This window comes from Paenibacillus sp. WG02 (assembly GCF_055396115.1).
In genome coordinates this window covers 4,353,750-4,584,435 of sequence record NZ_AP036016.1, presented here as the reverse complement: position 1 = coordinate 4,584,435, position 230,686 = coordinate 4,353,750, and the positions used below count along the sequence as shown (strand labels likewise).

At 42.4% G+C, this 230,686-nt stretch carries 221 protein-coding genes, 7 pseudogenes and 2 riboswitches (1 of these 230 running past the window's edge); of the genes and pseudogenes, 185 read left to right on the top strand and 43 right to left on the bottom strand.

Features of this window, described 5'->3' with window-relative positions:
* The 19 genes from ACBP55_RS20740 to ACBP55_RS20650 form a co-directional block, all read left to right on the top strand.
* Positions 1 to 604 carry the 3' portion of an amidohydrolase family protein gene (locus tag ACBP55_RS20740; RefSeq protein WP_464644637.1) on the top strand. The gene continues 515 nt to the left of window position 1, outside the view, so 604 of the gene's 1,119 nt are visible here — the last part of the coding sequence; its start codon lies beyond the left edge, outside the window; the stop codon is at positions 602 to 604.
* A gap of 54 nt (positions 605 to 658) precedes the next feature.
* Entirely contained in the window at positions 659 to 1,357 is a 699-nt protein-coding gene (locus ACBP55_RS20735; protein ID WP_464644635.1) for an aspartate/glutamate racemase family protein, read from the top strand.
* Between the two features lie 351 nt (positions 1,358 to 1,708).
* On the top strand, positions 1,709 to 3,052 hold the full coding sequence (locus ACBP55_RS20730) for an ABC transporter substrate-binding protein (protein ID WP_464644633.1): 1,344 nt from the start codon (positions 1,709 to 1,711) through the stop codon (positions 3,050 to 3,052).
* Positions 3,053 to 3,257: 205 nt separating this feature from the next.
* Entirely contained in the window at positions 3,258 to 4,376 is a 1,119-nt protein-coding gene (locus ACBP55_RS20725) for an ABC transporter ATP-binding protein (RefSeq protein WP_464644631.1), read from the top strand.
* 20 nt (positions 4,377 to 4,396) lie between these two features.
* A complete protein-coding gene (locus tag ACBP55_RS20720) occupies positions 4,397 to 7,378 on the top strand; it encodes an extracellular solute-binding protein (RefSeq protein ID WP_464644630.1) in 2,982 nt (993 codons plus the stop codon).
* A gap of 55 nt (positions 7,379 to 7,433) precedes the next feature.
* Positions 7,434 to 8,342 carry a carbohydrate ABC transporter permease gene (locus ACBP55_RS20715; protein ID WP_464653364.1) on the top strand — a complete coding sequence of 303 codons (909 nt, stop codon included), beginning with the start codon at positions 7,434 to 7,436 and terminating at the stop codon, positions 8,340 to 8,342.
* Positions 8,342 to 9,244 (top strand): carbohydrate ABC transporter permease, encoded by a 903-nt coding sequence (locus tag ACBP55_RS20710; protein WP_464653363.1) that lies wholly within the window; start codon positions 8,342 to 8,344, stop codon positions 9,242 to 9,244. Before ACBP55_RS20715 ends, ACBP55_RS20710 begins: the two co-directional genes overlap by 1 nt.
* 20 nt (positions 9,245 to 9,264) lie before the next feature.
* On the top strand, positions 9,265 to 11,427 hold the full coding sequence (locus ACBP55_RS20705; protein WP_464644629.1) for a YIP1 family protein: 2,163 nt from the start codon (positions 9,265 to 9,267) through the stop codon (positions 11,425 to 11,427).
* Positions 11,424 to 13,661 (top strand): DUF5696 domain-containing protein, encoded by a 2,238-nt coding sequence (locus tag ACBP55_RS20700; RefSeq protein WP_464644628.1) that lies wholly within the window; start codon positions 11,424 to 11,426, stop codon positions 13,659 to 13,661. Before ACBP55_RS20705 ends, ACBP55_RS20700 begins: the two co-directional genes overlap by 4 nt.
* Complete coding sequence (locus ACBP55_RS20695) at positions 13,661 to 14,530, top strand: carbohydrate ABC transporter permease (RefSeq protein ID WP_464644626.1); 870 nt, start codon at positions 13,661 to 13,663, stop codon at positions 14,528 to 14,530. Before ACBP55_RS20700 ends, ACBP55_RS20695 begins: the two co-directional genes overlap by 1 nt.
* Before the next feature lie 13 nt (positions 14,531 to 14,543).
* Positions 14,544 to 15,512 (top strand): carbohydrate ABC transporter permease, encoded by a 969-nt coding sequence (locus ACBP55_RS20690; protein WP_464644625.1) that lies wholly within the window; start codon positions 14,544 to 14,546, stop codon positions 15,510 to 15,512.
* A 198-nt stretch (positions 15,513 to 15,710) separates the two neighbouring features.
* On the top strand, positions 15,711 to 17,540 hold the full coding sequence (locus ACBP55_RS20685) for a sensor histidine kinase (protein ID WP_464644623.1): 1,830 nt from the start codon (positions 15,711 to 15,713) through the stop codon (positions 17,538 to 17,540).
* The gene (locus ACBP55_RS20680; protein ID WP_464644622.1) at positions 17,515 to 18,663 is read left to right on the top strand and encodes a response regulator; all 1,149 of its coding nucleotides are present in this window, start codon (positions 17,515 to 17,517) and stop codon (positions 18,661 to 18,663) included. The genes ACBP55_RS20685 and ACBP55_RS20680 overlap by 26 nt, the downstream gene beginning before the upstream one ends.
* 154 nt (positions 18,664 to 18,817) lie before the next feature.
* Positions 18,818 to 19,660 carry an RMD1 family protein gene (locus tag ACBP55_RS20675; RefSeq protein ID WP_464644620.1) on the top strand — a complete coding sequence of 281 codons (843 nt, stop codon included), beginning with the start codon at positions 18,818 to 18,820 and terminating at the stop codon, positions 19,658 to 19,660.
* Between the two features lie 401 nt (positions 19,661 to 20,061).
* Positions 20,062 to 20,796: a class I SAM-dependent methyltransferase gene (locus ACBP55_RS20670; RefSeq protein ID WP_464644619.1), complete on the top strand. Its 735-nt coding sequence runs from the start codon at positions 20,062 to 20,064 to the stop codon at positions 20,794 to 20,796.
* Positions 20,797 to 21,165: 369 nt separating this feature from the next.
* Positions 21,166 to 21,600: a YciI family protein gene (locus tag ACBP55_RS20665; protein ID WP_464644617.1), complete on the top strand. Its 435-nt coding sequence runs from the start codon at positions 21,166 to 21,168 to the stop codon at positions 21,598 to 21,600.
* Entirely contained in the window at positions 21,597 to 22,862 is a 1,266-nt protein-coding gene (locus tag ACBP55_RS20660; protein ID WP_464644615.1) for an RNA polymerase sigma factor, read from the top strand. The genes ACBP55_RS20665 and ACBP55_RS20660 overlap by 4 nt, the downstream gene beginning before the upstream one ends.
* 114 nt (positions 22,863 to 22,976) lie before the next feature.
* Positions 22,977 to 23,417 carry a YciI family protein gene (locus ACBP55_RS20655; protein ID WP_464644613.1) on the top strand — a complete coding sequence of 147 codons (441 nt, stop codon included), beginning with the start codon at positions 22,977 to 22,979 and terminating at the stop codon, positions 23,415 to 23,417.
* Position 23,418: 1 nt separating this feature from the next.
* Positions 23,419 to 23,760: a DUF1801 domain-containing protein gene (locus tag ACBP55_RS20650; protein WP_464644611.1), complete on the top strand. Its 342-nt coding sequence runs from the start codon at positions 23,419 to 23,421 to the stop codon at positions 23,758 to 23,760.
* Between the two features lie 100 nt (positions 23,761 to 23,860).
* Here ACBP55_RS20650 and ACBP55_RS20645 read toward each other — a convergent pair whose 3' ends face one another.
* Positions 23,861 to 25,618, bottom strand: coding sequence for an ABC transporter ATP-binding protein (locus ACBP55_RS20645; protein WP_464644610.1), 1,758 nt, complete (start codon positions 25,616 to 25,618; stop codon positions 23,861 to 23,863).
* Between the two features lie 436 nt (positions 25,619 to 26,054).
* On the opposite strand from ACBP55_RS20645, the gene ACBP55_RS20640 reads away from it, so the two are divergent.
* The 8 genes from ACBP55_RS20640 (at position 26,055) to ACBP55_RS20605 (ending at position 32,887) form a co-directional block, all read left to right on the top strand.
* Complete coding sequence (locus tag ACBP55_RS20640) at positions 26,055 to 26,213, top strand: XapX domain-containing protein (RefSeq protein ID WP_464644608.1); 159 nt, start codon at positions 26,055 to 26,057, stop codon at positions 26,211 to 26,213.
* Between the two features lie 175 nt (positions 26,214 to 26,388).
* Positions 26,389 to 26,521, top strand: a riboswitch (cyclic di-AMP (ydaO/yuaA leader).
* Between the two features lie 5 nt (positions 26,522 to 26,526).
* Positions 26,527 to 27,177, top strand: coding sequence for a CAP domain-containing protein (locus ACBP55_RS20635; protein ID WP_464644606.1), 651 nt, complete (start codon positions 26,527 to 26,529; stop codon positions 27,175 to 27,177).
* A 230-nt stretch (positions 27,178 to 27,407) separates the two neighbouring features.
* Positions 27,408 to 27,863 (top strand): GNAT family N-acetyltransferase, encoded by a 456-nt coding sequence (locus ACBP55_RS20630; protein ID WP_464644604.1) that lies wholly within the window; start codon positions 27,408 to 27,410, stop codon positions 27,861 to 27,863.
* Between the two features lie 28 nt (positions 27,864 to 27,891).
* On the top strand, positions 27,892 to 28,398 hold the full coding sequence (locus ACBP55_RS20625) for a DUF402 domain-containing protein (RefSeq protein ID WP_464644602.1): 507 nt from the start codon (positions 27,892 to 27,894) through the stop codon (positions 28,396 to 28,398).
* Between the two features lie 270 nt (positions 28,399 to 28,668).
* Positions 28,669 to 29,499 (top strand): sugar phosphate isomerase/epimerase family protein, encoded by an 831-nt coding sequence (locus ACBP55_RS20620; RefSeq protein ID WP_464644601.1) that lies wholly within the window; start codon positions 28,669 to 28,671, stop codon positions 29,497 to 29,499.
* A 183-nt stretch (positions 29,500 to 29,682) separates the two neighbouring features.
* A complete protein-coding gene (locus ACBP55_RS20615; protein WP_464644599.1) occupies positions 29,683 to 30,525 on the top strand; it encodes a GNAT family N-acetyltransferase in 843 nt (280 codons plus the stop codon).
* Positions 30,526 to 30,589: 64 nt separating this feature from the next.
* On the top strand, positions 30,590 to 31,375 hold the full coding sequence (locus ACBP55_RS20610; protein ID WP_464653362.1) for an arylamine N-acetyltransferase family protein: 786 nt from the start codon (positions 30,590 to 30,592) through the stop codon (positions 31,373 to 31,375).
* 159 nt (positions 31,376 to 31,534) lie between these two features.
* Positions 31,535 to 32,887: a stalk domain-containing protein gene (locus tag ACBP55_RS20605; RefSeq protein ID WP_464644597.1), complete on the top strand. Its 1,353-nt coding sequence runs from the start codon at positions 31,535 to 31,537 to the stop codon at positions 32,885 to 32,887.
* Positions 32,888 to 32,960: 73 nt separating this feature from the next.
* Here the strand turns inward: ACBP55_RS20605 and ACBP55_RS20600 are convergent, their stop codons facing one another.
* Positions 32,961 to 33,521, bottom strand: a complete 561-nt coding sequence (locus tag ACBP55_RS20600) for a hypothetical protein (protein ID WP_464644595.1) — start codon at positions 33,519 to 33,521, stop codon at positions 32,961 to 32,963.
* 195 nt (positions 33,522 to 33,716) lie between these two features.
* Between ACBP55_RS20600 and ACBP55_RS20595 the strand changes: the two genes are divergently transcribed.
* A complete protein-coding gene (locus tag ACBP55_RS20595) occupies positions 33,717 to 34,691 on the top strand; it encodes a C40 family peptidase (RefSeq protein WP_464644593.1) in 975 nt (324 codons plus the stop codon).
* A 161-nt stretch (positions 34,692 to 34,852) separates the two neighbouring features.
* On the opposite strand, the gene ACBP55_RS20590 is transcribed toward ACBP55_RS20595, so the two are convergent.
* A complete protein-coding gene (locus ACBP55_RS20590; protein ID WP_464644591.1) occupies positions 34,853 to 35,767 on the bottom strand; it encodes a polysaccharide deacetylase family protein in 915 nt (304 codons plus the stop codon).
* A 229-nt stretch (positions 35,768 to 35,996) separates the two neighbouring features.
* Between ACBP55_RS20590 and ACBP55_RS20585 the strand changes: the two genes are divergently transcribed.
* The 8 genes from ACBP55_RS20585 to rpoN all read left to right on the top strand — a co-directional run bounded on the left by ACBP55_RS20585 (position 35,997) and on the right by rpoN (position 44,427).
* On the top strand, positions 35,997 to 36,329 hold the full coding sequence (locus ACBP55_RS20585) for a metal-sensitive transcriptional regulator (protein WP_464644589.1): 333 nt from the start codon (positions 35,997 to 35,999) through the stop codon (positions 36,327 to 36,329).
* A gap of 17 nt (positions 36,330 to 36,346) precedes the next feature.
* Positions 36,347 to 36,550 (top strand): copper chaperone CopZ, encoded by a 204-nt coding sequence (gene copZ, locus ACBP55_RS20580; RefSeq protein ID WP_464644588.1) that lies wholly within the window; start codon positions 36,347 to 36,349, stop codon positions 36,548 to 36,550.
* Between the two features lie 95 nt (positions 36,551 to 36,645).
* A complete protein-coding gene (locus tag ACBP55_RS20575) occupies positions 36,646 to 39,075 on the top strand; it encodes a heavy metal translocating P-type ATPase (protein ID WP_464644585.1) in 2,430 nt (809 codons plus the stop codon).
* 240 nt (positions 39,076 to 39,315) lie between these two features.
* Complete coding sequence (locus ACBP55_RS20570; RefSeq protein ID WP_464644584.1) at positions 39,316 to 40,011, top strand: response regulator; 696 nt, start codon at positions 39,316 to 39,318, stop codon at positions 40,009 to 40,011.
* Complete coding sequence (locus ACBP55_RS20565) at positions 40,008 to 41,096, top strand: sensor histidine kinase (RefSeq protein WP_464644582.1); 1,089 nt, start codon at positions 40,008 to 40,010, stop codon at positions 41,094 to 41,096. Before ACBP55_RS20570 ends, ACBP55_RS20565 begins: the two co-directional genes overlap by 4 nt.
* A gap of 153 nt (positions 41,097 to 41,249) precedes the next feature.
* Positions 41,250 to 42,065, top strand: a complete 816-nt coding sequence (locus ACBP55_RS20560) for a hypothetical protein (RefSeq protein ID WP_464644580.1) — start codon at positions 41,250 to 41,252, stop codon at positions 42,063 to 42,065.
* Between the two features lie 21 nt (positions 42,066 to 42,086).
* The gene (locus ACBP55_RS20555; protein ID WP_464644578.1) at positions 42,087 to 42,980 is read left to right on the top strand and encodes a F510_1955 family glycosylhydrolase; all 894 of its coding nucleotides are present in this window, start codon (positions 42,087 to 42,089) and stop codon (positions 42,978 to 42,980) included.
* A gap of 121 nt (positions 42,981 to 43,101) precedes the next feature.
* The gene (rpoN, locus tag ACBP55_RS20550; protein WP_464644577.1) at positions 43,102 to 44,427 is read left to right on the top strand and encodes an RNA polymerase factor sigma-54; all 1,326 of its coding nucleotides are present in this window, start codon (positions 43,102 to 43,104) and stop codon (positions 44,425 to 44,427) included.
* 18 nt (positions 44,428 to 44,445) lie between these two features.
* On the opposite strand, the gene ablB is transcribed toward rpoN, so the two are convergent.
* A complete protein-coding gene (gene ablB / locus ACBP55_RS20545) occupies positions 44,446 to 45,303 on the bottom strand; it encodes a putative beta-lysine N-acetyltransferase (RefSeq protein ID WP_464644576.1) in 858 nt (285 codons plus the stop codon).
* Between the two features lie 301 nt (positions 45,304 to 45,604).
* On the opposite strand from ablB, the gene ACBP55_RS20540 reads away from it, so the two are divergent.
* From ACBP55_RS20540 to ACBP55_RS20520, 5 genes and pseudogenes are all read left to right on the top strand, one after another.
* Positions 45,605 to 45,868 (top strand): YokU family protein, encoded by a 264-nt coding sequence (locus ACBP55_RS20540; protein ID WP_029194275.1) that lies wholly within the window; start codon positions 45,605 to 45,607, stop codon positions 45,866 to 45,868.
* A gap of 34 nt (positions 45,869 to 45,902) precedes the next feature.
* Positions 45,903 to 47,255: an aspartate aminotransferase family protein gene (locus ACBP55_RS20535; RefSeq protein WP_464644575.1), complete on the top strand. Its 1,353-nt coding sequence runs from the start codon at positions 45,903 to 45,905 to the stop codon at positions 47,253 to 47,255.
* Positions 47,252 to 47,983: a CoA transferase subunit A gene (locus ACBP55_RS20530; RefSeq protein ID WP_464644574.1), complete on the top strand. Its 732-nt coding sequence runs from the start codon at positions 47,252 to 47,254 to the stop codon at positions 47,981 to 47,983. Before ACBP55_RS20535 ends, ACBP55_RS20530 begins: the two co-directional genes overlap by 4 nt.
* Positions 47,950 to 48,612 carry a 3-oxoacid CoA-transferase subunit B gene (locus ACBP55_RS20525; RefSeq protein ID WP_464644573.1) on the top strand — a complete coding sequence of 221 codons (663 nt, stop codon included), beginning with the start codon at positions 47,950 to 47,952 and terminating at the stop codon, positions 48,610 to 48,612. Before ACBP55_RS20530 ends, ACBP55_RS20525 begins: the two co-directional genes overlap by 34 nt.
* 60 nt (positions 48,613 to 48,672) lie before the next feature.
* A pseudogene (locus ACBP55_RS20520) lies at positions 48,673 to 49,954 on the top strand (peptidase).
* Positions 49,955 to 50,231: 277 nt separating this feature from the next.
* On the opposite strand, the gene kamA reads toward ACBP55_RS20520, so the two are convergent.
* The gene (gene kamA / locus ACBP55_RS20515; RefSeq protein WP_464644571.1) at positions 50,232 to 51,632 is read right to left on the bottom strand and encodes a lysine 2,3-aminomutase; all 1,401 of its coding nucleotides are present in this window, start codon (positions 51,630 to 51,632) and stop codon (positions 50,232 to 50,234) included.
* 73 nt (positions 51,633 to 51,705) lie between these two features.
* Positions 51,706 to 53,199 (bottom strand): sigma-54 interaction domain-containing protein, encoded by a 1,494-nt coding sequence (locus tag ACBP55_RS20510; protein ID WP_464644569.1) that lies wholly within the window; start codon positions 53,197 to 53,199, stop codon positions 51,706 to 51,708.
* Between the two features lie 281 nt (positions 53,200 to 53,480).
* Here ACBP55_RS20510 and fdhD point away from each other — a divergent pair, with 281 nt between their 5' ends.
* From fdhD to ACBP55_RS20455, 11 genes and pseudogenes are all read left to right on the top strand, one after another.
* Positions 53,481 to 54,275 (top strand): formate dehydrogenase accessory sulfurtransferase FdhD, encoded by a 795-nt coding sequence (gene fdhD / locus ACBP55_RS20505; RefSeq protein WP_464644567.1) that lies wholly within the window; start codon positions 53,481 to 53,483, stop codon positions 54,273 to 54,275.
* 24 nt (positions 54,276 to 54,299) lie between these two features.
* Positions 54,300 to 55,316, top strand: a complete 1,017-nt coding sequence (gene moaA / locus ACBP55_RS20500; protein ID WP_464644565.1) for a GTP 3',8-cyclase MoaA — start codon at positions 54,300 to 54,302, stop codon at positions 55,314 to 55,316.
* A gap of 191 nt (positions 55,317 to 55,507) precedes the next feature.
* Positions 55,508 to 57,830: pseudogene (locus ACBP55_RS20495) on the top strand (xanthine dehydrogenase family protein molybdopterin-binding subunit).
* Positions 57,827 to 58,666: an FAD binding domain-containing protein gene (locus ACBP55_RS20490; protein WP_464644563.1), complete on the top strand. Its 840-nt coding sequence runs from the start codon at positions 57,827 to 57,829 to the stop codon at positions 58,664 to 58,666. The pseudogene ACBP55_RS20495 and the gene ACBP55_RS20490 overlap by 4 nt, the downstream one beginning before the upstream one ends.
* Entirely contained in the window at positions 58,663 to 59,136 is a 474-nt protein-coding gene (locus ACBP55_RS20485) for a (2Fe-2S)-binding protein (protein WP_464644561.1), read from the top strand. The genes ACBP55_RS20490 and ACBP55_RS20485 overlap by 4 nt, the downstream gene beginning before the upstream one ends.
* A gap of 118 nt (positions 59,137 to 59,254) precedes the next feature.
* Positions 59,255 to 59,374 carry a YjcZ family sporulation protein gene (locus tag ACBP55_RS20480; protein ID WP_464644559.1) on the top strand — a complete coding sequence of 40 codons (120 nt, stop codon included), beginning with the start codon at positions 59,255 to 59,257 and terminating at the stop codon, positions 59,372 to 59,374.
* 162 nt (positions 59,375 to 59,536) lie between these two features.
* Complete coding sequence (locus ACBP55_RS20475; protein ID WP_464644557.1) at positions 59,537 to 61,024, top strand: spore germination protein; 1,488 nt, start codon at positions 59,537 to 59,539, stop codon at positions 61,022 to 61,024.
* Complete coding sequence (locus ACBP55_RS20470) at positions 61,005 to 62,096, top strand: GerAB/ArcD/ProY family transporter (RefSeq protein ID WP_464644555.1); 1,092 nt, start codon at positions 61,005 to 61,007, stop codon at positions 62,094 to 62,096. The genes ACBP55_RS20475 and ACBP55_RS20470 overlap by 20 nt, the downstream gene beginning before the upstream one ends.
* A complete protein-coding gene (locus ACBP55_RS20465) occupies positions 62,093 to 63,193 on the top strand; it encodes a Ger(x)C family spore germination protein (RefSeq protein WP_464644553.1) in 1,101 nt (366 codons plus the stop codon). Before ACBP55_RS20470 ends, ACBP55_RS20465 begins: the two co-directional genes overlap by 4 nt.
* Before the next feature lie 222 nt (positions 63,194 to 63,415).
* On the top strand, positions 63,416 to 63,898 hold the full coding sequence (locus ACBP55_RS20460; protein ID WP_464644551.1) for a PepSY domain-containing protein: 483 nt from the start codon (positions 63,416 to 63,418) through the stop codon (positions 63,896 to 63,898).
* A 309-nt stretch (positions 63,899 to 64,207) separates the two neighbouring features.
* Positions 64,208 to 64,804, top strand: coding sequence for an undecaprenyl-diphosphatase (locus ACBP55_RS20455; protein ID WP_464644550.1), 597 nt, complete (start codon positions 64,208 to 64,210; stop codon positions 64,802 to 64,804).
* Positions 64,805 to 64,880: 76 nt separating this feature from the next.
* Here the strand turns inward: ACBP55_RS20455 and ACBP55_RS20450 are convergent, their stop codons facing one another.
* Complete coding sequence (locus tag ACBP55_RS20450) at positions 64,881 to 65,081, bottom strand: hypothetical protein (RefSeq protein ID WP_464644549.1); 201 nt, start codon at positions 65,079 to 65,081, stop codon at positions 64,881 to 64,883.
* Positions 65,082 to 65,253: 172 nt separating this feature from the next.
* On the opposite strand from ACBP55_RS20450, the gene ACBP55_RS20445 reads away from it, so the two are divergent.
* Positions 65,254 to 66,669 carry a glycoside hydrolase family 18 protein gene (locus tag ACBP55_RS20445; RefSeq protein ID WP_464644547.1) on the top strand — a complete coding sequence of 472 codons (1,416 nt, stop codon included), beginning with the start codon at positions 65,254 to 65,256 and terminating at the stop codon, positions 66,667 to 66,669.
* Positions 66,670 to 66,971: 302 nt separating this feature from the next.
* Here the strand turns inward: ACBP55_RS20445 and ACBP55_RS20440 are convergent.
* A pseudogene (locus ACBP55_RS20440) lies at positions 66,972 to 67,460 on the bottom strand (C40 family peptidase); the annotation flags it as partial.
* A gap of 266 nt (positions 67,461 to 67,726) precedes the next feature.
* Between ACBP55_RS20440 and ACBP55_RS20435 the strand changes: the two are divergent.
* Together ACBP55_RS20435 and ACBP55_RS20430 are read left to right on the top strand one after the other, a co-directional pair.
* Positions 67,727 to 68,146 carry a GTP pyrophosphokinase gene (locus ACBP55_RS20435; RefSeq protein ID WP_464644545.1) on the top strand — a complete coding sequence of 140 codons (420 nt, stop codon included), beginning with the start codon at positions 67,727 to 67,729 and terminating at the stop codon, positions 68,144 to 68,146.
* A 719-nt stretch (positions 68,147 to 68,865) separates the two neighbouring features.
* Positions 68,866 to 69,315 carry a DUF441 domain-containing protein gene (locus ACBP55_RS20430; protein ID WP_464644543.1) on the top strand — a complete coding sequence of 150 codons (450 nt, stop codon included), beginning with the start codon at positions 68,866 to 68,868 and terminating at the stop codon, positions 69,313 to 69,315.
* Between the two features lie 240 nt (positions 69,316 to 69,555).
* On the opposite strand, the gene ACBP55_RS20425 is transcribed toward ACBP55_RS20430, so the two are convergent.
* From ACBP55_RS20425 to ACBP55_RS20415, 3 genes are all read right to left on the bottom strand, one after another.
* A complete protein-coding gene (locus ACBP55_RS20425) occupies positions 69,556 to 69,786 on the bottom strand; it encodes a cold-shock protein (protein WP_029194306.1) in 231 nt (76 codons plus the stop codon).
* Positions 69,787 to 69,858: 72 nt separating this feature from the next.
* Complete coding sequence (locus ACBP55_RS20420) at positions 69,859 to 70,059, bottom strand: cold-shock protein (RefSeq protein ID WP_029194307.1); 201 nt, start codon at positions 70,057 to 70,059, stop codon at positions 69,859 to 69,861.
* 186 nt (positions 70,060 to 70,245) lie between these two features.
* The gene (locus tag ACBP55_RS20415) at positions 70,246 to 70,668 is read right to left on the bottom strand and encodes a MarR family winged helix-turn-helix transcriptional regulator (protein ID WP_464644541.1); all 423 of its coding nucleotides are present in this window, start codon (positions 70,666 to 70,668) and stop codon (positions 70,246 to 70,248) included.
* A 196-nt stretch (positions 70,669 to 70,864) separates the two neighbouring features.
* Between ACBP55_RS20415 and ACBP55_RS20410 the strand changes: the two genes are divergently transcribed.
* From ACBP55_RS20410 to ACBP55_RS20380, 7 genes are all read left to right on the top strand, one after another.
* Entirely contained in the window at positions 70,865 to 71,320 is a 456-nt protein-coding gene (locus ACBP55_RS20410) for a CBS domain-containing protein (protein ID WP_268617861.1), read from the top strand.
* Between the two features lie 44 nt (positions 71,321 to 71,364).
* Positions 71,365 to 72,813 (top strand): MDR family MFS transporter, encoded by a 1,449-nt coding sequence (locus tag ACBP55_RS20405; protein WP_464644539.1) that lies wholly within the window; start codon positions 71,365 to 71,367, stop codon positions 72,811 to 72,813.
* A gap of 103 nt (positions 72,814 to 72,916) precedes the next feature.
* Positions 72,917 to 74,362, top strand: a complete 1,446-nt coding sequence (locus ACBP55_RS20400; RefSeq protein ID WP_464644537.1) for an eCIS core domain-containing protein — start codon at positions 72,917 to 72,919, stop codon at positions 74,360 to 74,362.
* A 141-nt stretch (positions 74,363 to 74,503) separates the two neighbouring features.
* A complete protein-coding gene (locus ACBP55_RS20395; protein ID WP_464644535.1) occupies positions 74,504 to 75,109 on the top strand; it encodes a pentapeptide repeat-containing protein in 606 nt (201 codons plus the stop codon).
* A gap of 85 nt (positions 75,110 to 75,194) precedes the next feature.
* Entirely contained in the window at positions 75,195 to 75,596 is a 402-nt protein-coding gene (locus tag ACBP55_RS20390) for an Rrf2 family transcriptional regulator (RefSeq protein WP_464644533.1), read from the top strand.
* 293 nt (positions 75,597 to 75,889) lie between these two features.
* Complete coding sequence (locus tag ACBP55_RS20385; RefSeq protein ID WP_464644531.1) at positions 75,890 to 77,296, top strand: MATE family efflux transporter; 1,407 nt, start codon at positions 75,890 to 75,892, stop codon at positions 77,294 to 77,296.
* A gap of 235 nt (positions 77,297 to 77,531) precedes the next feature.
* Positions 77,532 to 78,305 (top strand): polysaccharide lyase family 7 protein, encoded by a 774-nt coding sequence (locus ACBP55_RS20380; protein WP_464644530.1) that lies wholly within the window; start codon positions 77,532 to 77,534, stop codon positions 78,303 to 78,305.
* Between the two features lie 897 nt (positions 78,306 to 79,202).
* Here the strand turns inward: ACBP55_RS20380 and ACBP55_RS20375 are convergent.
* Positions 79,203 to 80,390, bottom strand: coding sequence for an alkaline phosphatase family protein (locus ACBP55_RS20375; protein WP_464644528.1), 1,188 nt, complete (start codon positions 80,388 to 80,390; stop codon positions 79,203 to 79,205).
* Between the two features lie 167 nt (positions 80,391 to 80,557).
* Between ACBP55_RS20375 and ACBP55_RS20370 the strand changes: the two genes are divergently transcribed.
* From ACBP55_RS20370 to ACBP55_RS20360, 3 genes are all read left to right on the top strand, one after another.
* Positions 80,558 to 81,757: a polysaccharide deacetylase family protein gene (locus ACBP55_RS20370; protein WP_464644526.1), complete on the top strand. Its 1,200-nt coding sequence runs from the start codon at positions 80,558 to 80,560 to the stop codon at positions 81,755 to 81,757.
* Between the two features lie 210 nt (positions 81,758 to 81,967).
* The gene (locus ACBP55_RS20365; RefSeq protein WP_464644524.1) at positions 81,968 to 83,098 is read left to right on the top strand and encodes an MGDG synthase family glycosyltransferase; all 1,131 of its coding nucleotides are present in this window, start codon (positions 81,968 to 81,970) and stop codon (positions 83,096 to 83,098) included.
* A gap of 60 nt (positions 83,099 to 83,158) precedes the next feature.
* Entirely contained in the window at positions 83,159 to 83,833 is a 675-nt protein-coding gene (locus ACBP55_RS20360; RefSeq protein ID WP_464644522.1) for a TVP38/TMEM64 family protein, read from the top strand.
* A gap of 122 nt (positions 83,834 to 83,955) precedes the next feature.
* Here the strand turns inward: ACBP55_RS20360 and ACBP55_RS20355 are convergent, their stop codons facing one another.
* The gene (locus ACBP55_RS20355) at positions 83,956 to 84,501 is read right to left on the bottom strand and encodes a TetR/AcrR family transcriptional regulator (RefSeq protein ID WP_464644520.1); all 546 of its coding nucleotides are present in this window, start codon (positions 84,499 to 84,501) and stop codon (positions 83,956 to 83,958) included.
* Between the two features lie 336 nt (positions 84,502 to 84,837).
* On the opposite strand from ACBP55_RS20355, the gene ACBP55_RS20350 reads away from it, so the two are divergent.
* The 9 genes from ACBP55_RS20350 (at position 84,838) to ACBP55_RS20310 (ending at position 91,656) form a co-directional block, all read left to right on the top strand.
* Positions 84,838 to 86,001 (top strand): MFS transporter, encoded by a 1,164-nt coding sequence (locus tag ACBP55_RS20350; RefSeq protein WP_464644518.1) that lies wholly within the window; start codon positions 84,838 to 84,840, stop codon positions 85,999 to 86,001.
* 210 nt (positions 86,002 to 86,211) lie between these two features.
* The gene (locus tag ACBP55_RS20345; protein ID WP_464644516.1) at positions 86,212 to 87,213 is read left to right on the top strand and encodes a serine hydrolase domain-containing protein; all 1,002 of its coding nucleotides are present in this window, start codon (positions 86,212 to 86,214) and stop codon (positions 87,211 to 87,213) included.
* 211 nt (positions 87,214 to 87,424) lie between these two features.
* Complete coding sequence (locus tag ACBP55_RS20340) at positions 87,425 to 87,814, top strand: GntR family transcriptional regulator (RefSeq protein ID WP_464644514.1); 390 nt, start codon at positions 87,425 to 87,427, stop codon at positions 87,812 to 87,814.
* Positions 87,789 to 88,490, top strand: coding sequence for an ABC transporter ATP-binding protein (locus ACBP55_RS20335; protein WP_464644513.1), 702 nt, complete (start codon positions 87,789 to 87,791; stop codon positions 88,488 to 88,490). The genes ACBP55_RS20340 and ACBP55_RS20335 overlap by 26 nt, the downstream gene beginning before the upstream one ends.
* Complete coding sequence (locus ACBP55_RS20330) at positions 88,477 to 89,151, top strand: ABC-2 transporter permease (RefSeq protein WP_464644512.1); 675 nt, start codon at positions 88,477 to 88,479, stop codon at positions 89,149 to 89,151. Before ACBP55_RS20335 ends, ACBP55_RS20330 begins: the two co-directional genes overlap by 14 nt.
* Positions 89,152 to 89,180: 29 nt before the next feature.
* Entirely contained in the window at positions 89,181 to 89,702 is a 522-nt protein-coding gene (locus tag ACBP55_RS20325; protein WP_464644510.1) for a class I SAM-dependent methyltransferase, read from the top strand.
* 205 nt (positions 89,703 to 89,907) lie between these two features.
* Positions 89,908 to 90,030, top strand: coding sequence for a hypothetical protein (locus ACBP55_RS20320; protein ID WP_464644509.1), 123 nt, complete (start codon positions 89,908 to 89,910; stop codon positions 90,028 to 90,030).
* Entirely contained in the window at positions 90,020 to 90,634 is a 615-nt protein-coding gene (locus ACBP55_RS20315; RefSeq protein WP_464644508.1) for a DedA family protein, read from the top strand. Before ACBP55_RS20320 ends, ACBP55_RS20315 begins: the two co-directional genes overlap by 11 nt.
* 824 nt (positions 90,635 to 91,458) lie before the next feature.
* Positions 91,459 to 91,656 (top strand): hypothetical protein, encoded by a 198-nt coding sequence (locus ACBP55_RS20310; RefSeq protein ID WP_464644506.1) that lies wholly within the window; start codon positions 91,459 to 91,461, stop codon positions 91,654 to 91,656.
* A 67-nt stretch (positions 91,657 to 91,723) separates the two neighbouring features.
* Here the strand turns inward: ACBP55_RS20310 and ACBP55_RS20305 are convergent, their stop codons facing one another.
* Positions 91,724 to 92,446: a hypothetical protein gene (locus tag ACBP55_RS20305; RefSeq protein ID WP_464644504.1), complete on the bottom strand. Its 723-nt coding sequence runs from the start codon at positions 92,444 to 92,446 to the stop codon at positions 91,724 to 91,726.
* Between the two features lie 177 nt (positions 92,447 to 92,623).
* Complete coding sequence (locus ACBP55_RS20300; RefSeq protein WP_464644502.1) at positions 92,624 to 94,177, bottom strand: glycoside hydrolase family 27 protein; 1,554 nt, start codon at positions 94,175 to 94,177, stop codon at positions 92,624 to 92,626.
* Positions 94,178 to 94,521: 344 nt separating this feature from the next.
* Here ACBP55_RS20300 and ACBP55_RS20295 point away from each other — a divergent pair, with 344 nt between their 5' ends.
* Positions 94,522 to 94,644 (top strand): sporulation protein YjcZ, encoded by a 123-nt coding sequence (locus ACBP55_RS20295; protein WP_084160079.1) that lies wholly within the window; start codon positions 94,522 to 94,524, stop codon positions 94,642 to 94,644.
* 214 nt (positions 94,645 to 94,858) lie between these two features.
* Positions 94,859 to 94,954 carry a sporulation protein YjcZ gene (locus ACBP55_RS20290; RefSeq protein WP_127527793.1) on the top strand — a complete coding sequence of 32 codons (96 nt, stop codon included), beginning with the start codon at positions 94,859 to 94,861 and terminating at the stop codon, positions 94,952 to 94,954.
* Positions 94,955 to 95,190: 236 nt separating this feature from the next.
* Here the strand turns inward: ACBP55_RS20290 and ACBP55_RS20285 are convergent, their stop codons facing one another.
* Together ACBP55_RS20285 and ACBP55_RS20280 are read right to left on the bottom strand one after the other, a co-directional pair.
* Entirely contained in the window at positions 95,191 to 95,748 is a 558-nt protein-coding gene (locus tag ACBP55_RS20285) for a hypothetical protein (protein ID WP_464644500.1), read from the bottom strand.
* A gap of 356 nt (positions 95,749 to 96,104) precedes the next feature.
* Positions 96,105 to 96,992, bottom strand: a complete 888-nt coding sequence (locus ACBP55_RS20280) for an AraC family transcriptional regulator (RefSeq protein ID WP_464644498.1) — start codon at positions 96,990 to 96,992, stop codon at positions 96,105 to 96,107.
* 160 nt (positions 96,993 to 97,152) lie between these two features.
* Between ACBP55_RS20280 and ACBP55_RS20275 the strand changes: the two genes are divergently transcribed.
* The 3 genes from ACBP55_RS20275 to ACBP55_RS20265 all read left to right on the top strand — a co-directional run bounded on the left by ACBP55_RS20275 (position 97,153) and on the right by ACBP55_RS20265 (position 100,389).
* Positions 97,153 to 97,275 carry a hypothetical protein gene (locus ACBP55_RS20275; RefSeq protein WP_464644496.1) on the top strand — a complete coding sequence of 41 codons (123 nt, stop codon included), beginning with the start codon at positions 97,153 to 97,155 and terminating at the stop codon, positions 97,273 to 97,275.
* Positions 97,276 to 97,291: 16 nt separating this feature from the next.
* Positions 97,292 to 97,978 (top strand): phytanoyl-CoA dioxygenase family protein, encoded by a 687-nt coding sequence (locus ACBP55_RS20270; protein WP_464644495.1) that lies wholly within the window; start codon positions 97,292 to 97,294, stop codon positions 97,976 to 97,978.
* Between the two features lie 896 nt (positions 97,979 to 98,874).
* Positions 98,875 to 100,389: a malate:quinone oxidoreductase gene (locus ACBP55_RS20265; RefSeq protein ID WP_464644494.1), complete on the top strand. Its 1,515-nt coding sequence runs from the start codon at positions 98,875 to 98,877 to the stop codon at positions 100,387 to 100,389.
* Between the two features lie 78 nt (positions 100,390 to 100,467).
* Here ACBP55_RS20265 and ACBP55_RS20260 read toward each other — a convergent pair whose 3' ends face one another.
* Positions 100,468 to 100,602, bottom strand: a complete 135-nt coding sequence (locus tag ACBP55_RS20260; protein ID WP_464644493.1) for a hypothetical protein — start codon at positions 100,600 to 100,602, stop codon at positions 100,468 to 100,470.
* 120 nt (positions 100,603 to 100,722) lie between these two features.
* On the opposite strand from ACBP55_RS20260, the gene ACBP55_RS20255 reads away from it, so the two are divergent.
* The 4 genes from ACBP55_RS20255 to ACBP55_RS20240 all read left to right on the top strand — a co-directional run bounded on the left by ACBP55_RS20255 (position 100,723) and on the right by ACBP55_RS20240 (position 102,485).
* On the top strand, positions 100,723 to 101,025 hold the full coding sequence (locus tag ACBP55_RS20255) for a hypothetical protein (protein WP_464644491.1): 303 nt from the start codon (positions 100,723 to 100,725) through the stop codon (positions 101,023 to 101,025).
* A gap of 13 nt (positions 101,026 to 101,038) precedes the next feature.
* Positions 101,039 to 101,497, top strand: a complete 459-nt coding sequence (locus ACBP55_RS20250) for a type II toxin-antitoxin system VapC family toxin (RefSeq protein WP_464644489.1) — start codon at positions 101,039 to 101,041, stop codon at positions 101,495 to 101,497.
* A 279-nt stretch (positions 101,498 to 101,776) separates the two neighbouring features.
* Positions 101,777 to 102,229 carry a GNAT family N-acetyltransferase gene (locus tag ACBP55_RS20245; RefSeq protein ID WP_464644488.1) on the top strand — a complete coding sequence of 151 codons (453 nt, stop codon included), beginning with the start codon at positions 101,777 to 101,779 and terminating at the stop codon, positions 102,227 to 102,229.
* A 70-nt stretch (positions 102,230 to 102,299) separates the two neighbouring features.
* Entirely contained in the window at positions 102,300 to 102,485 is a 186-nt protein-coding gene (locus ACBP55_RS20240) for a GNAT family N-acetyltransferase (protein ID WP_464644486.1), read from the top strand.
* A gap of 195 nt (positions 102,486 to 102,680) precedes the next feature.
* On the opposite strand, the gene ACBP55_RS20235 is transcribed toward ACBP55_RS20240, so the two are convergent.
* Positions 102,681 to 103,532, bottom strand: a complete 852-nt coding sequence (locus ACBP55_RS20235; RefSeq protein ID WP_464644484.1) for an aldo/keto reductase — start codon at positions 103,530 to 103,532, stop codon at positions 102,681 to 102,683.
* 354 nt (positions 103,533 to 103,886) lie between these two features.
* Between ACBP55_RS20235 and ACBP55_RS20230 the strand changes: the two genes are divergently transcribed.
* From ACBP55_RS20230 to ACBP55_RS20180, 11 genes are all read left to right on the top strand, one after another.
* Positions 103,887 to 104,825, top strand: a complete 939-nt coding sequence (locus ACBP55_RS20230; protein ID WP_464644483.1) for an AraC family transcriptional regulator — start codon at positions 103,887 to 103,889, stop codon at positions 104,823 to 104,825.
* A 343-nt stretch (positions 104,826 to 105,168) separates the two neighbouring features.
* On the top strand, positions 105,169 to 105,501 hold the full coding sequence (locus ACBP55_RS20225; RefSeq protein WP_171649522.1) for a carboxymuconolactone decarboxylase family protein: 333 nt from the start codon (positions 105,169 to 105,171) through the stop codon (positions 105,499 to 105,501).
* Positions 105,502 to 105,570: 69 nt separating this feature from the next.
* Positions 105,571 to 106,572: an aldo/keto reductase gene (locus ACBP55_RS20220; RefSeq protein WP_464644480.1), complete on the top strand. Its 1,002-nt coding sequence runs from the start codon at positions 105,571 to 105,573 to the stop codon at positions 106,570 to 106,572.
* A 264-nt stretch (positions 106,573 to 106,836) separates the two neighbouring features.
* Positions 106,837 to 107,475: a cell wall hydrolase gene (locus ACBP55_RS20215; protein ID WP_464644479.1), complete on the top strand. Its 639-nt coding sequence runs from the start codon at positions 106,837 to 106,839 to the stop codon at positions 107,473 to 107,475.
* A gap of 133 nt (positions 107,476 to 107,608) precedes the next feature.
* Entirely contained in the window at positions 107,609 to 107,839 is a 231-nt protein-coding gene (locus ACBP55_RS20210; protein WP_464644477.1) for a hypothetical protein, read from the top strand.
* 549 nt (positions 107,840 to 108,388) lie between these two features.
* The gene (locus ACBP55_RS20205) at positions 108,389 to 108,538 is read left to right on the top strand and encodes a hypothetical protein (protein ID WP_464644476.1); all 150 of its coding nucleotides are present in this window, start codon (positions 108,389 to 108,391) and stop codon (positions 108,536 to 108,538) included.
* Between the two features lie 454 nt (positions 108,539 to 108,992).
* On the top strand, positions 108,993 to 109,241 hold the full coding sequence (locus tag ACBP55_RS20200; protein WP_464644474.1) for a hypothetical protein: 249 nt from the start codon (positions 108,993 to 108,995) through the stop codon (positions 109,239 to 109,241).
* A 179-nt stretch (positions 109,242 to 109,420) separates the two neighbouring features.
* Complete coding sequence (locus ACBP55_RS20195; protein WP_464644472.1) at positions 109,421 to 109,978, top strand: MarR family winged helix-turn-helix transcriptional regulator; 558 nt, start codon at positions 109,421 to 109,423, stop codon at positions 109,976 to 109,978.
* 54 nt (positions 109,979 to 110,032) lie between these two features.
* Positions 110,033 to 110,854: an alpha/beta fold hydrolase gene (locus tag ACBP55_RS20190; RefSeq protein WP_464644470.1), complete on the top strand. Its 822-nt coding sequence runs from the start codon at positions 110,033 to 110,035 to the stop codon at positions 110,852 to 110,854.
* Positions 110,855 to 111,253 carry a MerR family DNA-binding protein gene (locus ACBP55_RS20185; RefSeq protein WP_464644468.1) on the top strand — a complete coding sequence of 133 codons (399 nt, stop codon included), beginning with the start codon at positions 110,855 to 110,857 and terminating at the stop codon, positions 111,251 to 111,253.
* A 623-nt stretch (positions 111,254 to 111,876) separates the two neighbouring features.
* Positions 111,877 to 112,509, top strand: a complete 633-nt coding sequence (locus ACBP55_RS20180; protein ID WP_464644466.1) for a zinc dependent phospholipase C family protein — start codon at positions 111,877 to 111,879, stop codon at positions 112,507 to 112,509.
* 441 nt (positions 112,510 to 112,950) lie between these two features.
* Here ACBP55_RS20180 and ACBP55_RS20175 read toward each other — a convergent pair whose 3' ends face one another.
* Positions 112,951 to 113,829, bottom strand: coding sequence for an alpha/beta hydrolase (locus ACBP55_RS20175; RefSeq protein ID WP_464644464.1), 879 nt, complete (start codon positions 113,827 to 113,829; stop codon positions 112,951 to 112,953).
* Positions 113,830 to 114,311: 482 nt separating this feature from the next.
* Here ACBP55_RS20175 and ACBP55_RS20170 point away from each other — a divergent pair, with 482 nt between their 5' ends.
* From ACBP55_RS20170 to ACBP55_RS20160, 3 genes are read left to right on the top strand one after another with little or no spacing between them, the layout of a single operon-like run.
* Positions 114,312 to 114,641, top strand: a complete 330-nt coding sequence (locus ACBP55_RS20170; protein WP_464644463.1) for an ArsR/SmtB family transcription factor — start codon at positions 114,312 to 114,314, stop codon at positions 114,639 to 114,641.
* Positions 114,638 to 115,036, top strand: a complete 399-nt coding sequence (locus ACBP55_RS20165) for an SRPBCC family protein (protein ID WP_464644461.1) — start codon at positions 114,638 to 114,640, stop codon at positions 115,034 to 115,036. Before ACBP55_RS20170 ends, ACBP55_RS20165 begins: the two co-directional genes overlap by 4 nt.
* Positions 115,037 to 115,053: 17 nt before the next feature.
* Positions 115,054 to 115,422 (top strand): DoxX family protein, encoded by a 369-nt coding sequence (locus ACBP55_RS20160; protein ID WP_464644460.1) that lies wholly within the window; start codon positions 115,054 to 115,056, stop codon positions 115,420 to 115,422.
* Between the two features lie 209 nt (positions 115,423 to 115,631).
* Here the strand turns inward: ACBP55_RS20160 and ACBP55_RS20155 are convergent, their stop codons facing one another.
* Both ACBP55_RS20155 and ACBP55_RS20150 read right to left on the bottom strand, forming a co-directional pair.
* The gene (locus ACBP55_RS20155) at positions 115,632 to 116,021 is read right to left on the bottom strand and encodes a DUF1259 domain-containing protein (protein WP_464644459.1); all 390 of its coding nucleotides are present in this window, start codon (positions 116,019 to 116,021) and stop codon (positions 115,632 to 115,634) included.
* 131 nt (positions 116,022 to 116,152) lie between these two features.
* Entirely contained in the window at positions 116,153 to 116,530 is a 378-nt protein-coding gene (locus ACBP55_RS20150) for a hypothetical protein (RefSeq protein WP_464644458.1), read from the bottom strand.
* Between the two features lie 282 nt (positions 116,531 to 116,812).
* Here ACBP55_RS20150 and ACBP55_RS20145 point away from each other — a divergent pair, with 282 nt between their 5' ends.
* The 7 genes from ACBP55_RS20145 to ACBP55_RS20115 all read left to right on the top strand — a co-directional run bounded on the left by ACBP55_RS20145 (position 116,813) and on the right by ACBP55_RS20115 (position 122,270).
* On the top strand, positions 116,813 to 117,292 hold the full coding sequence (locus tag ACBP55_RS20145) for a MerR family transcriptional regulator (protein ID WP_464644457.1): 480 nt from the start codon (positions 116,813 to 116,815) through the stop codon (positions 117,290 to 117,292).
* Positions 117,293 to 117,316: 24 nt separating this feature from the next.
* Complete coding sequence (locus tag ACBP55_RS20140) at positions 117,317 to 118,189, top strand: SRPBCC family protein (protein ID WP_464644455.1); 873 nt, start codon at positions 117,317 to 117,319, stop codon at positions 118,187 to 118,189.
* A gap of 255 nt (positions 118,190 to 118,444) precedes the next feature.
* Positions 118,445 to 119,017, top strand: coding sequence for a class I SAM-dependent methyltransferase (locus ACBP55_RS20135; protein ID WP_464644454.1), 573 nt, complete (start codon positions 118,445 to 118,447; stop codon positions 119,015 to 119,017).
* Positions 119,017 to 119,691, top strand: a complete 675-nt coding sequence (locus ACBP55_RS20130; protein WP_464644453.1) for a phosphatase PAP2 family protein — start codon at positions 119,017 to 119,019, stop codon at positions 119,689 to 119,691. Before ACBP55_RS20135 ends, ACBP55_RS20130 begins: the two co-directional genes overlap by 1 nt.
* A 171-nt stretch (positions 119,692 to 119,862) precedes the next feature.
* Positions 119,863 to 120,564, top strand: a complete 702-nt coding sequence (locus ACBP55_RS20125; protein ID WP_464644451.1) for a response regulator transcription factor — start codon at positions 119,863 to 119,865, stop codon at positions 120,562 to 120,564.
* Positions 120,557 to 121,687, top strand: coding sequence for a sensor histidine kinase (locus tag ACBP55_RS20120; RefSeq protein ID WP_464644450.1), 1,131 nt, complete (start codon positions 120,557 to 120,559; stop codon positions 121,685 to 121,687). The genes ACBP55_RS20125 and ACBP55_RS20120 overlap by 8 nt, the downstream gene beginning before the upstream one ends.
* A gap of 82 nt (positions 121,688 to 121,769) precedes the next feature.
* Positions 121,770 to 122,270 (top strand): shikimate kinase, encoded by a 501-nt coding sequence (locus tag ACBP55_RS20115; protein ID WP_464644448.1) that lies wholly within the window; start codon positions 121,770 to 121,772, stop codon positions 122,268 to 122,270.
* Positions 122,271 to 122,393: 123 nt separating this feature from the next.
* Here the strand turns inward: ACBP55_RS20115 and ACBP55_RS20110 are convergent, their stop codons facing one another.
* Entirely contained in the window at positions 122,394 to 124,184 is a 1,791-nt protein-coding gene (locus ACBP55_RS20110) for a sulfatase-like hydrolase/transferase (protein ID WP_464644447.1), read from the bottom strand.
* 208 nt (positions 124,185 to 124,392) lie between these two features.
* Here ACBP55_RS20110 and ACBP55_RS20105 point away from each other — a divergent pair, with 208 nt between their 5' ends.
* The 4 genes from ACBP55_RS20105 to ACBP55_RS20090 all read left to right on the top strand — a co-directional run bounded on the left by ACBP55_RS20105 (position 124,393) and on the right by ACBP55_RS20090 (position 127,774).
* Positions 124,393 to 125,355 (top strand): phosphotransferase family protein, encoded by a 963-nt coding sequence (locus tag ACBP55_RS20105; protein WP_464644445.1) that lies wholly within the window; start codon positions 124,393 to 124,395, stop codon positions 125,353 to 125,355.
* Between the two features lie 77 nt (positions 125,356 to 125,432).
* Positions 125,433 to 125,975 (top strand): GNAT family N-acetyltransferase, encoded by a 543-nt coding sequence (locus ACBP55_RS20100; RefSeq protein WP_464644444.1) that lies wholly within the window; start codon positions 125,433 to 125,435, stop codon positions 125,973 to 125,975.
* Positions 125,976 to 126,187: 212 nt separating this feature from the next.
* Complete coding sequence (locus ACBP55_RS20095; RefSeq protein ID WP_464644443.1) at positions 126,188 to 127,228, top strand: NAD(P)-dependent alcohol dehydrogenase; 1,041 nt, start codon at positions 126,188 to 126,190, stop codon at positions 127,226 to 127,228.
* Positions 127,229 to 127,399: 171 nt separating this feature from the next.
* On the top strand, positions 127,400 to 127,774 hold the full coding sequence (locus ACBP55_RS20090) for a cupin domain-containing protein (protein ID WP_464644442.1): 375 nt from the start codon (positions 127,400 to 127,402) through the stop codon (positions 127,772 to 127,774).
* A 368-nt stretch (positions 127,775 to 128,142) separates the two neighbouring features.
* Here the strand turns inward: ACBP55_RS20090 and ACBP55_RS20085 are convergent, their stop codons facing one another.
* Together ACBP55_RS20085 and ACBP55_RS20080 are read right to left on the bottom strand one after the other, a co-directional pair.
* Positions 128,143 to 129,003, bottom strand: a complete 861-nt coding sequence (locus ACBP55_RS20085; RefSeq protein ID WP_464653214.1) for an IS3 family transposase — start codon at positions 129,001 to 129,003, stop codon at positions 128,143 to 128,145.
* Between the two features lie 11 nt (positions 129,004 to 129,014).
* Positions 129,015 to 129,332 (bottom strand): transposase, encoded by a 318-nt coding sequence (locus ACBP55_RS20080; RefSeq protein ID WP_464644440.1) that lies wholly within the window; start codon positions 129,330 to 129,332, stop codon positions 129,015 to 129,017.
* Positions 129,333 to 130,174: 842 nt separating this feature from the next.
* Between ACBP55_RS20080 and ACBP55_RS20075 the strand changes: the two genes are divergently transcribed.
* The 13 genes and pseudogenes from ACBP55_RS20075 to ACBP55_RS20015 all read left to right on the top strand — a co-directional run bounded on the left by ACBP55_RS20075 (position 130,175) and on the right by ACBP55_RS20015 (position 145,255).
* The gene (locus ACBP55_RS20075) at positions 130,175 to 130,504 is read left to right on the top strand and encodes an ArsR/SmtB family transcription factor (RefSeq protein ID WP_464644438.1); all 330 of its coding nucleotides are present in this window, start codon (positions 130,175 to 130,177) and stop codon (positions 130,502 to 130,504) included.
* Complete coding sequence (locus ACBP55_RS20070) at positions 130,501 to 130,896, top strand: SRPBCC family protein (RefSeq protein ID WP_029194354.1); 396 nt, start codon at positions 130,501 to 130,503, stop codon at positions 130,894 to 130,896. Before ACBP55_RS20075 ends, ACBP55_RS20070 begins: the two co-directional genes overlap by 4 nt.
* A 278-nt stretch (positions 130,897 to 131,174) precedes the next feature.
* Positions 131,175 to 133,430 (top strand): ATP-binding cassette domain-containing protein, encoded by a 2,256-nt coding sequence (locus tag ACBP55_RS20065; RefSeq protein WP_464644436.1) that lies wholly within the window; start codon positions 131,175 to 131,177, stop codon positions 133,428 to 133,430.
* 325 nt (positions 133,431 to 133,755) lie between these two features.
* Positions 133,756 to 134,349 (top strand): YdeI/OmpD-associated family protein, encoded by a 594-nt coding sequence (locus ACBP55_RS20060; protein WP_464644435.1) that lies wholly within the window; start codon positions 133,756 to 133,758, stop codon positions 134,347 to 134,349.
* Positions 134,350 to 134,470: 121 nt separating this feature from the next.
* Positions 134,471 to 136,072 carry a response regulator gene (locus tag ACBP55_RS20055; protein WP_464644433.1) on the top strand — a complete coding sequence of 534 codons (1,602 nt, stop codon included), beginning with the start codon at positions 134,471 to 134,473 and terminating at the stop codon, positions 136,070 to 136,072.
* A 21-nt stretch (positions 136,073 to 136,093) separates the two neighbouring features.
* The gene (locus ACBP55_RS20050) at positions 136,094 to 137,872 is read left to right on the top strand and encodes a cache domain-containing sensor histidine kinase (RefSeq protein ID WP_464644431.1); all 1,779 of its coding nucleotides are present in this window, start codon (positions 136,094 to 136,096) and stop codon (positions 137,870 to 137,872) included.
* 123 nt (positions 137,873 to 137,995) lie between these two features.
* The gene (locus ACBP55_RS20045; protein WP_464644429.1) at positions 137,996 to 139,402 is read left to right on the top strand and encodes an ABC transporter substrate-binding protein; all 1,407 of its coding nucleotides are present in this window, start codon (positions 137,996 to 137,998) and stop codon (positions 139,400 to 139,402) included.
* A 128-nt stretch (positions 139,403 to 139,530) separates the two neighbouring features.
* Positions 139,531 to 140,484, top strand: a complete 954-nt coding sequence (locus tag ACBP55_RS20040) for a carbohydrate ABC transporter permease (protein ID WP_464644427.1) — start codon at positions 139,531 to 139,533, stop codon at positions 140,482 to 140,484.
* A 15-nt stretch (positions 140,485 to 140,499) separates the two neighbouring features.
* Positions 140,500 to 141,333, top strand: coding sequence for a carbohydrate ABC transporter permease (locus ACBP55_RS20035; RefSeq protein WP_464644425.1), 834 nt, complete (start codon positions 140,500 to 140,502; stop codon positions 141,331 to 141,333).
* 99 nt (positions 141,334 to 141,432) lie between these two features.
* Positions 141,433 to 142,302 carry a sugar phosphate isomerase/epimerase family protein gene (locus ACBP55_RS20030; protein WP_464644423.1) on the top strand — a complete coding sequence of 290 codons (870 nt, stop codon included), beginning with the start codon at positions 141,433 to 141,435 and terminating at the stop codon, positions 142,300 to 142,302.
* Between the two features lie 52 nt (positions 142,303 to 142,354).
* Positions 142,355 to 143,124, top strand: a pseudogene (locus ACBP55_RS20025) (SDR family NAD(P)-dependent oxidoreductase).
* Positions 143,125 to 143,173: 49 nt separating this feature from the next.
* Positions 143,174 to 144,163 carry a Gfo/Idh/MocA family protein gene (locus ACBP55_RS20020; RefSeq protein WP_464644421.1) on the top strand — a complete coding sequence of 330 codons (990 nt, stop codon included), beginning with the start codon at positions 143,174 to 143,176 and terminating at the stop codon, positions 144,161 to 144,163.
* 504 nt (positions 144,164 to 144,667) lie between these two features.
* The gene (locus ACBP55_RS20015) at positions 144,668 to 145,255 is read left to right on the top strand and encodes a GyrI-like domain-containing protein (protein WP_464644419.1); all 588 of its coding nucleotides are present in this window, start codon (positions 144,668 to 144,670) and stop codon (positions 145,253 to 145,255) included.
* A 116-nt stretch (positions 145,256 to 145,371) separates the two neighbouring features.
* On the opposite strand, the gene ACBP55_RS20010 is transcribed toward ACBP55_RS20015, so the two are convergent.
* Complete coding sequence (locus tag ACBP55_RS20010) at positions 145,372 to 146,265, bottom strand: SMP-30/gluconolactonase/LRE family protein (protein WP_464644417.1); 894 nt, start codon at positions 146,263 to 146,265, stop codon at positions 145,372 to 145,374.
* 328 nt (positions 146,266 to 146,593) lie between these two features.
* Positions 146,594 to 146,729: riboswitch (cyclic di-AMP (ydaO/yuaA leader) on the top strand.
* An 86-nt stretch (positions 146,730 to 146,815) separates the two neighbouring features.
* On the opposite strand from ACBP55_RS20010, the gene ACBP55_RS20005 reads away from it, so the two are divergent.
* The 13 genes from ACBP55_RS20005 (at position 146,816) to ACBP55_RS19945 (ending at position 160,776) form a co-directional block, all read left to right on the top strand.
* Positions 146,816 to 147,202 carry a hypothetical protein gene (locus ACBP55_RS20005; RefSeq protein ID WP_464644415.1) on the top strand — a complete coding sequence of 129 codons (387 nt, stop codon included), beginning with the start codon at positions 146,816 to 146,818 and terminating at the stop codon, positions 147,200 to 147,202.
* Positions 147,203 to 147,578: 376 nt separating this feature from the next.
* Positions 147,579 to 148,001 (top strand): hypothetical protein, encoded by a 423-nt coding sequence (locus ACBP55_RS20000; RefSeq protein ID WP_464644414.1) that lies wholly within the window; start codon positions 147,579 to 147,581, stop codon positions 147,999 to 148,001.
* A 524-nt stretch (positions 148,002 to 148,525) separates the two neighbouring features.
* Complete coding sequence (locus ACBP55_RS19995; RefSeq protein ID WP_464644413.1) at positions 148,526 to 149,128, top strand: class I SAM-dependent methyltransferase; 603 nt, start codon at positions 148,526 to 148,528, stop codon at positions 149,126 to 149,128.
* Positions 149,129 to 149,689: 561 nt separating this feature from the next.
* Positions 149,690 to 149,947: a hypothetical protein gene (locus tag ACBP55_RS19990; RefSeq protein ID WP_464644412.1), complete on the top strand. Its 258-nt coding sequence runs from the start codon at positions 149,690 to 149,692 to the stop codon at positions 149,945 to 149,947.
* Between the two features lie 789 nt (positions 149,948 to 150,736).
* On the top strand, positions 150,737 to 151,846 hold the full coding sequence (locus ACBP55_RS19985; RefSeq protein WP_464644410.1) for an acyltransferase domain-containing protein: 1,110 nt from the start codon (positions 150,737 to 150,739) through the stop codon (positions 151,844 to 151,846).
* A 183-nt stretch (positions 151,847 to 152,029) separates the two neighbouring features.
* Positions 152,030 to 152,494, top strand: coding sequence for an HAD family hydrolase (locus ACBP55_RS19980; protein WP_464644408.1), 465 nt, complete (start codon positions 152,030 to 152,032; stop codon positions 152,492 to 152,494).
* 682 nt (positions 152,495 to 153,176) lie between these two features.
* Entirely contained in the window at positions 153,177 to 154,853 is a 1,677-nt protein-coding gene (locus ACBP55_RS19975; RefSeq protein ID WP_464644406.1) for an S-layer homology domain-containing protein, read from the top strand.
* An 84-nt stretch (positions 154,854 to 154,937) separates the two neighbouring features.
* The gene (locus ACBP55_RS19970; RefSeq protein ID WP_464644404.1) at positions 154,938 to 155,762 is read left to right on the top strand and encodes a polysaccharide deacetylase family protein; all 825 of its coding nucleotides are present in this window, start codon (positions 154,938 to 154,940) and stop codon (positions 155,760 to 155,762) included.
* A 244-nt stretch (positions 155,763 to 156,006) separates the two neighbouring features.
* Positions 156,007 to 157,782, top strand: coding sequence for a hypothetical protein (locus ACBP55_RS19965; RefSeq protein WP_464644403.1), 1,776 nt, complete (start codon positions 156,007 to 156,009; stop codon positions 157,780 to 157,782).
* A 116-nt stretch (positions 157,783 to 157,898) separates the two neighbouring features.
* Positions 157,899 to 158,669, top strand: a complete 771-nt coding sequence (locus tag ACBP55_RS19960) for a hypothetical protein (RefSeq protein ID WP_464644401.1) — start codon at positions 157,899 to 157,901, stop codon at positions 158,667 to 158,669.
* Positions 158,670 to 158,671: 2 nt separating this feature from the next.
* The gene (locus ACBP55_RS19955; protein WP_464644399.1) at positions 158,672 to 159,448 is read left to right on the top strand and encodes a Cof-type HAD-IIB family hydrolase; all 777 of its coding nucleotides are present in this window, start codon (positions 158,672 to 158,674) and stop codon (positions 159,446 to 159,448) included.
* A 166-nt stretch (positions 159,449 to 159,614) separates the two neighbouring features.
* Positions 159,615 to 160,547: a D-2-hydroxyacid dehydrogenase gene (locus tag ACBP55_RS19950; protein WP_464644397.1), complete on the top strand. Its 933-nt coding sequence runs from the start codon at positions 159,615 to 159,617 to the stop codon at positions 160,545 to 160,547.
* A complete protein-coding gene (locus ACBP55_RS19945) occupies positions 160,543 to 160,776 on the top strand; it encodes an SRPBCC domain-containing protein (protein ID WP_464653361.1) in 234 nt (77 codons plus the stop codon). Before ACBP55_RS19950 ends, ACBP55_RS19945 begins: the two co-directional genes overlap by 5 nt.
* A gap of 184 nt (positions 160,777 to 160,960) precedes the next feature.
* Here the strand turns inward: ACBP55_RS19945 and ACBP55_RS19940 are convergent, their stop codons facing one another.
* The gene (locus tag ACBP55_RS19940; RefSeq protein WP_464644395.1) at positions 160,961 to 161,827 is read right to left on the bottom strand and encodes an alpha/beta fold hydrolase; all 867 of its coding nucleotides are present in this window, start codon (positions 161,825 to 161,827) and stop codon (positions 160,961 to 160,963) included.
* 504 nt (positions 161,828 to 162,331) lie between these two features.
* Between ACBP55_RS19940 and ACBP55_RS19935 the strand changes: the two genes are divergently transcribed.
* The 12 genes from ACBP55_RS19935 to ACBP55_RS19880 all read left to right on the top strand — a co-directional run bounded on the left by ACBP55_RS19935 (position 162,332) and on the right by ACBP55_RS19880 (position 177,766).
* Entirely contained in the window at positions 162,332 to 164,749 is a 2,418-nt protein-coding gene (locus ACBP55_RS19935) for a sensor histidine kinase (protein ID WP_464644394.1), read from the top strand.
* Positions 164,730 to 165,377: a response regulator gene (locus ACBP55_RS19930; RefSeq protein ID WP_464644393.1), complete on the top strand. Its 648-nt coding sequence runs from the start codon at positions 164,730 to 164,732 to the stop codon at positions 165,375 to 165,377. Before ACBP55_RS19935 ends, ACBP55_RS19930 begins: the two co-directional genes overlap by 20 nt.
* Positions 165,378 to 165,637: 260 nt before the next feature.
* Complete coding sequence (locus ACBP55_RS19925) at positions 165,638 to 166,996, top strand: DJ-1/PfpI family protein (RefSeq protein WP_464644392.1); 1,359 nt, start codon at positions 165,638 to 165,640, stop codon at positions 166,994 to 166,996.
* A gap of 147 nt (positions 166,997 to 167,143) precedes the next feature.
* Positions 167,144 to 167,398, top strand: a complete 255-nt coding sequence (locus ACBP55_RS19920) for a hypothetical protein (RefSeq protein ID WP_464644391.1) — start codon at positions 167,144 to 167,146, stop codon at positions 167,396 to 167,398.
* 138 nt (positions 167,399 to 167,536) lie between these two features.
* Positions 167,537 to 167,680: a hypothetical protein gene (locus ACBP55_RS19915; RefSeq protein ID WP_464644389.1), complete on the top strand. Its 144-nt coding sequence runs from the start codon at positions 167,537 to 167,539 to the stop codon at positions 167,678 to 167,680.
* A 136-nt stretch (positions 167,681 to 167,816) separates the two neighbouring features.
* Complete coding sequence (locus tag ACBP55_RS19910) at positions 167,817 to 168,911, top strand: GntR family transcriptional regulator (protein ID WP_464644388.1); 1,095 nt, start codon at positions 167,817 to 167,819, stop codon at positions 168,909 to 168,911.
* 288 nt (positions 168,912 to 169,199) lie between these two features.
* Positions 169,200 to 170,111: an ABC transporter permease gene (locus ACBP55_RS19905; protein WP_464644387.1), complete on the top strand. Its 912-nt coding sequence runs from the start codon at positions 169,200 to 169,202 to the stop codon at positions 170,109 to 170,111.
* Between the two features lie 12 nt (positions 170,112 to 170,123).
* On the top strand, positions 170,124 to 171,014 hold the full coding sequence (locus tag ACBP55_RS19900) for a carbohydrate ABC transporter permease (protein ID WP_464644385.1): 891 nt from the start codon (positions 170,124 to 170,126) through the stop codon (positions 171,012 to 171,014).
* Positions 171,015 to 171,136: 122 nt separating this feature from the next.
* Complete coding sequence (locus ACBP55_RS19895; protein ID WP_464644384.1) at positions 171,137 to 172,816, top strand: extracellular solute-binding protein; 1,680 nt, start codon at positions 171,137 to 171,139, stop codon at positions 172,814 to 172,816.
* Between the two features lie 82 nt (positions 172,817 to 172,898).
* On the top strand, positions 172,899 to 175,079 hold the full coding sequence (locus ACBP55_RS19890) for a glycosyl hydrolase family 95 catalytic domain-containing protein (protein ID WP_464644382.1): 2,181 nt from the start codon (positions 172,899 to 172,901) through the stop codon (positions 175,077 to 175,079).
* Between the two features lie 39 nt (positions 175,080 to 175,118).
* Entirely contained in the window at positions 175,119 to 176,441 is a 1,323-nt protein-coding gene (locus ACBP55_RS19885; RefSeq protein ID WP_464644380.1) for a glycoside hydrolase family 38 N-terminal domain-containing protein, read from the top strand.
* The gene (locus tag ACBP55_RS19880) at positions 176,423 to 177,766 is read left to right on the top strand and encodes a glycosyl hydrolase-related protein (RefSeq protein WP_464644378.1); all 1,344 of its coding nucleotides are present in this window, start codon (positions 176,423 to 176,425) and stop codon (positions 177,764 to 177,766) included. The genes ACBP55_RS19885 and ACBP55_RS19880 overlap by 19 nt, the downstream gene beginning before the upstream one ends.
* Before the next feature lie 469 nt (positions 177,767 to 178,235).
* Here ACBP55_RS19880 and ACBP55_RS19875 read toward each other — a convergent pair whose 3' ends face one another.
* Positions 178,236 to 178,637, bottom strand: coding sequence for a DUF6843 domain-containing protein (locus ACBP55_RS19875; protein WP_464644376.1), 402 nt, complete (start codon positions 178,635 to 178,637; stop codon positions 178,236 to 178,238).
* 423 nt (positions 178,638 to 179,060) lie between these two features.
* Here ACBP55_RS19875 and ACBP55_RS19870 point away from each other — a divergent pair, with 423 nt between their 5' ends.
* The 8 genes from ACBP55_RS19870 to ACBP55_RS19835 all read left to right on the top strand — a co-directional run bounded on the left by ACBP55_RS19870 (position 179,061) and on the right by ACBP55_RS19835 (position 183,616).
* A complete protein-coding gene (locus ACBP55_RS19870) occupies positions 179,061 to 179,486 on the top strand; it encodes a VOC family protein (protein ID WP_464644374.1) in 426 nt (141 codons plus the stop codon).
* Positions 179,487 to 179,500: 14 nt separating this feature from the next.
* Positions 179,501 to 179,728 (top strand): hypothetical protein, encoded by a 228-nt coding sequence (locus ACBP55_RS19865; protein WP_464644372.1) that lies wholly within the window; start codon positions 179,501 to 179,503, stop codon positions 179,726 to 179,728.
* A 276-nt stretch (positions 179,729 to 180,004) separates the two neighbouring features.
* Positions 180,005 to 181,255: a S1C family serine protease gene (locus tag ACBP55_RS19860; protein ID WP_464644370.1), complete on the top strand. Its 1,251-nt coding sequence runs from the start codon at positions 180,005 to 180,007 to the stop codon at positions 181,253 to 181,255.
* A gap of 159 nt (positions 181,256 to 181,414) precedes the next feature.
* Positions 181,415 to 181,993 (top strand): TetR/AcrR family transcriptional regulator, encoded by a 579-nt coding sequence (locus ACBP55_RS19855; protein WP_464644368.1) that lies wholly within the window; start codon positions 181,415 to 181,417, stop codon positions 181,991 to 181,993.
* 21 nt (positions 181,994 to 182,014) lie between these two features.
* On the top strand, positions 182,015 to 182,356 hold the full coding sequence (locus ACBP55_RS19850; protein WP_464644366.1) for a DMT family transporter: 342 nt from the start codon (positions 182,015 to 182,017) through the stop codon (positions 182,354 to 182,356).
* A complete protein-coding gene (locus ACBP55_RS19845; RefSeq protein WP_464644364.1) occupies positions 182,356 to 182,670 on the top strand; it encodes a DMT family transporter in 315 nt (104 codons plus the stop codon). Before ACBP55_RS19850 ends, ACBP55_RS19845 begins: the two co-directional genes overlap by 1 nt.
* 233 nt (positions 182,671 to 182,903) lie before the next feature.
* The gene (locus ACBP55_RS19840; protein ID WP_464644363.1) at positions 182,904 to 183,185 is read left to right on the top strand and encodes a hypothetical protein; all 282 of its coding nucleotides are present in this window, start codon (positions 182,904 to 182,906) and stop codon (positions 183,183 to 183,185) included.
* A 251-nt stretch (positions 183,186 to 183,436) separates the two neighbouring features.
* Complete coding sequence (locus ACBP55_RS19835; protein ID WP_464644362.1) at positions 183,437 to 183,616, top strand: hypothetical protein; 180 nt, start codon at positions 183,437 to 183,439, stop codon at positions 183,614 to 183,616.
* A gap of 611 nt (positions 183,617 to 184,227) precedes the next feature.
* Here the strand turns inward: ACBP55_RS19835 and ACBP55_RS19830 are convergent.
* Positions 184,228 to 185,094: a DMT family transporter gene (locus tag ACBP55_RS19830; RefSeq protein ID WP_464644360.1), complete on the bottom strand. Its 867-nt coding sequence runs from the start codon at positions 185,092 to 185,094 to the stop codon at positions 184,228 to 184,230.
* Between the two features lie 197 nt (positions 185,095 to 185,291).
* Here ACBP55_RS19830 and ACBP55_RS19825 point away from each other — a divergent pair, with 197 nt between their 5' ends.
* Complete coding sequence (locus ACBP55_RS19825; RefSeq protein ID WP_464644359.1) at positions 185,292 to 186,668, top strand: aminotransferase-like domain-containing protein; 1,377 nt, start codon at positions 185,292 to 185,294, stop codon at positions 186,666 to 186,668.
* Between the two features lie 135 nt (positions 186,669 to 186,803).
* Here ACBP55_RS19825 and ACBP55_RS19820 read toward each other — a convergent pair whose 3' ends face one another.
* Positions 186,804 to 187,229, bottom strand: a complete 426-nt coding sequence (locus ACBP55_RS19820; RefSeq protein WP_464644358.1) for a GNAT family N-acetyltransferase — start codon at positions 187,227 to 187,229, stop codon at positions 186,804 to 186,806.
* 517 nt (positions 187,230 to 187,746) lie between these two features.
* Here ACBP55_RS19820 and ACBP55_RS19815 point away from each other — a divergent pair.
* Entirely contained in the window at positions 187,747 to 187,923 is a 177-nt protein-coding gene (locus ACBP55_RS19815; RefSeq protein WP_464644356.1) for a hypothetical protein, read from the top strand.
* 638 nt (positions 187,924 to 188,561) lie between these two features.
* Here the strand turns inward: ACBP55_RS19815 and ACBP55_RS19810 are convergent.
* Entirely contained in the window at positions 188,562 to 189,992 is a 1,431-nt protein-coding gene (locus tag ACBP55_RS19810) for a DNA/RNA non-specific endonuclease (protein WP_464644354.1), read from the bottom strand.
* 502 nt (positions 189,993 to 190,494) lie between these two features.
* Here ACBP55_RS19810 and ACBP55_RS19805 point away from each other — a divergent pair.
* The gene (locus ACBP55_RS19805; protein WP_464644352.1) at positions 190,495 to 190,656 is read left to right on the top strand and encodes a hypothetical protein; all 162 of its coding nucleotides are present in this window, start codon (positions 190,495 to 190,497) and stop codon (positions 190,654 to 190,656) included.
* Positions 190,657 to 190,859: 203 nt separating this feature from the next.
* Positions 190,860 to 191,141 (top strand): hypothetical protein, encoded by a 282-nt coding sequence (locus tag ACBP55_RS19800; RefSeq protein WP_464644351.1) that lies wholly within the window; start codon positions 190,860 to 190,862, stop codon positions 191,139 to 191,141.
* Between the two features lie 128 nt (positions 191,142 to 191,269).
* Here the strand turns inward: ACBP55_RS19800 and ACBP55_RS19795 are convergent, their stop codons facing one another.
* Positions 191,270 to 192,055, bottom strand: coding sequence for a DUF3888 domain-containing protein (locus ACBP55_RS19795; protein ID WP_464644349.1), 786 nt, complete (start codon positions 192,053 to 192,055; stop codon positions 191,270 to 191,272).
* Positions 192,056 to 192,342: 287 nt separating this feature from the next.
* On the opposite strand from ACBP55_RS19795, the gene ACBP55_RS19790 reads away from it, so the two are divergent.
* Both ACBP55_RS19790 and ACBP55_RS19785 read left to right on the top strand, forming a co-directional pair.
* A complete protein-coding gene (locus tag ACBP55_RS19790; RefSeq protein ID WP_464644347.1) occupies positions 192,343 to 192,825 on the top strand; it encodes a DinB family protein in 483 nt (160 codons plus the stop codon).
* Between the two features lie 193 nt (positions 192,826 to 193,018).
* Positions 193,019 to 193,276: a hypothetical protein gene (locus ACBP55_RS19785; RefSeq protein ID WP_464644345.1), complete on the top strand. Its 258-nt coding sequence runs from the start codon at positions 193,019 to 193,021 to the stop codon at positions 193,274 to 193,276.
* Positions 193,277 to 193,773: 497 nt separating this feature from the next.
* Here ACBP55_RS19785 and ACBP55_RS19780 read toward each other — a convergent pair whose 3' ends face one another.
* The 4 genes from ACBP55_RS19780 to ACBP55_RS19765 form a co-directional block, all read right to left on the bottom strand.
* Entirely contained in the window at positions 193,774 to 194,202 is a 429-nt protein-coding gene (locus tag ACBP55_RS19780) for a GreA/GreB family elongation factor (RefSeq protein WP_464644344.1), read from the bottom strand.
* A gap of 199 nt (positions 194,203 to 194,401) precedes the next feature.
* Positions 194,402 to 194,602, bottom strand: a complete 201-nt coding sequence (locus ACBP55_RS19775; RefSeq protein WP_464644342.1) for a sporulation protein Cse60 — start codon at positions 194,600 to 194,602, stop codon at positions 194,402 to 194,404.
* Positions 194,603 to 195,070: 468 nt separating this feature from the next.
* Positions 195,071 to 195,499 (bottom strand): exosporium protein C, encoded by a 429-nt coding sequence (locus tag ACBP55_RS19770; RefSeq protein ID WP_464644340.1) that lies wholly within the window; start codon positions 195,497 to 195,499, stop codon positions 195,071 to 195,073.
* 230 nt (positions 195,500 to 195,729) lie between these two features.
* Positions 195,730 to 196,089: a MerR family transcriptional regulator gene (locus ACBP55_RS19765; RefSeq protein ID WP_464644338.1), complete on the bottom strand. Its 360-nt coding sequence runs from the start codon at positions 196,087 to 196,089 to the stop codon at positions 195,730 to 195,732.
* 116 nt (positions 196,090 to 196,205) lie between these two features.
* Between ACBP55_RS19765 and ACBP55_RS19760 the strand changes: the two genes are divergently transcribed.
* The 6 genes and pseudogenes from ACBP55_RS19760 (at position 196,206) to ACBP55_RS19735 (ending at position 201,863) form a co-directional block, all read left to right on the top strand.
* Positions 196,206 to 196,844 carry a nitroreductase family protein gene (locus tag ACBP55_RS19760; RefSeq protein ID WP_464644337.1) on the top strand — a complete coding sequence of 213 codons (639 nt, stop codon included), beginning with the start codon at positions 196,206 to 196,208 and terminating at the stop codon, positions 196,842 to 196,844.
* A 763-nt stretch (positions 196,845 to 197,607) separates the two neighbouring features.
* A complete protein-coding gene (locus tag ACBP55_RS19755; RefSeq protein WP_464644335.1) occupies positions 197,608 to 198,090 on the top strand; it encodes a hypothetical protein in 483 nt (160 codons plus the stop codon).
* 93 nt (positions 198,091 to 198,183) lie between these two features.
* Positions 198,184 to 198,855, top strand: coding sequence for a hypothetical protein (locus ACBP55_RS19750; RefSeq protein WP_464644333.1), 672 nt, complete (start codon positions 198,184 to 198,186; stop codon positions 198,853 to 198,855).
* Positions 198,856 to 199,393: 538 nt separating this feature from the next.
* The gene (gene ltrA / locus ACBP55_RS19745; protein WP_464644332.1) at positions 199,394 to 200,806 is read left to right on the top strand and encodes a group II intron reverse transcriptase/maturase; all 1,413 of its coding nucleotides are present in this window, start codon (positions 199,394 to 199,396) and stop codon (positions 200,804 to 200,806) included.
* A 344-nt stretch (positions 200,807 to 201,150) separates the two neighbouring features.
* A complete protein-coding gene (locus tag ACBP55_RS19740; RefSeq protein WP_464644330.1) occupies positions 201,151 to 201,633 on the top strand; it encodes a DUF2975 domain-containing protein in 483 nt (160 codons plus the stop codon).
* A gap of 10 nt (positions 201,634 to 201,643) precedes the next feature.
* A pseudogene (locus ACBP55_RS19735) lies at positions 201,644 to 201,863 on the top strand (helix-turn-helix domain-containing protein).
* Positions 201,864 to 202,008: 145 nt separating this feature from the next.
* Here ACBP55_RS19735 and yjcZ read toward each other — a convergent pair.
* Together yjcZ and ACBP55_RS19725 are read right to left on the bottom strand one after the other, a co-directional pair.
* Positions 202,009 to 202,191, bottom strand: coding sequence for a sporulation protein YjcZ (yjcZ, locus tag ACBP55_RS19730; protein ID WP_464644328.1), 183 nt, complete (start codon positions 202,189 to 202,191; stop codon positions 202,009 to 202,011).
* A 388-nt stretch (positions 202,192 to 202,579) separates the two neighbouring features.
* Complete coding sequence (locus ACBP55_RS19725) at positions 202,580 to 203,611, bottom strand: aldo/keto reductase (RefSeq protein WP_464644327.1); 1,032 nt, start codon at positions 203,609 to 203,611, stop codon at positions 202,580 to 202,582.
* A 265-nt stretch (positions 203,612 to 203,876) separates the two neighbouring features.
* On the opposite strand from ACBP55_RS19725, the gene ACBP55_RS19720 reads away from it, so the two are divergent.
* The 5 genes and pseudogenes from ACBP55_RS19720 (at position 203,877) to ACBP55_RS19700 (ending at position 209,378) form a co-directional block, all read left to right on the top strand.
* Complete coding sequence (locus tag ACBP55_RS19720; protein WP_464644326.1) at positions 203,877 to 204,677, top strand: helix-turn-helix domain-containing protein; 801 nt, start codon at positions 203,877 to 203,879, stop codon at positions 204,675 to 204,677.
* A 615-nt stretch (positions 204,678 to 205,292) separates the two neighbouring features.
* A pseudogene (locus ACBP55_RS19715) lies at positions 205,293 to 206,553 on the top strand (IS110 family RNA-guided transposase).
* Positions 206,554 to 207,050: 497 nt separating this feature from the next.
* A complete protein-coding gene (locus tag ACBP55_RS19710) occupies positions 207,051 to 207,587 on the top strand; it encodes a GNAT family N-acetyltransferase (protein WP_464644325.1) in 537 nt (178 codons plus the stop codon).
* 163 nt (positions 207,588 to 207,750) lie between these two features.
* Positions 207,751 to 208,587, top strand: coding sequence for a phosphotransferase (locus tag ACBP55_RS19705; RefSeq protein WP_464644323.1), 837 nt, complete (start codon positions 207,751 to 207,753; stop codon positions 208,585 to 208,587).
* Positions 208,588 to 208,790: 203 nt separating this feature from the next.
* The gene (locus ACBP55_RS19700; RefSeq protein ID WP_464644321.1) at positions 208,791 to 209,378 is read left to right on the top strand and encodes an HAD family hydrolase; all 588 of its coding nucleotides are present in this window, start codon (positions 208,791 to 208,793) and stop codon (positions 209,376 to 209,378) included.
* Between the two features lie 141 nt (positions 209,379 to 209,519).
* On the opposite strand, the gene ACBP55_RS19695 is transcribed toward ACBP55_RS19700, so the two are convergent.
* On the bottom strand, positions 209,520 to 209,921 hold the full coding sequence (locus tag ACBP55_RS19695) for a DUF3888 domain-containing protein (protein WP_464644319.1): 402 nt from the start codon (positions 209,919 to 209,921) through the stop codon (positions 209,520 to 209,522).
* Between the two features lie 288 nt (positions 209,922 to 210,209).
* On the opposite strand from ACBP55_RS19695, the gene ACBP55_RS19690 reads away from it, so the two are divergent.
* The 8 genes from ACBP55_RS19690 (at position 210,210) to ACBP55_RS19655 (ending at position 219,409) form a co-directional block, all read left to right on the top strand.
* Complete coding sequence (locus tag ACBP55_RS19690; protein WP_464644317.1) at positions 210,210 to 210,791, top strand: histidine phosphatase family protein; 582 nt, start codon at positions 210,210 to 210,212, stop codon at positions 210,789 to 210,791.
* A gap of 194 nt (positions 210,792 to 210,985) precedes the next feature.
* Positions 210,986 to 212,734 carry an RCC1 domain-containing protein gene (locus ACBP55_RS19685; protein WP_464644315.1) on the top strand — a complete coding sequence of 583 codons (1,749 nt, stop codon included), beginning with the start codon at positions 210,986 to 210,988 and terminating at the stop codon, positions 212,732 to 212,734.
* 385 nt (positions 212,735 to 213,119) lie between these two features.
* Complete coding sequence (locus ACBP55_RS19680; protein ID WP_464644314.1) at positions 213,120 to 214,211, top strand: GNAT family N-acetyltransferase; 1,092 nt, start codon at positions 213,120 to 213,122, stop codon at positions 214,209 to 214,211.
* 224 nt (positions 214,212 to 214,435) lie between these two features.
* The gene (locus tag ACBP55_RS19675; protein WP_464644312.1) at positions 214,436 to 214,921 is read left to right on the top strand and encodes a VanZ family protein; all 486 of its coding nucleotides are present in this window, start codon (positions 214,436 to 214,438) and stop codon (positions 214,919 to 214,921) included.
* Positions 214,922 to 215,066: 145 nt separating this feature from the next.
* Positions 215,067 to 216,353, top strand: a complete 1,287-nt coding sequence (locus ACBP55_RS19670) for an IS110 family RNA-guided transposase (RefSeq protein WP_464644311.1) — start codon at positions 215,067 to 215,069, stop codon at positions 216,351 to 216,353.
* Positions 216,354 to 216,825: 472 nt separating this feature from the next.
* A complete protein-coding gene (locus ACBP55_RS19665; RefSeq protein ID WP_464644309.1) occupies positions 216,826 to 217,146 on the top strand; it encodes a hypothetical protein in 321 nt (106 codons plus the stop codon).
* Between the two features lie 367 nt (positions 217,147 to 217,513).
* Complete coding sequence (locus ACBP55_RS19660; protein ID WP_464644308.1) at positions 217,514 to 218,119, top strand: hypothetical protein; 606 nt, start codon at positions 217,514 to 217,516, stop codon at positions 218,117 to 218,119.
* Positions 218,120 to 218,398: 279 nt separating this feature from the next.
* Entirely contained in the window at positions 218,399 to 219,409 is a 1,011-nt protein-coding gene (locus ACBP55_RS19655; RefSeq protein ID WP_464644306.1) for a phosphotransferase enzyme family protein, read from the top strand.
* A gap of 313 nt (positions 219,410 to 219,722) precedes the next feature.
* Here ACBP55_RS19655 and ACBP55_RS19650 read toward each other — a convergent pair whose 3' ends face one another.
* On the bottom strand, positions 219,723 to 220,058 hold the full coding sequence (locus ACBP55_RS19650; protein WP_036680416.1) for a nuclear transport factor 2 family protein: 336 nt from the start codon (positions 220,056 to 220,058) through the stop codon (positions 219,723 to 219,725).
* A 519-nt stretch (positions 220,059 to 220,577) separates the two neighbouring features.
* On the opposite strand from ACBP55_RS19650, the gene ACBP55_RS19645 reads away from it, so the two are divergent.
* Both ACBP55_RS19645 and ACBP55_RS19640 read left to right on the top strand, forming a co-directional pair.
* Positions 220,578 to 221,075, top strand: a complete 498-nt coding sequence (locus ACBP55_RS19645) for an HNH endonuclease signature motif containing protein (protein ID WP_464644304.1) — start codon at positions 220,578 to 220,580, stop codon at positions 221,073 to 221,075.
* Positions 221,076 to 221,409: 334 nt separating this feature from the next.
* Positions 221,410 to 223,476 carry a peptidoglycan D,D-transpeptidase FtsI family protein gene (locus ACBP55_RS19640; protein ID WP_464653360.1) on the top strand — a complete coding sequence of 689 codons (2,067 nt, stop codon included), beginning with the start codon at positions 221,410 to 221,412 and terminating at the stop codon, positions 223,474 to 223,476.
* Between the two features lie 681 nt (positions 223,477 to 224,157).
* On the opposite strand, the gene ACBP55_RS19635 is transcribed toward ACBP55_RS19640, so the two are convergent.
* Positions 224,158 to 225,129: a LacI family DNA-binding transcriptional regulator gene (locus ACBP55_RS19635; protein WP_464644303.1), complete on the bottom strand. Its 972-nt coding sequence runs from the start codon at positions 225,127 to 225,129 to the stop codon at positions 224,158 to 224,160.
* A 156-nt stretch (positions 225,130 to 225,285) separates the two neighbouring features.
* Here ACBP55_RS19635 and ACBP55_RS19630 point away from each other — a divergent pair, with 156 nt between their 5' ends.
* Both ACBP55_RS19630 and ACBP55_RS19625 read left to right on the top strand, forming a co-directional pair.
* Positions 225,286 to 226,476, top strand: a complete 1,191-nt coding sequence (locus tag ACBP55_RS19630) for an MFS transporter (RefSeq protein WP_464644302.1) — start codon at positions 225,286 to 225,288, stop codon at positions 226,474 to 226,476.
* A gap of 22 nt (positions 226,477 to 226,498) precedes the next feature.
* Positions 226,499 to 227,290 (top strand): Cof-type HAD-IIB family hydrolase, encoded by a 792-nt coding sequence (locus ACBP55_RS19625; RefSeq protein WP_464644300.1) that lies wholly within the window; start codon positions 226,499 to 226,501, stop codon positions 227,288 to 227,290.
* 448 nt (positions 227,291 to 227,738) lie between these two features.
* Here ACBP55_RS19625 and ACBP55_RS19620 read toward each other — a convergent pair whose 3' ends face one another.
* Both ACBP55_RS19620 and ACBP55_RS19615 read right to left on the bottom strand, forming a co-directional pair.
* Positions 227,739 to 228,359, bottom strand: coding sequence for a GNAT family N-acetyltransferase (locus ACBP55_RS19620; RefSeq protein ID WP_464644298.1), 621 nt, complete (start codon positions 228,357 to 228,359; stop codon positions 227,739 to 227,741).
* Complete coding sequence (locus ACBP55_RS19615; RefSeq protein ID WP_464644297.1) at positions 228,334 to 229,146, bottom strand: helix-turn-helix domain-containing protein; 813 nt, start codon at positions 229,144 to 229,146, stop codon at positions 228,334 to 228,336. The genes ACBP55_RS19620 and ACBP55_RS19615 overlap by 26 nt, the downstream gene beginning before the upstream one ends.
* Positions 229,147 to 229,597: 451 nt before the next feature.
* Between ACBP55_RS19615 and ACBP55_RS19610 the strand changes: the two are divergent.
* Positions 229,598 to 229,882, top strand: a pseudogene (locus ACBP55_RS19610) (NAD(P)H-dependent oxidoreductase); the annotation flags it as partial.
* 151 nt (positions 229,883 to 230,033) lie between these two features.
* Positions 230,034 to 230,564, top strand: a complete 531-nt coding sequence (locus ACBP55_RS19605; RefSeq protein WP_464644295.1) for a GNAT family N-acetyltransferase — start codon at positions 230,034 to 230,036, stop codon at positions 230,562 to 230,564.
* Positions 230,565 to 230,686: the final 122 nt, after the last annotated feature.

The following is a 230,686-nucleotide window of genomic DNA, read 5'->3' as shown; positions in this document are numbered from 1 at the left end:
TGTGGTATCAAAAGTGGCTTGGAAGGGTGAAAGCCCAATGGATGGTTATTTACCGGACATTTACGAAATATGTGCAAAATACAAAGTCCCCATTCTGTTGCATATTGACCCACCAAACGGAATGGTTATAGATAAGTTAGAGGAGGCGCTTGACAAACATCCAAACACAATAATCATATTCGCACACGCCAACGCGTTTAATTCACCGGAAAATATCAGAAAACTACTCGAAAAGCACCCCAATTTGTACGCGGATTTTTATGCGGGTTTCACCGCTCTCAATCCAGCTAGTACCAATAAGTTGGAGGATTTCGTACCTGTGATGAAGCAGTTTCCTGATCAGTTTATGTTGAGTACGGACTCTGGATTTGATATTGGTGAAGAGGCTGCAATTGGTGCGATGTATCAGTTATTAGATAAGCTTGACGACCCTAAGTTGGCACGAAAAATTGCACATGATAACCTAGACGCCATTATTCGTAACCAGCCAGCTACGGAGACTCAGATTGCGGAAATCCGTAAGAAATCCAAAGAAACCGGACAAAGTTATGAATTGAGTCATCTATCTAAGGTAGAAGCTGGACGAATTCTTTGGAGTAAATAAAGATATCGATTTTCTGTTATTATGTAGTAAATAGTTATTTCTGAGGTGTTATCTATGAAAACAATTGGGCTAATAGGTGGAATGAGTTGGGAGTCGTCCTTGCTTTATTACCAAATCATCAACCAGCGTATAAAGGATAAATTAGGCGGGCACCACTCCGCGAAAAGTCTCATGTATTCGGTGGATTTCCAAGAAATCAAGACGCTTCAACATCAAGGGAAATGGGATGAAGCAACCCAAATCATGATCGATTCAGCCCGAAAATTAGAAACTGGTGGTGCTGATGTAATTGTTATTTGTACGAATACGATGCACAAGATGGCAAAAGAAGTTGAAGAATCGGTATCAATACCATTACTGCATATAGCCGATGCAACAGCTAACGAAATCGTTAAGGATGGCATGAAGAAAGTTGCCTTACTGGGGACTGCTTTTACGATGGAACAAGACTTTTACAAGGGTAGACTTATTGATAAGTTTGGACTCGATGTTATAGTTCCAAATGAAGCAGAGAGATTGATTATTCATAACATTATTTATCAGGAACTTTGTCTTGGAATCATTAACGAAGAGTCAAAGCACTCTTACTTAAAGATCATTAACAGTCTGAGCCAACAAGGAGCTGAAGCCGTTATTTTGGGCTGTACAGAAATAACATTGCTCGTTTCACAGGATGATTGCGGTATCCCGGTTTATGATACAACAAGACTTCATGCAGAAAGTGCTGTTGATTTCGCCTTAAAAGTGGATTAAGCACATCCCATACTATCACTGTGAAAAGGCCCTGAAAGGGGTCTTTTTTCTTTGTAGAATAAAGATACCAAAGTAAGTGCTCTTGATAGGGGACACCATAATTAAATGCAATAGATGCATAAGAAACTAGCATGCTCTCCCATTCTCTAAAAACTATGATGGATTCAAACCGCCATACCTTAATCAAGGTATTGAAAGCGATTACACATGAAATTATTTTAGACTGCGGTAAAAGGCGGGCATTTTTAATGAAAGAAATAAAAGGGGTGAGTCTCGGATTCTTATAATAGTCTTTTCAAAAACGACGTGTTAGGTGATCATACAAAATTAATTGAGAGAGAGTGGTTTCATTTGAAAAATACAGCTCGAACAGTACTTTCCCTGCTTACTGTCCTATTTATGGCTTCAGGATGCGGTAAATCTGATACACCTGCCGAAGTTAAAGTTACTACCACTGCTATTTCAACTTCAACTACCACTTCTACGCCTGCAGCAGAAATTAAGATGGATCCGGTAACGATTAAATTTGCTGCAACCAATGCCATGTTTTCAGCTGAAAACTTTAAACTGTATGTATCGGATCCGGTTAGTAAGAAATATCCGTTCATAACTGTGGAACGAATCAATACTTCGGATAAAGGCAGCAGCGTGACAGATTTGCTTGCCGCTGGTATCACACCGGATATCGTCGGGTATTATCCTGGAACTATAGGCCAACTTAACGAACTTAAGTTAACCAATAATATTGAAGAATTGATTAAAAAATATAAATTTGATGTTAACCGCATTTCTCCGGAAGTTTTAGATACGATTAAAGTTGCCAGCAATCAAAACTATCTTGTGGGACTTCCTACATACAATACGTTGTTTGCCTTATTTTATAATAAAGACTTGTTTGACAAATTTGGCGTATCTTATCCGAAAGATGGGATGACATGGGATCAGCTCAATGAATTGGGCGTTAAATTAACCCGTGTAGACAGTGGTGTTCAATACCGTGGATTATATGCGGATTACTTGTACAGAGGAGCGAGACAACTCGGCTTGAGTGCCGTTGATTTTACGACCAATAAATCTGTTCTTAGTTCTGATCCGTGGAAGCAACTATTCCAATACTGGAGTAATTTGTATAGTGCTCCTGGTTTAATGGAAGGCAATTATAAAAATATAGCTACGAATATCAACACGAGCTCTTTTGCTGCAGGTGAATTAGCCATGATTGCTGATCAGGCTGCTACTGCGACTAAAGTGACGAAAATGAATTGGGATTTGGTAACGTATCCAACGAATCCGAAGGCGCCAGGAGTTGGCCAGCGCGTGGACGGTCCTGTACTTAACATTACGGCTCAAAGTAAAAACAAAGATGCAGCTTTCCTTGTATTAGAAACGATTTTATCGGACGAAGTGCAGAAGAATATGTCTCAAAATCTTGTAGCGTCTGTTCTCAAAGATCAAAAAATAAAAGATGCTTACGGAACAGGAATTCCGGAACTCAAGGGTAAGAATATGAGTGCACTTACCAAAAACAAATCGGCTGTTATTGCACCATTTAAGTATGTAAACGAAGGTGGAATTGACAAAATAACAAACACCGCATTCCAAGCTATCGTTAATAAAGAGAAAGATATCAATACAGCCTTGCGGGAAGCTGATGATGCTCTGAATAAGCTTATCGAATCCAGTCAGCCGAAATAATGAGTGGTAAATTGTAGCAAACAATGCCAAAGTGATCGCGTAACCTTTAGGGGCTGCGCGGTCTTTATTTTAACGGAGTTTTCTTTTACCAAAGCTTAAAAAAAGACATAGAACTATAAGTTCGGATAATGAAGTATGGATCCCGCGATAGTAACATCTAGTCATAAACATCTATGTTCACTTCCGTAAGGAGAGGGATGATCCGGTGGCGCGTATTTTATTTAATCATGTTTGTAAGCATTACGGAAAAGAACGGTTTCCAGTCGTGAATGATTTCAATTTGGAGATTCGCGATTCGGAGTTCATGGTATTCGTGGGTCCGTCCGGTTGTGGTAAATCGACCACCCTGCGAATGGTGGCGGGGCTTGAAGACATCAGCAAGGGTGAAATCTATATCGATGACAAGTTAATCAACGACTTACCGCCGAAAGATCGAGATATTGCGATGGTGTTTCAGAACTATGCCCTATATCCGAATATGACGGTGTATGAAAACATTGCCTTCGGGCTGCGTTTGCGGAAACTGCCAAAGCACGAAATTGATCTTAGTGTGAAAAGAGCCTCGCGAATTCTGGAAATTGAACAGTATCTGAATCGCAAGCCGAAACAGCTTTCTGGCGGTCAGCGTCAACGAGTTGCACTCGGCAGAGCGATTGTCCGTGAACCGCAGGTGTTCCTGATGGATGAGCCGTTGTCCAACCTTGACGCAAAGCTTCGCGTTCAGATGCGTACGGAAATCATCAAGCTGCATAAACAGCTTGGAGTGACGACCATCTACGTGACGCACGATCAGACTGAGGCGATGACTATGGGGAACCGAATCGTGGTGTTGAAGGATGGTCTCATTCAACAAGTCGATACGCCTGAACAAATCTATAACAATCCGGCCAACACGTTCGTTGCGGGATTTATCGGTTCGCCTCCAATGAACTTTATCGAGGGAAGACTGGAAGAACATAATGACCGACTTGAATTCCATACGAATCGGTATGCACTCGTTATTCCGGGAGGGAAGGCTGCTGCTCTTCGCGAGAAAAATATGGTCAACAAAGTGGTCATCTTAGGTATTCGACCAGAAAACCTTAGTGTTGACCCAATCGTATTTGAGGCCTTTCCGAAAGCAGTCATTCCAGGCGTTCATCTACTCAGCGAACTGATGGGGGCAGATCGATTTCTATACCTGGATATTGGCGGAAAAACAAACCTGGTCGTTCGGGTCAATCCGAGAAACCTGTACGATGAAGATGCGAAAATGGAAGTATCTGTCGATATGAACAAGACGCTGTTCTTTGACAGGGATTCAGGCGTTCGTTTAATTGATTGAACGCGAAGGGGGATCAACAGATGCGCAGGAAACCATATATGCGCCGAAGTGCAGTAGTGCTCATGCTCACGTCGGTTCTTCTCGCTTCTGCCGGTGTTTCATCTTGGAACAAGTCGGTTTTTGCGGCGGATGGGCAGTCAAAGCCGAGTGTTAAGCCAGGTGACCATTCGAGCCTCGTGGTCAATGATCTTGGGCTGTACTATCAGGAAGTATTGGAAGGCTGGAAAGCCAAAGGCTATAAAGCCGGAACGCAGTCGATTACGGTACCAGGCGCCGGAATAACGGCTCAATCTGACAATAAGCTTGCGATAACTAGCTCTTATGAAGGCAAGTCGAATGTATTGATTTGGAACAGCGACAAATACAATTGGATCGAATATCAAATCGATGTACCGCAAGATGGTTTATATGAAATGGCCATGTCGTATCATCCATTCCAAAACATTAAATCGGGTGAGATCACTAACCGCCGATCGGTCGTATTATCTGTCGAACTTGATGGAAGCTTTCCATTCCGTGAAGCGCGTGCGATTACATTCCACCGCAAGTTCAAAGAGGAATTTCCGCTCAAAAAGGATGGGAAAGGCGATGACATCCGTCCGCGTGCACGCGAACTGAATGAATGGATGAGCGAAGCTTTCATAGATTCCGCAAGCGCTTACTCAGATCCGTATCAGTGGTATCTAAGCAAGGGGGAGCATACCATTAGGGTCTCGGGCAGTGAACCTGTTGCCATCGAATCCATTGTCATTAAACCGCCTAGCGTTCTAACGGATTATGCACAAGTTTCCGCTCAATATCCGCAGGGACAGCCAACCAAAGTAGAAAAGTTGTACATTCAAGCTGAGGAAGCAAGCTGGAAGAACGATATTGCGATTCAAATCGCTTCCGATCAAGATTCTTTCATGACACCTAAAGCTAACGGAGATATGATCTTTAACTCCATTGGCGGTACGAAATGGCAGAGCGGAGGACAAGCGATCGGCTGGTCATTTGAGGTGCGAGAAAGCGGCCGTTATCAAATCGCGGGTAGAACCTACCAAGGTTTCGACTCCAACATGTCTGTTTTTCGCAGCATTGCGATTGACGGTAAAGTTCCGTTTAAGGAGCTCCAAAGCTATGAGTTTCCTTTTGCGACCAAATGGAAAGGCACTGTATTGAGCGACTCTAAAGGCAAGCCGTACGAATTTTATTTGGAAAAAGGGAAGCACACACTTTCAATGACCGCGACGATAGCGCCTTTTCAATCGGTTATTTTTCTCGGAGAGCGGATCATTTCTCAACTGCGAATCGTGGACGAAGAAATTCGTGCGATAACGGGCGGAAATTTAGACAAAAACCGTACCTGGAAAATTGAATCGGATTTCCCGGAAATTCCAAAGCAAATTGAAGAAGCTAAAGCGCAGATCCATAAAATGGGGGAAACTCTGCTTGCTGCTAATGGCCGTCGTGACAATTCACTTCAGACTATCGAAACATCGCAGCTAGATTTAGCCAGCTATTTGAAGTATCCAAACGAAATTCCGTATCATATGGACGATATTTCAAGTTTAATCGAACGGATTAGCGGAATTCGAGAAGCTCTCATCAAGTCACCGCTTCAGTTAGATCAGCTCTATATCGTTTCGGCGGGAACTCCCCTACCCACCATGGAGGCGAACCTGTGGCAAAAGATGAATGGATTAATTCATAATTTTGTGTATTCCTTTATCAAAAAGGATGACATTCATAAAGTGAGCGAGGACACATTGAATGTATGGGTAAACCGTGGAAGGGACTATGTCAACCTGCTGCAGGAATTGACAAACGAACTGTTTACGCCGGAAACCGGCATTAAAGTCAAGGTGAATCTGCTTCCGAATGAGAATCTGCTCATTTATTCGAACGCAGCTGGGTTGTCTCCGGATGTTGCAATCGGTCAACCTCAGGATAAATCGATCGATTTTGCCATGCGGAATGCGCTGCTTGATCTAAGTAAATTTCCTGATTTCGACAAGGTAGCAAAAGATTTCGCGCCTGGCGCTCTTCTTCCATATTTCTATAACAATGGATATTACGCTCTTCCTGAAACTCAATCGTTTAAAGTTCTTTTCTACCGCAAAGATTTGTTGAAGAAATTGAATTTGAGTGTACCGAATACATGGAACGATGTGTATGATATGATCCCAACGCTTCAGCAGAATGGGTACAATTTCTACTTGACGCCAACTGACTATTTACCTTTCTTTTATCAGAACAAGGCAGATTTCTTTACTAAGAACGGCATGAAGACAGCTCTGAATACACCTGAAGCGATTCAAGGCTTCAAGCAATGGACGGATATGTTCAATATTTACGATTTCGAAAAAGCGGTGCCAAGCTTTTTCCAGCATTTCCGTCAAGGCGACATGCCCATCGGAATTGCAGATTACAACACCTATATTACATTAGCCGCTGCAGCTCCAGAGCTAACCGGGTGGTGGGGCATCGCTCCTGTTCCAGGTGTTAAACAGACGGACGGAACAGTTAGCCGTTGGGCGGCAGGCGGACAAACGAGCGGCTTTATTTACAAAAGCTCGAAGCATAAAGAAGAGTCATGGAAATTCTTAAAATGGCTGCTTTCCGCAGAAGTCCAAGAGCGGTATGGCTCAGATATCGAATCGTTCAACGGGATTTCTTTCCGTTGGAATACAGCTAATGTGAAGGCATTCACGCAGTTGCCATGGCCGAAGGATGACATGAATGTCATTCTAGAGCAGTGGAAATGGTATCGGGAGCAGGCTAATCTTCCGGGCTCGTATATGTTGACTCGTGAATTAAATAACGCCTGGAACCGAACCGTCGTTGACGGAATGAACCCCCGTGAATCCTTGGAAGAAGCGATTCTGAACATCGACCGCGAAATGCTGCGCAAAGAGCAAGAATTTGGCTTTATCGATGGGGAAGGGAAGGTGCTTCAGACATTAGACCTGCCGCAGATTACGAAACCGTGGGGAGGGGTGGATCCATATGTCACAAAGTGAAGCCGGATTAATTAATGTTCGGAAAGCGCTAACAAAAGAAACGATTTCCTTTCGGATGAGTCAATTCTTGAAGCTTGTTTGGTCATACAGGCTGTCCTACTTGTTTATCGCGCCTTTTGCCTTATGTTTTATCGCTTTTATTTTTATACCTGTCGTTCTTGCAGTGCTGCTCAGTTTTACTTACTTTAATGCGATCGAGCCCCCTCGGTTTATCGGGTGGAGCAATTTTCAATATTTGCTGTCACAGGATATTGTTTTTCTAAAATATGCTTTGCCCAATACGATTAAATTTGCACTTATCGTGGGGCCCGGAGGATATATAGCTTCCTTTATGCTAGCATGGCTCATTTCTCAACTTCCAGGCTATGCCCGTACCTGGTACGCACTTGCCATGTATACCCCCTCGCTGACGGCTGGGATTGCCATGAGTATTTTCTGGCTTCCCTTACTTAATGGGGATCGGATAGGTTACTTAAACTCCTTTTTAATGAAATACGGATTTATCAATACCCCGATATTGTGGGTAACAAGCAAAGAATACTTAATGAACTCGATGGTTGCCGTTACGCTTTGGTCAAGTATGGGGGTTGGATTCCTTGCTATGCTCGCGGGCTTGCTTGGTGTGAACCGAGAGCTTTATGAGGCGGGACGTCTGGATGGAGTCAAGAGTAGACTACAGGAAATTTGGTACATCACGATTCCTTCCATGAAACCGCAGATGCTGTTTAGCTCCGTTATGGCCATCGTGGGCACCTTCAAAGCGGGCGCTATAGGCACAGAGCTATCAGGGCAATTTCCAACACCACAGTATTCCGGTACAGTGCTGATCAGTCATATTACAGATTATGGTGATATTCGATTCGAGATGGGATATGCCTCAGCGATTTCTGTATTCCTGCTATTGATGATGTATATGTCCAACAGGCTTGGCATTCGTCTGTTCGGCACTAAGGGGGATGAATGATGACAGCCGTTAAGCTCATTTGGAATCAATTCTCACATATTGGCCGATCACAACGTTTGAATGGTACGGACGGTTTTCAGCGAGTGCTGTTCATTTTTTTGACTTTGCTTTCCATCTTTATGTTAATGCCAATCGCGTTCCTTTTTATGAACTCGCTGAAGCCGTTAAGTGAACTTTTTATTTATCCTCCGACAATTTTCGTGAAACAGCCCACGATGCAAAATTTTATTGAGCTGTTTAATGTGACGAGCGCTTCTGTTGTTCCAGTCACCAGGTACCTTTTTAACAGCATCGTAGTTGCAATTCTTACCGTGATTGGGGTTGTCGTGATTAGCGCACTATGCGCTTATCCGATTTCGAAGCATAAGTTCCCGGGGCACAAAGCATTTTTCGCCATCATCCTGCTTTCGCTTATGTTTGCTCCGGAAACGGTTCATATTCCACAGTTTTTAATCGTTAGCAAACTTCATATTATGGACACTTACTGGGGGCATGTCTTACCTCATTTAGCAGCGCCTGTCAGTGTATTCTTGATGAAGCAATTTATCGATCAGGTGCCGAATGAACTGCTGGAAGCAAGCAAAATAGACGGTGCGCGCGAGTGGACCATTTTCTTGAAAGTAGTCATGCCCATTTGTATGCCTGCTGTTGCTACAGTGGCCATTCTTACTTTTCAAAGCACATGGTCCAACCTCGTAACGTCATCGCTATACATGCAGGACGAAGCGATGAAGACGTTTCCGTTCTTCTTGTCTACCTTGGTCAACAATGCGGCCAACAGCGTAGCCAGACAAGGAGCACATGCTGCAGCAGCTTTAATTGTATTTGTGCCAAACCTAATCATTTTCTTGTTTTTCCAACGGAAAGTTATTGCGACTATGGCGCATTCCGGAATCAAATGAAATCGGAAGGAGGTGCCGCCTTGAGAATAATTCAAATGTTTCGCAGATGGTTATTGGTCGGGATCGGGGGGATGCTATTATCCGTTTGCCCGTTAACGGTATCAGCTGAAGTACAATACGCAACCAATTCGAAGGATGCAGCCGGCAGAATGATTTGGACGCAGCCAGCGTACTATCCCGTCGCCATTGTGGGTTCGGGACTTACGATACCGGATAAAGATCGTCCTTCCATGCTTAAATCATCACCCATGATGAATCCGAAGGATGTTTTTGTTGATGATAATGATCATATTTACGTGGCTGATTCGGGAAACAATCGTATCGTCGAATTTGATTCCAATGGAAAATGGCTGCGATATATGACTGTCACCGAAAGCCCGCTAAATAAGCCGGAAGGCGTATTTGTTACTAAGGAAGGCGAAATCTACATTGCAGATACGGGAAACAAACGAATTGTTAAGTTGACGAAGGAAGGCAAATTTGCAAAGGAATTTAAACGTCCGGAATCCCGCTATATTCCCGAATCTTATAAATTCGATCCCATCAAACTCATCGTTGATAAGCGCGGCTTTTTGTACATTGCAACGCTAGGCGGATATGATGGACTGCTTCAGCTAGATCCAGATGGGAATTTCCAAAGTTTTTATGGTGCGAATAATACGGAGCTGTCCGCACTGGATAAGATGAAAAAAGCCCTATATCCGAAGATGATGTACAACAATGAAATTAACAAGGTACCGGGCGCGATCAGCTCGGTTACTGTGGACAAAGACGGATTCATTTATACGACCACAGCTGGAAATGTGACCAAAAATCAGATCAAGAAGCTTAACATTCGCGGTATTAATATGCTCGAAACCCATTATGACAAGTACAAGGGAACAAAAGAAGCTTTGAAGTTTGGCGAAGTGCGTTCCATAGAACGAAAATACGATTCAAGCAAAGGCTATTTACCGGCCCAGCTTATGGATTTAACCGTGGATGTAAATGGGAATATAACAGCCATTGATAACACTTACAAGATGCTCAGCCAGTACGATGCTTCTGGGAATCTGCTTTTCTTCTGGGGTGGGTTCGTCTCGGATACAACGACACAATTGGGCATTATCAAAAGCCCGACCGCCATAGACTCAAATTCCAAAGGCGAATTGCTAGTTCTAGATGGACAGGAAGGAACGATACAGGTATTCCGTATTTCCGAATTTGGAGCTCTTGTCAACCAGGCGAACTCGCTAACCTTACAGGGAAAATATGAAGAGAGCGAAAAGCTGTGGAAAGAAGTGTTGAAGTTCAACGCCTATTTTACTCCAGCGCTAATTGGTCTTGGAAAGGCAGCTTATAAACGAGGAGACTATCAACAAGCTCAACAATATTTTTATCAAGGCGGCAGTAAGTCGGATTATTCCAACGCTTTCTGGCAAATTAGGCTCATCTGGTTTCAACGGCATTTCAGTATGTTTGCCACGTTTCTTGTTGCTTTTGTCCTTTTATTTATGGTAGGAAACAAGTTTACGAAGCATACGAAATGGAGAATGGCCATTCGAAATCGGCCAAGAATCTCCCACCCACTCATCGTGCAATTGAAGCATATGTTCAACATTATGAGGCATCCGATTGATGGTTTCAGTGCGCTGCGTTTTGAAAACAAAGGAAGCTATGGCAGTGCTCTAATCATTCTAACCCTCATATTTGCATCCATCGTCGTTTCACAGTTGTTTACAGGATTTACCTTTAATCAAGTGGATCCCCGCCAATTAAATTTGCTCCTTCTATTTGGTGAATTTGTTCTTCTATGGATCGGATGGGTCATTTCCAATTATCTGGTTAGCTCGATTTTCCGCGGAGAAGGTCGTTTTCGAGATGTGTTCATAGCCAGCAGCTATGCACTTATACCGCTAATTTTCGTAGGTATTCCGCTAGCTGCGATCTCCAATATTATGACGACTTCAGAGATGCCGATTTTCAATTTCCTTTGGGATGCCTTGATAATTTGGACTCTCTTCATGTTCTTCTGGAAGATTCAATCGCTTCAGAACTATTCCGTTGGAGAAACGCTGATCAATATCGTGTGCAGTTTGTCCGCTTTCCTTATGATGATAGTGCTGATATTGATTATTTTTGGGCTTAGCAGTGATTTGAAATCGTTCATCATTGAAATTTACCAGGAGGTTAAGCTGCGATGAGGCTACGATTCCGTATACCCCTTTCATGGATCCTAACGTTTGTCATTGTTGCGGGACTCGGCGCTTATATCGCAACCCACCTTCAAATCCTAACCAACGATCGCACCATCGAGAAGCGGACGGCAATTCCTGTAAGCTCTGCGCCGAAAATCCAGCCTGGACCAGCAGAGCTTCCGAATGAAGCAGATTTTAAAGCGGTTGGTGAGAATGATAAGCTTCGGCTCAAGTTCGATGCCAAAACGGCTCATTTTATTGTAGAAGATAAGAGGGACGGTCGAGTCTGGAGGTCTTATCCGAATCCAGCACAATGGGCTAATGAGAAGACGGCCAATGTCTGGAGAACGCATCTTCGTTCTCCGATTATGCTGCAATACTTGGATGTAGGTGACCCTAAAGCACAGCCTAAGGAAACCAATCTGCTTGAAGAAAACGGTACGCTGAAAGATGTACAGGTGATGAATAATGGTTTCAGGCTCACATTCGATATGCAATCCAAAGGCTTTATGATTCCGATCGAGGTCAAGCTTGAGAACGACTCTGTCACTACACGCATCATAGATTCTGGCATAAAGGAGGATAGGCTGAGCTTAATATGGGTAAGGCTATATCCGTTCTTTGCAGCCGAAAGGTCTGAAGGTCAAGACGGTTATATGTTCATTCCCGATGGGTCTGGGGCCCTAATAAAATATGATGATAAGAGTACAAATGTCAATCGGATCTATAGGGAGCCTGTGTATGGCGAGGATATTGCTTTTAAAATCAATTCTTTTGAAAGCCCGCGCCAAATGGCGGCGATGCCGACTTATGGCGCCAAAAATGAAAATCGAAGCTTTCTCGCTGTTTTGGAGGATGGAGCTGAGTTCAGTGATGTTATCGCTTCGCCGGCAGGGGTTTTTAGCACATATAACTGGGTTACGGGGCAAAGCAATTACCGTGCCTCCTATAAACAAGTAACCAACCGGGAGAAAAACCGTTCTTTTATCACCTACAATAAAGGTGAACGTTTCCACAGTGATCGTGTCACCCGATATTTCATGCTTGCAAACGATAAATCGAATTATGTCGGGATGGCGGAACGTTATCGAAACTATCTCAAAGAGACATACAGCCTGCAAAAAGTGAAGCCGAAACCAGGTAAAGTCCCGATAGATATTGTGCTGCTGGGAGCCGATACAACCAAAGGGCTGTTATGGGATCGCTATGTAAAAGGTACGACCACGTCGGAAGCAACGCAAATCGTTCAACGCTTGAACGATCTTGGCATCGACAATATGATCGTTCGATACTGGGGTTGGCAGGAAGACGGATTTGGCGCTTTAGGAGGCTTAAGCCAGGTGGATAAACGTCTGGGTGGCGATAGCGGCATGAAGCAGTTCATCAACTTCGCGCATTCGCTAAGTATTCCAGTCTATCTTAGGACGGATTACTCTGAAAACACGACAGGAAACGGCGGTTTCCGTAAAAGTGTGCAAGGAATGCGTGATCTGGGTGGAACACCTATTTTGAATCTAGTCAGCTTAAAATGGTTTGTAAGTCAAATATTAGATAAGGAAATTAAGTATTACAAAGGTCTTGGCGTGGATGGCGTAGAGCTTCATGGAACGGGTCGATTTGTGAACAGCGACTTTAATACAGAATATGGTTCCTCGCGCGAAGATAACCGGAAGCTTCAGCAGGAAGTCGTTACGAAACTGCGTAAGGAAGTTGGTCATGTCATGGGCTACCGCTCCAATTTCTTTGCGGTTCCGCTCGTGGATTCAATGGCACATATGGTCAACGACTATTCATATGACTTATTCACGCAGTCGGGGGTTCCATTCGCCCAAATCGCGCTGCACGGCTTGGTGCCTTACTCGTCGAGGCATACAAACGGCCGTGATCAATTCCAGGTCGAGTTTCTCCATGCGCTTGAATACGGTGAAAATCCGTCCTATTTGTTCACCTATTCCTCATCGGATGATTTGAAATTTTTGAACAACGTGAACTTATACAATCCAGTATTCACCGACTGGGAGCAAACAGCTGTTCAAGAGTACACAAAATGGAACGAAGCTCTGGGTGACGTTCAGGATCAGTACATCGTTGGACATCGGGAGATCGCTCCTCAGGTTAAAGAAACGACATATGAGAACGGGAAGAAGATCGTCATCAATTACAGCAATACACCTTATTCCTACGGGGGGCAGGTAATTGCCTCAGATAGTTACTTAGTTGTAAAAGGAGGGACACCTTGATGAGCTCAATCCGTAAAATGAAATCATCAACCCTTCGTAAAGTGGAAGGATCGATATTTATTGCGCCATGGGTGATTGGTTTTTTGCTCTTTATGGTGTTTCCACTTTGTTATTCCTTTTATATGAGCTTTCATCAGGTGAAGATTTTGGGAACAGGCTTAGATGTCAAGTACAAGGGTCTTGCCTATTACAAATTTATTTTATTTGAAAATGCGGATATTCTGTACAATCAACTCATTCCATTTCTGCGTCAGGCGCTTCTTATGCTGCCAATTATCATCGTATTTTCGTTATTGGCAGCCATCATGCTGAACCAGAAGTTCTGGGGAAGGACGTTTTTCCGGGCCGTCTTCTTCTTGCCGGTTATTTTTACCACTGGTCAGGTCGTGCAAGAGTTCATTACGCAAGGAGAAGGTAATCTGAACTTCCTAAACAGGTATAACATTACGACTTTGATTGTGACCTATCTCCCTCCAGTATGGGCGACTCCAATTACGAAGGTTATGGATTCATTCGTTCTTGTGCTCTGGTATTCCGGCGTGCAAATTCTAATCTTCCTTGCCGGAAGGCAGACCATTCCGCCATCGGTATACGAAGCATCGCGAATTGACGGTGCTAATCCGTGGGAGACGTTCTGGAAAATTACGCTGCCAGCTATGATTCCATTTATTTTACTTAATTTGATTTATACAACGGTCGACTTATTTACGTTTCCGTCTAATCCGATTCTGACGCAAGTTAACACAACGGAATACGGCCGTTCGAGTGCGCTTGCATGGATTTATTTCGTGATTATCTTTGTGTTCATCGGTATCATCTTGCTCCTATTCAGCCGGGCTTTCCGATCAGCTCGACCGGAGGGAAGATAGGGGAGGCTAAGTCATGGCAAAAATCATAACTGAAACAAGAAAACCTTCCTTTAAGTGGATGGCAATACGAGTATGGCTCACCCGTATCCGTTATTTTATTCTGGGAAAAGAAGCGGACAAAGGGCTAATATTCCGCCTATTTATTTACTTGCTGCTCATTGATACAGCCTATATTTATTTGAACCCGATCATCTATATGTTGACGACAATGGTTAAAAATAGTGCCGATTTGATTGATCCAGCCGTCACTTGGATTCCTCGCCATATTTATACTGGTACGATATCGGATGCAATCACTAAGCTGCATTATCCGAAGTGGTTTTCCATTTCCTTCATACTCACATTATCGGTGTCCGTTCTTCAAACGATTTCTTGCGCGATTGCAGGCTATGCGTTTGCACGTTTGGAATTCCCATTCAAAAAAACATTGTTCTTTTGCCTTCTTTTGACGTTTGTTGTACCACAACAGGTTCTGATCTTGCCTAATTTAATCGTGGCGAGTATGTTTGGATTAATGAAGACGTATATCCCCATTATTATACCAGCCCTATTCGGACACGGATTGAAGGGTGCTCTGTTCGTAATTATTTATAGGCAATTCTTCTCTACGCAGCCTAAGGAGCTGGAAGAAGCAGCCAGAATTGACGGCGCTGGAGCATTCCGGGTATTTGCCCGGGTCATGTTCCCCCTCGCGAAGCCTGCCATCCTTGTTGTGTTTCTGTTCTCATTCGTTTGGACTTGGAACGATTACTATTTACCGAGCATGTATCTTATTGGTGTAAAAGATGTGCCTCTGTCGATGGGACTCGCTCAAATAGGTACTCAGCTTGCGGGGCAATCCGCAGAATCAGGACCATCCATATTTGATGAACCCACGAAGATGGCGGGGTCTTTCATGATCATCTTGCCACCATTAATTCTTTATTTATTCACTCAGCGCTGGTTTGTAGAGAGCGTTGAGCGGACGGGTCTTGTAGAATAGTATGTAACAAAAAAAGGCAGCTGAAGCTGGAATGAGCTTTAGTCTGTCTTTTCTTTTTGTTTGCTTTCTGGCTGAGGAGTAGTAATCTCGTGAATTCATGGACACAAAATTGAGAAGATGATATCCTAATTTAGGAAGATTTTTGTCGAACTGCCCCGTAGGGCGGTTCGAAAGTCATTTGATAAGGGAGACGCAGCCATGGACACAAGACAATGGATGTCGGTAACGCTTTTTCTCGCAACGGCACTGATGTTGTTCGTGTCTTTCTTATCCTACCGGAAACGCCATCTGCCTGTTGCCAAAACGATGGTTCTGATCATGCTGGCAGCAGTTTGCTATGCGCTCGGCTACGCGTTTGAGGTGTTGAGCCGAAGCCTGAGCGATGTGAAGCTGTCGCTTCAAATCGAATACTTGGGCATTCCTTTCGTCACTACACTTTGGCTCTTTCAGGTCATTCAATTTACCGGGACGGCGGCTCGATATCGCAAGCGTCTAGCGATTGTGCTGTTCGTTATCCCCGTAGCGGTATTTTTTCTCCATTTGACCAACGATTGGCATCACCTAATCTATGAGCGCTATATTCGGAATGAGACCGATTCGGTTCCTTTGTACACGACTGTCAAGGGTCCCTGGTATAAGGTGCACACCATCTATAATTATTCCGTACTTTTGTGTGGAATGCTGTTGTTTATTCCCATGTATTGGCGGGCTTTACCGATCGTGCGAAAGCAAATTATCGTCCTTCTTTTGGGCGCAATCGCGCCTATGGTGTTCAATTTGTTCTTTTGGTTCGGAATGAACGTGGATTTGACGCCATTTGGATTCGCCGTATCGGGTATCGCTTACGTGTGGGGGATATTACGGTTTAATTTACTTCGTTTAACACCTCTTGCGATGGCTAAAGTATTTGAAACGATCCGGGACGGGGTCGTTCTGTTCGATTATGAGGATCAAATCGTTAGTTACAATAGAGCAGCCGAAAAAGTCCTTCCTGAACTCGGTTTGCCAAAACGATACCCTGTTGATATGGGGATGGTTTTGTCGGATAGTCCAGAACTGCTTGAACGTATTCGTGCCGCTAGTGACGGGGACGAGCGTTTCCCGTTTCACAGATTCCATGTGGACCGTAACAAGTATTACAACTGCAGTTTGTCACTCATTTACGATTCTGGCAGCGTCTTGATTGGGAAGATTTTGATGTTCAACGATATTACAGAAATGAAGGAGAGCGAGACCCGGTTGCGTGAAAACGCCCGGCAACTGTCTGAGTTGAATGCGTTCAAGGACAAGCTTTTCACCGTCGTGGCCCATGACATTCGCGATCCGATCGCACTCCTCGTTAGTTTGACCGAACTGCTGGGCGATGAACTGACCGCCGCCGACTTTGAGCACGCTGAGTTGGTAAGGGAGCTTAAAGGACAAGTGCAAAACACGTTCCAACTCGTCGAAAATTTATTGGATTGGTATCGTAGCCAGAAAGGGAAGGTCGTGTTTCGTCCGTTAGGCTGGAATTTGCAGCAGGTTGTGCGGCAGGCATTGTTGCTTTCAGGTACGAAGGCCAGCATGAAGCAGATACGGATGACGGAGCGGATCAATGAGAAACTAACGGTTAGAGCCGATAAAGAGATGTTGGACCTTATTCTGCGTAATTTGCTTTCGAACGCGATCAAATTTACTGGAATTGGCGGGGCGATTGATATCAGGGCTGATCTGGAAGGTGATATGATCATCGTGTCCGTACGCGACAATGGTGCGGGAATCGACGATCAGACCTCGGAGCTGCTGCGTCTAGAGGAGCCGTTCTTAAAATCAATGGTTAACGGAGACAAATCGGAGGATATGAGATTCGGGCTGACGTTAATCCGCGAATTCGTACGTATCCATGGTGGCAGTCTTTGGTTCGAGAGCGAACCAGGAGTCGGGACGACCTTTTCATTCACTTTGCCCGGTTCTGCTGGCGGTTTGGCATCTTTCGACGATGGAGGAATGAAGGAGGAAGCTTATGAAAGTGATTTTGGTGGACGATGAGCCGACGATGCATTTGATTCTGCGTAAAATGCTGGTCAAGCTGCCAGGGATACAAGTGGCAGGCGCTTTTACGGATACGGAGTCCGCAGCTTCCTTTCTAAGTGAGAACACCGACATCGGACTGGCTTTCGTTGACATCTCCATGCCGGGCGGAAGTGGACTGGAGTTCGCCGCCAAGATGGAAGCTTTGGCCTCTCCGTTGCAAATCGTCTTCGTCACGTCGCACAAGGAATTTGCCTTAAAAGCATATGAACTATCTGTGGTGGATTACCTGGTCAAACCCGTTTCCCAGGAACGGCTGCAGCGGACGGTTAATCGTGCGCTGGCGAGCCAGCGGGGCATTCACTCGTTGTCGCTGGCCACTCCAACATCCCCTGATTCCGGGAGGATCGTCCTAACGATGCTAGGTGATGTCGTCGTGAGCAACAATGCTGGCCGTGTCAAGTGGATTTCGAGGAAATGTGCGGAATTGTTCGCGTACTTGCTGTTTTATCGTGGAAAACGAATCCCTCGTTCCAGATTGGTTATGGATATTTTCGGAGGGATGCACCAAACGAATGCGGAGAACTACCTAAATACGACCGTATATCAATTGCGAAAGTCTTTGGAACCGCTTGGCATGCGCGATGTCGTACGTTCGGAGAACGATGGCTATGCGCTTGAATTAAAGGATCCCGTTATCGATTACGTGGAATTCGAAAAGCAAGTGGAAGAAATACAATCCATTGACGTCGGCAATGTGGAGAGAGCGCTGCACATCGAACGTTTGTATACGGGAGATCTATTCGGGGACAAGGCGTATGTGTGGGCCATACACGAAATGGTACGCTATGCGGAAGTATACACCTCTTTCGTAAAGCGGCTTGCCGAAGTGCTTATTTCTTTGCGAGATACGACCACCGCGTCGAAGCTGCTGCTTAAGCTGAACGAACGCAATCCGCTGGACGAATCCGTTATACAGCATCTTATGACGATCCGCGAGATGACTGGGGACAAAAAAGGATTGACGGCTCTGTATACCGATTATGTTCGTCTTCTCAGTAGGGAGCTTGGCATTCGTCCGTCTGAGGGATTGATACATCAATATGACATGCTGATAAGCCGATTAACTAATAAAAAATAACTATTTTCGTCTCTAAAAATAAACCGCGAAAGCTTGATGCTTCGCGGTTTTTGCTTGTTATATAAAATGGGTTTTGCTTTAAGTGAGGATTGAAGCCTACCTTTTCTGTCAAGACTAGTTAGCATGACTTTTTGAAAACAGATGAGTGGTGAAAATGAAAGATATTACTTTTAAGGCTATGGCCATTACAAATGAAATTGATCTGAATAAAATCGCCATCCACTGCGGTATTCCTAAAAAATACACATGGGAACAGCCTTTAATCCTAAGAGGCGACATTCTGAAATCAATCCTTAATAAAGATATTGACGCGTTACAACAAGTGCTTGTGTTTTCTTTCGGCAGTGTGGTCTTTGTTAATCACACACTCAGGGATGAGATGACAAAATTTTTAAAATTCATCCAGACGTTCGAGCCAGCTATTGAGCTCCAGCCTGCTGAAAGATACACAGACGATTACAGCCTTCACATCGAGGAAATCGATAGCATGGAGTTGACTGACAAGTATGTGGTGGTAGCTAAGTATGAATTCTTTTATCCTGAATTAATCGCCACAGTTCTTGCCAAATCAGTAGCTCTTGAGAAAATTGAAGAACAGCTCGGGAAAATTCATGATGACCTTGAATTGATGATAGACCGACTTGAAAAAGGGAAGCTTCGTGTTGGCAACAAAGAGTTAGCAAGAACAACCGCCAAAATCGTACGTCACGAGTACAACACCCTTGCCTATATCATGATCTTGGATAAGCCTGATTTGACTTGGACCAACAGTACGGCTAGCCAATTTTACGATGGGATGATAGATTTTTTTGAATTGAACGACCGATTTAAAATACTGAAAAGCAAAACGGACATTTTGTATCACATCTTGGAAGGGTTTTCCAATATCAGTCATTCCATCCGAGGGCTGTTCGTCGAATGGATCGTTGTGATTCTTATTGTTATTGAGGTGGTATTAACGATTTTACAAATCGTAGGTTGGATTCCGTCGCATTAAAAAGTTGTAAGATGCAGAACGATACCACCGGAAATGAGATAAAGCGCTTGTCTTTGGTCGATGACAAGAACTTTATCTCATTCTCATTTTGGGAGAGAAACATATTCTTTTACCAAGATGCAATTCCCAAACTGTGTAACCTTTAAAATGAATGTTCGATACAAAAGTGCAATGATTACGGATGGCTCATTAGAAGAACATAGTATACTTGTGCCGGATCGATGAATAAATTTAAACAGAAAATTATAGCTACAAATTATTAGGAATATTTAATTAAAACCAAATTTTCAATAAAGACTTACAGAGTTTAATGATAAACTCTAGATACCGTTTTCAAAATTAAAATGATTATCTTCTGGCAAAGTGAGAAAATAAGTTTAAGTTAGGAGGTTAAGGTTAATATGAAACAGAATAAATATGATGATCTCGGATTCTTCAAAAAATACAGTGAGATGCCACGCTCGATTGGTGGACTCAATGCTGCTGGGGAATGGCCTGTACTCCGTGCGATGCTTCCAGCGCTGCGAGATAAAAGAGTTCTTGACCTTGGATGCGGTTATGGTTGGCATTGCCAATATGCACGAGAACAGCAAGCCCAGTCAGTGGTCGGTGTAGATCTTTCCGAGAAAATGTTAGCGTATGCCAAAGAAAACAACAACGATCCCATGATCGAGTATCGGAGGCTTGCGATTGAAGATATCCAGTTTGAAGCCGGGGAATTTGACGTTGTGATAAGCTCGCTTGCCCTTCATTATGTGGAGCAATTCGAAGACGTTTGTCGTAAAGTGCATCATTGTCTTGTATCAGGAGGAACTTTTATACTTTCGGTTGAACATCCTGTCTTTACCGCACTCGCTGCGCAAGACTGGTATTATAGTTCGGAGGGCGAACGATTGCACTGGCCTGTTGACGACTACCAGAAAGAAGGTCTTCGGCAGGCGAGATTTCTGGACAATGATGTCGTCAAATATCATCGAACTATCGCTACCTATGTGAATGCATTAATTGACTCGGGATTCCGTATTACGAAACTAGCCGAACCTCAACCAACGCAAGAAACATTGGACAAGTATCCAGAAATGAAAGACGAAACCCGTCGTCCCATTTTCCTCTTGATCTCTGCGGTCAAGAATTAAAAAAACGATAGCATCATAACAACAGGCTGCCGGTATTATCGGCAGTCTGTTGCGTTATTGGGTATGAGGTAGAGATTGAGCTGCATTAGTCAAGATTGAAGCGGATCATTTTTTTGAAATCTATTTGCAGTTGTGTCGATTTTGTCACGCGGCGATAGCGGAGACACTCAACCTTATGCATAACTAGAGGTGGCAGGAATTTTGCCTCGTATCGCCGAAAAAATAGTGAAACCAAATTTTATAACGTTACCTCGATATTGGTTGTCGATCCAGTAAAGATTGATTCGTCGTATATATAGAAGATCAGATATACTCGGACGTTTTCAATCCGGTACACGAAGCTTCACTAAAAATAGGAGGTATACATCTATGAGATTTATGATGATTGTTAAAGCTACAACAGATTCTGAGGCGGGGAATATGCCTAGCCAAGAGCTAATTGATGCTATGCAAAAGTATAATGAGGAATTGGTGAAAGCTGGTGTTTTGCTAGCAGCCGATGGACTGCAGCCCAGCTCAAGCGGAATCCGGATTTCTTATCCGGAGCCTGGAGGCAAACCGAAGGTAATAGATGGTCCTTTCACGGAGGCGAAAGAAATGATCGCGGGATATACGCTGATCGAAGTCAAATCCAGGGAAGAAGCGATTGAATGGGCTATGCGCATGCCGGATCCACACGGATATGGACAAGGCGAGATTGAGCTTAGACAGGTATTCGAATTTGAGGAGTTAACGGACGATACCGAATCGCAGGAGAAAGAAGCAGCTCTTCGCAAACAGGCTCAGGAGCAGAAAAAAGCGTGATATTGTCCAATACACAGCGGACCATTGATGCAATATGGCGAATTGAATCAGCAAAGCTAATCGCAGGATTAACTCGAATGGTACGAGATGTGGGTCTCGCAGAGGATCTTGCCCAGGATGCATTGGTGATTGCTCTTGAACGATGGCCGGAGATCGGCATTCCAGACAATCCGGGTGCTTGGCTGATGACTACGGCCAAGCGGCGCGCGATCGATTATATGCGCAGGACTAAATTGCGTGATGAGAAATATGTAGAGATTGCCCACGGTATGGATTTGTATACAGAGGAAGAAATGGATCGAAATTTGGACGGGGAGATCGGTGACGATCTCCTTCGTCTGATCTTTATGACGTGCCATCCGGTGTTATCACAAGATGCTAGAGTTGCCCTGACGCTGCGCATGCTTTGCGGGCTTACCACTGATGAAATCGCACGTTCTTTCCTGTCCGCCGAATCAACGATTGCCCAGCGGATTGTCCGGGCTAAGAGAACGCTCAGCACCGAAAAAGTTCCTTTTGAGATACCTGTAGGAGTAGAACTCAAAGAACGCTTGACTGCTGTACTCGAGGTGATTTACCTGATGTTCAATGAAGGGTATTCGGCAACCTCTGGGGATCACTGGATACGTCCGCTTCTTTGTCAGGAGGCGCTCAGACTGGGACGCATCCTTGCTGAGATCGCACCACAGGAATCGGAAGTTCACGGACTAGTTGCCTTAATGGAGATTCAATCCTCCCGTTTAAAAACCCGGGTTAGCTTAAGTGGCGAATCCATACTTTTAATGGACCAAAACCGGGCGCAATGGGACCGCTTGCTGATCCGGCGAGGATTGGCAGCACTTGAGCGCAGCCAGAAGCTTGGACGCCCGCTCGGTCCATACTCGCTGCAGGCTGCAATTTCTGCGTGCCATGCACAAGCGGCTACCCCAGCTGAGACCAATTGGATCCGCATTGCTGCCCTTTACGAAGCGCTCTCTAGGGTAACGCCATCGCCGATCGTTGAATTGAACCGGGCGGTCGCCATATCCATGGCGTTTGGTCCAGCCTTCGGGCTGCAAATTATCGACGAACTGCGTGCCGAAGCTTCCCTGAAGGGATACCATCTGCTCCCGAGCGTTCGCGGTGATCTCCTATTGAAGCTGGGGAGGTTCGATGAAGCACGATCAGAATTTGAACGAGCGGTGTCGATGACACAGAATGCCAGTGAGCAGGCGCTTTTAATGAAACGGGCTGCTGAATGTAAGTCAGAAGCATCGAAATAATTTTTTCAGCCGACATGTCGATTATACGGTTTCCCATTCGTCGTCATAGTAAGGGAAGGGATAAGTCAGCTAGCTGCTTCCCCAAGTCATCTTCCTGTAAGGAGGGAAACGATTGTGCGATTTATGTTGATTATCAAGGCGTCAGGGTACTCGGATTCGGGTGTAAAGTTCAGTAGGGAACACAACGATGCGATGGCTGCCTACAACAAATCTTTGGCCAGAGCCGGAGCGCTCTTGGCTTCCGAAGAGCTTCAGCCTAGTTCTAGCGGGATCAGGATTTTGTATCCATTACATAGCGGAGAGCCAGAGGTAAAGGCTGGCCCTTTTCCGGTAGATCAAGAGCTCATAGCCGGTTATACGCTGATCGATGTGAATTCAGAAGATGAGGCAGCGGCGTGGGCACTTCGGATGCCTTTTCCAAGAGGATGCGGGGCATTTGAAATTGAGATGCGGGAGCTCAAAGAGAATACGGATTCTACGCGAGACGCTAGAATATTGGCCATGGAAGCTGATTTAGAGGACCACATCAACATGTTAAAAAAAGGAGAGTATTAAAATGAATCAGGAAGTAACCGATTTTATTGACGCGTTAAAAGAACCATGGCAGGGGAAACAGTCCAATCATCTGCGTGAAGTTGTCCACCAGGCCATACCGGATGTGCATGAACGAATGCAATATAAGAAACCCCATTTTTTGAAAAACGGAAAATACGCTGCTGTCATCTCGACGTCGAAAGACGCAGTCAGCTTTACGATCTTTAATGCTGTCGGACTTGAGCTTCCCGAAGGCATGTTCGGTGGCCCTCCAGAAAGGAAAACACTGAAGCTGCGTAAAGGGGAAACTTTTGATTCTGGTCAGCTGGTGTCATTGGTCAGCCAAGCCGCAGGCTCACTTTAATAGCTAGTTCGACAGTGCGGAGCAACTAAATCGTACGGGGTAATCGGAGAAGGCAGCCGACCTGATTGGATCGGCTGCCTTCTACGATCTGTCAGAAAGATTACAGCTGCTCGACACTATTTAAATTTTGCACATTAAATAGGCGGAAATAAGCTCCGGCTTCCTTCATTAATTGATCATGAGTTCCAATTTCTTTAATTTCACCATTTTCAATGAGAACAATCTGATCAGCATGAGTAATGGTAGATAGTCGATGTGCAACTATCAAAGTCGTCCTATTTTTCGCTAATTTACTGAGAGATTCTTGAATCAAATGTTCTGATTCTAAGTCAAGCGCGGAAGTAGCTTCATCCAAAACCAATATACTTGGATTTTTCAGAAAGACTCTCGCAATGGCAACCCGTTGCTTTTGTCCTCCAGATAACTTCATTCCCCGTTCGCCAATTTCCGTATCATATCCCTTGGGCAGATTCACAATAAAATCATGTGCATTTGCTGCTTTAGCTGCAGATATCATCTCTTCTTCGACTGCATTTGGATTACCCAAAAGTATATTTTCACGAACAGTTCCGCTAAACAAAATATTATCTTGTAAAACCATCCCTATATGAGAACGCAGGCTCTTTATGGTCATGTCTTTAATATTCAAATCATCCAATAAAATATTCCCTTGCTGAATATCGTAAAACCGAGGTAGCAAACTGATAAGTGACGATTTCCCTCCGCCGCTCATTCCTACAAACGCAATCGTTTCACCAGGTTGAATGGTAAGTTGAATTTTATTCAAAACCCAATCCGATGTGTTATCATAACGAAAACTAACATCTTGAAAATCTATTTTTCCTTTTATTTTGTGAACAATTTTGGCTTGTGGAGAATCAATAATGTCGTAGGGTTCATTCATGAGTTCAATTACACGATCTAATGATGCACTTGCTTGAGTTAACTCGGTTGAGGAATTAACCAATCGCCGCAGCGGACTGTACAAGCGATCTAAATAGGCATAAAAGGCTACAAATGCTCCTATCGTCAGGTTACCTAGAATAACTTGATATCCTCCATAGGCTAAAACTAACAAAGGGGCTGTATCCGTTATTGTATTAATAATGGAGTTGGTGATTGCATTCCACTTCGTCAGTGCCAATGCACGATTTAGAAATTTATTGTTTCTGAGACCGAAATTTTCTTTCTCATAATCTTCTAAAGTGAAGCTTTTAATAACTGGAATTCCATTTACCTTCTCGTGTAAATAGCCTTGCATTTCCGCAAGGGCTTGAGAGCGAGATTTGGTTAAGTTTCTTAGCTTTTTATATAACGTTTTGACAGAAAAGGCGTATAAGGGAAATACAGCTATAGCTACCATGGTTAGACCAAAATCCATATGAATCATAAATGCGATAGCGATTGTAAGGGTGAATAAATCGAGCCACACATTCATTAATCCTGTTTCAACGATACTTTTCGTTTGTTCAGCATCATTTATCATTCGAGAAATAATTTCGCCTGTTCTATGATTCTGATAATAACGCAAGGATAGCTTTTGAATATGAGCATAAAGCTGATTGCGTAAATCGTACAGAATACGACTCGTTGTTAATTGTGCAAAATACTGTCGAAGGTATTCAATTGGAGCTCTTATAATAACAAAAAGTACAAAAGCAAATATCATCACCTCAATCAGCTTTTGCGTCTTTTCTGCTATTGAAATAGTACTCAATAACAAATCATCGATGATATATTTCATAATTAAAGGTAAGGTTAAAGGAATTGCGAATTTGACCATACCAATGAGAATGGTGATAAGAACAAGTTTCCAATACGGCTTAACAAATTTGAAATATAACTTGAAACTAGTCATTTAGACAAACTCCTTAGTAAAACTAATGATAGAGAAACCCTTTAAACCAGACCTATTATAGCAATCCTTATCGGATATTCAAAGACATAATTATTTCGCAGTTTTTCACCTTCGGATCGTGCTAAATGATCAAAATCCGGGTGACTTTCCTAAGCAATCGACTAAAAAAAATGAGAGTTTTTTTGTTTACAAGTTAAGCAAAGATATAAAGGGATATTTCAGTTCCTATTGTAGTAATAAATGACAGTCTTTTGAAGCAAATTATGGAGAACGAACACGGTATAGGACAGACGATAGTCGAAGGCTGTTTGCGTAAGACAAATGTGACTGTACCTACCCGACGGTTTGTTATTATCGGATATGGAACGTGTGGAAGCGGTGTGGCTCGATAATTACGATTTTAAAGATGCAGTCTAACAATCGAGGTGTCTAAAGAATGAAGGAACTTCTGCTGTCATTAGGAGCAGGTTTAATTATTGGTATTATCTTCAAAGTGTTGAAGCTGCCTTTGCCCGCACCGCCTGTACTGTCGGGTATTCTAGGTATTGTTGGTATTTATGCAGGCGGAAAGCTAATGGAATTGTTTCTAAAATAGGAAGCAGGCCTAATTAGAAAAAGGAGGAGTTTGATCGGGTTTCATCCTTCTTTTTCTATCTTGTTATTGCAGCTTCGAACCGGCTGATACCGCTTACAAAATATTGTTGGAAAATTTTGAGTCATGTTCTCGATGATTTCACATGTTACAATTTATAAGATTCAAGTGGATCAAATAACTCAGAAGGCCGAAGCTTTCTATAAGCACGGGGGACCCATTATTTGGGGTGAAGCCGCTAACTGCGGCCGGGTGATTACTCTTTGACCCGAATCCGACAGCTAACCTCGCAGGCCGCAAAAAGGAGAGGTTTATTTTGAAACGTTACAAAAAACTTGTGGTTACCAGCGCAATTGGATTGAGCATCCTCGTTGGGGCGAGCGCGGCAATGGCCTCACCAGCAACCCACACGGTATCGGGCAATGATACGATGTGGTTAATATCCAAGAAGTATGGCGTTAGCCTTTCTTCGTTGATTAAAGCGAACCCTCAGATTGCCAATCCGAACGTGATCTGGTCTGGTATGAGCCTCAACATTCCTGGCAGCACAAGCACAAATGCAGGTACCAAAACGCCTATTACGACTGCGCCATCCCAATCAACTTTTGCTAGCCAAGTGGTTAACATCGTTAACCAGGAACGAGCAAAGGCTGGACTTCGTCCATTAGCTAGCAACAGTGCACTAACCGCTATGGCTTTGGACAAAGCAAAAGATATGTACAATAACGGCTATTTCGATCATACCTCGCCGACCTACGGGTCTCCATTTGATATGATGAGCAAATACGGCATTCGCTATTCCTACGCAGGTGAGAACATTGCGAAAGGTCAACAAACGCCTGAAGCTGTCATGACAGCTTGGATGAACAGCACAGGTCATCGTCAAAACATTCTAAGCCCCAACTTCACCCAAATCGGTGTTGCTTATTATAACGGCGAATGGGTACAGGAATTCATAAGTAACTAAGACAGTATTGTATGTCTGCAGAATATTTTAAGTATAACCAGCAACCTTATGTTGCTGGTTTTTTCATTGTAAAGGAAGATTTCTCTGACACTGTCGACGAGCCACGGCTCGAGGAGCTCGCTGAGTGAAAGATCATTCCGCCTTGAAACTGATTCCTCTTGTATAGTTGAAAATGAATATATTAAAACGTATTATAGTGATTAAAAAATAGAAACTTAGGAGTGATTTGAATGGATATTAAAATAGATGATTTAACTGGACCTAAAGTGGTTGCATTAATTGGAGAACATCTGCAGGACATGGCATCTCTCTCTCCGCCAGAAAGTACACATGCTCTGGATCTGGATAATTTGAAAAAACCAGAAATTACTTTCTGGAGTGGATGGGAACAAGATGAATTAGTGGGTTGCGGGGCAATGAAGGAACTTGATCGTCAACACGGCGAAATAAAATCAATGCGAACTTCTTCCTCCCATCAAAGAAAAGGCGTCGCCAAACGAATCCTTGAGCACATAATTGAAGAAGCCAAGAGACGTGGGTACCAACGGGTAAGTTTGGAAACGGGTTCAATGGAAGCTTTCGAACCAGCTAGACGACTGTATGCAAGTTTTGGGTTTCAATATTGCCAGCCGTTTTCGGATTACATAGAGGACCCTAATAGTGTATTTATGACAAAGGAATTATAAGTTTAATTCAAACCATAAGGATGAATCAATGAACAATCTGATAACAATTCAGGCTTTAAAATACGGAGACCAGCTACATTATGAGTGGAACACAACTATATTAGAAAAGACGGATTCACACATTTTTGTCCTAGGAAATTACGGAAGAAAATTAAATCATTACACGAAGCAAAAAGTATTTACCATAGAGGCTTGGACGATTGAATATTTCTCATTTCATTCATGGTTTACGGTTAGTGCCGATGTCGTTGGCGGTAACATCCAACAATTCTATTGCAATATTAATCAACCAGCAAAGATCAAAGGAAACGTTGTTTCTTTTGTAGATTTAGACCTGGATTATGTACAAAGAAACGGTGAATGGAAGGTAGTTGACGAAGATGAATTTGAGAGCAATGCAATTAAATTTGCTTATCCAGAACCTTTAATTCATAAAGCTCAACAAGAATTAATAGGCTTAAAGGAACTTGTTAGTAAAAAATCGTTTCCTTTTGATGGATCGCTCGAAAAGTTCATTGACCATATTCCAAGCTAAATGATAACCATTTGCCGCAGCATAATAATGGGGAGGAATCTTAATTTTTATTTCCCCATATGCTGTAATAACTATCCTTAAGTATCTGATCAAGTGAGGAGCTGGCTGTGTGGCCAGTTCCTCTTTCTTTGTACGGATGAATGAAAGTTGATGTTATTCAGCAAATTAAAAGCAGCACAATAAGAGATATATGTGTGATTTCGTATATTGTGATCACCGCAGCGCTCTGATAAGATACTACCAAACAGTAGGGCTGAAAGGGTGGAAAGTATGCCATTTTTATCATTAACGAGTTGGAGCTTACATCGAAATCTGGGGCCATTGCGGTGGACCCACTGGGATGAAATTGCACGTACTCAAATAACGGCTACCCAAGACCAGCCAGAACTCCTTTCTTTGCTTGAATTACCGGCGGTGCTTGCGAAGAAAGGCTTTAGATCGCTGGAAGTGTGTCATTTTCATTTTCCGGATACAAATGATGCCTATTTGCAAGGTTTGAAACACGCATTCAAGGAAGCAGGTCTCCAATTTTACTCGTTGCTGATTGAATACGGTGATATTTCCAGTTCGGATGATTTGCGCAGACAATCGGACATCTTGTGGATCAAAGGCTGGATCGATATAGCTGCACGAGTGGGAGCTGAAAGGGTCCGTGTGATAGCCGGGGATGCGGAGCCTATGGATCAAGAAGCTTTGCAGAGATCGGTTGATGCACTTCGTGAACTAAGTTCTTATGCTGCTGCAAAAGGAGTGCGCGTAGTCACTGAAAACTTTCATTCTCTAACCTCAATCGCGGATAATTGCCTTGCTTTATTGGAAGGTTGCGGGGAGCTTCTTGGGTTAACCTCGGATTTTGGAAATTTCAAAGGTAACGAGAAATATGGTGAACTTGTCAAAACGATTCCGCATAGTGAATCAATCCATGCCAAAGCACAAACGAATTCTGATGGATATCCGGACGAAGCTGAGTTTATTCGCTGTATGGAAATTGCCAAACAAGCTGGATATGAAGGACCTTTAACTCTTGTATATGACGGACCTGGCGATATGTGGGAAGGCATTGAGCGTGTAAGGAAGCTTGTAACACCTTATTTGAATTAAAATTTATTGTTTGTAAGATCGTCATTGCGTCAATGAGATTATCGGAAGTCAGGACATTATTATTACAGTACAAACCGCTTATAGGGCGGTTTTTTTTAATTTTAATTTATGAATACGACTCATATTATTTATCATGTAGATGCATTAGAATGGGAATTACAGAGGGGAAGGGAGATGGTTTGTTTGATTAGACTTATCAAGTATGATGATCTTACATTATTTAAGAATGATGTTATTTCTTTTTTAGTACAATTTGAAGCAGAGAACAATTTAGTATTAGGTGTCTTACAGTCTTTAAGTGAAAAAGATGAACTTCCTTTTTTTATGGCTGCTGTATTAAAAGATAACGACATCGGGATGGTCTTCCTACAAACACATCCTAGTGAAATTATTTTATCAAAATCGGTTTCTTTTTCATCAAAGGAAATTCACGAAATAGGAGAAAATTTGATTGCCGCAAACCAAGATATACCAGGTTTTAAAGGTGAAAAGAAATTAACTACTGAACTAGCTATGTTTATTTCTAACGTTAAAGGAATTCAAGCAAATGTTCTAAGGAATCAAAGAATTTATCAACTAGAGAAAATTAAGAAAAAAGCAATTTCGAATGGAAATCTTCGGAAAGTTATAGAAAATGATCATCCCATTATTAAAGATTGGGTGTATCATTTTTGTTATGAAACTAACCAACCTATAAGTGTAGAAGAAGCAGATAAAAGAGCTGCAAGAATGATTAATAAAGGAAGTTTAGCTGCATGGGAAGTGAACGGAGAAATGGTTTCCATGGCTTCTTCTATACGTCCAACCCCAAATAATATATCAATCAGCTATGTGTACACCCCAATTAGCGAAAGAAATAAGGGATACGCCTCTGATTGTGTTTCGGCATTCACTCAATTCTTGTTAGATCGTGGTTATAAAACAACAAGTTTATATACGGATCTCAGTAATCCTACTTCCAATAAAATTTATATTCAAATTGGATATGAACCAATAATGGATTCAATCGGGATTGTTTTTAAATAAAAGTATTGCGGGTTTATTCCAAAGCGCCCCATACAAGGAGGAATCAATGGAGGAAATCTATAAAATGAATGAGTTAAATGGTTTATTTCGTAAAAGACTATGCATTCCAGAGAACGAAATACTTACATTTGAAAAATTAGATAACATTCTTGTGAAAACAGCAAGAACCATTCCTTTTGAAAACTTAGACATCATTTCAAATGAAACAAGTACTATTACAAAAGAGAGTTTGATTTCCAAAATTCTCGTGAAAAATGAAGGCGGTTTATGCTATCAATTGAATCCACTGCTTTATTTTTTCCTAGTTGAAAATGGGTTTAATGCCGTGTTAGTTCGCGGAGAAGTGTACAATTATGCTGCGAAGGACTGGTCAAAGCTTGGGAGAACTCATGTAACTATTCTTTTGCAGCATAATGGTCAAACGTACTTGGTTGATACCGGATTTGGTGGAAACTTACCACTAAAACCTGTGCCGCTAAATGGAGAAACTGCCTCATCTGTGAATGGAGAATTTCGAGTCCGAGCAACGGAAACTGATTATGGGGACTATATACTTGAAATGAAGCTAAAATATAAAGATACAGATTGGAAAATAGGGTATGCTTTTGATACAAAACGACCATTAAAGGACTTATCTGAATTGAATGAAGTCCAAGGAATCATCGTCCAGCACAAAGAATCACGATTTAACAAAACTCCACTGATGACTCAACTTACAAGCGATGGAAACGTTACATTAACCGATACTTCTTTCACACAATGGATTCATGGGAAATCGAGCAAGGAACAGATTGACAAGGAAAAATTTAAAGAGCTAGCAAAGCAGCATTTTGGATTTCAAGAACTATGAGAAGCCGTGTTGAAACGGCTTTTTTTTATTTTCATTCAGCATAGTTTGCGTCATTTTATATGGTGAAAATTAACATTTTTTTAATAAGGATAGGGATGTCCTTTTACACTTGTCTGTTAGCCTAGTTAAGATAGAAACTAAGCATAGGGGTGCAAATGGATGAAAAAAATGTTGAAAACATGGATAGGAGCAAGTCTTACAAGTGTGATGCTGCTAGGTGGAGGAGCAACAGTCGTCACTGCTGCCGATATGGGCGATTCAGCGCTGCGCACGACGGTTGAAAGCATGAACGGCACATTAGGTTGGGCTTCAGATGCACAACAAATTACGGTCGATATTGCAGGAAGCAAAGCAACGCTGAAATTAGGTTCAGTAGACGCAACTTTGAAGGGACAAGCTGTGAAGCTGGACAAAGCGCCTTATTTGGCTAATGGCGTTACACAAGTGTCAGCCGCCACAGTGACACAGTTGAAGGATGCTTTCAAGAGTACGGACAAGCTTCTGTTCACCTATTCTTCTGTAGGGGATTGCCGCATTGACAGCACAGTAACAGATGCTTCTGCACAGGATCTGAAGTGGCTTGTAAACAGCAAAGTGTTAACTCGAATGATGGATGAAATGCAAGTACAGAAGTCAAGCATGCTGTTCTACAATGGTGACATGATCATGGGTTACACACCGAACTCGGATGTAAATATTTTGAACCGCGAATATGCGTTCTGGCGTGGAATCGTAGCTACAGCGTTCGAACACGGCATGTACGTGTTTCCAGTGCCGGGCAATCATGAGACACAGGACAATTATGTGGACTCGAATGGCAAAACCGTGAAGGTATCGACCAAAGCAAACGAAGATACATGGCGGGATAACATGGGTGACATCATTGTTGACCAGAAGCGTTTTGCACAAATACTAGGTGAGAATATCGCAGGATGGGACCCTACTAACTATCCGCAAATCGGCATGGATCATATCACAACACAGCAACAGCAATTAGACTATTCCTTCGACTACCGTGGCTCCCATTTTGTTGTGATCAACACGGATCCAACAGGAAATGACTCCCACGCACCAACGGAATGGCTGGATAAAGATTTGAAAGCGGCCAAAGATCGTGGCATGAAGCACTCATTCATTTTCGGGCACAAGCTTGCTTACACTTATTATTTTGACTCCTCTGCAAAAATTAGTGGACTTGATGTAGATAAAGACGCGGCTAGCGCGTTCTGGAAAGTAGTTCAAGACAACAAAGCTACTTACCTGAGTGGTCACGAGCACATCTTCAATGTAAGTCGTCCGAACAACGGTTCCGCTTACCAAGTAGTTGTTGGTTCCGGCGGTTCCCCATTCGAAGCGAAGAAAGCAACAAGCAATCCGATTGACCGCGACTACGCTTATGTAACTGTAAAAGTGTACGAAAGTGGTAAAGTACACTTTGATGCGTACGGATTCGATGCGTTCTATGGCCCTACTCAAAACTTCATGAGCTGGGATTTAGATCAAGGCTTCTAAGTCTAAAAAGAAAGTCGTCACGAGGTTCTCGTGGCGACTTTTTTGTATCGTTAGGTAGTCCGGATGGGTGCAACTACTGTCCAAGAAAAAATGAATTTTCATAAGAGGCGCCGTTTGGGAATCGAAATGTTAACTGCAAAGCGCTGCCGGACTCCCCTGTAACAGTTAGTAGATAAGGAGATTTGACGAGCTCCCTAACAGCACTTGATAATTTGGCGTCATTTTGAGTATTTATCGCATTAACGATTCTATATACAAACCGTCGATCAGTAGCTAGCTTAAAATACAGCGGAACTACCGCTTTAGACAATAAACGAAACTCATTTGCTCTGAATTTTTTGTTCTCGGTGCGAACCGCTGTTAGGTTACAAAGCTGATTACCTAGAACACCAAAACAAATAAAAAATCCAATTTGCTCTACTTCAATAGATTCTGATGAAACGGAAGGTATCGTTTCTTTGATGATTCTGTCGATTCTATCGCCGCTTTGCTCCCGAAGCGCCCTTGCAAATCGAGTTGAATAAGCGGCATCGTTTGCCACACGGCGATACAGCGGAAGCATCGTCCCTGCAGTTCCTTGAAGCAACATACTCTGAATTTGTTGAATTTGGATCTTCTCTTGTATTTTCTTCACGTTGGTTTCACTCCGTTTTTTTCTAAATAGTATCATTTAATGCAGCAATATCTGATTACGATAGGGGCAAGGTCCTACTCAATCTGTTGAATTTCTTTGTTTCATAGTTTAATTTCGAAAAATTAGGCTCGAGATATAGTCCCATTTCTCAACCCACTGAATAAAAAATAATATCCAATCTAAGGTGGGATAGAAATGGCAATTGCAAGTAAGTTTCAAATGACTATCTTTTTGTCACAAAAGGACTTTTTCGAAAATATAAGAAGGACTTTCAAAAATAAAACGCTTATTGTTCAAAATGGCATTGGTTATCTTGCTCTGGATGATGTGCTGGAGATTCTAGAGTATGATCTAAAAGGAGGAAATGCCAGATTCCATTTTGCTACGGACGGTTCTGAATTTGTATCGCTTCCGCGTAGTGGCGGGATAGCAAGAAGAGAGGATGTCAACTTCCGCATTGATCCTTTAATAACTGATCAAGGGAAATTATACGTGAGTTTGCGCTCTATCAATCGGCTCTTTAATGTCGATGTATCAGCAGATTTGGTGAAAAGACAAGTTTTTATTCGCCAACCCGCACTATTTTTCATCACCTTTAAAGGAGATACATTACGAAGTTTAACTAAGCTTTTAAACACTACGGTGAATAAATTGCTTGCACTAAATAAAAATTTAACAGAACCAATTCCAGCAGGTATACGCGTTAGGATTCCTACTACTCAACCTAATTCTCCCACTAATAAAGGGATTACGAAAAAATCAACCGTCAGAATCAAACAAACAGAAAAGGCACCTGCCATTATTTCTCTTGGCAGGACATTGCTAGGAACGCGCTATCAATTTGGGGCAGCCCCCTATCCAAGGTCAAAACGATTTGATTGTTCATCCTATTTGCAATACATTTTCGGGAAAAGTGGAGTCGCATTGCCCAGAACTTCTAGAGCTCAAGCGACAGTGGGCAAGAGGATCAGGCAAAGGGACATAGAGCCTGGAGATGTATTATTCTTCCGCAGACCTCGCTATTCGGATAATCGAATTGGTCATTGTGGGGTCGATATCGGAAATGGGCGAATGCTGAACACATATTCCTCCCCTCCCGGTGTGACAATAACTAGATGGAAAGATCCGTATTGGTTAAGCAGATACATCACTGCTCGCGAAATTTTATAGGCTGAGCAAAACGATAAAAGGGACATGTGGTAATGCTCTAGTAAAAATGGGATGCTTTACGGCTTAGAAGGAAGAAGAAGCCCTGGCAAAACTGCCAGGGCCTTTAATATGTAAAATATAAATATTCCTACATACAACAAGGTGGTAATTATTTTTGAATACTATTCTGACATTCGCTGCTTTACGATAATGTTTTTCAAGAATATTCTCAGATTTCCGGTTACGCTTGTTTCACCATTGAGTATGCGTTGCAGACTTTTTGCTGTAACATGTGCTGATCCAACATTTACCCGTTTAATCAACTTAGTTCCAGGCGTGTTCAACCCATCCAACCCAGTAAAGTAATATTTAATTCCTAACTGGTCTCCGATATCTAAAAGGGTTTTATTATACCTCCCGTGAGGAAAACAGAATAATTTATCTGGATTTCCTAATTTCATTTGAATGATTTCATCTGCTTTTTTTAGATCGATTTTGACTCGTTGTTTATATTCTTCCTCGGTTTCCATTCTGTTCTGGTCTTTTAAATAGATAGGATTAGTTAAGGGAGAAATCGGATTTCCGTTTTGATCAGCAGCAAAATCATGAGAATTAAAGGTGTGGGAGTAAAAATCAAAACCATCTCTCTTCATGGTTTGAATTTCATCCCAGTTCAAAAAAGGAGTTCCAGGATTGGTTCCTAAGTAATTTACAATAATGAAATTAGTAGCCGTCATGTTTTGCTCTTTCAAAGCAGGATAGGCATAGTTGTAAAACGATTCATACCCGTCATCAAAGGTAATTACAACGGCATCAGGGGGAACAGAGCCTTTACCATTTAGAAAATTAACGAATTCTTTCATTGAAATCACATGATAGTGATTAGCCTTCAGCGCTTCTAAATGTTTTTTGAATGTATCAGGAGTAATGGTAAATTCAGATTCGGTTGGATCGATGTGGTGATATTCAAGAACTGCAACCCGGTTGCTGTAGTGGTATCCGTTATAGGTTTTATACTTATCATTTAATAGTGCATAACAAAATACCAAACATACAAATGCTATACAAAAGTATTTTATAAAGTTATGTTTAGACATGTTGTGTAATCTCCAACTTTCCATGGTATCATTTACTCATCAATCCTGAGGCTTGCGAGATGTGTCAGTACCCGATTATACGACTAAAAAAGAACGAGGTAAAGTTTTACGCTTTCGTCGTATTCCCTAATTAGATTTTGAAACTTGAAAAAGAAATGGAAAAATTTAAAAAAGGGCTTGATATAGGGTATGGGGGTATAGTATATTATAAATGTGAGGAGGAAATGCTATGGAACAACATGGTAACCAAGAACTAAATGAGGCCAACTGTCATTCGGGCAGTGATCGAAAAAGTCATCATTCGGATAAAACAAAAAACAATTTGATTTCTAGGCTCAATCGCATCGAAGGACAAATTCGGGGTGTGAAAGGTCTTATTGAGAAGGATACGTATTGTGACGATGTGTTAAATCAAATCGCCGCGGTTCAATCCGCTTTAAACGGTGTTGGGAAACTGCTTCTCGAGCATCATCTAAACAGCTGTGTGATCGAACGCATTCAAGAAGGCGATAATGAAGTTATCAAAGAACTCATGATTACCATGAATAAATTAATGAAATAATAAAGGAGAGATTAGATATGCAAACAGTTACACTTAATGTTGAAGGTATGTCCTGCGGTCATTGCGTGAATTCCGTTGAAGGCGCAGTTAAGAAACTTGGTGCTACCGGCAAAGTTGATTTGAGTGGCGGATCCGTTACGGTAGATTTCGATGAGTCTAAAATTTCTTTGGACGCTATTAAAGAAGCGATTGAAGAACAAGGCTATGACGTTGCGAAATAAGATAAATGAGCCGCTGCAGGCGGCTCCAATGTAACACCTATTTTTTTTCAAAAAAATATACCCCATAGGGGTATGAGTGGGCTGGAGGAACTGAAATGGCGAAACCATTAGAGCAGCAACAAGCGAGTCTGCAAATTACAGGCATGACTTGTGCGGCATGCGCGAACCGAATAGAAAAAGGCTTGAAGAAATTAGAAGGTGTTGCAGATGCCAACGTGAATTTTGCACTTGAGAAGGCTTCGGTGACGTATAACCCGAATCAAATCAGTGTTTCTACCATGGAAGAGAAAATACTGGATCTGGGTTACAGCACCGTAAAGGATACAGTCGATTTTAATATCGTTGGTATGACCTGCGCAGCGTGTGCGACTCGTATTGAGAAAGGTTTAACTAAAATGTCTGGGGTTAGTAAAGCTACAGTTAACCTCGCCTTAGAAACAGCCCATATCGAGTATAGCGCAGCAGAAGTTTCTGTAAGCGATATGGTTAAAAAAGTCGATCAGCTTGGATACCAAGCCATACGTAAAGAGGAAGTGGAAGCTAAAGGCGATTATAAGCAAAAGGAGATACGCCACAAGAAAATACAGCTAGCCGTATCAGCAATCCTTTCGCTGCCGCTTCTGTGGGCCATGGTGAGCCACTTTACATTTACATCTTGGATTTACCTGCCAGAGTTCTTGATGAATCCTTGGGTCCAGCTTATTCTTGCCACACCTGTACAATTCATTATCGGTAGTCAGTTTTACGTTGGAGCATACAAAGCACTTCGCAATAAAAGCGCCAATATGGATGTGCTTGTTTCTCTAGGCACTTCAGCCGCGTACTCCTATAGTTTATACTTAACGCTGCAATGGGCAGCATCTACGGATGCTCATCACCATGCGCCTGATATGTACTACGAAACTAGCGCGATTCTTATTTCTTTGATTATTTTAGGAAAACTATTTGAGGTGTTGGCAAAAGGGCGAACCTCTGAAGCCATCAAGAAATTGATGGGGCTTCAAGCGAAAACAGCGTTAGTCATTCGAAATGATCAAGAAATGTCGATCCCGGTTGAAGAAGTTGTCATCGGGGACATGGTACTTGTAAAACCGGGAGAGAAAATTCCAGTCGATGGTGAAGTTGTAGACGGGTTGTCTGCTGTTGATGAATCCATGCTTACGGGGGAAAGTATCCCTGTCGAGAAGAAAACCGGTGACGCTGTTATAGGCGCTACTGTTAATAAAAACGGCAGTTTGAAAATTAAAGCAACTCGTGTTGGTAAAGAGACAGCTCTTGCTCAAATTATTAAAGTTGTGGAGGAAGCCCAAGGCTCCAAAGCACCCATTCAACGTATAGCTGATGTGATCTCGGGTATTTTTGTCCCGATCGTTGTAGGCATTGCTGTTGTCACATTTCTGGTTTGGTTTATCTGGGTTGAGCCTGGTGAATTTGCAGCTGCTTTGGAAAAGGCTATTGCTGTCCTTGTCATTGCTTGCCCATGTGCATTAGGTCTTGCAACACCAACTTCGATTATGGCCGGATCCGGTCGCGCAGCGGAATTTGGCATCCTGTTTAAGGGCGGAGAACATTTAGAATCGATGCAAAAAGTGCAAATTATTGTACTTGATAAAACGGGTACGGTAACGAAAGGCAAACCGGAACTTACCGACTTTCAAATTGAAAACATAGATGAAGAAGATACAATTCTTAGACTAATCGGCTCTGCCGAAAAACAATCGGAGCATCCGCTTGCTGAAGCGATCGTTGCCGGAATTGTGTCTAAAGGTATTGCCCTTACTGCCACAGAGCATTTCGAAGCCATTCCTGGCTACGGAATTCGTGCCATTGTAGAAGGCAAGGAAGTGCTGGTTGGAACCCGTAAGCTCCTGCAGCGTGAAACCATTGATTTCGGAAAAGCAGTTACTGACATGGAAAAGCTCGAATCCAATGGTAAAACCGCTATGCTCGTTGCAGTGGATAACAAGTACGCAGGTATGGTAGCCGTAGCGGATACGATCAAAGACACATCGAAAGAAGCGGTCTCTCGCTTAAAACAAATGGGCATCGATGTCATCATGATGACAGGTGACAACCAACGGACGGCGCGTGCTATCGCGAAGCAAGTTGGCATCGATCATGTTCTCGCGGAAGTCCTTCCGGAAGGCAAAGCCGAAGAAGTGAAGAAACTACAAGAACAAGGAAAAATAGTGGCAATGGTGGGTGATGGCATCAACGATGCTCCTGCTCTTGCGACTGCAGACGTCGGGATAGCTATCGGCACCGGCACCGACATCGCCATGGAAGCAGCGGACGTGACACTGATGCGCGGAGAGCTTACAAGTATTACAGATGCCATTTATATGAGCCGTAAAACGATGACGAACATTAAACAGAACCTGTTTTGGGCACTTGGTTACAATACACTCGGGATTCCGATTGCGGCTCTTGGACTTTTGGCTCCTTGGGTGGCTGGTGCTGCAATGGCACTAAGCTCGGTATCTGTTGTGTTAAACGCCTTACGTTTGCAACGAATGAAGTTATAATCGGTATATCTGAGAGGGGATGTCGGTGGCGAGCCCAATTCGTTATAACCATCTATTGCGGTCTTGCTAATGTCCGATGTTCAAGCAGACAGGTTGATTCCGATGGTTCAAAAGCTCATTCATCATTTTCAACTACATGGCAAAATGAAAGAAAAGTTCTCGAAATATATTACTCGGGTAACAATCGAGTCATTGCGCGAGGCAATTGCAGAGTAAGTGTAACGGGGGTCTACTCGATTTATGAAGACAATTTTAATCGTTGATGATGAAGAAAAGATTCGTGAAGTTGTAGCATCCTATATGCAAAATGAAGGATATTCGACTGTTGAAGCCGGTACGGGAAAAAAAGCACTTGAACTTGTTCGCGGTGGAAATGTTGATCTTCTTATTTTGGATCTGATGCTTCCTGACATGTCCGGGGAAGATGTATGCAGAGCGATATGGCAGTTTTCTCCTGTTCCTGTAATCATGCTAACAGCGAAAGTTTCTGAAGATGACCGCGTCCAAGGATTAACACTTGGTGCCGATGATTATGTCGTGAAGCCATTTAGCCCGCGTGAATTAACAGCAAGAGTAAAAGCCATTTTGCGCCGCGTGCAAGATGATACGCTTCTTGCAGAAATCATCTCGTTTCATAATGACGACCTTGTCATTCGGCCGATAAAACATGAAGTTTATAAAATAGGGAATCTGATAAGTCTAACTCCAAATGAATATAAATTGCTGCTGATTATGGCACATCATCCAAACCGAACCTTTACACGGGAGGAATTAATTGAGAAAGTGCTCGGTTTTGATTTTGAAGGCGATACTCGTTCGATCGATCAGCATGTCAAAAACCTCCGTCAAAAGATAGAATCAGATCCCAAAAAGCCTCAATACATCGTTACCGTCTTTTCCGTTGGATACCGGTTTACTGGAGGCGAAGCATCATGAAAGGACTATACGCTCGTATTGTCATCGCTTTTATTGGCGTAGCCTCCGGTGTTTTGCTCATCTCAACCATAGCGTTTATTTTAGAAACACACTACCACTTCTCCTTGTATCAGCACCAAGCTATGGATATGAACGCTCCCGCATTTGATACCCATTTTGAGCAGGCATTAGTACAGTCTGTTCTTTGGTCTGCTATTTTAGGTATATTGCTCTCGATTCTGTTAAGTCTGTTTGTTGCTAAAAGGCTCACAGCTCCGCTGATACACATGAAAAAGGTCGCAGAGCGAATGGCAAGTGGAGAACTTGGAGCAAGAACGACTGTCAAAGGCAATGACGAGATCGCCGATCTAGGCGGCTCCCTTAATCATCTCGCTGAACAGCTCATGCACCAGGAGCAGTTACGCAAAACAATGACTGCCGATGTGGCGCATGAATTAAGAACACCGCTTGCAACACTTAAAAGTCATATGGAAGCGATGATTGACGGTGTTTGGGAGCCCACTCCTAAGCGACTAAAATCGTGTTATGAGGAAATCGAGCGTCTACGGTTTCTCGTCGGTGATTTGGAACAATTATCGGAAATAGAATCGCCGCAATTTCAGCTTCAATTGCGACAACAAGAAATATCTGCAGTTATCAGACAATGTATAGAAGCGTCGCAAGCTGCTTTTATCGAAAAAGGAGTTAAATTGGAATTATCTGAAAGCACTCCAGTATCCGTTGTAATTGATCGGCAGCGCTTTGGTCAAATCATGACAAATTTATTATCCAATGCTCTTAAATTTACGTCAGAAAGCGGGAATGTGTCGGTAAGCATAAAAGAAGAACAGAACAATGTAACCATAATCGTGGCAGATACAGGCATCGGAATTAAGGAAAGCGAATTGCCATATGTGTTCGAACGGTTTTATAGAGGAGAAAAATCACGAAATCGTCAAACAGGAGGAGCTGGAATCGGCTTATCGATTGTTAATGCGATTATTGAAGCTCATGGCGGGGAAATTCACATCAAGAGTGAAGAAGGCAATGGAACAGAAGTCAGTATTCATTTGAAAAAATTCATCAATAGCCCTTCAAAAGATTAAACAGAGATCTAACTGTGTATTGGGCATTACTGCGAATAGGTTAACTTCAATGATGATCCTCACAAGATCTACATAAGTACCTTTTATAATAAGGTGATAAAAAGCAGAGAGACTTTGATCTCCGCTCAAAGATCCCTATATTAGGAGGAAATCATGAAAAAAGTAGCGATTTCAATTTTACTTACGGCTGCGCTCTTTTCGGCATGCGGAAAACCAGGCAGTTCGATGGACCATTCATCGCATAGCGAGATGGCCAAAGAAGCAGCTTCCACACAAGCAGGAAATGTCCAAGCGCAGTTTAAGCTTTCTAGTGAAAAGACAATACCGAACCAAGATACAACGATTACGATTAAAATTCAGGATAAAGACGGCAAATCGATTGATAAATTTGATACTGTACATGAAAAACAGATGCACTTTATCATTGTGAGCAAGGATTTATCTTTCTTTAACCACATTCACCCCGATTACAAAGGGAATGGTGAGTTTACCGTTACCACACAATTTCCGACAGCGGGTGAATTCAAAGTGATCGCTGATATCACTCCAACGGGTATGGGAGCTATGAGTAAGAGCCAATGGATTACGGTCCAAGGAGCACTGCCTGCTCAAAAATCAATTGAACCTGATGCTACATTAACTAAAGTGGTGGACGGTAAGGAAGTCACACTTTCGATTGATCACCTTATGGCGGGCATGGAACTAAACTTGAACTTCAATATTATAGACGCTCAGTCGAAGCAACCTGTCAAAGACCTACAGCCTTACCTAGGAGCAGTTGGACACGTCGTAATCTTAACCCAAGATGCAGAAAATTATCTACACGTGCATCCGACGGATGAAAAGGCGTCAGGACCGGATGCCAAATTTATGACGACGTTCCCGCATAGCGGCATATATAAGATTTGGGGACAATTCCAGCAAAATGGTAAAGTATTTACCGTTCCGTTTGTTGTCAAAGTACCTTAAATCATGAATAGGGGAAAGAAATTGAACTATAAATTTATGATTGTTTCTTCAATAGTAGCAGCCTCATTAATGCTGTCAGCGTGCTCCTCTTCTAAAGTGTCAATGGAGCATATACACGGTTTGGGTTATAGCACCGATGGAAAGCAAATTGTGATTCCTGCGCATACTGGCTTGGTTGTTTACTCAGGAAATAAATGGAGCCAAGCGGATGCTCCGAAAAACGATTATATGGGCTTTGTTTCTGTTGATAATGGTTTTTATAGCAGTGGTCATCCTGGAGTCGGCTCTAATCTGAAAAACCCAATAGGAATCGTGAAAAGTTCCGATATGGGAAAAACAATAACGAAACTCGATTTAGAGGGAAGTAGCGATTTCCATGGAATGACGGTGGGTTATAAGACTCATACCATTTATGTATTTAATGCACAACCCAATCCAAAGATGAAATCGACGGGATTGTATTATACAAAAGATGATGCAAAAACGTGGAGCAAATCAGAGATGAACGGTTTTTCAGGAGAACCTTTAACAATGGCGACTCATCCATCCGACGACAAGGTGATAACACTCGGATCCAAGGAAGGATTATATCTTTCCAATGATTATGGAAATCATTTCGAAAAGTTGTTTCCGGGATTAGTTGTGACAACTTCAGCATTTAGCCATAACGGTGAATTGTTTATAGCGTCAGCAAATTCTTCGGCGATGTTTCAAGTCAATCTAAGCAGTAAAGAAAAGAAAGAAATCAAACTTCCTTCCTTGGATAAAGATGATGCCATTTCTAATATTGCTCAAAATCCGAAAGATGCAAATGAAATCGTGTTGGCAACTTTCAAAAAAGATATATTTATTAGCAAAGACGTAGGCGCGAAATGGACCAAAATCGCCGATAAGGGCAAAGGAATTTCGAAATAATAGGAGAATGTGAGAAGATGCCGTTATTTCTAGCGGCGTCTTTTTCTTTTCTAGTCGAAATGGGCAAAAAAGGATCAAACCTGAATACATATAGAAGCAAAAACGTAAAGGGGTGATGTACATGCGCCCAGGATACGGAATGTTCCAACAGCAAGTTGCGAAAATGCGATTGACTCCGCAGCTGCGAAAAGCTATAACGATTCTCAAGCTCTCGACCCCGGAATTGCTGGAGGCAGTCCAGCAGGAGATGAATGATAATCCGATATTGGAATTCTCCGGAAACGAAGGGGATGCTTATACAACCACTCATAAATTTCAGCGTTCAATAGGCAGGCGTGAGCAGATCTATGACCCCTTACAACACGCCTCATCGAACGAGTTATCCCTGGAAAGGCATTTAAAGGAGCAGTTGAGCTTTGTGAAAAAGATCTCGCCATCCATTCGTAAAATGGTTTCGTTTATGATCGGAAATCTGGATAACAATGGCTATCTAGGGCCCTCTTTGCATGAAATTTCCGATGTATGTAAGGTCGATCTTGCTCAAGCGGAACTTGCGTTAAGAATCTTGCAGGGTTTTGATCCCATCGGTATCGGAGCTAGAAATTTAAGAGAATGTTTGCTTCTACAGGTCCAGTCCTTGTCGGAATGCTTTCCGTTAGTCTCCTTATTAATTCGTAATCATCTGAAGGATGTTGCTGATTACCGCATTCATAAGTTGTCGACGATACTGCAAGTGACCTCTCAAGAAATTCAGGCTGCGATCGATGTGATCAAAGAATTGAATCCAAGACCCGGCTCAGCCTATCACATAGAAGCTGTTCATTATATTATTCCCGAGGTTATCATCGAAAAGGCAGGTGAACAGCTCGTTGTGCTGATTCATCAAGCAGCGTCGCCCCGCCTATCGGTTAATGGGTATTACCAGCGAATGGGGAAAGAGAGTAGTAACTATAACGAAGCAGCCAAGTTCCTCACTGTTAAATTAAATTCAGCAATGTTTTTCTTAAAATGTTTGGAACAAAGACGAAAGACCATATTCCGAGTAGCACAAGCCATTGTGGAGGAACAGGCTGAGTTTTTTTGGAAAGGTGCATCTTATCTGAAACCTATGACGTTGAAGCATATTGCGGATAAATTGGGCGTGCATGAATCAACGGTAAGCCGCGCGACAGTTGGCAAATATGCTCAAACACCATGGGGCATATTCGAGCTGAAGCACTTCTTTCCCTCCGGTTTACTTAAGGAAACCGGAGATTCAGCATCCTCGGAGCATATAAAAGCAAGAATAAAGGAATGGATTCAAAGGGAAAACATCGCCAAGCCTTACTCTGACCAGAAGCTAACAGAGCTAATGATACAGGAAGGTATTCAAATTTCTCGACGTACGGTAACTAAATATCGGGAGGAGTTAGGCATTTCTTCTTCACTGAGAAGGAAACGCATATAGATACTAAGGAGGGCACAATCACTTCAACATTTTGCACCACAAATTCATGTCCTCAAATTTATCGAAAATATCACAATTTTTCGTTAGTCTGCCATAATATTGGTACCCCATCTGAAAGAATACGGCATTCATACCGAAAGATAGAGCTCTGGATAACGAGTAAGCGCAAGTGATGTTTCGCGTAATTAAGTCATCTTCCAAAGCATGCATAAGCAGTCTCATGAGTCCTTGATTTCGATAGGCAGGGAGTGTGGCGCAATCCGTCATTTCCGCATTAGCGTAAACCGTATTGATCTCTGCGGATGCGGCGCTAATCAGTTGCTGCGGAGATTCTATCAGATAATAAATCGTACCCTCTCGCATGGTTTTTTTGACATACTCAGGTTCATTCATAGGTGTCGGGTACGTTTGAAATATTTGATCATATAAAAGAGAAAGCTGCTCAGCATCCTCCATCCTTGCTATACGCAGTGTACATTGTTCCGGAACTAAGGGCCGATCTGGCTTGAGGGGAAGAGCGAGCACTTGCTTTAATATATGATCTTCCTCTACCCAATAATCGCTAGTCCGCCGCTCAAGATCATCATAGAGAGCCATACAGTAAGCGTCGCCACCGTTGAAATATCCTTTATAAATTCCCTCAAGCATGCAGCCTTTGGATAGAAAGGTTTGCCAATCATCTTCTCTCGATTTAATAAATATTTTGGTCAAAGCATTAGCTTTGGCAATTTCGACAATTCGCTTGCAGATGGCATCCACATTTCCTAGATAATCATCTACTCGAAGCCTCTTATTCAAGAAATCAAGGCAATAGCTTACCGTATATTCGTAGTAATTCTCAACCAGATTTGTATACGTTGGCAGATTACTTGGCATACAACATTCCCCTTTTTTCCTTAAAATAGTTCCATCCAGCTATGTGCAAAAATAGTGCCAACTGCAAAACGAGATCCTGTTTTATGCTGCAAGCGTGCAATACCGTGTGAAATCTAATTTTTTGCTGCCAAAAATATAGCAACTGCCAAATAATTGGCGGCTTTTCCCACAATGACCGACCCTGCAGCAGTTTAGATGCCTACTTCGAAAAGTTGGCATTTATTTTGCATAATAATCAGACAGCGATAAGAAGGTTCTATATTCATCACTTTGTGGGGTACATGGAGGAGGATGGACGCATATGAAATGCATATGGTGTGAGACCGAGGATATTCGTGAAAGTGTGAAAGATTGCTACTGGATCATGCCAGACGGGAGAGTGTCGGTTCAGATTTTGGAAGTCCCGGCTATTGAATGCGCCAACTGTCGTACTTACGTATTGGAGAGCACCGCGCAGCAAATTGAAGAGACACTTTACTGGCATGATGTATCCGCGTTAGGTACTGCATTCAGCTATGAAGATCTGTTGAAGGCTCCTCGGGTTAAGAATATGTTTCTAAAATAAAACCATAGCAATGGTTATCAATGGAGGGAGACATATGACACGGGAGCATTTGATTAAGCCGGTTTTGGATCACCATTATCCCACCATTCAATATGGAAAAGGCGTTTTTTTGTACGATGATCAAGGCAAAGCCTATATAGACGCTTCCTCGGGAGCTGTGACAGCCGGAATCGGACACGGGGTTCAAGAAATCATCGATGCGATGCTGGAGCAGGCGGGCAAGGTCTCTTTTGTCTACCGTTCTCAGTTTACCAGTGAACCTGCCGAAAAGCTCGCGAAGAAACTGAGTGATTTGGCGCCTGGCCATGATTACTGGGCTTTCTTTGTGAACAGCGGATCTGAAGCAACGGAAACAGCGATGAAGATTGCCATTCAGCACTGGCAGGAGAAGGGGCGCCAAGGAAAAAATAAAGTTATTTCAAGACGGATGAGCTATCACGGTATCACGATGGGCGCTCTTTCGATGTCAGGCCATGTACTTAGAAGAAGACGATTTATTCCGTTATTGGAGGACTTTCCGGTCGTTGTTCCACCCTATTGCTACCGCTGTCCGCTTAACAAAACCTTTCCGGATTGCAAATTGGCGTGTGCGGATGATTTGGAATCCGCTATAAAACGGATTGGAGCCGAACATATCGCAGCATTTATTGCTGAGCCAATTATTGGAGCTGCAGGGGGGGCCATTGTACCGCCCGAAGGATATTACAAGAGGATCAAGGAGATTTGCGAGCGGAATGAGATCTTATTCATCGCTGACGAGGTCATGACGGGCATTGCCCGCACAGGAGCTATGTTCGGTATGCAGCATTATGGCGTCGAACCGGATCTGATTGCTCTAGGAAAAGGCATGAGCGCTGGATATACGCCAATGGCGGCAGCTTTGGTTAAAGATCATGTGATGGAACCCATTTTGAAAGGCTCCAAAAGCATCATGTCTGGCCACACCTACAGCGCAAATCCGCAATCAACGGCAGTTTCACTGGCGGTTCTCGCCTATATTGAAGAACATCAGTTAGTCAGGGCAGCAGAGCTTAAAGGCAGCTATTTGCTGGGCCAGATGCGCCAAATGGCAGACCAGATCGAGATCGTCGGCGATGTGAGGGGCCAAGGACTTCTTTTGGCTATGGAATTCGTTTCCAATCGGACCGACAAGCTGCCGTTTCCATCTGAGCTAGGTATCACCTCTCGGATCATCGAAAAAGCTTTTCAAAAAGGCTTGATCGTGTATCCTGCATCAGGCGCGGTGGATGGGGTAGGCGATGCCATTATTTTAGCTCCTCCTTTTGTGATTACAGAAGAAGAAATGGATCAGCTCGTGCGGATTTTGGAAGAATCCATTCGGGAAGTCATGGCCCAGGTTACCCGATCCGAATTGGAGGAGAGATGATGGTGTCACGTGAGAATTCACATGCGGTCTTAGAAGGAAAAGTAAGGACTTTGGAAGATGCGCTTAATGAAATCACAGATGGTTGTACGTTGATGTATGGCGGGTTCGGCGGTATTGGAACGCCTCCAACGTTGATTGAAGGTATTTTGCAAAAAGGAATAAAAGATCTAACGATCGTTGGAAATGATACCGGGTTTCCGCATATCGGCATTGGTCGCTTAGTCACAGCAGGCAGAGTTAAGAAAGTGATAGCCTCCCATATCGGCTCCAACCCGAACGCCGGCCAAAGGATGGAGGATGGCACTATGGAGGTGGTATTTTACCCGCAAGGAACGCTAGCAGAGAAAATTCGGGCAGGCGGCGTAGGTCTTGGCGGGATACTGGTGGATGTCGGCGTCGGAACGATAATGGAGCAGGGGAAGTCTACCGTATCCATCGACGAGAAAAAGTATCTGGTGGAGCCTGCACTGACGGCAGACGTTGCTATTGTTCATGCAAAAAAAGCTGATCCATACGGGAATCTTGTCTATGATAAAAGCGGCAGAAATCTAAATCCATTGGTCGCCATGGCCGGCAAATTTACGATCGCTGAAGTCGAAGAGATTGTAGCGCTTGGCGAGTTAGACCCCGAAAACATTGTAACGCCGGGCATTTTCGTAGATATGGTGATACTCAGCAGAGGGGTGACTTGGGAATGGGTATGGGAAAAGAAACCCGCGTCCGAATAGCAAAGCGGGCTGCGGGGGAATTAAAGGACGGCATGGCCGTCAATTTAGGAATCGGCATTCCGACGCAGGTTGCAGATTACGTTCCAGAAGGCATCGATGTTGTTTTTCATGCGGAAAATGGGATTCTTAGGGCAGGGGGTGCCCCGCTTCCGGGGGAAGAAGATGCTTTTCTCTGCAACGCAGGGGGATACCCTGTCACGATAACTAACGGTGCTTCCTACTGCGATAGCAGCATTGCTTTTGCCATGATTCGCAGAGGCTGCATAGATATCACAATACTTGGGGCGCTAGAGGTTAGTGAGCATGGGGATTTGGCCAATTGGATCGTACCGGGGAAGCGGGTGGCAGGGATTGGAGGGGCGATGGAGCTTGCGCAAAAAGCCAAAAAAGTCATCGTTCTAATGAACCATGTTAACAGGCAGGGAGAATCCAAAGTGAAAAAACAGTGTGACTTGCCGCTAACAGCGCGGGCCTGTGTCAAATTGATTATTACGGAAATGGCCGTGATGGAGGTCACTGATCAAGGATTGCTTTTAACAGAAATCATGCTTCCTTATACGATTGAGGACGTTGTCAGCCATACGGAAGCTGCATTAATCATTCCGGAGAACATAGCGTACATTCCATAACCGTGTGTTACAAAGTCGTTTACTCGTGACTAACTGAAGGAGGGAATTTCTTTGCCCAATCTGAACGCTGAACTGCAAAAGCAAATTCATGAGTGGATTAGGCTTCATCGGGAAGACGGAATCGATTTTCTGCAGAAGATAGTCAGAATCCCCAGTACGCAGGGCAATGAGAAGGAGGCTCAGGCCTTAATTGCCGAGAAATTTCGCGAGTTGAGACTTGACGTTGATGTCTGGGAGCCGGATGGAGAGGCTCTAGAGGCGCATCCTTATTTTTGTTCCCCTAGAAACCGTTTTATGGGCAGTCCCAATGTAGTGGGTGTCATGAAAGGGTCCGGAGGGGGACGTTCTATCCTCCTTAATGGTCATATTGATGTCGTTCCGGAAGGAAATCGAGATCAATGGCAAGATGATCCTTTTAGCGGCAATGTGGTGGACGGTAAGCTTTATGGACGCGGGGCAACAGATATGAAGGGCGGAAACGCCTCGCTTATTATTGCTGTGGAAGCTATTCAGAGTCTTGGCATTAAGTTGAAAGGCGATGTCATTGTTCAAAGCGTTATTGAAGAGGAAAGCGGTGGGGTTGGCACACTGGCTGCGATTGTGAAGGGTTATCGAGCAGATGCGGCTCTTATTCCGGAGCCTACCAATTTACGTATATTTCCGAAGCAGCAGGGCTCTATGTGGTTCCGTACCCAGGTCAAAGGCCGTTCGGCACATGGGGGAACCAGGTACGAAGGGGTTAGTGCCATTGAGAAAAGCGTGATCGTACTGCAGCATATCCGGGAGCTTGAGGAGCAACGAAATGTTCGGATCACGGATCCGTTGTATGCTCAAAACCCCATTCCTATCCCCATTAATATTGGTGTCATTCAAGGTGGGAATTGGCCTTCATCCGTAGCGGACACCGTAAAGCTTGAAGGAAGAATGGGTGTTGCACCTGAGGAAAGGCTCGATGAGGCTAAGGAGGAAATGGCGCGATGGATGGAAGGGCTTAAGGGAAAAGATCCTTGGTTTGAAGAACATCCGGCAACCGTTGAATGGTTTGGAGCCCGGTGGGTCCCTGGCAGCGTCGATCCAGGTCATGACTTGATGCGGGTTTTGATGGAGCAGTATCGAGAGGTTAAACATGAGGAACCAATCATTGAAGCATCGCCATGGGGAACAGACGGAGGTTTGCTCACGCAGTCTCGGGGAAACGCCTTGTATTGTTTTCGGTCCAGGCATCACACAAGTGGCCCATTATCCAAATGAGCATATTGTGCTGGATCATGTATTTCAGGCAGCGGAGATCATCGCATTGACCCTGATTCATTGGTGTGGATTTGATGGGATGGAGGCATAGGGAAGGATCGGGAGACGAACTATTTAGTTATCGAGAATGAAAAGGCACCCGGGTGGGTGCCTTTTGGGTTTTACTTGTGTTGTCGCCCGCCCGCTCCAGCAAATCGATTAATTTTGCCAATTTTGGCCATTAGGGAGATATTTCGCCGAATTAACGGTAGGAAATCCAGTTATCTTCTCAAAGCTGGCCACTTCCGCCAAATTAGCTCCAGGAAATCCATCTATTCTACTTGTAACCGCGCTGCTCGGATAACGAAAAGGGAATCGAGCATGATGCTTTAATTCTCTGTATTTAGAATACTCTCTTTGTCGTCCTTATTCTCCTTCTGCTGTGCTTTCATCAATTTGTCTTTCATTTCATCACGTTTTGGCCGACGATCCTTCAACGACGCGTGCTCCGGTGTTCCCTGATAAATTTTCCTTCTGCCGATTCGGCGCAAATTTTCTGGCACTAGGTTAAATTTTTCATCTTTCATGAGTGCAATAATACCAGTGCTTTCAGGTTGTTTCTCAATACCGTAGATTTCGTTGAAATATTCGTCAGCACGGCCCGGTACATAGTTTTTCGGCTCGGGATACCCGACAATAACACCTTCATAATTACGCAGAATGACCTTATCCTGGCTTTGCGAGATCAAATAATTGGGCTGAAGGGCAATTTTTCCGCCTCCTCCAGGAGCGTCAACAACGAAGGTGGGTACCGCATAGCCTGAGGTGTGGCCGCGAAGTGATTCGATTATTTCCAAACCTTTGGAAACAGGTGCCCGGAAATGACCGATCCCTTCTGACAGATCGCATTGATAAATATAGTAGGGACGAACACGTATTTTCACAAGATCATGCATAAGCTTCTTCATTATATAGGTACTGTCGTTAATACCAGCCAGAATTACGGACTGATTGCCTAAGGGTACTCCGGCATTCGCCAACATTTCACAGGACTTTTTCGCTTCGTCCGTCATTTCCAAAGGATGATTAAAATGGGTATTTAGCCAAACCGGGTGGTATTTCTTGATAATGCTGCACAAATGTTCTGTAATCCGCTGCGGGAAAACAACCGGGGCTCTCGTGCCGATACGAATGATCTCAACATGGGGAATCGCCCGTAAATTTTTCAAAATATACTCCAAAATATTGTCGTTAATTAATAGTCCATCCCCGCCAGAAAGTAGAACGTCACGGACCTCCGGCGTATTTCGAATATAAGCAATCGCGTCATCCAATTGTTTTTTGGGAACCCCCATGCCTACCTGACCGGAGAAACGGCGGCGAGTGCAGTATCTGCAGTACATGGAGCATTGATTCGTGACTAGAAATAGCACCCTGTCTGGGTAACGATGAGTTAAACCAGGGGTAGGTGAGTCCTCATCTTCGAAGAGGGGATCCTCGAGATCATACTTTGTTTTCAATAATTCAGCGGAAATGGGAACCGATTGCATACGAATCGGGCATCGAGGGTCGTCTGGATTCATCAGTGATGCGTAATAGGGGGTAATATTTAAAGGGATGGTCTGAGTTGAAATGCGAACGCCATCTTCTTCCTCGGGGGTTAAATTCACTACTTTCTTCAGATCTTCAAGGGTACGAATAGTATGTGTCAGCTGCCAAAGCCAATCATTCCACTGTTCATCTGTTACGTTTTTCCATAGCTCAATTTGTTTCCAGTCACGTCGTTCCATAATTGCACCTCCAGTAATGATGCCTGCTCATAAGTAGTAGATGCAAAAAGCGTGCCAACATTTCCATACTAAGTTAACAAAAAAAGACTCCTGTCGGAGTCTGAGAAACGATTTCTATGGTTTTTTCATAATGCCGTAGCGGTCTCAGTTTATATTGTAAAGCTTGGCGCTTAATTCCTAGAGCTTGCGCGGTGAGAGTGATGTTATATTGATGATTTTCCAAAGCATCCGTAATGGTTTCCTTTTCCATTTGCCTCATTTTATCGGTCAATCTTCCTGCTGAGATGGTTGCCAATTCGTCATTCCACGGAGCGGCTAGCCGGTTGGGAGTTGTCGTTTGTATATAATTCCCCATCAAATAAGCGGGAAGGTGATTTTCTTCAATGATCTCACTTTCCAGTTCCATCATATTATAGGTGGATTCGATGGCATGGCTTAATTCCCGAATATTGCCGGGCCAATGGTAGTTCATTAAGCTATTGAGTGCAGCAGGGGTAATACCTGTTATTTTCATGCCGAAAATGTGATTAAATTTATCAATAAAGTGGTAAGTGAGGAGAGGAATATCTTCTTTTCTTTGGACAAGAGGAGGCAGGTATAGATTCACGACATTTAACCGGTAGAAAAGATCGCTGCGCAGCAATCCTTTTTCTAAAGCTTCCTTTGGATCAATATTCATGGCGGTAATAATGCGGACATCGACTTGCTGTTCCTGCATTCCCCCGACTCGGCGAATCATTCCGTCTTGAAGCACCCGTAATAGTTTGGCTTGCAAAAATAAATCCAAGCTATTTAACTCATCCAGAAAAAGAGTCCCGCCGCTAGCTTGCTCGAATAATCCAGCACGGTCAATAGCGCCAGTAAATGCGCCTCTCGCAGTTCCGAACATAATACCTTCCATTAACTCGTTGGGGACGGCCGCACAATTTTGAGCAATGAATAGGCGGTTACGGCGGGCTCCAGCATTGTGTATGCTTTGTGCGAACAATTCTTTACCGGTGCCGGCAGGTCCGGATAGCAAAACAGGCGAGCTCGTACGAGATGCCTTTTTGGCGAAGGAGACCGTATGTAGGAAGCTTTCGCTTTTGCCAATTAAATCACTGAAATGGTATCGAGCAGAGCTTGCATTTTTCTTATCTTTTGACGGAGATTCGTAGATTTGATGCCTGAGATCAAGGATTTGGTCGTGAAGATGAACAATACTTGTTATATCCTTAGCCACTTCTAATGCGCCGATGATTTCACCATGTTCCAAAAGAGGATACGTGCTGTTAATAGTAGTGATCCGTTTCCCCGTTACACTGACATAGGTTTGTATTTTTTCCCGTATTTCTATGCCTGTTTGCAGAACTTTAATGAAGGTGCTGGTTTCATTCGTAAGGGAAGGAAAAAGGTCGAAGAAGTTCTTTCCAACCACTTGTTCTCGCTTAAAACCATCGGTTTCAGCCATTTTATCATTATAAAATATGGTTATTCCCTTGTTGTCGATCAGATGAACACCGACATCAATGATATTCAACATTTTCTCAAAATACTTCGATCCATGATCGTCGCTCTGCTCGGACAATATGTTCACCTGCCTCACGAAGAATGGTTCAAGGGTTCAATTAATACTTTATGAAATTCCGTCTGGAAAAATGAACTTTTTGAAAAATTAAAAGACATAGTTGCTCAGGTGAAGATGGTAACTCTACTCCAGTTTCAAACTCCACACTTTTTTTTTTCGCGTTATTGATTTATGATTAAACAACATTTAAAACATTCGGTCTAACGAGGAGAAATGATGGACATGTCAATAAAGGAGCATGTTTTTGATAGAAACAAAGATTTAAATAGGGGGCTCTGATCATGAATCCAATCGAGGTGAAAAGGGGAATCCTTCGTTTTGTTAATGGTCATGCCGAGGAAGTTGAGGATAGCATTGTAACGGAATATCCGGTTACAGTGAAAATTAACGGTCAGGAATTTGTTACGATGGTGTGTACGCCAGAATATATAGAAGATATGGTCATCGGATTTTTGGCTTCTGAAGGTATTATCCGGAAATACGATGATATTGAAAAAATATGGATACAAGAGAGAGAAGGATTTGTCCATGTGACAACAACAAAACTTAATCCATACTACCGTGATTTTCAGAGTAAACGTTATATTACCTCCTGTTGCGGGATGAGCAGGCAAGGATTCGTTTTTGTAAATGATGCCTTGACCGCCAAGAAGATGGAGGATATTCGTGTAAAAGTTTCCATCGATGATTGTTTTCGATTAATGAATGAGATGCAGCAATCAGCGGATACTTTTCGTCAGACAGGCGGGGTCCACAATGCGGCCTTGTGTGACGCTAACGGAATTGTTTTAAGCCGGATGGACATAGGAAGACATAATGCACTGGACAAGATTTATGGATATTGCTTGAAAAATGACATTCCCATCGGTGATAAAATAATCGTTTTTAGCGGCCGTATCTCCTCTGAAATCTTATTGAAAGTTGCCAAAATAGGCTGCGAAGTGATATTGTCCAAGTCTGCTCCGACAGAATTGGCGTTACAGCTGGCAGAACAACTGGGAATCACCACGATTGGTTTTATCCGTAATCAGTCGCTAAACGTGTATACGTGCCCGAAAAGAATTATAAATATTTGAGTTATAGAAGCGAGGGCCATTCACATGGAAAATGTTGTGTTGGATAACATGCAGCGCCCTTTAAGGGATTTGCGTATATCGGTTACGGATCGTTGCAATTTTCGCTGTCGGTATTGTATGCCGGAGGAAATATTCGGTTCTGACTACTCATTTTTGCCTGACGATAAAATTCTATCGTTTGATGAAATTGAAAGATTGGCACGGATTTTCGTGTCTTTAGGCGTAAAAAAACTGCGTATTACCGGAGGAGAACCTTTGCTGCGTAAAGATCTCCCCCTACTTATCAAGCGGCTGAACCAAATCGATGGTGTAGAGGACATTGCGTTAACCACTAACGGTTCATTACTAAAGAAATTTGCATTTGATCTATTCAATTCCGGTTTATCCCGGGTAACTGTGAGTTTGGATTCGCTAGATGAAGAGCGTTTTGCTTCTATGAACGGAAATAGGAGCAAGGTGCAAACGGTTCTTGAAGGCATGCAGGCTGCATCAGAAGCGGGAATGAAAGTGAAAGTAAATATGGTTGTCCAAAAAGGAAAAAATGATCAAGATATTGTCCCGATGGCGCAATACTTCAAAGAGAAGAAGTATACCCTTCGGTTTATTGAATATATGGATGTTGGAAACTCAAATGATTGGAAGTTGGATGAAGTCGTATCCAAGCAAGAGATTTTAAAGATGATACACGAGGCTATGCCGATTGAGCCCATCCTTGCGAATTATCACGGAGAAGTGGCGTCCCGCTTCCGTTACACAGATAGTGATCAGGAAATAGGAATTATTTCGTCGGTGACAGATTCCTTCTGTTCTTCCTGTACAAGAGCCCGCATTTCGGCAGAGGGAAAGCTGTATACTTGCTTATTTGCTTCTGGAGGTAATGATCTTAAAGATCTGCTCCGCAGCGGTCAAACTGATCAGGCGGTTACGGATACGATTCGTGCCATTTGGAATAACCGTTCTGATCGTTACTCAGACGAGCGATTAAGTCATACCCATCATAAGTCATCTCCTAAAGTGGAAATGTCGCATATAGGGGGATAAGAAATTCTTAAAAGAACTGCCAAATAGTGATCGCCTTCTTCATGTTCAACATGGGGAGGGCGATTTTTTTAAGTGTTGTTGTATGAGCTGAATAGGACAAGATATTTCACTATAAGATGTAGAATAACGCTTCGTCGAATCGATTTGGACGTCTAATTTGCCGCTTGAGAAGGAAAGGGAGAGTGTTGCGATTGTCGCTAATTGGAAAGGCTATTCCGAGGATAGAATCGAGAGATAAAGTAACCGGATTCGCCAAGTATACGAACGATATGCAATCCCCCAATCTTTTGCATGGCTGGCTTGTTACCAGTCCCTATTCGCATGCCGATATTACATTCATCGATATCTCGAAAGCATTGGAAGTAAGCGGTGTACATAACGTTATCACGGGCGATTATTTTCCTGTGCTCACCGGTGGCCTTCTCGCGGATCGCCCGCCCCTTGCGTACAAGCAAGTGCGCTATTTCGGCGAACCAATCGCCGTTGTAGTGGCGGAGACAGAACAGATTGCGAAGCGGGGCGCAGAGCTTATTCGAGCTGAATTCGTTCAGCTTCCTATTGTTCATTCCCCTAGCGCTGCCTTGCAGCCGGAGGCGCCATTGATTCACAAAGACTTAGGAAGTTACAAAACATATGGCTCCGTTAATCCCGTTCCGGATACCAACATCGGAAACCATGTGAAAATCCGAAAAGGCGATATGCAGAAAGGCTGGGCAACAAGTGAGGTAGTGGTTGAAGGCTCGTATGCCTTTAACACATCCGATCATTGCGCTATGGAACCGCGCTGCTCGATCGTTGAAGTGATGCCGAGCGGCTTGATTGATATTCAAACCTCGACGCAGGATCCGTTTATAATTAAACGTTTGTTTCAACGCTTCTTCCAAGTCGACGAGCAAAATGTTATTGTGCATGTGCCGTTTGTAGGTGGAGGGTTTGGGGGAAAAGGCTCCGCACAGCTGGAGTATATCGCCTATTTGGCATCGAAAGCGTGCGGCGGCCGACCTGTGAAAATCAATAATTCCCGCGAATCGGACATGGTCAGTTCGCCCTGTCACATCGGGCTGGAAGCGAAAGTGAAGCTCGGTGCGAGCAGAGATGGAAAGCTTACTGCCCTAGAGATCACTTTCCTATTTGATACCGGTGGCTACACCGACGGGGGTGCAGCCGTCACGCAAGCTGCTGCGATCGATTGTACTGGACCCTATCGGATTGACAACGTATGGTGTGATTCATTATGCGTTTACACGAACCACCCGTACACGAATGCATTCCGGGGGTTCGGCCATACGGAAGCAACTTATTGTATGGAGCGTACAATGGACTTGCTTGCAAAGAAACTGCAAATGGAACCCTTGGCGTTGCGACTTCACAACGCCATCAAGCCGGGTGACACGACACCGACACAAGCACCGCTGAATGGTAGTAACATTGGCGACGTGACTGCCTGCATCGTCAAATTAAAAGAGCTCATTCAGTGGGACGAAGGAGAGCGGATTGCCGTTGACCGCTTTAAAGTCAGGGCCAAAGGAATGGCTTGTGTCATGAAAACCTCCAGCTCCACGATAGATACCGGATCTGGTGCGACGATCACCATCAATCACGACGGCACGTTGAACCTTAGCGTAGGCGCCATCGAGATAGGTCAAGGAAACCGCACTATTATGACACAAATCCTCGCCGAGCGGATGAATATGACTGTCAACCAGGTCCATATCAAAATGGATGTCGATACGCAAATCACCCCTGAACATTGGAAAACAGTGGCAAGCAATAGTACGATGATGGTCGGACGGGCCGTACTGGATGCGGCAGAGGATGTCATTACCCAGTTAAAGCAAAATACTTCAATCGTACTGAAAAGGCCTCAAGAGGAACTGGAAGTCGGCCGCGGCAGGGTCTATGTCAAGGACAATCCGAACATTGGCTTGGAGATCCGTGAGGTCGCTAGCGGTTATATGAATCCGGATGGCAGCGCGTCCGGCGAGCCGGTCATCGGTCGAGGACGGTACAGAGTCCATCAGTTGACTACTCTTGATCCAGAAACGGGCAAAGGCATTCCTGGCCCGCAATGGACAGTCGGTGCACAAGCAGTCGAAGTCGAATTCGATACCCGTGAGTGCACGTATCGAATACTTAAAGCAGCCTCCGTTTTCGACGCTGGAAAGGTAATTAACGAAGCAACGGCAATAGGTCAAGTCAAAGGCGGCATGAACATGGGACTCAGCTTTGCCAGTCGGGAGGGATTTCTGTACAACAATGCGGGTCTTGTACTCAATCCCCAGTCTGCGTTCTTATAAATTGACTCGTTTCGGAGAGAATCCGAGCTATTTGGTAGAGTTTGTGGAAACGCCGTACTTGGAAGGCCCTTATGGCGCACGTGGTATTGGAGAGCATGGCACGATTGGAATGGCCGCTTCTCTTGCAAATGCGTTATCCATTGCCGCTGGTGTCGAGCTAAACATGCTGCCACTAACCCCAGAGCTTATCTGGCGTTATAAGGGAGGCTGCTCATGATCTCGTTTGATTTCGAATACTATACACCAACTACCGTCGAAGAAGCGGTTCGCATTTTTCAGCAGGCGGATTCGAATGGCAAAGAGCCTCTTTACTATGCCGGCGGGACAGAGATTATTTCCATGGCGCGTCTAAACCAGCTTCGCACAGGGGCAGTCATCGACATTAAAGGGATTCCCGCATGCAATGTGCTTCAAATTCAGCAAGAACAGCTTGTCATTGGAGCAGCTATTACGCTCACGTCTTTATCGGAGGCCAACCTGTTCCCATTACTCGGTGAGACCGTTCGAGACGCAGCCGACCATACCAATCGCAACAAAATTACTGTTGGCGGCAACCTTTGTGGGAAATTCATTTATCGGGAAGCACTGCTTCCTTTTCTGCTCGCCGATAGCCAGCTTGTTCTAGCCGGTACCAGGGGGATTCGCTATGTTCCGGTACACGAGATATTGAACGGTGAACCGCGTTTGGAAAAAGGTGAGCTCCTTGTGCAGATTTTAAGCGATAGACGATACCTCGATTTACCTTTTGTCACTGTTAAGAAGACCAAGATGGAAAAAATCGATTATCCGATCGTCCGGATTTCCGGTTTAAAAACAAAGGAAGGTATTCGAGTTGCCTTTAGTGGAGTAAGTGCCGTCCCTTTTCGATCGCTGATCATAGAGGAGGTTCTGAACGACAGTGCAATTCCCTTGGAAGAACGCATAGAGAGTGCCATCCGTTTATGGCCTGTACCGATTTTGAACGACATCTTAAGCTCCAAAGGGTACAGAACATTTGTTTTACGAAACACGTTATTCGATACAATGTCGGCATTGGAACGGAGTCGTGTATGAAAACACATGGAACTGTTAAAAGGGAAATTGAGCTGCTTGTCAATGGGAAGCGACAACATGCAGTCATTCGTTCAGCGGATACTTTATTGCGTGTGCTGCGCGAACAACTTGGGTTAACCGGAGCCAAAGCCGGCTGCGAAAACGGTGATTGCGGCGCATGCACGGTCATCGTTGGCAAAGTACCCATCAAATCTTGTTTAATGCTGGCGATAGAGGTGCGGGGAAGCAGCATTACAACCATCGAAGGTTTGGGGGGAGACACTCCTATCCAACGCGCATTTGTTGACAATTTTGCCTTTCAATGCGGATTTTGTACACCTGGATTTATTATGGTAAGCCACGCCTTAGTTAACAATTATCCACATGCAAGCGAAGAGGTGATTCGAGAGTGGCTGCAATCCAATATTTGCCGCTGCACGAGCTATGAAGAGATACATGCTGCTGTCAGGTCAGTAATATCCCATGACTGATTATTTGTTCGCATTTGTCCTTGGCGATTAAACTCCCGTGACAAACGTCCAGTCAAGCACTATGTACCGTACATATACTTACAACGTAGTGAAAAATCATTGAGGGGAATGAGTAAACATGGGAGCAGTTGGTTATGGAGCAGGTTGTGGTGCAGGTTATGGAATGGGTAGTAACGTAGCAATTGTCTTGGTTCTTTTTATTCTTTTGGTCATCATCACAACAGCTTTTGTTATTTAATATTCCTTCATCCATTGAAAAGACTATCGAGTAAAATAGAGACGGCCCTATCGCAAAATAGATGCGAACAAGGGCTGTTTTTTCGTTCTTCATTCCCTATGAATACTCCTTTATTCAACTGGATAAAATAACCTTTGAAATGAGGGGCAGCGTGATGAAATCTTGGGTACAAATCAAGAAACTAAGGATATGGATCTTTCGTCGTTACAAGAAAGAAAAAGTTATTTTCAAACACTTTTAAACAATACGGAAGATCTAGTTATACATACGTTGAATTGGAATCAACGACATGTCAACTTGATCTATTTGGCAACCTTAACGGATCAAGATACGATCTTGAATCAGATCATTTTTCCATTAAAGCGAACTAATGAAGGCGAGTTTCTTGACGCTTTGCCTCTGGGACAGCTTCAAATTACTTGCTTGATCGAGCAAGCTGTGGAAAATCTTTTGAATGGCGGCTGTGTCGTCGACTGTGAAGGTGAGACCGATTTTTACATTTTCTATGCATCCTCTTCGATAGGGCGAAGCATCACAGAACCGATCAATGAGAAGGTGTTTGGAGATTCGCATGAGGGATTCGTTGAAAGGTTAAATACAAACCTTCATCTAATCCGCAGAAAAGTGAACAACAAGGATTTGATGATTCGCTATTTTACAGTGGGCATGGAGACGAATACGCGTCTAGCGATGGTTTACATCGAGTCAATAGCGAATCCGGAAATTGTGACCGAGCTAGAAAAGCGAATCACATCAATCCGGATCGATTATATTGCTTCATTAGGTTTTGTAGAGCAGCTCATTGAAGATGTGCCCTTCTCCCCATTTCCGCAAATTTTAAGTACCGAAAGAGTGGACAGAGTAGCAGCCAATTTGATGGAGGGAAGAATTGCCGTATTAGCGGAAGGATCAGCGAAAGCGATCATTTTACCCATCAATTTCTTTGCATTTTATCAGTCACCTGACGATTACAATGCTCGTTGGATTAACGGAAGCTTCTTCCGATTATTAAGGGTTTCCAGTTTCTTCATTGCCATTACACTACCAGCCTTATACATCTCAGTTGTCACTTTTCATTTTGAGACAATCCCTAATGAATTGGTGCTTCTTATGCAAAGTGCCGTACTGGAAATTCCGTTTCCTCCGATTATTGAAGCTCTGCTAATGGAAATAACTATTGAAATGTTAAGAGAAGCAGGCTTGCGATTACATACTGCCGTAGGACAGACAATCGGTATTGTTGGAGGACTTGTTATTGGAGATGCCATCGTGAAGGCAGGGCTGGTGTCCAACATCATGATTATTGTGGTAGCATCGACGGCCCTTGCTTCATTTGTCGTGCCATCCCATGAGTTCAGAGAGACGGTGCGTTTTCTTCGTTTTCCGATGATGATGTTGGCTGCTACTTTCGGCTTTTTGGGAATTACGTTCGGGTTTTCATGTATTTTGATCCACTTGTGTAAATTAGAGGGTTTTGGAACGCCCTATTTTTACCCCTTTTCTCCATTCAAATGGAGTGGTTTGAAAGACTCTATCTTCCGGTTGCCAATATGGAAAATGAACCGGCGTCCTGAGGACAGTCTTCCCCAAAAAAAGATGCGGGAATTATTTTCTAGGGGATGGGTGAAGCGTGAACGCAGAAAAAGATAGTATCACCAAAAAGCAGTTGGCTTTTTTCACAATACAAACAGCGATAGGCGAGGGAGCTTTAACCGTTCCTTTTAGTGTCCACTCTGAAGCATCTATAGATGGATGGATCTCCATGCTGCTGGCGGGATTTGCCACCCACCTGGTCATTATCTTGATATGGATGATCTGCAGGAAATATCCAAAGATGACGATGATCGAATTTCTCCCTCAAATGGCAGGGAAATTTGCAGGTCATCTTATTAGTGTTCTTTATATTATTTATTTTATTGGAATAGCAAGCTTGATCCTCATGAATTATTGTCGAATCATTAATGCCTGGATTTTCCCTACGACACCGAAATGGGTCATTATGACATTGATGATGGCTACGAGTTATTATCTAGCAAAAGAAAGATTGAAAATAATTGCCCGATTTGAAACACTGGTTTCTATTCTTATAATCATTATTATCATTTTGATCATTTTCCCTTTTAGCAAAGGGAATCCTTTGTATATTTTCCCCATTGGTCAATCAGGGATTGGTCCTATGATAAGAGGTATGAGAGAGGCTGTCGTTACACTGGCCGGTTTCGAAATACTGCTCATGGTTTACCCTCAAGTTAAGGGGAAAGACGGAGAAATATTAAAAACGATGTTGATTTCATACACTTTTGTCACCCTCTTTTATGTATTAATTATCCTGTCATGCTTTATGTTTTTCAGTCCTGAGGAACTTAGTATCATACCAGAGCCTGTTTTATATATGCTAAAGGCGTTTTCTTTTAGGGTTGTAGAAAGATCGGATTTACTGTTTTTATCGCTTTGGGTTGTGATCGTCATGACGTCTATTGTCAATTATGTTTTTCTTGCTTCAACGGGGATTACTCAAATATTGAAAACGGGTAACAGTTCAAAGGTGACTTTGCTGGTCATTGCCGCTTGCTTGCTGATTGCGCTGTTACCGCATAATTTTTTGTTTATCAGCAAGCTTAATAAATGGTTTTCTTATTTCGCTTTGGTCATGATCTATTTGCTCCCCATACCGTTATTACTATTGACCTTCAAAAGAGGAAGGAGGAAAGCATCCGAATGAAAAGAATCCGGCCTGTTTTGCTCAGTATACTTTCCTTGAGTCTCTTAACCGGTTGTTGGGATCAAATGTTATTAAAAAACGTTCGTTTAATTCTAGGGATAGGCTTTGATAAAGCAGAAGGTGAAAATGTGTTAACCACCTTTGTCTTACCGGATGTCTCGGATAAGAAGAGGAATGCACCCGAAATCATATCGGTTACTGGTGAAACAGTTCGAGAAGCAAGAGGTAACTTGGGGAAAAAACTAACCTTGGTTCCTGACGCAGCCAAGAACCGGTTTCTAATGATTGGGGAACAGCTGGCGAAGGTTGATATCTATGCGGTTCTGGATGTTTTTTACCGCGATCCGAAAAGTGCATTAAATGCCAAAATTGGCGTTGTCGAAGGTCGCGCCGAATCACTTTTGCAAACTGGTTATATGAGAAAGCCGAATTTCATCTTAAATCTGGATAAGCAAATTGTCAGTGCAGAATCATTCACGATCGTTCCAGAAGAAAATATACAATCGATTTGTACCGTTTTATTTGATCCTGGGCAAGATGTCATTTTGCCGTATCTGGCAGTTGGGGAAGGAACCCCACTTATTAAGGGAGTGGCCTTGTTTAACAGGAAGGCCCTTGCAGGGACTCTGGATACTAAAGAATCAAAACTCTGTTTATTAATGGCTGATCGGATGGGTAAAAAGGCAAGTCTGACATTTCCAATTCCTAATAAAACGAAGAAAATTGGCAGTAAAATGACTTTCCGAGTATTTCATGTAAAACGGAGATTAGATTTAGAGGTGAATAATGGAAATTTATTGGTAACCCTCGATCTTCTGCTCAAAGTAGAAGCCGAGGAATACTCTCCGGATCATTTAGATGAAGATGGAAAGGCTTCCAAATTGAACGATTATATCTCAAAGGAGTTAACAAAGGAAGCTCAAAAGATCGTTCAGAAGCTGCAGAAGGCCAATTGCGATGTATTTGGAATAGGCAGACGAATTATGGCATTCCATCCTAATTATTGGAAAACGATGGATTGGAAAAGCACCTATCCGACTATTACGATTCAACCGAACATAAAGGTAGAGATATCGAGACCTGGAATTATTTTTTAGAACTTCAGGATGGCGACGGCAAATACGATAACACCATTGTTATGGGGAGATTTAAGGAATGATGCTCATAACGTTTAGTCATTGATGCATGTGCTAATGTCCGTTGCCATAATCAACCCCAGATTCTCATATAAATCTCATACGGCGTTTATCGTACTATCAGAAACTATTGTTACACTTATCCATGTAAGAAAAATACAATTGATAAGGTGGAATGAACCCATGAAATCGATTAGCAAGAAGATCATTGTAGGAACAGTAGCAGCAAGTTTAGTTCTAGGGAGCGGTGTAGTTGGACTGTTACATTCAACTGCGTTTGCGAATACAGTGGGAACTTCAACGCCTCAAATGACGCCAAGTCAGGTAACGAACACTGAAAACGACAAAGAAGTAGCTGACAGTGCTGAACAACAAGATCAAGATCAAGAGGTTGCTGATGACGTAGAACAAGCAAATTTACAGAAACAAGCCACAATCACAAAAGAACAAAGTGCAGCAATTGCTACTGGACAAGTTCAAGGAAACGTCAAAGATGTTCAGTTGGAAGATGAGAACGGTGTGGTCGTGTATAATGTGCAAATCCAAGATAGCAAAGGTCTGGTATTTGAAGTTAAGGTAGATGCTAAGACGGGGAAAATCACGAAACAAGAACAAGATAACGCAGAGCAAAACGGACAAGATGATACAGAAACGAATGACGATTAAAAATTATCGGGTTTAAGTAGGGGCTGTCCCAGTTAGATGAACCGTTTAGAGCAATTAAGGCCAAAGTAACTGGAGGAATTCCTGTTAGATTTCACTCCGTATCGAAACAAAATAGAGGCTGCTCGCTAGGTTATTAACCTTTTGAGTCAGCCTCTTTATATATTATCCACATTCTTTCTAATTAACCAATTAAAAATTACTTTGAAAATTAAGTGAATGAAGTCTAAAGCCGCGTTCACTCATAAACTTTTAATCTATGTTTAGTATCATTATTAACCGAGGTTAATAACACGATTAAAGGAGACATTTATGAATTTATCTCAACTTGATTATCAGTGGTTTCAAGCGATCAATGACTTAGCCAGCAAGTTTGCCGCCTTGAATCCTCTGATGGCTTTCTGCGCTGATAATTTGGATTACCTATTTTATTTGGGTGTTATCGTTTATTGGTTTAGACGAACTCCTGATATTCGTAGAATGGTGTTTAATGCTTTAGTATCCGCGGCCGCAGCGTTAGGCACTAATAGCATTATCGGCAGTTTCTATCATCGTGATCGTCCATTCGTGGCACATCATGTTATTCAATTAGTTAATCACGAGGCATCCGCCTCTTTTCCGAGCAATCACGCTGCGGCTGCATTTGCCGTTGCAGCCTCGATCTGGCTTTGGCGGCGGAAGGACGGGAGGGTTTGGTTCATACTGGCTGCCCTTATCGGCTTCTCACGTATTTGGTCTGGCATTCACTACCCGATGGATATCATAGGGGGAGCGATATTAGGGATTCTCATTGCGGTCCTAATTGGCAAGCTGATGCGTTGGCAATTACTTAAATGGTTATCTGAATCCTTGATCCGCATTTATGAATCCGTTGAAATTAAAGTATGGAAACCTCAGAAAACGAAATAAAAGACACTGCCATGAATTCCGAATTAGAACCTAACCAAAAAAGCAGTCATTAAATTGACTGCTTTTTTGCTATTTATTAATTTGTTCCGCTGTTATCGTTATCACTATCGTTAATGTTTATAACACTATTTACCAAATTTTTCGCAATACCAAGTGTTGTTCCTACAGCATTTTCTGCAGTGTTAAATACGAAACTGCTGATAGATTGAATACCGTCTACAACAGCACCTGTTGTATTTTCAACGAAGTTGTTTTCATTTTGTTTATTCTCTGACATATGCATGCCTCCAAGTTGTTATTTATGTTTTAATGTACCATGAGCAACGTGAAAGTATGTATGCATCTGCGAATAATGCCCAAAAGAAAATTGGGTATTCGCCTAAAACACTAGAGACATTAGCGGAATAAAGTACATGTAGAAGTTAAAGGCGAGAGAGTGAGGTATAACCGTGCAAATTCATGTGGTGCAAAGAGGGGAGAACCTATGGCTGATTTCAAGTCGTTATGGTGTGAATGCCAATCGGATTATCGCCGTCAATGAGCTGCAGGATCCCAATCGTTTAGTCATCGGTCAGGCATTAGTCATTCCACCGCCTTATACCGAATATGTGGTCCGATTGGGAGACACGCTTGGGACGATTGCAGGCCGTTTCGGCATTACCGTAGAGGCCATTGCTAAGGCAAATTTAATAACCGATGCCACGCAGATTAGACCCGGACAAGTATTAATTATTCCGGTTTTGTACCATACCGTGCGGCCTGGTGAAACCCTGTGGATGATCGCCAACCGTTACGGCGTTGCTGTGCAGGCCATCGCACAAGCTAATCAAATTACGAATCCTGCGCTTATTTCCTCGGGTCAAAACTTGAAAATCCCCGAAAAGATGAGGAAAATCATTGATGTCAATGGTTATACCAACGTATTCGGAAAAGTGGCTGCTGGGCAAGTTCGCAAGGATGGGATGCATCTAACGTATTTATGCCCATTTGGGTATCGCATGAAGGATGATGGAAGCCTTGAGCCCGTTGATGATCAGGAGCTCATCGCAGCCGCATATGAGAAACATGTCGTACCGGTCATGTCGATCACCAATTTTTCCGCAACGGAAGCCGGCTCGAAGCTGGCACATACCATTTTATCAAGTCCCGAATTGCAAAATAAGCTAGTGGAGAACATCTTAACCATCATGACAAACAAAGGCTATCGTGGGTTAAATGTTGATTTTGAAAATGTATATCCAAGTGATCGTGAATTTTATAATCAATTTCTTCGACTTGCCGTCCGTAAACTGCATGAGAAAGGTTTTTTCGTATCATCCGCCCTTGCCCCTAAGACTAGCTCAGAGCAAAAGGGTTTACTTTACGAAGCTCACGATTATGCCGCTCATGGAGAAATTGTCGACTTTGTTGTACTCATGACGTATGAGTGGGGTTACAGATTCGGTCCACCTCAATCCATCTCTCCCATTAACGAAATACGACGCGTTCTCGATTATGCCGTCACAGTCATTCCAAGAAATAAAATATTTATGGGCTTTCAGTTATATGCACGTGATTGGCTCCTTCCTCATGTAAAAGGACAACAGGCAGAGACATTCGATATGCAAGAAGCTATTCGCCGAGCTGTTCAACATGGGGCGGAAATCAAGTACGATCGCCTGTCCCAAACGCCATACTATCGCTATGCAGATGAGAAACAACATACGCATGAAGTCTGGTTCGAGGATGCAAGAAGTGCGCAGGCCAAATTCGATCTGGTAAAGGAATATAACTTAAGAGGGGTAAGTTACTGGGTACTGGGTTATCCGTTTCCGCAAAATTGGGTATTGCTAGAAGATAATTTTCAAATCCGTAAAATCATATGAAAAATACGAAAACCAACTCTTTACCAAATATTATTGCTATGATGGACGAAAATTTTATATAGAACTAAGAGCCCAAATTAGATCATGGGCTCTTAGTTAAAAGCAATTAACTCAAAATATAAATAGAATTAATTTTCTTGTTGTTGGTTCTCTCCGTCAGAAGATTTTGCTGGACGGTGGTATACGTTTACTGGGTTATTTGAATGTTTGGCTGGTGTGTAGCTAGGTTTTGGCTGAGTTGCATTAGGTGCAGCGTTTTGTTGCGGCTGTGGAACGCTAGGATTAAAGGTTTGACCATCTGGCAGCACGCGGCGGGCTGTCGTATAGTGAGAATTCCACCATCCGGAGTTCAAATCAGTAATCGTTACTCCCGCTCTGCCGAAAGTATGCAATAGTTTTCCGTTCCCCATATAAATTGCTACATGATGAATGGGGCTATAAAAAAACACAAGATCACCAGGTTGCAATTGATCTCTTGAAACATAAGTTCCTGCTTGTGACTGTTGTCTGGACGAACGAGGGATATTAACGCCGTTAGCTTTATAAACATATTGAGTAAATGAAGAGCAATCAAAGCTGCTTGTATTTCCAGTGCGTGCACCAAATTGGTAACGTACGCCCATAAATTGTTGGCCAGTTTTAATAATGTTGCTTGCAGTAGATGAAGTAGACACTGAAGCGGCATGAGCTGATTGGGGACTCAACATCATACTTCCTGCAGCAAAAATGGACAAACTAAGGCTTAATCCCACTAACGACTTGCCAAGGCGGGTTTTCGTCTTGTATATCATGTTGTATTTCCTCCTGTGTTGGATCGTATTTGGCTTTCGCCTGAAAACATCGTATCATAAATAAAGTCTACTAATATTTACCGAATAGGATGTAAAAGCAAGCACTTCCTAGTATTAGCGGGGATTATTAGAAACCTATTAGAAAAACATGAGAGAAGATACCTTGAAAGTTCAAAAACAGGAAAAACCATTCCTTTTTTCTTCCGTCTAAATAATAATAGGAAAAGAAAATGTTCAGAAAATAGTTTACTAGAGGAGTTGTCAAAATGAGCACTTTAACCAAAGCCATACTAATAGCCGCGAAAGCTCATGATGGTCAAACAGATAAAGGCGGAAATCCATATATCTTACATCCTGCCAGATTAGCAACTAAAACTAGCAGCGAAGAAGAAGCAATTGTAGCCATTTTACATGATGTTGTGGAAGATTCAGATATTACGCTATTTGATTTAAAAAATGCAGGTTTTAGCATAGATATTATTGAAGCTTTAGATTGTCTTACAAAAAGAGCAGATGAATCATATGAAGGCTTTATCAAGAGGATTAAATTAAACCCCCTAGCGACGAAAGTGAAACTTCTAGATCTAGAGGATAACAGTGATGTCAGTCGAATTCCTAACCCATCAGAAAAAGACTATGCAAGGATTGATAAGTACAAAAAGGCAATTGCAGAACTTAAATTCTAATACAACTTCTATTACGAATAACGAAAATACAGCATGAGAGGATTGCAGATGTAATGAGTGATACGGTTAATCTTACAATTGGAGGTTCCTATGTTTTTGCTCCAGATAATCCAAGAAAAACGAAGAATCGGGGTAGGAAATGCACCATTCTTTCTTTCGAGTTGAATGATGAGTATGAACTAGAAGTTAGGGTTGTATATCATGATACGAATAGAGAAGCATTATTACAGGTAAGTGATTTAAAGACAATAACGGAATGAAATAAAGATTCTAAGAGGTGAGTCAGTGGTAATTGTAAGACTTTTAGAAAAGCAGGAATATGATTTTTTCATGGATATGCACTATGAGTCCATTTATGTATTAGAGGCACACGTTTTATCAAAGTGAGGATTTGAAAGAGATTCTTGTTGATGATGTAATAACGGGTGACAATATAACTTTAGCTGAGTGGCGAAAATAAGGAACTCAATAGCTTAGCCGCATATTTTGCGGCTTTTTAAACTATAAAAAAGTTCAATTTTAACATGAGTAAGACTAACACCTGTACACAAATCTTAAAATCTTCTGCGTTCAAACAGCCCGTAATAAACTTGATTCGAGTAAGGAATACTATACTAAAACCTATTGAACTAGAAGAACGCGAAGCTTCGGCCTGCACTCATAGCATGTGAAATAATAGTGGCACTGTTAAATACATAGCAAGAAGGAGGTTGGTCAGTTTGCCTCAGCTAGATATGCCATCGTTGATGCTCATTCTGTTGGCTCTACTTGGAGTCATCAGCCGCAACAACTCAATTACGATTGCTGCCGTCGTGCTTTTGCTGATTCGAGTCGTCAAGTTGGACCAAGCCTTCCCGTGGATTGAGAAAAATGGCCTTTCACTTGGCATCATTATCCTGACAATTGGTATTCTTTCTCCTCTGGCCAGCGGCTCGATCAGCATGAAGGAGCTTTATCAGTCCTTCTTGCATTGGAAATCAATCGCCGCCATTGTCGTTGGCGTGTTGGTAGCTTATCTAGGCGGACGAGGCGCTCATTTGATGGCCGGCAACCCTACGATCGTAACAAGTCTCGTCATCGGGACGATTATAGGCGTGGCATTTCTAAAAGGAGTGCCTGTTGGGCCGCTGATCGCTGCCGGAATTTTATCTCTGCTGATTGGGAAATGACAGATAAGCATTGTGGGCAGCGCCTCGCTCCAATGATTGGAACAATGTCTTCCCCTTGTGAGATGACCGACCATAAAGATCAGACATTCCCATTAAGCCTAGACCAATTACGGAAACCGAAGAACTCTGTGAGCTGAATGATTTGTATTTCATGTTTAAAATTATAAAAAAGAGGAGCCGCCCTGTGGCCGCTCCTTTTGGGTACTCATCCTATATACCTTTTGTCATACTTACAGACGTCTATGAGATCTGTCTGCCTTTATTAAGGGACTTCATATCGATGTTGGAGTTGGCAAGTAGAGGAAGCATCTTCACAGAGCTAATCATAGGAGAAAGGCACTGGTGGCAAGTTGGAACGTACTCAAAAGCGAAATTGTCTCGAATCCAACCCGTACAATCATCTTTCTTGCAAGACCAGATTTTAGTGTTTTCTTGAGGGAGATCTTCTAACGATTTTCTTCGAAAATACATTGTATACTCCTCCTTAGATTAAAAAAACTGCCCTTAACACATGTTAAGGACAGTTTGCTGTGTATTACAGTTCTACAGTTTTACAACATTCTCGGCTTGAGGTCCGCGGTTGCCTTGAGCTACATTAAATTGAACACGTTGTCCTTCGTCAAGTGATTTGAAACCATCGCCTTGAATCGCGGAGAAATGAACGAATACGTCATTTCCGCCTTCCATTTCGATAAAGCCAAAGCCTTTCTCTGCGTTAAACCATTTTACTGTTCCTGTTTCCATAATCAATTACCTCCAAATAGTTATTTAACATGTTTTTTTAAACAAAAAAATCACACATTGAAAAAGGAACCATTACACAAATGATCACCTTTTCAATATGTGAATTTATGTTAACACTGTTTATAAAGTCATCTTATCATACAAAAGTATGTAAAGCAATTTATTAACGATGTTGGTCAGAAGGGTCTATATAAAAGTGCGATTAAACTTACTCAGAAGTTTCCCGAATATTTGCTGATCTTCCAAAGACCAGTCATGCAATAGCTCCGCTACACGTTCGAATCGAGCCTGTTTGTTTAACGCTAGTTCTTTGGCCCCGCTTTCTGTGATTTGAAGGGAATAGGCACGTCCATCATGGGGATCTAGAATCCGGTATACATAGCCTTTTTGTTCCAAAGCGGCGGATTGTCGGCTGATTGTCGAGATATCCAGATGAAATTCCTCCGCCAAGGCTTTGACGCCTGCAGACCCGTGTGCAGAGATTTGATGAAGTAAAAGATAGGCTGCACGATCAAGATTCCCAACTTTCATATTGGTGGTTGCAGCCATTAACCGGCGCATAAGAATTGCTAATTCAAGCTCAATCGTTTCTGCTGGATGATTCGTCATAGGTTACCTCGTCTTTAATTTCATTATAAATTTTTACTATATTTTACTGTAACATACCCGGTATGGTTTGAAAATCTTCGAACATAGGACTACATATGGATTGACATCATCCCATATAGTTGTATAATGCAAGTATATAGTTTCATCATACAACTTATTTGAACAGAAGGCAATTTCTAAACTGGAGGGGATCGTCATAAAAGCATATGAGATTATGGTTCGACAAGTCTACAAAGTAAAAGAAGGCGATTCTGTTCGCGACGTGATTGAGAAATTTATTAAGCACAGAATCAGTGGGCTTCCCGTTGTTAACGATCGGAATGAAGTGGTCGCTTATCTTAGTGATGGAGATATTATGCGCTATATCGGAAAGCATGAGGACCATGTCTTCGGCTCTTATTTCTACACAACAGTCATCAAGGGAGACAACGAAGAGTTCCACGAAAGAGTTCGCAGCCTGCTTCCTTTAAATGTCATGAAAATCGCACAAAAGAAGGTAATTGCCGTAGACTCCGATGAGGATATTGAACAAATTGCTGCCATTTTGGGTAAAAAACGAATTAAAAAACTGCCTGTTCTGAACCAAGGCGTTCTTGTCGGTATTATCAGCAGGGGGGATGTTATTCGTCATTCCTTCCAATCCATTTTGTAAATACGCCAGAGGCAGGGACAGAGCAACGAGTTGGAGGAATAGAAGTGGAGAGAACTTACTCATTACAGAAACCATTCTGGCGTATTGTTTTTGCCGTATTTTTCGGAAATTTCATGGCCACCTTGAGCACGACTTCTATAAATGTGGCTTTGCCCGTATTCATGGATGATTTTAATGCTCCGCTGAATACCGTTCAATGGATGATGTCAGGATTTATGCTGGCAACAGGTGTTATTGCTCCTATTATTGGTTTTATGGGAGATCGATTAAGTTATAAACGTCTATATGTCTATGCGTTAGGTGGATTTACTCTAACATCCTTACTTTGCATTTTCGCATGGAATATGGAGTCGCTGATCGCATTTCGAATTCTTCAGGGACTCTTCAGCGGCATTATTATGCCCACAACGATGACGATTATTTACCAGGTTATTCCCAAAGAGAAGCAAGCTAGCGCAATCAGTCTTTGGACGGTCTCAGCCATGTTGGCACCGGCATTCGGCCCAACGATCGGGGGTTGGTTAACGGAATCTTATGGCTGGAAAGCTCTATTCCTCATGAACATCCCGATCGGGATTATAGCAATGATCGTTACTCAGCGTTTTATTCCGTACTATCGGTTGGGGAAAGGTTTATCCTTAGACTTCATTGGATTTATTACAGTCATTATCGGAACGAGCTCGCTGCTAACATCGTTTAGCCAGAGTCATAGCTGGGGATGGACATCGTGGAAAACGATATTGCTTATGCTAGTCGGCATTATTATGATTGGCTACTTCATAATAACGTCACTAAAATCAAACGAACCGCTGCTTAATTTGCGCTTATTCCAAATACCTCGGTTTACGTATAGTCTAATTTTAAATTGCTGCATTACCATTTCTCTCTATGCAGGAACTTTCCTTATCCCGATTTACTTGCAAAAAATTCAACATGAATCAACACTGTACACAGGACTTGTCATGCTGCCAGGAACACTGGCCATGGCGCTTGTTTCATCACTGGTCGGGAAAGTGTATAACAAAGTGGGTCCATTCCGGTTGGTCATGTCCGGTGTCCTACTAATGGGTGTGGCCACATGGGCGCTGTCCCGATTAAGCATGACATCGGGTACCATCTTCATTGTTACCTGGATTGCCATTCGTTACGTTGGAATCGCTATGAGCAATATGCCTGTAACCAATGCCGGTATGTCCGCCATTCCGTCTCAATTGTCAGGTCAAGCATCCGCACTAATGAACTGGATCCGTCAAGGAACAGCGGCGCTTTCTGTTTCTCTTTTCAGTACCATTTTATCTTCCAGAACTCTTGAATATATGGGGAAATTAGGAGCGAAGGATAGTCTAGCGGCTTCGCGCGCACTCACCTTTAGCATACAGGATTTGTTTATAATTGGAACGATACTTGTTGTCATTGCGGTTCCACTCACTTTTTTCCTCCGGGAAAAAAATCACTCTGAAGGTGGACTGATCATACGAAAAATAGAGGGGTAATGTAGATGAATATCCGTCTAAGTGGCGGCTTTTTTTATAGCATTCATGTTCGACATAATGTGATAAAATAGAAGTAAATGGAATGTGACGAGGAGGTGTCAGGATGAAAAATCAAAGTTTAATGCGCAGACCAAGTGAAACATCTTCCTTAATAAATCACGGACAGGTAGCTTACGCGCAAGCGCCAATGGGGCAAAATTATATACATAACTTACATAAAACAGTGGGAAATCGAGCTGTTGCCCAAATGATGCGAGTTGGTCTACAAGCCAATCCGATGCAAACGGTCCAGAGTAAGACGAACCGTACAGGGCTTCCAGATGATTTGAAATCTGGCGTGGAGAGCCTTTCAGGGATTTCACTGGACGATGTGAAAGTCCACTATAATTCTTCCAAGCCTGCCCAATTGCAAGCCCATGCTTATGCGGAGGGGACAGATATTCATGTTGCACCAGGGCAAGACCAGCATCTCCCTCACGAAGCGTGGCATGTAGTGCAGCAAAAGCAAGGTCTTGTGAAACCCATGATGCAATTGGGAGGCGTTGCGATCAACGATGATGCAGGTTTGGAGCAGGACGCTGATATCATGGGTGCCAGGGCCTTACAGCAAGCCCAAGGGGGAACTGAGAATTCACCTCCAGGCATTCAAAGAAGTTCGCTGAATGGAGCCGGCGTCGTACAAAGAATGCTTGTTTCCAGTGTCAATAAAAGGAACGGCGACGAGGAAGAAAAGCAAGTGAATGCCTCCGATCTCGGAGAATCTAATGTCATATTTAAGGAGTACGCGCAATTCCTTGAAAATGACAGCTCTGCTTATGTCAAAGGAGAGGTAAAAAAAGGGATTGCAGGCCTGAAAAAAGTACTGAATGAAGCGGAAGTCGACGCCGGTGAGTTAAAAGAAAGCTTTATTGCCGGACTGATTCAGAATGGGTTATGGAAAGAAGCAAAAGATAGCGATTTTGATGCGCTGCGGACACAGATATCCACGCTTTATCCTGATTTCGAAGGTGTTGACGAGTATACAAAACAGGAAACAATCGATTACTGTAAGGATGATCCTGAGCCGCTGCAAGCATGGTTAGAGGAACTTATAACATTGACAGGGGACAAGGTGTCCGATTTTGTCGCTGGCGCTGCTTCCTTAACAGCAGGTTGGAAAAATTACTTGGCCTACGTTCTTTATGATAAGGCTAAGGTTAAATTTTACGATATGACGGAAGAATTTGTTCCGTTTGTTCAGCCATTTATTCAACTCATCGAGGATATCAACGCCAACCGGATTGATAGTTTGGACTATGTGAGAAAGTATGGCAATAACCCAGCTAATTACGGGGCTGAATTTGAGGTTGCGGGTCCTGCTGAAATGGTCACGAAGTATGACGATAAAGCCGTTGTCCATACGCATTATGACGCTAACAACGCACAGCCAAATTATGGGCATACGAAACCGTATGATAAAAGATATGAAACGGGTTACGGATATACGGTTGTAAATCTTCCTGCACTCTTAGGGATGGATGACACTCAAAAAACGTATAATGCCTTGTAGAAACTGTTGGTTCTAGATGTACTGGCATATTATCCTCTTATAATCCGCATTCACTGCGGATTTTTTTGATTTTGCTTTCTATTTGACTCGGCCAATCACTTAAGATAGAATTAATTATTTTCATTTAGAAGGAGTTGCCAGATGTATTCATATGTCGATCAAGAATATGTTGAACAAGATTTCAGCCATGCCGATCAGAAAGACGGAGAATTGCGGAATTGCACGTTTACAAGGTGCCGATTTCGCGGCACTCATTTAGAAGAAGTTTATACGATAGGTTCACATTTCATCGATTGTGATTTTACAGGTGCTCAGTTAAACGGTTCGGTACACACGGGTTCGGCTTTTACGAATTGCCTGTTTAAAGGAGCTAATTTATTCGTTGCCAAATTCATAGATTGCAAAATGATTGGTTCTGACTTTGCTGAGGCGTCGCTCGATGGCATTACCCTTCAAGGTGGTGATTGGTCTTATACGAATCTGAGACATACGAATTTAATGAAACAGGGGCTTAGGGGCATTCGTTTCCGGGAAGCCGACTTGAATGGATGTAATCTGGAGAAGTCCGATCTCAGGGATGCAGACTTGACTCGGGCTCAAATGGGGAAAGTAAAACTACAAGGCTCGGATCTAAGAGGTGCTATCCTTGATGGAATTGATTTCAAGTCTCTAGATATTAAAGGGGTGCGGATGGATATGACACAGGCCGTAGCTTTTGCCCGAGCTTATGGAGCGAAAATCGACTAGATGCGTAGAGTTAATACTTGACACTTTCTATTTATAAAATCTATTATGGATAAATAAAATCTTTTATTGAGGAAGATGATTTCGTATGAAGTACTCGAAAGCTACGAACTATGCCCTTCACTCCATGCTTTTTCTTGCAGCAGCCACGCCGAATAAGCCTGTTGGTGTGCAGCAATTGGCCGAGCAGCAAGAGGTTTCTCCTACTTATCTATCCAAAATATTAACCAAGTTAGTCAAGGCGGGAATGATTGAATCGGCATCAGGCGCCAATGGCGGATACAGGTTAAAACGGAATTGGGAAACCATCTCGTTCCTTGACATTATTCACGCTATTGAGGGGACTGCCTCAATATTCGATTGTAGCTTGGATCATGGAACGGAATGTATGATTATGCAAGTGGTACTATCGGCTGAGGAAAAGATGGAAGAACATTTGAGAAATCAGACCATGTCTGAGCTCGTCAAAAAAATGAAGATAGTTTTGTAAAAAATTATCTTTTTTTAGCTTAATTGCAGATATGAAATATCTTTAAAATCTATTGACGACATTAGACCCTCAGCCTGTTGCTGTGGGTCCTTTTTTTGTTATTCAACTGCGAACCGGGCAGGATAGCGGGATTAACTGTTGAATATTGTTGTATGATTTCAATTTAAAAGAGAACGAGAACTCATGAAGGTGTTAAGAATGATAGTGAAGTTGGAATCCGTTCTTGTCGTTTGTGGCCTAGTTCCCGCAGTTTCGGCGACTTCGGACGATTTCGAATGGGAAGTGAACCTCGTATGATTCCGTTACGTTATAAGGCTCGATGTCATGCTATTTTGAACAAATATCTTTCAGGGGAATCTATTGATTATCGACAGGTCATATCGCTTCTTCTCCCGATCCTCATCGACCAGGCCTTCCTCGTCGGCCTAAGCTTGGTGAACACCGCGATGATCAGTTCGTCGGGGGTGGCGGCGATCAGCGCAGTAAGTATGGTCGATTCGCTCAATCTCTTCCTGGTTAATGTCTTCGTCGCTTTGGCGACCGGAGGCACGGTGGTGGTGGCGCAGTACAAGGGCAGCGGGAATGATAAGATGTTATCCAAGGCGGCGGCAGCATCGCTTACCGCGGTGACTTTGACTGCGGTGACGCTCAGTCTGATCGTCCTTTTATTTTATCATCCGATCCTGAAGGTGCTCTTTGGAACAGCAGAACCGGATGTGTTCGACCATGCCGGCACTTATCTGGTGGGGAGCGCTTTGTCTTATCTCGGGATCGCGTTCAAGGAAGCGGTCTGCGGAGCGCTGAGGGGGATTGGCAGAACAAGAGTGACATTAGGGTTGTCCCTAATCCTGAACCTTTCTTACGTATTACTGAACGTCTTATTTGTCCATTTCATGGAAATGGGGGTGCTAGGTTTGAGCGTGGCCGTGAATATTTCCCGTTATTTGGCAGCGGCCTGCGCATTGTATTACCTTCTACGAATGGATGACAGCCTGCGAATTCGCCTTAAGGAATTGATGAACTGGAATATTTCCATGTTTAAGAAAATCATGTTCATCGGGCTGCCGTTCGCTGCTGAGCAGCTGTTTTTTAACGGGGGAAAAATGTTAACCCAAATCTACATCGTCAGCCTAGGCACATACGAGATTGCATCAAACGCCATCAGTTCCGTATTCGCTATGCTTTTACAAATCCCAGCCATAGCATTATCTACAGCATTAGTAACTGTGGTAGGGCAATGCATAGGGAGGGGGAATATTCAGGATGCTCGCAAATTAACGAGGTCGTTTCTGTGGCTGGCGTCTGGCTCCCTTTTGGTCACAGGGCTTATTTTGATCCCGTTCTTTAAGCCACTGGTTAGTCTGTTCCGCCCGCCAGCCGAAATCATGGATGATCTGTATCTCATTATGCTAATCAATATGTTAGCCCAGATCCCTCTATGGCCGATCAGTTTTCTGCTACCTGGCGCGTTGCGAGCAGCGGGGGATTCTCGTTTCACCTCCATTTCTTCAATGCTAACCATGTGGTTGTTTCGGGTTGTGCTCGGTTATGTGTTTGGTATTACGCTAAACTTTGGGGTAATCGGCGTGTGGGCGGCTATGCAATTGGAGTGGGGCGTGCGAGGTACAATCTTCCTGCTGCGTTATCGCGGGGAGCGGTGGTACAGGCACCGCCTGGTAGAGCCCGTGAGCGGGAAGTGAAATGAGTGTCTGAAAATAAGAGCTTAATAAACAACTAGGACGAGGCTGCCAGCTTGATTGGCGGCCTCCATTACGTTAAGCAATGTATTTTAAAGTAAAGAATAAAAAACAGCAATTTAACAAATAAAATGGACAATGTAGTGAAACATGAAACGCAATTCTTTTGATAAATTTAATGTAACCGATTACAAAATGCTGATTGTATTCGGTTAAAAACATTGAGAGGATGAGTATAATGATGAAAAGTATTTCTTTAAAAAAGAATATGTTAAAGTCGCTTAGTAAAGGGCTTGCGGTACTTTCACTAGCAGCTGCATTAACATCAGCCACACAGGTAAGTGCTGCAGCAAATATTGATTACCATATTTGGTCATTACAGCAACCGGACGGTTCGACGATCAGTTCGTCGACATTGGTTTCGGGATATTCCAGTAAATATTTCTACGCAGCTTCTGATGGAGGCCAAGCGTTCATGGATCCTAAGACTGGATCTACCACATCGGGTTCGTCTCATCCCCGTTCAGAGATGAGGGAGCAAACGACCAGCGGAAGCAATGCAGCTTGGAGCTGGAACGGAACGAACACAATGACGAATCAAGCTGCTGTGACATTACAGGGTGGCGGTTCGAGTGGGGCAACTACGATTGGACAAATTTTCAATAGCACAGATTCCATACCGTTGGTTGAATTGGAGTATACAGCAACTCCCAACTCAAAAGGCGGCAATTTCAAAATCCTATATGAAGAAGCAAAAGGAGCCGGTACCTACACCGATTTAAGTACCAAAGCTGCTCTGGGTTCAAAATTCACTTACCAAATGTCGCTTTCAGGTGGCGTAGCGACTGTTTCCATCAATGGCTCGCAGGTATTTTCTAAAAAACCAAGCTTCTCAGGGAAAACGTTCTACTTCAAGTGCGGAGATTATGATCAAACTGCGATATCTGGTTCGGTGAGCACAACGCCATATACCATAGTAGAGCTTTATTCAGTCAGCGTAGTACACAAGTAAGCTATATAAACTTAATCTAAGCTGAAAACGTTACAACTGGTAAAACCAAACCTTCGGTGGAGTAGACTATTATCTTTTGCTCAACGGATTTAAGGTTTTGTTTGAGCCGTTATTCATCGGTCACAAATAAAGATGGCAGCGTCCCTCAGGATGCTGCTTGTTTATTTTCTCTGCACAACTCGGTTCGATGCCAGAGATAGCAAAAAAACCATCTTAAAGTAGGTAGACCACTATAAAATGCCTTCTTACGCGCTAAGAAAAAATGAATTATTGTTAACTCACGGAACACGAAAACAACAAAAACCTATAAATATAAACGAAAGAAGGAATAAACCTGAAGAGTCTGATGCCTAAACAAGCAAAATAATTTTGGAGTCTGGAAGCAATTTTGGTGAAGTGGTGATTCGAGGTAAAGCGAAAAAGGGACTGTCCCATAAGGCGTTCATCTTTAGGCTTCCTCAGTTTTCACTGTTGCACTACATGGAAAACCTAACGTTAATTTGGGTGTTTTTTCATAAAAAGCGAGTTTACATGGAAAATCTCCCGTTATTTCTGATGAATTCTCGCTGAATAGCAATTCCACTCTAAATTAGAGGGGGGTTTTCCAGTTAGATGACCGTTTAGAGCAATTAACGCCAAATGAACAGGAGGAATTCCTGTTAAATTTCGCTTCGTATCGAAACAAAATAGAGGCTGCTCGCTAGGTTAATAACCTCTTGAGTCAGTCTCTTTATTTACAACTAACTTTCGTTCTTTTTGTTTCAAGCTAATCGTAAATCAAAACTTATGTATAAAATAACTTTGTTTCTCTCAAGTAGACTATACAGAAAGGCCTGATACGACGCTAAGCACTGCGATATTTAATTAGGCGCGATTCTTGTCGGACTTGCCATGATATTATTTCCACATAGATGTAATCGGCTGTATTTGCTGAACATCCCTTAGTAGCGGCAGACGATAAACATCCTCAATCGTGCGAAGAACGTTTTTATGATTCACATACTCGTCATATTGCCCAGGTTTAACCATGGGTCCAACGACGATGAGGGGGATATGATTCGCCTTCGCATAATCGTCCTCATCCCATGTAACGATGAGCAAGCTCCGATGTGTTTGCGCCCAGGTCACATACGCATCCAGATTCGATTGGAGCCAATCGTCTGCCTGCTTAACGGAACCGTCATGCATATCATCTTGATGATTTGGGATGACGAAAGATACGTTAGGTAGGTTCGTAAAATCCTGTGGAAATTGTGAAAAGGGTTGATTCAGATCTTTCGGTACGTTTGTAAATTGCACCCATGGGTTATGCTTGCGCGCGTAGCCATTTGACCAGCAACCTGTGTAACCCACGGTCGGCAAATCTTCCGAATATCCGGTGAAGGTCAATTTGGCACTAAATAATTCAGTGACGAGATTTTGTGAGGTGAACGGTTTTTTACAGCTGTCGTCGGTTACTCCTTGTGTAGAGCCTGAAAACAAAGCGAGATAGTTAGGCTGGCTTGGATGTGTGACTCCATGCGCATTCGTGAACAGCGCACCGCGCTGAATGAGTGATTGCATATAAGGAGCATCGGGGCTTCCTATGATTTGATTATAGGAATGGTTTTCTTCGACTACAACGACAATATGATCAATCGGCGGCGTCAAACTGGAGGTTGCTCTATCATTTACAAACACAGAGCTTGTGGCTTGATCCCAATCGATCTGAAGACCAAATTGCTGGGCGAGAAAACGTACCGGAAGCATCGAGCTGCCGCTTTCGATATAGGGCGCCAATTCAAGTGTAATTCGGCTGTCATTCACTTGAACGACCGGGTTGCCGATCGTTAGCTGGATCCTTTTATCTGCCTTATCAAGCGTAACTTTATGCTGCTCGTTCTCCCACGTCACTTGAAAGCCAAGCGCTTCAGCAATCGTCCGCAAGGGAACGAAAGTAGTGCCATTCACGTTTTGCGCGCTGACTTCGGAGTTTAGTTTGTTGCCGTTCATAAACACTTGTGTCGGAACACTGGCGTTTGCAGCCGTTGGAACCGACAATGTCAGTAACACAGCAGCGATAGAAAGTAGCTTCTTTTTCATCATGCACCTCATGTAGTAAATTTTCGCAGACTTCCTGCTCTAAATACTTAGAGCTAAGCTAAGAGAAAAAGTTGCATGTTTTCGTATTGGTTAATTTTTCCGGAAAATAGTCGAACAGAACCTTACTTTGCAACGTCTTCTTGATGGTGGTTGCATAAGGAGGGATTCTTTTGACAACGAAATTCATTTTGAGGTTAAGCGGGTTGCTTGTGGGGATAGTTCTTGTTTTATTTTTAAGTATTGAGATGAGAAGTCGTCATGTATTTACTCCGCGGCAAGATCACAGTTCTATTCAATCACCTCTAGCATCTGCCTCCTTAGATCATATTCCCGTATCTACTCGCGTACCAACCTTAGAAATAGCAACAGCGGCTTCTCCCAGTACTCCTGAACCAGTACCAGTCGAAACACCATTAGTCCTTTTTAAAGGACAGATCGAACATATCTTTTTTCACCCTTTGATTGTTTTCCCGGAGCTCGCCTTTGATGGAGATTCTATGGCGAAAGGCTATAATGATTGGTTCGTCACGGTGAAGGAATTCAATAAAATCTTAGATTCGTTATACCGCAATCAGTATATACTAATTGAGATTGGTTCGTTGTATACGGAAAAAGAGGGTGTTGTCAGGCCCCAAGAACTGTGGCTGCCCGCGAATAAAAAACCTCTCGTTCTTTCGATTGACGACCTCAATTATTACAATTATATGCGCGAAAATGGTAATGCCTCTCGATTAGTCTTGGATGAGAATGGAGAAGTTGCAACTTATTCCATGACACCTCAAGGGGAACCGATTACGGCTCGAAATAATGAAATTGTCCCTATTTTGGATGATTTTGTCCATGCGCATCCCGACTTTTCTTGGCACGGTGCGAAGGGAGTTATTGCCCTAACTGGATATGAGGGCATTCTTGGGTACCGCACGGATCAACGCGACTCGCCTAATTATATAAACGCCAAGGAGGGTGTACTTCCAGTTATTAAGCGCTTGAAGGAGACCGGATGGACTTTTGCCTCGCATGGCTATGGGCATTTGGATACGGCAAAAATAACCTTGAATCGATTCAAACAGGATACGCTGCGCTGGAAGCAAGAAGTAGAGCCGCTGATAGGCGCCACCTCTGTATACATTTATCCATTCGGAAGCAGTGTGCTTCCTGAGGATCGCAAATATCAGTTTCTCAAGGAGGAGGGCTTTCGAATCATGTGTTCCGTGGGTCCGGTTCCATACCTTGCCTTTAAGCCAGACAGCGTCATGATGGATCGCAGACATATAGATGGCATAGCTCTTCACGACCAGCGTTCCAGGCTGCTACCTTTGTTCGACAGTCAGGAAATTTGGGATTCTATAAGACCAGGATCGGGTCCATAATAAATTAGGAGAAGGATTCGCTGTTATGGCAATCCTTCTCTTTACTTTAACTATGAATTAATAAAATCTTAAGAAATGATTCACACTTCCTTAACTGTTATTGCCTATGATTTAGAAGTGATAAATGAAATGACTCATAGTCAAAAATGTATCGTATACATTAAAATATAAGATATGATTTGCTAACTCGAAGGGGAGGTTCGTTATAAAATGAATATATTTCCCAAAATTTTGGTTTTGACAGCTGGTTATGGCAATGGACATTTACAAGCTTCTCAAGCTTTGAGTGAACAATTCGAAAAGCAGGGAGCAAAGCAAGTTATCACACTTGATCTCATGAAAGAAGGACATCCTTTATTAAATACAATTACCATTTCTCTTTATAATAAAAGTACACAAGTGGCCAGGATGGGACTGGATTATTACGGTTGGAGCTACTATTTGACAAGGGAAGCGGAGTATGATGCGCTGATTAATCGATCATTAAATATTTTGGGTCGGAAGAAATTATTTCAGTATATACAGCAAATACGACCAGATGCAGTAGTGAATACCTTCCCATTTGGGGCAACTCCTGAGGTTTGCAGAACACTTGGTGTTAGCAACTTTACTGTTATAACGGATTATGCATTGCATTCTAGATGGATTCATCCCGAGGTAGACAAGTATTATGTCGCTACAGAGGTGTTGCAGCAGCAGCTCATGAGTAAGGGTTTTACGAAAAATCAAATCCATGTCAGCGGCATTCCTATCCGTAAGCAATTCGATGAAATGAAATCAGACAAGCAATCCGTATTGGTAAACAGCACGAAGAAAAAATCGATTTTGGTTATGGCAGGTGATTATGGGATCTCGAGCTATATGGAAGAAATGGTTCTATCTTTATTAGCCATAGGTGATTATGAGATTACGGTTATTTGCGGGAGAAATGAGAAAGTTAAACATAAATTGGATGCTCTTCAATCGTTTCATCCTAACTTGAATGTTCTCGGATACGTTAGTAATATCCATGAATATATGTCAAATACGACTTGTATCGTTACGAAAGCAGGAGGCTTAACTTTGACCGAGGCGATCTCCATGCGCATTCCAATCTTCATATTCAAACCGTATGCAGGACAAGAGAGAGAGAACGCTATATTTTTGTCCGAACAGGGGGTTGCTTCGATTTCAAATCATGTGGATGAGCTTGCAGTTCAAATAAAAGGTTTGATAGATACTCCTTTGCTTCAGAGTGAGATCAAGAGTCGAATGCTTGCTCTAAAGAAAACCCAAGCGGCTTCTGTCATTGCTCATGACATCATGGAAACGATCCGTCAACCCATTTCTGTTTCTGTATGAGCAGGAATTTTAATTGAAAAGATTGAGAAAAACTATCATATATGGGAGTGACCGATCAACTTGAAATCTCAAAAGACTCTCCCTCACGCTCGGCTTATGAGCATCATTAGTTTACTCATCATTGCTAGTATTATTAGTTATTATGTTTATCTACTTCATACCGGTGCTGCCCAAACCATGTTGAAATCTATCAAAGATTTGGGGATATTCGGCATTTTAATTGGTATTATTGTTCAAACGTTAGCGAACATTGTTCCTGTGCCAGGAGAGTTTATAACCGTTATTCTCATGGAAATCTACGGTCCTGTGTGGGGAGGATTTTACTCTTGGATTGGTGGTATTGCTGGGGCTGTTGGGGCTTTATACCTCACCAGATGGGTAGCTAAACCTTTTTTAAGTAAGAAGGGGCTGCCCTTTATGAAAAAAATAGAGGAATTCACGAATAAATATGGTGTGTTAGGACTTTTATTCATTCGTTTCGTTCCTTTTGTTCCCTATCATCTATTAAATTATGCAATGAGTTTCCTACGAGTAAACATTTTGAGTTTCATTTGGACAACTGGTCTGGGTATATTACCATACAGCATAGCCATGAGCGGCATATATGCAGGGGTTCGTCAGGGCTCACTGCTGTGGGGAGTTATCGGAGCGGTCGTATGCATCGTATTATTTGGATTAAGTTGGTTGTTAAAGAGAAGAAATAATATGCTAATGGCTGCGAAAATAGGAGAATGATGCGACTTTGCCACTCGTCTTCCTTCATACATTTTAAAAATGGGGTAGCCAACGGCTATCCCATCTTTCATTAACGCCAACAATTTGAAGCATCTTGACGAGTTACATGGTAGACATTTGGATTACATATTTCTATTTAACAATGTCCCTAGTTGTTCTGCCAAGACATGATGGGGGACAGGCTTTTCATTAGTAAACCACCATTCCACTACTCCTACGTAAGCAGATGCAACAAACCGAACTAGAAGATCTTCATTTAACTTCTCGTTCTTACCTTTGGTTACTTCGACCTCATTCGTTAATTCTTCGATGAGTAAGTCAAGAAACCGACCCCGAAAATAAGGCGCACCTTTACTCGCTAACATCATTGAAAAGAATGAATAATTACGTTCAAAGTATTCGGTCCACATCAGAGTCGCTTCGATAAAATCCAATTCGGATGCCGATTTGCACATTTCCCTTAGAACGTTTATATGTTCTTCAATGAGCTTATCCAGTAAATCAAATTTATCTAAATAATGGAGATAGATGGTCCCGCGGCTCACATTCGCTCTGTCGGAAAGATCCTGTATCGTAATGTCATCAAAATTTTTCTCTGACATCAGTTCAATAACTGCTTTTTTTATCGCTTCCTGCGTTTTGAGTATTCTTCGATCCACTTTAGCCAATTGGCGGTCACCGAACTTTCTTAACTAATTAACAATTATTATGTAGTTGTTCATTTCTTAACAAATCACGCTTATTTAACAATTGTAGATTTTCTGTACCTACATATAATTATAGACATGTGTTCATGAATTCATCAAGAGTTATTCAAACGTATTGTCTCAGAAGAACACAAGATTTCTTATATGCTGGAACGAGCGAGGAAAGGAAATTATTGGGTCGGTACTAAAGGAGTTTGCGATCGAGATGAAATTGTACTCGCCACAAAGGTTAATGACCGGATACATCCATACTGGATCGTTGGTCATCAGTAAAGCGGTTAAGGAGGTAGGAAAAAAATGGAGCGCCTATGGACGAAACCATTTACTCTCATGACGATAGGAAACTTATTCCTATTTAATGCATTTTATATGCTGTATCCGACGTTGCCGCCGTTCATCAAACAAATGGGGGGCAACCAATCGCAGGTCGGTCTGGCGATGGGCGCGTTTGCGCTTTCCGCTGTTATTTTCCGGCCGCTCGTCGGCGGACTGCTGGATCGGTTTGGCAGACGTCCGTTTATCGTCTGGGGGCTGCTTCTATTCATCCTGGCGATGTATATGTATGACTGGGTCGGGGGAATTGTCATTCTAATAGGGCTTAGAATCTTGCACGGCATGAGTTGGGCTATTTCCACAACTGCCACGATCACGGCGATTACAGACATGATCCCGTCCAGCCGCCGCGGCGAAGGAATGGGGTGGTTTAGCACATCAATGACCCTGGCTATGGCAATCGGACCGATGTTCGGCATATGGGTTTCACAGAACCTATCGTACAGCGCTTTGTTTTTAATCGCCGTCGTCTTCTCTGCGGCAGCGCTGCTTCTGACACTTGGTGCAAATACGCCTTACCGACCGCAAATGGGCGCAAGAAGAATTGAATTGTACGAAAAATCGGTTTTGCCCGTTGCGGCATCTGTCTTTTTTCTGTTTATCGCTTATGGCGGCATTACCACCTTTGTTCCGCAGTTTGCAGACTCGATCCAGGTTAATTCCCGAGCGTTCTTTCTGGCCTTTGCTGTAGCACTTGCGCTCAGCCGTCCCATTTCGGGAAAATTTTCTGATCGGTACGGAGAGATGTTTGTCATTGTACCGGCACTTGTGATTACGATTTGTGCCTTAGTGGTCTTGAGCCTCTCAACCGATTTGATCGGCGTGATCGTATCGGCTGTTCTATATGGAATCGGCTTCGGTTCTGCGCAGCCGGCTTTTCAAGCAGTAACGATACGTCTGGCCCGTTCGGACCGAAAAGGGGTTGCCAATGCCACTATAACGACTGCTAATGACCTTGGCATCGGGCTAGGTGCAATCATGTTAGGCTGGGTCTCTCAGTACACTAGCTACCAAGTATTGTTTGCGGTAAGCGCAGTGTCAGTAGCGTTTTCCTTGATTCTTTTCACTTTCTTTATGAAACGTTTATTGAAAAACAAACCGTCTCTGAATGCTGATTCGAATTTATAATTGAATTAGCAAGAAACGATACTTGGAAAAAAGCAGGCAGCTGAGGCGGTCTGCTTTTTTACTTGAATTAGCGTTCAGAATTGTTCATTAGCTTTAAAGGGAAGTATGGATCCGTTCGCGAATAGTTAAATATCTTTTGGTATTTTTGTGAAATTCGTAAACATACAGCTGTGACGGACGTGGTAAAAGGAGAGGAGAATATCGATCCAAATGTTAGTAGATCCTTCGAATCATGCGTTTAGTGAACTAAATGAGTACGTCTTAAAGATAAGAAATCTGATTTCTGCAACAGCCGCATCCACTTATATTATTCAAAATGATTGTGTGGTAAATGAATGGTATTCGGGGTGTCACGATAATACAGTAGGCAGTCGAAGGGTAGATGCCCAATCCAAATTTAATATTGCTTCTGTCCGTAAAACATATTTAGGTTTCGTTGTTAGCCTCGCTCTTTACGAGGGGAGAATCAAAAATTTAGATGACTGTGTTACTGATTATTTAGATGATTTGGACGAATTTGTCTTAAAAGATACTACAATACGTCATTTGCTAACGCATACTCACGGTCTCCAAAGCAGTGATAGTCTTATAAAAAGGGCTTTTCCACCAGGGACTGATTGGAAGTATAATAACACGGGTGTTAATTTGCTAATAACTCTTGTTCAAAAGGTATTTGGTCAAACACTTGCATTGATATTGCAAGAAAGACTGTTCTTACCCTATGGTTTTACTGAAACTGGTTGGCATAAAGAGAAATCAGAAAAATTAGTATGGCTGAATGAAAACTATAAGGATAGTCAAGGCAATGATGCAAATCTATTTGTTAGCACTAGGGAATTAGCCTATTGGGGATATATTCATTTAACAAAAGGAAAAGTTAATGGCATGCAATTTGTTCCTAGCTCTATTTTCGAACAAGTCAGTTCTATTGCTACACCTTTAAATCTTAACGAAACTTTACCACGTAATGGATTTTTTTGGTGGATCCAGGACAAATCTCGACCTATATCTGAATTAGGAGACCAACTCCCCAAAAGTGCTTATCAGTCACTTGGTTTATACGGAAATACTGTCTTAGTTATCCCTGAGTATAATGTTGTGGCAGTAAGAATGTTGAACCAAACCGATCGTAATCCTCCCCAATATGACTATTTAAAAGACATACAAACCTTCGGAAACCTTGTTTGCAAATGTGTTTTGTCACAAGAATAGATTTGACCTAACCTTTTACTTAAAAAAGGGGCTGCCCCATGCCCATCAAGGTAAGATTTTAAAGTACCCCCAAATAGGAAAAAACGTCCTCGACTTAAGAAATAGCTAAATTTTTTCATCATTTGATATATCTATTGACTTCGCATTTGTTTGTTGTTACTGTATTAATTAATTAATACGGTAATACTGAATGAGATTGGTGGAGGCTGCGATGGAATTCAATCAGAAGGAACCGATTTATACCCAAATTATCGATGACATCAAAATAAAGTTCATCAACGGAACGTATCAATCGGGTCAGGAAATTCCCTCACGGCGCGAGCTTGCCAAAAGACTGGGGGTCAACCCGAATACGATCCAGAGAGCCTACAGGGAAATGGAGGACATGAAATTGATTGTAACGGCAAGAGGTCAGGGAAGCTTTATGACCAACGATTCGAAAATTTTGGAAGCATTAAGGGAAGAAGCGTTGAACGCTGCGGTTAGCCAAAGCATCGAAATGTTACGTTCTTTCGGGAAATCGGATGAGGAGATTCTGGATACGATGAAAAAGTATATGAAAGGGGAAAATCTCAATGATCAGAGTGGAACAAGTCGTTAAGACGTTCGGAAATAAAAAAGCGTTGGACAGTATATCCTTCTCCGCCGGGGAGGGGCGAATCGTTGGATTGCTGGGTACGAACGGCGCAGGCAAATCAACGATGCTCAAAGCGATGGCCGGACTGCTCCAGCTGGATCGAGGCAAGATTACTATGGACGGCAAATCGCCGTGTTTGTCTACAAGAGGGATACTGACGTACCTTCCCGACAAGGATGTCTGGTATCCATGGATGAAATTATCCGATGCCATGCAGTATATGAAAGACATTTATTGGGACTGGGACGATAATAAGGCTCGTCATTTGCTCGATTTTTTCGAATTAATGCCCGAATCGTCGATTCGAGAGGCGTCCAAAGGGACGCGAGCTAAGATGAAGCTGTTGCTGGCACTTAGCCGGCAAGCCAAATATTTGTTCCTGGACGAACCTTTCTCGGGAATCGATCCTTTCGCGAGACAGCAGATTGCTCAAGCAATTGTGGAGGATTTTGTGGAGGAAGGTCAAACCATTATCTTAACTACGCACGAGTTATCCGAAGTGGAAGTCATGCTCGATGAAGTAATGTTTATTCACGAAGGGAAGTTGTTGCTTAGCGGTAATGTAGAGACATTAAAACTGGAAAGAAACTTGTCTTTAATGGAAATTTTGAAAGAGGTGTACAATCATGCACGCATTTAGAAGGTTGGTGTTAACGGATTTACGAAATCGAAGAGGTACGATTTGGGTTACGCTCGGGACAATGGCTCTTCTAAATGTGGCGGTTGCCATACTGCCCCTTCATATGCAGATTCCTGAGAACGGGCTTGGTTTCATTATGTTTTTGAATATTATTGTGTTCGCCGCCGTGTTGCTTGTTCCGTTTCTGCATTGCTTTTCTACATGGCGTGACGAGTGGAAACAGCATTCGATTTATCAATTGTTGGTTCTTCCTGTCCCCCGAACTTATTTGCTTGCTTCCAAATATATCTCGATCCTGGTGGAAGTAATGTTAATAACGGCAGTCATGATCGCCGGCTTATCGATTCAATATGGGGTTAGTGGCGAGCTACTGTTTCGCGCCGACCCTTTGGTTACGTTCGAATGGTCCAAGGTGCTGCTAGTAATAAAGTGGTTTCTATCCGTTACATGCTGTGTGTTTTTATGTTCTACAAGTATGTTGCTTGGCAAGTGCTGCGGCAGGTTATCTCTTCTTGTAACCTTTCTGAGCTTTATAGCTGGCTTGTTCTTATGGATCATAACCTTTGCGAATTTCACGTCGACGTTCACTTTGGTCATCGTAAGTCTTGCGTTTTTTATGGCCAGCTATTATTTGCTGAATAAGAAAGTAGGGGTCGAATGAAAAAAATGTCGTTCTTCGGAGAGTTTCTAATGAATTCAAGTCAAGTGGGGAGCGTCATTCCAAGCTCTGGATTTCTAACCCGTACAATGCTTCCAGTTACTTTGCCATGGCATAAAATGAACCGGATCGCCGAGCTCGGCCCTGGGACGGGCGTATTTACGCGGCATATTCAGCAAAACAGAAGCTCAGGCAGTCGATTGTATTTGTATGAAAGAAACGAAACGTTCCGGAAACAATTGGCACGGCGCTTTCCTGAACTTCCTTTATTTGATGATGCATTAAGACTTGGAGAGATTGTTCAGGAGACGGGACATCCGTTCGACCTAATTGTTTCGGGGCTCCCTTTTGCGAACTTTTCCTATGAATTGAAGGAGCAGCTGTTCGGCGCCATATGCGATGCGTTGGCAGATAACGGAACTTTCGTTGCGTTTCAATATACTCTGCTGCTGAAGCCGCATTTTCAAATGCATTTTCCGGCAATGGACACGGGATACACCTGGATGAATATTCCTCCGGCATGGGTTTTTAAATGCAAGAAAGCGCTCCATTGAAGCGAAAACTAGCTATACAGTTACAGGAACACTAGGAAGAAACTTGGCGCCGAACAATTCCAGTATGCTCCAAATGAAGGTTATGTATTGAGAGTCTCATTCTTCAACTTTTCTTCAGATATCCTTTATTATTTCCTCCGCTCGTTCTGCAGAATGTTTCGTTACGATGTGGATATTAGAAAGAGCGAAAGGAGAAGTGTTTCCAATGATGAGAGCGATTCAAGAGAAGTTGTTGTTCCTATATAAATTCATGCTGGCGCCGAAGCAAATCGGCAGCGTGACGCCAAGCAAACATTCGCGAAAGGAGACTGCCGTCCATGAGCTATGAAATGCTGGTGTTGTATATTCAGCAATTCGGCTATTTGGCGCTGTTCCTCTCTTTATGGCTGGGCATCGTCGGCATGCCGATTCCGGACGAAGTCGTCGTCATGACCGGCGGCGCCGTCACCGTAAACGCGCTTTTGCACCCCGTCCCCGCCTTCCTGCTGACGTATTTGGGTGTCGTTTCGGGCTTATCGCTTGGCTACCTGCTCGGCCGGTATGCGGGAACGCCTTTGCTGAACAAATTGCGCCGTAAGAAGAATGTGGATAAGGCGCTGGAATTTTCAGAGACACTCGTTCAAAAATATGGTAGTTTTGCGATAGGCATCAGTTATTTTTTTCCGCTCGTTCGGCATGCTATGCCATATGTGGTCGGCGTTAACCGGATGCCGTTCAGGCGCTACGCCTTATTCTCATATACGGCGGGCTTCGTCTGGACATTCCTGTTCTTTATAATCGGACGTTATGCAGGCGATCACGCGCGGGAAGTCGGTTCGCTCATCTATGAATACGGCTTGCGCTTCCTTTGGCTACCGTTCGTACTCGTTGCGGTGTGGGCGATTATCTGGTTTGCCTACAAACACAATAAACCTGGAAGGGGTCAGGCTTGACGATACTCGTTCTCATTGCGGATGACGATCCGGAGATTCGCGGCGTCATTCGCTTTTATTTGTAAAACGAAGGCTACAGCGTTTATGAAGCGGAGGAAGGCGTTCAGGTACTCGATTTGCTGCGAAAGGAAACGGTCGATTTGATATTTTGGACATTAATTCAGGCTTTCTTTATTTTTATGTTGGTAAACTTATGTCAACAAAATATGCACAAAATCCCCTACATTGTCTAAGTCCATAAAATTGAAGATTCTCGCTTCTTTACTCAGGATGAGTCATTATAAATAATATACAAGAATAGGGTAGGGCAGTTCGTTTATGAGATGGGTGTTGGATGAACCGTTAGATATTTGGCCAGAACCGATGACGTTTTCCTCTATGTGGCCGGTTAGTGCATTCCAACTCCCCAGATGAACCTTCATACCCAATGACAACAGCAGGTTGCGTGTGCTCAACAACTTCCCGACCGAAACTTTTTCGGGTAAATCTTCTTATTGAGAGAGCCAAGTACAACTTGGACAGAATACCCCTTGTCCTTCAAATACTGCAGCATGAACTTCAGGGAAAAAGCAAACACCCGCAGTTCCATAATGCGTGATGCTCGAATAAGCGACTGGCTGTTTGCACATCTGGTTTTTCAACAAACTGGCGAATGAAAGCAAATTTAACTTTCTCTTGAGGCAAATTCGGGACAATATTGCCGAATTGATCGGAAGGCCCACTTGGCCTTGTTCCAAGGAGCGCAAGATTTGCTTTTGAACGAGAAAGGACGTCTGGAAACCTAGAGAGTAGCGTTTTGCCTTTCAGACAAAGTCGAACTACCTATGGCATATGTAGCTTTTACTGTCGAGAATGCCTTAAAAATAAATGGTTTTGGTATTGAATGGTTATCGATTGAACAATGGAGGGAAGCGATTCAAAGTTCCGGTTATATGGAGTCAGGAATTTACATGTCACTTGCTAAAAAGAAGGTTAATAATGGTCATCGTATGGAGAAAAGAGGCATGGGGGCTGCCCCTTAAATTGATTTCAAGATTATTTGAGACAGCCCCCTATCGAAGACTAATTACGGCAGAGCCCGCGATTCCATTACGGGCTGACCCTGAGTGAATCCAATAACATATAGGTGCCCGATTGCTTCACGGCTTTGAGTGTGTGAGTACCACTGGACAATCCCGTTATCTTATATATGACTTGATTGCTCAATCGGGAGGCGTTGAATGTATTCACCGTTGCCTTGAACACATTATCCAGGTAAATATCAACGTTGCCCTGGGAAGAATCCTTTTCCGTGAGCAATTCCACGCCTGTTCCGGTAAATGTGAATTGGAAATTGTCGTTATTCGTTTGAGTAAAATGTACGTCGTTGTTGTAATCCCCGAAGCCACGGTTGCTGTTGAGCGACCACGACCCCGTGTATAAAATGGCGGAATCCGTATTGTTGTATTGAATTTGGGAGCTTTTGAATCGCAATTGATCCAATAGCATAAAGGTCCCCGACTTTTTCACGGCTTTGAGGGTGTGCGCACCGCTCGGCAAACCGCTGATGCTATAGACGGTTTGTTGAGCCAAGCGTGAGGCATTATAGGTACTTACGGTTTGTTTGAACACATTATCGATGTAGATATCGATATCGCCCTGTGAAGAATCCTTCTCAGATATGAACTCTATCCCTGTACCGTTGAAGGTATATTGGAAATAGTCGTTGTTCGTCTGCGTGAAATGCACATCATCCTGGTAATCCCCGAATCCCCTATTACTGCTGAGCGACCATGAACCCGTATAAGTAACTGCCGTGTCTGTATCATTCACTTGAATCGGCGAGGATACACTGAAACGCTATTTATCCAGTAACATATAGGTGCCCGATTTTTTGACAGCTTTAAGGGTATGTGGACCGTTAGAAAGCCCGCTTATGCTATAAACGGTTTGTTGCAGCTGCCGGGTTGCGTTGAAAGTGTTGACCGTTTGCTTGAACACATTATCGATTTAAATGTCGACATTGCCTTGAGAAACGTCTTTCTCCGTGATCAGGTCGATTCCCGTGCCTGTGAACGTATACTCGAAACTATCGTTATTCGTTTGCGTGAAGTGGACGTCATCTAAATAGTCGCCGAGACCTCGATTGCTGCTGCGCTGCCAAGCCCCTGTGTATTTGATACCGGTATCGTCGTCGTTGGCCGTCACGGATCCTCCCGTAGTCGTTACTTTGAGTAACCGCGATGCATGCGAAGGCAAATTGACTGAACTATAGCCGGTGTTGTAAGTCCCCAAATCGCTATGACTCCACAAATCCCGGACGGTTGCAGCGCCGTTCAATCCAATGTCATTCCAGTTGACGTTGACCGTCGCAGCGGTACTGTCGAGATTGAACATTCCGACGGTGTAGCTTCCGTCTCCATTATTGGCATACCAAACCTGTTGATTGATGGCGGTGGATACTGGATGAGCTGGTCTACCCGCCTGGTTGACGGCAATAACTTCATCGTTCGTAAGTAAGGAGAGACCGTAGGGGTCCAGATTGGTCAAATCGTTACCCGTATACAATTGCGCCGAAGACATCGCCCATAACGACATAGCCGTCTGCCGTTCATTAGGTGTCATGCCGTCCATAGCGCCGTTACCAATGTCAAGAGAATCGAAATCGTTCCAGCCCCCAGGTCCAGCATCCCGCCACCATACAGCGGCATCTGGGAAAAGTCTTGCGATGTTGGCCCAACTGGTAAGAGCTGTATTCGTGCAGTAGCACTCGACATCCCAATCCACGCGCCATCCATTTGCGTACTGTTTCCATGTATCTACGTAATTATGATCCAAAGCCCAAGAGAGCTCGAACCAAATATTGTGTGAACTTAGCGCTTGAGACCAGGCGGCTACGTCGCCGCGTGCATCGATCGATGTGTCGTTGTGCCCGGAGCCGGGGGTGACGCTGTCGAACTTCACGAAATCGACGCCCCAAGAAGCAAATAAATCTGAAATGGAATTAATGTAACTTTGGGCGCAAGGGTTGGAGAAATTGATTTTATAGCCTAAATTCCAATAATCCGCCGTAGTCAGCGGTTGGACAGCGATATCGTGCAGCGTACAGCCAGGGGCGCCAAAAATCGGCAAATTAGCGTTATACGCTTGCGGCGATAATCCCGGTATCATGTATAAGCCGAATTTTTGTCCGTTCACATGAACATAGTTAATAACATCGGTGATCCCGTTTGGGTAAAGGGTGCTGCTCGGGACGGGCCTTCCATATCCATCGATGCCGCCGTTCCATCCTGCGTCAACATTGATGTAATTGTAGCCGTGCGATTGGAGACTTGTATGCATGGCATCGGACTGTGCTTTAATTTGCGCTGCCGTAATCCAACTGGAATTGCCCGAGTACACTTGCATGCTATAGCTGCTCCAGCCCATTAAGGGTTTGAGTGCTAACCCATTATTGGCCGCATTCGCGACCTGTCCCGCTGAAATCCCAAAGCCCGATTGTACGGTGATTATAAGTAAAAACGCGAACAAAATAGACCTTGCTTTTTTCAACCATGTCAACATAAATCCATCTCCTTTTAAAAAAATAACATCGTGTGAATCAAGAATTAGCGCACGGAACGAAAACCTCCTTTCAAAAATGATAGCGCTTTCTCAAGTCTGATCATATAAGGTTTCCGAAGTCTCAAGCAAGGTACATTTAAGCTATTTCACGTACAATTTTCCTTATTTTCTCGATAGTACGAAACGGAAGTGAGAGTAGTCATGCCTTCAATTGATACATGTTTTTGATAATATTAGGTTTTCATTCGCCGATTGTCTCCTAATGGCATACGTCCAAGCAAGCAATATGTACCGAGCATATATTTATACCGTAAGTGAAAAATCAATGAAGGGAATGAGTACACATGGGAGCAGTTGGTTATGGTGGTGTAGGTTGTGGTGACGGTTATGGATGGAGTCGCAATGTAGCAATTGTTTTGGTTCTTTTTATTCTTTTGGTAATCATCACAACAGCTTTTGTAATCTAATTCAACAACTCGAACAAGAAAAACGGCTCGTGTTCGCGAACTTTACGAACACGGGCCGTTTTTTCTGGTTGTTCTGATCATTAAAAAGGCTGGCTAGCTGCTGTTGAGCTTTCCTAGGCGTTTGCCTCCCAGTGACAAACGTCCAATCAAGAAGTATGTACTTTGCGTATATTTATATCGTAAGTTAAAAATCACTGGAAGGGAATGAATAAATATGAGCGGAGTAGGTTATGGATGGAGTCACAACGTAGCAATTATCTTGGTTCTTTTCATTCTTTTAGTCATCATCACAACAGCTTTTGTAATTTAATTTCTGCAACTCCTTAATCGAACACTAAGAATAACGAGAAAAATAAAGACGGCCTATCGCGTCATAGATGCGTATATAGGCCGTTTTTTATCGTTGTTCTTTTCAAAAAACGAACCCATGCAACATGAGAACAAGGCAACTCATCATTTAATTCTCATTGAAAGGAGCTGCCTCGCGGCAGTTCCTATTTGTCCATTAAGTATTGGGTAGAGTAGAACGGTATACTAAATTCCAATTCATTTAAAATAACTGACATCAGGGTCTGCGGTTTGCTTTTGTTTAGGAAATAGAAATCTTTCGATATATGGCGAAGATTGACCTTGAAGTCGAAATTTTTTCTCAATCTCGGTAGCTTGTTGTCTGGCTTGTTCTGCGGTGAGCTTGTGAGCAACGATATCGTTCATTAAATTCAAAGCCATAAAATTCGCTCCTTCCTGGTCGCATTTTGCAGTGGCTTCGCCGCTCGTACGGTCAGGATATAAACTTCCGTCGAATTTAGCAAGCTCGTCAAAGCGTTCAGGAGGGACTCTATAATCGATCGTCTGTTCCAAATAATCTAGATGGGGAGTAGGAAAGTGATGCGGTACGGTATCAAGATGAACAATAGTGCGTTTCCAAGGGCCATTATTATACCATATTATTCTTCTTGCGCTCGCTTCGCTTGGTAATCCATATTTCTTGATTAGCATGTAAGCCGTATCTTTGGGTTGTCCCGACCAACTGGCTAAGATTTGATCCAGAACTGGATGGGCTCGGAAATGAAGGGATTGAGAGCCATAATTTCTTATATCCATAAGTCCTCCTCATATCTGATTAATTTTATCCTAATATATATGTTGGTGAGGTGCCTATGGTTACATCTTAGTTCCTGATTAATCATTACGAATAATTAAATAAACAATCAGTCCTATGATTGGAAAAAACAGCATTGCTAATAGAATAATTATTGCAAATTCACTGCTTTTACCTCTCCTTAGGCTATCTCGATATGCCCATACGCATAAAACGATATGCACTAAAAATAACGCAAAGGATAATAAAAGAAATAATAAAATAATACCGGAGCTAAAGGCAAAACCAACGTTACTATGCAAATTTGATCACCTCTTCTTCGATAATTAATGGGTACGCAATCACTTTGTGCTGGAAGTCACATAATTTGGTTTTTACGCAGCCGATATGCTTTTGGCGTAAAACCTGTAAATTGTTTGAAGGTGCGGTTGAAATGACTAATGTCCTCGAAGCCCGTTTCCAACGCAATGCTGATGATCTTCCTATTCGTTTCGGCGAGGAGCATTTCGGAAAGTCGGATTCGCATCTCATTGCGGTATTCCAGAAATGTGCGTCCAGTATAATGTTTGAACTTGAGTGTAAAAGCGGTGCTCCCGAGACCGCACATACGGCAGACTTGATCGAGCGTGAGTGGTTTATCGCAATGTGCAGCGATGAACTCGCATGTTCGCTTCATGAGCGCAGCATCGTCCCCTTGTTCAACGAACTCATCTGCTTTTCTTATCGTATAACCCCGGCTCAAAAAAACGAGCAATTCGATCAGCTTTGTTCGGAGGAGGATACGATAACCGGAATTCTTGCCAGTAAACTCGGCGAGCATGTTTTGCAGTAAAAAGTCAGCTTCCGTTCGTTGCGCCGGCGGTAAGGAAAGTCGGGTTCGGAACATGACCGCATTGCGAATGAATGGCTCCATGTAGTAGAAATCGACGAATGATTCCACTTCGGCTAAAGCGCGCATTTCATTTGTCAAAAACGAAGGGTGGAACAGAACGTTGTATACTTCAAGCGTGTGGTTGGGCTCTATGTCGTAAGCATGCTCTACTTCTGGTTCGATCACGAAAACATCGCCTTCCGAAATTGCAAAATTCTCGCCGCGATAGGAGTGATGCCCCCTCCCTTTGCGCACAAATACAAGCTCAACAAATTCGTGCGAATGAGGGTCAATCGCGCTCGTAATCTTATAAATTTGCATAAAAAAAGGAAATACAGGACTTTCCAGAAATTGATTGTTGGTTAAGCGGGACATTGCCTATCCTCCATATCTTATCCAATATGTTTTCAATATACAGTATATTCGCTAAATTACGCAGTTAGTAATATCCGCATGGTTATATGTAAAATCCACCAAGTTAACTATATAACTTCCATGTTAAAGTAATCTTGAAACTAGTAGGGAGGCCCTGACAATGGAGAATATGGATATGGTTAACCATGTTATAAGTACGGAGCAAAAAGAGTTCTATAAAGAAAACGGATTCGTGCAAGTGGATAACATTCTGACAAAGGATGAAATTGCGGGAGCTGACTAGCTATATTGAGGAAGCAATGAGCGAGCAGGGAAGCCGATCACAGAAGACGTCAACGCCGGATATGAGCTATTACCGTGTGTTGAACCAGAAGGTTAACGTTTGGCGCGATCATGCGGGAATAGCGCGTTATACCGCACATCCGCTTCTTGCAAAGGTCGCGCTGGAGCTTGCGGAAGCAAGTGGAATCCGCCTGTTTCATGATCAAGCGCTGTGGAAGATGCCACAGGATTCGAAGGAGACGCCTTGGCATCAGGATTTTCCCTATTGGCCGATGAACGACGAGATTGGGTCGAAGGGAGTGAACCGGACGAAGACGGTGTCCGCCTGGATTCCACTTGACGATGTGGACGAAACGAATGGCTGCATGATGTTCGTACCTGGATCGCATAAGATCGGTAAGTTACAAGGCATCGATCTGGTAAACCCGCAAAATATTTTCGACGAAGCGAAAGGAACGGCAATTGATACAACGAAACCGGTTCAAGTTCCGCTCCGTAAAGGCAGTTGCACTTTCCATAATGGGCTGACCTTTCATTATGCGCACGCCAACAAAACTGACAAACCGCGACGCGTGTTAGCTATCATCTACATGCCTGATGGTACGACTTACAATGGCAAAGCTCATATCATCACCGATCCGCTGAATCTGGAACAAAACGAAAAGCTTCAAGGAGGCATGTTTCCATTGCTCGCCAGACGTTGACCAGACTTGTTTCTCATGTGTATTTCAGACTGAACACCGCGTAAATCGCGGTTTTTTTGTTTTTGAGATGACATATGGAAACAGGCGAAGAGCAATTTTTTGCGGAGATCGGCGAAGGTATTCTGGATTTCACGAAGAGGAGAATATGACTTGTTGCCGGAGTAAAAGGTTCAAATCGCATAGAGAATTTAAGTAGAATGGCTGACGTCATACGTCAGCCATTTTTTATGCTGGTAGAAGATCCTCAGTGACAGTTGACATGGATATTATCTGTTACAGAAGTTGAATTTATTTCAGGGTTTGACGAATTGATATCAATTACTTTTTAAAAACTTATCTAAGCAAATAAAGTGATGCTACCCCCAGGATTGGAACCACAATAAGCATGATCCCTAGTCGAATTGAAATTAAATCTTCGTGTGAGTACACAGAAGCCACGACCTTTCTTATCAGCTTAGTATATGCATACGATATGTATTCAATTTAAGCTTTGTCGAATCCTTTGATGAAAAAACACTACTTTTGTCAGTTGGCTTTTTTTCAAAAGAAGAATGGCAGCTTCTAGGCAAATTTAGTTCAATTAAATGGCAGGTTAGTTTAGGATAAAAATATGTTAAAATAAAAGAGTGATAATTGAATTTGACTGTTATTCACCGTCCTATTAAGCTCTATCGAATATTAATTTGCACGCTATTGGTATTATCCGGTAAGGTTTCTTCGCCGCACTTCTTGTCGTATAGCTTATAACTATCATATAATAGTAAATAAATATTTTAATCATAGGGTTATAATGATCAGAAAAGGTATATGACTAGGTCGAACTCTGGCTTGCTGTAGCGCAAAAGCAGGAGCGCCTATAACCTTTCTGCAAATTTTAGGGTATAAGGATGGTAAAAATGAGCAGCAGAGAAACTAAAACAGACGTCATCTTAATTGGTGCTGGAATCATGAGTGCGACTTTAGGGACACTTTTGAAAGAATTAGTTCCGGAATGGGAAATTACAGTGTTTGAGAAGCTCGAAAATGCAGGAGAAGAAAGCTCTAACGAATGGAATAATGCAGGAACAGGGCATGCGGCACTGTGCGAACTTAACTACACTGTCGAAAATCCAGACGGGTCTATAGATATTAGCAAAGCTATTAAAATTAATGAACAGTTTCAGCTTTCCATGCAGTTCTGGTCTTATCTTGTAGAAAGCAAACTGATACGTAATCCGCAGGACTTTATCATACCATTGCCTCATATGAGTTTGGTGCAAGGGGAACAAGATGTAATGTTTTTAAAGAAACGTTTTGAAGCGATGTCGAACAATCCATTGTTTCAAGGAATGGAATTTTCCGATGACCCTCAAAAGCTGATGGAATGGATTCCACTTATTATCCAAGATCGTCCATCGAATGAACCTATAGCAGCAACCAAAATCGACTCTGGAACGGATGTCAATTTTGGTGCTTTGACGCGTATTTTGTTTGACCACTTAAAGAGTAAAAACGTCGATATTAATTACAAACATAGCGTTGATAATATTAAACGTACTAGAGACGGATCGTGGGAATTGAAAGTAAGAAACGACAGCGGTAACGTCGAACGCCATACTGCAAAATTCGTCTTTATCGGAGGCGGGGGAGGCAGCCTTCATTTGCTACAAAAATCCGGTATTCCTGAAGGAAAACATATTGGCGGATTCCCGGTAAGCGGAATATTTATGGTGTGTAATAATCCGGATGTTGTCGCGCAGCATCATGCAAAAGTATACGGAAAAGCTAAGGTTGGAGCTCCTCCCATGTCGGTTCCGCATCTTGACACAAGATTCATTGACAATAAAAAATCGTTGTTATTTGGACCGTTTGCCGGCTTCTCACCAAAGTTTTTAAAAACCGGTTCAATATTTGATTTGGTAACTTCCGTAAAACCGGATAATCTCGTAACGATGTTGTCCGCAGGTGCAAAAAACATGTCATTGACAAAATACCTGATCGAGCAAGTTATGTTATCGAAAGAAAAGCGCATGGAAGAGTTGCGAGAGTTTATCCCGAACGCCAAAAGCGAGGATTGGGATTTAGTAGTAGCGGGCCAACGTGTGCAAGTTATCAAAGATACGGAAGCTGGCAAAGGAACGCTTCAATTTGGTACGGAAGTTATTAGTGCCGCTGATGGCTCGATAGCTGCATTGCTCGGCGCTTCTCCAGGTGCTTCTACCGCCGTTTCCGTGATGCTTGAGTTAATTAAAAAATGTTTCCCGCAACAAATGAAAGCATGGGAACCAAAAATAAAAGAAATGATTCCTTCTTACGGCGTGTCACTATTGAAAAACCCAGAGCTCATCCAAGAAATTCATACTTCAACAGCGCAGACGCTAGGTTTAAGCGAAAACCTGCCGTTACAGATAGCACGCCAAACCGTATCATAAATATTAAAGTTTTGATTTGAAAACATGTTATATAAACTCAGACCCTCGGCCCGATGCTGAGGGTCACTTTTTTACTATTCACGAAAGACATCCGTTACGACTAAATAGCCGAGGTATACCCTGACTGAATTTGAATACACCGTTAATCATAGTAGCATCCAAGTAAGGCAGGCGCGCTTGATTATTAGCCTTTACGAATAATACTTTTCTCATTCCCGTCTCCCACCTTATTTAGAAAATGGCTTTCGATCCCAGTTATGTCCGACATCACCCCCTGAAATCGACAGAATTCGACGAATGCTTATAAAAGCTATGCATAAGGAGTGAATCACGATGGCGAATAATTACAAACGCTTCATTCAAAATCAATTCCAAAAAGCGAAGTCCACCGCTTCCGAATTCATTTCTTCAAGAAGTGAAGAGCAAGAAGAAGGCACAATAGAACTCAATCCGCAATATTATGATGAGCTGAAAGCGATCGCCGACATGCAGCATACGACTGTGCAAACGATCGTCAATGGAATCATTGTCCAATACCTGGCAAGTGCCCCCTACGAATCAACCCCCATCTCAGTGGATCAAAAGGAAGATAACCCGCTTCTATATTTGGATGGTATTTGCAAACTTGAGGATTAAGGAGTGCTGACATATGGATAACCACTTGAACATTCAGGATGCAATTTTTCTGGATGAAACAGCTTTAGCCGCTTTAATGAACCCTGAAGATCCACACTATGCGAAAGCCCGTTCTCTGTTTCTAGATTTGCATGATCTTGAACGTAATTACATAACGACCAACTCCATTATATTTGATCTTCATCAATGGCTTCGTAATGAATACAGCTATCAGAAGGCGGAGTATTTTTTGAATGCAATTGATAAAGCAGTGAGTAAAGGCAAGTTGTCGCTCGTCTCCAGCGGACCCGAATTTGAGGGGGAATCGCGCAGACTGCTTATGGACAGGCCCGAGCTCCGTTTCTCGCTCAGCGAAGCGTTCACTGCTGTGACCATGTCCTATTATCAGGTAAAACGAATCTTTACTTTCAACCGCAATTTCATAATGCTTGCCAATTTGGATAAAGATATTCGAATCATTCCATCCAATTAAAAGCCAATAACTAATACAGTCTGCCCTCTTGAGAGGCCGGCTGTATTTTTTTCGTTCCACCTGAATCTCTTCCCAAATCGTGATGTCTTTCGCTGCTATTAAAATACATCCATGCTGTCTGATATATTGTTGATTCAATTTTCTCACGGGTGCTCGCTTATTCGCAGGAATTAATCACTTTTTTGGAGTAGAATAGAAGAGAAGGGGAGAAATGAGCATTAAACGACGGTGAATTATACTTAAGTACGAGTAATGATGGTTCAATAAAGGAGGATTTAAATGGAAATACGCAAGTTAGATACTTACGAGTCGCCTTCAATGGAGCTGTTATTGCTAGCAGACCCTTCTGAACAGATTGTTAAAGAATATCTCAAACGAGGGCAGTGCTATATAGCAGAGATGGATAACACTGTTTTAGCAGTCTATGTATTATTGCCTACAAGACCTGAGACAGTTGAGTTGGCGAATATTGCTGTCAACGAGAACCACCAAGGTAAAGGGTTAGGAAAGAAGATAGTACAGCATGCAATTAACAATGCTAAGTATCAGGGGTATAAAACCATTGAGATTGGCACTGGGAACTCAAGTATGGGACAACTCGCACTATATCAAAAATGTGGTTTTAGAATTGTTGGGATTGATAGGGACTTCTTTATAAAACATTACACTGATGAAATTTTTGAAAACGGTATACAATGCAGGGATATGATTCGTTTATCTCAAGACCTATAGTTATATGCAAAACTGGTGTTATTAAGAAACAGGGCAGTGGTAGATGAATAATTCAAAAGGAGGGAATGAAATGCTAGTAAATGAATATAGAGGTCGTGGACTAAGTAAATGGTTAATGAGTGTCATCATAGAACACCCTAAATTAAAAGGAACGAGTTTTCAACTTGCAACAAAAGATGCCCATTCTCTATATGCACAATATGGATTTAAGCCATTAGGACAAATTGAAAACAGAATGATCAGATCTCTTGATTAGGAAGTTGTATATCAGGGTTATAAAAATAAATAAATAAATAATTTGTTTTCCGCTAACGAGGAAGTATGACAAGACTGTTATTTTGAAGTTCGGGGACATTAGAGCTTCATCCTATGAAATACTGGTGTAAGAAAGGATGGTGGTTTCAATTAAACAGGGAGCGGACTGCCGCGGCAGTTGCTCCCTGATCGATTGTTAGATATCAAGTTTACGGTTACTGATCCATTTCACCATTTCAGGATCGCGATGTGAAAAGAATAGGCTCTGTTTCGTATCTAATGTAGTAATCGACTCCATATCCTCTTGGCTTAATTCAAAATCAAAGATATTGAAGTTTTCGATAATTCTTTCTTTACGAACGGACTTTGGAATCACAACGACTTCTCTTTGTGTCAACCAACGTAAAACCACTTGAGCAACGGATTTATTAACCTTTTCAGCTATGGATACCAATAGCTCATTCTGGAACAAGTTATTTTTCCCTTCAGCAAAAGGCGCCCAGGATTCGATCTGAACATTACTTTCTTTCATGAATTTTGCATTTTCGATTTGTTGGTTGAAAGGATGCGTTTCAACCTGGTTTACAGCAGGAACTACTTCATTATGAATGATTAAATCGATCAGACGATCCTCATGGAAGTTACTAACGCCAATTGCACGTACCTTTCCTTCACGATACAATTCCTCCATAGCGCGCCAAGAACCATGCACATCGCCGAATGGCTGATGAATTAAATACAAATCCAAATAATCCAATTGCAATCTGTCCAGTGAATTTTTAAATGCATTTTTTGTGCGCTCATAACCAGCATCCTGAACCCAAAGTTTCGTAGTAATAAATAATTCCTCTCTTGCCACGCCACTCCGTCTGATCGCTCTGCCAACTGCTTCTTCATTTAGATAAGAGGCAGCTGTATCAATCAGCCGATAGCCTGCCATAATAGCGTCATAAACGCTTTGTTCACATTCATTTTGATCTGCAATCTGAAATACACCAAAACCGAGTATAGGCATCTCAACACCATTGTTCAAAATTACTTTTTGCATATATAATCCTCCATTTTTTAAAATTATTTGTAAGTCGATTTAACCTTTATCCACCACTCTTCACATCCTTATTATGCACCAGATAACAAAGAGACCGTTATCTCATTCGTGCCAAATGTTTGCCTAATCCTCTCACTACCACTTATGTAACATACAAATATGGATTATAATCGAACTATGAGAAAACCTCTATCGAGGCCGTTCAATGATGAGCGACCGCGTTTAACGAGGAGAGACTTTGGTCTACGACCAAAGATCCCTATATTAGGTTTTATCGCCAATAATCAAGCCGTTTTCGAGAGCCGAAAACTTATACTTTCTTATGTGGTAAAAAATAGGAACAAGGAGAATCAAATGTCTGAAATAATCACTAAACAGCAGAATGAGCTCACCAAAATCATAGAGCGCTTTACACAAAAGGACGGTGTTCACCCAACTGCTATTCCGTCCTTATTTTTCATACGTGTCTCGAATGCGGTTGAACAAAGCCATGGAGTTTACAAGCCTTCCTTTTGTATGGTAGTTCAAGGGGCGAAGGAGGTTTGGCTGGCACAGGAGCGCTTTAGGTACAGTCCTGCCGATTACCTTGTTGCATCCGTTCACTTGCCAGTTACCGCCCAAGTCACTGAAGCAACTCCCGATGTTCCATATTTGGGTTTCAAACTTGAATTCACATCTAGTCAAATCTTAGAGCTTTTACATGGTTCTGAATTTCGTGTTGATCCGAAACAAAATCCGAAGCGAGCTATGTTTGTCAGCCAGATAGAATCATCTTTGTTAGATTCGGTCATTAGGTTAGCTCGTTTGCTTGATAATCCTAAAGATATTCCGGTGCTTGCTCCACTATTTACGAAGGAAATTCTTTATCGGGTTCTGCAAGGTCAGAATGGGATTATTTTGGAGCAAATTGTAATGGAAGGAAGCTCAACCCATCAAATCAAAGTTGTTACTGAACAAATCATGAATAACTATGATAGCCCCTTACGGATTGAAGAACTTGCCGAAATAGCGAATATGAGTATTTCTTCGTTACATAGACACTTTAAAGAAATCACTGCGATGAGCCCTCTTCAATTCCAAAAACAGCTTCGGTTGCAAGAAGCGCGGCGCCTATTATTAACCGAGTCGGCGGATGCTTCTGAGGTTGCCTACCGGGTAGGCTACGAAAGTGCATCTCAGTTTAGCCGTGAATATTCTCGCATGTTTGGTTTTCCTCCCAAAGCTGACTTGAAGCGTCTGAAGGAAACATATGCCCAGGAACAGGTAATTACTGAGCAAGTATCCAATGTGTGAAGGCATTTTAAGCAGTTAGTTCGATCTTTATCTAGAAAGGCCAAATAGAAACTCTCTCATCAATGTTAGGGGGGGATTCTATTTGGTTTTTTTATTATATACACAATCACAAATTCATAAGTGTTCTTTCACGTGAGAGAAATAGGCAAACATTTAGGATGATCAGGATATCGGTTTCTTTTTGATTCGTTGCATAATTAAATTACGCATGATCAGTCATTTTGGACGGGCATGAAAACGCGTGGGATAACGGTCTCTATTTCATTTGTGCATATTAAGGATGAGCTTAAACTTCTGTAAATAGAAGAGTAATAATAAAAAAAAGTGGAAGTAGGGATATTAAATGTCAGATTCTTCAAAAGAACTTACTGTCGCACAGAAAAACTTCGGTGATTTTGCACCAAAGATTGTTGAATTAACCGATGATGTTTTATTCGGAGATGTATGGAAACGTAAGGAGCTTACTCCACGTGACCGTAGTTTAATTACTGTATCTAGCTTAATTACTGGCGGGAATACGCAACAATTGAAGTCCCATTTAAACTTAGCAAAACAAAACGGTCTTACGGAAGAAGAACTAATCGAAGTAATGACCCATCTTGCTTTCTATGCAGGTTGGCCGAAGGCAATGTCAGCCATGACGGTTGCAAAAGAGGTATTCTCAACAGAAAAATAACAATAACAAAAGGAAGTACTTATATATTCTAATAAAAGAATAATAAAAAGTTTGGAGAGGTGAATTATTTTGGAAATTCGTTCTTTAGGACAAACAGGCTTAAAAGTAACTAATCTGTGTTTGGGCACGATGACATTTGGCAATCAGGCAGACAAAAAAACCTCCTTCGAAATACTTGACAAGGCGTTCGACGCCGGTGTGAGTTTTATCGACACGGCAGATGTATATCCCATTGGGAGGGCTTCTTATGCCAACGCAGGTGCAACCGAGTCGATTATCGGGGAATGGCTAGAGAGTAAACGAGACAAAGTGGTGCTAGCATCAAAGTGTTTTGGTACGATGGGATCCGGAGCAAATGATCGTGGGTTGAGTAGGAAGCATATCATAACATCCGTAGAGGATAGCCTCCGCCGTCTAAAAACGGACTATCTCGACCTCTATCAAGCTCATCAATTCGACCCAAGCACACCTATGGATGAGACTTTACGTGCGTTTGATGATCTCGTTGAGCAAGGCAAAGTCCGCTACATAGGTGTATCAAATTGGCGTGCTTGGCAGGTGGCGAAAGCAAACGGAATTGCTGAAAGAAAAAATTACGCCCGTATAGTGAGCATTCAGCCTCGCTACAATCTCTTGTTTCGAATGATTGAGGACGACTTGGTTCCAATGGCCCTTGATGAGGGGATTGGCATTATCAGTTACAACCCACTTGCAGGAGGCATGTTGACAGGCCGTTATAGGAATCATGCAAGTGTCGAAGAGGGGACTCGTTTCGGACTCGGAAACAATGCGGGTTCGTTGTATCAGGAACGTTATTGGCAAGAGGCGCAGTTCGACGCTGTTGCAAAGTACCAGGCCTGGTGCCAAGAACATCACTATGATCCAACAACGACGGCCGTACGTTGGGTTACACAGCAACCGGGAATCACCTCCGCCATCATTGGTGCGAGTCGTCCGGAGCAGTTGGACGCGAGTCTGCGTGCTGCTGACATGGATAAATTAACGGAACAGGAGCTAGCTTGGCTCGATGGACTTTGGTTTGCTTTACCTCGTAGACGCGAGTTTAGTTAAACTCAAGGTGAAAGAGCAGTAAAATTATAAAAGCTTGTTACAGAGAACTATAGTTGAGGGGCTTGCTTCGCGGCAGTTCCTTTTTTGTGATTTGCGACCCTTAATAGGTGTTTCTCCCGAAGTTTATAGGGACAGCCTTGTGCTGTTCCCTATTTTTCGAGCGTGTAAGGCGACATCTTGAGTCGGATCAACACCCCTAAATTTGTAATGCTGCATGTCGTTGCTTGTGCGGCGCGTAAAAGGAAGAGGAGGTTATCTTAAAACATGAAGAAGAAACTACAGGCTCTTATCTGCGTCTGTTCCCTTGGTGTAATGGGGATGACCGCACCGGTCGGTGCGCAATCGTTAGGTCAGGGCACACAAAGTGACCAAGTACTGGATTTGCAAGAACGATTAACCGCACTGGGTTACTTTAAAACAGGAATTACCGGTTACTACGGCATCCAGACTAAGAATGCGGTAAAGAAATTTCAAGCCAGTTACGGCTTGTCAGTTGATGGTGAAGCCGATTCCCTAACTCTGTCTAAACTAAATAAAACGATTTCACCCAAACAGTCGGTTCTGGACGAAATGGCGCGAATAATTCATTCCGAAGCTCGAGGGGAGTCCTTTTTAGGACAAGTTGCCGTGGGAGCTGTCGTTCTTAATCGAGTTCAGTCCGAAAAATTTCCTGATTCCATCACTGAGGTTATTCATCAGCCAGGTCAATTTTCAGCCGTTGATGATGGCCAGTTTAACCTTAAACCAAATTTGTCAGCCTACCGTGCGGCAGTAGCCGCTTTGAATGGTTTGGATCCAACAACTGGGGCACTGTATTTTTACAATCCTGATATTGCCCTGTCATCTTGGAGCAAAAAAAGAACCGCCAAGATTACTATTGGTAATCACGTATTTACCTTTTAACAGGAATTAGTCCAGGAAGAATGAGGTTAATTTTGTTCCATTAGTTAAATTGTATTCAGAAGAAATTTATGAAATAATTGAAATTCAGTGTTGTGACAACGGAAATACAAATCCAGCCAATGGAGGATTCACAATGTCGGACAATATCTCAAGCAGCAATCCAGGAAAAGTACATTTCATGTTAAAGTCCACTCCACCGAGAACAACTTTTCCTCAGGACATGACTGAAGAGGAACGGAACATCATGCTACAACATATTGCCTATTGGACTGACAAACAGAATCAAGGAATTGCTTTGGTTTTCGGACCGGTTCTAAATCCGAGTGCCCCACATGGAATCGCAATTATTGAGGTTGAGAATTAAGATCAAGTTCCAAAACTCATCGCGGAAGATCCCGCCGTTATTGCAGGTGTGATGACAACGGAATTTTATCCAATGATGGCAACGTAATCAAAATAACCTGACGAAATACGTCAATAACCCATGGATGATGCTTAGTACAGGAGCTGCTTAACGCGGCTCCTTTTTTGGTTTAATCAACAAATGGGCAGTTTAGTGTATAGATATTTTGATGAATGGTACAAGGCTGAGCATCCTGAGTGATCATTTAGAGTTTGATAGAACTTTTGGAACAAAATCATCTTTCCAGCAAGAATCCTATAATCGATTTTCGTCACGGCTCATATGCCTTCTGGTGAACTTTAGGAGGCAAACTTTAATGAGCTCTCATCTTGATCACATGGTGGGGGCTTTTTGACGCTTTCGTAGTGGATGTACGTGGTGATGCTTAGTGTGAGAGTCTTTCTTTATGCTCTGATTATTATTCGAAACTAACTAGGATGTCCAAGCAATTGTATTAAAGGTCCGTATAATAGTAGAAAATCACATAGATTTCATTAGGAGGTAATTGTTTTGGTTATGAATACTACCGGTGGCGGATTTTCGGCTACATATCTTGTCCTGTGCGTCTTGATGGCTGTTGTTTCGATGTATTATGGAGGACATGCTTTAGCCTGTAACAACCTTGTTCTGTGCGCCTTGTTGGGTATCATTACGATGTAAAGGAAAAAGTCCTCGGGGTTCTTTCCCACGGACATATCAAGAGAATCTGGATTTACTTATAGAATAAGCGGGGACGACGGTCGGAATGATGGAGGTCGGATAGAGTGGATGATTGAGATCAGGCTTGCAACTGACAGGGAGATATTAGTTTCCCCTCCACGCACGCACATTCTTTGAAATACCCAATCACATAACCTGTCACTATCATAGAAATACAGAAGTTAGATCGAGAGGAGGAAATATATATAGGTACAAGCTGTGAGGTTATGGCGGAATGTTTACTAGTGTAGGTGTCATTCTTGGTCTGTTTATCTTACTTGTTATAGTATCTCGTGACGGAATGATTTTACTTGTCTCGATAGTATTTGTTCTTTTAGTCATTATTTTATTTTTTGTACATGAACCGCGATTAACCTTCAAAATAAAAAAAATCTAAAAGGCAAGGTGATATTAAATGGCAATCAATAAAAAACATGTGAAAACTCTAATTGGAAAAAAGGTTTACGTCATGACACGCGAAGGACAGGTTGTAGAGGGCATTTTGCATAAGATGGACCGTAAGAAAATATATCTTGATCAAAATAAGAAGCCTGTAGGCACAAGTGCTTTCTCACCATTCTTCAACCCATTCACACCGCTTGTACTTTTCGATTTGCTGGCAATTTCTGAGTCTCCGTTTTTCTTTAGCCCATTTTTCATTTAATCATCTCGATGCATGATTCTAGAGCATGAGTTCGGTACTGTATTGAGCTCATGCTCTTTAATTTTGCCTTAATCCGTTTGGTTGTAGTATTTTAATGTATTTGTCCAGCTCAATTTTCAACTGTTCGATAATCTTACATTCCTGTGTCTCGGATTTATGATGTAAAAAAATCATGTGGTGTGAACCATACCATAAGTAACGGTATAGTTTTAAGGGAATGGATCGAAAATGCGATAGTTTTTCATAAGCATCCCACCCCGGGAAGCGTACAAAGTACATTTGACATTGGTTTGATATCAAACTATAATACGGTTATGCAAAGTAGAGATGCTATTTCATTGATTTCCAAAATTAGAGAGAAAGTTAATCGATTTATAGTAGCAGAGATGGTGAAGTATGGGATAGACGGTATTGGCACTTCGCATGGTGATATCATCTATGAACTATTTAAGAAGCCCAGACTCACTATGGCGGACATTTCTAAAGGAATTAATAAGGATAAATCTACAGTCACAGCACTTGTTGACAAGTTGGTCCGGCTTGGATATGTGACAAAGGAAAGGGACAGAGAGGACACAAGGGTTGTTTATGTTGCTTTAACCCATAAGGGGAGTGAACTGAAACCAATCTTTGAATCAATATCTAAAGAAATGTTAGACGTGTTTTACTTAAACATCTCTGAAAAAGAAAAAGAAGATCTGATTAACGTTTTAAAAAAGATTTATTACAACTTTTAAATTTTTTTGAATAAATAGTTTGATATCAAATTAAATTTCGAGGAGGAAATAATCGTGAAAGATTTTACGAAAGAATTGCCCGATCATATGGAGAAATACATTGGGGAAAACGATTTATTTTTAGAGATATTCGAGGGGGAAAACCTTCCGAAAGCAACTAAAAAAAGGCCCCCTTTACTTTTTGTACACGGTAGCTACTCAGGAAGTTGGATGTGGAGCAAATACATTCCTCACTTTATCAATGAAGGGTGGAAATGCTATGTCATGAACTTGAGAAGTCACTACAAAAGCAGGCTGTTGGATATGACTAAGATAACTTTCGAGGATTATTTGGAGGATATTAAAGAGGTTATCGCTGAGTGTGGTGTTTCGCCAATTCTTATTGGATTTAGCATGGGGGGGATCTTGAGCCAGAAGTTGGCTGAAACCGTCGAGATCGCAGGATTGGTATTGATCGATTCAGTCATAAGCAGAGAAGTTCATGAAGTAGTACCATACAAAAAATTAGCCCAGATGATATCTGGTAACATATTGCCTGCCCCAGCTCGTGAAGAGCTTACAAGCATAGATGAAACGGCAGATGACATTGAATTTCAAAGAAAATATCTGACAATGGAGTCATCTAAGACATTTAACGCTTTTTCCTTTTCAATCGAGACAAAGGGGATATCAATAGACAGCAGTTCAATATCTTGCCCGTGCTTGGTTATCAAAGCAGTAAACTGTGATGATGACGACCGTCGGGGGAGGGTGACAGCAGAGCACCTCCATGCTGCATATAAAGGGCTTTGGAACACAACTCATACCGGCGTGCTGGTAGGACAGAGATATATGGAAACAGTAGATACAATCATGGACTGGTTAAAAAGATTTTAAATGGGCGCCAGGGTAAGAAAGCGCACCGTAGAGACAGATGCTGATGTTACTAGGTTGCATCAAATTATATCGCTTAAGCAGCTCGGTTTTGCTCTAGAGGAAATCAAAGTAATGATTAATAACCCTGGTAATAATCTGACAAATATGCTGGAAATGCAGCTTTCCCGATTAAACGAGCAAATAAGCATACTGGCAGAGTTACGTGTTCGCTTGCAAGATATTTTTGAACTGTTAGTTTCAGGGCAATCGGTATCAAGTGAACGGTTTATGATGGCAATGCAAATGATGAGGATCATTCAGAGCCCACATTTTAAGCCGAGGCAAGCAGAAGAAATAAAAAATCAGTTTAAATCATTAGACGAGAATGAGCTGGAGAAAAGTTATGCAGAAGGGCGATGACTTATTGCTGAATTCCGTAAATATAAAAAAATGGGCAAGCTTCCGGATGATCCTGAAATCGCTTCTTTAGCGGTACGTTGGAAGCAAGAAGTAGACTCATTTGCTCCTGCAGGAATGACTTAACGGTCCATATCCTAGAGTAACGAGGAACTTATGATCTAGTAAAGTCAGTTAGAGGGAACGCGGAGTGCTGGGAAACTAGCACGCTCCGTGTGGAACAGAGGAAAAGCTGGAGATAACATCAAATGCTTACCTATTGTTACCATTAGTTCAATGAAGGACTCTATACAAACGACGAAGGAGCTGCCACGGCAGCTCCTTTTGCTTCTTCACAAAATAAGGGTTTTTGTACATATGTCCAAATGATGTTAGTTTGTCTCCTTTTTAGAAGAATCCTCTTCTGAAAAGGAGATTCAAACTCGAACTCGAATGGACGGCGCTCAAACTCTAACTAGAACGGGCTAAATCCAAAAGGACTGAATCCGAACGGAGTAAAAGCGCTTGTGTGAACAGATTTCGCATTTCTTTTCCGACTTTTTTTGTTTGCCAATACTGCCTTTTCTAAACGGGAGGTTAGTTATAACTCAAATCCCATGGTAAAATGTGGTTTAAGGAGGGGTTTTATGGGTTCGCGGTTGATGCATTTAATAATTGGTGAGATGGTCGCTTCTAGCCTTGCCGTAAAAAACAAGAGAGTTTTTTTAGTTGGTTCAATTGCGCCTGACGCTGCTTTCTCGTTTGAAAGGAAAGTAATTACACATTATTTCGAAGGAGATGTAGACAAAAGAACTAGGCAGGTTAACTACGAAAAATACATTGAGACATACCTATCAGATATAAAGGATGACTACTCGTTAGGATATTTGACTCATTTAATTGCCGATAACGTGTGGATGGAGTATATCTATTACCCATATGAATTAAAGCTAAAACAAGATTTAGACCCGACCTTTATTAAAAGATGGCATTCAGATTTTAGAAAAATGAATACAAAACTGCTTTTTCATTATGATATGGAATACTTAAAAGATTGGTTGAGGTTTGATGCTCTCCCGAGAGAAATTGATGATGTAACTCAAGTCGACTTACAAAAATTTATTGATGAGATGTACGGGGACTTTGAAATTATAGAAAAAAATAAGAATTGCGAACTTGAAGTCTATAAGTTTAATGACATTATCGAGTACATAAACTTATCGAAATCAAAGGCTATTGCTGTCATAGAAGAACTTACTTCTGATTACACACAAGACTAAATGAGAGTTCAGGTATTGAAATATTGAAGGAAGAGTACAGTTATCATCGGATTATTCATCAAAAACTTTTAAAAGGCATGGCAATAAAGATATTTGGTTGCACGAATGTTATTGTACTAAATGCTATCGAATGCCATACAACCTTAAAAGCAAGATAATCATGTGTGGGAACAGAGGGACAAGCTAAAATTACTACATCCGTGGCTTATCGAAGCTAGAGAAGAGCTGGGACTAGTAAATCGACATTATCCAACGAGCTAGCAAAGAGAATCAATGTACCTGTGTTACATAAGGATGATATTTACGATTCTGTAGCTGGAGCACGGTTCAAGAAACAAAATCTGCTTCGATTTTCTTTATCGTTTCTTAGAGAACGTTCTGTTAGGTGTAAAAGATAGATAAAAGCCCTCACTGAGAGGGCTTTAAAATTGAGGACTTAACTCAATATCTTTCACTTGCTGATTTTGCTTGTTCCACTCCCCGCAATACTCTGAGCCAGTTCCCCATGATTGAGAGTGCATTTTCTGTTTTTACAATCGAGTCGTGATTTTGATCAGCAATGATGCGGACCTCAGCCTTACAAAATCTTTCATAAAGTGGTTTATATGCACTAGCGTCGAATACCTCATCATCAGCCCCAACCAAAACGAAAGTCGGTTGTGTCAACTGAGACAAATAAGTTTCGTAATTATTCCCCACCATGCGCGACAAGGCGAGCCGATAGCTAAGATTACAGGATTCAGTCCCATGTAGCTTTTCAATCGGTGTGAATCTGCGGTATACAATAGCGTGATTATAACGGTGAATGCCAAGCGCATTGAGCACCATCAACAACAGATATCGTGGGATGCTCACCTTGGATTCGTTACCGGATCCACCTTTTCGATCAAGTGGCGCATTAGGACTAAGTGCTGGTGAAATGAGTAAATAGGCAAAAATGTCCTTATGCATCGGTCGTATGGTTTGACGGAGTGCTGTCGCACCTCCCGCAGAATGACCTCCTACTAAGATTTTCGCACCGGGATGACACTTCTGAACAAAATAGAATAGGTCTTCCAAATCATCATCAAGTTGCCCGATGTAGTCAATGTCGCCGCGTCGAATGGGATCATTTCCATACCCGCGTAAATCCGGAAGGTACACCGTGGCGAGCCCATGTTGAGATACATATTGGCCGAATTCCCTCAAATACAGGCTAGGTTCCGTAATACCGTGTAGAAAAATAAGTACAACATCGGATGGACCCTCAAAAAAACGATATGGAAGTTGAGCACCATCACGAGCGGTGTACGTTTCAAAGTCTTCAGGATAAGTATTCATTAAAAGATGATCCCCCCGCATTTCTTTTGACCTTCCTCTATTTAAATCTTACAAAAGGCAATCGGAAATGGGAAGAGTTATTATTGGATGGCATTAACTTCGAACGATTCCAAAGTTCGATTTTCACCATATAGCTCGTTCAAATGCTGCATATGAGCCGTTCCCCAATCCACCAAGGCTTGCAAGAGAGGGGTTATTTTGTAGCCGTATGCAGAGGGATCCCGAATAGGAAAATCGGGAAAGCCGTATTTTTCCAGTGGAAGGGGAACGTCACTTAGGATTCGTCCATCTGTAAGAAAATGTCGGTGGACAAGGATACAAACGTTTTCCCGCAGCGCAGTACTAATTCAAACAATAAAAGTTGGAATTTCATGTGGAGTTTAAAAATATTGTTGACACGACACCAAATGGTGACCTATAATCAAAGTGTCACCAAATGGTGTCCAATCAGAGAATCGACAAAACACTTAGGAGAGGGTGTTGTGAGCGAGAGCAACCAGTTGCGAGATGTGTTTGACGCGATTGCAGATCCAACTAGGCGCCGACTGATTCGTCTGTTAGCTGAAGCAGAGGAGATATCGCTTCATGAATTAACGGCACAGTTTCAAATGGGTCGTACAGCGATATCCAAGCATTTGACAATCCTTAAAGAGGCCGGACTGGTACTTGATCGAAAAGTCGGCAGAGAAACGCGATTTAAGCTAAACGCCTCTCCACTCAGAGAAATTCAAGATTGGTTGGCTTTCTACAGCAAGTCCTGGAGTACGAATATGTTGCGCTTGAACCAACTATTAGAGGAGGAAGAAGAATGAGTTTAACATTAGCCTTGGATTTTCAGTACACGACATCGATCGAGAAGGCTTGGTCCGCCTTAACCGATTCAAGTAAGCTTGCCAAATGGATCATGGAAAATGACTTTAACCCCGTCGAAGGACACCGTTTTCAGTTTCGCACGCAGCCGACCGAATATTGGAATGGAATTATTGAGGGCGAAGTGCTAATCGTGGACGTTCCAAACCGGTTGTCCTATACTTTTGCCAGCGGAGAGGAGCACACGGTCACCTGGACCCTGCAGGATTTAGGGGACGGAAAGGTTAACCTTCATCTCGAACAAACTGGAATCTCAAATGCTCAAGGAGTCGAAGGCGCTAGGTATGGCTGGGGTAAATGGTGCAGCAAGCTTGAAAAAATGTTGGCTGAATTATAAAAGGGAAGGAGAACCTTATGTTTATTATTTTTGTTATTTTACAAAGTTTTCTGCTCTTCACTATGGCCTTTGCCGGCGGAAGCAAGCTGGCTGGTACGAAAAATCATGTTGAAATGTTCGAGTCGATTGAACTGCCGCAATGGTTTCGAGTTGTTACGGGGCTCGTTCAATTAGCCGGGTCAGCCGGACTTGTCATCGGATACTGGTATCCGGCAGTAGCCGCATGGGCAGGCATTTGGATTGGCATCACGATGCTGGTGGCTTGCCTTTCACATTTCAGAGTCAAGCATCCTGTTGGAAAAGCGATACCGGCCTTTGTGATTACTTTGATTGCAGCCACTCTGGTAGTTGTGCATGCATATGGAATGCCGCATCCCTTTATATAACAAAGGTGCATCTGAGGACAAGAACATAAATCTATAGAGATCCCTTATAACCGCCGAAGAAAAAGTATCATAAGAATAAAGAATAAAGCCGTTTTCCTAGTCATTTTAGGAAAACGGCTTTATTCTTTATTTACGAGGTTTTTTTAAAAAGGTTTGATGACTCTCAATGTCTATGGTGCATATTTGGCCATGGCTTTAAGTGCCAACCTTTAATGAATTGCTTTTAACGCTTGCCTGACTTTTCTTGCGAAAACAAGTGGTCTATCAACTGATTCAATATTGATATAAATCAAACGCGGTTGCTCGAACAACCATTCGTTGCGAACAGACGAAACTTTTATTCCTTGATTTCGAATGGCCGAAATGAATGTATTGACTTCTTTTTGTAAGAATGCTCCTCTACCTAAACATAGTGCTCTTCCAGTTCTATTATTTAAAGATTCGAACGAAAAAGAAGACGTTACACGAAATCTTTTTCCCAAAATTGTTGCTCTTATTTGATCTCGATTTATTGTCGTCACACATTTTCCGCCAGCGAAGCCGGGTTGGCCACCTATAATCTTTGAGAACTGCTCACAAAGCAAGCCGTTATTCGCCATACTTCGATCCTCCTTAGGTTTCTATTTATGGTATGAGCACACGAACAGGGTACTAAAAGCATTCAAAAGTGCTGTGGTTTCTTTGTGTTTTAAAAATATAAGATGTGCACCTGAAGGGCGCACATCTTAACTTAGAATACCACAATAACTCCTTGTACAGATGCTGCTCCTGCACCAATATTCGTGATTCGGAGTTTGTACGTTCCGGCCGGTATACGAAAGCTCAAAGCTACGGTAAGGGTTCCAGTCAGCGTTACGCTGTTGGTAACCGGGATACCAGTTACGGCATTCACAATCTGATATCTGACAACAGGGGTTGTAATACTGCCAGCTCCGCGGCGTTGGGAAACAATGATTTCTCCTCTATTTACTAGGTTCCGGACCTGGAAGGTCCCTGTGAAAACCGTTCCATTGAAAAAAGGAAATGTAAACGTTAGTATTCGTTGAAGACGTGTAGATCTTTTTAGGCTTGTTGATGTTGTTTTCGATAGATTTAAGGAAGCTCTCAACCATTTCACCCCATCTCTTTTGATATATTAATAGAATATGTAAATATTTCATTTTGGTTCTTGATTATTAAAAGATAGTCCTTTGTTAGAAGGTATCTAGCAGAAGAGTTGAATAACTCATCGCTACTAAAAAAGGGAATTGAAGGATTTTAAAAGTGCTTATAGAATACATTTGGATATATTTAACACCAAAATACTAACTAACCACTTGCACCTTACGTAACGTCACGTTTTATACTAAAGTCACCGGTAAACAGCTAGCGCCAAAGAAAGGAGTGGGTTATGCAGCAGTATTGGAAAGTGGGGGAGCTTGCCAAATTGACTGGACTTACAATCCGCACTCTGCGGTATTACGATCAAATCGGCTTATTTTCACCGTCAGGGTATTCCGATAGTGGTCATCGGTTGTATAACGAAGCCGATATCAAGCGGCTGCACCAAATCTTGTCTCTAAAAGATTTGGGCCTATCGCTTGAAGAAATTCATTCGGTACTTAAAGGACATACTTATAACCCATCTGACATCGTGGATATTCAGATTGAACGGGTCCGGAAAAATATAAAAACTGGGCAGAAACTTCTGGCTGAACTCGAGCGCGTGGCCGAGCGAATGAACCATCAGGAGCCGCTTTCAATTGACGCATTTATTTCATTACTGGAAACAATGAAGTTAAGCCATGAAAAGTATATTATTGATCACCGGATGAACTGGGAGCGCCGTTTCGATATGCTTGGCGATTTTCTAAACGATAATTTAACTTGAGTTCTCTAAAGGGAGGATTTACTAATGAAACAGCGATCTACGAATCATTCTACATTCCAAATTGAGCGCATTTACCGAGCTACTCCGGAACGTGTGTTTGCGGCATGGTCCGACCGAAGCAGCAAAGCTCGCTGGTTCCAGCCTGCCGAGGAATTCGACTTCCGTATCGGCGGACGTGAATTTAGCAGAGGTGGCCCTCCAGGCGGACCTGTCTATACATTTGAGGCCTATTACCAGGAGATCTTGCCCAATGAACGACTCGTATACACGTATAGTCTGGACCAAGGAGAAATCCGGATATCTGTGTCCATCGCAACGATAGAAATTATACCGACCAGCGATGGTGTCAAACTGATATTTACGGAGCAGGGAACGTTTTTAGACGGCTACGATACGCCGGAACAACGCGAGCATGGAACTAATGTAATGCTGGACCTTCTCGGAAAATCTCTTGGGGAAAGCAACGCAGCTACCTTCGAACTCGTATCTCGTCGGAAGTTCGGTGCCTCTCGGAATTTGGTATACCGGGCTTGGACGGAGCCTGAACTTCTCGCCCAGTGGTGGGGACCTAACGGTTTCACGAATACTTTCCACACATTCGATTTTAGACCCGGAGGCATCTGGGAATATACGATGCATAGCCCTGACGGAACTGACTTTCCGAACCGAAGTGTTTTTCATGAAATCGGGCCCGAATGTATTGTGCTACGGCATGAATCCAGACCTAACTTTATCCTGACGTTCACAATCGAGGCTGTTGATGGTGGGACTGAGATTACTTTCCGGCAGACTTTCGAAACAGAGAAAGAATACAATATGCTTAAACATATTTGCGAAGAAGCGAATGAACAAAATTTAGACAGGCTCGGATCGCTGTTGAAGAGGCTTTACGAGTAGGAGTGGTAAACGTCTCATAAATCCGTTACTTATACCCATGTGCAGCTAGTTCAGACGGCTGCCTTCTATTGGACCGCCGCCTCAACCCGATCAAAGTCCCTGTTGTCATGTTGCGCAAGCGACTGAACAGGGGCTTTTTGTGTTCTTTCTTTCTTCAAACTTTCTTCAGAATTCCTTTATTTTTTCCTTCGCTCATTCTTAAGATTGTTTCGTTACGATAGATGCATCATAAGTTAACGAGAGGAGAGTTCTTTCATGATTAGAGCCATGCAAGAGCAGCTGTTATTTCTATATAAATTCATGCGTGCGCCGAGACAGATCGGCAGCGTCACGCCTAGCTCCGTGTTTCTGGCAAAAAAAATGCTCGAGCCCGTACAATGGAATCAAGTAAGGAGCGTCGCCGAACTCGGTGCGGGCACCGGTGTCATTACGAGACAACTGGCACAAGTTCTGCATAAAGAGGCAAAGGTTCTATTGTTCGAAAAGGACCAACATTTGCGCAGTGAATTGTCCGTCCGGTTTCGGGATTTCGCCTGCTATGCCGACGCTTGCAGCATGCAGCCTGCCTTACAGAGAGAAGGAATCGACGGGCTCGATTGTATCTTGAGCGGTCTTCCGTTTTTTAATTTTCCGCCAGCTATGCGCGAGCAATTAATGAACCAGATCGAAACGACGCTGAAGCCGGGCGGTTTGTTCATCGCCTTCCAGTATTCGCAGCAGATGCGGAAGCAGCTCAGCAGAAGATTCGAAATCGAGCGCGTTCATTTTGTCCCTCTCAATATCCCGCCCGCTTTCGTATACGTCTGCCGTAAAGGGGGAGTATCTTGATGGGCTCGAAAATAACCAATGCCAACATCAACGCCAAAACGAAGCTTGCCACCTATTTTCCGCTTCTTTGGCTGCTTGCGATTCCGGTTTTGAACGTATTTTACAATTTGCTGAATAACGGCAGCGGCGATGTCGGCAATTTGATGACCGATTTGGACAATTTGATCCCTTTCGTTCCGATTTTTATTATTCCTTACTTGATCTGGTATCCGTTCTTATTGGGCATGTTTATTGTCTTGTTCCTGAAAGATAGAGCCATCTACTACCGAAGCTTGACTGCCTTGTGCGCAGGACTTATCTCTTGCTACCTTATTTATGCGACGTTTCAAACGATCGTACCCAGACCTCACATAAATGACGACGGTTGGTTGATCGGGCTTGTGAAATTCGTTTATGCGACCGATAAGCCGTTCAACTGCTTTCCGAGCATTCATGTCCTGACTAGCTACATCGTATTGAAAGCATCGTATCGCTGCAGCTTTGAGCGAATAGCGCGAACGGCGATATTCATAGCCGCTTGGAGCATCATCATCTCCACTTTGTTCGTGAAACAGCATGCGCTTCTGGACGTTGCCGGGGCTGTTTTGCTGGCCGAAGCGATTGTGTTCGCCGAGAAGCTTATCCGCTTTGAAAACCGCAAAACATCAAAAGAGGCTCGCGCCCATAAACTATGAATGGCTTCTGTCGCTCCACGTTGGAATGTCTGTTTTGACGCGGTTGAGTCGCAAGATAAAAATGGAAAAATAATTGCGATTTTCGGAGACGCTTTTCTAAAAATATGGTAGCCTTGCAATAGGCATTAGTTATTTTTTTCCTAAACATAACAAACCTGGGAGTGATTCAACTTGACCATAAGCGTTCTAGTCGCCGACGACGATCCGGAAATTCGCGACGTCATTCGTATCTACTTGCAAAATGAAGGCTACCGCGTTATTGAATCGGAGGACGGCGTTCAAGCACTCGAGCTGCTGCGACGTGAATCGGTCGATTTGATCATTCTGGACGTCATGATGCCGAATATGGATGGGATCAGAACTTGCTTCAAGATTAGAGAGATGACGAAAATTCCGATCATCATGCTCTCAGCCAAAAGCGAGGATATCGACAAAATAACGGGGCTTACGACCGGGGCGGACGATTACGTGGCCAAACCGTTCAATCCGCTGGAGCTGGTCGCAAGAGTCAAGGCGCAGCTGCGCAGGCAAACGTTCACCGGCGCGGCCGATCATCAGGCCAAAGCTTCCGATGACAGCGTAGTGGAAATCGACGACCTGATCATTAACAAAAACAAGCACCTCGTAACGGTGCGCGGCCGAGAGGTGTCTCTTACGCCGATCGAGTTCTCCATTCTGGAGCTGCTTGCCGGCCATCGCGGACAGGTGTTCAATGTAGAGCAAATTTATAGGAGCGTTTGGAAGGAAGACAAATTTTTGTCCGACAATACGGTGATGGTCCACGTGCGTAACATTCGCGAGAAGATCGAAGACAATCCGCGCGAACCGCGATTCATCAAAACGGTTTGGGGAGTGGGATATAAAATTGAATAGAAACTTCTTTTCCCTCTTTAACTGGAAAAAGAGCATCAGGCTGCGCTTGCTCGGATCGCTTCTGTTTAGCCTTATCGTCTCTTTTTTCGGAACGTCCATCATCAATGACATTTTGACGCAGATTATCGCACCGAAGATTGATGGCGCGGCTTTTTCCTTGGTTGGCGCCTTTTCCTTCCTCTCGTTTTTGTTTTTCTTTTTGCTCATATTTTTCTTCCTAACGCGTCATATCGTTAGGCAAGTGAGAACTCTTGCTGACGGCCTTATGGCTATCGCCAAGGGGGATCTCCATTACAGGGTGCCCCTACCGGGCCAAGATGAACTGGGGGAAGTCGCGCAGAACATCAATTACATGGCCGAGCAGCTTCAAAGCATGATGAAGAGAGAACGCCAGATCGAGACATCCAAAATGGAGCTGATCACGCACGTATCCCATGATTTGCGCACGCCATTGACGAGCATCATCGGTTATTTGAACTTGCTCAAAAATGACGACTACCATGACCTGGACGAGCACAAACGGTACATCCATAACGCCTTTAACAAGACCCAACAAATGAAAAAGTTGATCGACGATCTGTTCGAGTATACCCGTCTTACCAGCGGCGATGCCAATCCCACCTTCCGGAAGATCGACCTCAACAGCCTACTGGAGCAAATCATCATCGAGTTCGAGCCGATCGCGCAAGAGCACTCCCTTACGGTCAAGAAGGATTGGGAACAACAGCCCCTATTTGCCTATGTTGATGTTGAAAAGCTGGTGCGGGCGATCGATAACCTGCTCATGAATGCGCTCAAGTTTTCCTTGAAGCCCGGCGAAATTACGGTTAGGCTTGCCGAACACGGACATTTTATCGAGTTTGCGGTTGAAAATTGGGGAAGCCCGGTTACCAAGGAGCAGGAGAAGCTTTTGTTTGAGCGTTTTTATAAGGCGGAGCCTTCAAGGCGCGATCGGGACGTGCCTTCGGGCGCAGGACTCGGGCTATCAATTGCGAACTATATCGTAGAACTGCACGGAGGAAGAATCGGTCTGAAGCATGAGAACGGGCATTTCACCTTTTTTATTGAGCTGCCGAAAGCGGCACAAATAACGAAGCGCAATGGGGGCGAAGAGTTTAAATGAATGATGGGGACGAGGTCAACCAGAAAAATGGCTGACCTCATAATTAACGAAGCCAATACCAATTAACAAAGTGAGGAAGAATATGAATATAGTTCTTATAGGTATGTCTGGAGCTGGTAAAAGCACTTTAGGTGTGTTGCTTGCAAAAGCTTTAGGAATGGATTACGTGGATACAGATATTGTTATACAACAACATGAAGGTAGGTTGTTACAAGATATAATTGATAATGATGGTCTCGAAAAAATTATGGAAGTCGAAGAAAAAATTGTGTCTGATTTGCAACTGCAAAATTGCATTATATCAACAGGTGGAAGTGTTATATATTCAGAAAAAGCTATGAATGTCCTTAAACAAGGTGGGCAGATTATTTATTTACATGTCCCATATGAAGAAATTAAAAGGAGACTAGTAAACATAACAACCAGAGGCATTGTAATAAAGAAAGGAAATAGTCTTAAGGACGTTTATGAGGAAAGAGTTCCTCTATACATTAAGTATAGTGATAAGACTCTTGATTGCTCTAATAAAGATATTGAACATTGCGTTAGTGAAATTATAGAGAAATTACAAGAAAGTCATTGATGGATTTGTTTTTGCATTGTGCTCAGAAATGCCCATTCGATTCGTCAGTGATCTACCCTTACTCTTCCAATAGCCGACAGAGTATTTTTGCCTTTCCACGCCGTTTTCCTTTTGTACAACTCATTATCTAAAATCGGTATTCCCCTTATTTCGAAGGTCACCTTGTTCTGGTCTCAAACGCTTCTGGCTTCGTTGCTCCTCCAATAAACGGACCATATGCAACCGGATGTTTTCCGATTGCGGCGTGGCCCAAGAAGGGTGAGCGAGATTACGGGTTTCCAACGGATCCTCGGTTAAGTTGTACAACTCGTATTGTTCAGGAACCGGATCGGTTTTGCAAGTAACAAGACAAGTGGGAGTAGATGTTTGTTTTGGATCTGCACATACTTCACCAAACAGCTGAATCGTGAGGTCTCGCACACCCGGTTCGCTCCAGAACTGCTCGTTGTCGAAGTAACGGGAAAATTTCCATAGCTGATTTGGCAGTCCGTGCTGTCCGGGTAGATCGGCGATAACGGTCTCGATGTGGTTAGGCTGAACGACAGAGGTGTAAGCTCTCCCTAATGGATTGAATTGATGCTGGCCACGTGTTATATCGTCATCAGTCATGAAATAAACCGGCTCCTTGCGGTAGGAGGATCCCCAAAGCTCTTTGCTACCGAGTAAGTAAGGCGTAAGATCGCGGCCAACGAAGGGGCGGACTTCGCTGAAGTTGCTTTGCAACCGGTATTGAATTCTGGGAATGTCTGCATCCGCAAGTCCAAGCATCGTAGGCAGAAGGTCGACATGAGAGGTTAATTCTGAAAAGCATTGCCTGTGCGGAAAGAGGCGCTTGTTGTGAATGAGGAAGGGCACATGCAGAACTTCTTCATAGGCGCAGTACATTTTCTGGTGCAGATGGCCGTGGGCGCCCAGCAGCTCACCGTGATCTGAAGTGAAAATGACAATTGTATCGTCACTGAAAGAAGAGCGGCTCAGCGCTTCTAAGACCTTCATTATTTGAAGGTCGGCATTTTTTTGCAACTGATAATACAGCTTTCGATAAAACGGCTCATTTACGATTGGCTGCAGGGCTATTGGATAAGTATCCCGGTAGCTGGCCTGGCAACGTGGCTTCGTATTCAGAAATTCACCGATCGTGGGCGGAGGAAGGACTTCCGGCATCGGATCGACCTGGAAATGAAACAAGTTCGGTAGATGGTCGGTCAGCATACCATACAATGCAATATCGTGCGGGTTTACAAAGGAGGCGACGACAAGCCATGGCTTTGCACCAGAGTCGGTACGCTTTAGATGATCCAGCGCTTCAATCAGCTTAACAGTCTCTGTGCCGTAAACGACATCCCTGCCGCTCAAGCCTGTAGCTGCCGATGAAGCGGAATTACGAGGATTGCGGCCATGGGGTTCGGGTCCGATCCAAGAAGAGAAGCCGAAGGCATATAGCGGATCTGCGGACAAATAAAGCTGTTCCCGCTGTGGGTCCGGCACACCTGTTGCAGGATTGTAGCTAGGCATATCATCTTTAGTTCCAGGAACCAGAATATCTTCATACGAAATATGCCATTTGCCTTTGTAATATGTTTGGTACCCTGCCTCGCGAAAATAATTGCCCATCGTAGGCACAGTATTCGGCGGCAACCAGAACATATATGAATCGAAAGCACTCTTCGCGATGCCGTTCGTTTGCGAGACACCATGGAGTGAGGGGTAATGGCCGGTAAACATCGTAGCCCGGCTCGGACAGCACGCAGCGCTACCAATATAGTGACGGTGGAGTTCCACGCTATTCGCGCGCAATTGTTCGTGGGCGGGGAGATTTGTGAGCCGCCAAGCTCTAATCTCGGGGCTTTCGTAGATAGGAGGATACCGCTCTTCATCGACAACAATCAGGAGGAAGTTCGGCTTATTTATCATATACACACCCCCGAATTAACCTGTTCTACCCTAGATGTATGCGGGGAAGATAATCACCATGCTGATTAAAATGGGGACTCGCATTCCCGACGGAGTTATTTCTAAGTAATATGATGAAGATCGTTTATTACGGCATTCAGCAAAGGGCAGGAATGTTGAATGATTCTAGTGAAAATATAAGAGATCGACTAAGTTAAGGGGGAAGATTATGGATGATACGTGGGAACGTTCTATACCGTTCTATCATTTGGATACAGTTACGGCATCACACTTGTTTCATCTATTCGATCCAATGACCAAACTGGAGAGTATACATCAATTAAACGAGGGCAAACGCAACACGAATTATCGTATTCAAACGTCTGCTGGTGATTATGTTCTGCGTATCTACCCAAGTGGTGATGATAGTTGGAGTAAGGAATCCAAAATTCGCAGTGTATTGCAAGGGGAGATACCTCTGCAGCATCTTTGTCATTTGGATCAGGATGAGGCGATTGGCAACCGTACTTTCGCGATTTATGAATTCGTAAAAGGACAAACGTTGCTTGAAGCCATACTCTTTGGCTATATGCCGAATGAGGATATCTTGCACCAGCTAGGTGGAATGCTGGCAACCATCCATGAGTTTCGTTATCCGCAGGTCGGATTTTTGAACGAGACGTTGGAAGTGGTAGAGGAACTTACCCCGTTGGAAACTTGGTATGAGTATTTTCTGAATTCAACAGTCTGCCAAAGATTGGGGAAATACACAGTTGATCGTATCGAACGGCTTGTTAATCGGAACAAGAATATGCTTCGGGACATGGATAAACAAGTTTCTCTCGTCCATGGAGACTTTCGTCCGACTAACCTTCTGCTTTCAGAAGGAAAGATTAATTGTATATTGGATTGGGAGTTCGCGATGGCCGGTCATTCCATCGCGGATATCGGCCAGCTCTTTCGGTATGAGAGTCAGTTCCAAGCGACTCACAAAAATGTCTTTGTTCAAGCCTATAATGAGCGATCGGCTTGGAAGTTACCAGCCGACTGGGAGTGTATGGGAATGATGCGTGATCTGGTCAATCTGCTGCAAATGCTTGGTACTGAGGAGGAACTCCCAGTGAAATTTTTTGATTTGAGCAAGCTTATTGAAGGGACCTTACGGAAATTAGAAGCGATTCGGGTCACATAGTCTCATCCAATTCAATATCCGAGCCTTCCCTCTTATGATATAATTATCCATTATCTTAGTTTGTGGGGATGGTGCATATGTCGGAGCAGCAAGTGTACGTCCGGTTCCCTGAGGAGGCTGACGCCGGAGAATTGACAGCAATGTACAAGCGCAATCGGGAGTTCTTTGAGAAGTTTTCGCCAAGCAACCCGGAGGAGTACTATACGGAGGAGCACCAGCTCCAAACGATTATTAAGAGCAGGGCCGACAGGGTGGAGGATCGGAAATATGCTTTCTTGGTATGCCACAAGGAGGACGACCGGATTATTGGCAATATAGGGCTATCCTTTGTGGTGCGGGGACCGCTTCAGAGCTGTATGATCGGATACAGCCTAGACCAGGCTTATACTGGCAATGGCTATATGACGGAAGCAGTGAAGCAGGTGGTACGCTATGCCTTCGAGGAGCTGAAGTTTCACCGGATCGTCGGAGAAGCCTCACCCCGAAATCCAGGATCTATCCGTGTGCTTGAGAATGCCGGCTTCCACAAAGAAGGAATCTCCCTTAGCAACGTGAAGATCAACGGGGTGTGGGAAGATCATCAGGTTCTGGCCCTTATCAATCCGTCCGAAGATATCTAGTCAACCACCGATGAACTATAACGCAGGAGCTGCATTGAAGCAGCTCTTTTTTTGATTTCAATGAATGCTATTTTGCTAGGGTAGAGATTTGTGTCAATAATGTAGGCACATTTGTGTCATTAGACAATTTTCAAGAAACTCAAGATATTAAAACATTTAAATTGTTTTGTTCACTAATGTACAATTTCTAGGAGCGAGGAGTAGAGAAAAATATGTGTAAGAGCCATGTTCTAAGTGTCCCAAGTCCAAAAGCGCCATTTGAAAAGACAACAATTGAGCGAAGAGTACTAAGACCCGGAGATGTCTTAATCGATATTAAGTTTTGTGGAATTTGCCACTCCGACATTCACAATGCTTACGGTGAATGGGGAGGCGGAATATACCCGATGGTTCCAGGTCACGAAATGGCAGGAGTTGTAACAACAGTTGGATCTGAAGTTACGAAATTTGCCGTTGGCGATCACGTTGGTGTTGGATGCTTTGTTGACTCCTGCGGACAATGCGAATACTGCCTCAGTGGCGAAGAGCAATTTTGTACGAAAGGAGTAATCAACTCCTATAATTCATTAGATTACGATGGCAATCCAACATACGGTGGTTATAGCCAGAAAATCGTTGTAAAGGAAGAGTTCGTTGTCCGTATTCCAGACGCTTTGGATTTGGATGTTGCAAGCCCTCTTTTGTGTGCAGGTATCACCACGTATTCACCATTGAAAAAATGGAACGCTGGCCCAGGTAAGAAGGTTGCCATTGTGGGAATGGGGGGGCTTGGCCACTTAGCAGTCCAATACGCAGATGCCATGGGTGCTGAAGTAACAGTTTTGAGTCAGTCTATTAATAAGAAAGACGAAGCCTTGAGTTTGGGTGCAGATCATTACTTTGCAACCAGCGATCCCGCTACATTTACGGAGTTGGCTGGCCGTTTTGACCTTATCTTAAACACAGTGTCTGCAAATCTCGATGTTGATGCATATTTATCCATGCTTCGTGTAGATGGAACTCTAGTAAATGTTGGAGCACCGAGCCAGCCAGATAAATACCATGTATTTTCTCTAATCATGCAGCGTCGCAGCATTGCAGGCTCACTCGTTGGCGGAATTCGGGAAACGCAAGAAATGCTCGATTTCTCCGCACAGCACGGCATTGCACCTAAAATTGAAGTGATCAGTGCTGATCAAGTAGACGAAGCGTTTGAGCGTGTTCTTCGTAGTGATGTACGTTATCGATTCGTAATTGACATATCTACCTTGTAGTCTGCTCTGATGAAAGATGGGTTGGCCAAATTCAATTGGTTATACCCATCTTAGTCCATTATTTTCGTATACAGGTATATAAGCGGAAAATGGACTAAGTTTCATTCAATTTAACTTTTCAAATCCCTACGTCACTAACAGCAACTAAATTAATATACAAGGAGAGTAAAAATGGATAAATCAAATCATTTGAATGAGAGTGTTATCTTTCCGAAAGGTGAAAGAATTACGAATGACTATTTCATAGGGGCAGCATGGCTGAAAATGCTGGTTTCTAATGACAGCACTTTAAATTGCCCGATAGGTAATGTAACTTTTGAACCTGGCGCAAGAAACAATTGGCACAAGCATGCAGGAGGCCAGATTCTGCTTGTTACTGGGGGCAAAGGATATTATCAGGAAAAAGGTAAACCTGTACAGGAGATGCATGAAGGGGATGTAGTAAAGATCCTTCCGGATGTGAAACATTGGCATGGTGCTACACCGGATAGTTGGTTTTCACATATCGCGATTAGTACAAATGTACAAATGGGAGACACCGAATGATTGGAACCCGTAACGGATGAAGAATATAACGATTTAAAATGACAGGCAGGATGCGAAGGCTGGAGGGCAATTGAAAGAGAGCTTTGATTATCGGACTGCTGCTCTAACGCTCCATATTTGATAGACCTTTCTCTCCCAGCGTAGCAGCAGTATTGACGGTTCTATTCTCTTTTTTTCATTTTTATTCTTTGTGTACAGCGATTGTTTTGAGCTGCAAGAATGGCTAACTTGATTCGTTAGTTGAATAATGGAATCCATACAACTGGAAAACCTCCCTCTAATTTAGGGGGGAATCACTATTCAGTGAGAAAACATCAGAAATAACGGGAGATTTGCTCTTCTGTCAAGAAAGTGGACACTCCTAATTTTCAGGCAGTGCGTCTATAGTACTGCTGCTCAAAGCGAAGAGGGGACACATAGCCTAGCGTACTGTTGGATCTTTTTCGGTTGTAAAATAACTCTAGGTAACGATACAACTTCTCATAGGCTTCCTGCTTTGTTTTGAATGTCGGGGTGCAGTAAATAAGTTCGCGCTTTAAAATGCTATGAAATGCCTCGATACAGGCATTATCATAGCAGTTCCCTTTACGACTCATGCTAGCTCTCATTCGATAGGTTTTGAGCTGTTTACGGTAGTCACTGGACGCGTACTGAGCGCCACGATCAGAATGATGAATAAGCCCCTCCTTGGGCTTCTTAGCGTGATAAGCTTGTTTTAATGCGTCTAGCACGAGGTCTGTCGTCATGCTGTCGCTGAGCTTCCAACCTACAATCTGCTTTGTGTACAGATCCATTACGCTTGCTAAGTACAGTTTTCCTTCACGACAGGGAATGTAGGTAATGTCAGCTACCCATTTTTCATTGGGTTTTGTCGCTGAAAAGTCTTGCTCGAGTACATTTGGAGCGATGGGTTCATTGTGTTTCGAATCCGTTGTTGTTACTCTGAATTTCTTTGACATACAAGAGCGAAGGCCTTGTTCACGCATGATCTTGCCGACAGTACGCTCAGATACCCGCAATTCTTCCTTTTTAAGTTCATTCCATATCCTTGGACTTCCGTACCGCTGATCAGAGTCCTTAAAGTGAAACTTAATCCGCTCTGTTAGCATCTCTTTGTGTTTTTGCTGTTCGGATGGTGCTGCCGTACGCCATTTGTAATAGCCGCTCCTGGATACTTTAAGCACGCTGCACATCTTCTCCACTGGAAACTCAGAGCGATGATCTTCAATGAATTGAAACCTTAATTCTTTGGTTTGCTGAAGATGTGCACCGCCTTTTTTACGATAGCCAATTCCTCTTCTACATCAGCTAAACGGCGGTCTTTCTGATTCAGTTCACGTTCTTTTTCTTTCAATAGTTGCTCGAGTTCTCGAACCCGTTCACTTTGATTGACGGATTCGTTTTTAAACTCGCGGTATTTTGCTTTCCAAGCATGTAGCGTTTTGGCAGGTATGTCCAGTTCGAGTGCGATCTCCTCTACAGACTTTGTCTGCTCTTGCAAATACTTTGCTGTTTGACGTCTAAATTCTTCATTAAATGACCTCCGCTGCCCACTCATGTGAACACCTCCTAGTTATGATTATTATCTAATTCTCTTAGTGAGGTGTCCACTTCTTATTCTAGGTGCAATTTTCCATGTAAACTAGCATTTAATGAAAAAATGCCCAAATTAACGGTAGATTTTCCATGAAGTGCAACAGTAAAAGCAGAGGCAGCCTAAAGATGAACGCCTTATGGGAAGGTAAAAAATCGAGTTATGGGCAAGAGGGGTACATTGTTGAAACGCTTGGTTCGTATTGTGAGCATTACTGGGGCAGTATTAGCAATTGGAATATTTGTGATGGTATTTTCAATGTTAGGAAGGATGTGAAATACCTCAATTTTCTTCACTTTCAATTTTGTTCGATAAGTTAGTAGGAATAAAAAAGCATTAATTTTATTTGTGTGGTAAATTTAGGATAACTGTGTAGCTATGACAAATTGTTTATTAATTGAGAAGTTCGTTATAGCGGTGTAATCCGGATCTGAACGTTTGGCATTAGTTTCTTGAGTTGCATCGGTTCTACTGGCTTCTTTGAGTCTTCTTTTGTTCAAAAATATTTTCGCATGATGTAGAAATACATTAATCTGGATCGTCATTATAGTGAAGACATGAAAAACCCCATTATGATGCATGGATCCTTCCATTAGCGCGTTTCTGGAGAAGCAAGCTGGAGAATGTTAGTTGTCAAGTTTGTCGTTATTTCATGTGGAATTTAAAAATGTTTTGACACGACACCAAATGGTGACCTATAATAAAAGTGACACTAAATGGTGTCGAATTATGAACTCTCGCCTCGTGGGCGCTATGTCCGAAGAGCCGCATATGTCCCTTGGTAATAATATTTAGGAGAGGGTGTTGTGAACGAGAACAATCAGTTGCGGGATGTATATGACGCGATTGCAGATCCAACTAGGCGCCGACTGATTCGTCTGTTATCAGAGGCAGAAGAGATACCGCTTCATGAGTTAACGACTCAGTTTCAAATGGGCCGTACAGCGGTTTCCAAGCATTTGATAATCCTTAAAGAGGCGGGACTGGTACTTGACCGAAAAGTCGGCAGAGAAACGCGATTTAGGTTAAACGCCTCTCCACTCAGAGAAATTCAAGATTGGGTTGCTTTCTACAGCAAGTTCTGGAGTTCGAATATGTTGCGCTTGAACCAACTATTAGAGGAGGAAGAAGAATGAGTTTAACATTATCCTTAGATTTTCAGTACACGTCATCGATTGAGAAGGTTTGGTCCGCTTTAACCGATCCAAGCAAGCTTGCCAAGTGGGTCATGGAAAATGATTTTAAGCCCGTCGTAGGACACCGTTTTCAGTTTCGCACTCAGCCGACCGAATATTGGAATGGAATTATTGAGGGCGAAGTTCTTCTCGTGGACCCACCAAACCGGTTGTCCTATACTTTTGCCAGCGGAGAGGAGCACACGGTCACCTGGACGCTGCAGGATTTAGGGGATGGAAAGGTTAATCTTCATCTCGAACAAACCGGAATCTCAAATGCTCAGGCACTGGGAGGCGCTAAGTATGGCTGGACTAACTGGTGCGGCGAGCTTGAAAAGTTGTTGGAACAATAACCGCATTCGGTATTAAAACATCTCCTTAACCCCATGCTAAATTAATGGGTACGATAGTTGAACCCTGCTTGGCCCGAAGTAGACATAAACCGGCTGCATATAGTTTGCAGCCGGTTTATGTCTACTTCGGACAATCTGACTAGTTCTTGTCGTTTCGGGTCAAGTTCGCATTAAGTGCGTATCCAAAGTTCAGTTCCCAATAGAATTTAACCGATTGCACGATGAATGGTACAATGTGAATATGAGTAGAAATTAACATAATTGGAAGGATGTTAATCATGAGCGAGTCTAATCAGGAGTATATCGTAATCTCGGCTGCGAGGGAAAACAATCTCAAGAACGTATCCTTGCGCATTCCCAAGCGGAAGATCACGATTTTCACCGGGGTATCCGGATCCGGCAAGTCATCGATCGTCTTCGATACCATCGCCGCCGAATCCCAGCGTCTGCTGAACGAAAACTTCAGCATGTTCGTCCGCAACTTTCTGCCGCGTTTTCCGCAACCGGATGCAGACGCGATCGAGAACCTCAGCATGGCTGTTATTGTGGATCAGAAGCGACTGGGCGGCGGTTCCCATTCCACGATGGGCACGATTACTGATATCTCTCCCATTCTCCGTCTTCTCTTCTCCCGGGTGGGTCAGCCCTATGTTGGACATGTAAACATGTTCTCGTTTAACGATCCGCAAGGCATGTGTCCCGAGTGCAACGGGATTGGTCGCAGGCTTGGCATCGACATGAGCAAGGCGCTGGACAAGTCAAAGTCGTTGAATGAAGGGGCAATTATGCTCCCGGACTATAAGGTGAACAGCTGGGATTGGAACATGATCGTGCAGTCGGGGTCCTTCGATCTCGACAAGAAGCTAAGCGATTATTCGGATGAGGAGCTGGAGCAACTGCTCTACGCCAAGGCGAGGAAAGTGGAGATGGATTTCGCCGGGAAGGCAGTGAATATTACAGTTGAAGGCATTATCGAGAAGTTCACCAACAAGTACATCAAGCAGGATGTGAAGACGAAGTCCGAGCGCACACAACAAGCTGTTGCGCCGTACATATCCGAGGGTCCCTGCTACAGCTGCCACGGCGCGAGACTCAGTCAGGCTGCGCTGGGCTGCAGGATCAACGGACTCAACATTGCAGATCTGTCCTCCATGGAGGTCGGACAGCTCATCCGCGTCACTCGGGAGATTGACGACGCGATCGCCGCGCCGGTCGTCAAATCGCTGACAGAGCGGCTGCAGCATCTTGTGGATATCGGACTTGACTATTTGACGCTGGACCGTGAGACGGATACATTGTCCGGCGGCGAGTCGCAACGCGTCAAGATGGTGAAGCACCTGAGCGGCAGTCTGGTGGATGTCACTTACATCTTCGATGAGCCCAGCGTTGGCTTGCACCCCCGTGATGTACACCGATTAAATGAATTGCTTCAGAAGCTGCGCGACAAAGGCAATACCGTGATTGTCGTGGAGCATGATCCCGATGTGATCAAGTTGGCGGATCATATCGTCGACGTCGGGCCTCACGCCGGCAACCGCGGCGGTACCATCGTGTATGAAGGAAGCTTCCAAGGACTTCTAGAGGCAGGTACACTGACAGGCACCCATATGAAGCGGCCGCTCCAGCTGAAACACGATTGCAGGCAGCCATCCGGCAAGCTGTCCATCAAGGATGCCCAACTTCACAACCTGCGGAACGTGAGTGTGGATATTCCAACCGGAGTGCTGACAGTAGTTACAGGTGTCGCCGGCTCGGGCAAGAGTACGCTGATTAACGAAGTATTCCTCAGCAAGCATCCGGATGCGATCGTCATCGACCAATCGGCGGTAGGAGTGTCAACACGCTCGAATCCCGCGACCTACACGGGCATTATGGATGATGTGCGCAAGGCGTTTGCTTCCGCGAACAAGGTTAACCAAGGATTGTTCAGCTTCAACTCCAAGGGGGCTTGTGAGAACTGCCAAGGACTGGGTGTTGTGTATACTGACCTTGCATACCTCGACAGTGTGAAGCTGCCATGCGAAGTATGCGGAGGTAGACGGTTCAAAGAAGAGGTGCTCGCGTACAAGCTGAACGGCAAGTCAATTGCAGAAGTGCTGGAGATGACTGTGGATCAGGCATTGGATTTTTTTCAGCTAAAAGAGGTTGTGCGTAAGCTCCAGGCGATGAGTGATGTGGGGCTGAACTATATTACACTCGGCCAGCCGCTCAGCACGCTCTCTGGTGGGGAATGCCAGCGCATCAAGCTGGCAAGCGAGCTGCATAAGAAGGGTAGCATCTACGTGATGGACGAGCCGACGACCGGCCTGCATATGTCAGATATCGGTCACCTTCTGGGGATCATGAACCGCCTCGTGGATACCGGCAATACGGTGATCGTCATCGAGCACAACCTCGATGTGATCAGCCAAGCAGATTGGATTATCGATATGGGGCCGGACGGAGGCAGCAAAGGCGGCCAGGTGGTGTTCGAGGGCACACCGCCGCAGATCATCCATGCGGAGCAGTCGATCACAGGAAGCTACTTGATGTAATACATCAAATGCGATCTTATTTAATCCGAGGTCACTCCATTGAGTGGCCTTTTTATTTTGGATAAGGAGTTGTTTTTCTATGAGAAAGATCATTTGGAGTGTTGTTGTAATTGTAATGACGTTGGCTTAAAAAATGATGTCGAGTGAAAATAATATGATCTAATTAATTGCCTAATCCCACTACCGACAGAGATCGGAGAAGTGCAGAAGGTGTGGGCACGAGACTCGTTCAGCGTTAGACAAGACTAGTGAATAAAGTTAAAATGACATTATGACAAAGAGTAGAATGAATCAGCTGCTCGAAAATTAGAGAGGGTGTTCCTTGATGACAAAGAGTAGAATGAATCCTAAGGTTGATGGATTTTTAAGGAAAGCCAAAAAGTGGAAGGAAGAATTTGAGAAGTTGAGAAGTATCGTTCTTGACTGTGAGTTGACCGAAGAAATTAAGTGGATGCATCCATGTTACACGTTTCAGGAAAAAAACATAGTTTTAATACATGGATTTAAAGATTATTGTGCGCTTCTGTTTCACAAAGGCGCCTTATTACAGGATGCCCATGGGATTCTAATCCAACAAACGGAGAATGTACAGGCGGCGCGTCAGATTCGGTTCACCAATGTTCGAGAAATAGATGAAATGGAAACCATCTTGAAAGCCTATATTTATGAAGCCATTGAAGTTGAAAAAGCCGGTTTGGAAGTGGATTTTAAAAAGAATACAGAATACATAATTCCTGAAGAATTTCAAAATAAACTCGATGAAATCCCTGCCTTGAAAACTGCTTTTGAAGCATTGACGCCGGGACGGCAAAGAGGATACCTTCTTCATTTTTCTGAACCCAAACAATCCAAAACTCGAGAGTCAAGGGTTGAAAAAAGTATGCAGCAAATTCTGGGTGGAAAGGGATTAAATGATTAGTAAGTGAAATATTTCGATGATTATAAGAGGACAAGTACATATATCTATAGAGATCCGCGCGAAGCGCGGTTTTATTATTTTAGGATGAAACTCTTATCTATCAAACAAGAGGAGAGTGCTTATGTATACTTTATTGATCGTTGACGATGAAAGATGGGTTCGTCAAGGTTTACGTTCAACCATTGATTGGGAAGCGGAAGGTATCGAAGTACTTGGTGAGGCGGAGGATGGAGAAGAGGCTTTACAATTAATTCAAACCCTGACACCGGATATTATCATCACGGATATCAAAATGCCGCGAATGGATGGTCTTGCTTTCATTGAAACGGTCAAGAATCGCAATCTGCCTTCAAAGATTATTATTATTAGCGGATACAGCGATTTCGATTCCGCCCAAAAGGCCCTGAGATATGGGGCGTCCGACTACGTGCTTAAACCCATTGAAGAAACGCAGATTCTGGAAGTTGTGCGTAAATGCATCTCACAAATCAAGCGCGAGAATGAAGATCATCGTCAATTGGTTCGGATGTCGGAACGCATGCGAGAAAGCTTACCTCTGGCTAGACAGAGGTATTTTGAAACGCTACTAATGAATGAAAGCGCTTCAAATCATTATTTAAGGACTCTGTGGGATCAGCTTAACATCCATTTGGATCCCAATCGGTTGAAAGTGATATGTGTAAAAGTGTATGACTGGGGGCCTCATTCTTATAATCCGAAGGAGCACTATTTGCTTCGTTATGCCATAGGCAATATTGCCAAAGGAATTGGACATGCAGAGGGGAAGACGATAACATGCCCTTTGGACCACCGTGAAGATACAGATCTCGTCATATTACAGTCCCCATTCTATGAGGGGGACTGCGGGAGCGAACAAGATATGGAATCCCTCATCGAAGTTTGCCGACGGTACTTGAGGATCGGGATCAATATCGGGATAAGCAAATTGAGCGAGAGCGCTTACCTTCATGCATCTTTCCAAGAAGCTGTTCACGCTGGCGCTTACGCGTTTTATGACGGATACGGAAAGGTTTACGAAGCAGAGCGATTGGAGCAGCCTCAATCTCTTCAGGTTCAGGAATATACGGGGCCTAACGGTTGGGATAACCGGTTCGTGCATGTGGTGAAATTGGGTGATGAAGCGGTGCTTATTGAATTGATTGATGAGCTGATTGCACATTTGCAAACGAGTCGACAGAAATATCCTCCTCATCAGCTGCGAAACGGATTGGCAGTTCTGCTAAATGAAATTGAAAAGAAGCTGGAGTCATGTTACCCCTTCAAGCAGTACTCAAACAGTAAAAGATTTTTTCTTCCTTACTGTACTTTGTCGGAATTGAAAGACGAACTGTTGGCGGTTGTCCGCCAATACCAACAAGTCCACAACGCCTGGGGAAATCGAAAAAGGTCCATCGAACTGGCAATCAAGTATTTGGAAATGCATTATACGGAAGCGATTACCATGAACCAGGTTGCTGAGCATCTATTTTTGAATCCGTCTTATTTCAGTAAAATATTTCATGAGAAAACAGGCGAAACTTTCAGCAAATACTTAATTCGCCTCAGGATGGAAAAGGCCAAGAACCTTCTTAAAGTTTCGACGCTTAAAATATACGAGGTCGCCGAGCAAGTAGGTTACCAGGATTTCCGGCATTTTGGCAAGCTGTTCAAGGACCATGAGGGGATGACCCCTGCCCAGTACAGGGATTTGGGCGTACTGTAACCTGACGGAGGGGGAACTGGTTTGAATCTTCATGCGCATTTAAAATGGCGTTCAGTAGGCTATAAATTGTTTATTCTATTTTTTGTCAGCATGTCCATTTCCATTATGATCATGGGCTATCTGTCCTATCATAAAGCCAATGACATTATTAGCTCCAAAGTATCGCAGGTTGCTTTGCAAACCGTGCAGCAGGCTAACAGACGACTCGAATTGTTAATGAACGAGTATGCTAACCGGTCTCTATTCGTTTTCGGTGACAGGGAAATCCAGAAAGGTATTCTTGGAGAATATCGGGAAAGCTACGATCAAAGCTACAACAATCAGCAAATCGCCAAGTTTTTGTCCAACTTGGTTAACGTGAAAAACGACACTCTGAATATTTATATTTTGGGTGAAGGCAACGCTTCCTATCGGTTGTCAAGCAATGGCTTCGCGGAGCTTCCAATGGTTAGTAAAGATGATCAAGCTCAAGAATGGTACAAGCAAATTATAGCTGCGGACGGTCAGGTGGTATGGTACGGAATTCGTCCGACTTTTATAAAACAAAATAACAACGAAGACAATAAACCGGTTTTTGTGCTTGGTAGGGCGCTCAAAAATTTCGACCATATCAATCAGAACATAGGTGTGCTCATCATGGAGTTTAATCCTGAACCGATACAACTTTTAATGTCCGAGGTCGATTTTGAAGCGCAAGGTACTACGTTTATCGTCGATCAAAACAACACGGTTGTAGCTGATTCGAATGCTTCCCGTCTCATGCAGCCTTCCGGGCTGAATCTTCCTTCCGAACGAAGCGGGTTTTTAACCGATGTGGTGGATGGCAAAGAAATGATGGTGGTCTTCGATAGATCGAAGATAACCGATTGGAAGTTTGTCGGAATGGCACCGATCCAAAACCTGGTCAGCGATTCGAGAGAAATAGGTTACTATACCGTCTATCTTGTCATTGGATTTAGCGTTATAGCCATCGCGCTTGCCTTATTGTTTGCCAAGCAAATGCACAAGCCTGTCAGGATGCTATTCTTATCCATGCGCAGGGCGAGAGAAGGCGACTTCGACGTACAAATTACGGATGTACGAAGCGATGAATTTGGCATGCTATATCACAGTTTTAATACGATGGTCACGAGGATCAAAACTTTAATCGATGAGGTATACATTCAGAAGCTATTAAAAAAAGAAACCCAGTTGAAGATGATGGCGTCTCAGATTAACGCTCATTTTTTGTACAATACACTGGATTCGATTCACTGGATTTCCCGCATTTATAAAGTCGATGAGATCAGTACGATGATCTTCGGTTTATCCAAATATCTCCGGATCAGTTTAAGTGAGGGAAGCGATTTTGTTACCGTTAAGGAAAGCGCCGAATTGCTTGAAAGTTATTTGTCCATACAAAAGGTGAGGTATCAGGACAAATTCATGGTCAATATGAATATGGATCCGACGATTATGCATTACCGGGTATTGAAATTCGTCTTTCAGCCGCTGGTGGAGAACGCGATTTATCATGGTTTGGAAAATAAACGGGGGAGCGGCAGGTTGGACATAAGTTGGAGAATGGAAGGCCAAATCCTTTATTTCGAAGTTAAGGACGACGGCATCGGGATCGAATCCGAAAAATTGGCGGAGCTGACGGAAGTGCTGGAAAGTGAAGAGGTAGTCGGGGAACAAAATTTTGCGCTAAGAAATATCAATACACAAATCAAATTAGCCTATGGCAAAGAGTACGGGCTCTTCATAGACAGCACGCTTGGTGTCGGTACTAAAGTCTCGTTGGTCATTCCATTAAGATAACGAAAGATAAACACACAAAAATAACACACTAAAAACAAAAATCCCCTCGTTTCGGGATCTAAATGAAAGCGGATACAATAAAGGTGTGCTCGGAATGAGTATAAACTAAGAGGAGGTTAACTTATGAACAATGAAAAGGAACGGATAGGCTGGCAAAGCAAAAAGCTTGTTACACTAACTTTGGCGGCAACACTTGCTATGTCTTTGACGCTTGCCGGCTGCAGTTCTACGAACACAACATCCAGCAGCACTACCAACAAAGGAACGGATGCCAAAAGTACGGATAACAACAGTTCTAAAGGTTCTACCAGTTCGGGCGGGCCTGTTACGATCGATTTCTGGTTTCCGTGGGGCGGAGACTACCAAAAAGATTTCAAAGCTAGTGTTGTCGACGTATTCGAAAAGCAGCATCCTGACATAAAAGTGAAAATGACATTCGTGGAGACGACAGGCCAGACACAGGCTTCCGATAAATTGCTTACAGCCATCGCAGGCGGCAATCCTCCCGACGTCGCTTTGTTCGACCGATTCTTGATCGGTTCCTGGGCGGCGAAAGGCTCCCTGACGGATTTGACGGCCTATGTGAAGAGCAGCGGCATTTCTACGGATGATTATTATAAAGGACTTTGGGCCGAAACCGTCTATAAAGACAAGGTATACGCTTTGCCTTGGGGTACCGATAATCGAGGTATGTTCTACAACAAGTCGTTGATGAAAGAAGCGGGACTTGATCCGAACAAGCCGCCACAAACCATTCAAGAATTGGATCAAATGGCCGAGAAAATTTTCAAAAAAGGAAGCAACAACAAATACTCGCAAATAGGATTCATTCCTTGGATGAACCAAGGATTTCTCTATACGCAAGCTTGGAACTGGGGAGGTAAATGGGAGGATGGCACTCATAATTTGACTCCTAACGATCCGCAGAATGTGAAGGCACTTGCTTGGATGGCCGGTTACGCCAAGAAGTATGATATCGGCAACCTGACCAGCTTCTCTGACGCCATGGGACAAACGGGCATGAATCCATTCTGGACGGGAAAAGTTGGCTTCGAGTTCGATGGCAACTGGATCCTGAACGATTTGGCGAAGTACAAGCTTAACTTCGATTGGGGCGTAGCTCCGATGCCGGCAGCTGAAGGAAATAAATCGGTAACATGGGCGGGCGGTTGGTCGTATGTCGTTCCAAAGGGCTCCAAGCATGAGAAAGAAGCTTGGGAATTCGTTAAATTCGTAGCCCATAAGGAAGGCACATTACTCTGGGCGAAACGACCGAATGCGGGTAACGATATTACGGCTATGCCGGCCGTTAACGAGCAATTGAAACTTGCCGACAATGCAAATCTGAAAGTTTTCTTGGATCTCATGCCGACAGCGTTCACCAGGCCGGTTTCACCGGCAGGCGCCTTTCTTTGGAACGAAACGATGCGCGTACAAGATTTGGCGATTCATGGTAAAGGGGACGCACAGGCGCTTCTCGATGAAGTGAAAAAGAATGTAGATGCGGAATTGGCTAAGCAGAAAAACTGATTCCTATAACAAAGTAAACATATAGAGGGTAGGGTGGATAGCTTTGCCCTCCCTCTTTTATTACATCTTCAAAAGACCTCGATAGAGTTTATCTCACAGAATAGACATGCAAAAAGGAGGTAATAGAATTGCCAGCGATCGAAACTTCCGACAAAAAAATGACAGTTTTAGTTGATGTGGTCAAGAAAAGAAAAACCCGATTCGAAAAAAAGATCAGCCTGTTCGGTCTCATCTTCGCATTGCCTTGGATTGTTGGTTTGCTTCTTTTTCACGCCTTTCCGTTATTCATGTCAGCTTACTATAGTTTAACCTCCTACAGCATCCTGGAGCCGGGGGAATTCGTAGGATTCAATAATTATGCGACACTTTTTCAAGATAAGGTCTTCTGGATCAGTATTTATAATACCTTGTATTATACGGTGATTTTTGTCCCGCTCAGCATAGCGATGGGTGTAGGACTAGCCCTCCTTTTGAATTTGAAAATACGCGGTCAAGGCATTTACAGAACGTTATTTTTTATTCCCAGCTTGGTGCCGCCAGTAGCGACGACGATTATTTGGCTATGGCTGTTAAATCCGCAATTCGGGCTTGTGAACTATTGGCTGGATAAGATCGGCATCTCCGGACCGCCATGGATCGGAAGTGAATCTTGGTCTAAGCCATCCTTAATTCTAATGAGCTTGTGGGGGACAGGGCAAGCGGTCGTTATTTATTTAGCGGGCCTGCAGGATATCCCCCAAGATTACTATGATGCCGCCCAAGTGGATGGAGCAAACGCATGGCAGCGGACGAAGACCATTACGTTGCCTCTGTTAACACCGGTCATCTTTTTCAACTTGATTATGGGTACCATCGGCGCTCTGCAAAATTTCGTCCTGCCCTTCACACTCTCGAACGGACAGGGAACACCGGCCAATTCAATGATGTTTTACGTGATGTATTTATACATGAACGGTTTCGGTTATCTAAAGATGGGATATGCTTCTGCAATGGCCTGGATTCTTTTCTTACTCGTGGTCATGTTAACGGCGTTAATCTTTGTCTCTCAGAAACGCTGGGTTCATTATCAAGGAAAAGAATAGAGAGGGGGAATCGTCATGGGAAGCACTGAACTTGGAACTGTTCAAAAAGTATTTGCTCATGTCGTGTTAATTGTGATTGGCGCCTTTTTTCTGTCACCGTTTCTATGGATGGTTTCCACTTCGCTCAAGGCGAACAACGAATTGTTTCTCTGGCCCCCAGTGTGGATTCCAAGCGTTATGGAATGGAGCAATTATCCTAAAGCGATTGACTATATTCCTTTTTTTAAATATTTGTCGAATACGGTTACGATTGCAGGTCTGGCGACTGTGGCGGTTTTATTCTCCTGCCCACTTGTCGCTTATAGCTTAGCCAGAATTCCATGGAAGGGGGCGAAGCCGCTTTTTGCCATTACGCTCATCGTTATGATGTTGCCTTACCAGGTGACGATGATTCCTATTTTTATCGCATTCAAAAAATTCGGCTGGGTAGGGACCAATATTCCGCTATGGCTGCCGGCTTTTTTTGGTGCTCCGTTCTTCATCTTTCTGCTCCGGCAGTTTTTCATGGGGTTACCGAGGGAACTAGAAGACGCGTCCCGGATTGACGGTGCCTCTGAGCTTCGGATTTATTGGCAAATCATGCTTCCGCTATGCCGTCCAGCTTTATTGACAATTGCACTATTCCAGTTCATGGGCAGTTGGACGGACTATCAGGGGCCGCTGATCTACTTGTCGGATGAGAGCCAATATACACTGATGCTCGGTATGCAGGCGTTCAAGTCCCAACACGGGGCCGAATGGCAGATGATGATGGCTACGCTGGTCATGATTACTTTGCCGATAATCGTTCTTTACTTCTTAGTGCAAAAAGCATTTATCCGCGGAATTACTTTCTCTGGTATTAAATAAAGGGACTGCACCTGTCCATTGAGAAGCCAATGTTCTGTTCATCGGAGGAAGCGGAACAAATGATTGAAGAAGGATGAACCAACAAAAGGAGAGAACAATATGAACGTACAAATCGGAATGCGCATTCCGCCGAAGATCGGCGCTGAAGGAATGGAACAAGTCGCCGCATGGGCCGTTAGTGCCGGCCTGGACGTGCTTGACGTACCGAAACTGAATCCGGAAGTCAAGCAAGTGTGCGACAAAGCGGGAATTGGTATCGGCTCCGTTGATGCGGCACAGACTGCTGCGCTGTTGAGTAAAAATGAAGCCCGTCGGGAAACAGCAGCGGAAGCAGTCAAGCAGCAGATGACCGACATGGCTTTGCTCGGTGCAAGGGTGATGTTCATGTGTCTTGTTCCTGAGGATCATACGACTCCTCGCCAGGAGAGCTTCGCCATCTGGAAGGACACCTTCCCGGAGCTTGTTCGTCACGCCGAACGCCAAGGGGTCTACATCGCCATCGAGGGCTGGCCGGGACCTGCTCCCCATTATCCGACAATCGGATGTACGCCCGAGATGTGGCGAGCTATGTTTGAAGCGATACCTTCCAAGCATTTCGGCCTCAATTACGATCCTTCCCATATGGTGCGGCTCGGTATCGATTATGTAAGAGCTTTGACAGAATTCGGTGAGCGTATTAACCACTGCCACGGGAAAGATACGGAGATTCTGCATGACGAGTTGTACGAATGCGGCGTCTTGGCGGCGACTTTCGGAGCGAAATACGGATTCTCAGAAGGCTCGTGGAGATATACGATTCCCGGACACGGCGAGGTGGAATGGAATAAAGTCGCCGTAAGACTTGACCGTCTGGGCTATCAAGGAGCAGTCAGCATAGAGCTAGAGGATCACAGGTTCTGGGGAACGCTGGAGAAGGAACGGGAAGGCATCGTCAAGGCAGCGAAGCATTTGGCTTTGTATTTCAAATAACAACTGGAGCTGAAATGTGTTCGAAACCATATAAGGATGGGGAAAGAACTCTATGGGGAACAGGCTTGCTGGAAAAGTAGTCGTCGTCACAGGAGGAACCAAAGGCATCGGGAAAGGCATTGCCATGATGTGCGCAAGCGAGGGTGCAGCTGTCGTCGTCAATGGGAGAAATGAACAAGATGGCGCAAGAGTCGTTCAAGCTATTCAGGAAACTTATAGTGCCGAAGCGTTGTTTGTAAAGGCTGACATTAGCAGGGAAAAGGCGTGCAAGCAGTTAATCGATGAAGCGGTGGACCGATTCGGCAAGGTTGACGGTCTGGTCAATAATGCCGGTATCTTCCCCGGGGAACGATGGTGGATACATCGGAGGAGCTGTTCGATTCGATTTTTGCCGTCAACATGAAAGGCGCTTTCTTCTGTTCGATGTACGCGATTCAGTCAATGTTAAAGACAGGCGGCGGCTCCATTGTTCATATGGGCTCCACAAACGGCTATAAAGGTGGAAAGGAACTCGCCGCCTATTCTTGCTCGAAGGGCGCGATGCTTACTTTAAACCGTCACATCGCAGCCCACTATGCCAGAGAACATATCCGGTCCAATTGGATAACGGTTGGTTGGGTGGCTTCTGAAGGGGAAATCGAGCTGTACCAGAACAGGGGCTTAAGCCCGGACGAGTTGATGAAATTGGGCGAGTCTTACATACCTAGCGGTCGCATGCAAACGCCGGAAGACATGGCGCACGGAACGATCTTTTTATTATCCGATGAAGCCAGCCAAGTCACCGGCACTGAACTTCATATCAATGGGGGACTCGGCTTATGAAAATTTCAATCGCAATAGACAATAGAATACTCTTTTGGAGGGATATTACATGGAAACAGTTCGTTTCTTAATGATTGGCGTTGGTGGAATGGGAAGAGAGCACGTTCGAAGATTGCTGCAAGTACCCGAAGCTGAAATTGTAGCGTTGGCGGATCCTTCCGCTGCAGCAATTGAACAAGTGACTGAGCGTTTTCTCGAGTTGAAGAATGTAGCGGTTTATACGGATTATCGGGAGGCTATCTCACAGGCAAACGCAGATGCAGCCATTATTGTCTCGCCGCACAGCATGCATTTTGAGCAAGGAATGGCATGCTTGGATGGCGGTTTACATGTACTGATGGAGAAGCCGTTTGTCGACGGATCCGAGAATGCGGAACGCATCATTGCCCATGCGAAAATTGTAAACAAACATCTCGCAGTTGCCTACCAGCGTCACTTAATGGGCCCCTACATCTATATTCGCGAGTTGATCCAAAGCGGAGAACTGGGAAAAATCAATTACATTTGCGCTTATCAGGCACAAAGTTGGCTGAAAGGTACAACAGGTTCCTGGAGGCAAAACCCTGCATTATCCTGCGGGGGACAGCTAAATGATTCCGGAAGCCATCTACTTGACGTTGTACTTTGGGTTACCGGTCTAGAACCAGCGAACGTGTCTGCTTTCATCGACAACCGAGGATCGCAAGTCGATATCGACTCGGCCGTCACCGTTCGCTTTCGGGAAGGCGCAATTGCGACTTTCAATGTTGTCGGCAGCGCTAGCATCGGTTGGCATGAGGATGTGTCTATTCACGGCGATCAAGGAACCGTTTTGTACCGCAATAATAAAATATTCGTCGCCAAGGAAGGACAAAGAGAACTTGTCGAAGTATTGGAAGAGCTTCCGGCTTCCAGTGATCCAAATCGTGATTTTGTTGATCTCATCCTCGGCAGGGTGAATGAAGCCGCTGCGCCATCCAGCTGCGGTTTAAGAATTGCGCGTTTGACGGAAGCGGCTTGGAAGAGCGCAGCTAACGGCGGTCAAGTTATCCATTTGTAATCATTGATCTCCGCTTTGTTCCATTAAAAAGAAACAGCGGCAGTTAAAGACCCAGAAAAAAGAATGTCTTAGACTGCCGCTATAAATACGAAAATAACAACTAAAAATGAAACGTTTTTTTCCGTGAAGCATCGATTTTTACCCGTCAATTAACAGGTAAGTGGCGGCTAACAAATTTAGATCCACAACTCGTTGCTGTGGATCTATTTCTGTGCTCGAACTTATCTATGATGAGATTTGGGAAGCTTTGCAGTCGGGTATTAAGCTAAACTGATGGTAGAGGGGCATTAGGAAGAGGGAAACCAATAATTTTGCAAGGTCTGACGCATAGCCCTTTCGTTAACATTTTGGCAGTAATGTGAAACATCCCAAGTTTGAGTATACTTCATGAAGTAGTCAGTTTCGGGGCCGCTCTGGAGAAACATGAACCTTGAAAGTGACATACTGTTGTCATATTTAGAATGTTAAAATATACGAAGACCATCCAAAAGGAGAGATAGAATTTTGGGTAAAAAGATAGATTACAAGAAAGATTTTAAACAACTCTATTTGCCGAATACATTACCGGAAATTGTGGAAGTGCCGAGGATACCGTTTTTTATGGTCAGTAGTTCTGGAGATCCGAACGGCGAGGAATTTGCCAAGGCGGTAGAAGCTTTGTACAGTTTGAGTTATGCGGTGAGAATGTCTTACAAAAGTGACAATATACCGGCTGAATACTACGAATATACGGTTTTTCCGCTTGAGGGTGTGTGGGACTTGCTTGATCTGACCAAGCCTGCGACGGACAAAAACAATTTGAAGTACACGATTATGATACGCCAACCCGATTTTTTGACAGAAAAATGGTTTGAGCGGTTTCTAGAACACACGAAAAAGAAAAAACCTAATCCGTTCCTTGAAAAAGTTCGGTTTGAGCATGCGGAAGAAGGGTTGTGTTGTCAAATGATGCATATCGGAAGCTTTGACGATGAACCGAAAAGCTTTGCTCGAATGGAAGTGTTCTGTTCAGAGAATGGTTATAGCCGTACCAGCAAAATTCATCGAGAGATTTATTTGTCAGATCCTCGAAAGACTAACCGGAAAAGCTGAAAACGGTGTTAAGATTTCTTGTGAAAAAATACTGATTCTCGCCAAAGACAAATTGGGGCTGTGAAACTGATTCGTCAGGTTCGAAAGGGTAATAGCTTCTCCTTATTCGCTTCGGATCAAAATCCTGCTTTAGTCACCCCAACGGGTATCTTGTATACGGAGGAAGTGGCGGTAATATACATGGTCCGACCTGATACTCCTCCCCAAGTTAAATTGGTAGTTATTTCAGGAATCCTCAACAATCCGATAACGCTTCCGTCTGGTTCAAACACCCATATTCCTCCCGGTCCTGCGCAGTATACGTGTCCCTCTGCGTCCACCTTCAAGCCATCGGCTACGCCCTCTCCCATGCTCACGTCCAGCTTGGCGAACAGTCTGCCGTACACCAATCGGCCTTGCTCATCAAGATCGAACACTCTGATATGCTGACGTTCCGTGTCGCTGACATAAAGCTTTCGTTCATCAGGCGATAACGCTAAACCGTTAGGACCAGCAAAGTCATTGATCAGTAGTGTCAGTTTGCCTGACGGAGATAACCTGTAGACTCCCTGAAACAACTGATCTTGCGCTTTCGGTGCTTGCAATTCATTCACTAAACCGTAATTGGGGTCTGTGAAGTAAATGGAGTGGTCCGAAGCTACAATTACATCGTTCGGACTGTTCAAGCGTTTTCCCTCATAGCAGTCAGCCAGCGTAACGATCGTTCCAATCGGATCATACAGGGAATATAAAGAGAGCCTTCGACCAGCATGCTCGCAAGCAATGAGCCGCTGTTCGGCGTCAAACGCCAGTCCGTTCGACATTCCACTTGGACGCCGCACTACGGAGAGATGGTCCTGCTCCCTCAAGCGATAAATCGTGTTTGCCTTAATATCGCTGAATACAAGCGAGCCGTCCGTTTTATCCCAAGCTGGACCCTCGGTAAGAATAAATCCGGTGGCCGCCTGTTCAAGACAGGTGATCTGAGGAAACAAATCATAAAATACTTTAGATGCAATATTAGCTTTCATTTCTTTTACCTGCAATATCCAAATGTATTTCTCCTTTAAGACCCAGAATGAGTTTTTTCTTAGGATATGCAGGAAACATGTTAGTCGTCAAAAACATCACAACACGCCCCCCCATGTGAAACTTCAATTCTCTACTTTACCTTATCGTATAAGCTTCAAGCCTAGTAGGGGAGCTAAGAATCAGCAGTTGCCCTTGCAGTTGTTGTTGACCTTGCTGCGTTAACCACAGTAAAATTGAACTATTAGTTGAAAATAGACATAAAAAATATAAGTAAATATTACTATTGTTTCTATATATGTATTGGGGTAAATTGATAAAATAAGAATGAATCATACTACGCTTAATTCTTTAGATTAAAGAAGCGGGGGAACCAAGTTTTCTGGGGTGAGTACACTTTTAAGTGTTAGGGTTAACTTTCAACCCGAATCCGTCAGCTAACTTCGTCAGCGTGGAAAGAAAATGATAAAAACATTAAATTGGCCTTTATTTTTTAGGGCTCTATTCCCTCGCTTCCTTTTTTCGTTCAAGAGAAAAAAGGAGGAATTAGACATGCTTTTTAAGAGAGTAACCAAAGAGGTGAAGAACCTTTTTCAATCGAAAAGATCAAACACTTCTGTACAACGTCAAGAAGAGATTCTTCACTTAAAGCGACGGCTGGAGGAGTTCGACATTCAATTTTCCAATTTGGTGTATCGGCCATCAGGCGTCGAAACACAAACTTTATTGGAAATAAGCAAAACGGTCGGACAAAACAATAACTTGCTAAACCAGCTAAGTTTGGAAAGGGATTTAGCGGTTCAACAATTACTAGCCAATCGCGTCGGCATTTCCAAAAAATATTTGGAGGAACATCACGAATTTATCGTAACCATGGCTCATATTTTTGGTGGTCCGTATCCTTGCCTCAGAGAGTACATTAGAAGCAGTATTATATGAGTTTCGTTGAAGGATAAAGCTATTTTTCGGTTGTTAATATTAAGCCCATCATAACCAACTTTTTGATCGTATGTTATGGAAGTCCTTCACATTTAATTCTTCATTCAACTAACAGAATAGATACTTGAAAAAAGCAGGCAGCTGAGACAACCTGCTTTTTTCATTGAGCGGGCAGGGAAATTTAAGATGAACGATGGAGAACCTTACCAAAAATTTAAAGAAACGGCTAGAAGAAAAGGATTTGCCTCGATGCTTAGATATTATGAAATTACTTGTTTCTGATTGAATGAAAGCACTGGTTAATGTAATTATTTAACAAGAGGGTTGAAACATATCCGAATCAGTCTACGTCAGGGATGAAAGGGGGGGATTTATTGTGAGAATTTGGGCATTTTTAATGACTTTCTTCGTTGTAATTTTAAGTGGATGCTCGAATTTTAATACGAATTCAATTCAGGGAAACGCTGTGATCGATTGGGTCGATTTTGTTAAATTATCAGGAAATTCATACACTGGATTGTTTGAAGGTGTGATAAAGGATCCAAATGATGTAACCAATCAGGTAATTGGTGAAGTCAAATTTAAAGTGGGAGATGTTGTTACTAACCCCAATTATCAAACGAAAGCAGGAGATGCTGCATTTTTAGAGATTGGAACTAAACTTTACAAGGTCAAAGGGTTTGAAATAAATGAGTTAATAGCTGCAAGAGATGAGACCAGAATTGGAGGATATCGTTTATATGCGGAGGATGACTTTAAAAAAAATATGAGGCATAACTATAAAGATGTGCCTAAATAAAAAGTAGAGCGAGTGGACCTTTATAATCATATTGAAGTAAAACCCTACAAAACCCTTTATAATAGCGAGAAAGAACAATTTATTCAGTTTTTGGAAAGCGGGAAAGATACGGAAAATTATAATCCCCAGAACAGGGGGGGCGATCCGACATATTATCATTTCGTGTTCTACACGAACGAGCTGATAGCCTACGCCTTTACTCTTACTGATGATGGCACTAATGTTTTTTTCTCACCATGGAATACAAGAATTGTTGAAAATGAAATTCGAAAATTGATTCAATAATAAACGCTAATTATTGAGGGAAGCAGAACGATAGTTAAGGAGTGTTCTTTGGGCAGCCCCTTTTTCGTTCATTGATGTAACAGGCAGATTGTTTTAGTGATATAGGTTAATTCAAAGATATGGTAATCTGTATTCAGATATAAAATCATTAGGAGCTAAAATAATGGGAAAAGTTAGTGCGATAATACAGGATCCATATTTTGATCAGCCTTCTTTAGGCAGAGATTGGAGAGGTAATAATGGGAAATACGGATAAGTTTGAAATGATAGCAAATATATATGACACTTCTGAAAGAATTCAAATTGCAAAGGTATCATCAGATGCCATACGTGAATATTTAGTTGACGCTAAAAGTAAGAATGCTATTGATTTTGGGTGTGGAACTGGTCTTGTTGGAATGAACTTGTTAAACGAGTTTAATTCTATGCTTTTTCTAGATACATCACAAAACATGATTAATCAAATAAAGCAAAAAATTTCTGATTTTAATATTCAGAATGTAGATACATTATGCTTTGATTTTGAAAAGGAAGATCTATCGGATTTACATGCTGACTATATTATTATGGCTCAGGTTCTCCTCCATATTAATGATGTTGAATTCGTTTTATCAAGATTATTCGATGTTCTAAATGAAGGAGGACATTTACTAATCGTAGATTTTAATAAAAATGAAAAAATAGTTTCAGATATAGTTCATAACGGATTTAATCAAACAAAGCTAACTGACATTATGACTAAAATAGGGTACAGGGATATTCAATCCAAAACTTTTTATAATGGAAGTAAAATATTCATGGGGCATGATGCATCTATGTTTATTCTTGATTCTCAAAAATAAACTCTCAAGACGGAAATTATCCCGTTAGTAGATTTGAGGCTATCGAGATCGCGCAATCAAAAAAGGCTCTAAAACAAGCGATTGAATTAGCTCCTAAACGTGAGCAATAGGATTTTGTGCAAACTGGCAAAACGACACGGAAAATAACATGAATAAAAATACTCATGCTGATTCGTCAGTATGGGTTTTTTTGTTTTTTTATGTATGTACAATTAGCATGATTAAGGGCAGTAGGAATAACATGACAAAGTCGACAGATACCATTCCAGAAAATATGTTCAATGGTAAAGACTGGATAAGGGAACCATGCTAAGAACTTAATGAAAGTGAAAGTTGACCTGTTAGTGCTGAACCTAGGTAAATGCCGTGTGCAACTAATGTGCTTCACCATAGACTGTTGTTGTGGTGTGGTGTGGAGCCCCCCTCATACTAAATTATATTTGTTGAGAAAAAGAAGTAAGGCTCTAATCTGCTAAATCTTGTTGGGATTTATAGCTCGCCTCTTTGGTGTTAAAAGAAATAAAAAAGGCAAAACAACAAATAAACAAAGGAGAGAGATAAATGTCTAAAGAATTTCATTTGACCACAGCTCGAAAAGTGCCTTTGAAAACACAGAAAAGAATTAAGAGCATTTCCCCGGGTTTGATTGGTAGTGTTGTTGTTGTTCGAACACTTTTTAATACTTTTACAGGATGTTTACTAAGTGTTGGACGAAACGCTATCCGTTTGAGGATTTTTAGCGGGATTGACAGAATATTTATAACGATTCGAATTCCAATTGGCATCATCATTGATATTTTCCGTTTTCCATGCCCTTGACGAGATCAATCTAAATTGAAGAAAAGAGCCACAGCGGCTCTTTTTCTTTTTCTAATTGCATTTCAGGCATATCTCGAAGTTTTCATCCTTTTACAGTTACAGATCACGATAAGAAGAACGGCAATGCTTAACCAAGCACAGCAAGTATACATTCGGGAACAAGAGAACCATTCTATAAGTGGGCCCATCATAAGTCCGCCAAGTGAAAAACCAAGATCGTACGAGGAAATGAAAAGACCAAGCAAAACATGACGGGAATATGTAGGCAAAACGAAAGTAAGATAAGTCATAAGGGTTGGATAAATCAAGGCGATAGCAAACCCGTTGCATATGACCATGTTCCCATAAATAAAAAGCCGCAATTGGTCCAAACAACTGAGGAAGCATGGTAGACAAGGTATAGAGCGATACGCCCTGCGCCCGATCTTTCTCCGAAAGCGCTTCAACAATCCCCAATCTTAGCGAGGAAATGGTGATAAAGTTTAGTGATGATGCAGGGCGTTTTTGGGATATATTTATTGTCACGGCCAAAAGAGAGGAACTTTCCTCCATTCCCAATGAGGGTACTCTGTACGTACAATAATCAAGGCGAGGGAAATAAGAACTTGTACAACCAGTTGAACTAACGGGAACGATGCATAATAATACGCGGCTGTTTGTTTGAATCGGTAGCAGTGTTGTGCTTACGGGCAGAAATGTTGAATGAACGATTGTTTTTAATTTAGAGTGAATCAAATCCGTTGTGATATAATGTACTTTAAAGTGCGCTATAAATCAGGAGGAATCACGATGGATCGAGACTATATCGTAAAAATCAATGAATATTTGCAAATTGATGATTACAACTTGGATTTGATTCTCCAGTGCTTCGATGAGATTCAGCACTCGGAATTTCTGAAAGAGCAATTAGAGATTGCACGGAATCAAATTTTTGTAGAGAACCAATTTGATTTATCCGAAGACGTCAAGGCAAATGTGGCAAATCACTTGCAAGGAGCGAACTTTTTCCCGCTCATCGTGCTGTTGGATAAATTCGATGACGTTCTAACGTTTTATGAGAAGCATAAGTTGCCAAAGGAGATCTTGCTTCACACCTTCAGCGACGTGAATTTATGGATCCGAGGTTATAAAGATAGAAATCAGAAAGACGGATTTGAAGAACTTCGATGGTTGCAAAACCATTTTAAGAATAAGATTTTCAGATTGGGACGTTTGCAATTTATTTATAAGAAAAATTATTTAAAGGCTAGAGTCTATAGAAATAAAAAGACCAGTGAAATAGTCATTATCCCTCATGATCAGGTGAAGTTTGATGTTGGAGGTTTTACGATTCCGATCACCATCCCTAGCATAGATTTGAACCAAAATTACTTTTCATCAAGAGTGCTGGAAACGGATACGGCTATTATTTCCAATTGCATTCTTGACAATGGGGTCATGATTAAAAAAGACGTGACCCTTGCAAAAGTGGAATATGACCTCGTTTTGGATGAAAACGATGATGTACTTGATGTACATATACCTGCTTACGAATCGTTAAACATAGAAAAATGCAAGCAATCCTTCGAACAGGCATTGGAGTTTTATAAAACCTATTTTAACGATTATAACTACAAAGCATTCATCTGCGACTCGTGGCTTCTCACGCCGCAATTTAAAGAAATATTAGGCGCAGACAGCAACATACTCAAATTCAGCTCCATGTTTACGCACGTAAGCAGCGTTGTGAGGAATTCTTCATTCTTGTTCTTTGTATTCAGCACTTCTAACCCTGATTTAGAGAAACTGCCAAGAAAAAGCAGCCTGCAAGAAGCGGTTTACAATCACCTGAAGAATAACAAAGATTTATGTGTAACAAATGGGTTTATTTTGATTAATAAACAAGAGCAGTGCCCTTAGGTCTAAGGCGAGAAATGAACATTATTTGAACAAAACAAGGAGTAGAAGTGCTTCCGCAGCTGCTCCTTGTTTTTATTGAGCTAACGAAGAGCGTGGTGGAGTGGATTCAGCATTCCTAGAATACATGTGTTAAAATAAGGAATTGAAGAAGAGCTATTATAATAAAAAAGAGGAGCAACATGTATGCTACTACGTATTCCTGGCCAAGAGGATATTCACATAAATCATCTCGTTTTAGATTTTAATGGGACTATTGCATTGGATGGGTTGCTTTTACCAAGTGTTAAGGAGAGGCTAATAGAATTAGCCAGAATGATTAAGATTTATGTATTGACCGCAGATAGTAATGGAAGTGCAACAAGAGAGTGCGAGGGGCTACCCGTGGATCTACACGTAATAGGAACGGATAATCAACGAGAAGAGAAATGTAGCTTTATACGCATGATTCAACCTGGTGTAGCTGTTATGGGCAACGGGGTAAATGATGAGTTAATGTTTCGCCAAGCAGACTTGTCGATCGCAATAATGGGGAAAGAAGGTTGTGCCACTGCTACGTTAATGGCAAGTCATATAGTCGTTAAAGAAGCTGTTGATGGATTAGACCTTCTGTTAATGCACCATCGACTCATTCCTACACTCAGAAAGTAACGATTTCTTAAGTCAGGTACATCAGACCCTGGAATGTCGTACGTAAGCGAATACACATGGGAAGAAATATAAGCAAGATGACGTTTAGGATAACTGGAACAATAGTTCAATAAAAGAGAAGTTCTATACAAAGAAACCACTCCATTGTTAGGGGTGGTTCTATCTTTATATACTGATGTATATCTTATGGTCAAAATGAACTTTGTGCTTAGATACATTAAGGTGAACCGTACCATAGATGACAGGTCAGGTCATTAAGTTAACGCAGAACGATAATTTCATATCAAAGATCAAACAGGCTGCCGGTGATAAACTCGGTGGCCTTTTGAGCTAAACGGGAGTTTAGTTTAACAAATATCGTTTTTTATTTCTTTGAATTGAATTGAATTGATTGGTTAGACTCAAACGAATATATATGTGGCTTTAGCTATTATTTTGTTGATATCTCGTTATCACCAAGAGACTCGCCATTAAAATAAACGAACAGGTACAAACTTATAAAAGTGCAGCTCATTCTCCTTTGAGGCGGCAGCTTTTTTTCTTGCAACATGGAATTAATTTCCATTACTAGAATTAGAAAATTAATTTAACTTTAATCCGAGTTTAACTTAACTATGTTATGTTAGGGGTTAGGAGTGGGCTCATCTATGCGCTAATATAAGAAAATGAGGAGGGCTACAACATGAAGAAACTAGGTCTAATCGCATCTATGGTCAGCCTGTTCTCTCTTTGTAACGTAACGGGGGCTTCGGCCAGTAGTTTTGGCGATGTCTCTAATTCAAGTCCCTATATATCCTATATCAATGATCTTGGGCGGCTAGGCGTCACGGATGGTGTTGCGCCGGGGCAGTTCGGCCCGTCTAAGACGTTGACTCGCGCACAGTTCGCTAAGTTTGTGGCAGTTGCTTTTCAATTGAAGGATGACGGTTCGTCCGTACCTTTTCAAGATATTCAAAGTCATTGGGCTGCTCCGTATGTACGCGCGGCTTATCAAGCAGGGATCATTGAGGGTACGAGCGCTAGCACCTTCACACCCGAACTGCCGGTGAAACCAGAAGAAACTGCCACAATGATATGGCGGTTAGCTCAAAGTAAAGGCATCGCCGCACCCGCTGCTCTTAAATTTCAAGACTCGCCCGATGCATGGGCGGTCCCTGCGGTAAGCGGTGTGCTGTCTAAAGGCTGGTATGCTATTGATGCCCGAAAATCAGGGGAAAGTTGGTCTTACCGTCCGCGCGACAATATGACAAGACAGGAAATGGCTGCTTTGCTAGCCCACTCTATGAAGGATGTGCCCGGTAGCACTTGGACATCAACTGCTTCAGATAAGGGGACAACACAGGATTCTGCTTTGCCATCATGGCAGCAATCGCTCAAGGATCATTTGCTGAATCAAGAAACTGATTTTCAAATTACATTAGACGATCCGAACGAATTCCAACAGATTAAAAGTTATGTCAATGCATTTCTGGCGGATAACGATTATTTGCATTATATTTATCATGGCATGAATTATGAATATGACGGTGTAGCGACGGTTACGTTTAAAGTCACCTACTTGGAGTCTAAATCGCAAACCGATTATGTTTCCGAACAGGCTACGACTATAGTAGCTTCAATCACCCATGCCGGAATGAACGATTTCGAGAAGGAGAAGGCCGTACATGATTACGTGATCTCCCATCTGGCTTATGATAAATCTTTAGTCGAACATACAGCATACGGCGGATTGACGAAAGGCACAACCGTTTGTCAAGGGTATGCATTGCTCACTTATCGGTTGCTTACCGAGGCTGGCATCTCGAATAAAATTGTGGAAGGCTATGCCGGAGGCCAACTGCATACATGGAATTTGGTCAAGCTTGACGGTAATTGGTACCATCTGGATACGACATGGGATGATCCTGTTCCTGATGTGAAAGGTAGATTGATGTATCATTACTTTAATTTGACAGATGCTCAAATGAAGCGCGATCATACATGGACGGGGACTTACCCAACTGCGTCTCAAGATTTCATTCAAGCGCTGGGACAACAAGTACAGTCGGGCGCTATGGATGCAGCCGCTTCTCAAGCATTGCTGAGTTCTACAGGACTCTCCGGAGAGACGGCTGAGAACACGGCCGATTCCATATCCGCGGTTCAGGCCTTACTTCAAGGAGGGATTTCAGCCCGGCAGAGCCAGATCACTTTTCGTTATAAAAGCTCTTTAGGGAGTGCGCAGTCTGTTATGAAAGCTGCGCTAACCAATGATATAGTTATGAATAACAACGTTGGAAGAGTGACCTACGAATTTGGTACTGACACAAGGTTAACAGGCTATACATCACTAACAGTAAATATCACTTATGGATCATAGAGTAGGCTTTTCTCAAATATAATTTACAGCCAATATTACATGGGTAGGTTGAATATGAAATTTTCTCGGTGCTCAATAATTACTATGCTTACTATTCTTTTGTTAACGGGGTGTGAGCAAACTGCTACTCCAGTCGTTCCTAGTGCCATTGCTTCATTAAGTCCCTCGGCTTCGCCCGATCCCACTGTTGCACCTAAACCTGTATCTAATACTGGCGTGCTCCCTACGAACAATACATCTGCTTCTACCCCGATTAAGGAGCCGGTTGGATTTGAGATAGGTTCCCCAAAGGAAGAACCCGTGGTATCAGTTGAGAAGAAGCAGACGAAGAAATCAGACTTAAAGCCCATTTATTCGGTTGGAAAAGGTCAAGTAGCCATAACCATTGATGACGGTCCGACGAAATATACGGAGGAACTACTCAAAGTTCTAAAGGAACAAAACATACACGTCACTTTTTTCTTCATCGGACAAAATGCGGCTGCTTTTCCGCAGTCTGTGACCGAGGCTGTGTATGAGGGTCATGAAGTAGGTTATCATTCGGACACGCATCCTCACATGTCTCAAATGACCTATGACGCACAGGAAAATGAGTTTAATAGCGGTCTAAATAAACTTATAAAGTTCGATAAGCACCCGGTCACATTATTTCGTCCGCCCTACGGTGCCTATAACAACGATACCAAGCTCGTAACGGAAGAACACCACATGCAAATGGTGCTGTGGAATGAAGATCCCAAAGATTGGGCAACAACGGACCCTTCCAAAATCGTTAAAAGTGTGTTAGCCCAAGTTCAATCTGGCAGCATTATCGTTATGCATGATCATCCTTCTACCATAGCGGCTTTGCCGGATATTATTAAAGGCATAAGAAAGAAGGGGTTTACATTAGTAACGGTGCCTCATTGATAGGGAATCTGGGGCTTTGTTTGATTAGACACTTGCATTTTTATGTAAGTGTCTTTTTTGCATTTCTCCCCGTAAATTGGGGATTTTTCGTTTTAAAGCAATTGAAACTCTTTCTGCATTCGGATCCTCAGTAGCATTCAATCGCCCTTCTAATCATACAATTCCATTGCAACTTTCCGTCAGTTCCATACGTCTGATTTATATGGAAAATATTCCTAAAAACCGATAGGGATTGGTGAATACGATGGTCAGAATTTTAGGCAGTGGCTTCCTTTTATCCGTCATGCTGTTGTTGAACGCGTGCGAAGATAATGCCCAGCGTCCTTCCATAACATCAAGAGCAAGCTCCCCAGAAGTATCGGCGTTGATAACTACTACTCCCGTTGCCTCTGTTGAAACTTCGATCCGCAGCAAACTTCAAAGCCTTACTTTCGGTGAACAGAACAGCTCTGGAGAACATATTTTCAAATCTTGGAAAGCAACGGATGTGCCAAATGAACCTTTTCAAGTTGTGTATCATCTAGAAGATGTCAGTATGAACGCGACTTTCGCCGAGTTGAGCCAAGCGGAACGAAAGCGGTTAACTGATCATATTCGTATTGATGGCAATGTGGAATGGAAGATCGACGAAAGTCCCAATTCCACGAATAATGTGAGGATTCAATTTCATAACGCGAGTACCTCATTTGTTCTGCACTTAGGTGATCTGCCCACTATGACATTCATTCGAAAGGAACCTGTGAGCTTTACATTCGGCTCGAGTTCAGGTCGTGATGTCCCGTATCTTTTATTATGGGCTCAGGAATATGCGCCTCGATTGCTCATCCCAGAGGGAGAAAGCTCGGTGGAGTTAGTCTTTTCGGAAGAGATGCATAAGGATCTCCCCACGACAATGGAGGGTGTACCTTTAGCGGCTAAATGGGTGGACACCAAACATCTGTTGGTCCAGCTGGACGCTATGCGCGCAGGAGATCATGGAACGAAAGAACTGTATATGCGAATGGATAACTTGGTAGACTTGAACGGTAATCGCTTAGGAGCGGGGAGCGGGAGTCTGTTGGTTCAGCAAGTGCCGAAATATGCGTGGTACTACGTCTATTCAGGCGAGTTGGTTGGAGGTGGCCCAAGAGATCAGTTCTACGATCAAGTGGTTCTATCTGAGAATAAACAAAGCTACATCGGGATTGTTCGTCTTGGCGGATCCATGGGGGATGGAGACGGAACAAGCTACGCTTTTATTTTGGAGCAAAAAGGGAAGGGACCTGTTGTCATCGAGGATGTTTTTTATTCCACGATAGAGCCCGAGCAACAGCCCATCCAATGGATGGATGCGAAAACCCTCATTTATTCGTCCTACTATGGCGTTTACGCCTATGATATTGAGAAACGTGAGAAGCGTATTCTCCATAATGCTCGTCCAAGCGAGGAGGATAACGTCAATTATGCTTCGTATGATACGACTAGAGAGCTGCTTCACATTTTGGCCTACGAAAATCGGCATGAAACGAGTCAATTGGAACGAATCTCGTACAAGTCAGGGGAAGCATCACCCCAAAGAACGAAAGCTTTCACTTCAACCACTTTGGTAGCAAAATACTCCGATTTGGATATGTCCATTATCCCAACGGTAAAAGGAACGTATTGGACACGTTTACAAGACGGAGTTCCATACACGGATTTTGTGAGTGATTCTGGGGAAAAGATGACCACAGCAGGCATCACTCGTCTTGTTGCAGAGCAGGGAGCCTATCTGCAACTGTATCTAAAAGGTGACAATCAACTACAATTCTCCCAATGGAAAATATGGCAGCCAAGCCAGCCGCCCAAAGTGATTGCTAACCCGCCAGAGGACAGCTATACCTATGCTAGTGGTACGGATTTATTTTCAAGGCAAGACGATAAGTATTTTAAATATGATCTTTCACGTAATAAGTGGGTGTTATGGCAGGCACCAAATGGAGAGAAGGATGCTGAGCCTGTTCGGGGGAAAGATGGATTGTACCGCGCCAGAATGAAATAGCCAATTGTAAGACAATGAACTAGGGGGGTCATCACTGTTTAAACGGGTGCATTCTATAATGCTAGGCGTCATCGTCATGGGCGGATCAATATGCGTAATAGGAGGCATATAAATCAATGTTCAGTAAAAGAAACTATGTGCCGCTGGTAATGTTGGTTTTCATTCTTGCACTTACAGCCTGCGGGGGCAGAGACAAACTTACTAATATCTCATCTCAGACTGTGGCACCGCAATCCTTGCCTATGGTACCTCATTCGTCCAATTTAAACTCGTCGTCAATAGTTACGGAAGAAAACACAGTCAAAGAAGATGACTCAATAAGGGCAATTGGAACGCATCCAGATGGCCGTCTACTCGTTAGACCTGTAAGCAACGCAAAAGTAGCCACTTTGGGAGCGCCTAGTTGTTACGGACTGGAGACTGATCTCCGTTGGTCAGGAGAATACGAAGTGGTATGGGAGTCTACCTCTAATGGGATTTCGAGCAAAGTGATGACATTTCCGATAGAATTTGAAATAGTTCAGCAAGACGATGCGATAGTAAAGATGAAAGAGTTTACCCTTGGAGAAGAGGAAATATTCGCGTATGTTCCGCGTTATTCAGACTGTCATGCTCTCGAGACTTACTTTTTCGGAGTTAGAGTAGGTGAAGGCACGGCTTTCCCGATATCGATTGAGATGAAACCGGAACAGATCTTGACGTATATAAGCCAGCTACCGCACCGTCCTTTTCAAGTGAGCAACGGGGAACTTATTCTGACTGGTGGTTATGGGGCGGGACAGGACTTTATTAATGTGTATCATTTCCATTATGATTCTAAGAAACGGTCAATGATTCTAAAAAGTACGGATCGAGTAAAGCCGACCGAAATCATTAAAGGGTTCTAACAGTGTACGAGATCGTGTTTTTTGATGTTGACGGGACCATATTAAGTGAAGTGGATAGAAGAGTACCTGAAAGCACAAAATTGGCTATAACAAGGCTTCATGAGAAAGGTATTAAAGTCGTTGTTGCAACGGGGAGACCACATAATTTGTGCGAAGAACTAATTGCACTCGGCATTGATACTTTAATATCAGCAAATGGAGCACTAATTAAAGCAAAAAATAATGTTATTTATAAGACAGTGCTTTCTGCAAAAACTGTTCATGGACTATCAAGTTTTGCCGAGTTAAATGGACACTGTCTGTCCTATTTTACAGATTCGATTTCAATGAATGGAATAGGAGTAGAAGAAAAACGTGTTAGAAGTGCACTGTTAGAGACCCTAGGTCTTAGCCGTTATCCCAAGAAATTAGATGCACTCTCAGAAGAGATTTACTGTATGTGTTTGTACGCTGATGAGAATGAAGCTCAAAAATTTATTGATAACTTCCCGCAACTACGGTTTGTACGATTCCATAATTATGTAATAAACGTTCTTGAAAAACAATTGGTCTCTAAATCGGAAGCAATCAAAAAAGTACTTGATTATTACAACATTGACGCTAGCAATTCTATCGCTTTCGGTGACGGGGGGAATGATTTAGATATGTTAGAATTAGTTGGACTCGGTATTGCCATGGGCAATGGTGAAGAACGTCTTAAACAAAAGGCAGATTTCGTTACCAAAAAAGCAAGTGATGATGGCATATACTATGCTCTAACTAAATTTGGTGTTATCTGATTCTGAACAAAGTATATATTGTGTAAGTTCGTTACTTAGACAAGTCAAGGTGGGACAAGTATGAGTAATAAAATACAAAAACAACTTACAAAAGAAATGAAAAAATTCTCAAGGCAAGAGTCGCGAAGATAGAATAGATTTTATAGTTTTTGAGGGGGCGTGGCTAATGGATATCAAAAAAGTTATAGTGACAGGACGGATGTACAAAGATCTAGAGCAGATAGCCTTGCTGGATAATAAGAGGGAGTATATGTTTATTCCAGAGGCGGAGGTAAGCCCGAGTCACTTCGACTGGGCTGATGGTTATGTGGCATTTAAACCGACGGAGTCGTTTCATTTCGCTAGGTTGCGGTGGGTTCATGCGCTTGGAGCTGGCGTTGATTCATTTTTATATAATCGTGAATGGAAAAAGGATGTTTTATTAACACGTACGATCGGCAGTTTTGGGCGGAAAATAGGGGAATATTGTTTAAGTTATATTCTTGCCGATGTACAGCGTCATGATAAATTCCAGCAGTATCAGACACAAAGACAATGGCTGCCTTCACAGCAGAAGCTTCTGCAGCAACTGACCATCGTCATTTTTGGTACAGGAACAATCGGAAAGGAAGTAGCGAGGATGCTTAGAACATTCGGGGTAACCGTATATGGAATATCTCGCAGCGGCGCATCGAACAGTCATTTTAATAGGGTAATTCCGATTACCGAAGTGCACTCGTTGTTAGCACAGGCCGACTGGGTCATTAACACGCTTCCCTTAACACCAATCACCGAAAAATTATTCGGAATGCATTTGTTTTCCTACATGCACGGTGCAGGCTTTATAAATGTGGGCCGGGGAGCTTCGGTGGATGAAAATGCACTGCTCGGGGCGATTGAACGAGGGCAGGTGCGCAGAGCTGTTCTTGACGTGTTTAGAGAGGAACCTCTGCCTGCACAATCACCGATGTGGGCTCATCCGAACGTGGTCATTACCCCGCATATTTCTGCGGTTACCGGGTTGGATGAAGCGATGGACAGCTTACTCGCCGTGCTTGGAGAAATTGATAGCGGACAAGAACGAATTAGCCATTCGGTGGACGTAAGTCGAGGATATTAGATCAGATACTTCGGAGGGTCGGAATGGACATTCAACGCAAGGCAAGACCTCGGAGCATACTGACGTCGTCAAAGGGAGATTCTTGGAGTTCGCACCAAACGAGCGAATTTTGCAGTTAGTAGAATTCGAGTCCGAGGACCCCGTTTTCGCGGGAGAGATGATCATGACATGGACCTTAGCAGCCGTTCCGGAAGGCACCACGGTTACCATCGTTTGTGATAACGTATAGTTTCAATCTACGAAGGCACTAGGTTTGGCTAAGTCGGATACATCATTACGCTCTAACGAATTACAATAACACTAGTGAAGGCAGCCGACATCAAGTGACTGCCTTTTCCCCCTAACTGGAAGGATACTTCCAAACACCTGCTTCAACAGATAAGAAGAAACAGCAAGCAGTAACACATCTTTCATTAAGTGGAGAGGAACTGCTTCACGAGAACCGCCGTTTCGTAAGGATTCTCTTCTGGGAAGAAGTGGCCACCTTTTATCGCCTGCCCTTGCACCTTCGGAGCCCATTGCCGCCATATGCCGAGCGGACCGCCGTCTTTTGCATAGTAAGTGTCAAGCCAACCGCCCTCCGCCCACAGGTGCAGCATCGGACATTCAATTTTTTTCGACGCTTCTTTGTCCACGCGGTCGTGTTCGACATCGATCGTCGCTGCAGCTCGATATTCCTCACAGATACCATGCACACGGGCCGGATTATAATAGGTTGAAACGTACTCTTGCAAGACTTCGCGGCCGAAGGAACCTTCGCCGAAGGGGTTATGGAAGACGGCCTCGGGAGCACCGAGCAGATAACTCTCCGGCAGCGGTTGTTTCTGCGACAGTAAACTCCAGGGCCAGTAGGTTTGAGCGAAGCGCGCATCTGCCCGTTTCCACGCTTCGAAAATCGGAATGACGTCAAACACGGCCAGACGCTCCACATTCTTCGGATGATCCAAGGCCATACGGTAACTGACTCGTCCCCCGCGGTCGTGACCGATCAATATGAAGGTCGGAAAGCCAAGTTTGCTCATCACCTCAACCAATTCCTTCGCCATCGCGCGCTTTGAATAAGGAAAGTGATCGTGGCTGGAGGCGGGTATCCCGCTGCGGCCATAGGCGCGCAAGTCTACGCAAATTACAGTATGATTTTCCGCAAGCTTCGGCGCGAGGAATCGCCACATCAGGCTTGTGCGCGGGAAGCCGTGCACCAATAGAATTGCCGGTCCTTGTCCATAACGGCGCACGAAAATTGTGTTTCCCGAGACCTCGACATGAAAACAATTAAACATCCTTTCACCCTCCATTTCACTTTGTTATACCATTGAATATATTTGGTTAACTTCGCCAATTTGCATGTCCCAACAACAATAATTGATTTTGGAGGCTAAAAGGATACAGAGGTATTTTCTCTCTTAACACTTGAACTGAAGGTAATTTTAGATCAAGTTAGCAAACGAAAAACTAAAACCGTAGACCTTCGTGCTCTTGATGGAACAAACCTAATTGTCGTTTGTATCAAATTTTTATCCCTGCAGAAACATCCCCTAGTTTCTCACGAAGAATTGGAATAGCCATAAGAAATAGAAAACAAGCCTCAATGGCTGTGAGATGCTTTCTTGATTCTATTGAAAAAAACAAAGAAAGGTATATTCAACTTGTCAAATAAAATTTGACAAGAAATTGCGGGGGAATGCTATTTTTTTGCGCGCTTAGACTTGTATAATTAAGTATAATAATCATAAATGAATTCCTGTTGTCTCAGACATCCTTACTACAAGGAGAAATCAAATTAAATGGATCATTTTCAAGATGTTATTAAAGGCGCCAAGCAGCTTCTCAAAAATATGCCGGATCCGATATATATCGTCAATCTAGATGACGAAATCATATGGGTGAATGATGCATTTCATTTTTTATTTGGAAATAGGAACTCTAAGTTCGCTGGATTTATGGAAAAGAAGGTACCCATCAACAACGCCAATGATGAAACAATTGCATTTAACGTGCAGTTGAAAGAAAATACTTCCGTTCAGTCCGTTGAGAAGTATAGAATCATAGCGGAAAATACGTTGGATACCATTGTTTTATTGGATAGCGATGCCATTGTACAGTATGTCTCTCCGTCAATAAAGTCGCTAGTTGGGTACGACGTTGAAGAGTACGAAAGAATGGATGCGTTCCATATCATTCATCCGGATGATCAGGATCGTGTGCGTGTATTGCATTCTGAAGTTTTCCGTTCGAGACAGCCGGTGAATATAGAGTATCGTCTTATACATTCACAGGGTCATACGGTTCACATTGAGGCCCGGGTAAAGCCCATGTTGGACGACAAAGGTCAAGTAAAATATGCTGTCGCAGTTGCCAGAGACATGACTGAACGGAAACAGAAGGAGCAATTGCTGGAAAATATTTTGGATAATGTTAACGCGGGCGTCATGTCGACCGACAAGGATTTTTCCCGCATGACGTTTTGTTCTGACAGCATTGGGAAGATGTTTGGCTTTTCCATACAAGAAATTACGGCAAGCCCCATTCTTCTGCATACACATATGCACCCGGAAGATGATGCCGCTCTCATGCATGAAGTGAAACATCAGCTTGATTTGGGGATACCCGTTGTGAAAACTTTTCGATTACTCCATGGCGAAGAAACGAAATGGATCAAAATGACGATTCATCCATATTTGGACTATACTGGTGCAATCGAGCGGTTTGACGGCATTTTGATGGATGTTACAGAGAAGAAACTTTCCGAGTTAGCCCTCGAAGAAAGCGAGCAGAGGTATAAGTCTTTGTTTGAAAACAATCTGGATGGGGTCTTTTCGATTGATTTGAACGGATTTTATTTTGTAAACGCCAATCGATCCTTCGAAAGAATAACCGGCACTCAGTTTGACAAACTGAACGATCGTTGCTTTATGGGATTAATTATGGACGAAGATCACGCCTCGGTGTATGAAGCTCTATTCCATGTCATCCAACAACAAGAGTCTAGGGATATCGAATGCCGGATCAGCAAGTCGGTGTATGGTGAGAAAATTGTAAGCATTACATTTGTCCCTATTTTTCTTTCCGATCAATTAAATGGTGTCCATGGAATAGTTAAGGACATTACGCAGCGTAAACGAGAAGAAAGAGAATTGATCCAGAGCGAAGAAAGGTACAAAGTCCTCCAACAGAGCATAAATCGCTTTTCTAATGACCTCGCAAATGTGATGAAAGTCTCGGTGCTCGAGAGCAGGCTTATAGATGAGGTGAAATCGGTATTGAATATCGACGAAGTATCTATTGAAGAAGTGCCTCGGGGACAGGAACAGTCCATAATGAGCATGGGTAGCATCTGGATCAAGATCGGCGAAAAGCAGCAGCCGGTTTATCTGCGGATCTGTATGGACAAATCAATGCTTAAGATTGAAGAAGAATGGCTTGAAACAGCCGTTCATTACGTAACCATTCTGTATGATAACCTTCACTTGATTGAAGATTTGATGAGACGGCTTGAGGAAATGGTTGCGAAAAATGAAACGCCAAAATGGATGTTACGATTGCTGTTTAATTTATCTGAAAAGGAAAGATCCTCACTATCCAGCGATTTGCATGATTCGGTGCTGCAAGATTTGATTATCTGGTATCGTAAGCTTGAATCGCTGCGTTCCACTGCCGCTTTCGCCGAGGCAACACAGTTTGAGCTCAAGCAGATTGAGGAAGGGCTTCTGGATGCCATTCATCAGATCCGCATCACTTGCAATGAGCTTCGACCTCCATTTCTTCTTAAAATGGGATTAGTCGAATCGCTAAAAAGTCTCTTCTCTTATACACGTATGTTTTCAAATTATGAGATCGAATTCTCCGCAGAACAAATGGGATATGCGTTAACGGAGGAACAAATTCTCGGCATTTACCGGATTGTTCAGGAATTGCTAAACAATGCAACCAAGCACTCCCGAGCAAATAAGGTAACGATGGCATTGACGACTGAGGACGGACAGATTGATTTTTCCTATTTGGACGATGGTATCGGGATGGATGTATCTGCGCTCGAAGGATCCTTCCAAAGCATGGGCATTGCAGGCATCGAAAAAAGGGTTCTCAGTTTAGAAGGGGATGTGGAATTGAAATCTGCGCCGGGGCAAGGGTTTCATGTCAGAATTTCACTTCCGATTACTATAAAAGTCAAAGGTGAACGATATGGAAATCTTATTGGTTGACGATCATAGATCAGTCGTCGAGGGAACCAAGATGTTGATCGAATCCGAGCCGGATATGAAAGTTACGATCGAGACAGATGTTTATTATGTGCCTGATGTGGTGCGATTAAAGAAATTTGACGTGATGCTTTTTGATTTATACATGCCGAATACAAACGGCGCAGATTTGACACGCAAAGTACTGGAATACGTCCCGGATGCCGTGATTCTCATTTATTCGGGTTTTGATATCGCCCCTCATTTCAACTTGCTTATGGAGTCAGGAGTTTCCGGATTCATTGCCAAGACCTCCACACGCGAACAACTCATCCAGGCAATACGATGTGCAGCAAGGAAAGAAGCCATTGTTCCGATGCAACTGCTAAAGCAGTTAAGACGTCAGGAGATTGTGGTGGCCAGTGACACGGAAAATGAGAAGACAACGATAACACCTGAAGAAGAAAAACTGTTACGGGAATTGGCAAAAGGTAAAAGCAACAAGGAAATTTCAAAAACATTGATGATTAGCCAGCGGTCGCTCGAATATAGTCTGACCGAATTATTTCAAAAACTACATGTCAGTTCGAGGGTCGAAGTAATCAAAAAAGCAAAGAGTTTGGGGATATTACCAACAGAAGATTTATTTTAATCCATGAGATGGGCGGGTAAATACCGGCCTTTTTTGTTTGCAATAAGTGAGAGACAAATTGCGCGGACTCCGCAAAAATTTGCGGGAATGGCGTTCTTTGTTTGCGCGTTCTAACGAACGGTTCTCCTTTATGATGATTTCATGCCAACCAGGTAATGAGGAAGGAGGAAGTCACACATAAATATGGAGTTCACAGAGATTAATTATAGTTTTACTTGGGGAAGCAAACATAAAAAATTTTGGTCAGAGGAGAATCAAAGATGAAGAAGTTCATATTACGTGTCGTTGTCTATGTAATGACGTTCGTTTTACTTTTCGGAGGGATCGGTGCGTTTGGGTATATTCGATCAAATCAGGAATACTGGTTTCCCACTCGGCAAACACCAATGCCTGCATTACAAGGCGTGAGCGTGCCTGAACATAATCCAAAAAAACCTACAGTAGCTGTCATTTTATCCAATCCGACGACAGAAGTGTTTGATTTTATGGTTCCGTATGAAATGTTTGCGATGACTGAGTCATATAACGTATATGCAGTTGCCCCGGACAAAAGCATGAAAACACTCTCTGGCGGTCTGGATCTGATGCCCCACTATTCTTTTGATGAACTGGATCGATTATTAGGAAAAAGTCCCGACCTTATTGTGATCCCGGCCATGCCTATGGTTGACGAAGCAAAGTATAAACCTGTCCGGGAATGGATACAAAAACATTCTGATACGAAGTTGTTAAGCATTTGCGCTGGTGCGTTGAATCTGGCCGATACAGGTTTATTAAAAGGGAAAGAAGCAACTACCGACTGGAAAAGTTTTGATTTTCATGAAGTCGATAAATATCCTGAAACAAAATGGAGAAGGGATTTGCGTTATGTCGCAGACGGGAACATCGTCGCTTCAGCAGCTCTCACTTCAGGAGTCGATGCAGTCCTCTATGTGATCTCACAGCAATTAGGCGAGCCTGTGGCGGAGAAAATAGCGAAAGAGATGAATTACCCTTCTTATTATTTCGTCAAAAATCCGAAGGTAGACCCCTATTATATTGATCGAACCGAGATGATTTTTTCGCTTAACAAAGCATTCCAATGGAACAAAAAAAGCGCAGGGGTATTGTTGTATAACAGGATGGATGACGGAGCACTTACGACGATTTTTGATACTTACGCAGCTTCTGGAACAACAAAGGTGCATACCATCTCAGACGTTAAGCAGCCAATCGTTACGAAGTATCACCTTAACCTAGTCACCCGATTTCAAATGTCGAATGCGCCGAAGCTAGATCGAATGTTCGTGCCTGGAGTGGAGGCGAAGTTTTTAGCTGCGGCAGATGTCAAACAGTGGAACGAAAAGGGACGTAACGTGGTACCTGAGTTCATTCACAGCGGCTCCTTTGACAGATTTATCTTTGATGCTCCACTTGAAGATTTAGCCAAGCAAGAGGACGTCCTGACTGCTAAATATGGTGCCAAGCGATTGGATTACCGTGAGACCAATCTAAAATTCGAAGGCAACCCTTTTTCCTATGAAGCTTTCGGTATACCAGTTTTGATTAGTTTAGCTGCATTGCTTACTGCTTTCTATATTGATAGACGATTCATTCGAAAAGTGAAGACAGGGCGTTAATCTTTAACACATTCATAAGTCGAAATCTTCGCTTGTTCACTTCCATGAAAATAGATGGTTTGTTAGGCACTTTATATTTACAAAAGATTGTTGTTTTTGTTTGTCAAAGTAATCTTCACCGAGATCTACATGTGTAGGCGCGTACTGATGTTTCATCACATTCAAGACGGTCCGGAAGGCGAGGAGGGCTATGAGGGACTTACTCGTTCAACGGAGTTCACCTATGCGAACGAGAAAGAAGCTCAGCACCCGTCGTCACCTATCGATCCGCTTCGCTTCCCCCGGTTGAATTTACCTACAAAGAAGCAAGCATTCAGAAGGAACTTCGAGAGCTTCGCGGTGACAGCTTGGAGCATATGCCCATCGGCATTGACGGCTCAGTCTACCAGTGGGTTGACCTGAACGGCGAAGGTATGCCCGGATTGTTATTTGAACAAGCGGGGGAATCGTACTATAAGCGAAATCTTAGTCCAGCTAACATAGTGAACGGACAGATTATTATCGGACCGATTAAAGGGACAACGATCACGGCGGGTATTTATGTCACGTCATCGAGCAATTTTCGGTCAACTGGGACCAGATGTTCTCGATGATGTCCCTGGCTTCGCAGCCGATTATCGTGATGTACCTTGCGATGCAGAGACAATTCGTGGAGGCATAACTTCCAGCTCTTTGAAAGGATAACGATAAAGATGTATTTCTTACTTAATCTTCATCAGACTTTTACGGTATGTTAGTTTGTATCAATAATATTGACACAGATAATGTAAAAGTTTAAAGTTAACTTAAGTATAATTACACCAGTTAGAGAGGTATATCAGTGTTAAAGTACATCAGTATTAAGGAAGATCTTAAAAGTAGGCTAATGAATGCTCAGTGGAATCAAGGAGATAGACTGCCTTCAAGCAGAGAGCTTTCTCAATATTATGATTCCAGTGTTAATACAGTGGAGAAAGCTTTTAAAGAGCTAGTGGAGGAAGGTTGGCTAATCCGAGATGGCCGAAGAGGAACCTTCATGAATAAAGGGGAGGTTCCTCTTCATGACCGTTCTCGTCTGGTGACTGCTTTTGTTTTTAGCATTGAAAATCCTTTATGGGCATCCGCTTTAAGAGGAGTTGAAGATGTATTATATTCACAGAAGTATCATCTAATAAGTTCTAGCAATGATCGAAATTTAGAAAAGTTAGAACTTCTGGTAAGCGCAGCGGTGGAGAAAAAAGTAGAAGGAGTCATATTAAGTCCAGTTTTTAACCAAGGATATGAAGAAGTTAACAATAGAATATTCTCCTTACTTGAAAATAATGGAATTAAAATTGTTTGCTTGGCTCGAACGATATACAACACTGATATTCCATATGTGACCAGCGATAATATTTCTGGAGCTTACAAACTAACTAAGCTTTTAATAAATCAAGGACATCAACGTATATTATTTATCAGAAATAGCAATTTTGGTTCTGTAAGTGAGCGACTTTTTGGATTTAAACAGGCTTTTTTTGATTCAAATATAGAATATTTTGAGGAATTTGATGTGTTCGTTCCAACTAGCTTTGAAGATTTTCACGACGAATTCGATGCGTATTGTCAGGCTCTTGAGCAAAAAATAAAACAAATTAATTTTACTGCAGTATTTACCGCGAATGATCAGATTGCGGAAGCTGCAGTTTGTGTTTTAGAAAAGATGGAATATAATATTCCTGGTGATGTATCGTTGGTAACCTATGATGCTTTGAATTTAAATCAAAAAATTAAATTAAATGTAACAGGAATCGTTCAACCCTTTTATGAAATGGGGCAGGCTGCTGCCAAACTATTGATTAACTTGATCAATAGAAATGAGGATCCCAATTGTATTGGCCAAGTGTGCAAATCAAAGATATATCTTGGGGAGACTGTTAGATCAATTTCAACCTAAATTAGTTTTTAAATGAATATATGGTTTCGATCAAAGAAGCCCGCCTTGTTGAAAATGGATTTTAAATTTTCGACGGGGTGGGTTTTTATTTTTTATAAAATGAACACAATTACCGTTATTGTATCAATAAAAGTGATTTATGTATTAAATTATCAACAAACTATTGACACAAAATAATGGTGATTGTATTATTATTTTGTGAAATACTTCAATTTAAATGAAGGCGCTTCCGATTGTGGATGCTAAAAAAAGTGTAATTCCATGTTTTCAGAGGGGGATCATGACAAGATGTTTAGTTCACACAAGTTTTTAAACAAGTTCTGGGCGCAACGATACCTTTTATTAATGGTATTACCTGGTTTTCTAGTTGTATTAATTTTTAGCTATTTTCCAATGTACGGGATACAGATTGCGTTCAAAAAATATAGCGCTGCGCATGGAATATGGGGAAGTGAATGGGTAGGTTTTAAGTACTTTATTCAATTTTTTGGAGATCCGATGGCGCTGAGAGTTATTAAGAACACATTGTTGTTAAGTATCTATTCCTTGCTCTGGGGGTTTCCGGCTCCAATAATTCTTGCATTGTTATTTAATGAAATAAAACATTCTGTTTTAAAAAAAGTAGTACAGACCATCTCCTATTTGCCGCATTTTATATCTACTGTGATCATAGTGGGTATACTTAGAACGTTTACAGAGCGAGAGGGGTTATTTAACAAAATCGCTTCACTGTTTGGCGTTGACCCCATTGTGTTTCTATCAGAACCTAGTTGGTTTAGAACCATGTTTGTTAGTACAAATATTTGGCAGGGTATCGGTTTCGGTACAATTTTATACTTGGCAGCATTAAGCAGTGTTGATCCTACCTTGTACGACGCTGCAAGTATCGATGGAGCAAGCCGTTGGAAGAAAGTGCTGCATATCAACTGGCCACATATTAAATCGACAACAATTATTATGCTTATATTATCCGTCAGCGGAATTTTAGGCGCAGATTTTCAGAAGGTTCTATTGCTATATAATCCAGATACATACGAGGTTGCTGATGTTATAGGCACTTATCTATACCGAGAGGGTATTATTGGAGCAAGATTTGAGTACACAACGGCAATTGGACTCTTTCAGTCGGTCATTGCTTTTATATTACTTATTGCAGCTAACAAGTTTAGTCGTAAAGTATCGGAGACGAGTTTATATTAAGGGGTGTCGAGGATGGCAGGTAAAGAGAGTCTTGGTTCGAAGTTATTTGACCTATTTAATATTCTTATCATGTTGCTTTTATGTGTGACCATGTTATACCCATTCTTAAACGTGATAGCAGTTTCTTTAAGTAATAGTGAACATATTCTAAGAGGCGATATTACTATTTTTCCAAAAGGATTTAACGTCAGTGGCTACAGTTATATTTTAAAAGATCCATTTATGTATTCTGGATATTTTCATTCCATCATTTATGCGGCTGGAACCACTTTATTTATGTTGACATTCACTTCGCTCATGGCGTATCCGCTTACAATTACAGACTTTATGGCTAGAAAATTTCTTGCAGTATTTCTGGTGGTTACGATGTTCTTTAGCGGAGGTTTGATTCCTACTTATTTATTGGCGAGGAGCCTTCACTTGCTTGATACGTATTGGGTCATGGTGATCCCTGGTTGTGTATCTGCGTTTAACGTCTTTCTGTTTAGATCATTTTACCAATCTATACCCTATGATTTGCGAGAATCCGCTGTAATTGACGGTGCCAATGATGTGCAAATTTTATCAAAGATTTACTTGCCGCTTTCGAAACCTCTTTTGGCAACTTTTTCACTGTTTGGCATTGTCGGTAGCTGGAACAGTTGGTTTGAAGCGCTGATCTATCTTCAAGATGAGAGCAAATATCCTTTGCAGCTAATACTTAGAAAATATTTGTATACGATTTCCTTCGATTCAGGAAGTGGAACAGAAATCATGCAAGCCATGCTAGCGCAAATGAAGATGGATCCGAAAAATATACAAATGGCGATTGTAGTCCTTGCGATGTTTCCAATCATGTTAATATATCCATTTCTTCAAAAATATTTTGTGAAAGGTGTAATGATCGGGGCTATTAAAGGTTAGTTTTCTGAGGGTAACTAAAGGGGCTGAAAGGAGGAGATGCCTATAATATGAACTTTTGAAATCAATGAGTGATCTACATACTTTGATGAAGTGCAAAATGAATTACTCCTGGAGGGGTGTAAATGAAAAAGCGTGTAAGATTAACTTCACTAATTCTCGCAGTTATTATTATGGTAAGTTTGTTTGCAGGGTGCAGCTCTAACTCCAAAACAGAAAGTTCGGCAAACAGTGAAAAACCATCACAATCAAATAAACCAGCAGACTCCACAAAATCAGGTGAAACACTAAGCTTCTCAGTTACTTTACCTTCATTTGGCGCGAAAATTGAAGACTCCATGGTTCATAAGGAATGGGTTAAACAAATGGAGTCGATAATGGGGAAAAAGCTTGACATTAAATATAATTATATTCCAATCAGTGAATACAAAGAAAAGTCTAATCTTTTGCTTGCGAGTGGTGACACAACGGATTTATTTATGATTATGAGCCAAGACCTTTATAAGAAGTATGAGACTCAGGGCCTCTTTCTGGAGTTAAGCTCCTATAAAGATCTCCTTCCTAACTACATGAGCTTAGTTGACAAGGCGCCGGATGGACAAATCAAGGCGATCAGGTCGGATGGTAAAATTTATGGATTATGGAATATGAATCTTCCTAGACAGGCGAAAGATAAAGGAATGGGTGTGTACACACCTGCGACATACCGCTATGATATTTTACAAAAGAATGCTATCGAAATTCCAAAAACTTTTGATGAGCTTTATGGCGCTGCCAAAAAGTTGAAGGAAGTATATCCTAATTCATTCCCTATAAATTCTTCAGGTTCCTTTGATGCACTTTTTAATGCTAATCATAATGGTGGAGCAAAGATTTACTGGAACGGTCAGAAATATGTATTTGGACCAACAGAAGAGTCATATAAGGAAGCTTTAGAGTTTGCAAATAGACTATACTCCGAGAACTTGCTGGACCCTGAGGTATTTTCGGATAAAAGCGATGCGATTAAGAAGAAAATGTTGAGTGGAACGAATTATATTTTATTACAAAACTGGTTTAATGCTGCTGCTGAATGGAACCGTTCAGCAACTGGAGGGGAAAAGTTTGCCATATCCCTATTTCCGAACAATCCAAAGTATGGAACAGCATGGCAAAGTATTTATGATTTTAGCACCGTCGGTGTTGACCTGAATGCGATAATGGTAATAAATTCTAAGTCGAAAAATGGAAAAGAGCTCGCGAAGTTATTAGATTTGCAATACAAACCTGATATCATTAAATTGACAACTTGGGGGATTGAAGGAACTACTTATACAATGGGTGCTGATGGATTGCCTAACTTTGTTGATTCAATTAAAAATGCTGCAAATACTTGGGCTGAAGGCGATAAATATGGCATGAGATCCAGCGCCTCATATCGTCCAGGTTTACAAGCAGCAATTGATACAAGAGCATTCGTTAATTTTGCTCCCAAAGACGCTTCTATTGTAGATGGTAAGCTCATCGAGACACCTTGGGAAACTGCTTTTAAGGATTTACCATTTCCAAATGACTTTACACCTCCTTGGATTAAAGAACCTTATCTTGAATTTACAGATGCTGAAAAAGAACTGATTAATTCGAATCTATCACCAATTAATACTTATGTAGCTGAAATGCAAAATAAATTTATCAACGGAAAAGAAAAAATTGAGAACTGGATAGCATTCCAAGAAAAAATTAAAAAGACAGGCAATCTTGATAAAGTTCTGCAAATCTATAATGATGCGCTGAAGAGATATCAAGACAGAGCGGCAAAGAAATAGAAATGAAATGCCCGTTATATTCCTCTTTGAGAATGTAACGGGCATTATTAAAAAATGTCTTTAAGAAGGTGGAGAAATGATCATGGATTGGAGAAAACAACTAGAAAAGTATAAGGGGATCTTCAAGGAACTTCCGAAAAATGTACCTTCAGACAAAGTTGTCGATGGTCCTTTAATTGGAAACGGAGATATTGGTGTTGTCATTAGCGGACCGCCTGAACAACAGAGGTTATGGATATCGAAGACGGACTTTTGGAAAGCCAAGTTGATCTACCCGAACGGAAGTCCATGTTTAATCGGGGGAATAGACATCCATATTCCTGAGTTGTCCGGAGCATCGTATTATAGCGAACAAAGGCTGCTCGAAGCTAATGTTGTGTCTACGTTCCAAGGGGAATCATCGACAGTAACCATGACAGCTTGGGTATCAGCTACAGACAATGTGCTGGTCGTGGAATTAACTTGCGAAGGGAAAGCTGTATCGGTGGCGTTAGACTTGTGGGTACAGTCTGGGAATGAATCGCAAACTCATTGTGGGAAGGAGGTCGATGTGACATGGGTAGCACGAACATTCAATGGCGCCGACTTGGAGTGGCCAACCGAAGGTGCTATTGCCATGCGCTGCTTTGCTGATAGTGGCAATTCATTTGAATTAATACCTGGAATAAAAAGTTATATCGTTAGTTATGTGCTGACGAATCATGATGAAGAGGACTACTTACAAGAGTCAATCGGAAGGATAAGGGCCTTCAATGAGAGTCGGATTAATAGGCTTCACTCGGAGCATGAAGACTGGTGGAATCAATTTTGGGGCAAGTCATCGATAGATATCGGAGATGAGCTGCTGGAGAAGTTTTGGTATGGTTCCCATTATATTATGGCTTCCTGCAGCCGTAACAAGCAATTTCCACCTGGCTTGTTTGGCAACTGGATCACAACAGACAGCCCTGCTTGGTCTGGAGACTATCACTTGAATTACAATTATCAAGCGCCATGGTGGGGCGTCTATTCATCCAATCATATTGAATTGAGTGAACCTTATGATACGCCGCTGCTGGAATATATGCCGAACGGCCGCAAGTATGCCGAACAATATTTAGGATGCAGCGGAATCTACTACGATGTCGGTATAGGGCCCAAAGGACTTTCGACTGCGATGTCAACTACACAAGCAAGCCTTAAATATGAGAATGGACATTTGTTTTTGGGGCAGAAAAGCAACACGGCTCTAAGCGCAATCAATATGTTGATGCGTTTTTATTATTCTTATGATTTGCAATACGCTAGACAAGTTGCTTACCCCTATCTGATCGAGGTTGCTAATTTTTGGGAAGATTATTTGACATTCGAAGGTAACCGATACGTCATATATCGTGATGCTATTCACGAAGTCTCAACATGTGCAGATTCACATCCCAATGATGAATGGCTGCAGGACTTCGAGGACATGAATCCCATCCTTTCATTAGGGGTTGTCCGAACGGTATTTAAAGGGCTGCTCGATATTTCAAAAGAAATGGGCCTCGACGCGAATCGACGGGAAAAATGGTCGCATATCTTGGAGCATAGTAGCGATTTTCCGACATTTGAGCGTGATGGGAAAACGATATTTCGGTTAACGGAGCAAGGGCGTGATTGGTGGAATGACAATACGCTGGCAATTCAGCATATATGGCCAGGAGCGATCGGGCTAGATTCAGATCCGAAGTTTCTTGAAATTGCTAGAAATACAATTACTGTCATTAACCGTTGGAAGGATTATAACGGCTTTCCAACGATATTTACTTCCGCAGCACGTGTTGGCTATGATCCCGAGATTATCTTACATGAACTTCGCCGTCAGTGTTTAGAGAATAGCTTCCCAAACCTCTTTATCTTCTTTGGCGGAGGCGGCATTGAGTGTTGTAGCGGGGTACCTTCGGCAATCAATGAGATGTTGATGCAAAGTCATGAGCATGTCATTCGATTGTTCCCTGTTTGGCCTCGAGCAAGAAATGCTCGATTTATGAACCTAAGAGCCGTTGGGGCCTTTCTTGTATCAAGTGAACTATCAGATGAAACGATAAAGTACGTTGACATTAAGAGTGAGAAAGGAAGAATATGCAAACTCTTAAACCCATGGCCTACTGGTGAAATCAGCATAATGGAAATAGACGGAAGCCGGCGAAGGGAAATCGAATGGCAGATGTCTGAAAACGTAATAACTTTTGCTACAGAACCAGGTAAGAATTATAACTTACAGTGTCATTTGAAGATCAGCTAAGCCATGAAATATAAGGACTGAAAGAGGATGGATGAATATATGTCTACTATCAAAGAAGTGCTTGTGCTGCACCACAGCCACTTGGATGTCGGATACACACATGCGCAGCCGATCTTGCTTGAAATGCAAAGCAGGTACATCGATCAAGCGCTGGATCTATGCGAGATGACCGAGGAGTGGGAAGAGTTCAACCGCTTCCGATGGACCTGCGAGTCCAGCCTCCCCGTTCTGCGCTGGCTGGAAACGGCGACGGAGAAACAGGTTCAGCGGTTTAAATATTTTTTGCACAATGGCCAGATGAGCATCTCGGCATCTTATATGCATATGACTCCGCTCTGCTCGGCCGAGGAGGCGGCGAGAACGCTGTATCCCATCCGCCGGTTGCGCGATTTGTTCGAGATCGAGATAAAAACCGCCATTCACCATGACATTAACGGTCAACCATGGCCCTATGCGCAGCTGCTGCTCGATGCCGGCGTACAGTTTTTCATCATGGGCATCAATATCCATTTCGGCGGCGTTCCTTTCAATAGACCGAACGCGTTTCATTGGGAAGCTCCGGATCGCAGAAAGCTGCTGACCTTCAACGGCGAGCATTATTCACTGTTCAGCCAAATTTGCGACGTCAATGCCAAAGACACGAACATAATGGCCCAAGGGCTGTCCAAATATTTACGCAAAATAGACGCGAACCCGGAATATCCGTTCGACTTCGTTTACTTGACCGCGACGAATATTCCACTGTACGATAACAATCCGCCGGATCGTGAATTGGCTGGGCTATTGAAAAAGTGGAATGAAGAAGAGCATGGAATCAAGATATCGTTCGTCACGCCCGAACAATTGCATGCAAGAGTCCGGGAACATGCGGTGAAGCTGCCGACCTACACCGGAGATTGGACGGATTATTGGAACTTCGGCTCGGCGAGCTCCGCCAAAGAAACGAAGCTAAACCGTCGTACGAAGCAAGGTATGAAGGCAGTCGAGCTGCTCGATGCTTTCCGGCGGGAGGAAGACCGTTCGTTCGCCTTGGTCAAGAAGGAAGCTTGGAATCAGATCCATTTGTACGACGAGCACACTTGGGGCGCTTTTAATTCCGTTTCGGAGCCGGATCATCCGAACGTGGAGATCCAATGGATGCATAAAGCTCATTACGCCTATCAAGCCAACAGCTTAACGGGATACTTGCTGAACGTTCATCTGGAAAAGCTGGCGAACAATCGGCTGCAATCGGAAGAGCCGGAAGGCTTGATGCTCCTTAATCCGTCTTCCGTTGCCGTAACGCACGAGATTCGCATTCCTTCCAACTTCAAGACCCGGGAAGACATCTTGGTGCCGATCGGATGCGCCATGTCCTTATGAACAACGACGTCTATCATCAAGGGACGAGCTACGGCAAGATCGAACTGCCTCCTTTCAGCTGGCGCAAAATACCATATCAGACGCTGCGGGAAGCGGAATGGTCGACGGACATTCAGGCTGACATGGGGACCATCGGAACTGCAGGCGGAGGCCCTTGGTTCCGGGAGATTACGATTCACGAGGGATCGATCGAAACGCCGTTCCATTCGTTCCGGTTCGACCCTCTGACGGGTCGGATTATGAGCTTATTTGATAAACAGCAGGACTGGGAAGTGCTCGATTTATCCAGCCCTTGGACGTTGTTCCAATACGTTCAGGAAACGGTCGATCCGATCTATCAAATGAATAATCGCAGCACCATTTTCCCTAGAGACGTCGAAAGAGGAAACAACAGCTTGTCCGATTGGAACCATGACTGGAAGGCGAGGAGACAAACCTATACCCAGTTAAAGTTCTGTCGCGTTGAGAGAAGCGCGTATAGCGCCTCCTTGATCCTAAGCTGGGACGCGCCGGGTGTAAAGGGGTTGGAGCAGAAATATACCTTTTTTAGCTATAAGCCGGACATCGAAATGAAAGCCTCATTCTTCAAGCAGGACATAACGGCGCCGGAGGGCACTTATTTCGCGATTCCGTTAAATCTGCAAGTGTGGCGCTGCCATTACGATACTGCCGGACAATTGGTCGAATTGGACGCGCAACAGCTGCCGGGCGTGTGCAGAGATTATATCACGGTTGATAAGAGCGTTTCGGTCTACGACCGACAGTATGGCGTGACGATGAGCTGCCCCGATGCTCCGCTCGTGCAGGTGGGGGATTTTAATTTTGGCAAAGAGCAGCAAACGATCGAAAAAAAGGAGAACCCCTTATTATTGGCTTGGCCGATGAATAATTATTGGGATACGAATTTCCGAGGCCGCCAACCAGGTGCTGTCGAGTTTGTTTATACCCTATCGACCTTCCAATCCTTCGATCCTGCAACCGTGATGATGACATCCGCGAGAGCTACGGCTTCCGTATACGCGACGCCGGTTGTCGATTGCAGAGAAGAAGAGGCTGGCCAATTCCTTCGGATCGACGGCGATGGCGTTCAAATATTCGATGTGAAACCGGCGGAGGAAGGCAGAGGGATTCTGGTGCGCCTGATCAACTGTATGGATCAAGAGACCGATGCGCGGTTGCAGTTCCCGAATCGGAAAATCGAAGCGGCGTTCAGGACCGATGCTTTGGAACAAATCCAAACGAATATTTCTGATATGCAATGTGACTCTTTGAAGATAACTTTGGGAGCAAAGGAAATGATTCATCTACTAATACTTATTGAATAACGGAAAGTCCTGGTGATCAAGAAATCGTTGGTACATCAGGACTTTTTCTATTTCTCATATAAGTGATTCGTGTTTAGATCAGTGGCGAATGCTGCGAGAAATCACCTTTAAGGATATATGTTCTTGTCATCCGACATCCGACAAATCTAAATCGAAAGGAAAAATTTACATAAAATTGGTAACACTTATTGATTGACTGAAATTACATTACTAAATTATCATTTTGCTAAGTACATTTTTAAAAAAAGAAGCTATTTCAATTGCTTTTCATGGTGAAGAAAGCAAATATCATGGAACTGATACTGAGATAGTTTGGTTCAAATTAATTCCTTATTGGAATGTTGGATACCTTTATAGCGGAGTAGTAGCAAACATTCTAGTTGACCCCTTTACCAAAGAAATCGTAGGAGAAGCGAACATGTCGTAATGTCAGAAAAATAATTATCATCCAAGGTTCCTAGCAACAACATTATTGTTGTTTCACATAATTTTCGTATTGTTCTTTTGTACCAATAAATAATGTAGCAACTGTTAGATCATCTTCGCCTCCACTATGCGAAGACACCCCATGAAATTGTTCATTGCTTACTTTCTTACGCTGACCCTGTTTATCAACATAGTTTACCTCAACAGGTCCACTTTCCATGGTATTTGAGGTTTTCAACTTACCTGACTTAGGTATGTTATAAATAAATGTATTTATTTCTTTAGGAAGTGGTGGGTAATCCGATTGGTCAAAAGTAACTTCTACTTCTCCAACAAAATTTTCGGGTAAGAGGTAAATATGGAGTGGATTTTTATTTGTTGTAGTTATTAGAAAGATTAAGCCTAGAACCATGATTGTTAAAGCTACAAATACATACTTATTCAATGAAACTCCTCCTTTCAGGGATAGTACATTATTAATGACGCACAAATATACAAAAAGTTACCAATTTCTAAAATAAGGAGTTTTATGGACAACAATAAGTTGTAAATTGGTGAAATCATTTTTCAGATCGTACCATCAGTATCTACTAAGTGTCCCATCTTGGTAAAATAATATTTCAAATCGAAAAAAGCTGATACCCGTGTAGAACGGATATCAGCTTTTTTCATAGATCAACCTTCAGAGCTTATTAATTCACTTTTTTCAGACGTATTTATTCAATAGCCAAGGTCCTTGCGTCTACTTCATTTCTGTTAAATCGAGCTGGCGAACGCGCGCTTGTTCGGCAATCATGTCGATCTCGGATCATACGAAGAATACCGAGGGTTTCCCGGAAAGAACATTTAAACGAAGGAGATGATTGTTGTGAGTACTTGTTTGATCCCTTTTCTTGAAATGAACGGAAGTGCCCAGGAAGCAATAGATTTTTACGTAAAGGCATTGGATGCCAAGGTCGCCTATATGCTGCGATTCGGTGACATGCCGGAAGATCCCAAAGCTCCACTGCCTCCGGAAAAGAAGGTCCAGGTTAATTATGCTATCTTGAAAATCGGCGATTCGGAACTACAGATTACAGATCATATCACCGGAAGCACCTACGAGAAGGGAACACAAATCACCATCGTTGTTCAAACCAACGATAAAGATAATGCTACCAAATATTTTGAAGCATTGAAGGAAGATGGTCAAGTGAACGATTCGCTTCAAGCTAGTTTCTTCAGCCCCGCTTACGGCAATGTTACGGATAAATTCGGCATCATGTTCCGAATCCTTACAAAAGGTCGCCAGTAATCAATTAGGTGGGAATGAGTGGTCCAGTTAGTCGGAGCAGCATTACTCATCATCGGCTACTGGTATGTAGGGCGGTCGCATGGGCTGGCATTTGGCTTGGAGTCACTATGTTATTGGCGTGTCTCGCGTATTTCAGGGTCAAGGATCCAATCAGTAAAACAGCAGCGGCCATCGTTTTCACTGCGTTAATCATCATTCTAACCATCATTAATGCAGATGGTCTGATGCTTCCTTTATCTTAAGAAAGAATTATCTCTATTGTTTTCGACGACTGGTTTTGTCGGGCTGATGGGCCAAAGAACGCCGCCTGCCAAATAATTTGATCCGTAGTCATTTATTTATTTTGTGGTTAGGGTTTCCCATCAAGTAGAAAATTATCATTTCGACACCTTCAGCATACTTTCAGCTAACTTTCATATGCCTCTCAGCCCAACTTAAGTAACACTTCAGGTTAGTGTCCTATACTTCAATCTATCAACACAAATCAAATCAATAGGCACACGAGAGGCGGTAATCGCATGAATGAAGATATGAAAAATATGATTAGTTTAAATGATATAAAGGTTGAAAACAAGACGCGGAACACAAAATGGAGACCTATGTTTGCGGCTTTTATGGCCGGTGCGGTCGTTGTAGGCGGGTTGATGTACACATCGGATAAGTTGAATCTATTTGGGTATGCTGCCGGGTCCGTTCAATCAGGCGTCACTGCTGCTGCAACAAACTCGACAGCATCTGGTGTCCAAACTGCATCGTTAACCCCATCAGGTACGAACAGTATCTCATCCATTGCAAAAGCTGCTAGTCCAGCCATTGTTAAAATCGAGACCAAAGTAAAACAGACGAATATTGGACAGAATAGAAGAAACCTACTAGGGCAAGGTACTGAAAGCGGAGATACCATTGAAAATGGAATTGGATCTGGCTTCGTTTTCGACTCGAGTGGTTATATTTTAACGAATGAGCATGTAATTAATGGCGCAGACGAAATCGATGTCTATGTGCAGGGCTACGACACACCTTTTACGGCTAAACTACTTGGAAGTAGCTATGATCTAGACTTGGCTGTGCTCAAGATTGAAGGAGATAAAGCTTTTCCTGCTCTGAATATTGGTAACTCCGACAATACGCAGGTAGGGGATTGGCTTGTTGCGATCGGTAACCCGTATGACTTCGATTACTCCGTAACTACGGGTGTTTTAAGCGCCAAAGAGCGCACGATCAGCATCGATGATGTACAGGGCACTCGAAATTACAAACATTTGCTACAAACGGATACAGCGATTAATCCAGGAAACTCCGGCGGTCCGCTTTTGAATATGAATGGCGAAGTTATCGGTATCAATACAGCTGTAAACGCTGAAGCGCAAGGAATGGGCTTTGCAATTCCCGCGAGCACGATTAGTTCTGTTGTAGATAAACTGAAGAATAACGAAACGATTCCAAAAGAGCCAGCACCATACATCGGTGTAGCTTTACAAAATATTTCGGATAATATGCTAGATGACTTAAAAATCAATAGCACAAAAGGTGCCGTAGTTACTCAGGTGCAGCAAGGTACGCCAGCTTTTCAAGCAGGCATTCGTCAGTACGACGTTATTTTGGATGTGAATGGCACAGCAATCTCAAGCACTGATGACATTACAAAAGTTGTGCAAGCCGCGGCCGTGGGAGACGAACTGAAAATAACAATCTCTCGAGATGGTCAAACGAAGGATGTTATTGTTAAAGTTGGGAATAGAAACGCAGAGACCGGCTATCAAAGTTAATATTAATTTTAGAACCCTATATTGCATCTAAACAATATAAGATTGCCTACTATCCTGCCATTCTGGCTAGGTGGTTGGCAATCTTTTTCATAGGTTGCCCCAAGACGGAGAACGTGTTACAATCATCCTGACGAACGTTCGGAAGGAAGGGTGAGACAAATGACTGCAACTCGGATCAAAGAGGTAGCCCTCACACAGTTTGCCAAAAACGGATATGAAGGTGCGTCTCTTGCAGATATTGCTACGGAGGTAGGCATCAAAAAGCAATCCATTTATACACATTTCAAGGGGAAAGATGAACTTTTTCTTGATTTGTTTGACGATGTGCTAGCGAAGGAATTGAAATTTGTTGTCGAGTATCTCGATCGCCATAAGCATCTTTCAATGGACCAGCTTCTTTATGGCTTTCTTATTCAATATAAAGATTGCTACGAACAAGATGATAACACCAAATTTTTCTTGCGTGTTGCCTTTTTTCCGCCTTCCCATCTCTATAATGAGATTGTCAAACAAGGTTATCATTATTTAGATACGCTTGAAACGAAGTTAATTCCTGTCTTTGATCGAGCAATAGCAGCAGGTAGCATTCATGCAGATGTCAGCAGTGAAATGGCGGCAGTTGCTTTTCTTGCTGTACTGGATGGCATGTTTGTAGAGTTGTTATTTGGTGGAGCTGAAAAGTCGCTTAAAAGGATTGAAGCTTCCTGGTTCGTATACTGGCGTGGTATCAAATCGTAAAACAGCTGGAGGATCATACACATGAATCGTAATTGGATTTATATATTTATCGGCGCTTTTTTTGAAGTGATGTGGGTTACGGGTTTAAAACATTCGGATACGACGATGATGTGGATAGGCACAATCATTGCAATGTATATATCATTTCATCTAGTTATTAGCGCGTCTACCAAACTTCCTGTGGGGACTGTGTATGCTGTCTTTACGGGAATGGGGACAGCCGGCACCGTATTGGTGGAAATGCTGCTGTTCGGAGAGCCGTTCAGGTTTCTTAAAGTATTTCTTATTTTGCTGCTTTTATCCGGCGTATTTGGTCTCAAATTTGTGACAAAAGAGCATGAAAAGAAAGGAGCTGCAGTTTAATGGATTGGATTTTCCTCATGTTTGCCGGGATGTTTGAGGTCGTAGGCGTCGTGGGCATGAACCAAATAAATAAAGCGAAAACCATCCGCTCCTTTAGCCTTTTCATTGTGGGCATAGTCATGAGTTTTGCACTCCTTAGCATAGCGATGAAAAGCCTGCCGATGGGCACGTCATATGCGGTCTGGACAGGGATCGGTACGGTTGGCGGCGCAGTTGTCGGGATGCTCTTCTATGGTGAATCCAGTGATTGGAAGCGGATTGTGTTCATCGCGATGGTGTTAAGCGCTGCGGTTGGTTTGAAATTAATTTCTTAACCACAACTCTGACAAGAGCCGAAATAATCGTTGCTTGTGTGTGCCCCAGAATGATTCGATAAATGGAAAGTAGAGACTAAACCGAGGGATGGGAGAACTATAGTGAAACACTGTTGACAATAATTGGGAATCAAGAGTTGAGTAAATGTAATCGGACAGACGCCGCCGCAGTATACAATTGCTTTTAAAAGGTTCCCCTTTTGGTAATCATATACCAAAAGGGGTGTTTTATATTGTGGATTATAAAAACAGAACATAAAAGAGATGAAGATGGTGGAACTATAGCTCTAGAACTAGAAACCGATGATAAGTGTCTTGATGTTAATGTTAGATGGGATGGTTGTACAGAAATTCACGTATATTCAGTTACAGAAGAAAATCGTGAACTTAAAGATACTTTTCATACGTGTGATTTAAAAGGATTTATTGATACGTTGCAGACCCTTGATAACGTTTGTCAGGATTACTTTGGTGAGGGAAGTTATTGGGAACGGAAAAAAGATGAAGAGGAATAGCGCACGGTAGCATAACAATAGAATATTCCGCTAATGACCCGCATAATGCGGGTTTTTGTTTATTTGTTCGGTTAAGTAGGGTGTTCAATTAAAGGACTGTAATGCTTGATAAATAGAGGTATTACAACGCCAAAATCAAGATAACACCTTCCTTATTATGGTAATATTAATTGAGTCCGCTAACGTTAACTAGAGCGCAATATAATATTGCAACAGACAACTGCAATAAGAAGACACGGAGGAGGATTAATATGTTGAGAAGGCATGCCGGTATTTGGATTGCTCTTTTACTTATCGAATTAATTTTCTTGTATGAAAAGATTCAATCCATTGGATTCTCTGGAAGTGCAATATTCGTTTGTATTGTAGTTATTTCAACGTTAGTTGTTGGTGCGACACTAATTAATATTTATCATAACAATAAATACTAATCCAAAGATTTGAGGGCTGCCGCGTTGCAGTCCTTTGCTTATTCAAAGGGACGTAGCTAAGTGGAGCAGTATTTCCTTTTTCATTACGCTAACTGGAAACGATAGTTCAATAAAAAAGCGGGTTACGCATGCTGATGTGAAGAATAAAAAATACTTATAGAATGAACGTATGTTCTATGAATTCCTATTTTTGGATAATCTATGGTACGTTAATTGTTCAATCATCTAAAAACCGCCATTCCTTGGTTAAAGGGATGGCGGTTTTTTTCAGCAGGGATTCATTCTGATAGATTCATAACATAATATTCAAATCATAAAAGGAGGAGAATTTTCTATGGTTTCTATGTAGAGAGTAAGAGGGAATATTGTCTCAAAATGGAGGACATCTTTATTGAAAAGCTATGTATCAGTAAAGATTAAACCTAAAAACATTAAACCTAAAGCAGTAACTTTTACATTCACACCAATCAATTCATCCGCTAGAGAATTTAGAAATACAACCTGTGTAAGATTCGGTACTCGATGTAAGTTAGAAATTCAATTAATGGAAAATGCATCATCAGCGAACCAATAATACGGTTATCTTGCAGCTTTAGAGCTGACGTTGAAAACTATGTTGATGCAAATCTCCGCGCAGTTGCCACGCACAGTACGACACCGATATTTACTATAAATATAGGCCAACCAATTGACTCCTGCAGAACAAAAGCGGAAAGTAGCAGGCCGAAGAAAGGTTGGAGGAGTTGTAATTGTCCGACCGCTGCTATACCTCCCTGGGCAAGACCACGATACCAGAACACAAAGCCGATGAGCATACTAAACAGGGAGACATAAGCAAGGCTCCAGAGTGCCGGACCACTGATACCCGCCCACGAAACCGGCCTGTAATAAAACGAGAGCAGTGACATAGCGGGAAGAGAAAGAACGAGCGCCCAAGAGATCACCTGCCAGCCCCCTAGCCTCCTTGAGAGTCGTGCCCCTTCCGCATAACCGTAACCGCACACGATGATAGAAGCCAGCATTAACGAATCACCGACCGGCGAAGATGTAGCCCCTTGTGTTAGGGCGAATCCTGCTACAAGGGAACTGCCTATAGCTGATAAGATCCAAAAGGTTGGTCGCGGGCGTTCACCTCCCCGTAGTACGCCGAAGATCGCCGTCGAAAGCGGCAGAAGCCCAATGTAGATAATTGCATGCACGGATGTGACAGACTTAAGCGCCAAGGCTGTCAGCAGTGGAAAACCTACTACCACGCAAAGTGCTACTAACAACAGCGGAACGATGTCGCTTCGGACAGGCCGTTGTTGCCGGAAGATGAGGAGAAGCAGTCCCGCTAACACCCCGGCAATTGCGGCACGGCATACGGTGAGGAATAACGGATCAAAATCCATGACAGCCAACCGTGTGGCGGGTAGCGAGCCGCTGAAGATGAGCACGCCCAGGAAACCATTGATCCAGCCGCTTGTCGTTTTGTTCATTACAATCACCTCAAAAAAATTTTTATACAAAAATGCACTCGACACTTTGAGAGATCAAGGTACGAAAAATATTTATAAAATACACTTCTGTATGATTATTTTGTATTATAGTAGATACAAAATGCAATGTATATTGACTATTTACTCATCTGTATGGGTACAGATAATTGACCGAATTAAAAGTTGGAGGTAAAAATATGAAAAATAAAAAGGAATCCATTCAGCAAATCATTCGTTCGGAAATAGTCAATGGTCTCTTCAAACCCGGTCAGAAGCTGCCTTCCATCCGTATACAGAGCGAAAGATTCGGTTGCAGTCTCAACACAATTATTGGAGTTTATAAGGAACTCGAAAATCAACATCTCATTTATTCTCGTCCGAAGAGTGGTTATTTTGTCGTAGCCAAAGAAGCGCTTCTTCCCCTGCTGCAGACAAAACGAATCGATTTTGCATCAGCGGCTCCCGATCCTGCGTCGATACCGCAAATCGACTTTCGTCAATGCTTGAATAAAGCGATGGAATTATTTGAGACGTCCATATTTACTTATCCCGATCCACAGGGTTTGCTTTCTCTTCGCCAGGAGATCGTGAAGCTTTTTCAGCAGCAACAGGTTTTCCCTTCGGCACAGCAAGTTTTTATATTTTCAGGCGCTCAGCAAGCTCTTCATCTTCTAGCTGGGATGCCTTTCCCAAACGGAAAAACCAACATTCTGGTTGAGCAACCAACCTACTGGGGAATGCTTGCTGCGCTTAAGACACAAAGACAAACCGTAATCGGCATCGAAAGAACTCCTGACGGGATTGATTGGGTAACTTTGGAGCGCTATTTTCAAAGTAATATGATCAAGTTTTTTTACACAATTCCGCGCTTCCATAATCCGTTAGGCACTTCTTACACAGCGGAAGACAAACAGAGACTGGCAGAACTCGCCAAAGCAAATGACGTTTACATCGTTGAGGATGATTATCTTGCTGATTTGGAAACAAACAGTAAAGCAGATCCTATTCACGCTTATAATGGAGCCAGCCATGTTATTTATCTCAGAAGCTTTTCCAAAGTGATGATGCCCGGATTACGACTTGCAGCGGCCGTAGTACCTGATTCGTTTATTCCTTTACTCCAATGGCATAAACATACGGCGGATCTGAGCACCTCAGTGCTTTCTCAAGGTGTGCTTGAGATTTATATGAAGTCCGGGATGTATACTCATCATGTAAAGCAAATGAAATCTTTGTACAATCATCGTATTAAACATCTAAGGGAAATTTCACAGCGATTATTGCCTAAAGAGTGCTTATATACCATCGAATCTTGCGGAGGGCTCTTCGCTTCAATCCACCTTCCGGAGTCAATTCATACAGGAGATTTGATCAATCGATTGGAGAATCGTGGTGTTGATGTACTGGCAACCGATAAGCAGTTCCTGTCATCTTTTCCCAAGCTTAACTTGCTGCGTCTTAGCATCATTCGGACCGATGAGCAGGATATTGAAGAGGGGATTCGTATCATTGCCGAAGAACTAGAGCGTGCCCGATATACAAGCAGCTCCCCTAAGCCATTCTTTCGGTTATGAAATTAAGGTAAAAAATGGATTGCTCAATAAAAATCAGGAGAAGGCTGCCGACAGCATGAATCGGCAGCCTTCTCCGCCTACGGGCAGTAATATTTAGAAACAACTTTATCTGATATGACAAAGTAGTAATGTATCTTACTCAAGCGGATAATCATAGCGAATGAACCCCTTGTGATTGGCAACCTTGTCATAGAGTAAACGAGCTGTGGTATTGTCTTGACGAGTTTGCCAGTAGAATCGGGAAGAGTTATGTTCGCGCGCCGATTGCGCTACCCGCTCTATGAGTGCGCGAGCCACCCCATGCCCCCGGGCAGTCTCGTCGACGAATAGATCTTGCAGGTAGCAGGCATCTTCCATCGAGATAGTGTGATGGAACAGGTAGTGAGCTATACCGACTAAATTTCCTTGTAGGTGCGCGCCAAAACCATATATACCATCGGTGTTCAGCAATCGGTGCCACACCTCATCATATTTTGAGTTGGGGAGATCAGTCTCATAAAAAGTCTTATAACCTCGAGCCAAGATGTTCCAGCGGTTACGGTCTTCGGCTCTCAGTGGCACAATGTCAATCGAGATTTGTTTGTTCGATATTCCTGCGATTTTGGATCATCCTTTCAACTATAATAAGTAAATTATATTGGATTATTGGTATACGATATAGAACCAATACAACTGTCTTTTATTAGACCAATTTGCAACGAGAAACTAACACAAAGATCATAGACCATTACGATAACGGAGACAATGAGAGTAGACGGGAATTATCACATAAATTTTATGAAACTATTGGTTATTCAACTGACCAGAGAGGGTTCAAAAAACGTTTGTTAATTTTCTTTTGACAACAAGGTTAAATTGACAGAACGATTAAAGTATCAAGATACTGGCTTATTTCGATGACTCTAAGCTGGAATTTACAAATTATACAAAACAAATATTAAAGAAGTTTGGAAAACCAACTGAACTGTTATAAACAAATTGACGTCTTTAATAAAAACGTTATTTTTAATTCATCTGGAATTAATCAGCGTGGATTAAAATGGGGTTCCAGGCCAATTTGGTGTTAGGAGTTGAGTTTATGAAAACCGCTAATATTCCATTTGAGGACTATTTACTTGATACTAATGATGAAGAGGTTATTTGGATTAAGGACAGAGCTTTTGTGGTAAGGCCGGCTACTAGCGACGATATTGAACGAATCGGGAAAGGGTATTTTACCCTGGATTATCCAGGGGCAGTAGAGATAGAGGAATAAACTAAACCACATGTGTTTAGGAAGCACGCGGGATGGGGAATGGATCATGAGAATTGACGGGAAGCGTATCTGTGCTAATTGTTCAAAGGAATTCGAATGGATGTCGCTAGTTGCTCAACCTATGAATGCGCAAAGCTATTCAGTTGCAACTATCGATAAGCCACAGGCTAGGATCGTTGAGAAGATAGGGAATATATACTCTATCAACATTTATTGCCCTCACTGCAGACAACTGAATTCATTCGAGCATAAGGAGTAAGCACCCCGAAAGCGGCGGTACTTTTCTGTTTTTACTAATGATAATTTTAATAAGATGGTGGCGACCAGGGTTGGTATGATACCATCACGAAGCAGGACAGGGGATGTGGACCGGTAGCCGGTGTCAATATCACAAATGATCTGGCCAAAATTAAAGACTCGACAGTACGGAACTTTTTGACGCTATGGCAAACGGATGGGTGCAGGGTGGAGTGATGTATTTTCAATAATAATCCCATAGAATAAGGGATAGCTCTGTGGTTGCCCTAGTAATGCACCATCTCAAAGAAGGAAGGACCGATGGATTTTATTCCACCGATCCTTTTTATCATGTATACTACAAATCTTTAAGCTTAATATGTATTTGGGCAACTATTATATTAATTCGTAGGACCATTATCAACACTGGCCTCAATGACATTTTGGATGCTAGTTGGTACGGAAGAAAGGAAATCATAGCCAGTCAAAGACTCAATAGCATCTACACTTACTCGGTAGTTGCCCCATGGCTGACTAGAAACCGTCTGGTCATTGGGCATCAAAACAGATATTACTCTGGTTGAAGTTGTTATCCTGCTAATATCATTATTTCCGTTAGACAACACTACGATTATCTTCCATACCTTTGATGGTACCACAACTCCATTCCCTACCGTAGTCATGTATCCGTTGGAACCAGTACCCCCGCTACCGTAACCTCCAGAAATAATGAACAACTCGTTGCCGGCTGTTACAAGTGAGCGCGAATAGTTTTCCAAGTTTGCCCAGGTAATCTCGTTGTTATTTGGCGCTTGAGGAATCATATTATCCATCAGGAATGTTGCTGAATTGTCCGCAACAGTAGCTGTACGGTCTCCAGAAGGGGTCATGTGTCCTCTGTCAAATCCAGTACCCGAAAATTCAGTCGCTTTAACCTCATACCATCCTGAAGGCAGTGTTGTGTCTGCGCGAAAATCATCCTGACGTACAACACTGCCAAGATCAGTGGAAGTCACATGCCAACTGGTCCAGTTAGGCTCGTGTTTGCTGTTATTGTAGGAAAAAACATATTGTTTTTTAATCATCAAATAGTTATTGGAATTGGATACATCACTGGTTGCATCGCTTGGATTACCTAATGCCATATTATCATCATCTTTAGGTTGTGATAAGGACGGCTCCGCTGTGCTTGAGGAATTCTGAGGATTTATAGTGCTTGTAATATACAGGTCATTTGCATTATTGTTAGTGTCCCAACCATTACCTTGCCCCTGAGCTGTTCCACCGTTGTTATCTTTACGTTCTGCACTTGTCGTATTTGAAAGTGTGCCTACCGGAGAAATTTCTGAATCATTTGCAGAACCGTAACCTACAAAATCAACAACATTTGAATCTGTTGAGCCGGATACAGAGGTAGTAACTTTTGCCAATGCAACTTTTCCGGCGGTTGCGCTTAAGTTAATAGTGCCTGTGATATCAGGAGTCGGTAGATTAACAGTTCCACTACCACCACTTGCTTCTGCGATTAAAAAGAATTGATGAGCGCCAATACTGCCCGATAAATTTGTGATGTTACTAAATGTGCCGCTTCCAGAAGCGTACTGAACAGACCATCCAGACAAGCTTACACTAGAATTAGTAGGATTGTAGATTTCAATAAAATCATTTTTGTACGACGAACCACTGTTCCCACCACCACCATAAATTTCACTAATAACAACATGAGATGGAGTAGCAGCATTTGCATTCGTATTGAAAAAACTTCCTGAAAAGCAGAAAAACGCAAAACACACGCTTAACAAAATTGCAACCTTCTTTTTAAAATATCCCATTATCCCATTCTCCTTATTAATAAATTTGCTCGAACAATCACTAAATACTCACTATAAGTAAAACTTGAGATGGTTTGATACAGAAAGTATTTTAGTATAATAATAATTTATTTGCATGTTAAATTTCGGTAAAAGATTAGCAATTGATAATATATTCACTATGTCAAACAATGTAAAAGAGATGAAGGTAATTTGAGGTGGTGTGGAGATGCAATAGGAAGTATGAGGTTATATAGTCCTAATTTATCGAATAACAAATTATGAAAAAAACGAGATGATGATCGACTGAACTAACACAGAACATTAGTTTAATAATTAAACATCAGAAGGCTGCCGACAGAAAAAAGGGCCTGTTGACTAAAGCCTTTTTTGCGGAAAATGACTTTTAGAAACCCAGTGTTTGTGCGGGTTCCCAAACGTCAATTCCTTCATAAAGGTACTTTGTCAACAGGCCAAAAAATAATCGGCAGCCAAGATGAATTTCAACTAATGGAGAAGTTTAGTGAGTGGAAAAAAAGTTATAGAAATTGCCTATAAATCTAACAAAAAACAATCTCTCCATAATATTGTAATACCTAGGATGCAAGTGATTTTATCTGAAGCCTATTCTGATAAAGGGCAGTTTAGTGGAATAATATTCCAGCGTGATAAAATAAATGTATAAAAAATAACAGGTCTTTCTATGACAATTGGCTCCCAGAAAGATATTGATGGTCTTACGGAAATCGGTAAAATCGTTGCGTTGACAATAAGTGAAATGAAACGTCACACACGTGTCGGAATGACGACGAAGGAATAGGATGATATCGGAGAAATATTATCAACGGGTGCGGATTATGTCGTTGAGCAGTCGGATGGGTGGACTTTATGTCTACCGGACGGCGACTTAGCGGCACAACATGTGCACACCATAATTATTACAAAGAATCAACCCATCATCGTGACGGTAGCTTAGGATATCTGAACAAAAGTGGTTATAATTTTTCAACCATAATCAGTGCTTTAGCAAAAAATACTACTGAATTAAATAGTGAGGTAGGTATCATTCAGTCAGGTACGACAAGTGATTCAAATCAAAATTTAATTAAAGTAGATATTGGTATCGACCGTACTAAAGTTCCAGACTATTCCTTTTACCTTACACGTTGAAGATAGAAGAAATCGGTGATAGCAATAACGGTAGAATATTTGCCGAAAAGAAGTCTGGCAAGACAGAGCTTATATGGAAGATGCCCATGAGCGTAGAAGCATTACAGGTTGATGTGGATTGGATTCAATCATTCATTCATCAATCGCTTAAACATGTACCAAAGAAGTTCTCTTGGCATTACCTTACCTTGTTTACTTTTCTTTTTGATTATTACCCAATTATTATCCTTCTTAATTAAAGAATAAACGAAGTTAGTTCCGTCAGCTTTTTTAAACAAAATGTATGCTTTATCGTCTTTTACAAAGGTAAAGGGATTAATGAAGTTTTTATAAGGTGGCTTAATGTCCTTGTTTAATTCAATGACAATTTCTTCATTTATTTTGTGTATAGACACGAAGTTACTGTTACCCTGTTCAGCTAAATATTCTAATTGCCTATAATCATACTTTTGGAAGTGAGTTAAATCCAAATTAAACGATTTAATAATATCATCAAGGAGTTCTTTTTTAAACTGCTCAATCTTTTGTTCCCACTCATCTCCTTGGTGTTCAAAGTTGATTATCTTAACCCCAAAGGGGCTTACATTCATAGTGATTGTTTCAATTCCTATGGGTGAGGAATGTGCATGTTCAAATGTCTTGGCTTGTAATTTTACTTTGAAAGAATACCCACCTTGAGATTCCCTTTGTATGTCCAATATTTTCGTCCAAAATAAAGCAAACTGTTTTGGATAACCGTAATAATTAGCAATTGCTTCTTGAATGTGTGGGGAGAGTGTTGTAATCAGGGTTTCTTGGGTTAGTTTTTCTTTCGTTTCTTGTGATGGTACATGTGGTTCTGCATTGGCAGCGTACATACTTGATGTTGTAATTATAAACAATGAAATTAGAACGGTTGAGAAGGTCTTTCTCATGTAATCACCTCATGGTTATACTTCCCCCAAAAAAAGGAAAAATTCATAAACAACCTCAAGCAGCATCAAACGGTTGTGCTTTTCTTATGCCCCCCATATGAGCTGCTAGTATCACATAATCATCGTTAATAACTAGATTAAGATCATTAAGAAGGAAGGTCCGATAAAATAATGAGTTTTATTCAACTAACGGACAGAATAGTTAAGAAATCACACCTTCACAAACGAACGTATATTCGGTAGTATAGAAGTGGGTTATTATTCCAAGATGAAATGGAGATTCCAATATGATTAGCTTGGGTAAAAGTACGATTCTTCGGTATAAAGAATTTACAGAGTGGACGGATACCTTAACTGATGTACACGAGGGCATTTGGTTACAACCTATTTCTGAAGGAAAAGCATCAGTAGGAGAAATTATTTCGCATCTTAAAAATTGGGATACTTACCTTATTTCGACGATTATACCAGCGATTAAAAAAGGTGAAGGAATGGTATTTCCGGATTTTGATTCGTTTAACAAAATAGCTTATGAATATGCCAGATCGGGAATTTCTAAAGATCGTCTGCTCGATGAATTTAAGCTAACCCGTCTTCAGCTGGTTGTTGAAATACTGTTAGCCGATCCTGATGTTGTTGCTAAACATGTTACCGCGAACGGAGTAGAAACTTGCCCGCACACCGGCACACCCTATTCCTTGCTTTACCTCATTCACGAATTTAACGATCACGACAACCATCATAAAAATCAAATTTTAACGGTAATATAACTCTTTCTGTTAAAGAGGAACGATACTTGAAATACGGCAGGCAGCTGAGGCAACCTGCTTTTTTAATTGATCGTAATAATAAGCAAGGGATATTTCATGAAATTAACGAATATAGTTCATACAGTTTTCTAAAGACAATTTCGGGACTAAATGAGTACTTATAAAAACTGACCTGAATTTGAGGTTAAAATGTTTGAATACTCATATTAATCCAAAAGATGGATCAACTCTTATTTGGGTACCATCTGGAACATTCATGATGGGAAGCAATGAATTTGAAGTTAGGCAACTTTGGACAAAGAACGAATGGCATGAAGATTGGTTTAATGCTCAAGTTGGAGGGAAGGGATGGGTTGGGGAGTTATTTCATCATGAAGTTGAAATCGATGTTCGACTGAACAGTGCTTGGCATGATGGAAACCCGTTAAAGGAACAGAAAATCTTCCTCTAAGTTCTGCTTCTTGGGAAGATGCAGTGGCTTATTGTGATTGGGCGGGAGTAAGACTGCATATGAAGCTGAATGGGAGACAGCTAGAGGACCGGAAGGTAGAATCTTTCTTTGGGAGATTCATTGGATCTACATGATTGCCGATGTGGAGACACTGTTGCAAATATGTTCTTCAGGTCTAATGGAAGTCGATCTGGTCATGCACCTTGCAGAATATTAAGAGGTGGTTCTTGGTCTAGTCCAACATATACAAGCAGAGGATCTCAACGTTTGTTCTATCCACCGGATAGGCGTGATTCTAACGACCATGGTTTTAGACCAGTAATAAATTTTCCAATCTCCTGAATTAAATCTATTGTTACGCTAACGAGAAACGTTAACTCAATATAACAGCGGCAGTCTAAGACTTTATTTTCGAGTCCTAGTCCGCCGCTGTTTCTTTTTTCAGAGCCATTCTATCACTTTATTTTCACCGGACACCATTGTTTATGGTTCCAACTTTAGCTAAGTGCTGTCCCTACAATCCGAACGGAATATTCAGCCTCCGGAGTTTGAAGAATGAAGGTTTCGCCTGTTGACCTCGATAACAATTGATTTCCAATTGGCGAAAACAACGATATCCTATTTTGATCCGGATCTATTTCTGTTGGGAGGACCACCGTAAATGATTCATTAGATCCTTCCTCTTCGTAACAAATAGTAATGCTACTTCCTATTACTGTAACTTTGCTCAACGTTTTTACAAGATTAACATCATCAAGCTCAAGTAACCTCTCCAATATTTTCACATATTGTTTAATACTCTTATGCACTTGAATCTTCTGCTGTGAAGAATAACTGTCAAGAAACATCGTCATTTGCTCGTCAAGAAAAACAAGCTGATCAACAAGTCGACTCCGGTGAGGATTGGACATATGACTACGGTTCATCGTAGATTCCACCCCAAATAATTAGATTCCAATATCGATCTATTTGCCTCATTTACAAAACCTCCGGGAAATTATTTTCTTAAAAACTTTTTTCAATACTTCTGTAAGATTAAACCAAGTAGGATTACTGCAATAAGAACTGTAGAGATAACTGAGAGCAGTTTAAAGAAGGTCTCCATTTTAGTGAGAACACCTCATTTTACTTAGGATTGCTTTCTCCCGATTTATAAACAACGAGGATAGCACTACGTTGGAAACCCGCCCCGTTTACTGATGACTTCATGATGGATCCATAGCAAACATTAACAACTTGCTCATCCTTTAAACCGGCTAAAAACTGATTAGCTCTTGTCTCCGCATAAGACGTATCCGTATCTAAAAACTCCTTTACCTGAATCACTCTGTGTTCCTCCCTAAACTGTTGATTGATGACTAGAATGTACAGCAGAATCACATAGGTCCTCACCCCTTCGCAAAATAAATACATTAAATGTAAAATATCCATAAAAAGTACAACAAGACATTCCGCAGAAAAAAGGCGGAACGTCTTGTTGCTATGACCATATCACTTTATGTAATTTGTGTCAATTCGAACAAGCGTGACAAGAACTTGATCTCATTCCGACGGATCAAATTGGAGACTTTTTTGTTACACTAACGGGAGTATTGCGCGTGTTTTGCATTTTGAATTAAGTACAGCAATTATCCAACTGATATCAGTGGCAATCGTTGTTTTAATTGTTTTATTGATTTTCAAATTAGTCAGAAAAAAGAAATCATAGCAGTTATTGTGCTAACGCAGAACGATAGCACTTGAAATGAGTCCATTATACATGAAAAAAAGCACCTTATTCAGGTGCTCAAAGTATTAACTGCTAGTTTTAACAGCTAACCCACTAAAAGAAATCGGACCAACAACATCAGCTCTTGTATTTGCGGTTTGGTTTTCCGCGGTCGCGGTATAAACATGATTTCCTGAACTTACATTTCTATCGATTGCCTGAAATGTAACAGCATAGTTTTGTTCAGAACCAGCAGATTCAATCCCTTGTATTGTATTGAAAATTTCTCTGCCATCGCGGAAGATTCTAAAGAGAATTTGAGCAATGCCCGTAATACCCCTTACACCAACTGTTGCAACCAGTTCAACCCGATTAGGTTGAGCATTGACCGATGGAATTCTTATACGAATGGATGCAAGGAGAACCCTTTTTGGGGAACGTGGGATAATGAAAGACCTTGATAAGTTAAATCTACGAAGCGGCTGAACGGCTTGTTTATCAAGAATACGCACCAAATTAATCACTCCTATTTTTTGATACCTCAATATATGAAAAAAAATAGTAGAGTGATTGTGTGTATGATCTAAGCTAGCATTGATTAATGACTATTAAGTCGCCTTTTTTGTAATATTTCTCTAATAACGGCGTGGGAGTTGAACGGAGGGACACAGAACAATAGCTTCATAACATGATCTAGCAGGCTGCCGGTGATAAATTCGGCGGCCTGTGTTTATGTTAATTATCCTTAACACTTTGTTTGAAAATGTGCTTTTCCTTCCAAGATTGCACTCAAGAATTTTTTCGAATTTCTTAATCGCTTCTGGATATCTTCAATTTCTTTGATTTTTTGTTCAACCATTTTTTTCTTTACCTCGTATGATAGATTAAGTTGTTGATTTACTAGCAAACTTAACTCTTCTATAGAAAAATCCACGGATAAAAGTGCCTTCACATCATTTAGAAATTCAACAATTTCTTCAGAGTAAATACGATAATTATTCACATCTCTTTTAACAAATGTGTCCGGAATTAGATTTTTACGTTCATAGAATCTCAATGTTGATATTGGCAGACCCGTTAATTTTGAAACATCATTTATTTTCATAATAGGACCTCTTTATTTGTTGCTATAAACCTAGGTTTATAGTTCATAATACGAATATGATAACGAACGACACACACAATGTCAAAAAATCTAATGTTATCAAAAGGAGAGATTCTATGTTTAACAATATTCTAAATAACGATTTCGCCAGTATCGTCAAGGAGCGACGTTCTGTGCGTAATTATGATGAGAACATTAAAATATCGAAAGAAGAGATGAGCGAAATTATTTCGGAAGCCAGTTTGGCCCCGTCCTCTGCAAATATGCAGCCTTGGCGTGTAGTTGTGGTTGATACTCCGGAAGGAAAAGAAAAACTAAGACCTCTTGTGCGTTTCAATACATTACAAAACGATACTTCATCCGCCATGTTATTAATTTTTGGTGATACCCAAAGCTATTTATATGCTGAAGAAATTTACAATACAGCCGTGGAGCAAGGAAAAATGCCAGCTGAAGTACGAGATCGTCAACTCGGTACAATTCTATCGATGTTTCCGACTCTGCCAAAAGAACTGAAAATTGAAGTTGCAAAAATCGATAGCAGCCTTTTTGCCATGCAGCTAATGTTGGTAGCTCATGCACATGGGTATGATACGAATCCAATGGCAGGCTTTGAAGTTGATCAGGTAGCAAAAGCATTTGATTTAGATGCAGAACGCTATGCGCCAGTAATGATTATTTCAATAGGAAAAGCCAAGGAAGAAGGGCATGAGTCAGTTCGATTAAGTTCTGACAAGATTACATTTTGGAGGTAATCATTTAATCTATTCACTATAGATAGTTCAATAAAACCAGCGGCAGTCTAGGACTTTATTTTCTCGTCCATGGCTGCCGCATTTCTTTCATTGGGATCAGTCTAATACTCATTTTACGAAGTCTGACGAAATTCTAAATCGTAAAGACGACTGTGATCAACGCATCCAGTTTAATACTTTATTTTCCTTGCAAGGAACAGCATCGCTTTTTAACGCACCTGCAAATCAACCCTATATTCCTATTGCTGCGGTGATCGAACCGCAACTCGTAAGTGCAATTGCCCAACAGGGGGACTTTTACAAAGTAACCACGAATGATGGAAAGCAAGGTTGGGTCTCCCATAGATATGAACAGCCAACTGGAATAGTGATAAACACCGACATCCTTTTACAGAAAACAACAAACATATACGCATATCCCAATCTTCAAAGCTTTTTGGATCCATTAGCCCCCCAAATGCTGCATGCGCACGCTAAGGTGCAAGATATATGGGGCAATACAGAAACGAGTGTATCAGGTGTACAATAAAATGACGATACCTCATTCACGACGGTGTTGGACAAATTTGACAGGAGTTTTTCAAACTACACATTCCGACTTTCAAACGTGAAATTCATAAAGCCTATTGATTAGAAGGCTGACGACATCAAATGATCGGCGGCATTCTCAGCTTAACGGGCAGTAATGCTGCTTCGATACGTTTAGAATTTCGGATACCTTTGCTGAACGGAGGGATAATATACAAAAAAAGGTATTGGTGAAATGAAAAAAATTCTGATTTTCTTATGTTTAATGACAGCTTTTTCGAGTATGACTATCTCCCACGCACAGCCACTTGAAGGAACAAATGCTTGCAGCCTTATTTTAAATGCTAAAGATAATGTTCCTTCTATTAATGCAAAAGGCGTGGCTCTTACTTATCCCATCAAAAGGTTGTTTAGCTCTGGAAAAATAAGCTTAAGCATTAATGCCCAATACTTGCCAGATCCCTCTTCTAGGGGGAACTATGACCGTTATGAAGGCTTTGCTCAAGTGCCTGGTGTTATCAGTTGGAGATTCACATTATACCCCGTATCTGATTATCAAAAAGATCCAACATGGGCTGGAAGGTTCGATGAAATTTCTGGTCCATACTTAGAAAATACTTCTGTACAAGTTCGACTTTCTAATTCAAAAGAAAATACACTAGGACCCATTGTTTTAGAGAACCACATGAAAAACTGTAACTTCCAGGTATTTCGCTAACGGATAACGAGTTCAACACCAAAACGGCTGCCGCGAGGCAGCCGTCATTGAGCTAACGCGTAGCAGATACAGGAATGGAGGAGAAGAGGATATATGAAGATGCTTTTATTAGCAGGGTGGATATGTTACTTATTGCAATCGGCTGTATTCTCTGAACAGAATAAATACTGTAATGCACTGCAAGAAATCGCTCGCTCGAGCGATGGACATACATTAATGATTGCTTGTGATAAAGTCCAAGGAAATTATCAGGGGATTTTCATAAAATCAGGTGATAAACAGCAGTTCTTTAACTGGAGCAATTCCGTGAATAAAACGTATGCTCCTGAGATCTTTACTGATGATATCAACCATGATAAGGTACCAGAGATCGTCGTGGTTTTGACAAAAGATCATGGCACAGGACTTGCTATTCGAGAGGCGCACATCTTGAATTCTAAGACCTTTGGTGAAATTCCACTGGTAGATCCCGTAACGGTAGTGAAGCAAAGGGTTACATCTTCAAAGAATAAATCTGGAGTGCAGGTCATTGTAGATGGCAAAGAGCAGCATTTTTCTACAAAGCAAATCGATATCGATCAAGAAAAATGGTTCGATCATTTGTATTTCGGCAACATTATTCGTTTTGAAATAAAGGATCATATGCTGATTTCTCGGCTACCAGGGCAGATTTCTCCGGGGGGTTTTATAGGCGAAACTGTCATTCACTATGAGTTTCAAGAAAATCTGTTTGTTCCTTGGAAAGTTGAGTTCAATTTTTACTAATCAGACAAGTCCTTTCCAGCCCAAGGATATTATGGGCCTATGGCACTCGATCTATAGGGCAGTTTTGTTGAACCAGTTGTAAATTTAACATTTTAAAGTAAAAGCATTTCTTTGTAATGAGAAATGCTTTTTTTATGTGCGCCACGCATGGCGATTAACTAGGTGGTGAAAGTCCACTGTGGGGGTTTGTAGTTACCAACCACTAGCCAAGAGCAAGGGTGTCCATCGTAAGGTGGAATCTGAAGGAAACTGGAGGCAAAATTCCGACCCAAGGAACACGAACATTATCAGGCATAAGGTATGGGATGAGTTTGCATAACAAAACGAAGTCCAATAACTACACGGACATACCAATGTAAATGATGTGGGTACATGGAAGGAAAGTGAATCGTCTTACCGTGGGAGATCTCATGGACGTGAGAGGATCATTTCGAATCACGGTTGAAATAAGATTTATCATGAGAAGTCAGCAGAGGCCATAGTACCTGATGTAGTCGACGATATGAGGGAAGGGCTGAACCTTAGGAGGTGTTAGTCAATGAAAGTTACCAATACAGGAATAAAGGGCAGCCAACTTCGAGCAGAAGGCTCCAAGCAGAAAGATAATGCGGAACATGAAGGATATGCGGGAGTGCACAATCCTGAGAGGATAACTGAAACAGGCAACACCAACGCAAACGAGTCGAAGAAGGGACTACTTGAGGAAATCGTGAGCAGAGACAACATGAACCAAGCGTTCAAAAAGGTCAAAGCGAATAAAGGCTCTCATGGTATCGACGGGATGAAAGTAGATGAACTTCTGCAATATCTCAAAGAGAACGGAGAGAACATCAGGCAGTCCATTCTGGACGGAAACTATCGTCCGAATGCCGTTCGAAGGGTAGAAATACCGAAAGAGAACGGAAAGAAAAGAAATCTAGGAATCCCGACCGTCGTGGACCGAGTTATCCAGCAGGCAATTGCCCAAATACTTACACCCATCTACGAGAAGCAGTTCTCAGAGAACAGTTTCGGATTCCGCCCCAAGCGGAGCACACACGATGCCATCAGGAGAAGTCAAAATAACATAGAGGAAGGATACAAATATGTAGTCGACATGGACCTAGAGAAATACTTTGACACGGTTAACCAAAATAAGCTCATCGAAGTGCTATCGAGAACCATCAAAGACGGGCGAGTCATTTCACTCATACATAAGTATCTGAGAGCTGGCGTCATCGTGGAACATCGCTTTGAGGAATCCGAAGTTGGCGTGCCGCAGGGCGGAAACTTAAGTCCAATACTGAGCAACATCATGCTAAACGAGCTGGATAAGGAGTTGGAAAGCCGCGATCATAAGTTTGTGCGATACGCGGACGACCTTCTCATCTTTTGCAAAAGTAGAAGGAGCGCCGAGCGGACACTAGAGAACATTCTTCCTTTCATCGAGAAGAAGTTATTTCTCAAAGTGAATCGGGAGAAAACGGTAGTGGACGAGGCGACGAGAGTCAAATTTCTTGGATTCTCATTCTATCCGCGAAATGGAGAAACAAGGGTCAGAATTCACACGAAATCCATTGCAAAGATGAAAGCTAAAATAAAGGAGCTTACATCCAGAAGTAATGGAGTAGGAAATGAAGATCGTGTGGAGAAACTTAGACGCTACATAATGGGATGGGTCAACTATTTCAAAATAGCCGACATGAAGAAACTGCTCCAAACTACGGACGAATGGATGAGAAGGCGAATCCGCATGATCTACTGGAAACAATGGAAACGAGTGCAGACAAAGTTCGCAATGTTGCAATTACTCGGAATCCAGAAACAGAAAGCATGGGAGTACGCCAACACAAGAAAGAGCTATTGGAGAACCTCCAATAGCCCAATCCTCAACAAATCCCTCGGAAATAACACGATCAAAGGACTCGGATTCTTATTCTTTTCAGATTATTATCGACAAGTCACTGCGTAAACTTAGGAACCGCCGTATACCGAACGGTACGTACGGTGGTGTGGGAGGTCGGCTATTCAATTAATGGGTAGCCTCCTACCCGATTTGTCAAAATTAAAAGGATATTTCAATAATAATATAATATAAAACAATACTAATTTATTGAAAAACGATATATCATATGCTAAAATTATGTTGTCATTAATTAAGTGGAGGTGTTTTAAATGAATGTTAAACGAGGTTCAACCACTTTCTTAAAGGTAATTATTTGTGGATGCACTTCAAAAGCCATTAAAAAACATCCTTGAATTAAAACCAGAAAATGATTAACGTTTCGGTAAAATTTAATTAACGAGGTGCTTTTTATGAAACAAGTTACGACACTCTTTTTAAAGCTAGCTGTTATTTTTATAGGAATCCCAGTTCTTGCATTGTGCATATTTTTGGTGCCTAAGATCGGGAGTTTTGCTGGAGAATTGTATCCAGATATTGCTTATATGAAATCTCTCGTTTTAATCGATATGTACGCGGCAGCGATACCTTTTTACTTTGCTCTGTATCAAGCTTTTAAACTTTTAAGCTATATTGATAAGAACCAAGCGTTCTCGGAATTATCTGTAAAGGCTTTAAAGAATATAAAATACTGTGCCATCACGATCAGTACCTTGTACCTGCTAGGTATGCCACTCTACTATTTCATGGGGAAAAGAGTTGACCCTCCAAGTTTCATACCAATCGGATTAGTCATTATTTTCGCCTCTATGGTGATCGCCGTTTTTGCTGCTGTTCTCCAAAGACTTTTACAACAAGCTATTAATATAAAATCAGAAAATGATTTAACGATCTGAGGTGAATATCATGGCGATTATCATCAATGTTGATGTGATGTTGGCAAAAAGGAAAATGAGCGTAACAGAACTTTCGGAGAGGGTTGGAATTACTATGGCGAATATTTCCATTCTGAAAAATGGGAAAGCTAAAGCGGTTCGTTTTTCAACATTAGAAGCGATATGTAAGACTTTGGATTGTCAGACCAGGTGATATTTTGGAGTACAAAAGCGATGAAGACACTCAATAAAAACGGAAAACTAATTTATTTAACGGAAAACGATAGTTCAGTCCACCCCACACTGGTGCTGCTTTTTTTGTGTTTTGCGAAAAACCAAAAAACACCTCTCGCTCTAAAAGTGAGGTGTTTTATTTAGTTACCTTGGATTAAGGAATTACCATGCAAAGGTTGATGTGATGATTACCAAAAGAATAAAAAGAATTAAGATAAATGCTACATTGTTGCCCATACCATAACCTACATGATGATGATGATGATGATGACCTAGGCCACCATAACCTACATAATGATGATGATGATGATGATGACCTACGGCACCATAACCTAATTCTCCCATGTTTACTCATTCCCCTCAGGTCATTTGTCCCTACGGTACAATTATATGTTCGGTACATATTGCTTGATTGGACGTATGCCACTGTAAGACAACCGCCTAGGAAAATCGGAAGAAAGTCTTGAAGTTTTGATGTAAAAGGCATTCACTCAAATGGGTGAATACCTTTTTGCATATTGAATAGATCAAAGACTCAATAAGGTAATTCAGCTAAACGGGAAACAAGAGTTGAATAACTAACATAACAAGGCTGCCGTAGGATCGATCGGCAGCCTCGTTATGCTAAAAGGCAGTATGGCAAAAAACTGCTAGAAAAGTTATTCCTTTAAGCTATTTCAATTCCAATGGCGTTTTAATTACCGGCAGTCTGGAAATTTCAAAATCAACTGTCTCAAGATAGATGTTTCTTCAATGCCTCGGTAACTTGAGGGTCAAGCAGGTTGGTCGTAAACCAGTTCGGATACAGCGGTTCAGGGCGCGTCAATTGATCCAAGGTCGCGAGTTCTTCTGGTGTCAGCTCCAGGTCACCGGCACTCAAATTTTCGTCGAGCTGAGCTATTTTACTCGAACCCAGCAGTACGCTGCTTACATGGGGCTGCGCCAGCAGCCAAGCGATCGACACTTGCGCAGGAGTTGCGCCATGATGTCGCGCAATTTCCCTTACAGTATCCAGAATCGTAAAGCCTTTTTCCTTGTCATGCGGAAGGAAATCGAATCCGCTTAGCCGGTTGTTCGGATCGTTCAAGTTGTCGCGCGTATATTTGCCGCTTAAGAAACCGCTGGCCAGTGGGCTCCATACCGTTAAACCGACCCCACTGTTCGTCATGAACGGCACCGTGTCGTGCTCAACATCCCGGCCGATCAAAGAGTAGTACATTTGTCCGTTGATGAAGGGAGCCCATCCGCGTTCGCGCTGCATCTGAAGTGCTTGGGCAGCAAGCCAAGACGGCCAGTTGGAATAGCCGATATACCGCACTTTGCCTTGCCGGACAAGATCGTTCAGCGCTTCCAACGTTTCTTCAAGCGGTGTGAACGGGTCGGTCTTATGGACGATATACAGATCAATATAATCCGTATTCAATCGGGCCAAGCTCGCTTCGCACGCAACGAACAAATGTTTGCGGGAAAGCCCGGCTTGGACAAGGGCAGGACCCACCCGCATGCCGGCTTTCGTGGCGATGATCGTTTCTTTCCTACGCGCACCCAGCAATTGCCCGAGTATTTCTTCGCTTTGTCCGCCTGCGTAAGCATCCGCTGTGTCAAAGAAGTTAATGCCGGCATCGAGTGCATGGTCCACCAGATTTTGCCCTAGATCCTGATCTACTTTATACACGCTTGGAATGTTCCCCGAGCCGAAAGTCATTGCCCCGAACGCTAACCTGGATACGATCAAACCGGAATTGCCCAATTTCGCATACTTCATTTTTTACTCATCCTCCTAAGCATAATGGTTTATCTTATCTTGGTTAAAGTATATCGTGCGCCAGGCCGGTCTTTCTTGAACATAATTATCATGTTTTTGTACAAAATGCTTATTCACCTCATTTATTGCATTGATCCTAATCCATATTCTGGATAAAATGAAGTTAGAAGTTTTCGGGTGTCTCTGCAAAAATATCGATATTGGAAGGTGAGACAACTTGCCAAACGTTTCAGTAGTGACAGGTGACACTTCATGGTGGTCCGATGTGAAGTTATCAGGTGTGGACGGTGTTCCTCCACAAGAAGCTTTCGAGCCGGTTTTGTCTAACCATCTGCTTGTGATCCATCTGACTCCACAGCCGGTGCGCGTGTTCGAGCGAGCGGATGGGTATTCTGGAGAAGGTGTGGCGCATCAGGGCGACATCAACTTGTTCTCGGCCGGCGATATGTCGTTCTGCAGGTGGGAAAAGGACCTCTCATTTATTCGGCTGGATTTGCCTCCGGCCTTAACCAACCATGTTGCTGCCGAGATGGAACTCTCGAACGGAAGTGCTATCGATTTCGGCAGGCAGATTCGGTTGCGCGACGACCGAGTTGTACACTTGGCTCAGTGGCTGATGGCGGATTTGAAAGAGGGCGAACCGGGTGGCAAACTTTATACCGAGTCGCTCATTCGAATGTTGTCGGTTCATTTGCTGCAACGCTACGGTACAGTTGCCGAACGGAAGACAAGCGCGCCTCAACGACTGGTCCGAAAGCAGTTGGAGGGCGCCCTGGATTATATTCATGCGCATCTTGAGCAGGAGATTTCCTTGGGTGCTCTTGCGGCAGCGGCTCATGTCAGTTCTTCGCATTTGGTTCGGCTCTTTAGGGAAGAAATGGGGTTGCCTCCACATCAATATGTCTTACAGGAGCGAATTCGCAAAGCGCAACAACTGCTGCTCGGAGGAAATGCCATACATGACGTTGCCGTAACGCTCGGATTCAGCGATCAGAGCCATTTGCACCGCCATTTCAAGCGTATCCTAGGGGTTACTCCGCGCGAGTTTCTGCGCCAATCAAGATAGTATTCCGCTAAAGGGAGGATAGTGAAGTTAAGATGTCTATGAGAGTAAATTTAATCCAAAAATTGAGTACATACAGCGGTATTAAAATTAGGGGTAAAGACTTTTTTTGAGGAGGGTCAAGTTGCAGAATAATTTTAACCAAAACAAAAAGTTGCTCTGGTCATTCATTTCTTCCATAGCATTTTCGATTATTGGGCTTATTTTAATATTTAACGGTTTACTTCACGGTAAGGAGATTGCAATCAGTAACTCGAGACCAAATGGAGCATCCAGTTGGAGTACATCCGATGAAGTAATAAAAGCTTTTACATATATACCAATTCTAAGCGGTGCGTTTTTGCTTATACTCGCTATAATCGTATTTACTATTACCTTTTATTTTTGGATTAAGTGTACATCCTATGATTCTTAAAATTTTTCGAATAAAGAACATCTACCGATTGTTGCTAAGTACACCGACCAGCAGTAGACTCGCTTCGCTCAACTAACGGGCAGGATTCCTGTTATGTAGAAATACGAGGTTTGAAAAACAAAAAGACTCCTTGGTATGATGTTCATGGGTCCTAGATGCTGGCCAGCGAACGGATCCAAAAACATTACCGAGGAGACTACAAGATGCATTCTACTCAAAAAGAAAGAATTAATCAAATCACTTCTTCTACACTAATTGTCGGTGTCGACATTGCAAAATTCAAGCATGTGGCACGTGCGCAAGACTCTCGCGGAGTCGAGTTCGGCAAGCCAATTACATTTGAAAATAACCGAGAAGGATTTGAGTTATTCGTTAGTTGGTTTCAAAAGATCTCGTCGGAACAAGGCTTTCAGGAGGTCTTCGTTGGCATGGAGCCGACCGGTCACTACTGGCTAAACCTAGCTCATTTTCTACGAGATAAACAAGTTACGTACGGTGTGGTAAATCCACTTCACGTGAAGAAAAGTAAAGAACTAGACGACAATTCTCCAACGAAGAATGACATCAAGGACGCCAAAGTCATTGCACAGCTGGTCAAAGACGGGAGATACGCTTACCAAGCCTACCACAGGGCATTTTTGCCGAACTGCGGGAAGCGACTGACCTATGTGTTGTGCAAGCACGTGTCCATAACTGGCTAGATCGCTATTTTCCAGAGTTTCTGACGATATTTAAGAATTGGGAGTGCAAGTCTGCCATCCAGATTCTGAGCCTTTATTTACTGCCTCACGAGCTTGTTCACGCCCGGATGAAACCTTGCTAAAGCACCTGAGAGAAGCTGCAAAGCGGGGGCTTGGTCTGGGTCGGATTAAGAATCTAAAGGAAGCAACGAGCCGTTCTGTAGGCATACGAAATGGTTCGGAGTTAGCTAAGATGGAGCTTAAATTACTGCTGACTCAGTACGAATGGTTTCAGAGCAGGCTTGAAGAATTGGAGTCTAAACTGGATAAACTGCTTGGGCAGATTCCACATGTACAGAAATTGTTAGCCATAAAAGGGATTGGTAGGGACACCATCGCAGGATTTCTTGCAGAGGTAGGCGACATAAGTTAGTACCGTCATCCAAAGCAGATTACGAAACTTGCTGGATTGAACTTAAAAACAAATTCCTCAGGAAAACACATCGGACAAACCAAGATAACCAAGAGAGGCCGAAAACGCCTTCGTGCCTTGCTCTTTAGAGTAATGATGCCGTTGGTCGCTAAAAATGCAGCATTTCGAGCATTAGACGAGTATTACACTAAACGTCTTGTGAATCCATTGAAGAAGATGCAGTCCCTCATAGCGTTATGTAACAAACTCATCCTTATCTTTTTCGGCATATTGAAAAAGGGACATGAGTTCAGTGAAGAAAAGATGATCCAGGATATTCCTCGATTTACGGAGTTACCGCAAGCAGCTTAATGAACGCTTTTTAGTGATGATGACCGAAGCAAAGCAAGAAAACAAGAAGCATGGATGAGTCAGAACGACGTTAACATACGGACAAAGATCCTGCCCTAGCAGCATATCTGACCTCCACCTCATGGACAGGTTGAATGAAGGAATGTGGGAGCGTAGACTCTGTGAGATATGGGAGGGTTCACCGCCATGAGCTCGTGTGGAGATCCAAAGTTGCAACCATACTTTACCGTATTTACCACTTTTTAAAGTGAGTGGTTTTAGGTGGAGACTTTTTTGTGCCTTCACTAGCCCCATAAATTTCTTCATTTTCAATTTAGTTCCACTGATATGATTTCTATTCAGAAGAACAACCGGTCAAAATCTAAGAAAAAGAGAGCATTTAAGAGCTAAGCGATTCACCATTGAGGGAGGTTAGTGAAAATAAGGAGTGATATACAAGGTCAATATCATTCGGTACAATCTAATAAAAAAAGTTAAAGTAATGAGGAGAGTGTGAAATGGTTGAATTAAAATATATTGAGCGTTCGGATTTTCAGCAACTTATAAATTGGATTGATTCTCCAGAGTTTTTACTACAATGGGGAGGTCCTAATTTTAGTTTCCCTTTAACTGAAGAACAATTAGAGGATTATCTTATTGATGCAAATAAGGATAACTCTAATACTTTAATTTATGGTGTTTTACATAAGGAAACAGGAAAAGTAATCGGACATATATCATTGGGTAAAATTGACAAGAAGAATAAATCAGCCAGAGTAGGAAAAGTGTTAGTTGGAGAAAAAAATGTAAGGGGAAAAGGTACTGGTCAAGTAATGATGAAAGAAATCCTTAAAGTTGCATTCAATGAACTTAGATTACTTAGAGTTAGTCTTGGTGTATTTGATTTTAACGTATCAGCAATTGCTTGTTATGAAAAGGCCGGATTTGTAAAAGAGGGATTACTTAGAGACTCAAGGAAAAATGGTGACGAATACTGGAGTTTATGGGAAATGAGCATTTTAGAGAATGAATGGTTAGAACCAAAAAAATGCTAACCTTATTGAATTAACGAGGAAACGGTAGCACAATATTGAAACAGACTGCCAGCATATTCGGTAGCCTTTTGAAGTAACGGGGAGGAGGTAGGATAGCGAAATAAAAGATATTTCTGGAATAATATCGATATTCAAATTTGACCGAACAGGGAGGTCTTTGACGATGCTTGGTAAATGTATAGGTATGGGCTCGAGTTGTGAAGTGTACGAATGGGGTGGCGACAACAAAGTCGTCAAACTTTTTCATTCAAACACGATACCGGAAGCCGTTCAGCTTGAATATCGGAACTGCTCCGTAGCCTGGGAAAACGGACTTCCAGCAGCCCGCCCGTTTGAAAAAGTGATATGGAAAGGAAGACACGGTATTATTTTCGAAAAGATAGACGGGGAAACGATCTTGAATCGAATATTTGAGCAATTGTACTCTTTTCGAAAGATTGATTTTAGCGAACCTGATAATGATCTACGAAAATTCGCGATAGTTCTGAATGACATTCACAAGGCAAAAGTTTCCGGCATTATTACCGAGCAAATCGAGCATTTGAAATCGATAATCGGCCATCCTGAAGCGTTTACCGATGACGAAATATCTGCCATCCATACTTATATGGATCATTTGCCCGTCAAACGGCAATTCTGTCACGGTGATACGAACCCGGGAAATGTGATATTGAGAAACGGTAACCTGTTCATGGTCGACTGGATGCATGCTTCGCTTGGAAACCCCGCTGCGGATGTCGCGGAAGTTTGCGTGATGATTGAATATGCCGTATTGCCACCAGAAACCCCGGCTGACGTCATAGATTTCTTTGAAGCTTCACGAAAAGTTGCCTTTAACATTTTCGTCGACGAGTACTGTAAGTTATCGGGGGTAACAGAGGAAGAAATACGAACCTGGTACGTTCCGGCTGCCGCTCGTTCAATCGCATCGGGAGCATTATCAGACGAACAAATTGCAAAGCTTGTTTCAATGATTCGAGATTATCTAAGCATTTCCTGAAACAATAACACCGAATTCACAATAAAAGTCGATAAGTACTTGTTACTCTAACGAGGAACAATAGTTCAATGACAAAACATGAGAAAGCTGCCGATAATTATTGTTCGGCAGCCTTCTCAGCTAACTGGCAGTAATGTTGCAATAAAAGGTGCTTTGCGCTTAAGTCGAATATGTTTGAACCGTGTTGGAGTAAGGAGCGAAATATGGCTAAGAAAGAATTAATCCTCGATGTTGCTGGAGTGCTTGCTACAAATTTTTCTCCTCTTTTTTGGCAGGAACTTTCGGAAGAGTCAAATACACCTTATGAAGTGCTTTTTCAGTTTAGAAAGGAAATGCGTGAAGAGTTATGGACTGGGAAGATACCACTGGAGGGGTTCTGGAATCAGCTATGCAGGAAATTTCCTGCAATTAATAGGGACAGGGCAAAAGAAATCCTTTTTTCAAATATTCGTCCACTGCCAGGTATCGAGAAAGTACAGACATGGAGCAAATACGCAAACATCCATCTATTAAGCAACCATCGCATAGAGTGGATTCAGTCCATTCTGAAGCCAATTGAACCATATGTGCGCAGTATAACGATATCCAGTCAAGTTGGTTATTGTAAGCCTAATCCTGAAATATACGCTCTTGTTCATGCACGGTTTACTCATAAGGAAAATATTTGGTTTGTTGATGACCAAGATAAAAATTTCAGTGAAGCAAAGTTGCTCGGCTGGAATACCTTATTAGCCGACGAAAACGGCGACTGGATTCACGAAATTACTTCACTATTGTCGAGACATGAATAGTTAACCATTATTGAGCTAAACGGGAAAAGTTAGCTTCATAAAGACAGTCAAACAAAGCAGGCCCGTGGACCTGCTTTGTTCACTGAGGCAAAGGAAAGTTTGGTGGGGGAATGGCATACAGAAAAAGGAATAGCTTTCCAACTAACGGTACAGGTCCTGTAAATGAGGCGGTAACTTGTGATCCTCGACGTGCTTGTAGCTAACGGTCTTTACATCACCGTCCAAACCGAAAAGAAATTTAATCTCGTCGACACCTACGGAAACATGAGCACTGACAAATGGCATGACTATGACGGTTACGGAGTAAGTTGTTTTGTTCGTTGAAGCTGCTTCACACGTTACTTGCGTTCCATAAAACGGTGCGTAAGTTGGCGGATGCACAAGTATCTTCCCATAATATCTTTTTACTTCGGCCTGTATTTGCGGACTTAGCAGTCTTGCGATAACTGCATTACACACAGCTTCGTCTTTGTTTGGTATTGCCGATACAGTGGTAGGTTGACTGAATAACAGTATACAGGTGGCAAAGATGAATTTTAACATTAGCTCTCCACGGAAAGTTTTGAGGATATTCTTTCCATTTCTCATTCAAAAATTACTGAAAAAGTGAATGGGAACGTGGAGTACTGGGAAACTAGAACGCTCCGTGTGGAACAGGGGAAAAGCTGGAGATTGTATCAAATGCTTACCTATTGTTACCGATAGTTAAATCTCAAACATCGAGGCTGTTGCGTGCAGCCTTTTGTGCTAAAAGGGCAGGATTGTTCAGTAAGACTCTAGAATATTTAGGATGGTAATAGTTAGAAAACTTGGAGTCTAAGGAGAAAATTTATGAAAACCTTCATATACATGGTCAGGCACGGAGAATCACCTAAAGCGGAAGGGAACGAAAGAACTCGTGGACTAACTTTAAAGGGCGAATCAGATGCTCAAATTGTAGCTCAAATATTGAAAGATGAGGGTATAGACACGTTCATTTCAAGTCCATATAGAAGGGCAATAGTAACAATAGAGGGACTAGCTAAATCTTTAGGCAAAGAAATGATTGTTATCGAGGACCTAAAAGAAGTTGTTTTTATTGGTGATAATCAAATAATGCCTGATAAAGAGGTGTATCCATTAGTAAAGAAGATGTTTTCAGACCCAGAATTTTCGTTGCCTGGAGGGGAATCTTTTACTAATTGTCAAAAACGTGTTGTAACTATTTTAAAAAAGATTATTAGCGAGTACAAGGGGCAAAAGGTTGTTATTGGAACTCACGGAGCCGTTATGACAATGATGATGGGATATTTCGACCCTCAGTTTGACTTGGACTTTTTACTAAACACTTCAAAACCTGATATTTACAAGATGGAAATTGATGAAGCAATATTAATTAAAACAGAAAGACTATGGAGTGTTACTCCTGAGTGATATCATTCATTCCACTATCGGTGAACGTTAGTATCATGACAAACAGACAGCCTGTTGATCACGGTGTATTTGAAGAATTGATGGAGAATCCTCAGATGAAGAACATGGCTAAACTGTGGACAGTAGATCCAAATGCATAAATCGGGCATCACAGAGCTTGTAGGGAGTATCTCCAGGAAAGTAGGGGGAATAAAATGGGGACTAAATACGCTAGTGTGCATATTAGAAGCGATGATTCTCAAGGTGTTAATGAAGCCTTTTCAGAAAAAAATAATGTTAACATATCACCCTCTAGCGATGGATGGGTTAGTATTTACAGCGAAGAATTGAATTGGTCAAATGTAAGGTCGTATGGTAAAGAGCTGTCCCGTACCTTTAATGACCCCATTATGACAGTGGGCTATTTTGACGATGATGTTATTGAAATTCACGTTCTGCACAATAACAAAATTATCACCAGTCTGATTGCCGGGAATGGCACTGAAACGTATGGCTTAAAGTCAAAACGATTTAACGTAGATGCTTTAAATAATCTTTTAAATACAAATTTTATTAAGGATGAACTAACATGGGTGCTAAAAGAGAGAGATATTTGGCAACTGACGGATTATTTGCAGTATGAATTTAAATTAGCTTTTCAAGGACGGCAGGAAACTTCAAATATAGGAGTACCGCGCACACCTTGGAAACTTGGAATTCCTATTGTTAAAGATAAAGGAAAGAAAGTAAATAAGTCTTTTAAAGTTCAAGCTCTTATCCCGGGTTCTTTGGCAGCAGCTATGATTACAAAAGATAAAGAGCTTTATACGTGGGGTGATAAACATTACGGCGTTTTAGGAGTTAATTCAATAAAAAATCGCTATATTCCTGAGAAAGTATTGGATAATGTGCAACAAGCTTCACTAGGTAGTTATTCGGCGTATGCAATTGTAAATGGGTCTGAACTTTGGGGCTGGGGAGATCATTCTCCTCAAAAAAGCTATGTCCCAGTACATGTAATGAATAATGTAAAAGATGTAGGGGTCAAGTCCAGAGACGTTTATGTACTTCTTAACAACGGGGACTTGCTTAGTTATGGTTCTACATGGAGACATAGTGGATTTATCAAGCTCAAAGAAAATGTAAGGGCGATGTACGTTTCTGATTATATAGCTTTTGCGATTACGAATGATGATGGGTTATACGGTTTCGGAAGAAACGACTATGGACAACTGGGTACTACAACTGAATTATTTAGTCAATGCCTTTTGTCAAATGTAAAGCAAGTAAAAGCCCGAAGCTATACGATGACAGCTATTCAGCGGAATGGTGATTTGTATGTCTGGGGGAGCAATAGCCTAGGGCTTATTCATAATGAAGGCATGGAAATATCAAAGCCAGTCAAAGTATTTGAAAATGTAGCAGATGCAGTTGTGGCGCAAGGCTTCATCTATGCAATTACCAATTCAGGTGAGCTGTATGCCTGGGGGACTACTGGTGCCACCGTATCTGAGAAGGGCTCTTATCATCAAATTTTCCCTCCGATAAAGCTCATGGAAAACGTTAAACAGATAGAATGCGACAACTATCAAGTCCATGTGTTGATGAACGATGGACAATTGTTCTGTTTTTTCATTGACCATGAGCATTTTGCTCAGGGGTATCTGACAAAAAGTCACTGTTCTCCGATCTTCCTTCATGAAGATGAAAGTGAATTTGCTGGTGAGCAAGCTGCCATCGATTGGTTTAAAGACCGTATAAGTCGGATTCGCAGCACCGAAACCGACTTTATTCCATTGAAGCACATGGATAGAGTTGAACGAATCGTAGTAAGTCGCGATGTTGTTTACGCTATTACTTTTGATGAGGATGTTTATGCAATTGGCAGCAACAAAAGCGGATTGGCAGGTATAGGAAACAGGAGAGAGATTCGAGTTCCGACTCAATTGAAATTAAAAATCTAATCTTTTTAGCGATAACAAAAATCGGAGGTTGTATGGATGTCGGGTGACAAGAAGATTATCTCATAAAGAGCCGTGTAAATCGCGGCTTTTGTATTTTATGACATCAAGTTCTTGTCACGAGCTAATGACAAGAACTTGATGTCATTCCCGACGGAATAGATTCCAGCTATGTTAAGCTATCGGGATACGTTTGTTCAATAAGAAATCAAGATGAGGCTGCCGGCATGAACAGGCAGCCTCGTTAAAGTAAAGGGAGGATTAATTAATTCAAGACGAAGGGTCAAAATCTTTCTTGACTCGATTATATTCATTTGTTACTTTTATTTCAGGAGAATAATGGAAGGGGATTCACTCCATGCCAACAACTTTGTAATGGATGCCTATCATGAGACAATCTTTCTTTTGGCTGCTTTTTATCCAAGGGAGTAGTTTGTTCATTTTAATCCATTACAAGGACGCAACGTATGGAGCGTTATTAGCCATCGGTGCAGTTACCTTTATGGTTACTGCATTTTTTGCGCTCATTTTCTCCTATAACCTCGGTATTTTGTTTCCTTCCAATTTAGGAGGAACTGAAATGAATATCCAATTTGATGCGTCGGAATTTTCTGTTTTTAGTAACTATCAAAACGATGAGATACTAAGGAAAAGCTTTAATCAATTAGCAAACGACGTTTTCGGAATCGACTTCGAGCAATGGTATCAGAAGGGCTTCTGGGATAATAATTATATTTGCCACTCAGTTGTAATAAACCAGGAAGTCGTTTCTAATGTTTCGATAAGTAAAATGAACTTAATAATTGATGGAACAAACCAAAGAGCAATTCAGATTGGGACAGTTATGACGCACCCCGACTATAGAGGTAACGGATTCTCTAGCTCATTAATGAAGCATGTTTTAGAAACTTATCGAGATGAATGTGAAGTGTTCTATTTGTTTGCGAACGAGAGCGTGCATCACTTTTATCCGAAATTCGGATTCGCTCCTTGTAGTGAAGCGCACTTCAGCATGAAAGTTGCTCCAATCTCAATCGTTAATAACGGATTACGAAAAATAGATTGCGCCAATGAAGAAGATCTAAAAATGATCAATAAAATCCTTCAAACGCGCACTCCTGTTTCAAATCAATTTGGCATTAGCGAAAATCAGGGAATTTTTATGTTCTATGCATTAAATGTCTTTCAAGATTCGATTTATCTTTTTGAAGACGAAGGGGCTATCATCATTTATCAAAATGAAGGGAATGTACTTCACCTATATGATGTGGTGAGTAAGTACAAAGTCGATATAGTAAGGTTACTTTCTAATATTAGTAGCAGGGATACTGAGATAATTCAATTTCACTTCACGCCTGATCGTTTTACTGAAAATGTGAATTATGAACTTAAGAGTCAAAGTGACTTATTATTTATTAAGTCGAAGAATGATTTGAACTTAAACTTCGCATTTTGTGCCCCTATGTTATCGCATGCTTAAGAACATTTAACATTTCTTCAAAAGGCTACAGGAACCCCAGTAACCTTTAAACTATCGGGTACAATAGCTCAATAAACTTCAGGAGAAGGCTGCCGAAATCAATGATCGGCAGCTTACTTAGTTAACGGGCTGTATCGCAAAAAAAATGGTAATTTTATCTTTAATTATTATATAATGGATTTCCAAAGTTTGATTAATGTAGAAATAGCGAACGGGGGCTCATTGTGAAGGAAAGTAAAATATGGGAAATAATATTTGTTACCTATGTATTTTTGTTAATATTTTTTGTCGTAGTAAAGTTTAATGGTTCAATCGACGATAGAATTATCTCAATAAAGGAAAACAGAAATCTTGGTATTTGGAACTATAATTTAATACCATTACGAAGTATAACACCTTATTTACGAAATATATCTGATTCATATGCCTATACCAATATTTTAGGTAATATTGTTTCTTTTGTTCCACTAGGATTTCTAATCCCTATTACCTTTAAAAAGTACAGAAACTTATTGAAAACTATCTTGATTTGCGTCATGAGCATAATTGGAATAGAAATTTTCCAATTTATCGCCATGTTGGGTTATCTTGATATTGATGACATACTACTTAATACGTTTGGTTGTATTATCGGCTACTTTGTATATGTTGGATTTAGAAAGTTGTTTAGTAAGAACAATTACCTTTTCCAAAATATATCTGATACTTAAAAAACTCTCCATAATCATCCATTACTACTTATCTAAACATTCCTGTAATGACTAAGATTTGGACTTTGTCAAAAAAGGAGCGCCTCGGTATGATGGGTTTGTGCACGGGTTCGAAACCCAATACCATCAAGGAGGCGCTCTTACTATGAAGTTTAAACAAAACGATGGACAAAATCAACGTATTGAACGAATTTCCACCTCTCATCTTGTAGTAGGTATCGACATGGCGAAGGAAATTCATGTCGCACAGGCTACTAATTTTCGAGGTATCGTTCTTGCTAAGCGGCATTTACCATTTACAAACGACTTAGAAGGATTCGAAAGATTACAACGTTGGATGGCTGAATTACAACAGAAGCACCAGTTGAAGACCCTAATCATCGGTATGGAGCCGACCGGACATTACTGGTTTAACCTGGCTAATTGGCTTTCCGACAAGGGGATAAACGTTGTCATGGTGAATCCTGCTACCACCAAACGAAACAAGGAAAACCGAGATAATTGTCCTTCCAAGAGTGATCCTAAAGATGCACTTGTCATTGCAGATGTCGTTTGCCGAGGCTATTACTATGAATACACGCGACAGTCTACTGTCTTTCAACGGTTACGTACCATTATGAGTGACCGGGAATTTTGGGTGACGAATAGTGTAAGAATGCAGAACCGGATCATCCGTTGGTTAGATATTCGGTTCCCCGAGTATACCTCGGTGTTTAAAGACTGGACCTCCAAACGTTCCTTAGCTACGCTTAAAGATTTACCCTCCCCGCTAGATCTACAGTCTCTGACGGTATCTGAGGTGATTACAAGTTGGAGAAAGCATATGAAACGAGCGGGTGGTTCTACGGGGACTCAGAAAGCTGCGTTGCTAATTTCGCAAGCCAAGCAGAGTGTAGGAGAGAAGACAGCTCTTCATGAAGCCAAGCAAGATTTACGGCGGTTACTAGAGGAGTTTGAACGTATTGTTGAAATACTAGAAAAGATTGAAAAGGACATTCTAGCACTGCTTAGTGAGATTCCAATGGCCATTCAACTTCGATCGATTAAAGGCCTGGGTCCAATCTTCATAGCTGCCATACTATCATGTGCTGGTGACCTTAGACAGTATGCGCATGGACGTCAGTTATTGCGTAAAGCAGGTCTAAACTTAGCTGAAAGGATGTCAGGAAAACACAAGGGACAAATCAAGCTTTCGAAACGGGGAGATGCAACGTTGCGCAAGTATATGTATCTGGCAACGATCACGCTCGTAGGAACGAATCCAGTCTTTCGACAGATGCATGAGAATAATGTTCAGATCAAGCAAATGAAGAAACAACAGTCTCTTTTTAAGCTACTTGGAAAATTGGCACGAATCCTCGTTGGCATTGTTCAAAGAGGTGAGTCATTTTTACCTGGAAAAGTAATTCCCAATTACGCTCTAGCTGCCTAAAACTTCTTAAATATAACGTAAATTGACTCATTCGCAGGAGTTTTCAAAAAGAAAGCACGGAGTACCGAGTTCGTTTTCCAAAAGGGCACAGACCCATCCGCTAAACGCTATCGGCCTCCACACCTTGGTCAGGTATAACGAAGGAATGTAAGGGCATAGACCCGTTGAGCCGTGGGAGGGTGAACCTCCAAGGATTTTGTGGAGCATGCGTGCAGTAGAGTAGGATCTGGGGAAATGTTCCATATGTTCCTCTATTCCCGCACGCCCAAAATATGAATCAACGGTTTTAATCAACTTACTTTCTGAAAAATACTGATTTATAAGGTGATGAAATCCTGCGAGTGAGTGAGCATACGTGAGATAAACCCTTAAAACCGAGGGACGGGAAACGAGAGTAATACAATACCAATGAACGCCAGCCGTTTTATGAAAATGAAAACAATTCTGGGAGACTTGACGTAAAGGAGGACTTATGAAGGTTATTAAAGGTATTACGTCTAATGGTCTTAATTACATTGATGAATCTGGAATTGATAAATTTGTTAACTTTAAGGAATGCAATGAGAACTGGATTCGTTACAGAAAAAGAAGTGAAAGCTTGGATGACGAAAAGTTAGAAAGTATTAGTTTAAATGATAGATGTATAGGACAAAGAGATATTAGGGCGCGGCCTTACTTTATAGAGTTCTTCACTAGACCTTTTACAAGGTTTGAGTTCGATGAAGAAGAGGCATTTAAACAACTCAGAAGTGATATAATTTCTGCTGGTTGGTCTACATTCGATTTAAGTTAATATATATTTGAACCTTGATTGGCTCCTCGTGAGAATGGATATTTGGTTCGGTTTGTTTACTATTTCAGTGGGAACAAGGAGCAGTTAGGTGATAATAAATTAGAAGTATCCGAGCTAATCGATCTAGCTAAATTGCTTTTTTTATTACGCTAACGCGGAACTATAGCTCCACGATAACAGGTTACCGACATATCGGTTGCCTGTTCAACTAAAGGGCAGTATAGCATGGAGGATGATCCATTATAGAGTTCGGTCTCGAGACTCAATTTTAATGGAACAAATTCAAGGAATTATTCGACTTTATATAGAGAATGGGACAGATTCAAGTTAATAAATAAGAGCTATGAATGGGGACTTAAGGAAACTAATGAACTATAAGATAATCTTAGTGGTAGTGATAGTTGTACTCCTATTCGCAATCTTAGTTGGTGGTTTAAGTGTTTACAATTTGGTTTTTCATCCCATATCGAAAGAGCATCCAACTGAAGCAGTTACGTGCAAATCCGTTGATCCGAAAGAACACGTTACAACGAAAGTGCCAGATTGGGAAGTACAGCCCAATATGTTGCTGTTTGAAGCGAAATCTAAAGATGATCCGAAGCCATTAACAATTTTGTCCTACGAGGTAATCTTAAAAAATTTTGGAACAGATACGGCAAGAAACATACACATGTATATTGGGAACGATCTTTTTGGGTGGGAAACAATGATCTTTGATACCAAATCGGTAGTAGCATGTCCAGAATTGCAGCCTAACCAATTCAATACATGGGCGTGGTCACACGGTTGGGACGAACATCTTGACCCGTCGTGGCGCACCACGATGGAACTGACCGCACAATTGCGCTTTGTGTGGGAAGATTCAAATGGATGGCATGAAGTGCAAGGGCATTTGCCAAGTCAGTATTACAACCGAAGTTTTAAAGCAACGGATTTAAAGCCTTTAACCGAATCAGGAGGCAAGAACTTATGACATTGGGAAGGGACGGGGCATTAGCAAACGTTGAACTAACGCAGAACGAAAGTTAAACAATCGACAAGAACAAGGCTGCCATTTGATTGGTGGCCTTTTCTCAATTAAAGGGCAGGATAATTTAACATTAATCATTTTTTATCAACCAATTCATTATTAATTTGTTATTATGCTTGAAAGGGGTATTAAAAAATGAGGATTGTAATAATCGCTACAGATTCAATGTGGATAGCTTTCATAAAGGTACGGTAGCTCAATAAGAAATAAATCATTATTTATTTGGAGGAGATTCATATCGAAAGTTCTATTAAAGACAAATTTACAAAAGAAATTTTTTTAGAGGCAGCAGGTCGGTTTGGCATTAACTTTGCAGATACTATAGAACTTGACGGTTTTCAAAATTTTGTTTTTTTAGGGAAACGTGAATCAATAAATGTGATATTAAGGATTGCTCATAGCTCACATAGGAGTAAGGATATGACGCTTGCTGAGATCGAGTTTATTTCTTATCTAGCCGATTCCGGAATGACTGTATCGAAAGCCTTACTTTCTAATCAAGGTGAATATGTTGAAGTTATTGAACAAGCTGATAACTGTTTTATTGCGACTGCTTTTGAATTCGCTCCCGGCAGAAGGGCTGAAATTTGCGTCGAAAGTGATATCTTTTATGAACGAATTGGCAGGTTTACTGGGAAAATGCATAAGATATCAAAACAGTTTTCTCCTATTCAAAAAAGGTACGATTGGAATGACAATGCAGCTATTACAAAATTTCAAAATTATGTACCTAATGAGATACTTCAACAGAAACTTGAGTTAATAATAAATCAAATTCAATCATTGTCAAGAGACAGAGATTCGTTTGGGCTTATTCATGGAGACATTAGTCCGGGGAATTACCTGAATCATGAAGATCACCCGAGCATCATTGACTTTGATCAATGCGAGTACAGTTGGTTTGCTTCTGAAATTGCAACATCGATATTTCATGAAACTCCAATTCCATTTATTATTACAGATGTAAATACTCGAAAGACAATAACAAAACGATTTTTTTCAAACTTTTTTCAAGGATACTCCAAAGAAAATACATTAAGCCGTAGTTCACTAGATGCCATTCCATTATTTATTAATTTAAGACAAGCTATCGTAATTGGTCTTATATACCGTAGTTCTGATATGGGTAACTTTGATAATTGGAGTGATTGGAATAAGGAAGCATTAACTTTTTATATTAATAATATAAAAAATGATATTCCGTATATTGACTTGGATTTCACAAGTCTATGATGTAAATATGAAAAAGCTTGTAATATCAGGGAGAAGGTTAACAATGCAAAAGGATCTCTAGTCCGTTAATAAGTAATGTGCCGCATTCCAAAAGGTTATATACCATTACTATCATAGACTCATGATAAAGCAGAGTATGTTTACAACTTACTTCAATAGGCTAAACGCTCACACAACTAACGGCGAACGATAGTGCAACAGAGCAAAGGCTGCCATTATGGCAGCCTTTGCTCAATGGGCAGGATAGCAACCGAAGGGGAGCAATAGAGAAGAAGTTTGTATATATCTTTTCCACTTGTTTTTTTAATTTTCACTAATCACCTTTAAGAAACCAAACCTTTGTAATTAGATCATCCTTTATTTCATACATTGCAACTGCCTCTATAATGGCACCTTCTAATCTTCCAGTTATTTCTTCATGGTCTATTACATATTTTCCGTGAAATATTCTTTTATCAACAGTTGCTAACATATTAGGGTATGATTCGAACAACTTATGATAGCGCTCTCTCATGGCCTCTTGGCCTTCTATGGTAAGTGTATTAGGAAAATCATATATTTTAACATCTTCACTATAACATCCCATGAATAAGTCAATATTTTTATCGTTATATGCTTGTAATTGTCTTTGTACAACAGATTCTCTCATACTACTTCCTCCATAAATAAAGATATTGTCAGTAGATAGTATATTAAAAATAGCCTCAAAGTAGAAGAGTGATCTAAGAGTAGATAAATTAGTAAATGTTGTTAAACTCCATCGGGACTATGGAGAACGATAGTGAAGGAGCTTGCCTCGCGGCAATTGTTCATTCAAGTAACGGGTAGAGATAGTTTGGTGGCTTTGGAGTAAAGGGGTGCCTCAAGGGGGCTTGCTGTCAACATTGCTCTCCAATATTGTACTGAATGACCTCGATCACTGGGTGGCCGGTCAATGGGAACTCTTTCCGCTAAAAAAGTCTTATCGCGCATACGGGTATTAAGGCGGGTAAAAGGCAGAAAATCAAAAGCGAAGCCAAGAAACGCATCCTTAAAATGCATTCTTCGCCAACGGCTCTAAACGCTGCACGATTCAACAGCTTTGTTCTAGGAATACACAACTACTTTAATCGGGCAACACATGTAAGTGTTGCGTTCTCACGTCTTGCCTACGAATCTGCGAGCTTTCATGTACAATCGTCTCAAACAAATCGGGAAATACGAGCATCCTGCAAACCCACCGCCAACGTACAGTAAAGTTTACAGCTTGGGTTACAGGACTTTCAAAGTAGCGGATGTCTATTTATATCCTCTAGCCAATGTGAAAACAAAGAATACGATGGGCTTTAGAACAGGTCTTTCGCTCTTTACCACAGCAGGCAGAGAGCAAATATACAAAAAGCTTCGACCAGATTTACATCAGGAAATTTACTTACTAACGAAATCTAGCATCCCGAATCAAAGTGTAGAATATATGGATAATCGGATTAGTCGGTATAGTATGAAAATGGGGAAATGCGAAATTACAGGTATGTATCTCTTCGCATCTGAGGTTTATTGCCACCACTATATCCCGTTGCACTCAGGTGGAAACGACAAGTTTAACAATTTGCGCATCATCCACAAAGAAGTCCAACAACTTATTGTTCAAGCACATAAAGAGACGATTGACGAACTCAAAAATTAGTTTAACATATCCCAAATCAATGAGTAACGAGGAACTTATGATTTAATAAATTCAGTTAGAGGGAACGCGGAGTACTGGGAAACTAGTACGCTCCGTGTGGAACAGGGGAAAAGCTGGAGATTGTATCAAATGCTTACCTATTGTTACCGATAGCTCAATATTCTCTATTCGCGTAATAACGACTCTGGAGTCCGTTAATGAGAGTCATTAAATAAAACGTTTAAAAGTGCTTTTCTCAGACTTAATCCAACTTTTCCATATTTTAGTGAACCGATTGAGGTGTTCCTTCGTCTGTTTCAGGATACATCCTGACACAGAAGGGGGTTTTACAGTGATGAAATCGCCGATTGCGGATGATCCGAAGAAAAAAGAGCTTGCTCAAAAGAGGCATTTTTCGCTGCGGATCAATCTTTTTTTCTTTGTAACCTTTGTATTATTTTCCATACTGATCGTGCGATTGGCTATGCTGCAGTTTGTTCAAACGAAAATACATAAAGCCGCAGAGAATAGAAATGGCACACAAACGATTCAAATTGCTCCCATTCGCGGCAACATCTATGACTCCTCGAAATCTCCGCTTGCGTACACCATTCCCATGCAGTCCTTATTTTTTCGAATTGATCCCAGCGCTCAAAAGTTAGATGACTTAATTGCTATAGCGGATCGGCTTAAAGCCGATGTTTTCGACAAGTATGCCAAACCAAACTCGAAAAGTCCGACCCCAGAAGAAATCATTCTAGCCATGGACATTGGCTACGACTACCATAAGGTTGAAATCAAAAAACCAAGCTATTACTGGGTTCCGCGACGAATTAAGGCGGATTTGTCTAACGATGAGATCGCCTATATTTTAGAGCATAGGGATGAATTTAAATGGTTAGACGTAACGGAGGAAAGTATCCGCACCTATGAAATGGATGATGACGGCAATACTACAATTGCTACGCATTTAGTGGGATATACGAACTCTTATACTTCACCGACAGCTAAGGAAATCTACAAAGACAGCCCTATGGTTCAGGAATATTTAAGCTCGGAAAAGGTGGGATTTGATGGCATCGAACGCATGTATCAGGATGAGCTGCGCGGCAGAAACGGCAGTAAGACATACCCCGTTGACGCCGTTAACAAAATAATTGGGAGAGCCGAAGTCGCGGCTCCAGTTAAAGGAAATAATTTATATTTGACCATACATAAAGATATCCAAAAAGCGACAGAACGAATGCTGGAGGAGCATATTCGCTACTTGCGCAGCCCATCGCACGCCAATGATTTGTATATGAGTGTTGGGATGCAGGCAGCTTCCGGGTTTGCAGTTGCTATGGAAGTGGATACGGGACGGGTGGTTACGATGGCAAACTATCCAGATTACGATGCAAATGCGTGGACCGGTGGTATGTCGGCAAGTGTCTATAGAGAAATCGAAACCTTTATTCCCAATGGCAGCATTCGAACGGCGAAAGCTAAGTATCCAGACGAAAAAGAAAATGCGAAACATCCATCATCGATTGTGTTCATGGGTTCCACGATCAAGCCTATGTCTGTGTTGATAGGGCTTAAAGAGAAATTTTTCAGCGGGTACGGCAAAGTTTATTACGATACGGGGTCGTTTAGCTTTGGTAAGGGAGGCAATAGCACCATCACCAATTCGGGGAAAGCGGCATACGGGGATATGGATGCTGCCGGAGCCATTGAACATTCCTCTAACACGTTCATGTCTGAAAAAGTCGGTATTCCTTTCTGGGCCAAATATGGCAGAGAGAATCCCGCTGTGACTGCCAAATGGGCAGAATATATGGCGAAATTCGGAATGGGTATCAAAACAGGGAGCGGCCTGCCGGGTGAGCTTGAAGGATCTAATGATTTTATCAAAAATGCGGTGAAAGACAGTTATCAATCAGCGATGGTCTACGCATCATGGGGACAAAATGAGAAAACGACAACCTTGCAGCTTGCTCAGTACACAGCTACTTTGGCTAGTCGCGGGAAGCGGATGAAGCCGTTGTTTGTAGATGAAATTCGCAACTATCAGGGCCAGTTGGTTAGAAAAATAGAGCCTGAAGTATTGGAGGATTCCTCCTCAGAGTTTGCCAAAGAGGATTGGAACACCATTATCCACGGGATGAAAAGCGGGGCAGAGGGGATTGAGGTGTTACCATTTAATGTGGCGCGCAAAACAGGAACTTCCACCCAAAGTGTGTCGGGAGGTTCGGTTGAAAATGCGGTGTTCATCGCCTATGCTCCCGTCGAGAACCCGAAGCTTGCCGTCGCGGTTGTCGTTCCCGAAGGCGGCTTCGGGCGTTATGGCGCATCCCCGATTGCGGCGAAAATATTTCAAGCTTACGACGCTGCCAACGACGGCATTTTGACGAAGCTTGGCGGCGGGAAGCGGCCTTGGTAGGTGTGGGAATCAGCTGACGAGCCGCAATGCGGGAGTTGGCTGAGAGGCCGGGGAGCGGAGAGTCTGGAGAGCTCGAGGAGCCCCATTATCGGCTTGCTCAACACAGTACACAAGAGGACCCTTTGGATAAAGCGAGTAGGAAGCGTGAAGTATCATAATCAACCACGACATGAAAATACCCGACAAAACGTGCATAGCCAATCCTTGTAGGGAATTTCTTGTCGCTAGACTGCTGAAATCGGATTTAACCTAATTTTGAAAGAGAAACAGAATTAAGAGATCAGTAGATATATTTTTTCTTGCTAAGAGAACGTTGGGAATTGCAGCCGTGTTGTGCTAACGGTCAGGAATGTTCAAAAATTAGTTTAATTCTTATAAGATGACGATTTATTTATGAAGAGTGAGGATTTCAAAATGAAAATTCTTGTCAATACCCAATGACAAGAACTTGATCCCATTCCCGATATTGACAAGAACTAGATCTTATTCCCGACGGAGGGAAGGGAGAAGATGAGGTGGATAAACAAAAAGTAATATTGGGGCCCTTATTAATTAAGTTAACGGGAGTTTACTTTCAAAGAAAAAAAAGCAAAGATCGTTGGATGGCACTCTGTGTCCATCTTTCTAGGATCCCATGACTGGCTTCTTTGTGGTGTAGGTAGGTGTGAACTTCGCGCTCATTCAGGACAACGCACTCGCTTCTGTTCGAACTCTGAAGTTGAGTTGATGTCGAACCTTAATTCGGGCGTATTCATCGCTTAGTAATACCGAGACGGCCTGCTCGCCAATTGCAGTCTGATGATAATCCACACTTGGGAAACCTAATATTTCACTTAATGGCGTATTCTCCTCGCCAATAATCTCGTAATCTTGCGGGTAACTGTAGCCGTGCTTCTGGGCGGAAGCCATAATTCCTGCAGCGACTTCATCGCCATTCGTAAAAATCGCATCCGGGACGATCGAATTTCGAAACATAAGGTCGCCAACTCTTTTACCATCTTGATAGTCGAAGCACTGGTCGAAGAACTGACTTTCATACGCTTCGGTGATGGTTTCTTGATACGCCTGAATACGTAATCGCGTGCTAGGACTCGATTGAAAATCTCTTCCCGATGTGAATTGTATACGTTTATAGCCTTTGCTCTTCAAATAAGTGAAGACTTCGATATACGCTGCAAATCGATCTGGGAACACAGACGGGACAAGCTCAACAGGGCAAGCCTCGCAGCATACGATTTTTCCCCACTCGGACAAGGCTAAGATCTGCTCAGGAAGAAGTGTATGTGAAGTGAGTAGGATTCCATCGATCATTTTCTTTTTCAATAACGTAAGATAGCTACTCTCTATGACGTTCTCATAATACGAAGGCAGCAAGAGAACATGATAATGCAACTCATGCGCTTTCTTCAGAATGCCGTTAATGAGTTCATCATAACAAGAGTTATTATTATACGGCACAATGACACCAATGGTATTTGTCTTTCCTTTACTTAGCTTCACCGCGTTGCCATTCACCGAATAATTCAATTCCTTCATAACCGCCATAACCTTTTCTTGCTTATCCTTGGCGACATGAGGATACTCATTGAGAACGCGGGATACGGTTGCAATCGAGACACCTGCCACTCTAGCGACATCTTTGATATTCGCCATAATAATCCCCCTTTTTTTCTGTATATTCGGAAATATTGTAACATGCCGATTTCTTTTTTAGAAATATGGTTTTGAATGCTTGACTTGAAACGCATTTCATTCTTTACAATGAAAATATTAGCAAGATGATCCCTATTTCTAGAAGGAGGTTAAGGCATGAGAACCTTTGCGATCGCTTCGTATTCATTGTATTTTCTAGCAGGACTTGTCATTACAACGATCGGTTCTGTGATGCCGCAATTGCTCGCTCACTATGAGCAATCTTATACGGTTGGCGGGCAAATGGTATTCGTGAGTGCAGTCGGCTTTATTGCAGGCGTACCAATTTCGGCATGGCTCATGAAAGTGTTGATGAAGGAAAAATACGTACTCGCGCTCTCTGCGATCGTCATTGCGATTGCGCAGTTCAGTGTATGGTCACTTCCGCCGTTCGGCTGGGTTGTGGCATTAAATTTCTTGAATAGTGTCGGTACAGCAGCAATCGAGTGCGTTGTTGCGACATTGATGATGGAAGTATTCGTGGGACGTCGAGCTGTAGTGATGAGTTATCTAGAAGTCTCGTTCGGGATCGGTGCGCTCTGTATGCCACTCATTGCTAGTGTATTGATTGCGAATCAGGTTTGGCGGTATTCCTTCCTCGTGACGACATGTCTTGGAATCATTATGGCGGTCATGTGGTGCTTCATCTCTTTTGTCAAGGAGGGAACGGAAGGTGCGGAATCTTTGGATGCCGGCATTGCACCGCCGCCGATGTTCAAGACTAAGCAGATAAAGCGGTACATTCTCTTCGCATTCGTCTTCTTGATTTTCATTTACAGCGGGATTGAGGGGAGTCTGAACCATTTCATGTCCTCCATCTTCCTGAATCACTTAGAGGTTACCCCTTACTACGCCTCGTTGAGTATTGGCTTGTTCTGGACAGCGATGGTGATTGGCAGGGCTGCTACAGGTTGGATTATTCGAAAAGTAAATTATGCGAGTTATTTGCGCTGGAGCATGTTCGGCACGCTCGTGGTGATCGTCATGTTTGCGTTATGGAGGGATGCTGTCGTCGGCTTTATCTTGGTCATCATGATGGGGTTAACGATGTCTGGTGTGTATTCGATCACAATGGTGTATGCGAATCATATGTTTCCCGGCATGACGCGTCTAGTGACCAGTCTGGTTACAGCTTTTGCTGGGTTCGGAGCCGCGCTCTTCCCTGCACTGATTGGATATTTGATGGACCATTCAGGCACGGTGTCTGCGCTATGGTATATCGCTGGCTTTGCGACGATCTATTTAATCATACTGTTGCTGGGTATCGGCAGATTCTACCGTAATCAAGCGGACGTGACCTTAAATTAACGGATAAGGGGAGGAATTGAACATGGATGTACAAATCATTGCCGTAGATATGGATGGCACGTTTCTGAATGACCGCAAGGACTATAATCGAGATCGCTTTCTGGATCAGTATGCTCAGATGAAAAGAAAAGGCATTCGGTTTGTTGTGGCTAGCGGGAATCAATATTACCAGTTACGGTCGTTTTTTCCTGAAATTGAGCATGAAATTGCTTTTGTTGCGGAGAATGGCGCTTATATTATAGACGGGAAAGAGGAAGTGTTCACAGGTCAAATGTCTGATGAGACGATTGCGAAGACGCTGGAGCTTCTGAAACACTATCCTTCCTCGAACATTGCATTATGCGGCAAACTAAGTGCTTACATACGGCATGATGAATACGATAACTATTATAACTATTCGAAACAATACTACCATCGATTAAAGAGAGTAGAGAATCTAACGTCAATTGAGGATCAATTGTTTAAATTTGCCCTTCGTTTTCCACTTGAAGATCTGGATCAAGCACTTGTGAACTTGAAGCTTGAGTTAGGGGAGGAAGTTACGGCCGTATCGTGCGGTCATGGGGATGTGGATATTATTGTGACGGGCATTCACAAGGCGCATGGAATTCAGCTTCTTCAGCAAAGATGGCAGATTGCAGACGATAAGACGGCGGCTTTTGGAGATAGTGGCAATGATGTCGAAATGCTAAGGCATGTACATTATAGCTATGCGATGGAACATGCGAGTGAACTCGTGAAGAAGACGGCGAAATATCAGATCGGCTCGAATAATGCCGAAGCTGTGCTGGATGCGATAGACCTGCTATTATGATAAAAAAAGAAGCCATTCCGATGATGGTCACGGTTGGCGAGGTTTTTTTATGATCGATATAAAAGGAGTAGCAGGATCATATCTAACTTGAACAAAATACTTAACCTTAGATCTAACCTAGGCTGTATTGTTATTGTATTCCAAGCCGAAAACCTTACGAGTGGTATAATTCGATAATTTTGTCCAGATACCGGCAATTGGAGAGGCAAAAAGCATAGCAAACGCGAAGGTAATCATGTATCCCATCAATTGCCAGCTTAAATGCATTTCTTTTGCAAAGGAAGGCATAATTGGAGCAGCAAGGCCAACTCCTACAAAGGCAATAAATAAGTTAATCAAATACTGCTAATGATACTTTTTCTCAAATAAATTTACGCATAAGTTTTCCTCACCCAACTTTGTATCTTTTTCTTTTTCATAAAATAGCTCCTTTAAAATTTTACACTGATCATTTTAATTTTAAAACCATATAATCCCATTTCGATTCGTTGAAAAAAAGATGCCGTATTAAGCTATTCTTTTGTAAATGAGTCTGGAATGACAGAAGCTCGTATAGATGCTTAGCACGTGAGTTATTACCTACGACGTGTAAGCTCAGCTCATCTAGGTGTGGCTCAGTTTGAACAACATGCTGAGCCCACAGCAATAATAGCTTTCCAACTCCCTTGCTTCGATGGTTCGGATGGACAACAATGTCTGCAATATAACATTCTCCAGCCTGTGGTTCATGATTTAATAAAGATAACCCGATCAGCAATTTCAACAGGTTCCATTTTCCCACCCTATTGAAGCTCTTCCACGAAGGAAGCTTTTGCTTTATGTCAGATTCGGGCTTCCATTTGATAGATATCGTCCCGATAACTTCTCCATCTTGCAGGGCGAGCATTCTTTGACTTGCCGGTTCGATGGGAAAATGTTCAAACAACTTTTCGAAAAAAAGAGCGAGATCGTCATCATTCATGTTCGTTAAGCTTTGAAATTTTCGGCGAAATCCGTGAACAAGCAGTCGGCCGACCTGTAGATTATACTTGGCCTGCATAGGTTCAATTGTTATTGGTGCTGCAGTCATGATTGTTCCTCCTTTCGGATTTTGCTGCCGATTCGATCAATAATTGCAACTCGTAATGCAACTCGTTCTTGCTAAATAACGATAAATAGGATCTTTCAATAAGGATAAGGGGCCCCGCTATGGTATATGATTGTGCAGCAGCATAGTCGTACAACTGTTCAATCATATGTTCGAGCTCATCATCTTCATGAATTAGGCTCTGCATGGAAAGGTAATTGCCTCTAGGTAAAGAAAAATCGCCAGGTCCTTGAGTTTCTAGACATAAGGTAATTGTGCTCGAACCATCATATATATAATGAATGTCCGATTCGAACAAGTTCGGAACGCACTTCGCTTGTTCAACCAACAATTTGGCATGAAGCTTAGTATGTGAATCCATTTCAATCCAACTTACAAAGTAGGTGGTGTCTCGCCGCTTTATTTGATATTGGTTGGACTGCGAATTAAAGTTTTGCTGTTCATGCAAAACTTTTTTGATGAACTGCTGAAGTTCTTTGAGCCGCAGCAACTCCACATCCACTTCTCGCAAGGAATGCTGAAATAGCTGTCGATATTGATCCGCAGAATAGGAGGTAATACAATCTTTTATGGACTGAACAGACACTCCCAGTTTGCGAAGCAATAGAATATGTGCTAGCTGGTATACTTGCTCAATGCCGTACATTCTATACTGATTGTTATCTGTGTAAGCAGGCCCAAGAACTCCTTTCTCTTCAAAATAACGAATTTGATGAATAGACACGTTCATAAGATTGGCTAATTCACTAATCGTAATTTCACTCTTCATAAAATTCACTCCGATAGCTTGGAATACCTCAACGATACACCATAGGCCAGACCCAAGGTCAAGTGTTTGTATTAAAATTATTAGTTAAAACCAGATCATTTAATTCTCGTGATAGGTAGATCACAGTGAGTGGTGGTCTCATCCTTGATACAAGAGCGGAAAAGACTGCATTAAAAGATTATAAATAAGAAAAAATTAGATAGCATATATAGCTAGTTTCGATAGCAAAGGGGGTTAATTAATCAAGGCATCCTTCAATCGAAGAACGTATCCGGCAACCGATTTTTTGTGGAGAATTGCAGATCGAACAATTAGAATAACCATTCTTATTAGTGCAGCCGTCAGAATGCACTTGTCACTTTCTTAATGACTTATATCACATCTGCTTGGCATTTTCCTTATGTGTCCTTTAATTACAAATCTAAGTTATAACTTGACTAATTAGCGATTTCGAAGATATTATAGATACAATAAGTCTTTGAATGGGGGGTACCGTGATAAAGATGGAAGAAGTATGCTTGTGATACAAGGAAGTGGGGCAATCTATACCAATAATGACTGGTATACCGAAGTTGAATATTCGCATAAATACTTGAAGTCGATGTTCAATTTTTTTGGTATTGAAGATTATCAAATTCTTCGAGTGCAAAGTACTGATAAACTGGACAGAGATGAAGTATTAAAAAAAGCTTATAAAGAAGCTGAAGAAGCCGCTTCAAAATTAGCAGTGAAATAAGCTAACGGAAAAGTTTAACAGCAAAAGCCGATCGTAGATAAATCCTATAAGCTCTTGTATAATGAAACTAATTTCAAAATGAAGGGACTGAACTATGCGCAGATGTCAATATCTTAAACCTAACTATTAAAATATAATGGAGGTAAAAGTATTGATTACAGAGTTACACACAGAACGTTTACATTTGAGAAAAATGAAAGTATCGGATTCGTCTAGTTTGTTTAAAATTTGGTCTGATCCAGATGTTACTAAATTTATGAATGTTAGTTGTTTTACTGATGAAAATCAAGCAAAAGAGATGATTAATCTTTTTGATGATCTTTCTCGAGACAGTGAGGCTATTCGTTTCTCCATAATTAAAAAAGAGTCCAATGAAATTATAGGTTCTTGTGGTTATAATTCCTTTGATTTTGAAAATGAAAAGGCAGAAATTGGATATGACATTGCTAAATCATTTTGGGGAAGAGGATACGCTTCAGAAGCTATCAGTTCTTTGTTAGATCACGCATTCTCATCTTTAAAGCTGAATCGAATCGAAGCAAAGGTTGACCCCGAAAACGTGAATTCTATAAAGCTTTTACAAAAGCTCAACTTTACGTTTGAAGGAACACTTAGACAATATGAAAGAGTAGAAGGAAAGTTTAATGATCTCAATATCTATTCCAAATTAATATCAGATTGATTTGATTTTCTGCCTATTTTGAATTGTAAGTGATACGTTAAGAATTTAGATATTTTCAGGATTTGAAGATCGGGGCCACGCCGCGCAGCGAGTAAATTAATCCTCGCGCGGCAGGCTTTTTT

Bases quoted from the DNA above. Each gene is read 5' to 3' on its own strand.
- ACBP55_RS20735 (WP_464644635.1), top strand. From the start codon at position 659: ATGAAAACAATTGGGCTAATAGGTGGAATGAGTTGGGAGTCGTCCTTG.
- ACBP55_RS20720 (WP_464644630.1), top strand. From the start codon at position 4,397: ATGCGCAGGAAACCATATATGCGCCGAAGTGCAGTAGTGCTCATGCTC.
- ACBP55_RS20715 (WP_464653364.1), top strand. From the start codon at position 7,434: ATGAGTCAATTCTTGAAGCTTGTTTGGTCATACAGGCTGTCCTACTTG.
- ACBP55_RS20710 (WP_464653363.1), top strand. From the start codon at position 8,342: ATGACAGCCGTTAAGCTCATTTGGAATCAATTCTCACATATTGGCCGA.
- ACBP55_RS20700 (WP_464644628.1), top strand. From the start codon at position 11,424: ATGAGGCTACGATTCCGTATACCCCTTTCATGGATCCTAACGTTTGTC.
- ACBP55_RS20695 (WP_464644626.1), top strand. From the start codon at position 13,661: ATGAGCTCAATCCGTAAAATGAAATCATCAACCCTTCGTAAAGTGGAA.
- ACBP55_RS20690 (WP_464644625.1), top strand. From the start codon at position 14,544: ATGGCAAAAATCATAACTGAAACAAGAAAACCTTCCTTTAAGTGGATG.
- ACBP55_RS20685 (WP_464644623.1), top strand. From the start codon at position 15,711: ATGGACACAAGACAATGGATGTCGGTAACGCTTTTTCTCGCAACGGCA.
- ACBP55_RS20680 (WP_464644622.1), top strand. From the start codon at position 17,515: ATGAAAGTGATTTTGGTGGACGATGAGCCGACGATGCATTTGATTCTG.
- ACBP55_RS20675 (WP_464644620.1), top strand. From the start codon at position 18,818: ATGAAAGATATTACTTTTAAGGCTATGGCCATTACAAATGAAATTGAT.
- ACBP55_RS20670 (WP_464644619.1), top strand. From the start codon at position 20,062: ATGAAACAGAATAAATATGATGATCTCGGATTCTTCAAAAAATACAGT.
- ACBP55_RS20665 (WP_464644617.1), top strand. From the start codon at position 21,166: ATGAGATTTATGATGATTGTTAAAGCTACAACAGATTCTGAGGCGGGG.
- ACBP55_RS20650 (WP_464644611.1), top strand. From the start codon at position 23,419: ATGAATCAGGAAGTAACCGATTTTATTGACGCGTTAAAAGAACCATGG.
- ACBP55_RS20645 (WP_464644610.1), bottom strand. From the start codon at position 25,618: ATGACTAGTTTCAAGTTATATTTCAAATTTGTTAAGCCGTATTGGAAA.
- ACBP55_RS20640 (WP_464644608.1), top strand. From the start codon at position 26,055: ATGAAGGAACTTCTGCTGTCATTAGGAGCAGGTTTAATTATTGGTATT.
- ACBP55_RS20630 (WP_464644604.1), top strand. From the start codon at position 27,408: ATGGATATTAAAATAGATGATTTAACTGGACCTAAAGTGGTTGCATTA.
- ACBP55_RS20625 (WP_464644602.1), top strand. From the start codon at position 27,892: ATGAACAATCTGATAACAATTCAGGCTTTAAAATACGGAGACCAGCTA.
- ACBP55_RS20620 (WP_464644601.1), top strand. From the start codon at position 28,669: ATGCCATTTTTATCATTAACGAGTTGGAGCTTACATCGAAATCTGGGG.
- ACBP55_RS20610 (WP_464653362.1), top strand. From the start codon at position 30,590: ATGAATGAGTTAAATGGTTTATTTCGTAAAAGACTATGCATTCCAGAG.
- ACBP55_RS20605 (WP_464644597.1), top strand. From the start codon at position 31,535: ATGAAAAAAATGTTGAAAACATGGATAGGAGCAAGTCTTACAAGTGTG.
- ACBP55_RS20595 (WP_464644593.1), top strand. From the start codon at position 33,717: ATGGCAATTGCAAGTAAGTTTCAAATGACTATCTTTTTGTCACAAAAG.
- ACBP55_RS20590 (WP_464644591.1), bottom strand. From the start codon at position 35,767: ATGTCTAAACATAACTTTATAAAATACTTTTGTATAGCATTTGTATGT.
- ACBP55_RS20585 (WP_464644589.1), top strand. From the start codon at position 35,997: ATGGAACAACATGGTAACCAAGAACTAAATGAGGCCAACTGTCATTCG.
- copZ (WP_464644588.1), top strand. From the start codon at position 36,347: ATGCAAACAGTTACACTTAATGTTGAAGGTATGTCCTGCGGTCATTGC.
- ACBP55_RS20575 (WP_464644585.1), top strand. From the start codon at position 36,646: ATGGCGAAACCATTAGAGCAGCAACAAGCGAGTCTGCAAATTACAGGC.
- ACBP55_RS20570 (WP_464644584.1), top strand. From the start codon at position 39,316: ATGAAGACAATTTTAATCGTTGATGATGAAGAAAAGATTCGTGAAGTT.
- ACBP55_RS20565 (WP_464644582.1), top strand. From the start codon at position 40,008: ATGAAAGGACTATACGCTCGTATTGTCATCGCTTTTATTGGCGTAGCC.
- ACBP55_RS20560 (WP_464644580.1), top strand. From the start codon at position 41,250: ATGAAAAAAGTAGCGATTTCAATTTTACTTACGGCTGCGCTCTTTTCG.
- rpoN (WP_464644577.1), top strand. From the start codon at position 43,102: ATGCGCCCAGGATACGGAATGTTCCAACAGCAAGTTGCGAAAATGCGA.
- ablB (WP_464644576.1), bottom strand. From the start codon at position 45,303: ATGCCAAGTAATCTGCCAACGTATACAAATCTGGTTGAGAATTACTAC.
- ACBP55_RS20540 (WP_029194275.1), top strand. From the start codon at position 45,605: ATGAAATGCATATGGTGTGAGACCGAGGATATTCGTGAAAGTGTGAAA.
- ACBP55_RS20535 (WP_464644575.1), top strand. From the start codon at position 45,903: ATGACACGGGAGCATTTGATTAAGCCGGTTTTGGATCACCATTATCCC.
- ACBP55_RS20530 (WP_464644574.1), top strand. From the start codon at position 47,252: ATGATGGTGTCACGTGAGAATTCACATGCGGTCTTAGAAGGAAAAGTA.
- ACBP55_RS20525 (WP_464644573.1), top strand. From the start codon at position 47,950: ATGGGTATGGGAAAAGAAACCCGCGTCCGAATAGCAAAGCGGGCTGCG.
- kamA (WP_464644571.1), bottom strand. From the start codon at position 51,632: ATGGAACGACGTGACTGGAAACAAATTGAGCTATGGAAAAACGTAACA.
- fdhD (WP_464644567.1), top strand. From the start codon at position 53,481: ATGAATCCAATCGAGGTGAAAAGGGGAATCCTTCGTTTTGTTAATGGT.
- moaA (WP_464644565.1), top strand. From the start codon at position 54,300: ATGGAAAATGTTGTGTTGGATAACATGCAGCGCCCTTTAAGGGATTTG.
- ACBP55_RS20490 (WP_464644563.1), top strand. From the start codon at position 57,827: ATGATCTCGTTTGATTTCGAATACTATACACCAACTACCGTCGAAGAA.
- ACBP55_RS20485 (WP_464644561.1), top strand. From the start codon at position 58,663: ATGAAAACACATGGAACTGTTAAAAGGGAAATTGAGCTGCTTGTCAAT.
- ACBP55_RS20480 (WP_464644559.1), top strand. From the start codon at position 59,255: ATGGGAGCAGTTGGTTATGGAGCAGGTTGTGGTGCAGGTTATGGAATG.
- ACBP55_RS20465 (WP_464644553.1), top strand. From the start codon at position 62,093: ATGAAAAGAATCCGGCCTGTTTTGCTCAGTATACTTTCCTTGAGTCTC.
- ACBP55_RS20460 (WP_464644551.1), top strand. From the start codon at position 63,416: ATGAAATCGATTAGCAAGAAGATCATTGTAGGAACAGTAGCAGCAAGT.
- ACBP55_RS20455 (WP_464644550.1), top strand. From the start codon at position 64,208: ATGAATTTATCTCAACTTGATTATCAGTGGTTTCAAGCGATCAATGAC.
- ACBP55_RS20450 (WP_464644549.1), bottom strand. From the start codon at position 65,081: ATGTCAGAGAATAAACAAAATGAAAACAACTTCGTTGAAAATACAACA.
- ACBP55_RS20435 (WP_464644545.1), top strand. From the start codon at position 67,727: ATGAGCACTTTAACCAAAGCCATACTAATAGCCGCGAAAGCTCATGAT.
- ACBP55_RS20425 (WP_029194306.1), bottom strand. From the start codon at position 69,786: ATGTATTTTCGAAGAAAATCGTTAGAAGATCTCCCTCAAGAAAACACT.
- ACBP55_RS20420 (WP_029194307.1), bottom strand. From the start codon at position 70,059: ATGGAAACAGGAACAGTAAAATGGTTTAACGCAGAGAAAGGCTTTGGC.
- ACBP55_RS20415 (WP_464644541.1), bottom strand. From the start codon at position 70,668: ATGACGAATCATCCAGCAGAAACGATTGAGCTTGAATTAGCAATTCTT.
- ACBP55_RS20400 (WP_464644537.1), top strand. From the start codon at position 72,917: ATGAAAAATCAAAGTTTAATGCGCAGACCAAGTGAAACATCTTCCTTA.
- ACBP55_RS20395 (WP_464644535.1), top strand. From the start codon at position 74,504: ATGTATTCATATGTCGATCAAGAATATGTTGAACAAGATTTCAGCCAT.
- ACBP55_RS20390 (WP_464644533.1), top strand. From the start codon at position 75,195: ATGAAGTACTCGAAAGCTACGAACTATGCCCTTCACTCCATGCTTTTT.
- ACBP55_RS20385 (WP_464644531.1), top strand. From the start codon at position 75,890: ATGATTCCGTTACGTTATAAGGCTCGATGTCATGCTATTTTGAACAAA.
- ACBP55_RS20380 (WP_464644530.1), top strand. From the start codon at position 77,532: ATGATGAAAAGTATTTCTTTAAAAAAGAATATGTTAAAGTCGCTTAGT.
- ACBP55_RS20375 (WP_464644528.1), bottom strand. From the start codon at position 80,390: ATGATGAAAAAGAAGCTACTTTCTATCGCTGCTGTGTTACTGACATTG.
- ACBP55_RS20365 (WP_464644524.1), top strand. From the start codon at position 81,968: ATGAATATATTTCCCAAAATTTTGGTTTTGACAGCTGGTTATGGCAAT.
- ACBP55_RS20350 (WP_464644518.1), top strand. From the start codon at position 84,838: ATGGAGCGCCTATGGACGAAACCATTTACTCTCATGACGATAGGAAAC.
- ACBP55_RS20345 (WP_464644516.1), top strand. From the start codon at position 86,212: ATGTTAGTAGATCCTTCGAATCATGCGTTTAGTGAACTAAATGAGTAC.
- ACBP55_RS20340 (WP_464644514.1), top strand. From the start codon at position 87,425: ATGGAATTCAATCAGAAGGAACCGATTTATACCCAAATTATCGATGAC.
- ACBP55_RS20335 (WP_464644513.1), top strand. From the start codon at position 87,789: ATGATCAGAGTGGAACAAGTCGTTAAGACGTTCGGAAATAAAAAAGCG.
- ACBP55_RS20330 (WP_464644512.1), top strand. From the start codon at position 88,477: ATGCACGCATTTAGAAGGTTGGTGTTAACGGATTTACGAAATCGAAGA.
- ACBP55_RS20325 (WP_464644510.1), top strand. From the start codon at position 89,181: ATGAATTCAAGTCAAGTGGGGAGCGTCATTCCAAGCTCTGGATTTCTA.
- ACBP55_RS20320 (WP_464644509.1), top strand. From the start codon at position 89,908: ATGATGAGAGCGATTCAAGAGAAGTTGTTGTTCCTATATAAATTCATG.
- ACBP55_RS20315 (WP_464644508.1), top strand. From the start codon at position 90,020: ATGAGCTATGAAATGCTGGTGTTGTATATTCAGCAATTCGGCTATTTG.
- ACBP55_RS20310 (WP_464644506.1), top strand. From the start codon at position 91,459: ATGGCATATGTAGCTTTTACTGTCGAGAATGCCTTAAAAATAAATGGT.
- ACBP55_RS20300 (WP_464644502.1), bottom strand. From the start codon at position 94,177: ATGTTGACATGGTTGAAAAAAGCAAGGTCTATTTTGTTCGCGTTTTTA.
- ACBP55_RS20295 (WP_084160079.1), top strand. From the start codon at position 94,522: ATGGGAGCAGTTGGTTATGGTGGTGTAGGTTGTGGTGACGGTTATGGA.
- ACBP55_RS20290 (WP_127527793.1), top strand. From the start codon at position 94,859: ATGAGCGGAGTAGGTTATGGATGGAGTCACAACGTAGCAATTATCTTG.
- ACBP55_RS20285 (WP_464644500.1), bottom strand. From the start codon at position 95,748: ATGGATATAAGAAATTATGGCTCTCAATCCCTTCATTTCCGAGCCCAT.
- ACBP55_RS20280 (WP_464644498.1), bottom strand. From the start codon at position 96,992: ATGTCCCGCTTAACCAACAATCAATTTCTGGAAAGTCCTGTATTTCCT.
- ACBP55_RS20275 (WP_464644496.1), top strand. From the start codon at position 97,153: ATGGAGAATATGGATATGGTTAACCATGTTATAAGTACGGAGCAAAAA.
- ACBP55_RS20270 (WP_464644495.1), top strand. From the start codon at position 97,292: ATGAGCGAGCAGGGAAGCCGATCACAGAAGACGTCAACGCCGGATATG.
- ACBP55_RS20265 (WP_464644494.1), top strand. From the start codon at position 98,875: ATGAGCAGCAGAGAAACTAAAACAGACGTCATCTTAATTGGTGCTGGA.
- ACBP55_RS20260 (WP_464644493.1), bottom strand. From the start codon at position 100,602: ATGAGAAAAGTATTATTCGTAAAGGCTAATAATCAAGCGCGCCTGCCT.
- ACBP55_RS20255 (WP_464644491.1), top strand. From the start codon at position 100,723: ATGGCGAATAATTACAAACGCTTCATTCAAAATCAATTCCAAAAAGCG.
- ACBP55_RS20250 (WP_464644489.1), top strand. From the start codon at position 101,039: ATGGATAACCACTTGAACATTCAGGATGCAATTTTTCTGGATGAAACA.
- ACBP55_RS20245 (WP_464644488.1), top strand. From the start codon at position 101,777: ATGGAAATACGCAAGTTAGATACTTACGAGTCGCCTTCAATGGAGCTG.
- ACBP55_RS20240 (WP_464644486.1), top strand. From the start codon at position 102,300: ATGCTAGTAAATGAATATAGAGGTCGTGGACTAAGTAAATGGTTAATG.
- ACBP55_RS20235 (WP_464644484.1), bottom strand. From the start codon at position 103,532: ATGCAAAAAGTAATTTTGAACAATGGTGTTGAGATGCCTATACTCGGT.
- ACBP55_RS20230 (WP_464644483.1), top strand. From the start codon at position 103,887: ATGTCTGAAATAATCACTAAACAGCAGAATGAGCTCACCAAAATCATA.
- ACBP55_RS20225 (WP_171649522.1), top strand. From the start codon at position 105,169: ATGTCAGATTCTTCAAAAGAACTTACTGTCGCACAGAAAAACTTCGGT.
- ACBP55_RS20215 (WP_464644479.1), top strand. From the start codon at position 106,837: ATGAAGAAGAAACTACAGGCTCTTATCTGCGTCTGTTCCCTTGGTGTA.
- ACBP55_RS20210 (WP_464644477.1), top strand. From the start codon at position 107,609: ATGTCGGACAATATCTCAAGCAGCAATCCAGGAAAAGTACATTTCATG.
- ACBP55_RS20200 (WP_464644474.1), top strand. From the start codon at position 108,993: ATGGCAATCAATAAAAAACATGTGAAAACTCTAATTGGAAAAAAGGTT.
- ACBP55_RS20185 (WP_464644468.1), top strand. From the start codon at position 110,855: ATGGGCGCCAGGGTAAGAAAGCGCACCGTAGAGACAGATGCTGATGTT.
- ACBP55_RS20180 (WP_464644466.1), top strand. From the start codon at position 111,877: ATGGGTTCGCGGTTGATGCATTTAATAATTGGTGAGATGGTCGCTTCT.
- ACBP55_RS20175 (WP_464644464.1), bottom strand. From the start codon at position 113,829: ATGAATACTTATCCTGAAGACTTTGAAACGTACACCGCTCGTGATGGT.
- ACBP55_RS20165 (WP_464644461.1), top strand. From the start codon at position 114,638: ATGAGTTTAACATTAGCCTTGGATTTTCAGTACACGACATCGATCGAG.
- ACBP55_RS20160 (WP_464644460.1), top strand. From the start codon at position 115,054: ATGTTTATTATTTTTGTTATTTTACAAAGTTTTCTGCTCTTCACTATG.
- ACBP55_RS20155 (WP_464644459.1), bottom strand. From the start codon at position 116,021: ATGGCGAATAACGGCTTGCTTTGTGAGCAGTTCTCAAAGATTATAGGT.
- ACBP55_RS20145 (WP_464644457.1), top strand. From the start codon at position 116,813: ATGCAGCAGTATTGGAAAGTGGGGGAGCTTGCCAAATTGACTGGACTT.
- ACBP55_RS20140 (WP_464644455.1), top strand. From the start codon at position 117,317: ATGAAACAGCGATCTACGAATCATTCTACATTCCAAATTGAGCGCATT.
- ACBP55_RS20135 (WP_464644454.1), top strand. From the start codon at position 118,445: ATGATTAGAGCCATGCAAGAGCAGCTGTTATTTCTATATAAATTCATG.
- ACBP55_RS20130 (WP_464644453.1), top strand. From the start codon at position 119,017: ATGGGCTCGAAAATAACCAATGCCAACATCAACGCCAAAACGAAGCTT.
- ACBP55_RS20115 (WP_464644448.1), top strand. From the start codon at position 121,770: ATGAATATAGTTCTTATAGGTATGTCTGGAGCTGGTAAAAGCACTTTA.
- ACBP55_RS20110 (WP_464644447.1), bottom strand. From the start codon at position 124,184: ATGATAAATAAGCCGAACTTCCTCCTGATTGTTGTCGATGAAGAGCGG.
- ACBP55_RS20105 (WP_464644445.1), top strand. From the start codon at position 124,393: ATGGATGATACGTGGGAACGTTCTATACCGTTCTATCATTTGGATACA.
- ACBP55_RS20100 (WP_464644444.1), top strand. From the start codon at position 125,433: ATGTCGGAGCAGCAAGTGTACGTCCGGTTCCCTGAGGAGGCTGACGCC.
- ACBP55_RS20095 (WP_464644443.1), top strand. From the start codon at position 126,188: ATGTGTAAGAGCCATGTTCTAAGTGTCCCAAGTCCAAAAGCGCCATTT.
- ACBP55_RS20090 (WP_464644442.1), top strand. From the start codon at position 127,400: ATGGATAAATCAAATCATTTGAATGAGAGTGTTATCTTTCCGAAAGGT.
- ACBP55_RS20080 (WP_464644440.1), bottom strand. From the start codon at position 129,332: ATGAGTGGGCAGCGGAGGTCATTTAATGAAGAATTTAGACGTCAAACA.
- ACBP55_RS20070 (WP_029194354.1), top strand. From the start codon at position 130,501: ATGAGTTTAACATTATCCTTAGATTTTCAGTACACGTCATCGATTGAG.
- ACBP55_RS20065 (WP_464644436.1), top strand. From the start codon at position 131,175: ATGAGCGAGTCTAATCAGGAGTATATCGTAATCTCGGCTGCGAGGGAA.
- ACBP55_RS20060 (WP_464644435.1), top strand. From the start codon at position 133,756: ATGACAAAGAGTAGAATGAATCCTAAGGTTGATGGATTTTTAAGGAAA.
- ACBP55_RS20055 (WP_464644433.1), top strand. From the start codon at position 134,471: ATGTATACTTTATTGATCGTTGACGATGAAAGATGGGTTCGTCAAGGT.
- ACBP55_RS20045 (WP_464644429.1), top strand. From the start codon at position 137,996: ATGAACAATGAAAAGGAACGGATAGGCTGGCAAAGCAAAAAGCTTGTT.
- ACBP55_RS20035 (WP_464644425.1), top strand. From the start codon at position 140,500: ATGGGAAGCACTGAACTTGGAACTGTTCAAAAAGTATTTGCTCATGTC.
- ACBP55_RS20030 (WP_464644423.1), top strand. From the start codon at position 141,433: ATGAACGTACAAATCGGAATGCGCATTCCGCCGAAGATCGGCGCTGAA.
- ACBP55_RS20020 (WP_464644421.1), top strand. From the start codon at position 143,174: ATGGAAACAGTTCGTTTCTTAATGATTGGCGTTGGTGGAATGGGAAGA.
- ACBP55_RS20010 (WP_464644417.1), bottom strand. From the start codon at position 146,265: ATGAAAGCTAATATTGCATCTAAAGTATTTTATGATTTGTTTCCTCAG.
- ACBP55_RS20005 (WP_464644415.1), top strand. From the start codon at position 146,816: ATGCTTTTTAAGAGAGTAACCAAAGAGGTGAAGAACCTTTTTCAATCG.
- ACBP55_RS19995 (WP_464644413.1), top strand. From the start codon at position 148,526: ATGGGAAATACGGATAAGTTTGAAATGATAGCAAATATATATGACACT.
- ACBP55_RS19990 (WP_464644412.1), top strand. From the start codon at position 149,690: ATGTCTAAAGAATTTCATTTGACCACAGCTCGAAAAGTGCCTTTGAAA.
- ACBP55_RS19985 (WP_464644410.1), top strand. From the start codon at position 150,737: ATGGATCGAGACTATATCGTAAAAATCAATGAATATTTGCAAATTGAT.
- ACBP55_RS19980 (WP_464644408.1), top strand. From the start codon at position 152,030: ATGCTACTACGTATTCCTGGCCAAGAGGATATTCACATAAATCATCTC.
- ACBP55_RS19975 (WP_464644406.1), top strand. From the start codon at position 153,177: ATGAAGAAACTAGGTCTAATCGCATCTATGGTCAGCCTGTTCTCTCTT.
- ACBP55_RS19970 (WP_464644404.1), top strand. From the start codon at position 154,938: ATGCTTACTATTCTTTTGTTAACGGGGTGTGAGCAAACTGCTACTCCA.
- ACBP55_RS19965 (WP_464644403.1), top strand. From the start codon at position 156,007: ATGGTCAGAATTTTAGGCAGTGGCTTCCTTTTATCCGTCATGCTGTTG.
- ACBP55_RS19960 (WP_464644401.1), top strand. From the start codon at position 157,899: ATGTTCAGTAAAAGAAACTATGTGCCGCTGGTAATGTTGGTTTTCATT.
- ACBP55_RS19950 (WP_464644397.1), top strand. From the start codon at position 159,615: ATGGATATCAAAAAAGTTATAGTGACAGGACGGATGTACAAAGATCTA.
- ACBP55_RS19940 (WP_464644395.1), bottom strand. From the start codon at position 161,827: ATGTTTAATTGTTTTCATGTCGAGGTCTCGGGAAACACAATTTTCGTG.
- ACBP55_RS19935 (WP_464644394.1), top strand. From the start codon at position 162,332: ATGGATCATTTTCAAGATGTTATTAAAGGCGCCAAGCAGCTTCTCAAA.
- ACBP55_RS19930 (WP_464644393.1), top strand. From the start codon at position 164,730: ATGGAAATCTTATTGGTTGACGATCATAGATCAGTCGTCGAGGGAACC.
- ACBP55_RS19925 (WP_464644392.1), top strand. From the start codon at position 165,638: ATGAAGAAGTTCATATTACGTGTCGTTGTCTATGTAATGACGTTCGTT.
- ACBP55_RS19920 (WP_464644391.1), top strand. From the start codon at position 167,144: ATGTTTCATCACATTCAAGACGGTCCGGAAGGCGAGGAGGGCTATGAG.
- ACBP55_RS19915 (WP_464644389.1), top strand. From the start codon at position 167,537: ATGTCACGTCATCGAGCAATTTTCGGTCAACTGGGACCAGATGTTCTC.
- ACBP55_RS19905 (WP_464644387.1), top strand. From the start codon at position 169,200: ATGTTTAGTTCACACAAGTTTTTAAACAAGTTCTGGGCGCAACGATAC.
- ACBP55_RS19900 (WP_464644385.1), top strand. From the start codon at position 170,124: ATGGCAGGTAAAGAGAGTCTTGGTTCGAAGTTATTTGACCTATTTAAT.
- ACBP55_RS19895 (WP_464644384.1), top strand. From the start codon at position 171,137: ATGAAAAAGCGTGTAAGATTAACTTCACTAATTCTCGCAGTTATTATT.
- ACBP55_RS19890 (WP_464644382.1), top strand. From the start codon at position 172,899: ATGGATTGGAGAAAACAACTAGAAAAGTATAAGGGGATCTTCAAGGAA.
- ACBP55_RS19885 (WP_464644380.1), top strand. From the start codon at position 175,119: ATGTCTACTATCAAAGAAGTGCTTGTGCTGCACCACAGCCACTTGGAT.
- ACBP55_RS19880 (WP_464644378.1), top strand. From the start codon at position 176,423: ATGCGCCATGTCCTTATGAACAACGACGTCTATCATCAAGGGACGAGC.
- ACBP55_RS19865 (WP_464644372.1), top strand. From the start codon at position 179,501: ATGAGTGGTCCAGTTAGTCGGAGCAGCATTACTCATCATCGGCTACTG.
- ACBP55_RS19860 (WP_464644370.1), top strand. From the start codon at position 180,005: ATGAATGAAGATATGAAAAATATGATTAGTTTAAATGATATAAAGGTT.
- ACBP55_RS19855 (WP_464644368.1), top strand. From the start codon at position 181,415: ATGACTGCAACTCGGATCAAAGAGGTAGCCCTCACACAGTTTGCCAAA.
- ACBP55_RS19850 (WP_464644366.1), top strand. From the start codon at position 182,015: ATGAATCGTAATTGGATTTATATATTTATCGGCGCTTTTTTTGAAGTG.
- ACBP55_RS19845 (WP_464644364.1), top strand. From the start codon at position 182,356: ATGGATTGGATTTTCCTCATGTTTGCCGGGATGTTTGAGGTCGTAGGC.
- ACBP55_RS19835 (WP_464644362.1), top strand. From the start codon at position 183,437: ATGTTGAGAAGGCATGCCGGTATTTGGATTGCTCTTTTACTTATCGAA.
- ACBP55_RS19830 (WP_464644360.1), bottom strand. From the start codon at position 185,094: ATGAACAAAACGACAAGCGGCTGGATCAATGGTTTCCTGGGCGTGCTC.
- ACBP55_RS19825 (WP_464644359.1), top strand. From the start codon at position 185,292: ATGAAAAATAAAAAGGAATCCATTCAGCAAATCATTCGTTCGGAAATA.
- ACBP55_RS19815 (WP_464644356.1), top strand. From the start codon at position 187,747: ATGAAAACCGCTAATATTCCATTTGAGGACTATTTACTTGATACTAAT.
- ACBP55_RS19810 (WP_464644354.1), bottom strand. From the start codon at position 189,992: ATGGGATATTTTAAAAAGAAGGTTGCAATTTTGTTAAGCGTGTGTTTT.
- ACBP55_RS19800 (WP_464644351.1), top strand. From the start codon at position 190,860: ATGTCTACCGGACGGCGACTTAGCGGCACAACATGTGCACACCATAAT.
- ACBP55_RS19795 (WP_464644349.1), bottom strand. From the start codon at position 192,055: ATGAGAAAGACCTTCTCAACCGTTCTAATTTCATTGTTTATAATTACA.
- ACBP55_RS19790 (WP_464644347.1), top strand. From the start codon at position 192,343: ATGATTAGCTTGGGTAAAAGTACGATTCTTCGGTATAAAGAATTTACA.
- ACBP55_RS19780 (WP_464644344.1), bottom strand. From the start codon at position 194,202: ATGAACCGTAGTCATATGTCCAATCCTCACCGGAGTCGACTTGTTGAT.
- ACBP55_RS19765 (WP_464644338.1), bottom strand. From the start codon at position 196,089: ATGAAAATAAATGATGTTTCAAAATTAACGGGTCTGCCAATATCAACA.
- ACBP55_RS19760 (WP_464644337.1), top strand. From the start codon at position 196,206: ATGTTTAACAATATTCTAAATAACGATTTCGCCAGTATCGTCAAGGAG.
- ACBP55_RS19755 (WP_464644335.1), top strand. From the start codon at position 197,608: ATGAAAAAAATTCTGATTTTCTTATGTTTAATGACAGCTTTTTCGAGT.
- ACBP55_RS19750 (WP_464644333.1), top strand. From the start codon at position 198,184: ATGAAGATGCTTTTATTAGCAGGGTGGATATGTTACTTATTGCAATCG.
- ltrA (WP_464644332.1), top strand. From the start codon at position 199,394: ATGAAAGTTACCAATACAGGAATAAAGGGCAGCCAACTTCGAGCAGAA.
- ACBP55_RS19740 (WP_464644330.1), top strand. From the start codon at position 201,151: ATGAAACAAGTTACGACACTCTTTTTAAAGCTAGCTGTTATTTTTATA.
- yjcZ (WP_464644328.1), bottom strand. From the start codon at position 202,191: ATGGGAGAATTAGGTTATGGTGCCGTAGGTCATCATCATCATCATCAT.
- ACBP55_RS19725 (WP_464644327.1), bottom strand. From the start codon at position 203,611: ATGAAGTATGCGAAATTGGGCAATTCCGGTTTGATCGTATCCAGGTTA.
- ACBP55_RS19710 (WP_464644325.1), top strand. From the start codon at position 207,051: ATGGTTGAATTAAAATATATTGAGCGTTCGGATTTTCAGCAACTTATA.
- ACBP55_RS19705 (WP_464644323.1), top strand. From the start codon at position 207,751: ATGCTTGGTAAATGTATAGGTATGGGCTCGAGTTGTGAAGTGTACGAA.
- ACBP55_RS19700 (WP_464644321.1), top strand. From the start codon at position 208,791: ATGGCTAAGAAAGAATTAATCCTCGATGTTGCTGGAGTGCTTGCTACA.
- ACBP55_RS19695 (WP_464644319.1), bottom strand. From the start codon at position 209,921: ATGTTAAAATTCATCTTTGCCACCTGTATACTGTTATTCAGTCAACCT.
- ACBP55_RS19690 (WP_464644317.1), top strand. From the start codon at position 210,210: ATGAAAACCTTCATATACATGGTCAGGCACGGAGAATCACCTAAAGCG.
- ACBP55_RS19685 (WP_464644315.1), top strand. From the start codon at position 210,986: ATGGGGACTAAATACGCTAGTGTGCATATTAGAAGCGATGATTCTCAA.
- ACBP55_RS19680 (WP_464644314.1), top strand. From the start codon at position 213,120: ATGAGACAATCTTTCTTTTGGCTGCTTTTTATCCAAGGGAGTAGTTTG.
- ACBP55_RS19670 (WP_464644311.1), top strand. From the start codon at position 215,067: ATGAAGTTTAAACAAAACGATGGACAAAATCAACGTATTGAACGAATT.
- ACBP55_RS19665 (WP_464644309.1), top strand. From the start codon at position 216,826: ATGAAGGTTATTAAAGGTATTACGTCTAATGGTCTTAATTACATTGAT.
- ACBP55_RS19660 (WP_464644308.1), top strand. From the start codon at position 217,514: ATGAACTATAAGATAATCTTAGTGGTAGTGATAGTTGTACTCCTATTC.
- ACBP55_RS19650 (WP_036680416.1), bottom strand. From the start codon at position 220,058: ATGAGAGAATCTGTTGTACAAAGACAATTACAAGCATATAACGATAAA.
- ACBP55_RS19645 (WP_464644304.1), top strand. From the start codon at position 220,578: ATGTACAATCGTCTCAAACAAATCGGGAAATACGAGCATCCTGCAAAC.
- ACBP55_RS19640 (WP_464653360.1), top strand. From the start codon at position 221,410: ATGAAATCGCCGATTGCGGATGATCCGAAGAAAAAAGAGCTTGCTCAA.
- ACBP55_RS19635 (WP_464644303.1), bottom strand. From the start codon at position 225,129: ATGGCGAATATCAAAGATGTCGCTAGAGTGGCAGGTGTCTCGATTGCA.
- ACBP55_RS19630 (WP_464644302.1), top strand. From the start codon at position 225,286: ATGAGAACCTTTGCGATCGCTTCGTATTCATTGTATTTTCTAGCAGGA.
- ACBP55_RS19625 (WP_464644300.1), top strand. From the start codon at position 226,499: ATGGATGTACAAATCATTGCCGTAGATATGGATGGCACGTTTCTGAAT.
- ACBP55_RS19620 (WP_464644298.1), bottom strand. From the start codon at position 228,359: ATGACTGCAGCACCAATAACAATTGAACCTATGCAGGCCAAGTATAAT.
- ACBP55_RS19615 (WP_464644297.1), bottom strand. From the start codon at position 229,146: ATGAAGAGTGAAATTACGATTAGTGAATTAGCCAATCTTATGAACGTG.